This window comes from Epilithonimonas sp. JDS, from assembly GCF_021261315.1.
Classification (GTDB): Bacteria; Bacteroidota; Bacteroidia; order Flavobacteriales; family Weeksellaceae; genus Epilithonimonas.
The window spans coordinates 1-230,686 of sequence record NZ_JAJSAX010000001.1 but is presented as its reverse complement, the minus strand read 5'-3'; the positions used below and the strand labels follow the sequence as shown (position 1 = coordinate 230,686).

At 36.9% G+C, this 230,686-nt stretch carries 224 protein-coding genes and 5 tRNA genes (1 of these 229 cut by a window edge); 109 read left to right on the top strand and 120 right to left on the bottom strand.

Annotation, left to right across the window (positions count from 1 at the left end; all coding sequences use genetic code 11):
* Nucleotides 1–36, bottom strand: partial view of an FGGY family carbohydrate kinase gene (locus LUD75_RS01145; protein ID WP_317207301.1) — the start only. The gene continues 1,458 nt to the left of window position 1, outside the view; only the first 36 of its 1,494 coding nucleotides appear in the window; the start codon lies at nucleotides 34–36; the stop codon falls past the left edge of the window.
* Between the two features lie 504 nt (nucleotides 37–540).
* Here LUD75_RS01145 and LUD75_RS01140 point away from each other — a divergent pair.
* The 13 genes from LUD75_RS01140 (at nucleotide 541) to LUD75_RS01080 (ending at nucleotide 14,994) form a co-directional block, all read left to right on the top strand.
* Nucleotides 541–1,266: an NUDIX domain-containing protein gene (locus tag LUD75_RS01140; protein ID WP_232703894.1), complete on the top strand. Its 726-nt coding sequence runs from the start codon at nucleotides 541–543 to the stop codon at nucleotides 1,264–1,266.
* Between the two features lie 666 nt (nucleotides 1,267–1,932).
* Nucleotides 1,933–2,604: a response regulator transcription factor gene (locus LUD75_RS01135; RefSeq protein WP_232703893.1), complete on the top strand. Its 672-nt coding sequence runs from the start codon at nucleotides 1,933–1,935 to the stop codon at nucleotides 2,602–2,604.
* A 5-nt stretch (nucleotides 2,605–2,609) separates the two neighbouring features.
* Entirely contained in the window at nucleotides 2,610–3,143 is a 534-nt protein-coding gene (gene tssO / locus LUD75_RS01130; protein WP_232703892.1) for a type VI secretion system TssO, read from the top strand.
* A gap of 11 nt (nucleotides 3,144–3,154) precedes the next feature.
* Entirely contained in the window at nucleotides 3,155–3,679 is a 525-nt protein-coding gene (gene tssO, locus LUD75_RS01125; protein WP_232703891.1) for a type VI secretion system TssO, read from the top strand.
* 13 nt (nucleotides 3,680–3,692) lie between these two features.
* A complete protein-coding gene (locus tag LUD75_RS01120) occupies nucleotides 3,693–4,613 on the top strand; it encodes a PKD domain-containing protein (protein WP_232703890.1) in 921 nt (306 codons plus the stop codon).
* A gap of 18 nt (nucleotides 4,614–4,631) precedes the next feature.
* Nucleotides 4,632–7,007, top strand: coding sequence for a type VI secretion system protein TssR domain-containing protein (gene tssR, locus LUD75_RS01115; RefSeq protein WP_232703889.1), 2,376 nt, complete (start codon nucleotides 4,632–4,634; stop codon nucleotides 7,005–7,007).
* A 71-nt stretch (nucleotides 7,008–7,078) separates the two neighbouring features.
* Entirely contained in the window at nucleotides 7,079–7,525 is a 447-nt protein-coding gene (locus LUD75_RS01110; RefSeq protein WP_232703888.1) for a type VI secretion system contractile sheath small subunit, read from the top strand.
* 13 nt (nucleotides 7,526–7,538) lie between these two features.
* The gene (locus LUD75_RS01105; RefSeq protein ID WP_232703887.1) at nucleotides 7,539–8,903 is read left to right on the top strand and encodes a DUF5458 family protein; all 1,365 of its coding nucleotides are present in this window, start codon (nucleotides 7,539–7,541) and stop codon (nucleotides 8,901–8,903) included.
* 75 nt (nucleotides 8,904–8,978) lie between these two features.
* The gene (locus tag LUD75_RS01100) at nucleotides 8,979–9,422 is read left to right on the top strand and encodes a hypothetical protein (RefSeq protein WP_232703886.1); all 444 of its coding nucleotides are present in this window, start codon (nucleotides 8,979–8,981) and stop codon (nucleotides 9,420–9,422) included.
* Nucleotides 9,423–9,558: 136 nt separating this feature from the next.
* Nucleotides 9,559–9,966, top strand: coding sequence for a type VI secretion system tube protein TssD (tssD, locus tag LUD75_RS01095; protein ID WP_055858239.1), 408 nt, complete (start codon nucleotides 9,559–9,561; stop codon nucleotides 9,964–9,966).
* Between the two features lie 318 nt (nucleotides 9,967–10,284).
* Nucleotides 10,285–12,246 (top strand): phage baseplate assembly protein V, encoded by a 1,962-nt coding sequence (locus LUD75_RS01090; RefSeq protein ID WP_232703885.1) that lies wholly within the window; start codon nucleotides 10,285–10,287, stop codon nucleotides 12,244–12,246.
* Between the two features lie 2 nt (nucleotides 12,247–12,248).
* A complete protein-coding gene (locus LUD75_RS01085; protein ID WP_232703884.1) occupies nucleotides 12,249–13,931 on the top strand; it encodes a DUF2235 domain-containing protein in 1,683 nt (560 codons plus the stop codon).
* 61 nt (nucleotides 13,932–13,992) lie between these two features.
* Nucleotides 13,993–14,994, top strand: coding sequence for a DUF2931 family protein (locus LUD75_RS01080; RefSeq protein ID WP_232703883.1), 1,002 nt, complete (start codon nucleotides 13,993–13,995; stop codon nucleotides 14,992–14,994).
* A gap of 218 nt (nucleotides 14,995–15,212) precedes the next feature.
* On the opposite strand, the gene LUD75_RS01075 is transcribed toward LUD75_RS01080, so the two are convergent.
* The 20 genes from LUD75_RS01075 to LUD75_RS00980 all read right to left on the bottom strand — a co-directional run bounded on the left by LUD75_RS01075 (nucleotide 15,213) and on the right by LUD75_RS00980 (nucleotide 42,793).
* Entirely contained in the window at nucleotides 15,213–15,620 is a 408-nt protein-coding gene (locus LUD75_RS01075; RefSeq protein ID WP_232703882.1) for a hypothetical protein, read from the bottom strand.
* Nucleotides 15,621–15,866: 246 nt separating this feature from the next.
* Nucleotides 15,867–16,547 carry a hypothetical protein gene (locus LUD75_RS01070; RefSeq protein WP_232703881.1) on the bottom strand — a complete coding sequence of 227 codons (681 nt, stop codon included), beginning with the start codon at nucleotides 16,545–16,547 and terminating at the stop codon, nucleotides 15,867–15,869.
* A gap of 368 nt (nucleotides 16,548–16,915) precedes the next feature.
* Nucleotides 16,916–17,911 (bottom strand): DUF3828 domain-containing protein, encoded by a 996-nt coding sequence (locus LUD75_RS01065; protein ID WP_232703880.1) that lies wholly within the window; start codon nucleotides 17,909–17,911, stop codon nucleotides 16,916–16,918.
* 18 nt (nucleotides 17,912–17,929) lie between these two features.
* Nucleotides 17,930–20,041, bottom strand: a complete 2,112-nt coding sequence (locus tag LUD75_RS01060) for a hypothetical protein (protein ID WP_232703879.1) — start codon at nucleotides 20,039–20,041, stop codon at nucleotides 17,930–17,932.
* Between the two features lie 16 nt (nucleotides 20,042–20,057).
* Nucleotides 20,058–20,768, bottom strand: coding sequence for a DUF4280 domain-containing protein (locus tag LUD75_RS01055; RefSeq protein ID WP_232703878.1), 711 nt, complete (start codon nucleotides 20,766–20,768; stop codon nucleotides 20,058–20,060).
* Complete coding sequence (locus LUD75_RS01050; RefSeq protein ID WP_232703877.1) at nucleotides 20,752–21,771, bottom strand: hypothetical protein; 1,020 nt, start codon at nucleotides 21,769–21,771, stop codon at nucleotides 20,752–20,754. The genes LUD75_RS01055 and LUD75_RS01050 overlap by 17 nt, the downstream gene beginning before the upstream one ends.
* A 199-nt stretch (nucleotides 21,772–21,970) precedes the next feature.
* Complete coding sequence (locus LUD75_RS01045; protein ID WP_232703876.1) at nucleotides 21,971–23,116, bottom strand: hypothetical protein; 1,146 nt, start codon at nucleotides 23,114–23,116, stop codon at nucleotides 21,971–21,973.
* Nucleotides 23,113–24,030 carry a TssN family type VI secretion system protein gene (locus LUD75_RS01040; RefSeq protein ID WP_232703875.1) on the bottom strand — a complete coding sequence of 306 codons (918 nt, stop codon included), beginning with the start codon at nucleotides 24,028–24,030 and terminating at the stop codon, nucleotides 23,113–23,115. Before LUD75_RS01040 ends, LUD75_RS01045 begins: the two co-directional genes overlap by 4 nt.
* Before the next feature lie 31 nt (nucleotides 24,031–24,061).
* On the bottom strand, nucleotides 24,062–25,006 hold the full coding sequence (locus LUD75_RS01035) for a hypothetical protein (protein ID WP_232703874.1): 945 nt from the start codon (nucleotides 25,004–25,006) through the stop codon (nucleotides 24,062–24,064).
* Nucleotides 25,007–25,017: 11 nt separating this feature from the next.
* Nucleotides 25,018–26,895: a type VI secretion system baseplate subunit TssF gene (locus tag LUD75_RS01030; RefSeq protein WP_232703873.1), complete on the bottom strand. Its 1,878-nt coding sequence runs from the start codon at nucleotides 26,893–26,895 to the stop codon at nucleotides 25,018–25,020.
* Between the two features lie 10 nt (nucleotides 26,896–26,905).
* Nucleotides 26,906–27,346 (bottom strand): GPW/gp25 family protein, encoded by a 441-nt coding sequence (locus LUD75_RS01025; RefSeq protein ID WP_232703872.1) that lies wholly within the window; start codon nucleotides 27,344–27,346, stop codon nucleotides 26,906–26,908.
* A gap of 16 nt (nucleotides 27,347–27,362) precedes the next feature.
* Entirely contained in the window at nucleotides 27,363–28,202 is an 840-nt protein-coding gene (locus LUD75_RS01020; RefSeq protein WP_232703871.1) for a lytic transglycosylase domain-containing protein, read from the bottom strand.
* Between the two features lie 18 nt (nucleotides 28,203–28,220).
* A complete protein-coding gene (locus tag LUD75_RS01015; RefSeq protein WP_232703870.1) occupies nucleotides 28,221–30,704 on the bottom strand; it encodes an ATP-dependent Clp protease ATP-binding subunit in 2,484 nt (827 codons plus the stop codon).
* Nucleotides 30,705–31,166: 462 nt separating this feature from the next.
* A complete protein-coding gene (locus LUD75_RS01010; RefSeq protein ID WP_232703869.1) occupies nucleotides 31,167–34,211 on the bottom strand; it encodes a T9SS type A sorting domain-containing protein in 3,045 nt (1,014 codons plus the stop codon).
* 177 nt (nucleotides 34,212–34,388) lie between these two features.
* Nucleotides 34,389–37,547 carry an Ig-like domain-containing protein gene (locus LUD75_RS01005; RefSeq protein WP_232703868.1) on the bottom strand — a complete coding sequence of 1,053 codons (3,159 nt, stop codon included), beginning with the start codon at nucleotides 37,545–37,547 and terminating at the stop codon, nucleotides 34,389–34,391.
* 168 nt (nucleotides 37,548–37,715) lie between these two features.
* Nucleotides 37,716–39,128 (bottom strand): LuxR C-terminal-related transcriptional regulator, encoded by a 1,413-nt coding sequence (locus tag LUD75_RS01000; protein ID WP_232703867.1) that lies wholly within the window; start codon nucleotides 39,126–39,128, stop codon nucleotides 37,716–37,718.
* Nucleotides 39,129–39,331: 203 nt separating this feature from the next.
* A complete protein-coding gene (locus tag LUD75_RS00995; RefSeq protein WP_232703866.1) occupies nucleotides 39,332–40,459 on the bottom strand; it encodes an NADH-dependent flavin oxidoreductase in 1,128 nt (375 codons plus the stop codon).
* Between the two features lie 110 nt (nucleotides 40,460–40,569).
* Nucleotides 40,570–41,463, bottom strand: a complete 894-nt coding sequence (locus LUD75_RS00990) for a helix-turn-helix transcriptional regulator (RefSeq protein ID WP_232703865.1) — start codon at nucleotides 41,461–41,463, stop codon at nucleotides 40,570–40,572.
* Between the two features lie 363 nt (nucleotides 41,464–41,826).
* A tRNA-Leu gene (locus LUD75_RS00985) sits at nucleotides 41,827–41,908 on the bottom strand.
* Nucleotides 41,909–42,025: 117 nt separating this feature from the next.
* Entirely contained in the window at nucleotides 42,026–42,793 is a 768-nt protein-coding gene (locus LUD75_RS00980; RefSeq protein WP_232703864.1) for an MBL fold metallo-hydrolase, read from the bottom strand.
* A 54-nt stretch (nucleotides 42,794–42,847) separates the two neighbouring features.
* Between LUD75_RS00980 and LUD75_RS00975 the strand changes: the two genes are divergently transcribed.
* Together LUD75_RS00975 and LUD75_RS00970 are read left to right on the top strand one after the other, a co-directional pair.
* Complete coding sequence (locus LUD75_RS00975) at nucleotides 42,848–44,272, top strand: TonB-dependent receptor (RefSeq protein ID WP_232704900.1); 1,425 nt, start codon at nucleotides 42,848–42,850, stop codon at nucleotides 44,270–44,272.
* Between the two features lie 4 nt (nucleotides 44,273–44,276).
* The gene (locus LUD75_RS00970) at nucleotides 44,277–44,723 is read left to right on the top strand and encodes a GAF domain-containing protein (RefSeq protein WP_232703863.1); all 447 of its coding nucleotides are present in this window, start codon (nucleotides 44,277–44,279) and stop codon (nucleotides 44,721–44,723) included.
* 70 nt (nucleotides 44,724–44,793) lie between these two features.
* Here the strand turns inward: LUD75_RS00970 and LUD75_RS00965 are convergent, their stop codons facing one another.
* The 6 genes from LUD75_RS00965 to LUD75_RS00940 all read right to left on the bottom strand — a co-directional run bounded on the left by LUD75_RS00965 (nucleotide 44,794) and on the right by LUD75_RS00940 (nucleotide 48,699).
* Nucleotides 44,794–45,519, bottom strand: coding sequence for a helical backbone metal receptor (locus LUD75_RS00965; RefSeq protein ID WP_232703862.1), 726 nt, complete (start codon nucleotides 45,517–45,519; stop codon nucleotides 44,794–44,796).
* A gap of 218 nt (nucleotides 45,520–45,737) precedes the next feature.
* On the bottom strand, nucleotides 45,738–46,313 hold the full coding sequence (locus LUD75_RS00960) for a DUF5606 domain-containing protein (RefSeq protein WP_232703861.1): 576 nt from the start codon (nucleotides 46,311–46,313) through the stop codon (nucleotides 45,738–45,740).
* A 108-nt stretch (nucleotides 46,314–46,421) separates the two neighbouring features.
* Nucleotides 46,422–46,994, bottom strand: a complete 573-nt coding sequence (gene def / locus LUD75_RS00955) for a peptide deformylase (RefSeq protein ID WP_232703860.1) — start codon at nucleotides 46,992–46,994, stop codon at nucleotides 46,422–46,424.
* Complete coding sequence (ruvX, locus tag LUD75_RS00950) at nucleotides 46,991–47,404, bottom strand: Holliday junction resolvase RuvX (protein WP_232703859.1); 414 nt, start codon at nucleotides 47,402–47,404, stop codon at nucleotides 46,991–46,993. The genes def and ruvX overlap by 4 nt, the downstream gene beginning before the upstream one ends.
* Before the next feature lie 128 nt (nucleotides 47,405–47,532).
* Nucleotides 47,533–48,126, bottom strand: coding sequence for a hypothetical protein (locus tag LUD75_RS00945; RefSeq protein ID WP_232703858.1), 594 nt, complete (start codon nucleotides 48,124–48,126; stop codon nucleotides 47,533–47,535).
* 87 nt (nucleotides 48,127–48,213) lie between these two features.
* Nucleotides 48,214–48,699, bottom strand: a complete 486-nt coding sequence (locus tag LUD75_RS00940) for an RNA polymerase sigma factor (protein WP_232703857.1) — start codon at nucleotides 48,697–48,699, stop codon at nucleotides 48,214–48,216.
* 214 nt (nucleotides 48,700–48,913) lie between these two features.
* Between LUD75_RS00940 and LUD75_RS00935 the strand changes: the two genes are divergently transcribed.
* The 7 genes from LUD75_RS00935 (at nucleotide 48,914) to kbl (ending at nucleotide 57,665) form a co-directional block, all read left to right on the top strand.
* Nucleotides 48,914–49,609: an ATP-binding cassette domain-containing protein gene (locus LUD75_RS00935; RefSeq protein ID WP_034977325.1), complete on the top strand. Its 696-nt coding sequence runs from the start codon at nucleotides 48,914–48,916 to the stop codon at nucleotides 49,607–49,609.
* An 89-nt stretch (nucleotides 49,610–49,698) separates the two neighbouring features.
* The gene (locus LUD75_RS00930) at nucleotides 49,699–49,953 is read left to right on the top strand and encodes a hypothetical protein (RefSeq protein WP_232703856.1); all 255 of its coding nucleotides are present in this window, start codon (nucleotides 49,699–49,701) and stop codon (nucleotides 49,951–49,953) included.
* Complete coding sequence (locus LUD75_RS00925; protein ID WP_232703855.1) at nucleotides 49,950–50,228, top strand: Txe/YoeB family addiction module toxin; 279 nt, start codon at nucleotides 49,950–49,952, stop codon at nucleotides 50,226–50,228. The genes LUD75_RS00930 and LUD75_RS00925 overlap by 4 nt, the downstream gene beginning before the upstream one ends.
* An 88-nt stretch (nucleotides 50,229–50,316) precedes the next feature.
* Nucleotides 50,317–52,764 carry a primosomal protein N' gene (gene priA / locus LUD75_RS00920; RefSeq protein ID WP_232703854.1) on the top strand — a complete coding sequence of 816 codons (2,448 nt, stop codon included), beginning with the start codon at nucleotides 50,317–50,319 and terminating at the stop codon, nucleotides 52,762–52,764.
* Between the two features lie 149 nt (nucleotides 52,765–52,913).
* Nucleotides 52,914–54,365, top strand: coding sequence for a D-alanyl-D-alanine carboxypeptidase/D-alanyl-D-alanine-endopeptidase (gene dacB / locus LUD75_RS00915; protein ID WP_232703853.1), 1,452 nt, complete (start codon nucleotides 52,914–52,916; stop codon nucleotides 54,363–54,365).
* Nucleotides 54,366–54,445: 80 nt separating this feature from the next.
* Entirely contained in the window at nucleotides 54,446–56,377 is a 1,932-nt protein-coding gene (locus tag LUD75_RS00910; protein WP_232703852.1) for a M1 family aminopeptidase, read from the top strand.
* A gap of 91 nt (nucleotides 56,378–56,468) precedes the next feature.
* Complete coding sequence (gene kbl / locus LUD75_RS00905; protein ID WP_232703851.1) at nucleotides 56,469–57,665, top strand: glycine C-acetyltransferase; 1,197 nt, start codon at nucleotides 56,469–56,471, stop codon at nucleotides 57,663–57,665.
* 444 nt (nucleotides 57,666–58,109) lie between these two features.
* On the opposite strand, the gene LUD75_RS00900 is transcribed toward kbl, so the two are convergent.
* The 6 genes from LUD75_RS00900 to LUD75_RS00875 form a co-directional block, all read right to left on the bottom strand.
* On the bottom strand, nucleotides 58,110–59,069 hold the full coding sequence (locus tag LUD75_RS00900) for a HemK/PrmC family methyltransferase (RefSeq protein ID WP_232703850.1): 960 nt from the start codon (nucleotides 59,067–59,069) through the stop codon (nucleotides 58,110–58,112).
* Between the two features lie 102 nt (nucleotides 59,070–59,171).
* The gene (yaaA, locus tag LUD75_RS00895) at nucleotides 59,172–59,933 is read right to left on the bottom strand and encodes a peroxide stress protein YaaA (RefSeq protein WP_232703849.1); all 762 of its coding nucleotides are present in this window, start codon (nucleotides 59,931–59,933) and stop codon (nucleotides 59,172–59,174) included.
* A 91-nt stretch (nucleotides 59,934–60,024) separates the two neighbouring features.
* Nucleotides 60,025–60,636, bottom strand: coding sequence for an L-threonylcarbamoyladenylate synthase (locus tag LUD75_RS00890; RefSeq protein WP_232703848.1), 612 nt, complete (start codon nucleotides 60,634–60,636; stop codon nucleotides 60,025–60,027).
* Nucleotides 60,637–60,752: 116 nt separating this feature from the next.
* Nucleotides 60,753–61,022: a GIY-YIG nuclease family protein gene (locus LUD75_RS00885; protein ID WP_232703847.1), complete on the bottom strand. Its 270-nt coding sequence runs from the start codon at nucleotides 61,020–61,022 to the stop codon at nucleotides 60,753–60,755.
* Nucleotides 61,023–61,038: 16 nt separating this feature from the next.
* A tRNA-Met gene (locus LUD75_RS00880) sits at nucleotides 61,039–61,114 on the bottom strand.
* A gap of 197 nt (nucleotides 61,115–61,311) precedes the next feature.
* Nucleotides 61,312–61,387, bottom strand: a tRNA-Met gene (locus tag LUD75_RS00875).
* Between the two features lie 204 nt (nucleotides 61,388–61,591).
* On the opposite strand from LUD75_RS00875, the gene LUD75_RS00870 reads away from it, so the two are divergent.
* Genes LUD75_RS00870 through LUD75_RS00855 form a run of 4 tightly spaced genes read left to right on the top strand, consistent with a single transcriptional unit; the run spans nucleotide 61,592 to nucleotide 65,812 of the window.
* Nucleotides 61,592–61,951: a BlaI/MecI/CopY family transcriptional regulator gene (locus LUD75_RS00870; protein ID WP_034965001.1), complete on the top strand. Its 360-nt coding sequence runs from the start codon at nucleotides 61,592–61,594 to the stop codon at nucleotides 61,949–61,951.
* On the top strand, nucleotides 61,951–64,029 hold the full coding sequence (locus LUD75_RS00865; RefSeq protein WP_232703846.1) for a M56 family metallopeptidase: 2,079 nt from the start codon (nucleotides 61,951–61,953) through the stop codon (nucleotides 64,027–64,029). Before LUD75_RS00870 ends, LUD75_RS00865 begins: the two co-directional genes overlap by 1 nt.
* Before the next feature lie 55 nt (nucleotides 64,030–64,084).
* Nucleotides 64,085–64,921, top strand: coding sequence for a GLPGLI family protein (locus LUD75_RS00860; protein ID WP_232703845.1), 837 nt, complete (start codon nucleotides 64,085–64,087; stop codon nucleotides 64,919–64,921).
* Between the two features lie 42 nt (nucleotides 64,922–64,963).
* Nucleotides 64,964–65,812 (top strand): GLPGLI family protein, encoded by an 849-nt coding sequence (locus LUD75_RS00855; RefSeq protein WP_232703844.1) that lies wholly within the window; start codon nucleotides 64,964–64,966, stop codon nucleotides 65,810–65,812.
* A 36-nt stretch (nucleotides 65,813–65,848) separates the two neighbouring features.
* On the opposite strand, the gene mscL is transcribed toward LUD75_RS00855, so the two are convergent.
* Nucleotides 65,849–66,229, bottom strand: coding sequence for a large conductance mechanosensitive channel protein MscL (gene mscL / locus LUD75_RS00850; RefSeq protein ID WP_232703843.1), 381 nt, complete (start codon nucleotides 66,227–66,229; stop codon nucleotides 65,849–65,851).
* 131 nt (nucleotides 66,230–66,360) lie between these two features.
* On the opposite strand from mscL, the gene LUD75_RS00845 reads away from it, so the two are divergent.
* Nucleotides 66,361–67,851: an NAD(P)H-hydrate dehydratase gene (locus tag LUD75_RS00845; protein WP_232703842.1), complete on the top strand. Its 1,491-nt coding sequence runs from the start codon at nucleotides 66,361–66,363 to the stop codon at nucleotides 67,849–67,851.
* On the opposite strand, the gene LUD75_RS00840 is transcribed toward LUD75_RS00845, so the two are convergent.
* Nucleotides 67,843–68,892 (bottom strand): DNA topoisomerase IB, encoded by a 1,050-nt coding sequence (locus LUD75_RS00840; RefSeq protein ID WP_232703841.1) that lies wholly within the window; start codon nucleotides 68,890–68,892, stop codon nucleotides 67,843–67,845. The genes LUD75_RS00845 and LUD75_RS00840 overlap by 9 nt on opposite strands.
* 164 nt (nucleotides 68,893–69,056) lie before the next feature.
* On the opposite strand from LUD75_RS00840, the gene LUD75_RS00835 reads away from it, so the two are divergent.
* The 6 genes from LUD75_RS00835 (at nucleotide 69,057) to rluF (ending at nucleotide 73,318) form a co-directional block, all read left to right on the top strand.
* Nucleotides 69,057–69,956: a permease-like cell division protein FtsX gene (locus LUD75_RS00835; RefSeq protein ID WP_232703840.1), complete on the top strand. Its 900-nt coding sequence runs from the start codon at nucleotides 69,057–69,059 to the stop codon at nucleotides 69,954–69,956.
* Between the two features lie 3 nt (nucleotides 69,957–69,959).
* Nucleotides 69,960–70,265, top strand: coding sequence for a DUF3098 domain-containing protein (locus tag LUD75_RS00830; protein ID WP_232703839.1), 306 nt, complete (start codon nucleotides 69,960–69,962; stop codon nucleotides 70,263–70,265).
* An 81-nt stretch (nucleotides 70,266–70,346) separates the two neighbouring features.
* Nucleotides 70,347–71,165, top strand: a complete 819-nt coding sequence (locus tag LUD75_RS00825; RefSeq protein ID WP_232703838.1) for an undecaprenyl-diphosphate phosphatase — start codon at nucleotides 70,347–70,349, stop codon at nucleotides 71,163–71,165.
* Nucleotides 71,166–71,273: 108 nt separating this feature from the next.
* Nucleotides 71,274–71,972: a tRNA pseudouridine(55) synthase TruB gene (gene truB, locus LUD75_RS00820; RefSeq protein ID WP_232703837.1), complete on the top strand. Its 699-nt coding sequence runs from the start codon at nucleotides 71,274–71,276 to the stop codon at nucleotides 71,970–71,972.
* A 7-nt stretch (nucleotides 71,973–71,979) separates the two neighbouring features.
* Entirely contained in the window at nucleotides 71,980–72,570 is a 591-nt protein-coding gene (locus LUD75_RS00815; RefSeq protein ID WP_232703836.1) for a hypothetical protein, read from the top strand.
* Nucleotides 72,571–72,595: 25 nt separating this feature from the next.
* Nucleotides 72,596–73,318, top strand: a complete 723-nt coding sequence (rluF, locus tag LUD75_RS00810) for a 23S rRNA pseudouridine(2604) synthase RluF (protein ID WP_232703835.1) — start codon at nucleotides 72,596–72,598, stop codon at nucleotides 73,316–73,318.
* Nucleotides 73,319–73,325: 7 nt separating this feature from the next.
* On the opposite strand, the gene LUD75_RS00805 is transcribed toward rluF, so the two are convergent.
* Nucleotides 73,326–74,675 (bottom strand): helix-hairpin-helix domain-containing protein, encoded by a 1,350-nt coding sequence (locus tag LUD75_RS00805; RefSeq protein WP_232703834.1) that lies wholly within the window; start codon nucleotides 74,673–74,675, stop codon nucleotides 73,326–73,328.
* Between the two features lie 67 nt (nucleotides 74,676–74,742).
* Nucleotides 74,743–75,075 (bottom strand): MerR family transcriptional regulator, encoded by a 333-nt coding sequence (locus tag LUD75_RS00800; protein ID WP_034965019.1) that lies wholly within the window; start codon nucleotides 75,073–75,075, stop codon nucleotides 74,743–74,745.
* A 164-nt stretch (nucleotides 75,076–75,239) separates the two neighbouring features.
* Between LUD75_RS00800 and LUD75_RS00795 the strand changes: the two genes are divergently transcribed.
* Nucleotides 75,240–76,130: an SMP-30/gluconolactonase/LRE family protein gene (locus LUD75_RS00795; protein WP_232703833.1), complete on the top strand. Its 891-nt coding sequence runs from the start codon at nucleotides 75,240–75,242 to the stop codon at nucleotides 76,128–76,130.
* 13 nt (nucleotides 76,131–76,143) lie between these two features.
* Here LUD75_RS00795 and LUD75_RS00790 read toward each other — a convergent pair whose 3' ends face one another.
* Nucleotides 76,144–77,451, bottom strand: coding sequence for a DEAD/DEAH box helicase (locus LUD75_RS00790; protein ID WP_232703832.1), 1,308 nt, complete (start codon nucleotides 77,449–77,451; stop codon nucleotides 76,144–76,146).
* A 372-nt stretch (nucleotides 77,452–77,823) separates the two neighbouring features.
* Here LUD75_RS00790 and rpsA point away from each other — a divergent pair, with 372 nt between their 5' ends.
* From rpsA to LUD75_RS00770, 4 genes are all read left to right on the top strand, one after another.
* Nucleotides 77,824–79,629 carry a 30S ribosomal protein S1 gene (gene rpsA, locus LUD75_RS00785; RefSeq protein ID WP_034965024.1) on the top strand — a complete coding sequence of 602 codons (1,806 nt, stop codon included), beginning with the start codon at nucleotides 77,824–77,826 and terminating at the stop codon, nucleotides 79,627–79,629.
* Between the two features lie 82 nt (nucleotides 79,630–79,711).
* Nucleotides 79,712–80,467: a T9SS type A sorting domain-containing protein gene (locus LUD75_RS00780; RefSeq protein ID WP_232703831.1), complete on the top strand. Its 756-nt coding sequence runs from the start codon at nucleotides 79,712–79,714 to the stop codon at nucleotides 80,465–80,467.
* Nucleotides 80,468–80,738: 271 nt separating this feature from the next.
* On the top strand, nucleotides 80,739–81,602 hold the full coding sequence (locus tag LUD75_RS00775; RefSeq protein ID WP_232703830.1) for a proprotein convertase P-domain-containing protein: 864 nt from the start codon (nucleotides 80,739–80,741) through the stop codon (nucleotides 81,600–81,602).
* 151 nt (nucleotides 81,603–81,753) lie between these two features.
* Nucleotides 81,754–82,737: a DMT family transporter gene (locus tag LUD75_RS00770; RefSeq protein ID WP_232703829.1), complete on the top strand. Its 984-nt coding sequence runs from the start codon at nucleotides 81,754–81,756 to the stop codon at nucleotides 82,735–82,737.
* 47 nt (nucleotides 82,738–82,784) lie between these two features.
* Here the strand turns inward: LUD75_RS00770 and LUD75_RS00765 are convergent, their stop codons facing one another.
* Nucleotides 82,785–83,054 carry a YtxH domain-containing protein gene (locus LUD75_RS00765; RefSeq protein ID WP_232703828.1) on the bottom strand — a complete coding sequence of 90 codons (270 nt, stop codon included), beginning with the start codon at nucleotides 83,052–83,054 and terminating at the stop codon, nucleotides 82,785–82,787.
* Nucleotides 83,055–83,416: 362 nt separating this feature from the next.
* Nucleotides 83,417–84,796, bottom strand: coding sequence for a glycosyl transferase family 1 (locus LUD75_RS00760; RefSeq protein WP_232703827.1), 1,380 nt, complete (start codon nucleotides 84,794–84,796; stop codon nucleotides 83,417–83,419).
* A 130-nt stretch (nucleotides 84,797–84,926) separates the two neighbouring features.
* Here LUD75_RS00760 and LUD75_RS00755 point away from each other — a divergent pair, with 130 nt between their 5' ends.
* Both LUD75_RS00755 and ggt read left to right on the top strand, forming a co-directional pair.
* Nucleotides 84,927–85,487 (top strand): pentapeptide repeat-containing protein, encoded by a 561-nt coding sequence (locus LUD75_RS00755; protein WP_232703826.1) that lies wholly within the window; start codon nucleotides 84,927–84,929, stop codon nucleotides 85,485–85,487.
* Nucleotides 85,488–85,582: 95 nt separating this feature from the next.
* Nucleotides 85,583–87,271: a gamma-glutamyltransferase gene (ggt, locus tag LUD75_RS00750; RefSeq protein WP_232703825.1), complete on the top strand. Its 1,689-nt coding sequence runs from the start codon at nucleotides 85,583–85,585 to the stop codon at nucleotides 87,269–87,271.
* 85 nt (nucleotides 87,272–87,356) lie between these two features.
* Here ggt and rny read toward each other — a convergent pair whose 3' ends face one another.
* The 12 genes from rny to LUD75_RS00690 form a co-directional block, all read right to left on the bottom strand.
* Nucleotides 87,357–88,928: a ribonuclease Y gene (gene rny / locus LUD75_RS00745; RefSeq protein ID WP_232703824.1), complete on the bottom strand. Its 1,572-nt coding sequence runs from the start codon at nucleotides 88,926–88,928 to the stop codon at nucleotides 87,357–87,359.
* 309 nt (nucleotides 88,929–89,237) lie between these two features.
* Nucleotides 89,238–89,525, bottom strand: a complete 288-nt coding sequence (locus LUD75_RS00740) for a cell division protein ZapA (protein ID WP_232703823.1) — start codon at nucleotides 89,523–89,525, stop codon at nucleotides 89,238–89,240.
* Between the two features lie 2 nt (nucleotides 89,526–89,527).
* Nucleotides 89,528–89,830 carry a hypothetical protein gene (locus tag LUD75_RS00735; protein WP_232703822.1) on the bottom strand — a complete coding sequence of 101 codons (303 nt, stop codon included), beginning with the start codon at nucleotides 89,828–89,830 and terminating at the stop codon, nucleotides 89,528–89,530.
* Between the two features lie 216 nt (nucleotides 89,831–90,046).
* The gene (locus LUD75_RS00730) at nucleotides 90,047–90,856 is read right to left on the bottom strand and encodes a porin family protein (protein WP_232703821.1); all 810 of its coding nucleotides are present in this window, start codon (nucleotides 90,854–90,856) and stop codon (nucleotides 90,047–90,049) included.
* A 1-nt stretch (nucleotide 90,857) separates the two neighbouring features.
* Nucleotides 90,858–91,607 carry a bifunctional demethylmenaquinone methyltransferase/2-methoxy-6-polyprenyl-1,4-benzoquinol methylase UbiE gene (gene ubiE / locus LUD75_RS00725; RefSeq protein ID WP_232703820.1) on the bottom strand — a complete coding sequence of 250 codons (750 nt, stop codon included), beginning with the start codon at nucleotides 91,605–91,607 and terminating at the stop codon, nucleotides 90,858–90,860.
* A 28-nt stretch (nucleotides 91,608–91,635) separates the two neighbouring features.
* Nucleotides 91,636–92,208, bottom strand: a complete 573-nt coding sequence (locus tag LUD75_RS00720; protein ID WP_232703819.1) for a hypothetical protein — start codon at nucleotides 92,206–92,208, stop codon at nucleotides 91,636–91,638.
* A 74-nt stretch (nucleotides 92,209–92,282) separates the two neighbouring features.
* Entirely contained in the window at nucleotides 92,283–93,320 is a 1,038-nt protein-coding gene (ribD, locus tag LUD75_RS00715) for a bifunctional diaminohydroxyphosphoribosylaminopyrimidine deaminase/5-amino-6-(5-phosphoribosylamino)uracil reductase RibD (RefSeq protein ID WP_232703818.1), read from the bottom strand.
* 27 nt (nucleotides 93,321–93,347) lie between these two features.
* Nucleotides 93,348–93,998, bottom strand: a complete 651-nt coding sequence (locus LUD75_RS00710) for a hypothetical protein (RefSeq protein WP_232703817.1) — start codon at nucleotides 93,996–93,998, stop codon at nucleotides 93,348–93,350.
* A gap of 7 nt (nucleotides 93,999–94,005) precedes the next feature.
* Nucleotides 94,006–94,269: a hypothetical protein gene (locus tag LUD75_RS00705; protein WP_232703816.1), complete on the bottom strand. Its 264-nt coding sequence runs from the start codon at nucleotides 94,267–94,269 to the stop codon at nucleotides 94,006–94,008.
* Between the two features lie 25 nt (nucleotides 94,270–94,294).
* The gene (nadE, locus tag LUD75_RS00700) at nucleotides 94,295–95,089 is read right to left on the bottom strand and encodes an NAD(+) synthase (RefSeq protein WP_232703815.1); all 795 of its coding nucleotides are present in this window, start codon (nucleotides 95,087–95,089) and stop codon (nucleotides 94,295–94,297) included.
* 5 nt (nucleotides 95,090–95,094) lie between these two features.
* Nucleotides 95,095–95,526, bottom strand: a complete 432-nt coding sequence (locus tag LUD75_RS00695; RefSeq protein ID WP_232703814.1) for a hypothetical protein — start codon at nucleotides 95,524–95,526, stop codon at nucleotides 95,095–95,097.
* On the bottom strand, nucleotides 95,513–96,049 hold the full coding sequence (locus LUD75_RS00690) for a GNAT family N-acetyltransferase (protein ID WP_232703813.1): 537 nt from the start codon (nucleotides 96,047–96,049) through the stop codon (nucleotides 95,513–95,515). The genes LUD75_RS00695 and LUD75_RS00690 overlap by 14 nt, the downstream gene beginning before the upstream one ends.
* Before the next feature lie 18 nt (nucleotides 96,050–96,067).
* Between LUD75_RS00690 and LUD75_RS00685 the strand changes: the two genes are divergently transcribed.
* From LUD75_RS00685 to pheA, 9 genes are all read left to right on the top strand, one after another.
* Nucleotides 96,068–97,081 (top strand): gliding motility protein GldB, encoded by a 1,014-nt coding sequence (locus LUD75_RS00685; protein WP_232703812.1) that lies wholly within the window; start codon nucleotides 96,068–96,070, stop codon nucleotides 97,079–97,081.
* A gap of 108 nt (nucleotides 97,082–97,189) precedes the next feature.
* Nucleotides 97,190–97,516, top strand: a complete 327-nt coding sequence (gene gldC / locus LUD75_RS00680; protein ID WP_232703811.1) for a gliding motility protein GldC — start codon at nucleotides 97,190–97,192, stop codon at nucleotides 97,514–97,516.
* Between the two features lies 1 nt (nucleotide 97,517).
* Nucleotides 97,518–98,225 carry a hypothetical protein gene (locus LUD75_RS00675; RefSeq protein ID WP_232703810.1) on the top strand — a complete coding sequence of 236 codons (708 nt, stop codon included), beginning with the start codon at nucleotides 97,518–97,520 and terminating at the stop codon, nucleotides 98,223–98,225.
* A 4-nt stretch (nucleotides 98,226–98,229) separates the two neighbouring features.
* Nucleotides 98,230–99,381: a cystathionine gamma-synthase gene (locus LUD75_RS00670; protein ID WP_232703809.1), complete on the top strand. Its 1,152-nt coding sequence runs from the start codon at nucleotides 98,230–98,232 to the stop codon at nucleotides 99,379–99,381.
* 71 nt (nucleotides 99,382–99,452) lie between these two features.
* Nucleotides 99,453–99,950 carry a GNAT family N-acetyltransferase gene (locus tag LUD75_RS00665; protein ID WP_232703808.1) on the top strand — a complete coding sequence of 166 codons (498 nt, stop codon included), beginning with the start codon at nucleotides 99,453–99,455 and terminating at the stop codon, nucleotides 99,948–99,950.
* An 8-nt stretch (nucleotides 99,951–99,958) separates the two neighbouring features.
* Nucleotides 99,959–101,029 carry an endonuclease/exonuclease/phosphatase family protein gene (locus LUD75_RS00660; RefSeq protein WP_232703807.1) on the top strand — a complete coding sequence of 357 codons (1,071 nt, stop codon included), beginning with the start codon at nucleotides 99,959–99,961 and terminating at the stop codon, nucleotides 101,027–101,029.
* Nucleotides 101,030–101,061: 32 nt separating this feature from the next.
* A complete protein-coding gene (locus LUD75_RS00655; protein WP_232703806.1) occupies nucleotides 101,062–101,505 on the top strand; it encodes a hypothetical protein in 444 nt (147 codons plus the stop codon).
* 55 nt (nucleotides 101,506–101,560) lie between these two features.
* Complete coding sequence (locus tag LUD75_RS00650; RefSeq protein ID WP_232703805.1) at nucleotides 101,561–102,352, top strand: DUF2490 domain-containing protein; 792 nt, start codon at nucleotides 101,561–101,563, stop codon at nucleotides 102,350–102,352.
* Nucleotides 102,353–102,533: 181 nt separating this feature from the next.
* Nucleotides 102,534–103,382, top strand: coding sequence for a prephenate dehydratase (gene pheA / locus LUD75_RS00645; RefSeq protein WP_232703804.1), 849 nt, complete (start codon nucleotides 102,534–102,536; stop codon nucleotides 103,380–103,382).
* 25 nt (nucleotides 103,383–103,407) lie between these two features.
* Here pheA and LUD75_RS00640 read toward each other — a convergent pair whose 3' ends face one another.
* Both LUD75_RS00640 and LUD75_RS00635 read right to left on the bottom strand, forming a co-directional pair.
* Nucleotides 103,408–104,382: a WG repeat-containing protein gene (locus LUD75_RS00640; protein ID WP_232703803.1), complete on the bottom strand. Its 975-nt coding sequence runs from the start codon at nucleotides 104,380–104,382 to the stop codon at nucleotides 103,408–103,410.
* Nucleotides 104,372–105,781: an amino acid permease gene (locus LUD75_RS00635; RefSeq protein ID WP_232703802.1), complete on the bottom strand. Its 1,410-nt coding sequence runs from the start codon at nucleotides 105,779–105,781 to the stop codon at nucleotides 104,372–104,374. The genes LUD75_RS00640 and LUD75_RS00635 overlap by 11 nt, the downstream gene beginning before the upstream one ends.
* Nucleotides 105,782–106,164: 383 nt before the next feature.
* Here LUD75_RS00635 and LUD75_RS00630 point away from each other — a divergent pair, with 383 nt between their 5' ends.
* From LUD75_RS00630 to LUD75_RS00610, 5 genes are all read left to right on the top strand, one after another.
* Nucleotides 106,165–106,566, top strand: a complete 402-nt coding sequence (locus LUD75_RS00630; protein WP_232703801.1) for a phosphoheptose isomerase — start codon at nucleotides 106,165–106,167, stop codon at nucleotides 106,564–106,566.
* Between the two features lie 102 nt (nucleotides 106,567–106,668).
* Entirely contained in the window at nucleotides 106,669–107,625 is a 957-nt protein-coding gene (locus LUD75_RS00625) for a D-2-hydroxyacid dehydrogenase (protein ID WP_232703800.1), read from the top strand.
* A 226-nt stretch (nucleotides 107,626–107,851) separates the two neighbouring features.
* On the top strand, nucleotides 107,852–108,868 hold the full coding sequence (locus LUD75_RS00620) for an asparaginase (RefSeq protein WP_232703799.1): 1,017 nt from the start codon (nucleotides 107,852–107,854) through the stop codon (nucleotides 108,866–108,868).
* A 94-nt stretch (nucleotides 108,869–108,962) separates the two neighbouring features.
* Nucleotides 108,963–109,049: transfer RNA gene (locus LUD75_RS00615), tRNA-Ser, on the top strand.
* 46 nt (nucleotides 109,050–109,095) lie between these two features.
* The gene (locus LUD75_RS00610) at nucleotides 109,096–109,287 is read left to right on the top strand and encodes a hypothetical protein (protein WP_232703798.1); all 192 of its coding nucleotides are present in this window, start codon (nucleotides 109,096–109,098) and stop codon (nucleotides 109,285–109,287) included.
* 129 nt (nucleotides 109,288–109,416) lie between these two features.
* Here the strand turns inward: LUD75_RS00610 and rplS are convergent, their stop codons facing one another.
* Together rplS and LUD75_RS00600 are read right to left on the bottom strand one after the other, a co-directional pair.
* Nucleotides 109,417–109,776, bottom strand: a complete 360-nt coding sequence (gene rplS / locus LUD75_RS00605; RefSeq protein ID WP_028123220.1) for a 50S ribosomal protein L19 — start codon at nucleotides 109,774–109,776, stop codon at nucleotides 109,417–109,419.
* A gap of 219 nt (nucleotides 109,777–109,995) precedes the next feature.
* Nucleotides 109,996–110,430 (bottom strand): FKBP-type peptidyl-prolyl cis-trans isomerase, encoded by a 435-nt coding sequence (locus LUD75_RS00600; RefSeq protein ID WP_074719289.1) that lies wholly within the window; start codon nucleotides 110,428–110,430, stop codon nucleotides 109,996–109,998.
* Nucleotides 110,431–110,965: 535 nt separating this feature from the next.
* On the opposite strand from LUD75_RS00600, the gene LUD75_RS00595 reads away from it, so the two are divergent.
* The 5 genes from LUD75_RS00595 to LUD75_RS00575 all read left to right on the top strand — a co-directional run bounded on the left by LUD75_RS00595 (nucleotide 110,966) and on the right by LUD75_RS00575 (nucleotide 118,827).
* Nucleotides 110,966–111,388 (top strand): transcriptional repressor, encoded by a 423-nt coding sequence (locus tag LUD75_RS00595; RefSeq protein ID WP_232703797.1) that lies wholly within the window; start codon nucleotides 110,966–110,968, stop codon nucleotides 111,386–111,388.
* Nucleotides 111,389–111,978: 590 nt separating this feature from the next.
* Entirely contained in the window at nucleotides 111,979–113,910 is a 1,932-nt protein-coding gene (locus tag LUD75_RS00590; protein ID WP_232703796.1) for a heavy metal translocating P-type ATPase, read from the top strand.
* A 235-nt stretch (nucleotides 113,911–114,145) separates the two neighbouring features.
* Nucleotides 114,146–115,879, top strand: coding sequence for a cellulase family glycosylhydrolase (locus LUD75_RS00585; protein ID WP_232703795.1), 1,734 nt, complete (start codon nucleotides 114,146–114,148; stop codon nucleotides 115,877–115,879).
* A 135-nt stretch (nucleotides 115,880–116,014) separates the two neighbouring features.
* Complete coding sequence (locus tag LUD75_RS00580; protein ID WP_232703794.1) at nucleotides 116,015–118,483, top strand: hypothetical protein; 2,469 nt, start codon at nucleotides 116,015–116,017, stop codon at nucleotides 118,481–118,483.
* Nucleotides 118,484–118,527: 44 nt separating this feature from the next.
* Nucleotides 118,528–118,827, top strand: a complete 300-nt coding sequence (locus LUD75_RS00575; RefSeq protein WP_232703793.1) for an MGMT family protein — start codon at nucleotides 118,528–118,530, stop codon at nucleotides 118,825–118,827.
* Between the two features lie 635 nt (nucleotides 118,828–119,462).
* Here the strand turns inward: LUD75_RS00575 and LUD75_RS00570 are convergent.
* The 6 genes from LUD75_RS00570 to LUD75_RS00545 all read right to left on the bottom strand — a co-directional run bounded on the left by LUD75_RS00570 (nucleotide 119,463) and on the right by LUD75_RS00545 (nucleotide 126,680).
* A complete protein-coding gene (locus LUD75_RS00570; protein ID WP_232703792.1) occupies nucleotides 119,463–121,973 on the bottom strand; it encodes a M1 family aminopeptidase in 2,511 nt (836 codons plus the stop codon).
* A 145-nt stretch (nucleotides 121,974–122,118) separates the two neighbouring features.
* Nucleotides 122,119–122,376 (bottom strand): hypothetical protein, encoded by a 258-nt coding sequence (locus LUD75_RS00565; protein WP_232703791.1) that lies wholly within the window; start codon nucleotides 122,374–122,376, stop codon nucleotides 122,119–122,121.
* Nucleotides 122,373–122,615, bottom strand: a complete 243-nt coding sequence (locus tag LUD75_RS00560; RefSeq protein ID WP_232703790.1) for a hypothetical protein — start codon at nucleotides 122,613–122,615, stop codon at nucleotides 122,373–122,375. Before LUD75_RS00560 ends, LUD75_RS00565 begins: the two co-directional genes overlap by 4 nt.
* Before the next feature lie 42 nt (nucleotides 122,616–122,657).
* Nucleotides 122,658–123,452 carry a thymidylate synthase gene (locus LUD75_RS00555; RefSeq protein ID WP_232703789.1) on the bottom strand — a complete coding sequence of 265 codons (795 nt, stop codon included), beginning with the start codon at nucleotides 123,450–123,452 and terminating at the stop codon, nucleotides 122,658–122,660.
* A 90-nt stretch (nucleotides 123,453–123,542) separates the two neighbouring features.
* Nucleotides 123,543–125,687 carry a prolyl oligopeptidase family serine peptidase gene (locus LUD75_RS00550; protein WP_232703788.1) on the bottom strand — a complete coding sequence of 715 codons (2,145 nt, stop codon included), beginning with the start codon at nucleotides 125,685–125,687 and terminating at the stop codon, nucleotides 123,543–123,545.
* 243 nt (nucleotides 125,688–125,930) lie between these two features.
* A complete protein-coding gene (locus LUD75_RS00545) occupies nucleotides 125,931–126,680 on the bottom strand; it encodes a glucose 1-dehydrogenase (RefSeq protein ID WP_232703787.1) in 750 nt (249 codons plus the stop codon).
* Nucleotides 126,681–127,082: 402 nt separating this feature from the next.
* Between LUD75_RS00545 and LUD75_RS00540 the strand changes: the two genes are divergently transcribed.
* The 3 genes from LUD75_RS00540 (at nucleotide 127,083) to LUD75_RS00530 (ending at nucleotide 130,394) form a co-directional block, all read left to right on the top strand.
* Nucleotides 127,083–128,294 (top strand): membrane dipeptidase, encoded by a 1,212-nt coding sequence (locus LUD75_RS00540; RefSeq protein WP_232703786.1) that lies wholly within the window; start codon nucleotides 127,083–127,085, stop codon nucleotides 128,292–128,294.
* A 347-nt stretch (nucleotides 128,295–128,641) separates the two neighbouring features.
* Nucleotides 128,642–129,667, top strand: a complete 1,026-nt coding sequence (locus LUD75_RS00535; RefSeq protein WP_232703785.1) for a histidine kinase — start codon at nucleotides 128,642–128,644, stop codon at nucleotides 129,665–129,667.
* Nucleotide 129,668: 1 nt separating this feature from the next.
* Nucleotides 129,669–130,394 (top strand): LytTR family DNA-binding domain-containing protein, encoded by a 726-nt coding sequence (locus LUD75_RS00530; protein ID WP_232703784.1) that lies wholly within the window; start codon nucleotides 129,669–129,671, stop codon nucleotides 130,392–130,394.
* 53 nt (nucleotides 130,395–130,447) lie between these two features.
* On the opposite strand, the gene LUD75_RS00525 is transcribed toward LUD75_RS00530, so the two are convergent.
* The 6 genes from LUD75_RS00525 to LUD75_RS00500 form a co-directional block, all read right to left on the bottom strand.
* A complete protein-coding gene (locus LUD75_RS00525; protein WP_232703783.1) occupies nucleotides 130,448–130,888 on the bottom strand; it encodes a GreA/GreB family elongation factor in 441 nt (146 codons plus the stop codon).
* Nucleotides 130,888–131,538: a hypothetical protein gene (locus tag LUD75_RS00520; protein ID WP_232703782.1), complete on the bottom strand. Its 651-nt coding sequence runs from the start codon at nucleotides 131,536–131,538 to the stop codon at nucleotides 130,888–130,890. The genes LUD75_RS00525 and LUD75_RS00520 overlap by 1 nt, the downstream gene beginning before the upstream one ends.
* Nucleotides 131,539–131,541: 3 nt before the next feature.
* Nucleotides 131,542–132,966: an HD domain-containing protein gene (locus tag LUD75_RS00515; protein ID WP_232703781.1), complete on the bottom strand. Its 1,425-nt coding sequence runs from the start codon at nucleotides 132,964–132,966 to the stop codon at nucleotides 131,542–131,544.
* A gap of 57 nt (nucleotides 132,967–133,023) precedes the next feature.
* Nucleotides 133,024–133,431 (bottom strand): PIN domain-containing protein, encoded by a 408-nt coding sequence (locus LUD75_RS00510; protein ID WP_232703780.1) that lies wholly within the window; start codon nucleotides 133,429–133,431, stop codon nucleotides 133,024–133,026.
* Nucleotides 133,431–133,670, bottom strand: a complete 240-nt coding sequence (locus LUD75_RS00505; protein ID WP_232703779.1) for a DUF6364 family protein — start codon at nucleotides 133,668–133,670, stop codon at nucleotides 133,431–133,433. The genes LUD75_RS00510 and LUD75_RS00505 overlap by 1 nt, the downstream gene beginning before the upstream one ends.
* A gap of 319 nt (nucleotides 133,671–133,989) precedes the next feature.
* Nucleotides 133,990–134,544 (bottom strand): L-threonylcarbamoyladenylate synthase, encoded by a 555-nt coding sequence (locus LUD75_RS00500; protein WP_232703778.1) that lies wholly within the window; start codon nucleotides 134,542–134,544, stop codon nucleotides 133,990–133,992.
* A 286-nt stretch (nucleotides 134,545–134,830) separates the two neighbouring features.
* Between LUD75_RS00500 and LUD75_RS00495 the strand changes: the two genes are divergently transcribed.
* From LUD75_RS00495 to LUD75_RS00475, 5 genes are all read left to right on the top strand, one after another.
* Nucleotides 134,831–137,284 (top strand): TonB-dependent receptor, encoded by a 2,454-nt coding sequence (locus LUD75_RS00495; RefSeq protein ID WP_232703777.1) that lies wholly within the window; start codon nucleotides 134,831–134,833, stop codon nucleotides 137,282–137,284.
* Between the two features lie 28 nt (nucleotides 137,285–137,312).
* A complete protein-coding gene (locus tag LUD75_RS00490) occupies nucleotides 137,313–138,551 on the top strand; it encodes a hypothetical protein (protein WP_232703776.1) in 1,239 nt (412 codons plus the stop codon).
* A gap of 582 nt (nucleotides 138,552–139,133) precedes the next feature.
* The gene (gene pepE, locus LUD75_RS00485; RefSeq protein WP_232703775.1) at nucleotides 139,134–139,826 is read left to right on the top strand and encodes a dipeptidase PepE; all 693 of its coding nucleotides are present in this window, start codon (nucleotides 139,134–139,136) and stop codon (nucleotides 139,824–139,826) included.
* Between the two features lie 183 nt (nucleotides 139,827–140,009).
* Complete coding sequence (locus tag LUD75_RS00480; RefSeq protein ID WP_232703774.1) at nucleotides 140,010–140,693, top strand: hypothetical protein; 684 nt, start codon at nucleotides 140,010–140,012, stop codon at nucleotides 140,691–140,693.
* A gap of 1 nt (nucleotide 140,694) precedes the next feature.
* Nucleotides 140,695–141,291 (top strand): HD domain-containing protein, encoded by a 597-nt coding sequence (locus tag LUD75_RS00475; RefSeq protein WP_232703773.1) that lies wholly within the window; start codon nucleotides 140,695–140,697, stop codon nucleotides 141,289–141,291.
* A gap of 65 nt (nucleotides 141,292–141,356) precedes the next feature.
* Here the strand turns inward: LUD75_RS00475 and secG are convergent, their stop codons facing one another.
* Both secG and LUD75_RS00465 read right to left on the bottom strand, forming a co-directional pair.
* A complete protein-coding gene (gene secG / locus LUD75_RS00470) occupies nucleotides 141,357–141,698 on the bottom strand; it encodes a preprotein translocase subunit SecG (protein ID WP_232703772.1) in 342 nt (113 codons plus the stop codon).
* A gap of 61 nt (nucleotides 141,699–141,759) precedes the next feature.
* Nucleotides 141,760–142,257, bottom strand: coding sequence for a T9SS type A sorting domain-containing protein (locus LUD75_RS00465; RefSeq protein WP_232703771.1), 498 nt, complete (start codon nucleotides 142,255–142,257; stop codon nucleotides 141,760–141,762).
* Nucleotides 142,258–142,470: 213 nt separating this feature from the next.
* Between LUD75_RS00465 and LUD75_RS00460 the strand changes: the two genes are divergently transcribed.
* Together LUD75_RS00460 and LUD75_RS00455 are read left to right on the top strand one after the other, a co-directional pair.
* Entirely contained in the window at nucleotides 142,471–144,465 is a 1,995-nt protein-coding gene (locus LUD75_RS00460; RefSeq protein ID WP_232703770.1) for a S9 family peptidase, read from the top strand.
* Between the two features lie 131 nt (nucleotides 144,466–144,596).
* A complete protein-coding gene (locus LUD75_RS00455) occupies nucleotides 144,597–145,142 on the top strand; it encodes a hypothetical protein (protein ID WP_232703769.1) in 546 nt (181 codons plus the stop codon).
* Between the two features lie 106 nt (nucleotides 145,143–145,248).
* On the opposite strand, the gene LUD75_RS00450 is transcribed toward LUD75_RS00455, so the two are convergent.
* Together LUD75_RS00450 and LUD75_RS00445 are read right to left on the bottom strand one after the other, a co-directional pair.
* On the bottom strand, nucleotides 145,249–146,115 hold the full coding sequence (locus tag LUD75_RS00450) for an aldose 1-epimerase family protein (protein WP_232703768.1): 867 nt from the start codon (nucleotides 146,113–146,115) through the stop codon (nucleotides 145,249–145,251).
* Nucleotides 146,116–146,132: 17 nt separating this feature from the next.
* Nucleotides 146,133–146,630, bottom strand: coding sequence for a hypothetical protein (locus tag LUD75_RS00445; protein ID WP_232703767.1), 498 nt, complete (start codon nucleotides 146,628–146,630; stop codon nucleotides 146,133–146,135).
* A gap of 135 nt (nucleotides 146,631–146,765) precedes the next feature.
* Between LUD75_RS00445 and LUD75_RS00440 the strand changes: the two genes are divergently transcribed.
* From LUD75_RS00440 to LUD75_RS00430, 3 genes are all read left to right on the top strand, one after another.
* The gene (locus tag LUD75_RS00440) at nucleotides 146,766–147,932 is read left to right on the top strand and encodes a HAMP domain-containing sensor histidine kinase (RefSeq protein WP_232703766.1); all 1,167 of its coding nucleotides are present in this window, start codon (nucleotides 146,766–146,768) and stop codon (nucleotides 147,930–147,932) included.
* A gap of 152 nt (nucleotides 147,933–148,084) precedes the next feature.
* Nucleotides 148,085–149,434: a DEAD/DEAH box helicase gene (locus tag LUD75_RS00435; protein ID WP_232703765.1), complete on the top strand. Its 1,350-nt coding sequence runs from the start codon at nucleotides 148,085–148,087 to the stop codon at nucleotides 149,432–149,434.
* 155 nt (nucleotides 149,435–149,589) lie between these two features.
* Entirely contained in the window at nucleotides 149,590–150,831 is a 1,242-nt protein-coding gene (locus tag LUD75_RS00430; RefSeq protein WP_232703764.1) for a T9SS type A sorting domain-containing protein, read from the top strand.
* Nucleotides 150,832–150,931: 100 nt separating this feature from the next.
* Here the strand turns inward: LUD75_RS00430 and LUD75_RS00425 are convergent, their stop codons facing one another.
* The 4 genes from LUD75_RS00425 to LUD75_RS00410 form a co-directional block, all read right to left on the bottom strand.
* Nucleotides 150,932–151,387 (bottom strand): lipocalin family protein, encoded by a 456-nt coding sequence (locus tag LUD75_RS00425; RefSeq protein WP_232703763.1) that lies wholly within the window; start codon nucleotides 151,385–151,387, stop codon nucleotides 150,932–150,934.
* Nucleotides 151,388–151,478: 91 nt separating this feature from the next.
* Complete coding sequence (locus LUD75_RS00420; RefSeq protein ID WP_232703762.1) at nucleotides 151,479–151,916, bottom strand: lipocalin family protein; 438 nt, start codon at nucleotides 151,914–151,916, stop codon at nucleotides 151,479–151,481.
* Nucleotides 151,917–151,951: 35 nt separating this feature from the next.
* Nucleotides 151,952–153,262, bottom strand: coding sequence for an ABC transporter permease (locus LUD75_RS00415; RefSeq protein WP_232703761.1), 1,311 nt, complete (start codon nucleotides 153,260–153,262; stop codon nucleotides 151,952–151,954).
* 57 nt (nucleotides 153,263–153,319) lie between these two features.
* Nucleotides 153,320–154,225 carry an ATP-binding cassette domain-containing protein gene (locus LUD75_RS00410; protein ID WP_232703760.1) on the bottom strand — a complete coding sequence of 302 codons (906 nt, stop codon included), beginning with the start codon at nucleotides 154,223–154,225 and terminating at the stop codon, nucleotides 153,320–153,322.
* Between the two features lie 994 nt (nucleotides 154,226–155,219).
* Here LUD75_RS00410 and LUD75_RS00405 point away from each other — a divergent pair.
* From LUD75_RS00405 to LUD75_RS00390, 4 genes are all read left to right on the top strand, one after another.
* Entirely contained in the window at nucleotides 155,220–156,317 is a 1,098-nt protein-coding gene (locus LUD75_RS00405) for a diphosphomevalonate decarboxylase (RefSeq protein WP_232703759.1), read from the top strand.
* A gap of 141 nt (nucleotides 156,318–156,458) precedes the next feature.
* A complete protein-coding gene (gene blaESP / locus LUD75_RS00400; protein ID WP_232703758.1) occupies nucleotides 156,459–157,325 on the top strand; it encodes an ESP-1 family subclass B3 metallo-beta-lactamase in 867 nt (288 codons plus the stop codon).
* A gap of 18 nt (nucleotides 157,326–157,343) precedes the next feature.
* Nucleotides 157,344–157,847, top strand: a complete 504-nt coding sequence (locus LUD75_RS00395) for a hypothetical protein (RefSeq protein WP_232703757.1) — start codon at nucleotides 157,344–157,346, stop codon at nucleotides 157,845–157,847.
* Nucleotides 157,844–158,221, top strand: coding sequence for a VOC family protein (locus LUD75_RS00390; RefSeq protein ID WP_232703756.1), 378 nt, complete (start codon nucleotides 157,844–157,846; stop codon nucleotides 158,219–158,221). The genes LUD75_RS00395 and LUD75_RS00390 overlap by 4 nt, the downstream gene beginning before the upstream one ends.
* Before the next feature lie 146 nt (nucleotides 158,222–158,367).
* On the opposite strand, the gene LUD75_RS00385 is transcribed toward LUD75_RS00390, so the two are convergent.
* A complete protein-coding gene (locus LUD75_RS00385; RefSeq protein WP_232703755.1) occupies nucleotides 158,368–158,754 on the bottom strand; it encodes a DUF1634 domain-containing protein in 387 nt (128 codons plus the stop codon).
* Entirely contained in the window at nucleotides 158,754–159,584 is an 831-nt protein-coding gene (locus LUD75_RS00380) for a sulfite exporter TauE/SafE family protein (RefSeq protein WP_232703754.1), read from the bottom strand. Before LUD75_RS00380 ends, LUD75_RS00385 begins: the two co-directional genes overlap by 1 nt.
* 84 nt (nucleotides 159,585–159,668) lie before the next feature.
* Here LUD75_RS00380 and LUD75_RS00375 point away from each other — a divergent pair, with 84 nt between their 5' ends.
* The 3 genes from LUD75_RS00375 to LUD75_RS00365 are packed head-to-tail and all read left to right on the top strand — an operon-like array spanning nucleotide 159,669 to nucleotide 161,789.
* Nucleotides 159,669–160,205: a DUF1543 domain-containing protein gene (locus LUD75_RS00375; protein WP_232703753.1), complete on the top strand. Its 537-nt coding sequence runs from the start codon at nucleotides 159,669–159,671 to the stop codon at nucleotides 160,203–160,205.
* 2 nt (nucleotides 160,206–160,207) lie between these two features.
* Nucleotides 160,208–160,648, top strand: a complete 441-nt coding sequence (locus tag LUD75_RS00370; RefSeq protein ID WP_232703752.1) for a nuclear transport factor 2 family protein — start codon at nucleotides 160,208–160,210, stop codon at nucleotides 160,646–160,648.
* Between the two features lie 31 nt (nucleotides 160,649–160,679).
* Nucleotides 160,680–161,789 (top strand): 5-(carboxyamino)imidazole ribonucleotide synthase, encoded by a 1,110-nt coding sequence (locus LUD75_RS00365; protein ID WP_232703751.1) that lies wholly within the window; start codon nucleotides 160,680–160,682, stop codon nucleotides 161,787–161,789.
* A 53-nt stretch (nucleotides 161,790–161,842) separates the two neighbouring features.
* Here the strand turns inward: LUD75_RS00365 and LUD75_RS00360 are convergent, their stop codons facing one another.
* Both LUD75_RS00360 and LUD75_RS00355 read right to left on the bottom strand, forming a co-directional pair.
* Nucleotides 161,843–162,310, bottom strand: a complete 468-nt coding sequence (locus tag LUD75_RS00360) for a hypothetical protein (protein WP_232703750.1) — start codon at nucleotides 162,308–162,310, stop codon at nucleotides 161,843–161,845.
* A gap of 76 nt (nucleotides 162,311–162,386) precedes the next feature.
* The gene (locus tag LUD75_RS00355) at nucleotides 162,387–163,340 is read right to left on the bottom strand and encodes an EamA family transporter (protein WP_232703749.1); all 954 of its coding nucleotides are present in this window, start codon (nucleotides 163,338–163,340) and stop codon (nucleotides 162,387–162,389) included.
* A gap of 37 nt (nucleotides 163,341–163,377) precedes the next feature.
* Between LUD75_RS00355 and purE the strand changes: the two genes are divergently transcribed.
* Entirely contained in the window at nucleotides 163,378–163,881 is a 504-nt protein-coding gene (purE, locus tag LUD75_RS00350; RefSeq protein ID WP_232703748.1) for a 5-(carboxyamino)imidazole ribonucleotide mutase, read from the top strand.
* A gap of 64 nt (nucleotides 163,882–163,945) precedes the next feature.
* The gene (locus LUD75_RS00345; protein ID WP_232703747.1) at nucleotides 163,946–164,563 is read left to right on the top strand and encodes a hypothetical protein; all 618 of its coding nucleotides are present in this window, start codon (nucleotides 163,946–163,948) and stop codon (nucleotides 164,561–164,563) included.
* Nucleotides 164,564–164,585: 22 nt separating this feature from the next.
* On the opposite strand, the gene LUD75_RS00340 is transcribed toward LUD75_RS00345, so the two are convergent.
* From LUD75_RS00340 to LUD75_RS00280, 13 genes are all read right to left on the bottom strand, one after another.
* Nucleotides 164,586–165,434, bottom strand: coding sequence for a prephenate dehydrogenase (locus LUD75_RS00340; protein ID WP_232703746.1), 849 nt, complete (start codon nucleotides 165,432–165,434; stop codon nucleotides 164,586–164,588).
* A 174-nt stretch (nucleotides 165,435–165,608) separates the two neighbouring features.
* Entirely contained in the window at nucleotides 165,609–165,782 is a 174-nt protein-coding gene (locus LUD75_RS00335) for a hypothetical protein (protein WP_232703745.1), read from the bottom strand.
* A gap of 3 nt (nucleotides 165,783–165,785) precedes the next feature.
* Nucleotides 165,786–166,313, bottom strand: a complete 528-nt coding sequence (locus tag LUD75_RS00330) for a hypothetical protein (protein WP_232703744.1) — start codon at nucleotides 166,311–166,313, stop codon at nucleotides 165,786–165,788.
* 71 nt (nucleotides 166,314–166,384) lie between these two features.
* Complete coding sequence (locus LUD75_RS00325) at nucleotides 166,385–168,664, bottom strand: cation:proton antiporter (RefSeq protein ID WP_232703743.1); 2,280 nt, start codon at nucleotides 168,662–168,664, stop codon at nucleotides 166,385–166,387.
* Between the two features lie 113 nt (nucleotides 168,665–168,777).
* Entirely contained in the window at nucleotides 168,778–169,167 is a 390-nt protein-coding gene (locus LUD75_RS00320; RefSeq protein ID WP_232703742.1) for a hypothetical protein, read from the bottom strand.
* A gap of 96 nt (nucleotides 169,168–169,263) precedes the next feature.
* Nucleotides 169,264–169,965, bottom strand: a complete 702-nt coding sequence (locus LUD75_RS00315; RefSeq protein ID WP_232703741.1) for a LytTR family DNA-binding domain-containing protein — start codon at nucleotides 169,963–169,965, stop codon at nucleotides 169,264–169,266.
* On the bottom strand, nucleotides 169,937–170,713 hold the full coding sequence (locus LUD75_RS00310; RefSeq protein ID WP_232703740.1) for a histidine kinase: 777 nt from the start codon (nucleotides 170,711–170,713) through the stop codon (nucleotides 169,937–169,939). The genes LUD75_RS00315 and LUD75_RS00310 overlap by 29 nt, the downstream gene beginning before the upstream one ends.
* Before the next feature lie 63 nt (nucleotides 170,714–170,776).
* A complete protein-coding gene (locus LUD75_RS00305; RefSeq protein ID WP_232703739.1) occupies nucleotides 170,777–171,148 on the bottom strand; it encodes a hypothetical protein in 372 nt (123 codons plus the stop codon).
* 9 nt (nucleotides 171,149–171,157) lie between these two features.
* Nucleotides 171,158–172,354 carry an alanine dehydrogenase gene (locus tag LUD75_RS00300; RefSeq protein WP_232703738.1) on the bottom strand — a complete coding sequence of 399 codons (1,197 nt, stop codon included), beginning with the start codon at nucleotides 172,352–172,354 and terminating at the stop codon, nucleotides 171,158–171,160.
* A gap of 56 nt (nucleotides 172,355–172,410) precedes the next feature.
* On the bottom strand, nucleotides 172,411–172,818 hold the full coding sequence (tsaE, locus tag LUD75_RS00295) for a tRNA (adenosine(37)-N6)-threonylcarbamoyltransferase complex ATPase subunit type 1 TsaE (protein ID WP_232703737.1): 408 nt from the start codon (nucleotides 172,816–172,818) through the stop codon (nucleotides 172,411–172,413).
* 142 nt (nucleotides 172,819–172,960) lie between these two features.
* A complete protein-coding gene (locus LUD75_RS00290; RefSeq protein ID WP_232703736.1) occupies nucleotides 172,961–173,503 on the bottom strand; it encodes a hypothetical protein in 543 nt (180 codons plus the stop codon).
* 13 nt (nucleotides 173,504–173,516) lie between these two features.
* The gene (locus LUD75_RS00285; RefSeq protein ID WP_232703735.1) at nucleotides 173,517–176,873 is read right to left on the bottom strand and encodes a thrombospondin type 3 repeat-containing protein; all 3,357 of its coding nucleotides are present in this window, start codon (nucleotides 176,871–176,873) and stop codon (nucleotides 173,517–173,519) included.
* 70 nt (nucleotides 176,874–176,943) lie between these two features.
* A complete protein-coding gene (locus LUD75_RS00280; protein ID WP_232703734.1) occupies nucleotides 176,944–177,609 on the bottom strand; it encodes a hypothetical protein in 666 nt (221 codons plus the stop codon).
* 229 nt (nucleotides 177,610–177,838) lie between these two features.
* On the opposite strand from LUD75_RS00280, the gene dnaG reads away from it, so the two are divergent.
* The 10 genes from dnaG (at nucleotide 177,839) to LUD75_RS00230 (ending at nucleotide 188,495) form a co-directional block, all read left to right on the top strand.
* The gene (gene dnaG / locus LUD75_RS00275) at nucleotides 177,839–179,764 is read left to right on the top strand and encodes a DNA primase (RefSeq protein WP_232703733.1); all 1,926 of its coding nucleotides are present in this window, start codon (nucleotides 177,839–177,841) and stop codon (nucleotides 179,762–179,764) included.
* 75 nt (nucleotides 179,765–179,839) lie between these two features.
* Entirely contained in the window at nucleotides 179,840–180,517 is a 678-nt protein-coding gene (gene clpP, locus LUD75_RS00270) for an ATP-dependent Clp endopeptidase proteolytic subunit ClpP (RefSeq protein ID WP_034964710.1), read from the top strand.
* Nucleotides 180,518–180,950: 433 nt separating this feature from the next.
* Nucleotides 180,951–181,211, top strand: a complete 261-nt coding sequence (locus tag LUD75_RS00265) for a hypothetical protein (RefSeq protein ID WP_232703732.1) — start codon at nucleotides 180,951–180,953, stop codon at nucleotides 181,209–181,211.
* Nucleotides 181,212–181,355: 144 nt separating this feature from the next.
* On the top strand, nucleotides 181,356–182,738 hold the full coding sequence (locus LUD75_RS00260) for a dipeptidase (RefSeq protein ID WP_232703731.1): 1,383 nt from the start codon (nucleotides 181,356–181,358) through the stop codon (nucleotides 182,736–182,738).
* Nucleotides 182,739–182,793: 55 nt separating this feature from the next.
* Nucleotides 182,794–183,495 carry an SDR family oxidoreductase gene (locus LUD75_RS00255; protein ID WP_232703730.1) on the top strand — a complete coding sequence of 234 codons (702 nt, stop codon included), beginning with the start codon at nucleotides 182,794–182,796 and terminating at the stop codon, nucleotides 183,493–183,495.
* 222 nt (nucleotides 183,496–183,717) lie between these two features.
* A complete protein-coding gene (locus tag LUD75_RS00250; RefSeq protein WP_232703729.1) occupies nucleotides 183,718–184,464 on the top strand; it encodes an electron transfer flavoprotein subunit beta/FixA family protein in 747 nt (248 codons plus the stop codon).
* 96 nt (nucleotides 184,465–184,560) lie between these two features.
* Complete coding sequence (locus LUD75_RS00245; protein WP_232703728.1) at nucleotides 184,561–185,511, top strand: electron transfer flavoprotein subunit alpha/FixB family protein; 951 nt, start codon at nucleotides 184,561–184,563, stop codon at nucleotides 185,509–185,511.
* A gap of 354 nt (nucleotides 185,512–185,865) precedes the next feature.
* Nucleotides 185,866–186,471 carry a bifunctional nuclease family protein gene (locus LUD75_RS00240; protein WP_232703727.1) on the top strand — a complete coding sequence of 202 codons (606 nt, stop codon included), beginning with the start codon at nucleotides 185,866–185,868 and terminating at the stop codon, nucleotides 186,469–186,471.
* A gap of 25 nt (nucleotides 186,472–186,496) precedes the next feature.
* Nucleotides 186,497–187,876 carry a nucleoside permease gene (locus LUD75_RS00235; RefSeq protein ID WP_232703726.1) on the top strand — a complete coding sequence of 460 codons (1,380 nt, stop codon included), beginning with the start codon at nucleotides 186,497–186,499 and terminating at the stop codon, nucleotides 187,874–187,876.
* Between the two features lie 55 nt (nucleotides 187,877–187,931).
* Nucleotides 187,932–188,495, top strand: coding sequence for a hypothetical protein (locus LUD75_RS00230; protein ID WP_232703725.1), 564 nt, complete (start codon nucleotides 187,932–187,934; stop codon nucleotides 188,493–188,495).
* 31 nt (nucleotides 188,496–188,526) lie between these two features.
* On the opposite strand, the gene LUD75_RS00225 is transcribed toward LUD75_RS00230, so the two are convergent.
* The 8 genes from LUD75_RS00225 to LUD75_RS00190 all read right to left on the bottom strand — a co-directional run bounded on the left by LUD75_RS00225 (nucleotide 188,527) and on the right by LUD75_RS00190 (nucleotide 194,827).
* Nucleotides 188,527–188,850, bottom strand: a complete 324-nt coding sequence (locus LUD75_RS00225; protein ID WP_232703724.1) for a DUF6804 family protein — start codon at nucleotides 188,848–188,850, stop codon at nucleotides 188,527–188,529.
* Nucleotides 188,851–188,978: 128 nt separating this feature from the next.
* Nucleotides 188,979–189,956 (bottom strand): chorismate-binding protein, encoded by a 978-nt coding sequence (locus LUD75_RS00220; RefSeq protein WP_232703723.1) that lies wholly within the window; start codon nucleotides 189,954–189,956, stop codon nucleotides 188,979–188,981.
* Nucleotides 189,957–189,971: 15 nt separating this feature from the next.
* Nucleotides 189,972–190,403, bottom strand: a complete 432-nt coding sequence (locus LUD75_RS00215) for a PaaI family thioesterase (protein WP_232703722.1) — start codon at nucleotides 190,401–190,403, stop codon at nucleotides 189,972–189,974.
* A gap of 89 nt (nucleotides 190,404–190,492) precedes the next feature.
* Nucleotides 190,493–191,065 (bottom strand): 1-acyl-sn-glycerol-3-phosphate acyltransferase, encoded by a 573-nt coding sequence (locus LUD75_RS00210; protein WP_232703721.1) that lies wholly within the window; start codon nucleotides 191,063–191,065, stop codon nucleotides 190,493–190,495.
* Nucleotides 191,066–191,321: 256 nt separating this feature from the next.
* On the bottom strand, nucleotides 191,322–192,152 hold the full coding sequence (locus LUD75_RS00205; RefSeq protein ID WP_232703720.1) for a GLPGLI family protein: 831 nt from the start codon (nucleotides 192,150–192,152) through the stop codon (nucleotides 191,322–191,324).
* A 1-nt stretch (nucleotide 192,153) separates the two neighbouring features.
* On the bottom strand, nucleotides 192,154–192,672 hold the full coding sequence (locus LUD75_RS00200) for a DoxX family protein (protein WP_232703719.1): 519 nt from the start codon (nucleotides 192,670–192,672) through the stop codon (nucleotides 192,154–192,156).
* Nucleotides 192,673–192,761: 89 nt separating this feature from the next.
* On the bottom strand, nucleotides 192,762–194,486 hold the full coding sequence (locus tag LUD75_RS00195; protein WP_232703718.1) for a PspC domain-containing protein: 1,725 nt from the start codon (nucleotides 194,484–194,486) through the stop codon (nucleotides 192,762–192,764).
* A gap of 5 nt (nucleotides 194,487–194,491) precedes the next feature.
* The gene (locus tag LUD75_RS00190) at nucleotides 194,492–194,827 is read right to left on the bottom strand and encodes a PadR family transcriptional regulator (RefSeq protein WP_034964729.1); all 336 of its coding nucleotides are present in this window, start codon (nucleotides 194,825–194,827) and stop codon (nucleotides 194,492–194,494) included.
* Between the two features lie 610 nt (nucleotides 194,828–195,437).
* Here LUD75_RS00190 and thrA point away from each other — a divergent pair.
* The 4 genes from thrA (at nucleotide 195,438) to rpsO (ending at nucleotide 201,032) form a co-directional block, all read left to right on the top strand.
* Nucleotides 195,438–197,882 carry a bifunctional aspartate kinase/homoserine dehydrogenase I gene (gene thrA / locus LUD75_RS00185; protein ID WP_232703717.1) on the top strand — a complete coding sequence of 815 codons (2,445 nt, stop codon included), beginning with the start codon at nucleotides 195,438–195,440 and terminating at the stop codon, nucleotides 197,880–197,882.
* A 26-nt stretch (nucleotides 197,883–197,908) separates the two neighbouring features.
* The gene (locus tag LUD75_RS00180; protein ID WP_232703716.1) at nucleotides 197,909–198,841 is read left to right on the top strand and encodes a homoserine kinase; all 933 of its coding nucleotides are present in this window, start codon (nucleotides 197,909–197,911) and stop codon (nucleotides 198,839–198,841) included.
* 416 nt (nucleotides 198,842–199,257) lie between these two features.
* On the top strand, nucleotides 199,258–200,553 hold the full coding sequence (gene thrC / locus LUD75_RS00175) for a threonine synthase (RefSeq protein ID WP_232703715.1): 1,296 nt from the start codon (nucleotides 199,258–199,260) through the stop codon (nucleotides 200,551–200,553).
* 209 nt (nucleotides 200,554–200,762) lie between these two features.
* Nucleotides 200,763–201,032 (top strand): 30S ribosomal protein S15, encoded by a 270-nt coding sequence (gene rpsO, locus LUD75_RS00170; RefSeq protein WP_034965356.1) that lies wholly within the window; start codon nucleotides 200,763–200,765, stop codon nucleotides 201,030–201,032.
* A gap of 77 nt (nucleotides 201,033–201,109) precedes the next feature.
* Here rpsO and LUD75_RS00165 read toward each other — a convergent pair whose 3' ends face one another.
* The 6 genes from LUD75_RS00165 to rlmB form a co-directional block, all read right to left on the bottom strand.
* Nucleotides 201,110–202,147 (bottom strand): tetratricopeptide repeat protein, encoded by a 1,038-nt coding sequence (locus LUD75_RS00165; RefSeq protein ID WP_232703714.1) that lies wholly within the window; start codon nucleotides 202,145–202,147, stop codon nucleotides 201,110–201,112.
* A gap of 108 nt (nucleotides 202,148–202,255) precedes the next feature.
* Nucleotides 202,256–202,669, bottom strand: a complete 414-nt coding sequence (locus LUD75_RS00160) for an RDD family protein (protein ID WP_232703713.1) — start codon at nucleotides 202,667–202,669, stop codon at nucleotides 202,256–202,258.
* A gap of 21 nt (nucleotides 202,670–202,690) precedes the next feature.
* Nucleotides 202,691–205,228, bottom strand: a complete 2,538-nt coding sequence (locus LUD75_RS00155) for a YfhO family protein (protein ID WP_232703712.1) — start codon at nucleotides 205,226–205,228, stop codon at nucleotides 202,691–202,693.
* Nucleotides 205,229–205,394: 166 nt separating this feature from the next.
* Nucleotides 205,395–205,622: a hypothetical protein gene (locus LUD75_RS00150; protein ID WP_034977546.1), complete on the bottom strand. Its 228-nt coding sequence runs from the start codon at nucleotides 205,620–205,622 to the stop codon at nucleotides 205,395–205,397.
* 28 nt (nucleotides 205,623–205,650) lie between these two features.
* Complete coding sequence (locus LUD75_RS00145) at nucleotides 205,651–206,691, bottom strand: DUF6263 family protein (RefSeq protein WP_232703711.1); 1,041 nt, start codon at nucleotides 206,689–206,691, stop codon at nucleotides 205,651–205,653.
* Between the two features lie 73 nt (nucleotides 206,692–206,764).
* On the bottom strand, nucleotides 206,765–207,520 hold the full coding sequence (gene rlmB / locus LUD75_RS00140) for a 23S rRNA (guanosine(2251)-2'-O)-methyltransferase RlmB (RefSeq protein WP_034965369.1): 756 nt from the start codon (nucleotides 207,518–207,520) through the stop codon (nucleotides 206,765–206,767).
* Nucleotides 207,521–207,621: 101 nt separating this feature from the next.
* Between rlmB and LUD75_RS00135 the strand changes: the two genes are divergently transcribed.
* Nucleotides 207,622–208,983: a T9SS type A sorting domain-containing protein gene (locus LUD75_RS00135; RefSeq protein WP_232703710.1), complete on the top strand. Its 1,362-nt coding sequence runs from the start codon at nucleotides 207,622–207,624 to the stop codon at nucleotides 208,981–208,983.
* A 45-nt stretch (nucleotides 208,984–209,028) separates the two neighbouring features.
* Here LUD75_RS00135 and LUD75_RS00130 read toward each other — a convergent pair whose 3' ends face one another.
* Nucleotides 209,029–209,463: a hypothetical protein gene (locus LUD75_RS00130; protein WP_232703709.1), complete on the bottom strand. Its 435-nt coding sequence runs from the start codon at nucleotides 209,461–209,463 to the stop codon at nucleotides 209,029–209,031.
* A gap of 3 nt (nucleotides 209,464–209,466) precedes the next feature.
* The gene (locus LUD75_RS00125; protein ID WP_034965372.1) at nucleotides 209,467–209,943 is read right to left on the bottom strand and encodes a DinB family protein; all 477 of its coding nucleotides are present in this window, start codon (nucleotides 209,941–209,943) and stop codon (nucleotides 209,467–209,469) included.
* Nucleotides 209,944–210,164: 221 nt separating this feature from the next.
* Here LUD75_RS00125 and LUD75_RS00120 point away from each other — a divergent pair, with 221 nt between their 5' ends.
* From LUD75_RS00120 to LUD75_RS00085, 8 genes are all read left to right on the top strand, one after another.
* Complete coding sequence (locus LUD75_RS00120) at nucleotides 210,165–211,169, top strand: MoxR family ATPase (protein ID WP_034965374.1); 1,005 nt, start codon at nucleotides 210,165–210,167, stop codon at nucleotides 211,167–211,169.
* 8 nt (nucleotides 211,170–211,177) lie between these two features.
* A complete protein-coding gene (locus tag LUD75_RS00115) occupies nucleotides 211,178–211,633 on the top strand; it encodes a GNAT family N-acetyltransferase (protein ID WP_232703708.1) in 456 nt (151 codons plus the stop codon).
* A 129-nt stretch (nucleotides 211,634–211,762) separates the two neighbouring features.
* Nucleotides 211,763–212,623: a DUF58 domain-containing protein gene (locus tag LUD75_RS00110; protein WP_232703707.1), complete on the top strand. Its 861-nt coding sequence runs from the start codon at nucleotides 211,763–211,765 to the stop codon at nucleotides 212,621–212,623.
* A gap of 37 nt (nucleotides 212,624–212,660) precedes the next feature.
* The gene (locus LUD75_RS00105) at nucleotides 212,661–213,572 is read left to right on the top strand and encodes a BatD family protein (protein ID WP_232703706.1); all 912 of its coding nucleotides are present in this window, start codon (nucleotides 212,661–212,663) and stop codon (nucleotides 213,570–213,572) included.
* A gap of 43 nt (nucleotides 213,573–213,615) precedes the next feature.
* Nucleotides 213,616–214,605, top strand: coding sequence for a VWA domain-containing protein (locus tag LUD75_RS00100; RefSeq protein WP_232703705.1), 990 nt, complete (start codon nucleotides 213,616–213,618; stop codon nucleotides 214,603–214,605).
* A gap of 4 nt (nucleotides 214,606–214,609) precedes the next feature.
* Nucleotides 214,610–215,617, top strand: a complete 1,008-nt coding sequence (locus tag LUD75_RS00095; RefSeq protein WP_232703704.1) for a VWA domain-containing protein — start codon at nucleotides 214,610–214,612, stop codon at nucleotides 215,615–215,617.
* 206 nt (nucleotides 215,618–215,823) lie between these two features.
* Nucleotides 215,824–217,167 (top strand): MBOAT family O-acyltransferase, encoded by a 1,344-nt coding sequence (locus tag LUD75_RS00090; RefSeq protein WP_232703703.1) that lies wholly within the window; start codon nucleotides 215,824–215,826, stop codon nucleotides 217,165–217,167.
* A gap of 3 nt (nucleotides 217,168–217,170) precedes the next feature.
* The gene (locus LUD75_RS00085) at nucleotides 217,171–218,130 is read left to right on the top strand and encodes a hypothetical protein (RefSeq protein WP_232703702.1); all 960 of its coding nucleotides are present in this window, start codon (nucleotides 217,171–217,173) and stop codon (nucleotides 218,128–218,130) included.
* A 2-nt stretch (nucleotides 218,131–218,132) separates the two neighbouring features.
* Here the strand turns inward: LUD75_RS00085 and LUD75_RS00080 are convergent, their stop codons facing one another.
* Entirely contained in the window at nucleotides 218,133–218,567 is a 435-nt protein-coding gene (locus LUD75_RS00080; protein WP_232703701.1) for a type I restriction enzyme HsdR N-terminal domain-containing protein, read from the bottom strand.
* A gap of 8 nt (nucleotides 218,568–218,575) precedes the next feature.
* On the opposite strand from LUD75_RS00080, the gene holA reads away from it, so the two are divergent.
* The 4 genes from holA (at nucleotide 218,576) to trxB (ending at nucleotide 222,338) form a co-directional block, all read left to right on the top strand.
* The gene (gene holA / locus LUD75_RS00075; RefSeq protein WP_232703700.1) at nucleotides 218,576–219,613 is read left to right on the top strand and encodes a DNA polymerase III subunit delta; all 1,038 of its coding nucleotides are present in this window, start codon (nucleotides 218,576–218,578) and stop codon (nucleotides 219,611–219,613) included.
* A 26-nt stretch (nucleotides 219,614–219,639) separates the two neighbouring features.
* Nucleotides 219,640–220,335, top strand: coding sequence for a hypothetical protein (locus LUD75_RS00070; RefSeq protein ID WP_232703699.1), 696 nt, complete (start codon nucleotides 219,640–219,642; stop codon nucleotides 220,333–220,335).
* 293 nt (nucleotides 220,336–220,628) lie between these two features.
* On the top strand, nucleotides 220,629–221,126 hold the full coding sequence (locus tag LUD75_RS00065; RefSeq protein WP_232703698.1) for a hypothetical protein: 498 nt from the start codon (nucleotides 220,629–220,631) through the stop codon (nucleotides 221,124–221,126).
* Between the two features lie 243 nt (nucleotides 221,127–221,369).
* The gene (trxB, locus tag LUD75_RS00060) at nucleotides 221,370–222,338 is read left to right on the top strand and encodes a thioredoxin-disulfide reductase (RefSeq protein WP_232703697.1); all 969 of its coding nucleotides are present in this window, start codon (nucleotides 221,370–221,372) and stop codon (nucleotides 222,336–222,338) included.
* A 114-nt stretch (nucleotides 222,339–222,452) separates the two neighbouring features.
* Here trxB and LUD75_RS00055 read toward each other — a convergent pair whose 3' ends face one another.
* From LUD75_RS00055 to LUD75_RS00010, 10 genes are all read right to left on the bottom strand, one after another.
* Nucleotides 222,453–223,304 (bottom strand): YoaK family protein, encoded by an 852-nt coding sequence (locus tag LUD75_RS00055; protein ID WP_232703696.1) that lies wholly within the window; start codon nucleotides 223,302–223,304, stop codon nucleotides 222,453–222,455.
* Between the two features lie 48 nt (nucleotides 223,305–223,352).
* On the bottom strand, nucleotides 223,353–223,844 hold the full coding sequence (locus LUD75_RS00050) for a hypothetical protein (protein ID WP_232703695.1): 492 nt from the start codon (nucleotides 223,842–223,844) through the stop codon (nucleotides 223,353–223,355).
* Between the two features lie 336 nt (nucleotides 223,845–224,180).
* On the bottom strand, nucleotides 224,181–224,726 hold the full coding sequence (locus tag LUD75_RS00045; RefSeq protein WP_232703694.1) for a hypothetical protein: 546 nt from the start codon (nucleotides 224,724–224,726) through the stop codon (nucleotides 224,181–224,183).
* Nucleotides 224,727–224,826: 100 nt separating this feature from the next.
* Nucleotides 224,827–226,227: a HAMP domain-containing sensor histidine kinase gene (locus LUD75_RS00040; protein WP_232703693.1), complete on the bottom strand. Its 1,401-nt coding sequence runs from the start codon at nucleotides 226,225–226,227 to the stop codon at nucleotides 224,827–224,829.
* A gap of 3 nt (nucleotides 226,228–226,230) precedes the next feature.
* Entirely contained in the window at nucleotides 226,231–226,932 is a 702-nt protein-coding gene (locus tag LUD75_RS00035; protein WP_232703692.1) for a response regulator transcription factor, read from the bottom strand.
* Between the two features lie 158 nt (nucleotides 226,933–227,090).
* A tRNA-Ser gene (locus tag LUD75_RS00030) sits at nucleotides 227,091–227,175 on the bottom strand.
* A gap of 111 nt (nucleotides 227,176–227,286) precedes the next feature.
* Nucleotides 227,287–227,652 carry a fluoride efflux transporter CrcB gene (gene crcB, locus LUD75_RS00025; RefSeq protein ID WP_232703691.1) on the bottom strand — a complete coding sequence of 122 codons (366 nt, stop codon included), beginning with the start codon at nucleotides 227,650–227,652 and terminating at the stop codon, nucleotides 227,287–227,289.
* 57 nt (nucleotides 227,653–227,709) lie between these two features.
* Nucleotides 227,710–228,327, bottom strand: coding sequence for a hypothetical protein (locus LUD75_RS00020; RefSeq protein WP_232703690.1), 618 nt, complete (start codon nucleotides 228,325–228,327; stop codon nucleotides 227,710–227,712).
* Nucleotides 228,328–228,342: 15 nt separating this feature from the next.
* Complete coding sequence (locus tag LUD75_RS00015; RefSeq protein ID WP_232703689.1) at nucleotides 228,343–229,002, bottom strand: DUF6766 family protein; 660 nt, start codon at nucleotides 229,000–229,002, stop codon at nucleotides 228,343–228,345.
* 69 nt (nucleotides 229,003–229,071) lie between these two features.
* Nucleotides 229,072–229,725, bottom strand: a complete 654-nt coding sequence (locus tag LUD75_RS00010; RefSeq protein WP_232703688.1) for a ferritin-like domain-containing protein — start codon at nucleotides 229,723–229,725, stop codon at nucleotides 229,072–229,074.
* 148 nt (nucleotides 229,726–229,873) lie between these two features.
* On the opposite strand from LUD75_RS00010, the gene LUD75_RS00005 reads away from it, so the two are divergent.
* On the top strand, nucleotides 229,874–230,686 hold an 813-nt coding region (locus LUD75_RS00005), incomplete at its 3' end, for a catalase (protein WP_232703687.1).

Here is a 230,686-nt window from a genome sequence, read left to right as displayed (position 1 = left end):
TGAGCTCCCGACATCATATCCTATAAACTTCATCATTATAATGCTGTATTAATTTTGATTGAAAATGCTGGTATTAATATAAAATTAATCTTGTTTACCCGCATATTTTTGTGAAAAATGGATTTTATTTGATGTTAAGGTGATGTAGTTTTAATTTAGTAATCCATCATTTTGAAAGAATTTCTTAGTAGCGTCAAAATTTAAATGAAAGTATAAAATGTATGATAAGGTATGGGATTTTCTGTTTCAAATTAAGCTTTGTTCCTGTTTTTATATTAACCAAAACTTAAGCTTAGAGAAGGAAATTTAGAATAAACATAAAAAAAATAATGTGTTTCTTTGAAATTATAAAAATGTTTGATCATCTTTTAGGACGTGATATCATAATTTAGAAGATAAGCATATCGTAATTTTTATGTGAAAGTTGTCATTAATAAAATGATAGTTAATTAATTGATAAACAGTTGCTAGTGGAGATTAAAAAATTATCTCATTTGAATTTATATATTTGTAAAGTTGAATTTATATTAACTTCAAAAAATGAGTTCCAATTTTATCCACACCTATGTTTCGGTTGATTGTGTAGTTTTTGGTTTCGATAATGAGAACCGATTGAACATCTTATTAGTTCTCAAACACCGCGACAAAGCCCAAATAGAAAAACAGAGAAGATTGCCAGGAAGTCTCATTTTCAGTGATGAAGATGTGGACGACGCTGCACAAAGAGTGCTTCACGAAATAACCGGAATCAAAAAAATGGTTTTGAAACAGTTCAAATGTTTTGCAGATCCAAAACGTGCCAGCAACGAGAGCGACATTATCTGGATGGGAGAGGAATACAAGCATCATATCGACCGGATTATTACGGTTGCCTATCTTTCGCTTTGCAGAATTGATCAGAAAATAAACAGTACAAAATACGACACGGTTGACTGGTTTCCTATTGATAAAATTCCTGTATTGCCCTTTGATCATAATCTAATTATCAAAGAATCTCTGGTGGAAATCAGAAAATGGGTTCAGTCGGATTTCTCAATTATTTTTGAATTGCTGCCTAAGAAATTTACAATCCGGCAACTTTATCAATTGTACAATGACTTGAGTGAGAGATATATTGACATCAAGAATTTTCACAAAAAAATTGCCTCATTTAATTACATTATTCCGTTGGATGAGATAGAAACAAACGTTTCGCACAGAGCTGCAAGATATTATAAATTTGACCCTAAAGTTTATAGAAAAGGCAATAATAAACTGATTAAATAAATTGTAAACCACTGAAATATCGGTGGTTTTTTTTTGTCCATGACAAAAGCAAATTTGACTACATGCCACTGACGATTTTATCCTTGCCATTGCAAAATATAGCTCAATTTATTAATACTTTTTGTTTATAATACTATACTAATTTCTTCTTTTTATAATTATAAAATAGCAAATCGCCTGTTTTATAGATTATTTTTAATGCACAACATTGTAAAATTTAAAATAAGCTTAATATTAAGCATTCCAGATAGTTGTGTGTATTAACTGAGCGTTAAAATCGCATTTTCATTATTAACAATCGCTGTTTGCAAACCGGTTGGCAATATATTTGCTTTTAATTTTTCTGTAATGAAATCTGTTTTAAGTTAACAGAACTGGGCCTATTGTAGAACTTTTTTAAAACTTATTCAATGATTCTATCAATTTACTTTTTTTTCTATTTATTAGGAATTATATATGCTTATCTATGCATTTCACGCAAGTTCAAATTTTTGAATTTCAATTCAAGACTTTTCAATCTGTCACTTCGATCAGGACCATATTTGTACTTTCAGAAATTATAAATTTTTAAAAGATTATTTCCTGATTTACAAAAATTTTCCAGTCTGAATCAATACATCCTTTGACATCAGTTTTTATAAGATATAACATTGATAAGTTTCCTATATGTATAACAACACTACTAAAGCAACTAGATTCTCCATAGCGGAAAATGATTTTTACTTCAAGCAGTTTCTTGTGAAAATGCTTTTGGAAAATCCTTTGTTTTCTATTGTCAATGACTGTAATAATGGTAATGAGCTTATTAATAGATTGTACAGAAAGCAGGAAGATGTTTTCATCATCAACTTGTTTATGCCGATTCTCAGCGGAATAGAAGCTATCAAATATATCCGCCAGACCAACAAAGAAGTTCCAATCCTGACTTATTCTGCCACTTTTCAGGAAGATATTGCTGCTACGATCAACGATATTCCAAATACTTATTACTGTCAAAAGAACAGCATCATTATCAAAGATATTCTTCGGAACTGTATTTTGAGTCAAAACTCCAATTATGAGGATTACAAAAGAGAATGGGCCTCGCAGGAAGAAGTGGTCAAAAATTATATGGATCGCCAGAAAAAGGAACAGGAAGATCTTAGTGTGACAGAAATTCATATCATCAAACTTTGCTATGAAGGATTCAGTAACAAGGAAATTGCTGACAGAATTAATCTGAGTTCCAGAACTATAGATACTTATATTACAAGGCTGACTGACAAACTTGGACTGAAAAGCAAACTGGATCTTGCAAGATTTTGTGTTGAAAATGGATATTATAACTCAAGCATTTAATTAAAATGAGTTCACACGGGCAAAAAAAACTGAATAAGGATGATGTAAGAAACGGAATGCTCCGCTTCATTTTATCGTTTGCTGTATTGCTGACTGTCAGTTTTTTAACGGTTTTTTTATTTTTTAGAAGTTCCGAAATCCAAAAGCAGCAGATCCAGAAAGAACTGAACGACTACAAAAGTGTTCTCAGCAGAAATGAACTTTTGAAAATTAAAATGGATACCATTTATTACAAAATGAATCTGCTGAATTCCAATAAAGTTGAAAACGATATTTTCCTCAGAAACTCAATACTCGAAGATCTTCAGGATACTAAAAATATTATGGGCGCAGATACTGCAAAATCCTTCAGACAATATGCAACCCTCACGAAAAATATAGGTAAGATGACGGTTTTCAAAAACGAGCTTATCAATATCACGGCCAAGGAACAAAATGCTCTTAGAAGTTTGAATGAATGTATCGGCAAAGTGGGAAAGATCACCACTCAGATGAAGACCAATGAACCAGGCGGGCGAATTGCGAGAAGATTAAAATAAAAAACATAAGTATGCAAGTCAACATTACCCTTTCCAACAAAGAAAAAAGACATTACTTCCTGTATCTTCTGGGGCTGCTTTTCTTTGCTGTTTTGCTTTTGTCTGTAGTAATTTTATACCGTTCTCAATCCCCATTTGATAATTCTGATATTCTGGCAATACAGACTTTGGAAGAGAAGGCCAAGTTTGATGAGCGGCAAAAATTAGCCCAACCTGTGATTGACAGTACTTTTAATAAAATCGAGAAAGTGTCTGCTGATGATCGTAATCCTTTGCTGGAAAATGAAATCAGATACAGCATTAATGATATTGCCAATATCTTCGAAACTGTCAATATTACTGATCCCAGAAAACAATCTTACATCCAAATCGCTCAGTTTTACAAAATGTATCTGGAAGATAAAGATGTGGCAGGTAAAAAAAATGAGAATATAAAAACCTTTACCAAACAGTTTGAGGATTGCTCCATCGGTTTCAAGGAAAGGAAAAATCAAAAATTGCAAAGAGATAATGCATTACTTATGAAAAATAACTAATAACTGATTAATTATGAACTATATCCAAAAAAACAAAAAGAATATTATTATTGCAGTAATAAGTCTTTTACTTTTAGCGGCAATCATCATTTTGTGGTTACAAAGAAAAGTCATCCATAGCTCCGATGATATTGTGGCAGCCGTGTATCCAACTTCTCTCAATGTAGGTGATACACTCACTTTTGAGGACAAAACGACTTTTGGCAAAACAAGAAAATGGGATTTTGGAGATGGTTTTAATTCAGAAAAAAACAAAGGTGCTCACTTTTTCAAAAAGCCGGGCTATTATCAGGTTTCTGTAATTATTGATAATAAATATACAAAGTCTTTTCCGGTTTTGGTTTCGTCAGGGGTTTCCAAAATTGCCTCTACGGAAGTAATTGCCAGTACAATTGATGCGCCAAGCCAGGCTATGCAGTTAGAAAATGTCTTCTTCAGGGCAAATTCACCGGATGCGAAAAATTTCACGTGGAAATTCGGTGAAACAGGAAATATAGATGCCAAAGAAAAAATGGCAACTTATGCTTTCAAAAATCCCGGAAACTACATCGTGACCTTATACACAGACATCGACCAGGAGCCCATCCAGCATATGATCAAAATTTTGCCTGCTTATGAAGAGTTGGACGATGAGGTCGTTACGGAACCAACGGTAACAGATATTTATGGCAAGATCAATGATGACTTCAAGTATCATCTTCAGCAAATTGCCGATGGTAACAGTTTCAATACGCATTACAACTACCTTCTGAATACTTATCTCTGCAACAAGGATAATATTTCGGTTAATGTGAATGACAAAGACAATTCTTTCTACTATTACTGTACAGGTTTACAGTTTGATAAGAGAAACAGCATCCAGGAAGTGAAAACAACATTGGACGGCAACCAGAACTGCGTGATCAAAGTTGAGGTAAAACAAAGCAAGCAATAAAAACTAAAAAAATAAATTATGAAAAACAACTTTGCTAATGCTGTCTATGTTTTAGGAGCTTCCTATATATTGTCTGGATGTCAGGTTAGAATTCCATCCGAAGAAACCCCCAAATCAGGATTTTATGGTTATGTGGATCAGGTGAAAGTAAGCGACGGATATCCTAGAAAATCAGAACCTTGGGTCGTAATCTCTGATCGGGCAAACAACTCGGTTTTTATGGATAAAGGTGATGAGAAATCTCCAAAAGAAATCAAATTTCTGGAGCCACTTTTGGTGGTCAAAGAAAACAGTTCCAAAAATCTGATCAAGGTAGCACAATATGAACCGGATGCTTTGATGAAAAAAATTCCTTCCAAATCCGTGAAAACTTACGGCTGGATTCCAAAAGATCAATTGCTGCTCTGGACCAATTCTCTGAAAAGAAGTGATAATGGTTTTAATGTAAAAGCGGTTTTATCTCCAAATAATTCCGATGTGTTGAAGGATGGTGCAAGATATCTTAAGAATGATTCGGTTCTAATCTTTTCTTCTCCAGACCTCACGAAACTTGCAAATAAGAAATTGCCTGTCGGTCAGATGGTTTATATCTACAAACAATCAGAGTCCAACAACCGGTTCCTGATCGGCAAATCGCCGTCTTTGAAATTGGACAGTATTTCAAAAGATATATATGGCTGGGTAAGTTCTGATATGATTGCAAACTGGGGCGAGAGAAGTGCTCTAAAGATTGCTTCAGATTTTAATTATACCGCAGAGAACAATGCTGCTATTTCAAAGAAATCGCCTGACGGAAGTATTACAGAAACTAAATTCGCACTGGCGGATGCGTCCAATCGAACACCAGTTGAAAATCTGGTTTCAATCACACCAGCGGCAATCGATCAATCAAACAAAGCGAAATTTTTTACAAATGCACTGGACTACAGTAAGAATTTTGTTTACAACGTTTTGGGTCAGCCTATTTACTATGACAGATTCAAAGAAATTACGAATAAAAGTAAAAATCTGAATATCGTTTTTACAATTGACATCAGCAGAGACAATACTCAGAACTCAGCTCTTGCAAAATCTGTATTTCAAGATTTGCAGCTGAAATTGGATCAACTGAAATATTTCAGAAATATAAAATATGGTGTCGTTCTTTATAAAAATAATACTTGTGGAGAAGATGTTTTAGCTTCATCCCTAAGTAATAATTTTGAAGAAATCAATTCGTTTATAGATCTTCAGACTTCCAATCAGAATTGCAGTGGTCTTGGTGCACAGCCTTTGCAGGAAGCGTTGGAAGCCAGCGGCTCATTGATTAGCAGTGTTCCGGATGAGACCAATATCGTAGTGGTAGTTGGTTCTACTGCCACCAGTTATGGCGGATTGAGCGCTGCAATGCGGAATCTGACCCTTGGAAGAGCGCGAATGTTATTTTTCCAGTCTGCATCGGGTTCATCTGATTATTACAACAATTTTGTACTGTATTCAGAAAATGTATTGACGAGTACTGCAAGAAATATCGCAGAATTAGATAAAGAAAAAATCGTTGACCAGAAGATGATCCTCGATAAGAATAATTATAATCTTGTGAAGGGAGAAGAAGGAGTTTATTCTCTGGATTATCCAAAAGCAAGTATGTCGCAGGGTTTTGTAGTCTATCCAAAAAAAGGAGAGATCAACTCCAGTAATCTGCTTGTAAAATCATTAGACAGTTTGCTGGTTCAGGTTACGGATTATAACAAAGATGTCAATGCATCTTTGACTAATTATTTCAAATCTCCGGTAGGAAGTTCAAAGACGACCTTGAGACCGGATTTTCGAAACCAGTTTGGAGATGTACCTACAATGATTCCAAAAGAATCCGCCTCTCAGCTATTGACTTATAATAATCCTTTCTTGACAAAAGGTGTTTATTCTGATGATATTAAAGAAAGTTATCCTGCAGTTGAAAAGGGAATATTACTATCCGAGACAGAATATGATAAATTACGATCTTTCTATCAGGAGGTTTACAAGAAGACACAAAGTTTCAGTCCGACGTTCAGTCAAAGTTCCGCTATAAATAATTATTTATCAGTTCTCAAAAAGCATTATGCCGGCGACGGAAAATTTGACAAATCCAAGCTGAGAAACCAATCTATGGCTTATTCTGTTGCTGTAAGTACAGGTTTTGACAACGCGTCAGAGGAGACACTTTCCAAATTCAAACTGAGTGGATGGAAGCAGCCAAAAGTAATTTCTAACGAAATCGTAAAAAATTATTTTAAACAATATAAAACATTGGCAGACAGATTGCTGGATAATAAAAATAATCCAAAAATCATCATCGATCAGAATGGCGAAAAGCTTTATTGGCTCAATAGATATTTTATGCCGACCACGCAACAGGTAGAATCTCTGTAATGTTTTCTTTCAATAAGATTCTAAAGTATTTTCGTAAAAAATCAAGTAATCAATCACAAAAAATAGATAATATGGCAATGTTTAATTATGGTGTTGGGGGAAACGAAGTAAAAGTTGACGCCAACGAAGCGATCCAGGAAATCCAGGAAAACAGATCTCTAATTGTAAGTCAGCTTACGGCAGATGAGCCTTTCATCCCAGAAATTGTAAAAGGTCTCAAATCGGTAGATGATGTTTTCAAACATTTCCAACCATCAATTTCTGTGCAGCACGAAACTGAAGATGGAACTTATGTGGATGAAGAATTCAGATTCCAGCAATTGGGAGACTTCACACCGAAAAATCTGACGCAGAATTCAGAATACCTAAAAACTCTGAGCATTGAGCAGGAGCAGTACAACAAGATATTGCGACAGCTGAAAAACAATAAAATCCTTAAAAATATTCTCGAAAATCCACAGACCAAAGAAGCTTTGATCGAAGTGTTGAAGGAAGTTGCAGGAGAATTAGAAAAATAAAAAAACATAAACTATGGATAATAAACCACAAGCACAGCAAAACCAGCAGGGCGGACAACAACAGCAAGACCACCGACAAGGCTCTGGATCAGCAATAAATGACCTGAACAAAGTCGGCGGATTCAATTTCATTGAGACTGTTGTAGATGGCATTGCGAATATGAATCCTACAAGAAAAGCCCGTAAAGAGATTTTCCTAAACGATTCCAACAAACAGACAGAAAGAAAGGATCTTGCCCAAAAACTGAATCTCTGGATTTCATTATTGGAAAATAATGCAACAGCAGATGAAATGGCAGAAACCTGTAAAAATAAAGCATTTTCTGCTGAGAAAAATCTGAAATCTAATTTGAAAAATAGTCTTTCTGAGATTCGTCAACTCGAAACTGCTTACCGTACGATGGCGCAGTTTTTCAAAAATACGGAACTGGATAAAGTTGATAATGTAAGTATTGTGAATGCTTCTTTGGAGCAAATGAAGGATTTGGATAATCCATTGTTCATTGATGCCATTGCGGATGAATTCAAACAGAATTATGACAGACTGGATTTAAGAGATAATTACTCAATCCTAGCAATTCCGGGATATTTGGGATCTAACAAAGTGGTAGAGAAGTGGGCGAAAATCTGTAACGAGAACAAAGTAATGCTCGTAACCGATTTTGCTAATCTTGATAAGCCGGATGATGTTGTAGATCTTTTCCATTCCGCAAATTTGACTGGTGGAGAGCTTCACAGAAGTAACGTGATTATGACCACCAACTGGTTAGTTGGACGTGGCCGAGCTGAGGAAGTAGGTGAGGAGGAAAATGTAGATCTTCCGCCATCCACTTCAATGGCCGGGAAAATCTATAAAACATTGATGTCTCAGGTTGCGGCAGGTAAAAAGCACGGAAATATCAATGAAGTAGACGCCGTTAAGTTTGATCTCAAGAAAAGTGAAATTTCGCAGCTTGAAAAAATGGGACTTGTTCCAATGGTCAATGAATACGGAAAGATTATGGCATTTTCTGCCAAGACACTTTTCACTGGAGACAATATCGGTTTGCAGACTTATTCTGTAGTCCGTGTTTTCGATTATGTGACGAAAGTTTTGCTTGATTTCCTTAACAGAAGAGCCTTTGAAAACTGGAATCCCAGAAACGAAGATGATCTCAGAAGACAGATCGTGACTTTCCTGGATGGCATCAAAGGACCGGACAAATTGATCGAGAAATTCAAAATCGTGAGGTTTGAGCAGGATAAAGTGAACAAAGACCGTGTTTGGCTGGATATCAGAATGACGCCTTATTTCCCTACAAAAAGTTTTGTTATTAAACTTGATGGTCATAAAGGAGACGATGGAAACGAATGGGACGCTGAATACCAACAGGAATAATTTTATTATTAAATATAACAAAGGGGAATTTGCAACGTGATTTGCGGATTCCCTTTTTTATTAATCTTAATTAAAATGAGAATACAAAGTTTTTTAATATCACTAATAATTTTATCATTTATAGTATCCTGTAAAAAGGAATATGAAAGACCTGACCACTTTGCTGTTGATCTTTTCAAAAACGAAAGAAATGAACAGAAGAAAAGAGTATTGTCTGCAGAAGAAGCTGTTGAAAAAAGTCTTCTTGTTATAAAAAGTGATAAAACCCAACTGATCAGCAGTCCAAAAATTAATAATAAGACTATTTTTATTTATAAAATTGATGATGGGAAAATTATAAAAGGTTCTAAGGACAGTATGTTTTTTCCTGTTAGAGTTATTTCAGATCAGGGTTTGAAGATAAATCAGGGTAAAAAAGATTCAGTAATTATATACCTGATTGCTCCACAGTCCTACAAATTACTTATTAAAGATTTCGACGTGAAATATCAGATTCTCCCTTCAGCGCCAATTCTTTAAGTATAAAATTAAATTTTTTATATTTTGTAAAAGTGTAGTAATTCTACTACTGAAAAAATTAGTTGGTGGTTCTATCTTTGGTATATTAAAATAAGAAAACAAATCACTTTATATTAATATTTAAAATTTAGAAATCATGGCAAACAATTCAAGAGCTGTTTTGAAATTCAACGGCGGAGCAGAACAAAAAATCCTTAAACTAAATTATGGTGTTTCCAGAAACACCGATGTATCAGGAAGAGTAGCATCAGATCCTTCTAATGCGTTGATCAAAATTACTGTAGAAGCTACAGAAGATTCTGGAATCCTGGAAAGCTTACTGAACGGAAAATACAAGCCTACAAGCGGCGAAGTTACGTTCAACAAATCTCACGAAGAAGGCACATTGACTACTTTGAAGTGGGACAACGGATACGTGATCCAGCACGAGGTAGATTATGACGCTTTGAACGAAGATAATATGTTCATCAGTTTCGTGGTGAGTGCCGAGAAAATCGATTACGGTAACTCAGCTTACGATGGAATCTGGCCGGGAGCTAAATAATCTTTGATTATCAATTCTACACCAAATCATTGAAAACAATCCTGATGAAGATCCAATTTTGGCATTTTTCATCAGGATTTTTTCTTAATAAGACTATTTTATAAAATAATTGCATCATTCTTGATGTGGTTTTATATTAAAAAAATGAATCTATTCCAGACAAATATTTTTATTGGTCTAATGATCTTTAAAACGAAGATTCGAATCAAACTTTGAAAGAATTTTCTCTTTTTAAATTAGATTTTCTTTTATAGTTAAGTATTAAAACTAAAGATCTGATCAAAGTCTTTTTATAAAAAATTACTAAAATCACCAAATATGGAAACTCCAAATACGCCTGTCCGCCCGACTTTCAAACCAGATAACAGTGCCAACTCAATCTCCGCAAGTCAGATCTTCGGGATCAACAGGCTTGTAAAACTCAATATCGTGATTGAGGGAAAAGTGATTTCGCATTATAAAAATTTTACCTTATCTCAAAATTCCGGCAAACACCACGAGTTCGAACTGGTTTTAGCGCACGACACGCTGGGAGGCAAGGAAGATCACAATCTGGAATCCAGCCACGAGTTTTTAGGGAAGAGAATCACGGTTGTTCAAAAATATAAAGACATTCCGGACAGTCCGGAGCGTACATTTGTGGGTGTAATTACCAAAGTAGGTTTCAGTCAGGAAAAAGGAGGACTTCCCAATATCGTTCTCGGCGGTTACAGTCCTACGATTTTACTGGATTCTGCGCCTACGGTTCAGAGTTTTGGAGGTGAGAGTCCTGTGAGTCTCAGTATTATTGCTTCACAGCTTATCAAAGAAGGATTGGGAAGCAGCAAATATGATGTAAGGATTGATGCTAATGACTACTCCGAAATCCCATTCAGCGTGCAGTACAACGAGACGCATTACAATTATCTTGCTAGAATGGCGGAAGCTTACGGCGAACAGTTTTATTATGACGGCGAAGTGCTTCATTTTGGAAAATTGCCGCCACAGAATCCACCATTAAAATTAATATACGGCAGCAACGTCAGCGACATCCGCGTAGAATTAAAAGCTGTTCACACAAAACCGGAATTCTACGGCTACAACAGCAGCCAGCATTCAAAACTGACATCCGGCGAAACACAAATAAAACATAAAAGCGATCTGGCGAAAACCGCTTACAGCAAAACACAGACAGATATTTTCCAGACCAGATCTCTGCAGGTTGCTCCCATCAAGGCGACAACTGATAAGGATGTGGTGAATTCCCAAGAAAGTACAGCCGGAAGCAAGGCGGTGGAAGTTTTCACGGTGAGTGGCAATATTTCGATTCCGTTTCTGTATCCGGGCTGCGTTGCCGACTTGGAAATGAGAAAGCCGGACAGTAACCAAACCAGTTATTTTACAAGAATAATGGTGACGGAAGCTACGCACGATGTGGATACTTTGGGACACTACCACGGGACTTTCAAAGCGATTGCAAGTGACACGGGATTCCTACCAAAACCACACTTCGAAGTTCCGGCAGCGCAGCCGCAGATTGCAACAGTCATCAGCAATACCGATCCTCAAGGACAAGGCAGAGTGATAGTAAAATTCGACTGGCAATTGCACGATACCACGAATTTCATCAGAATGATGAGTCCGGATGCCGGCGGGACAGATCAAATCACCCAAAACAGAGGTTACGTCGCCATTCCCGAAGTTGGCGATCAGGTGATGGTGGGTTTTGTGCACAATCATCCGGACAGGCCGTTTGTGATGGGCGGGATGTTTCATGGGCAGGTTGGTTTGGGTGGAGGTGTGAATAATCATATGCGATCCATCCAAACCAAAAGTGGCATCAGAGTTTTGATGAATGATGATGAAAAAAGTGTGACGATACTCGATCCGAGTGGGAATACCTATTTTATGGATGGAGCGGGCAATATTACGGTGACCGCACCAAATGACATTAATTTTAATGCAGGTGCAAATATGAACATTTCTGTGGGACAAAATATGACAACCACAGTGGGCGCGAATCAAACCAATACCATCGGAATGAATAAATCAGATACTGTTGCTATGAATTTCTCTGAAAATGTGGGAGCCATGAAAAACGTGGCAGTTGGTGCCAGTTTTATGACCAACGTGATTGGAAAACTCATCCATTATGTGAAAGGCGATATGGAAACCTTTGCAGAAAAAGAACACAAACTGACCAGTTTGAAAGGCATCGAAGTCAGCAGCAAGGGAAATGTAGAGCATCATGCAGAAAAAGAAGTGAAAAATAATAGTGGCGAAAAATCGAAAAACCATTAGCAATGAGCATCGAATATTTTGTAGAAGGAAAAGTAGTTACACAAACCGAGGGAAATCAACTTAATTTTTCTAAGGGAAATATTGAGAATAGTGGTTTGGTCAATGTAAATCAACAAGGAAATACGACGGGAGTTAGTTACAATAAAGCAGATGAAATTAATCCAGATGACAAACCTGTAAATTTTATAGATATAAGTCTTAATTTATTTTTTGACGGAACGCAAAATAATAAAACAAACACCAATCTTGGTGCAAATCATAGTAAAGCGAGCAGTGATGGAGATGACAGTTATAATAACGAATTTACCAATATTGCCAAAGGATATGATGCCATCAATCCCGGTGAGGCCAATCAAGTTTCCTGGTATATTGAAGGAATTGGTACTGAAGATGAAAAAAGTGACAGTGTAGCATTTGGTGTAATACAAGGTTCAGGAGAAACGGGAATTGTGGGAAAAGTTGCAAAAGGTTGTAAAAAAGGTGCGGAAGCCGTTGAAAAGAAAGTAACAGATAAAACTAAAATCATTGATACCCTAACTGTTACAGTTTTCGGTTTTAGCAGAGGAGCAGCTGCAGCCAGACATTTCGTTCACCTTGTTACCCGTCCACCAAGCATGAGTTTTTCCAGAGCAAACACTGTTCTTCAAATCTTTGCTCCTGAATACATTGGTTTGGAAGGTAATTTCATTATTAAAGACAAAGATGGTTCGAAACTTAAATTCATTAATCAATATGGATATTTCGGTGCCTGCCTTATGGAAAAGGAATTGAAAATCAATAAGATTGTTTTCAGATTCGCAGGACTGTATGATACTGTTGCTTCTTTTGGACTGAATCATCGTGGTGGTATGGGAATCGATGGAGACACCAAACAGTTGGGTCTGAATACCATTGGAAATGGGAAAGTGGATTTTGTTCTACAAATAGCTGCAGATGATGAATACCGAGATAATTTCGATTTAACTAATATTAAAAGTACCGGAATTAATGGTTTGGAACTTACACTTCCAGGTGTTCACTCTGATATTGGTGGATCGTACGGAATTGGAGAAGAAATTTCAGTTTTGTACTGTAAAAGATTGGATCCTTATGATCAAACGACTCATAAAGAATGCGAAGAATTTAAAAAGATTGTAGTTGAAGAAGGTTGGTATAATGAAGATCAACTCGAAATTAAGTACTTTTATCAAAAGGATGTAAAATACGATCGGTGGTGGAACAAAGGAAATCAATATTATGGATTGGTAGGAACAAGACAACTATCTAATAATTATGACAAAGTTCCATTAAACCTAATGTTTCATTATTCAAAACAATTTGGAGTTCATTATCTCGACTCGATCATCGATGAAAATCATAAGATTGCAGATCCTTTTCTAACCTCTATTTATGGACAATTGCTAGAGTATACTAATGGCTGCAACCAGATTCGAAACAAATATGTTAACGAATTCAACAAAGGCTCAAAACCCTCTGCAGCACAGTACATTCAAGATATAAAAGCGCTAAGTTATCTTAATAAAATAAGTGACATTAATGATTTAAAAAGATTGAGACATGAATATCTGCACTGGTCCGTAAAAGCTAATCAAATTGGTCTGAGTCCTAAACCCAACAACGACGCGCCTAAAAAAGAAGGTGCTTTAACTGCACAATATCGAAAAAGACATATACAAGATGGATAAATCACTGTTAAAATTAGCGTTCTATTTTCTATTGATCACCCAAAATTTAAGTTGCCAAAAAATGAAATCACAAAAAATGCCCGAATTTCATGTAGAAATCAGCCATCCAAATAATGATTTAAATATTACGCCGATACAAGATCAAATCTTTACCTTAGAAGGAAAAGATGCACATCTGCCTTATGGAAGCAGTTCTGGAGAATGGGGATATTCCGGTAAAGGTTGGACGGAACAACAAGGAACTCCAATAGGCGCCGATATTATATATTTTTCCAGATACGAGGATACTTTTTACCATTTAAAAGCCAATTTCTCCGAAGATCTAATCAAAGATTACATGGAACGAGCTTATGCACAAAGCGGATCTACAACGGATGACAAGGAACCGCTGCAGGAATTTAAGAAGTTAGGAAGATATGAGAAATTCAGCAGTGCCACGAATCCTTATAACAGCTTTTCCGATTTGGTTTTTGGATTTGCGCCGAAGGGAATGGTCGTGGTTTGGCTGAATTTTGGAAAAGTACGTATTGAATTAGGTCGATTTCAAGCAGAAGTAATTAAGGATGATCAAGAACTGGAGAAAAAGTTCTTTTCCAAACTTTCAGTTACCCGTGAAGAAATGAGAAAAAATCGATTTTTAGATCTCTCTCCCCAACTTTGGGAAAACTACCGCATTAAATATTTGTACCAACCCACTATCACTTCAACCAACAAATCTCTGCGACTGTTCGAAATGAATTTCAAATATTACAATGCGGAACAAGAGTCGATGTTTCGACCGTGGATCAACAATATTCCAGCGAAGAGCAGAGCAATTCCGAAAGAACTTAATTTTATTTGGGAAACCGGCAAAGACCAACAATTTGTTGGCAGAGCATACTTCAGCTGGGAAAAAACCAATGAATCATTCAAAAAAGCCGGCAATAATGCGAAATTAGAATTTAGAATTGCTCCTGATGACAGTAATTTTGAAATTTTCCTCAATAATGAACCTTTAAAAGCTGACAGTACCCGGATTTTTAAAACGGAGGTGGAATATAGAGATTCTTATAATGATTATTGATTTAAAACGAAAGCGAAAAATGTTACTTTTAGCGCTACAAATCATCAGTTGCCAGAAAACTGGATAAAAAAGATCTAGCCCAGCAGCAAAACTCCGATAGGTTGCCAATATTACTTATTAATTAGGGTACGAGGATTTGTCTTATCATTTGAATGTAGATTTCACCGAGAAAACAGTAAAAGATTAATTCTGTAATTTCTTTTATGTTTTGAATAAGTTTATATTATTTTTTTGAGTATCAACCATTTTTCACTACGAAATCGTCTAGATTTTACGTAATAAAAATTCTTTATCTTTTTAATATATATAGTATTGATTTCAATTTCATTTGCGCATATTCCTTCTCCACTATATCTCAAAACTAATACTTTATTTTTCTTTTCATTTATAGAATATTCTCCTTCACAATATGCTTCTAAAGAATTATTTGTATCAAGTCTTAAATATGCTTTTCCATCATTAAAATAAAAATCAAATTTCATTTTGATCGTATTTTCAGTACCTATTTCTTCAACTGTTGTTGTAACCGTATAATTACCCTGAGGATAATTTTGAGCACAAATATTCAAAAATAATAGAAATGAAAAAATAATAACAATTTTTTTTAACATAACTTCTGCATTCATTTTGCTGGGTAAATTTACTTTCGTTATTTACTTTAAACTCATAATTTTTCTGATAATTCAGATTAATAGTAATCAAAAATTTTGACTGCCTTATCTTGATTGCAAAAGTCTCTTCGGCTTTACCAAATCACTGACTATTGTTTTTGATTGCAAATTCTTACTTTCATTTTTAAAATGATTATTTGAATTTTGTTCACAACCCAAAAAAATAAGTGCATAAAAAATTATTGTTACTAAGTATTTCATTTATTGATTATTCAAAGAGTTTTCATACCAGTACCTGTTAAGCTTTTTCCCTCCTACAACTCCAAATGTATACGACTCTGGTTCTTCATCTTTTACATAATCACTTGGAGCCGGACAGTCAAAAACAGTAGTGCTCAATTTAATTTTTTTAATTTTTCCTTCATTATCTATTTGATACAAATGATGGATTTCAAAGAATTCATTACCTGCACTCACTGTATATTTCCCTACTGCTAAACCAATTTTTCTGTTCTCCTTGTCTAATTGACAAATAGAATAATCAAAATTCTTTTTAATTTTCAAAGTGTCTTTTAATATTTTATTTCCCGTGATGAACAAGTATATTGTGCTTCTTTTAGATTCTATTTTTGATAAATCAGTTTCATTACTGGCGACTAATTCAGTAACTGTGTAATCACTTTGACCAATTTTTTGCCATCCTTTTTGAATAAAGTATTTACAATTTTCATTGAAAATTTTCTTAAATTTTTTTGACTGCAAAAAAGTAAATGAATCATCATTGGAAATCTTTTCAGAATATTTTTCCAATGAAAAAGGTTTGTTAATAATATCCACTTCTTGTCCTTTACAAAAAATGCAAACCGAAAATATTGCAATAAATCTAAATTTATAAATCACATTGATCAGCTTTTTGAAGATTTCATTTTGTTTTTTTACCATCTTGTTTATATTTGTAATGTTTTGTTTTGTGATTTAAGACTGGTAACAGTAATTTTCGTATAGGTATCAATGCCCGTTTCAATTTTTCTGAGTTTGAGAATGATATTCTCTTTATTATCCCAAATTGATGTATCGCAAATATAGTTTTCTGACCAGAGGGTTATAACATGTTTTAGCTTTTTATCTTCAATATTGCAGGTTCCAAAAGGCATTGCCGAAGGATTAAAGGAAAGATCATCTTCGGTAACGGCTACATAATCAGCTTCTCCTTTATCGCAATAAGCTTTTCCTTTTTGAAGTAAGAAATATTTTCCGTCGCTGGAATCGTTTTTTGCTATCTTAAAGAGCGATTTGTTATAATTTGTAGATTATTTTCTAACAATTGTTTCGGGATTAAATTCTGCAAAAGTTATTTTCCCGAAGTCTTTTTCAGTATATTCGGATATTATCTCGTTTTCATCTCCCGAATCTCTTTCCGTTGTCATTGTGGAATATTTATGAAGAAAAAGTTTGTTTTCTGAATTGTCAAATTTAAAGGTTGTAAAACTTCTTTCAATATAATTACCTATTCCGTTTGCTTGTTCAATCGTAAAATAATTATTCTTGACTTTAATATCTGAAAATCCTGACGCTACATTGTCAGGAAAATAGGGTAGAATTATATTATTGTTGGTAAAAGTTGTAAAAGAGTTTCCGTCGCTTAATTTGATTATAACTTTAAAAAATTTAGAATCTGTGGGTTTTATTTCTTTATTCCAATCGGTTCCGAAAACAGAAATATAATCCTTCTTTCCATCTTTATTAATATCTGATTTCACTTCTTTTATCACTCTGTATCCATCAATATTTGAATCTTCTTTTATACTTTTCGTGGAGCTTTTAAAATTCAAGTAATCATCATTTAATATACTATCGATTAAAAAATTTCCGTCTTTGGTTTCCACCAACAGAAAATCGACATTGATTCGTTTTTCATCTTTTTGTCCAAATTGCAAAAAACTTACGCGATATTCGTTTTTGTTATCTAAAGGGTCAATTCTCAATGTTTTCTTAATAACTTCACCCACGTAATCTTGTCCTTTTATAAAAGGATCATAATCTAAAATAAGGTTTTCATCATCAGAAGTAAGACTATCTATCCTCTGTAAAACTCTTTCGGACAGATATTTTTTATTTAATTTTTCGTTATTTTCATCATTACCATACACTGAAAAATAAAATTCTTTTAATGTTGCTATCGCTTTTTTTGAATTATTTTTTATTTTCAAACTATCTTGTGTTTGTAAAATATTCGTTGTTTTTGTTTCTTGCTTACATCCCATCAGAAACGAGATTACAAGAAAAATGTATATTATTTTATTCATTTAAATTATTTTTACATATTATTTTTCCCATCTGTAAATGGCATATTTCTTTTCAACAGAATATTGATTAGCTACCCAAAAAGATTTTTGTTTGAAATCTGATACCCACTGTATTCCAGTCCACATTGCAATGTGCCCATAAGAATGTCCTTTGACAGAACCGAAAGCAGCAATATCTCCTTTTTTTAATTGAATGGAATCCAAATCTGTTCCTACTTTAGTAAAGCCATATTTTACTAATTTATCCGTATTATAATATTCTTTTGCATGACCAAATATATTTGTTATTCCTCCTGCATTAATAGATAATCTTACATATTTTGCACAATCACCATAGGGTTTTTTGGTTTTAGCATTTGCAATTATATAGTTGACTGCTGCATCAATATCATATTTCCCACTTTGTTTTTTCGGCTTTTCTGTTTGATTAGGGGTTGTCTTTTTGGTAAGTTTGCATTGATCAATTTTGAATACTTTAGAAGTAATTTCATTAAATGCTTTTTGCTTTTCATCATAATTTGATTTGCCTCCCGCTGTCACATCAGCTCCTACTTTGGGGCATATTTTACCTTTTACATCCCTTGTTCCATTAGCTATTTTATTGATTCCTTTCCATTTAAAGAATATCATAGATGCCAAAACTGCAAGCTCAATTTTTTCCCCTATCAAATTTGGATTTGCGATAACATCATTTCCTTCTTTTTTAGTATACTGATTACAATATTTGTAGAATCCCTTTCCTGTAACCTGAATTAATCCTCTTCCTCTATAATCCCAACCATCATTTGGTTCAGTATTTTCCAATTCTATGGCCTTTTTTGCTGGTGGGGAATATGCATAATTTGCAATTTTGATTTGAGTTTCTTTACTTACTCCTGGAAGTCTTGGAACAACCGTTGGTCTTCCCCATAGTTTTGCTTTTTCTTTACCTTCTGCTGTTTGAAAAGCACCAAATATAGACAAACCTTTGTAGTAATAATTAAAGTTCTCTCCTGCTTTCATATTCAAGGTTAACCCAGCTTCAACTCTAGCCTGAGCAAATAAATGGGCTTTATTCCAACACGTGTTCATTTCCAATTCTTCCATATATTTTGTATATGTTTCCGCAACAAGTCTTAAATTTTCAGGTTTCGCATCTGGAAATATTTCTTTTAATTCATCTTCAGTTATAGCATCATTGCAGCCACAAGCTCCTTTTGCATTACTATTTTTCTTATCTATTGGTTTTGCCTTCACCACCGCTGGACTTTTCCCGTCAGGTTTTTGTATTGCCGGCATTTTATCTTTGATCACGGAACCCACACTTTCTGCCCAATCCCAAAGCTCTCCGCCAGTCTTGGAAATAGCGTCCCAAATGCCGTTTTCTTCTTTTTTAGAAGTGCCCTTGTTTTCTGCTGGCGAATCTTTGGCTACCGGTGGTTTTGCAGGCTCTATTTTTTTCGGTGGATTGACTGGCACTGCCAGATAACGATTATTGACATCTACATTATTAGATGCGTGCTTTTTGTCCTTAAAATATTCAACGGTTACATAAAATTCCAGTTTCGAATCCTTTTCTCCCATTGCAGCTTTAAACATAAAAGTTGATAATGAAAAGTCTACAGCAGCTACACCATCTTTGTTAACTTGCGCTTTCAGGGTGGCAACCGGTAGATTTTTTGAGTTGTGGCCTGCGCCTTTGGCATCATCTTCCCAAAGTGTAAAAATCAGTTCTTTCCCCAACATATTCATGCAATAGGCTCTCGCTCTCAGTTTTTCCAAGGGGCTGAACAGCAATCCTTTTGAGTCGTCTATATAAAACAATTCTAACTTATTGATCTTCGGAACTTTTGCAGGTTTTGGAGTAATGATCAAACCACCGCCTTCCGGTTCGTAAAGATACGCCTGCAATTTGTAGGTTTCTCCTGCAGCAGCTTCCCCAAAGGTAAAGTCGCTATGACCTATTTTCTTGATATTGGTTGTGGTAAAAGTTCCATTCTTTCTTTTCTTAAACAATTCCCACGTTACCTTTTCAAGATTGCGTTCCAATTGTGGTGTGTCAGGATACCAACTCACTATATTGTAAATGTACTTCTCACCCACCGTTGGTGCAGTAATTCCTGAGATTGATGAAACTCCTTTTTTTGACATAATTAATAATTTAAAGTTACCACGCTTCTCCTTCCTGTCCAGTTATTTCCTCTTGAAATTCTTCAAAATCCATAATAGGATTGTACACGTGCTGTTCTCTTGCATCAGCTTTTTTTACATTACTTTTCCCAGCCTCACCCTGCTGGCCGTGTTTCATCACCGTAATTTTTCCGCCAATAGTGCACATCAGTTCGGAAAGTTCTGTAACAGCGCTTTTGCCCATTATTTTTACTTTGTCGTAGGTTTTTGTCCATTTTCCGGCAGGGGAGTAGGTGCAGGGATTGCCGTTTTTTATGCTACAGGTTCCAAAAGGCATCGCCGGCGGATTGAAGGTAAGATCATCTTCGGTAACGGCGAGATAATCAGCTTCTCCTTTTTCGTCATTCAAATAATGCTTCTGGTGGCTGCTCACTTTGAAGTTGGGGAACTTTGCGCCCTTGTCGCAGCACGCCATTCCTTTCTGGATGACAAAATATTTGCCGTCGTGCTCACTGGAGCTGCTCTCAGTTTGTTTTTCTTCGTCTTTTTCCTCTTGCTCAGTAGGATTCTCAGCATCTTCCTGCTGCGAATCTTCCTCCATCGTGTCTATTCCTTCATCTACCTCGTCATCAAAACCATTAAAATCACCATCCACAATCTCATTATTATTTTCAGGTAAAGAAAATTCAGACTCAGAAGAATTTGTTGCCTGTCCGGCAACATTATTTCTGTCAGGATATTTTTTCATGTTGTGTCAGTTTTAAAGTTTGTTTTCTGTAAAGCGCATCCTCATTCTTAAAAATAACAGTAGCTTCCGCCTCGAGCATTCTCTTTGTTTTTTTATCTGTGATGTATCGGATCTCAATATCACACTCTGCAAGTTCTTCAGGCGCCTCACCAAATGATATTCCGCGCAGGATCTCCTGTAGACTGTAGGCATCCTGGACAGTTCCTCTCAGTAGAGTTTCTACAATTTCAGTGCCTTTGTGTTCGTATTCGGCACGCATAGAGCATCTTAACGAAAAAGAATTCTGAATCAAATAAAAATTTTCCGTCCATTCTCTGGTCATGTGAAACCATTCCATCTTCGGAAAAAGCAATTGGTAGAGTAGTGCGGAAAAAAATTGTTTCAGGATATAATCTCTGTTGCCAAGACTTTCAAGAAACTTGTCGAAGTAGCTTTTGTAGATCTCACCAGTGAAAAATGCTTCCAGATCTTGTCTTTTTTCCTCGAATCTTTGTTTTAATTTTTCAAATTCAAAAATTCCTGCAATCTTACCCTGACAAGGAATGATGAACGGAATAGGATAGATGCTTTCCATACACGCCAAAGAAACTGCGCTCATCTTGTCATCAGGCAATTGCCCTTTTTTTGTAAAACCAAAACAGCGCACTTCCGCAATTTCTTCGGTAATGTTGGATTCCTCCTTACTTCTAAAATTTATATCGACCTGATATTCAATCTCCAGATCTTCTTTTGCCAAATAAGAATCTGCATAAAAATCCCTTGTGACAGTGGAAGGCGGCATTTCATTTTCTTTCGCTTTTCTAAGGTCTTCTGGGTTCTTATATTCTTTTGGAATGATGATCTGCTTCACACCCACGAGATTATTAAACCACAATTTCTCCATCCTTTCGCAATGAGTATTATGGAAATCCTTCAGCTGATCTCCGCTCATTCCGATTTTTTCACCAATATTATCAAGTGTGTCACCGGGTTTTACTTCGTATAACAGAATATTTTCGTCCATAGATTTTCATTTTGTGGAAAAGAGAATTTTCGTCTATTTAAATTTAAAAAACATATTTAGATTAATTATCAAGATGAAAAGTTATTTTAAAAAGTGTAGTAATTCTACGATATTGTTGTAATTCAAATACAAAAAATCCCGAAGAACATTTAGCTCAGGGATATATGTTTTTTGATCGAAATTAAACTTAAATTAGAAATTAATCAATCACACTCCAGCCTTTTTTAGGATCATTGTTGGAGATCACTTCCTGCTCGTTGACGATGATATTTTCCTTTCTTTGTCCAATGTAATCCAGCTCACTCAGCTTTCCGAAGATCAATTCAAGACTTTTCATCATCTGATTGATATTGAAAAAATATTCTCCCGTATTGTGATGGTCATAATTAATTTCAGCATTATTTGTAAGCTGGTTTAGTAAGGAATGCGGCGTGATCTCGCTCCATTCCAAACTGTAATTCAGCATTTCTTCCAGTTCAGATTGTACCATCATTTGGGTATCATTGTAAAGCTGAAGTGCCAGTTTTGAGAAAATATTAATCAGAAAAATCGGCGGTTGTTCTGTCACCACATTTTTGAACTGGAAATAATTTTCACCAATATGTTTGATGATAGTTTTGCAAAGCATTTTCACGTTATCAGCAAGCGTAATATTCTGATTTTTATGTGCTGTTTTCTGAATGATTTTAAAAGCGTACTGACGGAGATTGCCCAAAGAATTAGAGTAATTGTTGTAATACTCAACCAGTTTTGGATGGCTTTCCACGGAGCTGCAAGGCGGAATGAAATTAGCATCGATCTGTGCCATTCCGGATCGCATTGCAATCTTTCCTAAAACCAGATAATTGCCACCGGAATAACTGCTGTTCAGAATTGAAACATCCACCAGTTCTATTCTGTAATTAGGTTTGGTAAAAGGATGTCGCGGCGGAATTTCATCTGCATCAATATCGCCAAAAGATACGTGGTCAAACGGATTTACCGAAGCCAAAATATAAAATTCACCATCCACATCTTCCTGATCCTGAGACATATTTTTCGCCAGATTCCGGATGTTGACTTTATGATCAAACAACTCAATTCTGTAGCCTGCGAGTGTTATGGCTGTACATTTTTTGATGATAAGCTGTGCGTCATTGGTTGCGGTGCTCTGAAGTTCGTAAATAGTCTTGTCGCCAAATTTTTCCGTGATTGGCAACAATCCAAAATTATACGAATTGATTTGAATCGAGTTGGAATCCCGGATAGAATCTATCATAAAATCTTCCTGCTGCACAAGATGATCTTTGGAGATCTTCATCCCATCTACCCAGTTTACGGCGAAATGTTTTATCGGTTGTATCATAATGTTGTACTTATTTGGTTAGCAATATTACCTTCTTCCTGATGTCGGATCACTCTTTTGCAAATCACGGTTTGGTTTTCGGTAATGTTATTAGTTAAAATATCCTGTTCGAAATCAATGTATTTTCTGATGCTGAAAAATGATCGTTTGATATAAAAAATCCAGTAATAAGGCTCGTTTCCGGAATCCATCAGTTTAATCGTTGCATTCGGATTTTTGTGATTATAATCGTCCACGACTCGGTGAAACCAATCTCCGAATGTGATTCCTGTAGCAAGTGTTTTTGCTTTTACGATGAACCTTTGCTGGTCTTCAGAATTTTTGCTTAACTCTACATTCAGAACCATTAATTTATCAAAGTCAACGCCCTGGAAATTATGCGGTTTCTGGTCCGGATCAAATCTCCATGTTTTGTAAATGTCAAACGGAATACTGATAAACTGAACATAACAGTAATAAAAAATCAGCGGAACAATGAAAATCACAAGACTTGTTGCGGCCATATAAGCATTACCCAAATCATTACTCATCCATTTGAAAATCAACGTGAAGAGAAAACCGCCGAAAAGTATGCAGGTGATGCTCAGGATAGCTTCAAAAAGAATGCTCATCCAAAGTTTATCGATATGCTTTCTGAAATAATGATGCAGAAGATTGACGTGAATAATTCCCAGACCTAGATAAATCAACTGTGAAAAAAGATACCAGTACGGATTGAAAAGATTACCGGAAAAGCCTAAAAAACCTGGCAGACAAAGGCAAAGTCCGGACAGCAGAACATAGAAAATAATATGTTTTATTTTGATTGCAGGCTTGCTTCTGCGAATCATTGCGAGAATGAACACCAAAATTCCCGTAATAATTGGCATCAGAAGATACCTTAAAAAAATTCCTTTGACAGAACCTGCTTCCATATTTGTTGGTTATTTATGTTTGTTAAATATATTAAATATATGTCGAATATCCCAAACGATTGGTGTTTTCCAATGCATTTATTACAAAAGAATTCTCCTTTTTTTCAGTAATAAATTTTTCCTCAATCTTTACTGTAATGGGCATAAGATAATCATAAATAGTCTGCAAAAGTTCACGGAAGTCCGTTCCAGCAACATATTTATGAATCTCATTATAGGGAATCGGTCCAATTGTAATCTGCCAGTTTCTTTCGCCATCCATATGTTTTCCGTTTGGGATAAAAGTAATTCCCAGTTTTGTATTTCCCAACGATGTAATTCCTAATTCATCGTCGTGTTTATCAATTTTATTGGGAACAAAATCAATTCCAACCGGTACATTTAAAAAAGCAGTCAAGAATCTTTCGATCCATCTTTTATTCCCTCGAACTTCGTGGAGAAAAGGTAGAATATAAAAAAATATCTTTGCTGTTTCCAAATCCACTTTTCCCAATAACGGCCACATTTCCTTGAAAATTTTTATCAATGTGTCTGACTGGTCTGCAATATCAAATTCGGTTTCCTTCAGCAAAGCCGAAACCTCCGTATAAAAAAACTCCTGCTCGAATGGCTGGAAGAAATTCCGTGCATTTTCCTCAACTTCCTTTTGTTTCCGAATCTCTTTGACCACACTTTCAACACCTCGTTTGGAAGCTGTTCCTAATGATGGCGGATGGAAAAGCCCTTCCGGAAGATAATCGTAAATGCTTTCCCGATAGGTTTCCATAATGATCGTTTCATTATCGAAACCATAGTAAGTGGAGTAGATATTCTTGATATCTTTGAGATAAGGTCGATCATTAATCCCCACTTTTTTGATGAAAATACTGGAGCTGCTGTTGTAATATTTCAGCAGATTTGCGGCAACAGATTCTATTTTGAAATCGGTGCCCAATCTGTTGTATTTCAGTTCGGAAATATGTTGATGTTCATTCATACTTTTAATTTTTATACTTCCAGATGCATAGCATCTTCCACTATCATTACTCGATATTCTACACCGTCAATCGCTTTTGCTTTGATGTTATTTCTGAGCACATCTGCCAGATTATCCCAATATTTTCTGCCGTAGAACGAATAATTCTGAGGTGTGATTTCTACATCAACAGTTCTGATAAAACCTTCACGAGGCTTGTCGCTGATCATAGTTCCTCGTCGTACAGAAACGTTTTTCATTTCGCTGTTCAGCATCATTTTGCAGTAATTTTTCACATCTTCTGCTGAGATGATTTTATCTCTGCTTGTGAGTGCATATTTGTAAGCAAGAATCGTATCGGATTGCTTTTTTTCTTCTGCGCCGCCAGTTGTTTCTGTAATTAAAGTAATGACCTGAAGTTTTTTCTGAGAATTAAGCTCAGTTCCGGGACGAATGCTGTTTGCCAATGAAGAATGACAAACCCAAAATGAAGCATAAGTATGAACAGAATTTTCCAAAGGTTCGATGATAACATAGTTTACATCTTCCTTCAGTTCCTTGTTCGCCTGATCCACTTTCTTCATCAGGCCTTTCATTTTATCGGAGATTTCGCCCAGAACATCTTTCACTTTATCTCTGTTGATGATGGCGAAAGCAGCAACTTCATCCCTCAATAACTCCATTACGTGAGACATCAGATCTGTTGCATTTCGCTGGGTAAAGCGTTCCATTCCACCCTTTCTTACAGTGAAAAGTCCTTTTTCGATTTCGTCATTTGGTGTAAAAGGTATTTCGGAATATCGTTTTCCTAAGCCGTCCACAACTTCCTCTACATATAGGAAAAATTCTTCTTCATTAGTTTCCATCGGGATATTGTTTCCCATAATGTCGAGATTGTATTCTGTCTTTTTCCAACCGCGGTTATAAACAGGAAATGCATTCAGTACAAAAGAAAAATTCTCCAAAATCTCCGATGTAAATTGAGGTGGAAATTCCAGCTTCAGCCAAAGGATTTTTTTGTTTCGGAATTGATCAAAAACCGAACTTCCGTCATCAATATTCTGAGGAATTCCGTTTTGAATCTTTTTGAAAAGCGAAGGATAAATTCCGCTGATCTCTATGAATTTGTGCTTGTAAAGATTTTTGACATCTTCTTTTATTTTATAACGGATAGATCTTTCTTCGAAAATGCCTTCATAACCTTCCTGATCTATCGTTTCATTATAAGTGATTCCGGACGATATTTGAAGCGGAATATTATTGTGATAAACTTTGATGTGCGGTAGAAGTCTATAAACAAAATCTACCTTTTCGTAAGTTGGATTTGAACAATAAAGGCTGAATTTTTCAGGAAAATTTTCAGAATTATAGTTGCTGAGATCAATCCCAATCATAATATTTCGATAATCTGCAACATCGGACGAGATTCTCTGAATCGGAATCTTATTAAGCTGTTCATCAATCTGATAAACGGTATTTCCTGCAACCATCAACATAGTCTGTGCTTTTACCAGATCAATATTTTCAACCGGTGTGAAAGGAATCTCAACCTGCTTGTCCGACTGTGTTTTTCGGAATGAATTGAGATGTTTTTTAAAGAAAAACTCAGAATGTTCCATCAGTATTTCCGTATCTTCATCCGGCATGCAAAACGCGACGGCGTGCGAAGGTGTGGGATGTGTGTAATTTGTAGGCGTGAGCAGTTTGGCCAATCTCTCCAGAATTCTACCATTGATAGTCTGGATCTCATTGTTAGCTTTGAAAACTTCTGTACTGAATGCATCAATAAGCAGTTTCACAAACGGATCCAGAGATTGGATGCTTTTCAGACCCCAAAGTTTGGTGGCATTTTGAAGCATTCGTGCTTTTATGACTTCCTTGGAGAAAGTCTGTTGCTGATCAAAACTCATTTATTATCTTTTAATCGATTGACATTGGACTTAGAAATAACTCGGTAGAAAAACTGAACCGTTCGCCTGTAGCTTCCAGCTTGGCATTGATTCCGACCTTTACTTTTTTCTTGACTTCGCTGAAACCTCTTGTTTCGTAGCTGTGTTCTACGTAATTGATATGAGCCTGCACGACAGCGTTTACAAGTCTAGGCTCGTGCTCTGCGATCTGTCTCTGCAAGCTGCTTACGAAAAGGTTTTCCCATTTGGCTGGCGTCACGCCGTTATCGAATTCTACACTCCAAACATCGTTGCCGTAATTTTCGTCGTATCTGTTTTCGCCTTTTTTGGTAATAATCAAAAGCATAATATTTTGCGCAATGCTTTCCGCAATATCGCAGGTTTCGATCTGGCCGTTGCTGGTCATCATACTCAAAGGATTGAAGGGAATCTTGTAGTTTTGATTTTCCATGTTTTGCGGTTTGATATTAGTTTTTCAGAGAGCTGGTCAGTATTTTATTTTTGTTCATCAAAAAATTGACCATTAGATCCTTTGGTAGGTAAAAATCACTTTCACCTTTTTCATTTAATTTTGCTTCCAGATTAGGATTCCAGGTTAAGATCTGTTCTTTATTAATTTTCAGCCAACTGGCAATCGTTGCAATGTCGAAAGCTCCATTCAGTTTTGTCTCAGCCAAACTCTCCTGCGAAACAGAATAGTCTGATTTGAAAGGAACAAAAGCCCGTCGCGTCGCAGTGAAACTTCTGTAATCATTCAGCACCTGTTGCAATTCTCCCGTTGCATAACTTGCGTTCAGATATTTCCGGACGTGGTTTTGTGTTTCGGAGGGCAGATATGGAGCGAAATCTGTGTAGACCCGCGAATTTGCTTTGTTCATCGCTTTTTGAATGTTGCCTTCACCACAATTATACGCAGCGACCACCGTTACCCAATTTCCATATTTTTTATATAAATTTTTAAGAGAAATTGCTGCAGTTTTGGTGCTCTTGTACATATCAGATCTGTTTTCATCTGTCAGTCCATATCCATTGGCATGATCACTCATAAATTGCCAAAGACCTTTTGCGCCTGCGTGTGAAGTCTGTGTATGATCCAGTCCGGATTCTATCACTGCAAGGTTTTTTAGATGCCTCGGAATTCCTTTTTTCACAAAAGTATATTCAATGAAATCTACCAATTGCTTATTGCTTTTGATAATGCTCTTATATTTTTTTACACTTTGTTCGGAAGTGTCAGAAGCTGTTAAACCCTGCGCAAAAAAGTTCGAACAGGAAATAAGACAGAAAAAAATGGCCAGAGTTTTCATTTGTGTTAGTTTATAATTTTAAGCGATATCCCAAGTCACTTCCTCATTTTCAGAGTTCCAGCCTACATTGATGGTTTGTCCGGATTTCACTTCTTCGCGAACAATTTTTTTTGATATTGGTCTGGCTAATTGTGCCCGGATAACGCCGGAAATCTGACGTGCGCCATATTTGCTGCTGAATCCATTTAGAGCCAAATTTTTTATGGCTTCATCACTGATGTTAAAATCAATTCCGAGTCTCGTCAAAGCTTTTCTCAATGATTTCAATTGAATGCTGAAGATTTTTTCCGCCATATTTTCATTGATTGGCGCAAACGGAATAATCTCTGTAATTCTCGCCAAAAATTCTGGTCGGAATCTTCCGGATTCAGTCATTATTTTCATTAAATTTTTGGAAGTCGGAATCTCATTTTTTTCAAAATGTTTCACGATTTCCTCACTTCCGATATTTGAAGTGAACAATATTAATGAATTGCTGAAATCGCCTTCTTTTCCTAGTTTATCGTGTACTTTTCCCTCGTCCATAATCTGTAAGAAAACGTCGAAAACGGAAGTGTGTGCTTTCTCTATTTCATCAAAGAGAACAACAGAATAAGGCTGCTGGCGGATTTTATTAACCAACATTCCACCTTCCTCATAACCAACATATCCCGGAGGCGCACCATAAAGCAGTGCGGCTGAATGTTCTTCTTTAAACTCTGACATATCGAAACGGATCATCGCGGATTCATCATTGAAAAGCAGTTCTGCAACAGATTTTGCCAATTCGGTTTTTCCGGTGCCGGTAGGTCCAAGCAGAAAAAATGAGCCAATTGGCTGTCCCGGTTTGTTGAGTCCGCTGCGATTTTCTACAATGGCGTCTGATAGAGTTTTCAAAGCATGATCTTGTCCAACGACTCTTTTTATCAGCATTTCCTCCATATTCAGGAGTTTTTCTTTTTCCTTAGCCTGTATTTTTCCAATTGGAATTCCTGTTTTTGCAGCCATTACAGCAGCCAGCTCCAATTTTCCAACTTTTTCTCTTTTTATGGATGCTAATTGTATTAATTCATCAAAAGTAGAATCGATGATTTTTTTAATTTGACTCATGTCCATCGAAGTTTCCAAAGTATGCTGTTCGGAAAGTGAACCCCAGAGAATTGGACTCAGTTTATTCTGAAGGAGATTGAAATTCCAAATTAACTCATCAGCTAAAAGCGGATCTTTTTCGTCACTTTCAGAGATTATATGATCGTAATTTTCCTTCCACGCTTTTAGTTCAGTTTCAGAAAGTTCGTCAAGCATTTTGATGGAAGCCATCGTCCTGTCCAAAAGATCTATTGCAGAATCAGGCAGTTTTTTTCCTTTAGAGTAGCGTTTCGCAAGACTTACACAATCTGCCAAAGCGTTTTTATCAATTTCTACTTTGTGGTGGTTTTTATAACCATCAAGTAAAACATCGATCATCTTCACGCAAGTTATTTCGTCCGGTTCCTCTACATTCAGAACTTCAAAACGCCTGTCAAAAGCGCGTTCCGGTTCTATGATTTTTCGATATTCCTCTTGAGTCGTTGCGCCAATTACAGTGATTTCACCTCTTGCCAATTCTGGTTTCAGAAGGTTGGCAACATTTCCAGCGCTTCCCTTGCTGTCTAATAGAGAATGAATCTCATCAATAAAAAGAACGGCTTTATTAATTTTTTTACATTCGTTGATTACCTTTTTCAGGCGATCTTCGACTTCTCCTTTATAGGAAGTGCCGGCAAGCAAAGCGCCTGTGTCAAGTTCAAGCAAAGTTGCTTCTTTCAGCAATTCTGGAACATTGCCTTTGTTGATTTCTATCGCAAAACCTTCCAGTAAAGCTGTTTTACCAACACCTGGTTCACCTACGATGATCACGTTTGGTTTTGTTCGTCGGCAGAGAATTTCGATTAACATTCTGAGTTCCTTGTCACGGCCGACAATATTGTCTAGTTTGCCATTGCGGGCTTGTTCCGTTTTATCCACGCAGTAACTGTTGATCGCGGGAAATGAATTTTTATCTGGAGTAGAGTTTCCGGTTAAATGATTTTCCTGAAGATTCACTTTCTTCTCCTCACCTCGAAAGACGTTTAAAATTTCGTGCTCGCGCAATGGAAAGGATTTTAGTTCCTGGACAGAATAGGCAACATTCGGTTTTGAAATTGCGGCTAATAAACAAAGTGGCGATATCTCATCCAGACCAAGCTTTGATCTGATGTCGTCAGCTTCATCTAAAATCACATTGATTTTTTCATCTTTGGAAATATCGTCCGGAAGATGTGTGGATTTTGGGTATTCTTCGATTCTAACTTCCGCCCACTCAAAAATATAGCCAGGATCTTTATCTATATTCGTCAGGAAATCTCGTAAACCAAAATTGTTGTGCAAAAGTGCTTGCAGCAGATGTGAAGCACCATACTGAGCATTATAATTTTCCCTTGCCACAGATTGTGCAATATGGAAAACTTCTTTTATGGTCTCGTTAGTAATTAATACACTCATATAATAGAATTTATTTGTATTTAATTATTATTTCAAACCGAAAAATAAAGATTGATATCTCTATAAGTGAAAGTGGTGTGAAAGCGACAAAATCGTTAATTCATGAGAAAAAATAATGCCATTTTGAGTAAAATGGACGTTTGAAATGAATATTTTATAATGATCAGCATATAATGATCAATATAAGAGTATTTTACCGTTAATATTTTCACATTAATGTAACAATCGTGGTTTGATGTTAAGGATTTATGAATGTTATATTGAGGGATTCATTACAATGGAGTAAAAATTGTGCATTAAAATTTAACTCAGCCAATTTAATTTTGATTCTGAGAAGATTAAATATTTAACTCGATGAAGAATAGTTGTAATATGAAATAATAAAAGGATATTATATTAGAACTAATAAAAAAAAGCCCACTCAACTGGGAATGGACTTTAACATAAATAAAAAAGAATGAATTATTTTTTGATCACTTTGAACGATTTTTCACTTCCGTTTTCCATTTGAAGTTTGATAATGTACAATCCGGAATTTAAGTTCGAGAGGTCGATTGCAGAAGAGGCAGCAATAGATTTAACTTGTCTTCCTGCCGTATCAAAGACTGAAACAGATTTTGCACCTTTGATGTCTGATATGTTCAGGATATCAGTTACAGGATTCGGATATATAAAAACTTTTGATTTGCCAATTTCTGCTGTCGCCAATGTCTCATTAGGCAATACATTTAAGGTGTAATCTTCTGCCTGGCCGAAGTTTCTGGCGATGTCACAAGGATTTGTAAAATTGCTTGATGACAATGGAGCGGAGTATGACCATTCTTTTTTGACACGCATTCTGGTCTGCCCAAGTTTTGCGCCGGAAGGAACAGCGATGTTTCCTAAAGCTGTTTTACCATCTTCACCCGTTGAATTGTCTATAAACAGAGATCCATCTCCAAAATACACTTCCCCGGCATCATTCAGGCTTCCATTCTGATTCCAGTCTACGAAAACAACAAAGTAAGATTTCTTTCCGTCATTGGCATCACTTTTACCTGAAACAGTCAATTCTGACGTAGTTCCTGCTTTGACTTGTCCGATGATATTGGTGAAATTTTCATAGCCGGATGTTCCATTCAAAATGGCGCTGCTGGAATTGTTGATCCCTCCAAAAGTAATATTGGTGATAGGCTCAACAGTCGGAAATGAAGGTGTACAGAATGCAAAATCGTTGGTAGAGAAAGTGATTTCCTGACATCCGCTTGCATCTCCGATGTTGTTCGTGGATACGACTCGTAGATAATAGGTTTTATTTCTGTCCAGATTCACAACATAAGATAAGCCTGTAACAACAGTTCCATTGACAAGTTCAGAACCTCCTGCGGTGCTTCCTAAAAATACTTTGTAACTTGATGCGTTATTGGCTGCTGTCCAGTTGATTGTCACAGGATTCGGAACTACACTTGTTGATGCATTGGAAGGAACTGTAACTGTTGTGCAATCTGGTGCAACTGTCGGTGCAGCGTAAGTAAATTCATAAGCGCCAAGATCCGGTGTTGCAGCATTTCTTGTTGTGCCGGCAAAGTCGGTCGTAAAATTTTCGATATTAATGCCTTTATTATCCAGAAGTTCATTGGCTGTTGCGCTTCCATTGATCTTAAGGAAATCTGCGTCGGTTCCGGAAACTGATAAAAAATGTGGCATCAGACTGATCGAATTTGCTTCACGGGTTGCTACTAAAGTTTTGAAATCTTCCAGATTGTACTTTGTAGTGCCATTGAAGTAAACAAAACCATTGGCGCCAACTGCAAAATCGTTGTTGTCGGATGACAATGCATAATTCTCCAAATTAACTGCGGAAGTTCTTCTGAATGCACTTGTTGTTCCAGTCCCATTTGGAGTAGAGGTGTTTACGATAATGTTGTTTCTAAGGCTAAGTGCACCATTGGTCGCATTGACATTATATGTGTGAAGTAATCCTGTAGAACTGAAATTCGTACCGGTCGATACAGCATTTAAGTTCACAGTATTGTAATAGACGTTTAATTTGGAAGTTGCTCCTGTCGCTGCAAGGTTGATTCCTGCTAAACTTACGCTCGTGCCATTCGCTGTAGGTGTTTTTACATCAGAGATCAGATTATTGAATATGTTGGTTGTTGTATTGGCTGTTGAACCACCAACATAAAGTCCGTAGGCATTTCCTCCAGTTCCATTAGAAACAATATCGCTGATCTTATTATTTGAAATATTGGTGGTAACTGCCGTCCCGCTCAGATAGATAGCACTTGCATTGGAAAATGAACCTGATGTTGAAATATTTCTAACAATATTATTGCTGATGTTGGAAAAAGCACCCGTGGTAGCAGCGTACAAACCTTGAACGGTATCAACACCATAGATAGAAATATCATTACCATTGGCAGTAAGAGTTCCACTGGCATTTTGAACATAAAGTCCATAGGCGGCGCTTCCTCCATTGAAGCTTCCTGTTATAACTTTTATGATGTTACTGTTTGCAGTCAAGTTCATTCCGGATGAATTGGCATATATTCCATAATGCTGGGTGCCAAAATTATTATCCGCATTTCCGAATGCATTAATTACATTGTTGTTTGTTGTAAATGTGGCGTTTGTTCCCGAAACAAATATTCCCACAGTTCCTTTTCCGTTCGGTGAAAAGTTGATGGTGTTGTGGGAGACATTCATGTTATTTTGAGCTGTATGATTGAAGCCGTAATTGTTATTAACATAGGCACCACCTGCAACGCCGCCAATATCCGTCAATGTATTTCCCGTTGCTGCGGAAGATCCACCAATATCATTTCCCTGATCAAACAGTGTGTAGGGTGAGGGTGCAAAAGTATAACCAGTAAACATAACAGCTGAGCCCAAGGATTTCTCTATCGTATTGCTGTATATCCTATTATAACTATGTGTTCCCTCCACAGTTGTAGGGTTCAATGCTGTGCCTGCTGCATTCTGGTGTGCAAAATAGATTCCGATTGCTGTGTTGTTAAAGTTTCTCAGGAATGTTACTTTGCTGTTTTTGATGGTATTGTAATTACAACCATCCGAGCCGGTCAGATTATAAAAAGCAAAACCCCTTTCATTCAAAGTGACTGCTGTTGTATTGGCTGTATTTTCTTTTAAATCAATTCCATCGATGGTCATATAATCTACACCGGAAAATTTAAAGATTGCATCCACGGTGGCTGACGTTCCCGTATTTCCTGTAAACAAAGGATTAGCTCCAGAACCATTTTTTTGAATGATCAAAGGATTTGCTGTTGATAAAGTGGCGTTTAGCACAGTGCTTCCCAATTGAAATCCACCTGCTGGTGCTGTTTCTGAATAACCTGCCGGTATGTTCAAAGTAACCCCTCCGGATCCTACACCTTTGGTATTGAGATCAGCAAAAGCATCGGATAGGGTAGTATAATCGGCGCCGATCGTTTTTGATCCTGTAACCTGGGCTGATGCTAATGCTCCAAGCACTATTAAGCTAGCTAATAAAATTCTTTTCATAGTTGTAAATATTGCGTAATTATAATATTCATTTAAATATCATTAAATGTTTATGATATTTTTATTATTAATGCTAAAATTTTGTGCATTTCGTAAGTGTAAATTTTTTAAAGAAAAAGCTGCCTAATTTTACTTAGACAGCTTTCCTATCTTCATTTTTACTTGAAATTGATATGATTATTTTTTGATCACTCGGAAAGATTTGGTTGTTCCATCTTCCAAAGAAGCTTTGAAAATGTAAACGCCTGTCGGAAGTTTATCAGTAGAAACCTGTCCGTTTGTCATATTAGGTTTCAATTGTTTTACCTTCTGTCCAGCCATACCGTAGATTTCTATACTTTCAACTTTTTTAGTTGAGTCGAAGTTCAATACGTCTTTCACAGGATTTGGATAGAATTTAAAATCCTTATTTGAGACTTCTGATGTTCCAAGTTCAGATGCTGTACACGTACCTTTCAATTCATATACAAAATCACTTCCTGTTGGTGATGGATTCCAAGCGCCTTCTTCAAACAACATCATTGGTTCACCGACAACGCCTGACGTAGATGCTTCCCAGCCAATTGCGTCGGATTCCATAGACATCCAGTATTTACCAGCTTCCAGTACAACTTCCTGATTCAATTTAACTTCATATTTGTGAGCCCAATAAGGTAATGGTGACCATTGTGTGCCGGTAGTATCCTCTACAATTGAACTGCCAACGGCTAAAAGTTCTTCTCCCGGTTGTCCATTGTCGTCCTTATAGAATTTGAAACTGAAAGAAGTGGCAAAATTTACTGTAGTTGGAAGCACAGATTTGATAGTAAATTTAGTTCCTACAGGCACTTCTATATCTACAGCAGCAACTCCAATCCAACCTTCTTCTTTATCGTTGGAAGGTACTTCCTGGCCACATGCATTAGGATCAGTCACATACACCATAGAAGTTGCAAAGCTTCCATCGACAGGATTGGTCACTTTGACCTTAGCGATACCGGATGCAATTCCTGTTACTAAGCCATTAGAGTCAAGCGATATAAAACTATTTCCGTCTACAACTGACCAATTTACATTTGTAGTAATGTTTCCATTTAATTTTGCCTCCAACTGAACTGTTTGACCAATCAAAATCTGAGTGTTCTGCCCTTGGACAGCACCTACTGTCAATGGCATCGGCATACAATTACCAACGATTGCAAAGGCGCCGTTGAATCCGCCATCATTTGCGATAACCCAACCATTTCCGTCTAATCTGTCTTGATAATAATCGGATCCTAATTCTTCATCTACGGTAGCATCCCAAAATACTGAGGAACCGTCTTGTCCTGTAGCTGAAGGACTTAACCAATAAGTACCTTCGTTAAAAGCAATTGGCTGAGAGAAGTATAATTCAACCTCGTAATGTGCGAGACCAGCAATGTACTCTTTAAGGTATTTTTGACTTGTAGGCACAACATTTAAAACAGATGCTATTTCTTTACCTGGCTGACCATTATTTCTTGTATCTAAAAACTTAATGTCAAATGACCCTAATGGCGAAGTCTCTGAGGATATTACATTAAGTCTAATTTTCGTTACTTCAAATTTGGTTCCTGCCGGTACGATGAAGTCGTCCGCACCTTTACGGACATTTTTTGTAATGGTCAATCCACTGCCAAAGAAATTGGTATTAACTGCTTGTCTACATCCGTTCTTGAAAACATCTATCCGGATCTCACCATATAATGCACTTTTTGTGTCAGTAGCGCGAATGATTGCAAAACCTTCGCCTAAACCAGTAACTTTCCCAGTTGCATCTACACTTGCAACATTAGCTCCTTGTGTAACGCTCCAGTTAACGTACTGATCTGCTTCGACAGGTAATGTTTTGGACGTTAGCTGCAATGTTCCTCCGATAGAGTAGATTTCTTTAGGAGCGTCATTTAATGTTGAAACTTTTACAGAAGCTGCCGCCACAGGACTATTCTGATTGGTAATGGTAACATCAATCTCATCAAAAACTGCAAAATTAAGGGCAGATGTTGCCTTGATCTTAACGACAGCGTTGGAAGCAATTGCTGTAACCAAACCAGTCTGGCTAACGGTTGCGAATGTACTTCCTTCCTCAACACTCCAAACCACATCTTGGCTCGCAGTAGACGGATTCACAACAGCGTTTAGTTGTAATGTTCCTTTATCAACACCGATTGCAGCAGGAGCGTTGTTTTGTGTGGTCACTTCCAAAGAGGTTGGTGCAACAACAGCAAGGTTAAGTTTTTTCACACATAATTTCTGCAAAACAGAATCTACATAAGCCAGATAAAGATCACCATTGCTTGTCACAGCCAGAGAATTAAACAAACCTTGTCCCTGAGAAGCATAACCTGTTCCTACCTGATTCCAGGTATTAGTCGTCTCATCATAGCCCATCACATAGTTTCTAAGCGTGTCTGCATTTTCCCAATTGCTTACTGCTACATATATCTTATTGTTTGCACCAATTGCTATACTTGCATATTTTGTTCTTCCCGGAGAAAAGTTAAGCGGACCTACCTGAGACCAAGTAGTGCCATTGAACTTCTTTACATTCAATTTATTGCCACCGGCAGTGCTGGAAGCATAAGCTACATAAACATTGTTGTTGCTGTCAGTTGCAAGTGAGGAATAATACTCATCATTGTTAGGTGAAGAGGCAAGATCTGCAACACCGCCAGCTGGTTGCCAGGCATCTGTCGCCGTGGCATTTTGATCGTTCACATACACATGAAGATAACCTGCAGTGTTGAAACTGACATATATTTTACCATCCGTAGTTGAAACCATATCTACAAACGCAGGAAGTCCTCCTGCAAATCCTGTATTTCCAACCTGAACCCACGCACCATTTACAAACTTTTTAACAGTTCCGTTGGCTTCGTTGTTAACAGCAAACAGTGTATTGTTTGCGGAAATAGTGGAGGAATTATAGTTAATGACTGCATTTGTAACATTTGGTAATGAGGTCCAAGTGTTGTTTTCGAAAACCCTTGCCTGGTGTCCAACTTCCGGAGCAGTAGCTGCCTGATTCAGAAAGTAAGGAACTCCCTGATTGTTTACCGACAGGGAGTTGTATCCGGCAGTGGTAGTGGTCATCCCTTGGTTTCCAACGTACGACCACGAAGTGCCGTTGAATTTCTGTACCGAGCCCTTGAGTGCTGCGGCATCATAATAACCTACATATAAATTGTCCTGAAAGTCATTTACCATCGTGAGACGTCCGGCATTTCCGGCAGAGATGCCGGCTGAACTTCCGACTGACTCCCATACTTGAGCTCTTGCATTATTGAAAAGTAGTAAGCAGAGCAACGAAGAAAAAAATAATAATGATTTTTTCATAAAAAAGGTTGCATTATAAAATTGTGAATAGAATTGGCTTTATTGCCATCACAAATATATATTACCGACTTAGAAATTATGTAATTTGTAAGTCCTCTATTGCTTCCTTTACAAAAAAAACAAAGTACTCATTAGATACCTCATCTTGATAATCAGTAAGTTATGATTTTATTCAAAAGCGCTGAACCAAACATAGATGTCTGTGTTCGGTGGAATATTTAATTTTTTTCTGATGCGGTATTTTTTGTTTTGAACTGTTTTTGTCTCGATAAAAGTTGTTTTGGCAATCTCTTTGGTGGAAAGATTCAGCTTGAGAAGTGCACAAAATTCGATTTCTGATTTCTGAAGATCCGGATTTATCTTGAGCAGCTTATCGGAAAATGAAGGGAAAACCTGCTCGAATGTGAACATAAACGAAGGATCGCCATTGTTTGCCAAATCTACTAATGTGGCATACGATTCCTGCGGTGACTGTCTTATTTTATTTTTTTGTTTTCTGAAAAAATAAAATGCTACTATGATAGCGATAATAATAACTGCGAGCAAAATGTAAAGCCAGTAAGTGGATTTATTCTTCTCATCTTTCTGAGTTTTCTGATCTTCAACGATTACTTTTCTTAGCGAATTGTATTTGCTTTCTAACATTGAAATCTCCAGCTGCTTCAACTTATTTTCAAAAATGATCGCACTGTCCTTTTTGTTGGTTTTTTTGTAAAGATCCACCAGAGATGTGAAAACTAATTTTTTGTTTAGATCCAGACCTGTTGTTTTGCTGACTTCTAGTGCTTTGTGGTAATAATTGATCGCTTTTTTATCTTCCAAATTCTTTTTGTAGCCTTGTCCGAGGAGAAAATAATTCATCATCATTACTCCATCGTCCTTTTTGTTTTTAGGCTTTAAATCGATAGATTTCAAAGCAAAATACACAGCAGAATCTGAATCCAAATCCGTATAAAGACTTGCTATATTTGAATAATTGACGTACTGAAAATGCTTAACTTCTTCATCTTTATAAAGTTCGTTGTAGCTTTTTATAACCTCATGAAGTTTTTGAATTGCTTTTTTAGGCTCGCCTTTATCAGAATAAATGTTGGCGTAACTATTTAATACATTCGCTTTTGCCAAAAATATTTTCTTCTGTCCGCTTTTGTCATTTTTTAGAATGGTGTATGCTTTATCTAACTTGGGAATGGCGCGGTCATAAAATCCGTTGATAGAATAAGCCTCTGCCAAATAGATATTTGCCATTGCCTGAAAATAAACATCGTCCACCGAAACTGCTCTGTTGTTGAGTTCCTCAGCAAGGATGATGAGGTCATCTATTTGATTTTTACTGTAGTAGTATCTGCATTTTCTATCAAGAAGGATTAGTTCGGCAGAATAATTTTTAGTGTCTTTTGCTTTTTTCAGCAAGGCGTCTATCTGAATGAAAGCTTTGTCCAGATTTTCGTTAAAAAGTGTACCGTTTTGTTTTACCTCATCGGATAACGCCGTACTTTGCTGACCAGAGACATGCACTGTATTCCCAATGCAGAAAAGGATGAGTAGTATTTTGAAAAAACATTTTGATGCCGTTATCATTCTTCAAATTTATTAAGAAAATTTAATCTTTGACATCACATTTTTAAAAAAGCAGGTAAACTTCTCATCTCTAATAATTTATATCGTTAATTCTTTGAAGTTCATTCAGTTTTTTTAAACCATCTTTCCCTCGGAATGATAAAAATGAAATATTCAGATTCAAAAGTCTATTAATCTTGTTTATTACATAAAATAAATGTTCATTATTCTGTGATCTGAAAAAATCCCGTTGCTACTTTAATAAAATCCTGCAATTTTTTAGGGACAGCAAGCTCATCTGCTTTAGACATACTAAGGACTTCATTCGCTTTTTCTCCATTAGACACAAGATTTACCCAATTCGGATTGATGATAATTGCGTGTCCTACAGCTACTAAAGATAGTCCCACGTTTATGGCTTCAACAGCATCGGCCGCCTGCTTAATTCCTCCCGCAGATATCACAGGGATTCTTTGGTTTATGTGATTGATTATTAGATTTAAAATAGTGGAATCTCCGTTTTCTTCATCTATTGGCTTCTGGTAAAGCAGGCTGTACAATGACACGTGAAGATAGTCAATACCTGATTCAATCAGTTTGTCGATAAAAGGAAACGTATCTCTTACTCTGTAGCTTTCCGGCTCTTCGGGAGATATTCTAAATCCTACCAGAAATGGTCTGTCTGCATACTTTTTGATAACTTTCTGAATCTCTTTAATGACTGCAAGAGCAAAGTTCATCCTTTTTTCTGCAGATCCGCCCCAGTGGTCTGTGCGTTGGTTATAGTATGGAGAGAAGAAATTCTGTAACAGAAATCCGTGCGCCCCGTGCAATTCTATGCCGTCAAACCCCGCTTCTATGGCTCTTCTTGTCGTTTCTCCGAAAGCTTTTATAATCTCCAGAATTTCATCGTGCGAAAGTTCGTGGGACACAACGCCTCCTTCGTAAAATGCTGACGGTACCAATGCCACCGCACTTGCACTGACAGGAACATTATCCGGAATAAGTTCCAACACAGCCTTGTTTCCTGCGTGATAGATTTGAAGTATTGCCGGAGCACCATTTTTCTTTGTGGCAGCGGCCAATTTTTTGAGACCGGGTAGAAAAGAGTCATCATAAGAGGCGTATTCATTAGGGAATCCAATTCCGTTTGCCGTGACGCGGGTACAGCCTGTAATGACCATTCCCACTTCTGTGCTTCGAGCTTCGTAATGTCTGAGTTCATCATCTGCCACGGTATAATCGTCGTTGCTTGCCCAGGTTGTCATTGGTGCCATAGCAATTCTGTTTTTGGTTTCAATTCCGTTTTTAAAACGAAAGGTATCGAATAACTGTTTTGTTTCTGCATTCATTATAATAAATTTTTAGAGTTTAATATTTATATTTTATGGTGCTGGTTTTAAGGCAAACGCACAGCTAACCCCAGTTGCCTGAAGGTGAAAAATACGTGAAAAAGTGAATTTTAATTTATAGAGTTGTCTCTGAAAACATTTGGCGGAATTCCTACCTGTTTTTTAAATAATCTTGCGAAATAATTTGGATTTTCAAATCCCAGAGAATAAGAAATTTCCGAAATGTTCATTTTACCTTCTGTCAAAAGATTTTTAGCTTCTTTGATTAAATGGATATGTATCAGTTCAAGAGCCGTTTTCCCCGTTTCCTGTTTTAATAAATCACTCAGATATCGTGGGGAAACATTGAATTGTTCTGCCATATAAGAGACTGTTGGAAGTCCGTACTTCTGAACTTTGTTTTCATTGTAATACTCATCCAGCAATTGCTGAAATCTGCTGGCATTAGCACTTAGAGTCTCGATGCGGTTGATAAACTGCCTTTTGTAAAAACGTTGTGCGTATGTAAGCAGAGTTCCAAGATGAGCGAGGAGAATCGGTTTACTGTAATCGTCTGTGTTGTTGTACGATTCCCTATGCATAGTACGAACCAGATTCCAGATTGTTTCTTCTTCACTGGGCGCAAGATACAGAGCTTCGTTGGTCTCATAATCAAAATAACCATAACTTTTAATGTCTCTGAACAATGCTGTCCCTGCTAAAAAATCTTCCTTGATGGTTATCAGAAAGCATCCGTCATCAGATTTTACATTTTTAAAGGTAACGGTCTGATGGGGTTTGAAGAAAATCATTTTCCCCCGTTCGTGGTCGAATTCTTTTTTGCCGTAAGTAATGCTGCCTGATATAAATTTCTGAAAAGAAATGATGTAAAAATCAGCCGTAAAAATCATATCATCAATACTCCCGTCACTTTTGTGCCCGAAAGTGATTCCGAACAAAGGATGTTCAGGGATTTCAACGCCAACGTCTCTGCTGAAACTGCTGATATCATTATAATGTTTCATTGCTGAATATTGATTAATAATTTATTTGACAAATTTCCGGTTTTAAAATGATAATGTGCGGATACAAAAGTAGCAGAGTGTAGCACATTTTTACGTAATTATTTTTTGAAACATTATGTTTTCCTGTAAGTTGGAGTTTTGCCGGCTAAAATTTTAAATATGTACTATAGATGTACAATGTATTTGCCTTAAAGTAAGTTTTTTAATAAAGAGAAAATTTAAAAAAAACAAGGAATTGCTTTACACAATTTAGTAGTCTGCTGAAATTCTTGTAATAAATCGAAATGAAGAGAATTAAAAATCAATTATCTTATTGTATAAAATGAAAAAAGAGACAACTATCAAATAGTTGTCTCTTTCAAGTACCCAGTGCCGGAATCGAACCGGCACATCTTTCGATACTAGAGTTTGAGTCTAGCGCGTCTACCAATTCCGCCAACTGGGCTGATGTTTGTTTTAAATTGGTGTGCAAATATAGGATTATTTTTGAGCCGATAAAAATGATTGACAAATAATTTTCTATTTATTTTTTAACGGACTGTAAATCAAAAATATATTTTTATTAAAATTCAATTTCCAGACCGTCATACGCCAGATGAACATTCTCCGGAAGCTCGTTTTCCACTTCATCATGGAATCCCAGATGGTGGCTCATATGGATGAGGTAGGTTTTTTTAGGTTTAAGTTCATCAACCAGGTCCAAAACCTGTGGCAAAATGAAATGCGAATGATGAGGTTCTGTTTTTCTAAGGCAATTAATAATGAAAATGTCCAGATTTTTCAGTTTCTCTTTTTCCTTATCATCAATTTTACTCGCATCAGTAATATATGCGAGATTTTTAAACTTAAAACCGAGAATATTAATTTCCGAATGAACAATGTCAATTGGCTGAACCTCCACTTCATCAAACAATTTAAAATTCTTTTCGATTTCAAATAGATCAAAACTTGGCGCGCCAGGATATTTATGTTCAATGAAGGCGTAGGGAAAACGATCTTTAATTTCTGCTGCAACTCGGGAGTTACAGTAAATCGGCATCGAAGATTTATTCTTAAAAATCAAAGGCCGAAGATCATCCAAACCGATAATGTGGTCGTTATGTTCGTGCGTAATGAGAACTGCATCAATCTGTTCCTCGCGGTTTGTCAGCATTTGCTGGCGAAAATCGGGGCCGCAGTCAATTAATATTTTTTTTCCGGAATCAGAAGTTACGAGTGCGGATGTGCGTAAACGCTTGTCTTTTGGGTTGGTAGAAAGGCAGACCGGATGATGGCTGCCGATAACAGGAATGCCTTGCGAAGTACCGGTGCCTAAAAATTTTAAAAGCATTTTTATTTTAGCTGTTATTTTGGTAAATTTACAAAATAAATCTAATTCTTCGTGATAAAGCCAAAACTTACCCCTAAGCAGAAAGCATTAGCCATCAATTTAGATTCATCCATCTACGGTACTTTTGCCGAGATAGGAGCGGGTCAAGAAACTGTGAGACACTTCTTCCGGGCTGGTGGTGCCTCTCAAACGATTGCAAAAGCGATGTCTGCTTATGATAAGGATTTCAGTGATGCCATCTACGGTACCGAAAACAAAAACCGATACGTTACGCAAAACCGTCTCCGTAAGATGCTGCGCTACGAAATGGCGCTTATCGAAGAAAGGATTCCGCGAGAGAAAAATCCGGGAAAAAAGTTCTTTTCCTACGCCAATACGGTAACAACCATCAATTTCGATAAAACGTCCAAAGGCCACGGCTGGGTTGGGATCAGATATCAAAATTCTGAAAGCGAGGAATATAACGAGATCGTGATCCACGTCAAATTCAAAGAGACCAATCCGACTTTGCAGCAGGAAACTCTGGGAAGTCTAGGTGTTAATTTGATCTACGGCGCTTATTTCTATATCGATAATCCAAGAGTTCTTGTAGAATCTTTATACGATGATCTTTCACTTGACCGATTGGAAATTGATATGATTGACTTCAGCGGACCGGCTTTCCAATATGTGGACAATCGTCTGATGAGTCTTCAGTTGGTGAAATTGGGAATGACAGACGCGGTGATTTTCAACTCCAAAGGGAGCAATATGCTGCCTGCAGACATTCTTTACAAGAAAAATATTTTTGCCGTGAGAGGAAGTTTCCGTCCTGTGACGCGCGTGAATATTGATATGTTCGAGCACGGCTTGGATCTATTCAATCAGGATAATGCCTGCGACAGTGAGAATACGCAGATCTTATTTGAGATTACAATTTCCAATCTGAGAGCAGCCGGCGATATCGATGAGCGTGATTTCCTTGATAGGGTAGATATTCTTGGAACTTTAGGCTACACCGTGATGATTTCCAACTTCTCAGAGTATTACAGGATGGTGGATTATTTCTCATCGTTTACCAATCAACACATCGGCGTTGCGATGGGTGTTAACAACCTTTTGGACGTTTTTGATGAGGAATATTACAAGAATCTTCCAGGTGGAATTTTGGAAGCCTTCGGTAAGTTCTTCAAAAAGGATATGCGCGTTTACTTGTATCCTTACAAAGACCCTGAGAATGGCGAATTACTGACCTCAGAGAATCTAAAAGTTCACGATAATCTGAAAGAATTATACAAATACTTCAAGCTCAACAAGAGAATTGTTGACATCGAAAAATATAATCCAAAATTTCTGGAGATCTATTCCAGAGAGATCCTGAAAAAGATTATGGCCCACGATTTGGGTTGGGAAGAGGAATTGCCGAAGAGTGTGGCACAAATGATAAAAGACCGAGGAATGTTCGGATATAAAGAATTAACTTTCGAAGGATTAAAATAAAAAAATGGTAGAGCTAAAAAAACGACTTTCAGTAATTTTGGAAAGTCCACAAGATACAAATGTGAAACTTCTGAAAGTTTGTCAGCTTTTGGATAGAGAGATCTCTTATTACAACTGGACAGGATTCTATTTCAAAAACGGCGACAAAGATGAGTTGGCTCTTGGACCATACGTTGGTGCGGTGACGGATCACGTGATCATTCCATTTGGAAAAGGAATTTGCGGCCAGGTAGCGGTTTCTGGAGAGACTTTCGTAGTGCCGGATGTTCACGCTCAAGATAATTATTTGTCTTGTTCCATCGATACCAAAGCAGAGATTGTGGTTCCAATCTTCAAAGACGGCGAAAACATCGGTCAAATTGATATTGACAGTCATTCCATCGATCCTTTTACGAAAGAAGATGAAGAATTGCTGAACTGGCTTTGCGAGGAGGTTGCGAAGATTTTGTAGAATATCAAAATCAGAATTAGAGATATAAAGTCGTAAATTTATTTTGCGACTTTTTTTACAATTTAATTTGTTATTTAATTTCCTCCAACAATTCCCGATAATATTCCCCACACTTCGCCAAATGCGATCCATACCAAGAAAAAGCCTCGCCATCCACAATCATAGTTTTCTGATCAACACAAACATTCTCGATTTCCGCAATATGTTTTTCTTTGAAAGGAAAAGGCTCAGACGAAAGGAAAATCAAATCTGCTTCTTTCAAATCTTCAAATTGAACTTCGGGATAACGTTTCTGATCTTTAAATTGATTTTCAAAGCCCAATTCTTCCAAGATCCTCGAAATAAAAGTGTCACCACCAACCGTCATATAAGGATCTTTCCAAATCAAATAAGCGACTTTCAATTTTTTTTCAGGTTTAGGAATATCGAAAGCTTCGTAAGTTTTCAGATTGAAAAATTGCGCCTTTTCTTCCTTCCCAAATAGATGTCCAAGTTGTTTGATCAAATAATAATTGTCTTCCAAAGTTTCCACATTTGTCACCAAAACTTTGAAGTCTTTCATCAATTCTTCAACCTGTTCTTTCACGTTTTCCTCCTTGTTGGCAATGATGAGGTCGGGTTTTAAAGCTTTGATCTTTTCAATATTAAGGTTCTTCGTTCCGCCAATGATCTCGACATCTTTTACCAATTCTTTCGGATGAATGCAGAATTTTGTCCTTCCAATAATTTCATTAGAAGTCAAACCTAAGTCAAATAGGGTTTCTGTAATTGATGGAACTAGTGAAACTACTCTCATTAATAAAAAAATCTAATTTATAAAACGCTTCGACTCCGCTCAGCGTGACAATCTTATTACTTTTAAAGATGTCAGTCTGAGGCTCTCGAAGACATATAAAAAAAAACTCTCTCAAAAATAAGAATTTCTGAAAGAGTTTTATGAATTGAAATCGATTTTCCCTTTTTCTAAACTTTCTTAAAGTCCCTCGCTTTTGGAGAGGGATTTAGGGAGAGGAATTAATCTTCTTTTTTAGTCGTTTTCTTAGCTGCCGGTTTTTTAGCTGCCGGTTTTTCATCTGCTACTTCTTCCGTTTTTGGAGCCGCTTTCTTAGCTGCTGGTTTTTTAGCTGCAGGTTTTTTCTCTGCTGGTTCTTCTGTTTTTTCTTCAGCCACTACAACTTCAGAAGGTTCTTCAGTTTTTACGAAACTTTCCGGTGTGATGTAACCCGCTTTGTGCAAAAGGTTGTACCACTGAGCCAATTTCTTGATGTCAGATTCGTAAACTCTTTCCACATCATAGTTCGGAAGAGAAGCCGTCATAAAAGCTCTAAGCTCATCTCCAGAGGATTTGTGACTGATGGTCGCTTTGTAAGCGTAGTTTTTTGCAACATTTTCAAAAACTTCGAACAATGGAACTTCTTTGTCAAAAGTAAACATCGCAATATTGTCCAACAAACTTACCTGGCTGGAGTTTGAGATGCTCGTTTTCTTTTTAGTCGAGATATCCTCAACGATAAATCCATTCTTTAGTTGAGAAACCAATTTGAAAAGTCCCGGTTTTCCGGAGATTGAAATAATTTTTTCTAACTGCATTTTAGTATGTTTTCTTTAATCTATTTTAACTTAATTGATAGTTGTCCGTTGATAGTTGATTGATTTGGATTGAGAAAACTTCCATCTTCCCGCATCCAACTTCCATCTCTACTTAGGAAACCTCATTTTGTAATTCACGCTCACGTCGCCGTTTGCTATCTTTTGAAGTTTTCCCTTCACGATTTTTTTCTTCAAAGCACTGAGATGATCTGTAAAAAGAATTCCCTCGATATGATCATATTCGTGCTGAATCACTCTCGCTCTGATGTCCTGAAAAGTATCGGTATGTTTAACGAAATTTTCGTCGTAATATTCTATTTTGATGGTCGATTTGCGCTTCACGTCCTCACGAACTTCCGGAATACTCAAGCATCCTTCATTGAATTTCCATTCCTCGCCAGATTCTTCCAAGATTTTTGCATTGATGAACACTTTTTTGAAGTCTTTCAATTCGTCCGCAATATCTTCATAATCCTCATCATCCGCAAGAGGCGAAACATCGATGATGAAAAGACGAATATCCAAACCAATCTGTGGCGCCGCCAAACCAATTCCGTTGGCACCATTCATCGTATCAAACATATTTTCGATTAGCGTTTTCAGCTCAGGATAATCTTTGTCTATTTCCTGTGCTTTTTTTCTTAAAACCGCGTCGCCAAAGGCTCTAATTGGTAAAATCATCTTTTTTGTTCTAAAAAATTCTGCAATATGATCGTTGCACTCACTTTGTCGATCAATCCTTTTTCCTGTCTTTGCTTCTTGTTCTTTCCGCTTTGGCTGATGAAAAAAGATGCCATTTTGGAAGTGAAACGCTCATCCAGACGATTGATCTTTTTATCCGGAAATTCCTTTTCAAAACCTGAAATAAATTTCTGAATCTCAATTTCGATTTCGGACATATTTCCTTTCAAATCTGTGGGAAGTCCGATGACAATTTCATCTACTTGATTCTCAGAAAAATATTTTTTCAGAAAATCCATCAGCTTCGGTGTTTCCACCGTCGTCAGTCCGCTTGCGATGATCTGCATATCGTCTGTCACTGCTATTCCCGTTCTTGCTTTTCCGTAGTCGATTGACAGGATTTGTCCCATAAGTGTGCAAATTTACAAAAATTTTCAGCTTATGAAAATCAGATGCTTATTAATAAAATAAAAAGCCGCAAACTGACGAATTTGCGACTTTAAGTGTCTTTGCTTTTCTGAAGAATGTAAATAGATAACTATTTTTTCATTTCCTCAACCAAAACTTCAATCTTTTTGATATATTTTCCATAAAAATATTTGAACCAAGCCGTTCCGATAAAATAAACCATTGTGAGTCCAAACGCAACCGAACCCAGAAAAACCATAGCCAGCATTGCATTTGAATAGTTATGAGTCTGCGGAATTGATTCCAAAACGATGATCATTTCACAAACAAAAAACGGCACAAAACTCAAATAAAATGAAACATAGTACTGCTTGTTCAGTTCAAATTGATGGAGAAGGTCTTTCAAGGAATCCAAAGTTCCCAAAGCAGGATTGCTAATTTCTTTATAAAGTTTGAAAAATTTGTTAAAGAAAAAACCTGTGACCAAAGTCATAGAAAGTACCAGAATTTCCAAATATAAGTTGAATCTGAAGGGCAATGGAGAAAACCAAACTATCATTAAAATAATTGGCATCAAAACCACCGTTGACCAAAATTCATAACGCATATTTTTCCTGATTCTTTCCAAAGGATGATGCAGTTGTTTCTGCTTCTCAGGCGAGATTTCCGGCGTTTCGGAAACATCTTCCTTATTCCAAAGTGATTTAAGATTATCGAGTTCCATATTTTTGATAGTTGATAGTTGATAGTTGATAGTTGATAGTTTGTGTAGTCTGGAGAAAGGTTGTCAGGCTGAGGTTCTCGAAGCCTACTATAAGATTAATTCCTTCAGTTTCTCCTTTGCTCTGTTCAGTTTTACCCGCGCATTTCCCTCCGAGATTCCCATTTGTTCCGCCATTTCCTTTCCGGAAAAATCTTCGAGATAATAGAAAATTAAGGCTTTGTCAATGGGATTCAGTTTTTGGATGGCTTCATACATTTGTTTCAGTTTCAGCTCATCTTCCAGGTTGTAATCTTCCTCTTTGATTTTATAAAGCGAAACATCATCGTTCTGAATAAAGCTCCGTCGCTTTTCCGATTTCAGGAAAATAATCGCTGTATTCAATGCAATTCGGTAAAGCCAAGTTGAGAATTCCGACTTTCCTTCGAAGCTCGAAAAAGACTTCCAAACCTGATAAATAATCTCTTGGAAGAGGTCATTTTGGTCATCACGATTGTCCATATACATTTTGGAGATTTTAAAAATAATCCCTTTATGTTTATCGATTTTCTCTAAAAATTCTCTCTCAGAATCCATTCTTGTTTTAACTCTATTCGGTTAGTAGAAATAAAAATTATTTGTTACAAAAAAAGTGGAAGACACAAGAACAAAAACAAAGGAATCAAGTTTTAGGTACGTCAACCTCAATATTTATATCCAGAATGACAAACTGAATGTTTTACACACAGTAATTTTTCATAATTTTGTAAATCAATTATCATTCATCATCTATCATTTATAAAAATCACAGATGTCTTTAAAAATTTCAGGACTCACAAAAAAATTCGGAGAGCAAACTGCGCTCAACGATATCAACATAAGCATTTCAAATAACGAAATCATCGGACTTCTAGGCCCAAACGGCGCCGGAAAATCCACCTTGATGAAATCCATCACGGGCGTCCTGAAAATCGACGAAGGCGAAATTTTGTTTAATGACAAAAACATCAAAGAAAACGAAATCGAATCCAAAAAGAAAATTGGTTTCCTGCCGGAGAACAATCCGCTTTACAACGAGATGTACGTGAAAGAATATCTTCAATTCGTAGCCAATCTGCATAACATCAAAAAAGAAAGAGTAGAAGAAGTGATAGAATTGGTCGGAATCACACCGGAAAAATCCAAGCAAATCTCGCAACTTTCCAAAGGCTACAAACAACGTGTCGGACTCGCTCAGGCCATTCTCCACGAACCGGATTTATTAATCCTCGACGAACCAACCAACGGCCTCGACCCCAATCAAATCGTCGAAATCCGAAACGTCATCAAAGAAATCGGGAAAGAAAAAACCGTGATTCTCTCCACGCACATTATGCAGGAAGTGGAAGCGCTTTGCTCCAGAGTGATTTTGATTCATCAGGGAAACATCATCCAGGATTCGCCAATTTCTGAGTTCAAAGGGAAATTCGGAAGTCTGGAAGAAGCGTTCCAGAGTTATACTGTTTAGTCATCAATGATGAATGATAATTAATCAATGATGTTTTAAACAAAAATTAAAAATTGTAAATTCGTAGAGGTTTAATAAAATAAAATACGATGGAAGCATCAATCATCATACACCCAAGAAACAGAAAAGAAGCGTCATTACTCAAAAAAGTTTTGAAGGCTTTGGATGCGCAATTTGTTTTTAAAGAAGAAAAATCGGAAAGCTTAAGTCCCAGCAACGACCCATATTTTGATATTCCGGAAAACGTAGCGGAATTGGAAAAAAGAATCGAAAACTTAAAGACAGGGAAATCAAAATCTAAAATACTTTCAGTAAAAGCTCAGAAAGAATTACTGGGTTTATGATTTTTCAAATAAAACTTTCAGATGAAGCAGAAAAAGACATCCTATTTTATAGAAAATCGGGTAATAAATCGGCTTTGAAAAAAATTGATATATTTATTGATGAACTTCGTATTAATCCTTATTCTGGAACGGGAAAACCTGAACGCCTAAAGCATAAAAACGGTAATATTTGGTCAAGACGAATCGACAGCAAAAACCGCTTGGTCTACAGTGTCGAAGAAAATATTGTAACCGTGGAAATCATTTCCGCAAAAGGTCATTACGGCGACAAGTAAGAATTCTAATTCTGAAATAAAACAATTTGTCTTAATACCTTACTTTTTAATAATCTTCTGACCTCAGACTTCCGACTTCCTACAAAAAATGAACTTCGCCCAAATCATTCTTCCGCTCAATCTCAAAGGAACTTTTACCTACAAAGTTCCGGAAGATTTTTTGGATAAGATTGAAGTCGGAATGCGTGTTCTGATTCCGTTTGGCGGAAAGAAAATCTACACTGGAATTGTTGCCGAATTATTTGATGAATTCGAGGATAGTTTTGTTCCGAAAGAAATCATTAATTTGCTTGACAATCAACCGATTGTTCCAAAACAACAATTGGAATTCTGGAATTGGATAAGTTCTTATTATCTCTGTAATCTCGGCGAAATCTACCGTTTTGCATTTCCATCATCTTTGAAATTGGAAAGCGAAACTTATGTCCGATTATTATCAGAAAGAACAATTGACTGGCAGAATCTGGATGCGAACGAAACATATCTTTTGCAAGCTTTGGAAGTGCGTCAAATGTTGAATTTACAGGAAATCGAAGCCTTTATTCCAAAAAAAGAAATCATCAAAACCATCAATGCTTTGATTGATGAACGATATATTTCGGTCGATGAAAAAATCACGGAGAAATATAAAGCCAAGGAAATCGCCCATGTGAAAGTGAATGATGAAGCTTTGGTTTCGGAAAATCTGGCGAAGATTCTTTTGAAATTGGATAAGGCCAAAAAGCAGAAAGATTTATTTCTCAATATTTTATCAAAACAAATTGATGAACCCAAAACACCAATTCGAAAATCTTTGGTTTTTGATGAAGGAAATTTTGTGAATCAACAACTCAAATCTTTGATAGAAAAAGGTTGGGTTTCAGAATATTATCTCGAAAAAGACAGAATCGAATCTTACGAAGGTGAGCTGGAAGAAATTGAACAATTGTCTGAAAATCAGAAGTTGGGGGTTTCGGAAATTAATAAAGCCTTCGAAGAAGACAAAAATGTTTTGCTCCACGGAATCACATCTTCCGGAAAAACGCATCTTTATTTAGAAAAAATTGAAGACTGCGTGAATGCAGGAAAAAATGTGCTTTTGCTTTTGCCGGAAATTGCTTTGACAAAACAAATCACCATTCGCCTCGAAAAAAAATATGGCAAAAAACTAGGCTTTTATCACAACAAACTCACGGATTTTGAAAGGGTAGAAGTCTGGAGAAAAATCAAAAAAAATGAACTTCAAATCTTGATTGGAACACGGAATTCTTTGTTTCTTCCGTTTGAAAATTTAGGATTGATAATCGTTGATGAAGAACACGATTCTGCGTATAAATCCAGAGATTCGAATTTCTTTTTCAATGCGAAAGATTCGGCGATGATGTTGGCAGAATTTTACAATTCAAAACTGATTCTGGGTTCTGCAACGCCTTCGTTGGAAAGCTATGATTTGGCAATGAAAGACAAACTTCGCTATGTGATTTTGAATGAGAGATTTGGAAACGTGGATGTTCCAAAGTTCGAAATTATTGACGTTAAGGAAGCGCAGAGTCAGAAGAAAATCATTGGAAACTTCAGCCAAAAAATGCTTGACGAAATCAATCTTCAACTTGAACACAAAAAACAAAGCATAATTTTGCACAATCGCCGTGGATACGCCAATGTCATTGAGTGCGAAACCTGCGGACACGTTTCTTATTGCAGCAATTGTGACGTCGTGATGACCTATCACAAATCTGCAAACGAGCTGAAGTGCCATTACTGCGGACACAGAGCCGGAAAACCGACGGCTTGCCCAAGTTGTCACGGTACCAATCTGAATACAAAAGGTGTTGGCGTGGAGCAAATCGAGGAGGAAACTCAAAAAATATTCTCTGACGCCGAAGTCGACCGAATGGATGTAGATGCGATGCGCAAGAAGTTTGCGTACGAAAAACTGTACGAAAAACTGGAAAATGGCGAAACCGATATTCTCGTCGGAACGCAGATGGTTTCCAAAGGTTTGGATTTTGAAAACATAGAATTGGTCGTGATTCCGAAAGCAGATGCTTTGATTTATGTCCAGGATTTTCGGGCTGAGGAAAGAGCATATCAATTGATTACGCAAGTTGCAGGAAGAGCGGGCAGAGTTTCGGGTGAAGGAAAAATATTAATCCAAACTTACAATCCGTCGCACTCGATTTTTGAATTAATTAAAAATCAGAATGTTAAAGAGATTTATGATTATTTCCTAGATGAACGAAAGAAATTTCTCTATCCGCCATTTGTTAAATTGATAATGATTGAGCTGAAACACAGAAAAGAAGACAAATTGAATAGAGCTTCTCAATTTCTTGGTTCGGTTTTGCGAAAATATATTCCTGAAGAATGCATTCTCGGACCAGAAAAATCCCCAATTGCCCGAATCAACAATCTTTATCAATATCAGATTCTGCTGAAGTTTCCGAAGAATAAAAACTATAAAATCTACAAAGAATTGCTTGCAAAATCTTTGGAAGAATTTGATGAAATTACCGCTTACAAATCTATCAAAAAAGATTTCTTAGTTGATTTTTAACTATAATTAACAAAATTTTGAATCTTTTATTACGGGTTCCCGTAACTATCTTGGCAATATTCTCTAAATTTACTACGTTTTGAAATGAGATTAATTTCTTCAAAATCTTAATTAAAAATAATTCAATAAAAAATGTAATTCTTTTGAGAATGAATAAATTCAAAAATTATTTTTCGATTTTAGGTGTAGGGCTTTCCTCTTTTATTTTTTCACAAGGCACATCTGCAGGAACTTTACCTCAGGTTGCAGACCAACAGCTTCTCGTAAAGGACATCACCGCAGAGAAAGCGTTGTTGTCTCCGAAAGAGCAAATCGAATTCAACATCAACAAAATGTTCACCGACCCAGTTCTTCGAAATGCGAATTGGGGATTTGTGGTTTATGATACGAAAACTGGAAAAATTGTCACTTCTTATAACGAAAATGTACCGTTGGTTCCAGCTTCGACCACAAAACTGTTGACCACGGAAACCGCTTTTGCACTGTTGGGAACCAAATACAGATGGAACACGCAGTTGGAATATTCCGGAAGCATCGATGCAGAAGGCGTTTTGACCGGAAATCTTTACGTCGTGGGAAGTGGCGACCCGTCTTTGGGCGGAAACAGAGGTGGCGCATCGAGTTACGGACAAATCGTGAATCAATATCTGGACGCGATAAGAGATAAAGGAATCAAGAAAATCACGGGCGACATCATCATCCAAACAGCGATTTTCAAAGAAAATAAAACCGACCTTCCACAGAACATCGTTTGGTTGGAACAAGCCAATTATTTCCTGCCAGTCGGGACTACGAAGGACATCAATCCAAGAAATGAAAAACTGATTGTAAGCCAATCCAACAATCCTTTTAATCAGGTTAAAAAATATTTTTACGTTTCGCCCTACTCCAACAAGATGGTTTTTGCAGACCAGTTTGATGGTGCTTGGGTGACAACGAAGGTGGCAGAACCACCAGCTTTTTTGGCTAATAAATTAAGAGAAGGTTTGGTGAAAAGTAAAATTTCAATCGTTGGAAAAGTAACGCCGAAAATCGTTGATAGAGAACCTGAACCACGAGAAATTCTGACAACTTACAAATCACCGACTTTAGCAGAAATTGTGAATTACACGAATCAAAGAAGTGACAACGGATATGCGGAAGCCATTTTGAAATCGAATGGTTTTATGAAATTGGGCGACCAAACCACAGAATCCGGCAGAATCGTCGTGACAGACCATTTGAAAGATATTAATTTTGATACGGTTGGACTCAATTTTATGGACGGAAGCGGACTTTCCAAAGCGCATACGGTGACGCCAATTTCTCAGGTCAAATTTTTAACGGCATTGATGAAAGCGCCTTATTACAAAGAATATATGGAATCTTTGCCAATCGCGGGACAAACCGGAACATTGAAACATATGTTTTTGGTCAACTCCAATGGACAGATTTTCGCGAAAACCGGAACTTTGAATGGCGTGAAATGTTTGGCTGGCTACATCAAAACCAGAAGCAACAGAACGCTGGCTTTTTCTCTTTTAATTAATAGATTCTCAGGCTCGGTAGCGCAGGTGAAAGACAGAATGGAGCAATTGCTGGACCCGACCTTAGATTTGTAACAATCAACATCTTATAAAATTTTAAACTCACAATTTCTTGTGAGTTTTTTTGTAGCTTTGATTTAAATAATTTATTGATTATGAAAAATTTTTACACATTAATCATAGTTTGTTTAGCGGTTAATTCGTTGTTTGGACAATTCCAGAATATCGACAAAAAAGGATTGATAGAAGCTGAGAAGAATAGAGCTTCGCGAGGAAGTTTGGACGTGAATGTGAATCCAAATACACTCAATTATGATTTGACTTATGTAAGATTGGAATTGGACCTCGACCCAAATCAGCAATACGTTTCCGGAACTGTGACCTCGCATTTCAAAATGTTGCAGAATTCTAATGATATTTATTTTGATTTGGCTGATAATCTGACTGTTTCGAATGTAAAATACCACGGACAAGATTTGACTTTTCAACAATTGAATACAGATGAAATTAAAATCAATTTTCCATCTTCAGTTTTAGCTCAAGTCACAGATTCTCTATCCATCACGTACAGTGGAATTCCGGATGGGAGCGCAAATGCTTTTGTCGCAAGCCAGACACAAGCTGGAAACCCTGTGTTGGTGACTTTGTCAGAACCTTTTGGCGCGAAAGAATGGTGGCCGACCAAGCAAAGCCTTAATGATAAAATTGAGAAATTAGATATTAAAATCACAACGCCAGCGCAGTATACAGTCGGCTCCAACGGAAAACTAATGTCTGAGACCATTCTCGGAAATGGAAAAAAATTAACGTATTGGCAAACCAATTACGCGATTCCAGCTTATCTTTTTGCCTTAGGAATTTCAAATTATATTAAATTAAATTCGACAATCACCACTTCGGGAAGTTCTTTTCCATTTCTCAATTATGTTTATCCATCGTCGGCCAACGCAAGCGTACAGGCCAATCTGGATTGGACGGAGACCAATATGCAAACATTCGAAGACCACTTCGGTTTGTATCCTTACAGAAACGAAAAATATGGTCATATGCAATCCAATTGGGGTGGCGGAATGGAACACGCAACAATGTCCACAATGGGCTATTTTGCGCAGGATTTGATTGCCCACGAGTTGGCGCACCAATGGTTTGGCGACAAGCTGACTTGTGGTGCCTGGAATGACATTTGGCTCAACGAAGGCTTTGCGACAATGGGCGAATATGTGGCTTATGAAAAATTGTTGATGAATCCGTCGCAGTTTCAAAATTATCTGCAAACCGAGATGGACCAAATCACAAGTTTGCCAGGTGGAAGCGTTTATATTCCCGACAGTCAGCTGAGTTTCAATCGGATTTTCGATGGGAGATTGTCTTACACCAAAGGCGGTTATGTACTTCGAATGATGAAGTGGATTCTTGGTGACGATGCGTTTTATACAATGTTGAAGGCTTATCAGGACAATTCTGCTTTTGCTTATAATTATGTGAAGACATCAGATTTTCAGAACTTTTTGAGCAGTTTTACAGGAAGAGATTTCACGGAATTTTTCAACGATTGGATTTATGGTGAAGGTTATCCAACCTATCAAATCCGCTGGACTCAAAATGCAAGCAATAATAAACTAACTTTCCGTGTTGGTCAAACTAGAAGCAGTTCTACAGTCAGCTTCTTCGAAATGCCGCTTCCAATCAGAGTTTCAGGATCTGGCGGACAAACTGCCTATTTTGTTTTAGATCACACTTCTAATAACCAATATTTCACACAAGATGTTGGATTTACAGTAACTGGAGTGACATTCAATTATGAAAATCAGATCATTACAAAAGGATCAACAGTTATTAAAGACAATACATTAGCAGTAAATGATGATAGTAAAGAAAAAATAAATGTGTATCCAAATCCGGCCAAATCATACATCAAAGTTGCAGGTTTGGAAAAATCCACAGATTACGAAATATTCTCAGCTGATGGTAAATTAATCAAAAAAGGAACAGCAAATCCTAACTCTGAAATTAATATTTCAACATTGGTGAAAGGAACTTATATTTTGAAATTTAACGATCAATCTGTAAAAATCATAAAGGAATAAATATTAATATAATTCAAAACATAAAAAAGTTAAAAAAAGCACGCAATTGAAGTGCTTTTTTTATTTTTGTTAAAATCGAAAATCAATAAAAATGATATCACAAAAATTCCTCGAGAACATTACCAATGAGCTAACGAATATAGAAAATGACGGTCTTTACAAAAAGGAAAGAATCATCACTTCCCAGCAAAGTGCAGAAATAGAAGTTGGTGGCAAGCGATTGCTGAACTTTTGCGCGAACAATTATCTGGGATTATCCAACAATCCAGAAGTGATGAAAGCTTCAAAAGATGCTATAGATTCTCACGGTTATGGGATGTCATCGGTTCGTTTCATTTGCGGAACTCAGGATATTCACAAAGATTTGGAAGCCAAAATTTCTAATTTCTTAGGAATGGAAGATACTATTTTGTACGCGGCGTGTTTCGACGCAAATGGCGGTGTTTTCGAACCATTATTTTCAGATGAAGATGCCATCATCTCAGATGAACTCAACCACGCCTCAATCATTGATGGTGTAAGATTGTGTAAATCTGCAAGATACCGTTACAAAAACAACAATATGGAAGATTTGGAAGCTCAATTGATTTGCGCTTCCGAAAAAAACCACCGTTTCAAAATCATCGTCACAGACGGCGTTTTCTCAATGGACGGAATTGTGGCCGACCTAAAAGGCGTTTGTGATTTGGCTGACAAATATGATGCGTTGGTAATGGTAGATGATTCTCACGCCACCGGATTCATTGGAAAAACAGGCCGTGGAACGCACGAAGCAAATGATGTGATTGGAAGAGTCGATATCATTACTTCAACGTTAGGAAAAGCTTTAGGTGGCGCATTAGGCGGATTTACTTCTGGAAAAAAAGAAATCATAGATATGTTGAGACAACGCTCTCGTCCATATTTATTCTCAAATTCATTAGCACCCGGAATTGTAGGCGCCGCTTCCAAAGTTTTGGATATGATTTCCGAAGATACTTCATTGAGAGACAAAGTAATGGAAAATGCAGTATACTTCCGAAAAGAAATGAAAGCCAAAGGTTTCGATATTCCAGACGGCGACGCAGCAATCGTTCCTGTGATGTTGTATGATGCAAAATTAGCTCAGGAAATGGCAGAAAAACTTTTATCAGAAGGAATTTATGTGATTGGATTCTTCTATCCGGTTGTTCCAAAAGGAAAAGCTAGAATCAGGGTTCAGCTTTCAGCAGCACATTCCAGAGAAAACCTTGACAAAGCAATTGCAGGCTTCGAAAAAGTAGGGAAGGAGCTAGGTATAATTTCTTAATTCAAAATAAGTTCTAAAAATTTCATCAAAATTATTTCCCCAACACTAAAGGGAGTAATTTTGATGAAATTTTAAATGAATGTTCCCACTCTAGGAATTAATTCTGCTTGACGATTTAACAGTCATAAGTCATTGGTGAAATTCATAGTATGGCTTATTTCTACTGATGATGTTGAAAGTTTATTGAACTTTTTTTCAATAAATTTTTATATGTCTTAAAACTTTAAAATAAATCGTCGTTGACTTAGCAAAGTCTGAATATAACAAATCAATTTTTCCTGCAACGCCAACTATTTTGTCCACATTGGGATTTCCTAAAGTTTACTTTTCTCTTTGCTCAAAATGAAAGGTATTAGATATAGCTCCAAAGTAGCGAAAGGTTTGTAGATATTTTATCAAGCTGATATTAAGCTCAGTATGCGCGATAAATAAATATATGTAATCCTATTTCCTCCCAAAAATCATCCTGTCATTCCACGAAATATCTTTCAGAAGCTCAACTTGAGAAAAATCATCTTGATACAATTCCAAAGTTTCTTTTCCTAATTTCTGATTGATCTCAAGAAACAAAAGCCCACCTTCTTTCAAATGATTTTTGCAGTCTTCGGCAATTTTTCTGTAAAAAATCAAAGCGTCCGAAGTAGGAGAGAAGAGTGCCAAATTCGGTTCAAAACTCTTAACGGATTCTTCAATTTCCAGATTTTCCTCAATCCCGATATAAGGCGGATTGCTTATAATGACGTCATACATTTCATTGTCAGTCTGAGCGGAGTCGAAGACTTCAGTCAGATAATCTTTATGGATGAAATTAATTTCAACTCGATGAAACTCCGCATTCCTTTTCGCAACTTCCAAAGCTTCATTCGAAATATCAATCGCAAAAACTTCCGCTTCCGGAAAATGCTTCTTCAAAACAATCGGAATAATGCCGCTCCCCGTTCCGATATCGAGGATTTTAGTTTGAGAGTTTGAGAGTTTGAGAACTGGGAAGTTTTTAGTCTGATCCTCATCATCGTTGTCAGGCTGAGGTTCTCGAAGCCTATCATTAAAAACTTGATTCTTTTGCGTTTTTTCTTTTATCTTGTTTATCGCTAATTCCAGCAATTCTTCCGTTTCCGGTCTTGGAAGCAAAACGTGTTCATTCACAAAAAATTTCAAGCCATAAAACTCAGTTTCCCCAAGAATCTGTTGGAAAGGTTTTCCTGTTTTCAATTCCGAAATCGCTTCCACAAATTTATTAGAATCGTCTTCTAATAATTCATTTTCCAAACTATGTCGCAATTCAATTTTATTCAGATTCAAAAAATGTTCGCAGAGAATAGAGAACAATTCCTCTATTTCAGATTTAGAATACAAATCCGAAAGTTCACTTTTAATTTTTTTTTTAACGTCTGAGATTCTCATTAAATATTTTTGTAGGGACGAAGTTCCGTTATATTGGTAGAAAATGAAATTGTAAATAAATATAAGGTGCGAAGCACCGAAATGCTGGTAGATAATTATGTGTTACCTCGTAAAAACCAAATTAGTTTCAGTAGACAATTTCTCATCAAACAAATAATTTTCGTAGTTGAAAGCTTTAATTTCATCCAAAGCTTTGACTTGCTTTTCGGCACAAAAACGCAAAACCAATCCACGAGCGTGTTTCGTATAAACCACAATCGTTTTCAATTTTCCATCCGGCTGTATTTGCTTAAATTCAAAATCGATCACTTTCGCTTGTAAAGCTTTCTTGTCAATCACTTTAAAATATTCTGTACTTGCAAGATTGATGAGCAATTCTCCTTTTTTAAGTTCAGAATTCAGTTGTTCCGTCACTTTTTCTGTCCAGAATTCATAAATGTTTTTGTTCGAATCAAATTTGAAGGGCCGTCCCATTTCCAGTCGGTAAAGCATCACTTTGTCAGACGGTTTCAGAAGTCCATAAAGTCCGGAAAGAATTCTGTAATTTTTCTGAAGGTAATCAATTGCTTTTTTATCCAAAGTTTTGGCGTCCAATCCTCTGTAAACTTCGCCTGTGAAAGCAAACATCGCCGGAGCAGAATTTTTTGACGTCGGGTTTGCGCTCCATTTCTGATTTCGTTCCCAATTTTCGTCAGCCAGTTTTGTAGAAATCTCCATTAATTCCGAAAGATATTTCGGCGATTTTTCTTTCAAATAAGAATGTATGAATTCAGAATCCTTGATGAATTTCGGTGTTGTGGATCTTAAAAATTCCGTCGAATTTTCAATGTTCATCAATTTGGCTGGAGAAGTAACAAATTTCATTTGCTTGTTAGTTGATAGTTGTTTGTTGTCAGTCTGAGGCTCTCGAAAACTTTAAATTAACCTTGATTATTTTTGCTTTAATCTTGTTTCTTTATAGAATTCCTTTTCCTTGTCGTAGAATTTCCGGTTCGCCCGAAGTTAGATCCACGATTGTGGAAGCTGTATTGTCGCCATAACCGGAATCGATTACGAGATCAACCAATTTGTCGTATTTCTCTGCAATCAATTCAGGATCTGTAGAATATTCCAGAATCTCATCATCTGCATGAATGGTTGTCGAAACGATTGGATGACCCAATTTTTCAACAATCAGCTGCGGAACAACATGATCCGGAACCCGGATTCCGACAGTTTTGTGGCCTTTATAAGATGTAGGCAAGTTTCGGTTGGCTTCCAGAATAAAGGTGAAGGCGCCAGGCAAATGTGCTTTCAAAAATCTAAAAGTTGCAGTTTCTATCGGCTTCGTAAATTCGGAAAGATGGCTCAGGTCATTACATATGATAGAGAACTTGTGCTTATCCAGTTTAATTCCTTTAATTTGCGCAAGTCTTTCCATTGCTTTGTGATTGTAGATATCACAACCAATTGTGTAAATCGTATCAGAAGGGTAGATGATGACACCACCATTTTCCAAAACTTTAACAGCTTCGTTAATAAAGTTTTCCTGCGGATTTTCGGGATATATTTTTAGGATTTTTGCCATAATCAAATTTACGAAATTTAAATAAAAAAAGAGAATCAAAAAATTGATTCTCTTACTTTGGTTGCGAGGACATGACTCGAACGTGCGTCCGCCTTTGGCGGATAAGAGCCATCCAACTATCGAGGTAACAATTTTAGGAACAATCTACCTTGTCCGCTGTTTAAAAATTTCTCTCTTGTCATTGCGTCGTTTTTGTTTGTAAAAAACTCTACGTGAATAACTTTCCAAGGTCTGAATTTTATTGTATATCCAGATTTACTTAAATAATTATGAGATTTAATTCTATCCAACAGATTTGAAGTAAAGACCCGTGTAAGTTTTATCAAATTTTTCTGAATATAAAATATAAACAACAAATTCTTCCATAAATAAAAAGAGAACCACATTGTGATTCTCTTACTTTGGTTGCGAGGACACGACTCGAACGTGCGACCTCCGGGTTATGAGCCCGACGAGCTACCTACTGCTCTACCTCGCGGTGCAAAGATACAGCTTTTTCGTTACGAGGCAAGCGAATTGGGGATTTTATTTTTTTCTGTAAAAAGTAAATCGAAAAATGATGAGACGAATCTTTTGCAGAACAATAATTTCGTCTATCAAACTGTCAAACAATGGACAAATATGTCATCAAAGTATAACATAAAAAAAGAGAACCACATTTGTGATTCTCTTGATTGGTTGCGAGGACACGACTCGAACGTGCGACCTCCGGGTTATGAGCCCGACGAGCTACCTACTGCTCTACCTCGCGGTGCAAAGATACAGCTTTTTTGATATTAGACAAGCTAAAAATTAAGTATTTAGAATTATAAATTTTTATTTATTGATTATCAAGCTTTTACTGTTTTTAAAGTCTTTTAACTATAAAAATAGTTGTAGAATTGAATTTTAATCCTACATTTGTATTACTAAGTTTTTAGTGATATAAGATTGATTGTTTTTAAAAGTAAAGATTATGAATAAGTTGACGAAAGCAGAAGAGCAGGTAATGCAATATCTTTGGCAGATCGAGAAAGGATTTTTGAAAGACGTTTTAGAATTGTTTCCCGAGCCAAAACCGCACACCAATACCATTTCTACTATTCTTAAGATTCTGATGGAAAAAGGCTTTGTAAGTCACAAGACCTTTGGCAGACAACACGAATATTTCCCGCTTATAAGCAAAGAAAACTATAGCGGAAGATCAATCAAAAGTCTGGTGAAAAACTATTTCGAAGGTTCTTATACGAATGCTGTTTCGTTTTTGGTAGAAAAAAATGAGATCAGCGTAGAAGATCTGGAGCTTTTGTTGGATGAACTTAAAAATAAGGACTAATGGAAGCTTTTATGTTTTATTTGGGCAAGATGATCCTGTGTTCAGGGGTGATGTTTGCTTACTATTTACTATTCTTAAAGGATAAAACATTTCACCATTACAATCGTTTTTACCTTTTACTGACGGTTATTATCAGCTTGGTTCTGCCGCTGATAAAGGTTTCATATTTCACAATAGAGACCAATCAGAATTTTTACTTGTTGCTAAGTCAACTCAATCAAAATCAATTACAAAACTCAACCAATGATCTCACTATTTATTCAGTTTTTTATGCAATTATTGGAGTGGTTTCAATCATTCTTTTAATTAGATTAGTATTAGGAATTACAAGAATCCAGTCTATCAAAAATCAGTTTCCGAACGAGACGATAGAAGGGATTAAATTTTATCAGACTAACTTAAACAATGCACCTTTTTCATTCTTCAGAAACCTGTTCTGGAAACAGTCGATTCAATTGGATTCGCCTGTCGGGCAGCAGATTCTAAAGCACGAGATGGTGCACATCCAACAAAAACACAGCTGGGACAAACTTCTGATGCAGACTGTAAAATCTGTTTTCTGGTTCAATCCTGTGTTTTATTTTATCAACAAAGAAATCAATCTTATTCACGAATACTTGGCGGACAACAAGGCAGTGAAAAAATCCGATACGAGAGCATTTGCGCAGATGCTTCTGGAAAGTCATTTCTCCGGATCGGTTATTCCTGTTACGAGTCCTTTTTTATCATCTAATCTCAAAAAAAGACTTAAAATGCTTACAAAAAACCAAACCAAGTACAGCTACGCACGCAAACTTTTTGCGCTACCTATTTTATTCTTTATGGTGTTTGCCTATATGGTAAATGCGAAAAATAAAGAGATTACAGAAACGAACAAAGCTATAGAAATAGCGGTAAAAGAAATGAAGCAGGATACAATCAAACCAAAAAACTCTGAGTTTGACAGTTTGGCTGCGGATCATCAAAGACAGACAAGAGTTTACTCCGACGCTTTGCAGGAGGATCATTTGAAAATGTCAGCTATCAGTAAAAAAATGGCTGACAAAAGCAAAGCATTATCTGCGCTGAAAAAAGCTAAAAAAGAAGAAACGCCGGAATACAAAGCACTGGAAAATGATATGGATGAACTTTCCAGCGAAATGGAAAAAATTGTGAGTTCCGAGAATTATCAGAAAAATCTAAAAGGTTTGGAAGAAAATTCAGACGCTATTGCAAAACTCTACGATTCTCCGGAATTCAAAAAGAAAATTGCGGATGCAGAGAAGAAAGCTGCTGAGGCTGAAAAAATGGTCAATTCTCCAGCTTTTAAAAAGAAGATTGCTGATGCTGAGAAACGTGCTGCGGCAGCTGATAAATTAGTTAACTCGCCGGCATTCAAAAAAAGAATTGCTGATGCGGAAAAAAGAGCTGCGGAAGCTGACAAAATGGTCAATTCTCCCGAATTCAAAAAGAGAATTGCGGATGCCGAGAAAAAAGCTGCAGAAGCTGTTGCAAAACTAGATACACCCGAATTTAAAAAGAGATTGGAGTTTGCTCAGAAATTAGCCAAAGAAACTTCTGATAATTTTGGAATGATCTACAGTGAAGCAGATTTTCAGAAAATGATCAAAGACAGTTTTGGGAAAGATGCTTTTACGGACGGCACGTTAGCTTTTGGAATCGACGGCGATAGTTTCCCGAAGTTTGATGATCTACAGCAAAATTTCAACTTTAGTTTTAATGATGATGCTAAATCCAATTTGTCTCCAAAAGAATTAAAAAAATGGAAAAAAAAGGTAAAAGAGCTTGAAGAAAAACAAAAAGAATTGCGTGAAAAACAAAAAGAACTTCAGAAAAAACAACAGGAATTACATCAGGGAAAACCTTTGAAGATCAGTTTTAACACAATTTCTAATAATCCAAAATTGATTATTCTTGATAAAGATATGATTGCTTCGAATTCTGATAAAACAACGGTTTATATCAATGGGAAAAAAGTTGACAGATCTGAACTTCAATCTCTTGATCCAACTAATATTTCTTCAATGAATGTTATCAGAAATAACGACGTAAGTTCTATCAGGGTCATCACAAAATAATCACTACATTTCATAACACTTTAGCCGGTTCGCCGGCTTTTTTATTACTTAAGATATGAGAAAAATATTTTTACTGTTTGTTCTTTTAGGAACTTTGGCAATTGCTCAAAACAAAAGATTCATCTACGAATACAAATTCATTCCCGATTCCACAAACGTTGCCGATGTCAAGACAGAAATGATGTTTCTGGACACTTCAAAAGACGGTTCCAAGTATTACAGCTACACGGTTTTCAACTCAGATTCTGCAATGAAGGTTGATCTGGAAAAGCAATTGGCAGCAACAGGTTCCATCAATGTGAGATCCGATATGAGAAAAGGCGATGTGCGATATTCCGTTACCAAAACCTATCCGGATTATAAAACCAATATCCACAGAAGGCTTTCGATGGATGCATACAGTGTTTCGGAAGACCGGAAAATCAACTGGAAAATCTCATCAGAAAAAGAAAAAATAGGCGAGTGGAATGCCCAAAAAGCGGAAGCAGATTTTGCCGGACGACATTGGACAGCTTGGTTTTCTACTGAAATTCCAATTCAGGATGGACCTTATAAATTCCACGGTTTGCCCGGATTGATTGTCAAAATTGAGGACAAAACCGGTTCACACAAAATGGAACTGAAAGGAATTAAAAACATTAAGGGAAATCTTGATATCAATGTTTTCGAAGCAAAAGAAATTGCCATCAATTCCAAACAATTTCAGAAAGTGATGAAGGAATATGAGAATGATCCTACGAAAGGTATCAAGCAAATGCAAATGGGCGGCGCAACAATCATTATGACGGGAAAAGATGCAAACAGTACAAAATTCGCAAAGGAACAGGAAGAACGTTTGAAAGCCCAAATCAAAAAAGATAATAACAGAATTGAATTGGATATTGTAAAGTAAATCTGGATTTATTTTTCTAACTTTAAATAAATTTAAACACAAATGAAACAACTTTTACAATTTCTCTTCTTATTATCATTTACTTTATTTCTTTCGCAAAACCAACGTTTTTACTACGATTATCAATTTCAGACAGACTCTACGGATTCTCAAACTAAGAAATCCGAACTGATGGTTTTGGATATTGATAAAAAAGGATCAAAGTATTACAGCGAGTATGTTTTTCAAAATGACTCTTTGATGAATGCACATTTTGCCAAGAATACGGCAACTCACAGTGACGATCCTTTTCCGATGTCTGGAAAAGAAGGGGTTATAACTTATAAAATTTTAAAATCCTATCCGGACTTTAGAATTAATCATATTATGACTTTGGATATGACACTTTACAATGCCAGTCAGCAGGTAAAAATGAATTGGAAAATTCTACCGGAAAAAGATAAAATTGGAGATTGGAGTATCCAAAAGGCAGAGACAGATTTTGCCGGAAGACATTGGATTGCGTGGTTCTCTAGCGAAATTCCTGTTCAGGACGGACCGTACAAATTCCACGGTTTGCCGGGACTTATTGTTAAATTAGAAGACAAGTCAGGCTACTACAAATTTGAACTGAAAGGAATTAAAAATAATATTCTCGAAAGAAACATTCTGGTTTCTGAATGGGAAAAACCAATTCTAATTGACTACAAGAAATATCAAACAATCTATAAAAATTACAGAAAAGATCCTACTGCAAATTTCAGAAGAAAATCCCAAGAAGGAGAAGTTTATATGACAGATGACGCTGGAAATAAAATTAATATGTCAGAAATGATAAAATCTCAGGAAAGACAGGCTTTGGAACAAATCAAAAAGAATAATAATGTTCTTGAACTTGATTTGTTGAAATAAAAAAACGCCACTGAAAAGTGGCGTTCTGCATTGTATCTAGATAGAAGATTTTTTCTTCAATTCATCACGGATTTCAGCGAGCAAAACATCTGTGGAAGATGGTCCGGCTGGAGCTGCAGCTTCTTTTTTATTAACTCTGTTAGCGATTTTGATCAGCCAAAATAGAACAAAAGCAATCACTAAGAAACTGATCACTGATGATAGAAAATTCCCATAAGTTACACCGTTCCAGGCCAGTTCTTTAATGTTTTCTGCACCTGCAGCCTTCAATGCTGGTGTCAATAAAAGAGGCGTGATGACATCATCCACCAATGATTTTACGATTGCACCAAATGCGCCGCCAATGATAACACCGACTGCCAAGTCTACCACATTCCCTTTAAAGGCAAACTCTTTAAATTCTTTTACAAATCCCATAGTTGTAATTTTTAATAGTTAGTTGTATAACAAAAATATAATTTTTTATTTAAATCAATTTATTGATTTATTCATAAAAGAATATTATTGATTAAATTTGAATTCGGTCTCTTTTAAAGATCTCATTCATTATGAAAATTCTTACAGCTGATCAAATCAAAGCCTGCGATGCCGCAACTATAGAAAAAGGAATTTCTTCTGTCAACCTGATGGAGAAAGCTGCAAAATGCTGCGTCGATTGGATTAAAAATAATTTTAATTCGGCTGAGAAATTTCTGGTTTTTTGCGGCAACGGAAACAACGGCGGCGACGGATTTGCGATTGCCCGAATGCTTTATGAAAAAGGTTTCGATGTCGAAGTTTTTATTGACAAAGCCAAGAAAGAATTCTCCAGCGACGCCAATATTAATCTCAAAAAAATTAAGCAAATCAGCGGAATCAATATCAAATATTTTTCTGATTTTTCATTGATTAAGAATGATAAAACAATCATCATTGACGCAATTTTTGGTAATGGATTAAACAGAGAATTATCTGAAGAAATTAACAGTGTTATCGAAAAATTGAATCAATTTGATGTTCCAAAAATATCGATTGATATCCCGACAGGATTGTTTGCTGATAAGATTATTGATGAGAACACAACGGTTTTTAAAGCAGATTTCACCTTGACTTTTCAATTCTATAAAAGAAGTTTTCTGCATCCGGAAACCGGAAAATTCTGTGGAAAAATTGAAGTTTTATATATTGATCTTAATGAAGATTTTATTGAAAAAGCCGAAACCGATTATTTTGTGATTGACCAAAAACTAATTAATAAAATTTACAAACCTCGCGAAGAATTCAGCAACAAAGGTACTTACGGAAAAAGTATCCTGGTTGGCGGAAGTTATGGAAAGATAGGAGCAATAATGATGTCAACTTTGTCAGCTTTGAAAACGGGAAGTGGATTAACCTTCACCATTGCGCCAGAATGCGGAAATCTCATTCTTCAATCCCAAGTTCCCGAAGCAATGTTTATAACTTCCGGCGAGAAATATATTGATAAAATTGAGATCGTTGAGAAAGCTGTCTACGGAATCGGACCAGGTTTGGGGAAGGAAAAACAAACGGAAAAAGCATTACTCGATTTCTTCAAAAAAATTAAAAATCCCGTTGTTCTGGATGCAGATGCTCTGAATATTTTAAGTGAAACTGACAATTTAAATTTAATTCCAAAACATTCTGTCATTACTCCTCATCCTTTGGAATTCGAAAGGCTGTTTGGCAAAACTGAAAATTCTTTTGAAAGATTAGAATTAGCAAGAATGAAAGCTGAGGAATTGCAGATTTTTATTGTTTTAAAAGACCATCACACTGCTGTAATTACGCCTGACAGAAAGGTTTTCTACAACATCACAGGCAATTCTGGAATGGCAAAAGGCGGAAGCGGTGACGTTTTGACAGGTATTTTAACATCATTAATTTCTCAAAGATATGATATCGAAAAAGCCTGCATTTTCGGTGTTTGGCTGCACGGAAAAGCAGGCGATTTTGCGGCTGAAGATCTCTCCAAAGAATCGATGCTGCCAACTGATCTCATCAACAAAATAGGAGAGGTTTTCAAGTATTTATCAAGCTGAAATTCTAGTTTTTCGTTTGTTTGAAGTTCCTGAGACTTTCGATGATGTTGTTTTGGTAGGCTTCAGTTTGGATTTCAACATATAAAGAACGCCAACTTCGGTTTCAGAAAGATTTTCGTTTTTCTTCAGAAGTTTTTTAATTTCTTTTTGGAAATAATGAACGGTGTGACCATTTTTATAATGCTCAAAAATTCTTGGATCGATGTAGGAATCTCTGGCAACAGAAGGCGTATTTCCTAATTTTTCGGATACGCCGACAATGGCATTTCGGATTCTTTTTTTGAGTTCTTTCTGTTGTTTTTCTTCACAAATTCCCAGTTCGTCCAGTATTCCCGCTGCAATCATTGTTCCGGCCCAGGTTCTGAAATCTTTTGCTGAAAATTCTGCGCCCATAATTTCTCTGATGTAATCGTTCAGATCCTGACTTTCTACGGTGACTAGATTGTTTTCCTTATCATAATATTTGAAAAGTCGATAACCCGGCAATTCTCCGATTTCGGAAATCACTTTTGTTAATTTCGAATTGATAATGTGTTTTTCCTGAAACTTTCCGGATTTTCCTTTGTAAGAAAATATCATCTCATCACCGTCTATATTCAAATGTTTTTTTCGGATTGTCGTCAGTCCGTAACTTTGATTTTGCTGCGTATATTTTGGACTTCCCGGCCGGAAATAAGCCGAATCCAGAAGTCGTACCATCGCTGCCAGAACTTTTTCGCGCGTCATTTTTTTCTTTCTTAGATGCTGTCCTGTTACACGTCGCATATGTTCCAGATTTTCAGCGAAATGCAGGATTCTGTCAAACTTGTCAGAGTCTTTTTGCGCCCGGAATTTCGGGTTGTAGATGTATTGTTTTCTGCCTTTTTGATCTCTGCCAACAGCGAGAATCTTTGCACTTTTATTGGTTGTGATTTCCACATCGGTCCACGCTGGTGGAATGACTAATGAATTGATATAATTAATTTTATCCTTGTCTTTTACTTTTTCTTTGTTATTAAAATAAGAAAAATTCTTTCCGGAAATCTGTCGTGTTAGTTTCATGATTTTGATTTGATGACTATCTCTAAACAATTAAAATGCCGATCATAATCGATTATCATCAAGATATTCAGAAAAGGGCATTAATATGTTGTTTTATGATTTTATTAACAGAGCTTAGAATCGCTTTCTAAAGGAAAATTTCTATTTTAGCAAAAATTTTATTGATGCCAAAGACAGTTGACGATTTTAATAAAAGCAGACTCAGATCCAGTAATATTACCGTGGTCATCAGTATTTCGCTGGTTTTATTCCTTGTAGGATTATTTGGATTAATATTGATCAATGCTCAGAAATATTCTGACTACATCAAGGAACAATTGGTTGTGGAAGCGTATTTTGACGAATATCTTGATCCGCGTGATTCTGCAAAAACTTTGAAATTCCAGGAGGAGACTTTTGCTAAAATTAAGGAGCAGAATTACGTAAAACAAGCAAGATATATCTCAAAACAACAGGCTACTGTACTGGCAAAAAAACAGTTAGGAATTGATGCTGACGCACTTTTTGAAGAAGATATTTTCCCTGCATCCGTTGAGGTGACTTTGAAACCGGAATTTGTAGATCCTGCAAAGATTGACGGCGTGGTGACACAATTAAAAGCGATAAACGGTGTAAAAGATGTCGCTAATGACAACCAGCTGACGATCGATGTTTACAATAATCTGAACCGGATTCTGACTTGGATTTTAGCATTTTCGATCTTGTTTTTAATTGTGGCAATTGTCTTGATTAATAATTCAATCCGATTAAAAATATTTTCCAAACGTTTCATAATCAAAACAATGCAGCTTGTAGGCGCGAAAAGAAGATTTATTTTGATGCCGTTCATCAAAGAAGCGCTTGTTCTTGGGCTGATAGGTTCTTTCATAGGGATTTTAGCGCTTGGCGGACTTTGGTATTATTTCACAAGTCAGATTGGAACACCGTTCGTGCAGGATACAAACCAATATGTTGTTCTCGTGATCATCATTTTGCTCGTAGGTGTTTTCATTACCGTTGCAAGTACTATCTTTGCAACCTGGAGATTTTTACGAAGCAACGTGGACGATCTTTATTATTCTTAAACAATGGCAAAAAAAACAAATAAATATTCCGCAGATCAGTACGGTAAAGCCGCTGAAACTGTCGAAAAAAAGACTTTCTATTTCGGAAACAAAAATTTTAAATTAATGTTGATCGGATTGGGACTGATTGTCTTAGGATTTATTCTGATGATGGGCGCAGACGCAAACACAACACCGGAGGGGAAATTCGATCCCAATTATTGGAACGAAGATATTTTTTCCTTCAGAAGAATCCGACTGGCACCTTTATTAGTTATTGCAGGATTTGTGATCCAGATCGTCGCAATATTGAAAAGAAATAAAGATTAAAATTTAATTACAAATACAATTACAAACTTTGTCTTGGTTAGGAACTGAGACAAAGTTTTTTTTAATAAAACTAACGAAACAATGGATTTAATCAAAGCAATCATCATTGCGATCATCGAAGGCTTAACCGAATATTTACCAATTTCTTCCACCGCTCATATGGGTTTTGCAGCCAGTTTGATGGGATTGGAGGAGACAGAATTTCTTAAAATGTTTCAGGTTTCTATCCAGTTTGGAGCAATACTTTCCGTGGTTGTGGCTTATGGTAAAAAGTTCTTTGACTTCAGCAATCTCCAGTTTTATTACAAATTGGCTTTTGCAGTATTGCCTGCTTTGATCATTGGTTTTTTCTTGGATGATGCTATTGAATCCGTATTAGGAAACCAGATTGCGATTTCCACGGTTTTGGTTTTGGGCGGCGTAGTTTTGCTGTTTGCAGACAGTTGGTTCAAGAATCCTGTTATCCACGATGAAAAAGAAATTACGATCAAAAAAGCAGTCACGATTGGTTTCTGGCAATGTTTGGCGATGATGCCCGGAACGAGTAGGAGTGCGGCTTCTATCATTGGCGGAATGGCTCAGGGTTTATCCAGAAAAGCAGCGGCAGAATTTTCATTTTTCCTCGCAGTTCCTACAATGTTGGCGGTAACGCTTTATTCTGTATTTGTAAAAACATGGGGTAAGGAAACCTTACATCCTCAAAAAGGTTACGAGATGATTTTAGAATCTCAGGATCACATTTTAATTTTCATCGTTGGAAACATCGTCGCTTTTGTAGTGGCTTGGATTGCAATCAAATCGTTTATCAGTCTTTTGAATAAATACGGTTTCAAACCATGGGGCTGGTATCGAATTGTGGTTGGGATTGGCTTGTTGATTTATTTTTATTTCTTTAAATAACTAAGAACGATATTTTCAACCTTGTCAAGGTTTCAAACCTTAATAAGGCTTTTTTCTCTGTTAGAGAAATTTTTCAAAACTGTCCAACGCTCAAACTCTCGCACCCAAATGACATCAGAAGAACTACAATCCGGACACATATTTCTATTGGACAAACCTTTGGATTGGACCTCGTTTCAGGCTGTCAATAAGTTGAAGTACAAACTCAAAAGAGAATTCCCGGAATTGCCAAAGAAATTCAAAATCGGTCACGCCGGAACTTTGGATCCGCGGGCAACAGGATTATTGATTGTCTGCACAGGAAAATTTACCAAGAGAATTCCGGAAATTCAGGATGCTCCGAAAGAGTACTGGACAGAGATAAAAATCGGAGTTCAGACAGAATCTTACGATACTGAGAAACCCGAAATCCTTCACGTTGATTATTCTCATATTACAGAAGAATTGATTCACGAAACTTTAGCAAAATTCATCGGAGAAATAGATCAGAAACCACCAGTTTTTTCAGCGCTAAAAATCGATGGAAAAAGAGCTTACGACCTTGCAAGAGCCGGAACAGAAGTAGAAATGAAATCCAGAAAAACGACGATTCATTATCTTAATAATATTGAGATTAATTTACCAATCGTCTCGTTTACAGTTGGCTGCAGCAAAGGAACCTACATTAGAAGTCTTGCGCACGACATTGGTCAGGAACTTAAAGTCGGAGCTTATCTTACACAACTTAGAAGGACAAAAATCGGCGATTATTCTGTGGAAAATGCAAGCTCGGATTTCATTAACGATGATTTTAAAATTTCAGAATAGTACATTGATGAAAAAAAATCTACTTCTTTTAAGCTTGATGTTTTCAGTTTCTGTATTTGGACAATCAGAAGGAAGCAAAAGCAAAACAATGGGATTTTACATCAGTCCAAATGTACAGATTGGATATAATCTTGGAAATTCGATTAAGGAAAATCAGAATAGGGATTCACCATATTATCAGGAAAATGTTGCGCCGTATCTTCCCAACGATTTTACTTATGGGATTGGAGTTGTTGGCGGTTATCATCTTTTGCCATTTTTTGCTCTTGGAACGGGACTTAAGTATAATTATGTGAGCGACAATCTGCATCTTCTAAATTGGACGATTCAGCCAAAATTTATCATTGGAAAAGATGAAGGAAAGTTTGTTGTGGAATTTGAGTACGGAAAACAGTTTAACAATTCCAATATCAGCAATACACACTATTTTGGAGGTAAATTAGGCTATCAGGAATCTTTCTCAAAAAGGTTGATTCAGGAAGGTGGATTGTTTATTTATCGTTACAATTCCAATGTTTCCAATTCATACTTCATAGGACTATCTGTAAGTGCAATAATTTTCAGTAACAAGAAATATACGGTTTACGGAGAAGATTAATTTTATTCTTCAATAATTATTTAAAATGGAAAAAATCAGAATCAACAAATATTTATCAGAAGTCGGTTTCTGCTCCAGAAGAGCAGCAGATAAGCTTTTGGAAGAAGGCAGAATCACAATCAACGGTGTCATTCCCGAATTGGGAACGAAAGTTTCGGACGATGACGAAATTTTGGTAGACGGGAAAACCATCAAAAAAGCTGAAGAGGAATTTGTTTACATTGCCTTCAACAAACCTATCGGGATTGTTTGTACAACCGATACAAAGCGGGAAAATGATAACATCATCGAATATATAAACCATCCAAAACGTATTTTTCCGATCGGAAGACTGGATAAACCGAGTGAAGGTTTAATTCTTCTGACATCAGACGGTGATATCGTCAATAAAATTCTTCGGGCCAGAAACAACCACGAGAAAGAATATATCGTGAGAGTGAACAAACCGATTACCGAGCAATTTCTGAAAAAAATGAGAAGCGGTGTTCCAATCCTTGATACTGTGACCAAAAAATGCGAGGTCGAAAAAATTGATACGATGAATTTTCGAATCGTTCTCACACAAGGTCTCAACCGTCAAATCCGTAGAATGTGCGAGCATTTGGATTATGAAGTAAAAAAGCTGAAAAGGATTCGGATTATGAACATCAAACTGGATTTACCAGTCGGGAAATGGCGTGATCTTACGGCCACTGAAATGAAAGAACTTAATAATCTATTGGAAGATTCTGCAAAAACCATCGACTGATCACTTATCACTTATCATTTATAATGTAAAGTCTCATTTTTTCCTCATATTCAGGTTTTAATTTAAGGAATTTCCATATTTTTTTGTCGTCCGGATTCGTGATTCGGTAATAAATGATTCTGTCGGCGGAATACCGGAAATAGGGATGTTTTTTCAGCCAGTCTTCCGGTGCATTTGCCAGTGTGTATTTTGCAACATTCGAATTGTCAAGTTTCGCTGAGTAAATCAGTCTTTCGCCCATTGCTCTGTCGATTTCATAAGTTTCTAACAGCTGATTTTTATTAATAAAACCGCCAAGTTTTTTTCGGAAAGCTAGAATTCCGGCAGCGTCTTTTTCCGTAAATCCAAATTCCTGTAATTGCTTGAAAGTGATTTGGTTAAGATTAATTTTAGAGAAATCAGTTTGTTCTGAGACGATTGTTTTCTCTTCAGTTGGTTTAGCCTTTTCCGGAACAGAAAGTCTAATCCAGGGTTTCATTTCTTCAAATTTCTCAGCAGAAATAACAAAACATTTTTGAATGTCTTCTAGAGATTTAAAACTTCCTCGCAGATTTCTATCACGATAATTGACAATCACATTCGCCTGCTTTTCAGAAAAACCTAAAGTTTGCCATTGTTCAGTATTTAAAGTATTCGGATCAAAATATTGATTGATTTTTACCGATTCTTTTTCTCTCTTTTTCTCAAATTTGTTTGCTAAAGTTTCCGGTGTTTTAGTCTGTAATATTAAGTATGGCGACATTTGGGAAAACTGTTCATCATTGATAATGAAGCATTCCTTCAACTTTTCTTTGCTGATGAAACTTCCGCCGAGATAATTTTTATACTTCAAAATTGCAGACGCTTGTTTCTCCGAAAAACCTAAATTCTCCCAATCCTTTTGTGAATATAAATCTGGATTGAATTTCCCTCTGATATTGAGTTTTTTCTTTTCAAATGTTTTGTAATTGAAGTTCTGATTTTTCGCTTCAGCTTTCGTTTCCGGGAGTAAAATGTAGTTTTTTAATTCCTCATATTTATCTGGAGAGACGGCATAGCATTTTTTGAACTGCGCTTTGGAGCTGAAATTTCCGCCAACAACTTCTTTATATTTCAGAATAGTTTTGACCTGTTTTTCTGAAAATCCAAGATTTTTCCATTGATTTTCGTCCAGCTGATTTGGATCAAACTCTGTAAGAATAATTTCAGATTTTGATTTTGAATCTGATTCAGAAACAAAAGTAATGATGAGTTTTTCGTAATGTTGATTTTTCTTGTAATAAGTAAATACAACTTGTGAAAAAATAATAAGAATTCCGAATATAGCAAGGCTGAGAAGCTGCCTTTTCCGGATTTGGAAAGGTAATTTCTGATTCATCTTTGTGTTTTAACCAAAGTTAAATAAAATGAATCAAAATTTAATTATTAATTAAAATTATTTTTTATTAGTCGTTCAAAGAATTTTTAAGCTTCAAAAGTTCCGCTTTAATGAATTCCAATCTGTCAATGATAGTGATGGTTTCCGAGATTTTTGTGTTGGTAGTCAGAGCTACTCTTGCGCCATCCAAAGTATAACCTTTTTCTTTGACGAGATGATAAATGATCTTTAGATTCTCAATGTCGGAAGGTGTGAAGTAGCGGTTTCCCTTTTTATTTTTCTTCGGTTTGATGATCGGGAATTCCTGCTCCCAATATCGGATCAGTGAAGTGTTGACGTCGAAAGCCTTTGCGACTTCGCCAATAGAATAATAAAGTTTGTCAGGAAGATTAAGTTTCATTGTTTTGATCGAGTTTTCAAAGATAATTATTTTTAATTCTTTTACACAAATTGTATCTTGCAACTTTAGAATTTACATCATGAAATCGCCATTATTAGAATATACAAAGGACGATAAAGATACAGCGATTGCATATGGTAAAATAAAACATTAAATATCTACATATGAAAAGTTTTTGGAAGCTTTGTTATGCGGCTTTTATATTGATTTTGATGAGTTGCAAAGTTCAGGATACTAATATAAAATTATTTAGACTTCCACCGACATTACTTTCGAGTCAATTTACTTTTACAGAAGGTCCGGCTGCTGACAAAGAAGGAAATGTCTATTTCACCGATCAGCCGAATGACAAGATCTATTTCTGGAACTGGAAAACCAACAAAGTAGAGCTGTTTCTTGCCAAAACAGGCAGGGCCAATGGAACTTATTTCGATAAAAATGACAATCTAATTACTTGTTCCGATGACAACGGCGAGATTTGGAAAATCAATAAAAATAAAGAAATCGAAATTATATCCAAAGGTTTTGAAGGCAAAAGACTAAATGGTCCTAATGACCTTTGGATCGACAAATTTGGTGGTATATATTTCACGGATCCCTTGTATGAAAGGGATTATTGGAAATACTTCAAAGTAGAAATTCCAGAGAAGAATCTTTATTACCGAAATGAAAATGGAACGATCACAAAACTGGAAACGTTTGTACAACCCAACGGGATCATCGGTTCTCAAAAACTGAAAAAACTGTATGTTTCTGATATCGATGCCGGAAAAACCTATGTTTACGACATTCTTGGCAAAGGCAAACTTTCCGAAAAAAGATTGTTCTGCGAAATGGGTTCGGACGGAATGACGCTCGATAGCCAAGGAAATCTCTATTTAACAGGAAAAGGTGTAACGATCTTCAATAATAAAGGTGAAAAATTAACCAATATTCCAATTGATGAAGAGTGGACCTCTAATGTGACTTTTGGTGGAAAAGACCACTCAACTTTGTTTATCACTGCTTCAAATTCTGTTTACGTTCTGCCGATGAATGTTACTGGAATCCAATAAAAAAGATCGCTTATTAATAAGCGATCTCTATTTTTACCTTCTTGCCTTTCAACTTTTCATTGGCTAGTTTTTTCAGCAGTTCGATGGTTTTTTTACGGTTGACTGCAACATAAGAAGTGGTGTCTTTCACTTCTATCAGACCGATGTCGTCTTTTTCAAGTTCTCCTTTTTTGATGAGATAACCCACGATATCAACTTTATTAACTTTATCTTTTTTTCCGGCACTGATGTAGATCGTTTGATTTGGAGTTCTCTCAGGAACTCTGTTGCTTTCCGAAACATTTTCTTCCGGCGTATTGGTTTTGATGAAGGGAAAATTCTCGTCCTCGGTCATAATTAAATAAGCAAAACCTTTGGCATTCATTCTCGCCGTACGTCCGTTTCTGTGGATGAACGCGTCCTCTTTCGGTGGTAATTGATAATGCACGATAGATTCCACCTCTGGAACATCCAAACCTCTGGAAGCCAGATCTGTTGTGATCAATATTCTCGCCGAATCATTTCTGAATTTCAGCAAAGCGCGCTCACGTTCGTCCTGTTCCATTCCGCCGTGGAAGGTTTCTCTCTGGATTCCTTTTTCTCGTAATAATTCGGAGATCCTATCAACAGCATCTCGGTGATTGCAGAAGATCAAAGTTCTTTTGTTCCCGATTTTACAGATCAATTGGAATAAAGTGTTTAACTTATCTTCCGAAGTCGTCATCACTTTTCGAAGTTGGATGTTTGGTTTTGATTCGTTTTCTTTGAGGAAGTTGATTTTCTTTTCGTTGTCCAATTCAACAAATCTTGGGATGTTATCCATCACGGTTGCAGAAGTCAGGATTCTTTGCTCAAGACCTGTCAAAGAACCGATGATGTATTCCATATCTTCCTGAAAGCCTAATTCCAAAGCTTTATCGAACTCGTCCAAAACCAAAGTCTTGATGGTTTCCGGATCGAAGTTTTCGTTCTTCAAATGGTAAGCGATCCTTCCTGGCGTCCCAACCAATACTGCTGGCGCCTGGATCAGATTGTTGACCTCGATTTTTTTATCGTGACCACCATAAGCGATAGAAACTTTGAAATCCGTTCCCATCGATTTGAAAACCTGCTCGATTTGCAAAGCCAATTCTCTTGCGGGAACCAATATCAAAGCCTGAATTCCTCTAACATCTGATTTCAAATTTCTAAGAACCGGAAATAAAAATGCCAAGGTTTTTCCAGAGCCTGTTGGTGACAGTAGTACAATGTCAGTTTCGTTTTCAGAAGCAGTGTATGTAGATTTCTGCATTTGATTCATATCCTGGATCTGCAGTTTTTCAAAAATCGGTTGTAATTCCATTTTGCAAAGATAAGAGATTTGGGAGATGGTTGAAAGTTCTAAATTGTGTTGTCTATTAATAAGAAATACCAAACCCATAGCCCCGATAGTAACGGTTACCCCACAGCAAGCCTTGGGAAAGCGTCGGCGCGAGGAGTAATAGTGGATAGCGGGATTAAGCTACTAATTATTTGTTGAATTATGAAATGATTATGATTGATTTGAACTTCTTACGAAATATTGTTCATTTCAAATATTTTTCTTAATTTTGCACCACTTTTGTGAACGCACTTTCGGCGAAGTAAAACATTAACAATTAACATCTTCCATATTTTTCAGGAGTCACAGCAAAGCCAAAGTCTGAGTAAATTAGGAATACAAATTTTTTAGAAAATGTCAAAAGAGACAAATTCAGCAGAGGTTCTATTGAACCAAAACGTAACACCAGAACAATTTGATTGGGATTCTTTCGAATCAGGTCTTAACGCAGAAGACAGAAGCGAGAAGAAAGAATTGGAAGAAATCTACAATGGTTCTCTAAACAATCTTGCAGACAACGATGTGATCATCGGTAAAGTTGTAAGATTGACTGATAAAGAGGCGATCGTAGATATCAACTTCAAATCTGAAGGTGTGATCTCTCTAAACGAATTCCGTTACAACCAAGGTCTTAAAGTAGGCGATGAAGTTGAAGTAATGGTTGACAGAAGAGAGGACAAAACAGGACAGTTACAGTTGTCTCACAGAAAAGCCAGAACGCTTAAAGCTTGGGATAGAGTAAACGAACTTCACGAAACTGGAGAGATCGTAAACGGTTTTGTAAAATCTAGAACTAAAGGAGGTATGATCGTTGATGTTCACGGAATCGAGGCATTCTTGCCAGGTTCTCAGATCGACGTGAAACCAATCAAAGATTACGATCAGTTCGTAGGTAAAACTATGGAGTTCAAAGTTGTGAAAATCAACCCTGAGTTCAAAAACGTAGTGGTATCTCACAAAGCGCTTATCGAAGCGGATCTTGAAGGACAGAAGAGAGAGATCATCGGTCAATTAGAAAAAGGACAGGTTCTTGAAGGAACTGTTAAAAATATTACTTCTTACGGTGTATTCGTAGATCTAGGAGGTGTTGACGGATTGATCCACATTACAGACCTTTCTTGGTCTAGAGTGAACCACCCATCTGAGATCTTGGAAGACGGACAGACTGTAAAAGTTGTTATCCTTGATTTTGATGATGAGAAAACTAGAATCCAATTGGGTATGAAGCAATTAGAAGCTCATCCTTGGGATGCTCTTTCTGCTGACCTGAAAGTTGGTGACAAAGTAAAAGGAAAAGTAGTCGTTCTTGCTGACTATGGTGCATTCGTAGAGATCGCTCCAGGTGTAGAAGGATTGATCCACGTTTCTGAAATGTCTTGGTCTACTCACTTGAGAAGCGCAGGAGATTTCGTGAAAGTTGGTGATGAGGTAGAAGCAGAAGTATTGACTTTGGATAGAGAAGACAGAAAGATCTCTCTAGGTATCAAGCAATTGAACAAAGATCCTTGGGAAAATATCGAAGCTAAATATCCAGTAGGTTCTCAACACGTTGGAACTGTAAGAAACTTCACAAACTTCGGAGTATTCGTAGAATTGGAAGAAGGAATCGATGGATTGATCTATATCTCAGACCTTTCTTGGACCAAGAAGATTAAGCACCCATCTGAGTTCTGTGCAGTTGGAGATAAATTAGATGTTATCGTATTAGAATTGGATACGCAAGCAAGAAGATTGTCTCTAGGTCACAAACAATTGACTGAAAACCCTTGGGATAAATTCGAAACTAAATACGCTGAAGGAACTGTACACGCTGGAAAAGCGACTGAAGTACACGACAAAGGTGCATCTATCCAGTTCGAAGACGTAGAAGTTGAAGCTTTCTGCCCATCAAGATTATTAGAGAAGGAAGACGGATCTAAAATCAAAAAAGGTGACGAAGCTCAATTCAAAGTGATCGAATTCAACAAAGAATTCAAAAGAGTAGTGGTTTCTCATACAGGAATCTTCAGAGACGAAGAGAAAAAGAATGTAAGAGATAACTCTAACAGATCTAACAACAACAGCAACACATCATCTTCTTCTAACAACGAAGAAAAATCAACACTTGGTGATATCGATGTATTGGCAGAATTGAAAAGAAAAATGGAAGAAGGAAACTAATATTCCCTAATTCTTAATTTTTTTAATAAATTAGCCACCCGAATTATTTCGGGTGGCTTTTTAATTTAACATATTTAAATAAATGAAAAAAAAATTACTATTTGCAGGTTTGATTACCTCACTGTTTTCCTCAGCTCAGATCAATGTGAATCAAGGTTTTGAAAACACAACTTATCCCGGTTTTACCAATGTCTCATTTTTCAGAAGCAGCGTGGTTTCCCCTTGTGTAGGATCTTACGGATTGACGAGAAATTTCTGGAGCGGCGGAATGGTTGGATCTACAACTTATGCGTCAACTGCTTCAACAGGAGGAAAACTTGATGTTTCTTTCCGTTATAAAACCTTTGTTTATAATAATGCGACAGTCAACGGAACTTTGAAAGTGGAGTATTCTATTGATGGCGGTACAAGCTATCAGACCCTTCAAACCATCAATTTGACTTCTGTGGTTTCTTGCCAGACAGTGGCTTTTTCTCTTCCTCAAGGTACGGTTCCGGCTGGATCAGATTTCAGATTCAGAGTTTCCGGGCAATGGATGTCAGGAGATTACAATGTGATTCTGGATGAGTTTGTGATGACTCAGGCTACTTTAGGAACTTCAGATTTAGCTAAGAAGGAAACTAAGTTTTATCCAAATCCTTTCAAAGAGGTTGTTCATATAGATAATGCTGAGGCGGTAAAATCGATTACGGTTTCTGATGTTTCTGGAAGAAAACTTAAAGCTTTTACTGAAGTTTCAAAAGAAATAAAATTATCTGAGCTTCAAAAAGGAATTTATTTTCTCACTGTCGAAAATAAAGATGGCAGCAAAACTCAGAATAGATTGATCAAAGAATAATTAGAACCGCCAAATGGCGGTTTTTTTTTGTCATAAATATTATTGTTATTACTGAGGATCCTGTAATGATATTTACAAATAATATCGTTTCAATAGAATAATATTTGAATATTTATAATTATTAATATTTTAAATATTTAACATAAAAAATAAATATAAATTAAATTAATGCGTTTTTTAATATTAATTATATGTTAATAATGGTTAAATAGATTAGTTTATTAAAAATTGTTATATAAATTTGATTATTAACTTTTTAAAACAAACAATTATGAACAAAAAATTACTCTTTGCAATCTTGCTATCAGGTACGCTTGGTGCACAAACTTTTAGCAACAACACACTTACCGCCATCCCGGATAACAGTACAACAGGCGTTACTTCTACGATTCCGGTCAGTTTGGTAAAAACCATTTCAGATCCTTCCAAAGTTACGGTCAAACTAGATTTGACTCACACCTGGGCTGGTGATCTTACCATTGCGCTGGTTCCACCTTCAGGACCTGAGACGGGTGCTATCGCTTTGCTGAAAAGATTAAACAATGCCGCTGCGTCAGGAACTGTAGGTTCCAGTGCAAACTTTTTGGCTGGCAACGTCATCGCATTTAATTCTGCTGCCAGTTCCAAACTTGTTGCACTTGCTACTTGGACCAGCAGTACAAACATCCCTGCAGGAACTTACCTTCCGACAACCGGAGTCAATACAACACCTACAGATTACACCGAAGCTAATTTAGCAACGATGTTTACAGGGCTTGCCGTTAGCGGAGACTGGAAACTTAAGCTTTTTGATTCCGTGACTGGAGATACAGGTTCTGTCAACAACTGGCAGATCGTTTTTGATCCGGGTACATTTTTGGGTGTCAACACCTCAATTGTGAGCACACCAGGACTTTCTGTATTGGGAAATCCATTTAAAGAAACTCTGAATCTGAAAGTCAATACGTCTGCAAAAGATGTAAAATTTGATATCTATTCTATGGATGGAAAAAAAGTCTACTCTTATCAGCCGTCAGCCAAGAATACTTCCGGAGATCTTAAAATCCCGACAGAAAACTGGACATCTGGCATTTATATCCTTGCGCCAACAGTTAATGGAGAAAAAATGATGACCATCAAATTGATCAAGAAATAGAATCTTGTAATTTCTAAATACAAAATAGAACCGTTTCATAATTTTGAGACGGTTTTTTTTCGATTTAATGATAAGATTTTCAATTATCTTAATGATTCCAAAATTCCTCAGCTATTTTTTTAATCGTATTTTTGCCGGCTCAAAAATAGTTATGGAGAAAAGAAATATATTAAAAGGTGTATTGTTTGTAGGGATCGGAGCAAGTATTTACGGAATGCTGGCGACGTTTGTGAAGATGTCTTACAAGGATGGATTCACCACTTCTGAGGTCACAACAGCGCAGTTTGTCCTAGGATTTTTAGGATTATTAATTTTAAATTTAATCCAGACAAAAACCTCCAAAAAACCTTTGTCAAAACCAAATTCCAAAGAGATCAGAATGTTGATGCTTGCCGGAACTTCTATGGGTTTTACCAGTTTGTTTTATTACATCGCGGTTCAATATATCAATGTTTCCATCGCCATTGTTTTGTTGATGCAATCTGTTTGGTTCAGCGTTGTGGTGGAAAGTTTCATCGCCAAAAAATTCCCGAATGCAAGAAAAATTGTTGCGGTAATCATCGTTTTGACAGGTACAGTCCTGGCAACCAACCTGATCAATATGGAAGTAGAAATCGACTGGCACGGCATCTTTTGGGGTGTTCTGGCAGCGGCATCTTTTACAATGACAATGTTTACATCAAATACGATCGCAACGCATTTACCAGTTCTGAGGAAAAGTATGACGATGCTGACAGGCGGTTTGGCAGTTGTAATGTTATTTTTATTCTTCGCCCAGATTGGACCTTTGCATTTTGAAGGACTGAGATCTGTTTACCTCAATTTTACGGATAATACACAACACATCCGCCCTTTTGATTATTCCATTTTCTGGACTTACGGAGTTGTTCTGGCATTATTCGGAACCATCATTCCACCGATTTTATTCAACATCGGATTCCCGAAAGCAGGTTTGGGATTGGGAAGCATCATCTCATCTTTGGAACTTCCGGTTTCCGTCACGATGGCTTTTATGTTATTGAACGAAAAAGTGATTCTCGTCCAGTGGCTCGGGATCGCATTGATCTTATTCGCAATAGTTTTGATGAATCTGCCATCCAAAAATGAAGTAGAGCCAGCCAAGGCTTACCATTAAAAAATTGCATAAAAAAACCGTCTCATTTTACTGAGACGGTTTTTGTTTTATTGTGCAGCGTTCTGAACGTCTGTCTTCACTTCTTCAGCTTTATTTTTGAACTGATCGGCTGTTTCTCCAGCTCTTTCTTTCAATTGTTCTGCTGTTTGAGTTGCTTTATCTTTCAAATCGTTTCCAAATTTCGTCAGATTCTCTTTAGCGTTATTGAAGGTGTCTTTTACCTTTTGCTGATCTTCCGGAGAAGACTTTTTATATTTCCACCAAGCCAAAGCTCCAACACCTAACAATGCCAAAAGGCCATTTGTTTTATTTCCCATTTTGTAATTTTTTTATGTTAATATTAATTACTCAAGGTACTAGAAAATTTTGTGCCAACAATTAAGTTTTAAAATAATTTTGGCGTGTCCCTCGCCAGCACGTGTCGTCCGAAGATCACGATGGGTCTCCGCTCGGGCCGGGCTGTCCGTTCATATCTTTTTATTTTTTCAGAAGATTACCTTTCCGGATTTGGTTTCAGCACAAAAAAAATAAAAAGGATAACCACTGCCATCCCTCACGCGCTGCGCAAAGTTGAGGGTTTTGCAACAGATTGAAGTTCCCTAAACCCAAAAGCTTTCCAATCTGAAAACCCTCGAACTCTCAAACTCCCAAACTCCCCAACTCTCAAACTCTCCAACCCTCAAACCCTCAAACCCTCCAGCTTCACCGCCAGTTTCTTTGTCAGCTCTCTTCGGCTAAACTCATTGATATCAGCAGAATTCTGAATCGATTTTCCATTTTTCCAATCCTCATACAGTGAAAATATAAAACTCTGGATTTCCAAACTTTCAGAATAATCAAAATGTTTTCCCGCGTTGGTTTTGTTGAGAATCGTTTCTACATCAGCATCTTTCGGTCCAAACGAAATGATTTTCTTTCCGGTCGCCAGATATTCAAACAACTTTCCCGGAATGATGCCTTTCGAACTTTCACTAGGAAAATTGGTGATCAGAAGCAGGTCAGAATTTTCCATCTCCTTCACAGATTCGTCGTGCGCCAAATAGCCAAGATTCCAGATATTATTTTTCAAAACAGAATTCTCTATTTCATTCAGAATTTTATTGTCCACTCGTCCAACAAATTTCAGTTCAAAGTCCTCAGCAAAATCCTGATGTTTTACACAAAGCGTAATCAAAGCCTTCCAAAGATTATCCGGATTCCTCAATTGTTCAAGTACACCAACGTAACTCAAAGTGAATTTGGGTTTGAGGGTTTGAGAGTTCGAGGGTTTTAGAGTTCCAATACTCTCGCTACGTGAATTCTCAGAAGCTTGGACGCTCCAACACTCCAACACTCCAACACTCCGACTCTCCAACTTATCAAATCCATTCGTCACACAAAAAGCATTCGCTCCATTTTTTCTGAAATTCTCAGCATCCGTATAGCTCGTTGCAAGTGTCAAATCAGCATTTTCAAAAACCGATTTCTCAAGTTCTCTATGTTTTCTGTCAGAACCGGAAGTTAGTTTCAAATGTTTGTAGTAGGAAATCTCTGTCCAAGGATCGCGAAAGTCAGCGATCCACTTCAAATCTGGCAATTCCTTTTTCAGTCCAAGTCCGATCAAGTGCAAACTGTGCGGCGGACCAGTCGTGACAATCGTATCAATATGATTTTCTTGCAGATAATTCTTCAAAAATTTAATCGAAGGTTTTACCCAAAATTTCCTCGCATCTGGAATAAAAAAATTTCCTCTAATGAAAATCGAAAGCTTCGAAACAAAAGACTGATTCTTCCCAACATCAAACTGTCCACCCTTGAATTTCTTATTGCTCTTACTGAATTTCTCCGCAATCTGGTAAGGCTCCCAAATATTTGTTTTCACGATTTTCAGATCTTGCGGGACTTCTTTGGTCAAAGTCTCATCCACCAAAGGATAACTCGGATTTTCTGGTGTGTAGATGATCGGTTCCCAGCCAAATTCGGGAAGATATTTTGCAAACTTCAGCCAACGCTGAACGCCGGGTCCACCAGCAGGCGGCCAATAATAGGTGACAATTAAAACTTTTTTAGAATTTTCCATTTAAGAATTTCGGCTTCATCAAACTATTCAGTAAATTTATATGTTTTTTCGAAAGGTCTAAAATAGGACTTTTTACAGTTCGTTTCAAAACCAAAAATCAAGAAAAACATTAATTTCTATTTCAAGACCAATGAACTATTTCTCTGACCAACAATTCACGAAAATCAGCACAGAAAAGTTTGAAAAAGCGGATTACGAAAACTGTATTTTTACCGAAATCAATTTTTCCGATCATAATCTTTCTGATTTCAAATTCTCAGATTGTGACTTCAAAGACTGTGATCTCAGTAATGCAAAGATTCATCAGACTGCTTTCCGCGAAGTGGTTTTCAAAAACTGCAAGATGATCGGCCTTAATTTTGAGGATGCACATTCTTTCAATATATCTTTCAAATTTGAAGATTGTATTTTGGACCATTCATCGTTTTATCAATTGGATATAAGGAAAACAACGTTTAAAAATTCCAGTTTAAAAGAAGTGGATTTTACAGAAACCAACTTGTCGAATTCATTTTTCGATCATTCAAATCTAACTGATGCAGTTTTTGACAGAACGATATTAGACAATGCCAATCTCAAAAATGCCATCAATTTTTCCATCGATCCGACAAAAAATCAACTCAAAAAAACCAAATTTGCAAAAGACAATCTCGCAGGATTATTAGACAGATTACAGATCATCATAGAATAAAATTCCACCAACCAAAATTTCACTCCAATGGATGGGCAAATTTTCAAAATTATTTTGAAATTATGGGTGGTTAATAATAAAAATAAAATATCAATATGAAAAAAATATTATACGCAAGTTTTCTTTTATCAATCACGGTTTCTGCGCAATACACAGATATCAACATCATCAAAGAAGTCAAAGTTAAAAACAAAGGCGTCGTAGTTTCTGCACACCCGTTAGCAAGTGAAGCAGGCGCAAAAATCCTCAAACAAGGTGGAAATGCCTTCGATGCAGTGATTGCAACTCAGCTGGCTTTAGCGGTCGTTTATCCTCAGGCCGGAAATATCGGTGGTGGCGGATTTCTTGTTGCTACAACGGCGGAAGGGAAAAAAATCGCTTTGGATTATCGTGAAACTGCCCCTTCAAAAGCATCTTTCGATATGTATTGGGACAAGCAGGGCAATGCAAACACAGATCTTTCCCAATATGGCCGATTGGCAGTGGGTGTTCCCGGAAGTATTTCAGGAATGTTCGAAACCTTGAAATATGCAAAACTTCCATTTGCTAAATTAATTGAACCAGCCATTGACCTGGCAGAGAAAGGCTTTGCAATCACCGAACAGGAAGCAGGACTATTAAATTCACATAAAGCTGAATTTCTTAAAAATAACAGAAACAAAACGGTCTTCGTAAGAGATCAGGACTGGAAAATCGGAGACTTGCTGATCCAAAAAGAATTGGCTGAGACTTTAAAACGAATTCAGAAAGGTGGTGAGAAAGAATTTTACCAAGGCAAAACAGCCGATTTAATCCTCGCCGAAATGAAATTAGGAAACGGAATCATCCAATCACAAGATCTTAAAAATTATAAAACAAAAGAAAGAAAACCTTTGGTCTTCGATTACAAAGGTCATCAGATAGTTGCGATGCCATTGCCATCCAGTGGCGGAACTTTGCTGGCTCAGATGTTAAAGATGTCAGCGTTCGAAGATCTGTCCAAATACCAGCAGAATTCAGCGGAAGCGGTTCAGATAATGGTAGAAGCCGAAAGAAGAGCCTTTGCAGACAGGGCAGAATATATGGGAGATCCGGACTTTATCCAGGACAAAACCGAAATGCTGATCTCAGACGAATATCTCAAAAACCGTTGGAAATCTTTCAACTCAAAACAGGCAACACCAAGCAAAGATGTTGGGAATATCATTAATCCAAACCAAAAAGAAAGTACTGAAACGACTCAGGTTTCCATCCTGGACAAATTCGGAAATGCGGTTTCCGTAACCACGACGCTGAACGGACTCTACGGAAGCAAAACCGTAGTTTCCGGCGCAGGATTCTTCCTGAACAACGAAATGGACGATTTTTCCATAAAACCAGGCGTTCCTAATATGTTTGGCGCAGTCGGCGGAGAAGCTAATAAAATTGAACCCGGAAAAAGAATGCTTTCATCCATGACGCCGACATTGGTTTTGAAGGACAATAAAATTAAAATTGTGGTGGGAACACCCGGCGGAACAACCATTCCGACCTCAGTTTTTCAGGCAATTGTAGGTGTGATTGATTTTAAACAAAACGCAAACTTCTCTGTTAATGCTCCGAAATTCCACCACCAGTGGCTGCCAGAAAATATAAAAGTTGAAACTAATTTTCCTGAAACCACTATCAAAGCTTTGGAACAAAAGAATTACAAATTCGAAAAAATCAAGCAGATTGGAAGAACGGAAATGATTCTTGTAGATGACAAAAAAACCGTTCACGCTGTTGCGGATGGGCGAGGAGATGATTCTGTTGGGGTTGAATAGTAAATTATCTATAAAAGATACAAACCTTTAAAAACAAAAGGCTTCCAAAATCTGGAAGCCTTTCTAATTTATATTCAAATCCGAATTACCTTGCGATATTTACAGATCTCGTTTCTCTGATAACAGTTACTCTTACTTGTCCTGGGTAAGTCAACTCGTTCTGGATTTTTTCAGAGATGTCGTAAGATAGTTGGTGAGCATTTTCGTCGTTCACTTTTCCGCTTTCTACCATAACTCTAAGCTCTCTTCCCGCTTGGATTGCGTAAGCGCTGGAAACGCCGTCGAAACTTAACGCAGCCGCTTCAAGATCTTTCAGCCTTTGGATGTAAGATTCCAAGACTTGTCTTCTTGCGCCTGGTCTTGCTCCGGAGATTGCATCGGCAACCTGGATGATTGGCGATAGGAGAGAAGTCATTTCGATCTCATCGTGGTGAGCACCAATAGCGTTGATCACTTCAGCGTTCTCGCCATATTTCTCCGCCCACTGCATTCCAAGAAGTGCGTGTGGCAATTCAGATTCCTGCTCAGGAACTTTCCCAATATCGTGTAGTAAACCAGCTCTTTTCGCAAGTTTTACATTTAATCCTAATTCTGCGGCCATAGTCGCTGCGATGTTCGCCACTTCTCTGGAGTGTTGTAGTAAATTCTGCCCATAAGAAGAACGGAATTTCATTCTACCCACAACTTTTACCAATTCCGGGTGAAGACCGTGGATTCCAAGGTCGATGATGGTTCTTTTACCAACTTCGATGATTTCTTCCTCGATTTGTTTTCTTGTTTTTTCAACCACTTCCTCGATTCTCGCAGGGTGGATTCTGCCATCCGTTACCAATCTGTGAAGTGACAATCTCGCAATCTCTCTTCTCACAGGGTCGAAACAAGAAAGAAGGATTGCTTCCGGCGTATCATCAACGATGATTTCAACACCTGTTGCAGCTTCCAGCGCACGGATATTTCTACCTTCACGCCCAATGATTCTACCTTTGATTTCGTCTGACTCAATATTAAAAACAGAAACTGAGTTTTCTACCGCTTGTTCTGTTCCAATTCTCTGAATGGTTTGGATGATTATTTTTCTCGCTTCATTTTTCGCATTCAACTGCGCTTCTTCCATAATGCTTTGAACGTGTGCTGATGCTTTAGTTTTAGCTTCGGCTTTCAAAGATTCTACCAATTCTGACTTAGCTTCTTCTGCAGAGTAGTTGGATATTTTTTCCAGCATTTCTACTTTTTGAGCTGTTGCAGCTTCCAGATCCTGTTGTTTTTTCTGAACAACTTCCAGCTTTTTGTTGTAATCGCCAACTTGTCTTTCTAGATCTTTTTCCAGTTTTCCGGCTTTGCTAAGCTCGTCGTTCAGTTTGTTTTCCTTGTCTTTCGTACGTTTTTCAGCTTCCTGCATTTTTCGTTCTCTTGACTGGATGTCTGCATCGTGTTGGGATTTCAGTTCAAGGAATTTTTCTTTTGCCTGGAGGTGTTTCTCCTTTCTTACAGCTTCTGCTTGTACATTGGCTTTTTCTATAATGTTTTCGGCTGTCTTTTTCGCATCTTCTACTACGTACTGCGCTTTTGTGTTAAGGGAACTTTTTCCGAAGAAAAGTCCTGCAACCGCTCCTACGATAAGTGCAACGACACCGATAATAATGGTAATTGTGTCCATAAATTTATATATATTGAGTTTTAATTGTCTCTCTTAATTGTTGGAAGTCTGAAGCGGGAAGATGGATGTTACCATCTAAACTAAACTTCCTGCCTCCATTCTTCCATCCTCCATCTTAAATAAAAAAAAACCTACAACAGTTCAGATATAGAGTAAACTCCATAAAAACACGATTTGAACTGATTTTCATTCTCTGTAATCTGCGCAAGGCAGCACGCCATCGAATGAACTTTCGTCCGGTAATTTTTAATTGTTGAGTTTACTTCTTTGTGTTAGAACTATTGTAGGCAGCTTGTAATTTGAAAAATTTTACTTTTCCAATTGCTCAAGGAGTGCATTGATTTTACTCACGCGCTCGTTTGTATTTTTTATATTTTTCTCATTATTTAAAGAATAAACTTCTGCGTTGGTTCCGAGTTTCAAAACGCACATAGCGAGTGCGTCCTGCTTGTCCCTCACATCGAAACTGGCTTCGAAGTCCTTAATCATCGTTTCTATCTGCTTACCGACTTTCCGAAGGGTTTCTTCCTCGGCTGCTGGCACATTCAGCGGATAGTTTCGTCCGGCAATATTTATAGTTATTCTTCTGAAATCCATAGTTATAAGCCGGTGTTTTGTAATTCAGAAACGCACATATCTATTTCTTTTACCAATCTGTTGATGTGATTTTTCATCAGTCGGTTGTGTTCTGCGTTTCCGGATATTGCTGAATAAAGTTTTAATTCTTTGTTTTCTTCTGCTAAGATCTGGTTTCTGCGTTTCTCCTCCATGTAATCTTCCCTCAATTTCTGTAGCTCCTCAGACGTTTCTGCGTGTTTCTCCGAAAGATTCTTAAACTTTTTATAAAGATTGAGAATCTTTTTTTCTAAAACAGAAAAGTTGTTTTCTAATTCGCCTAACATAACCAGAATTAAATTCTAACTTTTACAAAAATAGGAAAAATTAATGATGATTTAACACGATATTTCTCTTTTGTGAGATTGATCTTGCTTCTGTTTGATTTATAATGAATTAACTTCTATTAGATCGTCAAAATTATTATGAATGAAAGTATTTACGAATAGCTTATCTTCAAATTAATCATAAAAAAAAGAGCCTTTAAAAAGCTCAATTTATATTTATTCAAATTTCAAAACCAGCATAAAAGCTCTGGTCTGCATCGTGGAAATCGCTGGCGTCCAGTAAGGTGGTGTTGTTTCCTTATCAGCTACCAGTTCATTATTCGTAAAAAATGTTCCGCGGATCGCCGGCGTAAATTTAAATCGGCTAAAGTAAAACTGAATCCCGATCTCTGCACTCCATCCAAAGTTGTGAGTCGTGGTGCGGAATATATTCTGCTGATTATCATCAGTTGATGTTTGATTTGATTGTAAATTAACCAGATAATTCACACCAGCAGCAGCGTAAGGCCGCGAATTATACCATCTGTCACCGTGAACTTCCAACATAATTGGAATATCAACATAGGTAGATTTTACTATTTTTTTTATTTGCTCTTCACTAGGTTCCAGAATGACTTCGGCAGAAGTTCCGTCGGCAAGTGGAAAACCGCCTGGATATAACTGATTGACGTGGTCAAATGTATTAAAAGTCAAATCTCTTTGCACAAAATGCAAGCCTGGTTCGATTCTCAAATCCAAAAATTCATTCAGCCTCATTTTCCCAATCAGTCCTGCTCCAAAACTGTACGTTGACTTCGATTCTACAAGACTTCTGTTGCCTTCCATCCCAATCTTAGGATCCAAATTCATTTTGTAATCAAAATTATTGGCAGCAAGATAAAATCCGAAACTGAATTTTTTCAGATCAAAGTCTTCCATTTTGTCCTGTCTGTCTTTGGTTCTGAAAAGATTGTTGAAAGTCTGGGCGTGTAAATTACCGCTCAGAAGTACTGCAAAGGATAAAATCTTGATAAGTCGCTGCTTCATTCTATTTGGTAGCTTTATAAATGGTGGCTATTCCTAAACTCAATTTGGTGTATTCTACTTTTTTGAAACCTGTGTTCAGAAGAATTGTTTTCATCTTTTCTCCAAAAGGAAACGCATTCACAGAATCCGGAAGATACGTGTAAGCTCGGTTGTCCTTGGAAACCAAACGCCCGATCGCAGGCAATATATTTTTAAAATAAAACATATAAAATGGTCCCAAAAATCCTTCTACTTTTGAGAATTCTAAGATATAAATACTTTTGTTCTCTTTCACAACTCTTCGTAATTCTGATAAACCTTTTTCCAGATTTTCAAAATTTCTTACTCCAAATGCAACGGTAACGCCATCGAATTTATTGTCCTCAAACGGAAGTTGTTCCGCATCGCCTTTCTGCATAGAGATCTTGCCGTCCAGATTTTGCTTTCTGATTTTTTCGATTCCAACGTTTAGCATTTGCTGAGAAAGATCCAAGCCAACAACGTCAGCATTAGTTCCTTTTTGAACCGTAATTGCCAGATCTCCGGTTCCTGTGGCAACATCCAAAACCAGTTTTGGCTGGTCTTTAGCCAGCATTTTGACCAATTTGTTTCTCCAAAGCACATCAATTTTCATGGATAAAACGTGGTTCAGAAGATCATATTTTGGTGCAATATTGTCAAACATATCTTCTACCTGACTTTTTTTGCTGTATTCGGAGTTGTATGGTGTTACGTTGTTGTGTTCCAATTCGTTGTTGTTTAATTTATTCATTAATCAATTATCATTTATCGATGATCAATTATTGTTTGTAGTAATTGTTGTAATAATTAATAAAATCCTGCTTTCTGAAGATCTTGGAGCGGCTTTCGACTTTCGCAACATTTTTGATGACGCGGTCATAGTCTTCGTCCAGATTGTAGTAAAAATCTTCGGTGTAAAGTTTACTGATCTTCGTCACATCGCCCAGATAATGCTTCTTATCGATCTCAATTCCCGGTTTTGCGGTGATCAGAGAATCTCTGTTCAGGCCGTAACCATAATATTGATTATTGACGTAATAGTCTTTATTTGTGATGTTTATCAATCCTCTTACTTTATTGACTGTAAAAGCGGAATCGTAAATCAATCTTTTGTTCTGATCAAAAACCTGAATGTTATTTTTTCCTTTATTAAGATCAACTTTCAGATATTGACCGGCGGAAAGGATATTTTCTGAGCCATTGTTAATTTTAAAATAAAACGTTTCCGGCGTGGGATTGTCCACAAGATAGTAGTTCTTTTTCGCCAAAAACAAAAAGTAAATAGCGAATGCAAGTCCCATTGCCAGCAAAGAAAAAATCAAACCTTTCGTAGAGGCGCTAAGATTTTTCATAATATTTAAAAATCAATATTAAAGGTGCGAATTTACGGAAATTTTTCTGAGCGCTGATTTTTATAATTCTGATATTAATCAAGACTGTGATTACTGAAAAATAAAACCTGAGTGTCTCTCAAATTTTCAGTTTTGTCCGGAGCGAAATTGAAATCCGGGGCTTTGGTTCCGTTTTCAAGATTCAAATTTGGATTTTTGAAGATGAGAGTTTCATCCCAAAGATTTTGATCGATAAATTGCTGCAACGTAAATCTTCCGCCTTCAATGATCACGGATTGGATTTGCAGTTCGTACAGCTTTTCCAAGATTTGATCTAATGAATTTTCTTTTTCTATTTTAATGAATTTCAGATATTTATCTTTTGAATCTTTAATTGAATTAAAAATAATCGTTTCCGCTTCATCATTATAAATATTACAACTTTCCGGAATGTCAAGATTAAAATCAATCAAAATTCTAATGGGATTTCGTCCTTCGATTTCTCTCACAGTCAAACTTGGATTGTCATGAAGAGCGGTATTTTTCCCAACCAAAATAGCGTGTTCCTCACTTCGTATTTGATGAACAAATTGCTTAGAAAGTGAATTGCTGATTTGAGTCGGCTTGAAATCTTTGTCCATAAAACCATCCGCAGATTGTGCCCACTTCAGAATAATGAAAGGCCGTTTCTTTTCATGATAAGTAAAAAACCGTTTGTTGAGTTCTCTGCATTCATCTTCCAAAATTCCAGAAATAACTTCTATTCCTGCATCGGTAATGATTTTTTTTCCTTTACCATTCACCTTGTCGTGGCTGTCCATCGCGCCAATCACCACTTTTTTGAAACCAAGTTCCACGATTTTCAAAGCACAGGGCGGCGTTTTTCCAAAATGAGCGCAAGGTTCCAAAGAAACGTAAATTGTAGATTCGGGAATTAAATGTTTGTCTTCTTCTTTTATAGAATTAATGGCATTGATTTCTGCGTGCGGTTCGCCTGCTTTTTTGTGAAAACCTTCGCCAATGATGCTGTTGTTATGAACAATGACCGATCCAACCAAAGGATTTGGGTAGGTTTTTCCAAGCGCTTTTTGAGCTAGTTCTATACATCTGTTGATGTAAAATTCGTCATTCATTAATGATGATTTCTGACTTTTTAAAAATTATTTTTTCTTCTTTTCAACTTCTGTTGGTTTGTATGTCACTGGCGGAATTGCAGTTGTGATTGCAGCTTCCATCAGTTTGTTTCTTTCTTTTGATAGAGATTTGGCTGCATATTTCAAATCTCCTGCAAGCCTTTTGGAATATGAAAAAATGATGAATGACTTCTTTCCGTTAATATCAAAGTTTTTGAATCTGTCAAGATTGTATTCAGCGTACGGTTCACCTTCAGCTGGAGTTTCTGTTGTTAAATAATCTACGATAATCTCTTTTCCATCTGGACTTTCTGTTACATTTACGAAAGAATATTTGTCTTTGGATCTTCTTTTTTCAACAAATTCCACTTTTTGTTTGATGGCAGTTTCCATATCAATTTCCTTATCGAAATAAGAAATGTTGATCAGTTCCTTATAATTACTCAGGACATCATCTCTCATAATGTATTGCTGCTGTGCCCAGGTTGCAGAGTTTTGTTTGCTTAATGCCAGCAGAAATTCATTTTCATTGAATGTTAAAGGTCCGGGAATATTCAGTCGGTCAATGACTTCAACGGGTACAGCGGTAGTTGCTTCTTCAGTTTTTGTTTCCTGAGAATATAAGCTTGATGTAAAAACCAAACCGATGGATATTGCAAGTAGATTTCTGATTTTCATATTATGTTTATTTGTTTTGATTTTTTTCATTATTAAGTTCTTCAATTCGCCATATAAAAAGAAAGATGGCGAACACAGTTAGAATTGATCCTACAACATATTGTATAATCAAATCAGTACCTTGAGTTTTTGGACCAATTAAAAATGCGCCTCCAGCAATTATGAGAAATATTCCAAAACCAATTTTAGACTCAAAGGTAGTTCCTAAAGTCTCCAGAATTCCAAATAAAAATTCTCCTCCAAGTTTCTTAAAAATGTTTTTGTTTTTCAACTATAAGTTTTTATGATAAAAAAATTTATCCTTTCAACTCTGCCGGAATCTCACAAACCGGAATCGGGTTCATCTTATGCTGCGTCGCTCTGTTGAATCTCAAGTAGATGGTCATCACTTCTTTTTCACGACCGTCAAAATCAGCTTCAGTTTTTCCTGCTTTTTGCTGCTCCATTGCCCATTCTAATTCCGGATAAGTCGCACCAATCTGGTCTTCATCCGTTCTTTCCACTTCCCAAAGTCCGTCCGTTGGTTTTGCAACTTGGATGCTTTCCAGAATTCCTAACTCTTTTGCAATGTCATAAACCTGAGTTTTGTAAAGATCAGCAATAGGAGAGATGTCTACGCCCCCGTCGCCGTATTTTGTGAAAAATCCTACGCCAAAATCCTCCACTTTATTTCCTGTTCCAGTCACCAGAAGTCCGTTGATCTGTCCGTAATAATAAAGCGTCACCATTCTCAGTCTCGATCTTGTGTTCGCTTCTGCCAGATTTTTGCTCGGCGAATCGTCCTTATAACCTTCCGTTGTTTTTTCGAAACTTTCAAAAGTCGGAGTAAGATCTACTCGGAAACCTTCTACATTTGGAAAATTGGCTTTAAGAAAATCGATGTGATCCTGAGCTCTGTCCACCTGATCGGCTTTTTGACGGATCGGCATTTCCAAAACCAAAGTCTGCAATCCTGTTTTCGCTGCGAGAGTAGAAACCACTGCGGAATCTATTCCTCCCGAAACGCCCACTACGAAACCTTTTGAGTTTGCTTTGGCTGCATAATCTTTTAACCAGTTGACGATATGATCTATTACTTTTTGTGTCTGCATTGTTTTTATTTTGTTTTAATTTCTTCAAAGACATACTCCGTTCCGCTTTGGTCCTGGTCGATTGTCTTTCCGGTCAAACTGTTGTTTGCGTACAAAAGTTGGTCTATTTTCAATGGCTCGCCATATCGGGTCAACTTTTCTACTTTCACAGTATTTCCTATTACTTTATAATTTGTTTTATATTTATTTTGAGAGACAATCCCGCACTGATTTTCGTTCTTTTCATTAACCAGAACATAATCATTTTTAAAACTTAATTCCAGGAAAACAGTATAGCCAGCACAAGGTTTCGGCTTATTGGTTTCGGCACACATACTACCAACTGATGTTCTAAAAGTTTTATTAAGAACTATTTTGTTGTTTTTATTTTGAGTTTGTGAACAAGCTGGAACAAACATCAACGATAAGATCAAAAAAAGTAAATTAGTAGCTTTCATAATTGATTTTTTGTAATTCATACCAGTTACATTTGTCGCCTTTATCAAGAAAAGTGCCTTTGTTTTCGAAGCCTAATTTTGTGAGAATATAATTGGAAGTTTGATTTTCCACATCGGCGTAAGCATAGATTTTATCAGCATGAAATTGATTAAATCCTAAACCCAGTGAAGCTTTTGCTGATTCTGTTGCATAGCCTTTTCCCCAAAATTCAGGGAGAAATCTGTAGCCCAATTCGTAAACATTTTTGAAACCATTGACTTTCTCTGTAAAAAGTTTGATGCCGCTCCAGCCGGTAAATTTTTTGGTTTCCTTTTCGATGACAGACAGTCTTCCTGTTCCGTTTTTTTCGTATTGGTTCAGAAGGCATTCGATTAAATGTAAAGTTTCTTCTTTTTTCGTGAAAGGTTTGATGCCTACATACTTTACAACTTCCGGATTGCTGTCCAGTAAAAATAAATCATCCAGATCTGCGGATGTTATTTTTCTTAAAATCAATCTTTCGGTAATAATTGGAAGCTTCATCCTTTAAAATTCTTATTTTTGCTATTCGAAAATCTTAATGTAAAAATAATGAAGTTTTTCCGATATATCTCTTTTTCGGCCATAATTGTTTTCAGTTTGTCGGCCTGCAAAAAGGAAAACGAAAACAAATGGGATGTTGAGATCAAAAGTCCTGTCAAAAAAGTAAACGTGACAGATCTCTCTGGCGAATTCTACAATTCATCGGTCAGTTTGGAAGATTTCAAAAAGAAATATCCTTGGTTCCAGGGCTCTGTTCCGGATGCAGATTACGGTGATCGCAGAAAAGATACAATGGAAGTCCGCATCTATAAAGAAGCGATTTCCAAGATCAATAAAGCGAAGCTTGACAAAGAACTGATTGATCTGTTTTCACATATCAAAAATTATTTTCCAAAATTTCAGCCGCCACATATTTATCTTTACTCATCAGTCGTCGATCCCAGAAATGTGACCGATCCGATCTTTTTGAGAGAAGATGAAAATATGCTTTTCGTTGACATTACTGGATTTATGGGCGATGGAAATAAGAATTACAGAGGACTTGATCTTTATTTTCAAAAATCGATGAATCCGGATAATCTCGTTCCGAAAATTTCTGCTTTTTTCGCTGCAAGACTGGTTCCAGCACAATTAGAACAACAGAAATTTCTTGATCAGATTGTCTATCAGGGGAAAATTCAAATTCTACAGGATGCATTTTTACCGAATGTTCCGAATCATCTGAAAATCAATTATTCCAAAGAACAATACGATTGGGCGGTTGCCAATGAACCGAATATCTGGAATTATTTCGTGGAAAACGATTTGCTTTTCAGTGCAGATGCAGATCTGTCCGAACGTTTCATCACGCCCGGGCCTTTTTCGAAATTCTATACAGAAGTTGACCGAGAAAGTTCTCCGCAGATTGCCATTTGGATAGGCTGGCAGATTTGCAAACAGTATTTGAAAGCACATTCAGATGAAAAATTACCCGTGTTTTTGAAGAAAAATGCAACAGAGATTTTCAACGGATCCGAATATAGGCCGAAGTAAAATTGGAGAATTGGAGGGTTTGAAAGAAGTAGAGACTGACATCTTTCGAATTTCAAATCTCTAATTTTTTGATCATTTAATTTTTTAATCAATAATTTTAATATAACAATGCGTAAAACAAAAATTACAGTAGATATAGAGTTGGACGAGAATCACGTTCCAGAAAAAATGACTTGGAATGCACAAGACGGCGGCGTAGAAAACCAAGAGACCAAAGCCGTGATGATCTCCGTTTGGGACGAGAAGACTTCCGAAGCTTTGAGAATCGATCTTTGGACAAAAGAAATGCCTGTGGATCATATGAAACGTTTCTATCACCAGATCATCGTTTCCCTTGGACAAACCTACCTGCGTGCAACTGGCGAAGAAGATGTTGCTGGTTGGTTGGAAGAAGTGGCTGAGGAATTTGCGGTGAAATCGGCGATAAAAATGTAAAATGTTTTCTTTAAAAAGCTTTTATTCTTTTACCAAAAAGGAAAGTAGGATAGGTTTATTAACGTTTTTTCTATCTTTTTTTATTAACATTTTAATGATGTTGATTTTTAAATTTGAAAATAATAAGGTGTTAATTTTTCTTTCATTCTCCATTGTTTTTTTAGTTTTGAATTATCTTTTCACTCATAAAACTTATGGTAGATTCTTAAGAAAACATTCTGATATTATCAGTTATATTTTTATAAGAGAATATTCTGGTAATAAAAGATATGATGTTGATAAACATTTTACTTCTTCAGAAATAGAAAGATTTATTCAAAGTTTAGATTGTGAAGAGTATATTGAGTTTAATAATATTCCAAATGATTTCTATTACAAAAGAAACCATACCTACCAGATATTAGGTTTTGAAAAAGAAAATTTGCGACATTATACCAGAAGTATTCCTTGGAAAAATATTTTTTGGAAATATTCCCACACAAATAATGATGGCATTTATGAGTATTTAAGTATTCAATACAAAAATGATAGTGGAACAGACATCGATGAAGAGATTATAACAGATAGAATATTCCAGAAAAATTTTCATATTTTTCTTCTGTTTATTTTACATGACCTTAAATATGGAAATCAATTATCACTTTCAAAAAATAATTACAAAAGAAAAATACCATTCAAAGTATTAGGACTTTCTTTTACAAATAATTAAAAATATGAAATTCAATACAAAAGTTATTCACGGCGGACAACAGCACGAGCCAGCGACTGGCGCAGTCAACGTTCCCGTTTTTTTAACATCAACATTCGCACAGAAAAGTCCGGGACAATTGATCTCTGGCTACGAATATTCAAGAGGTGCAAACCCAACAAGACAAGCTTTGGAAGATTCCTTGGCAAGCATCGAAAATGGTGCACGAGGTTTGGCTTTCGGTTCAGGTTTGGCCGCGATCGATTGTGTTTTGAAGTTGCTAAATCCAGGTGATGAAGTCATTGCAGTAGATGATCTTTACGGCGGTTCCTACAGAATGTTCACCAGATTATTCGAAAAATACCAATTGAAATTTACGTTCATTGGATTCGATAATGTTGAGCAACTTGAAAATGTCATAACAGATAAAACAAAATTGATCTGGCTAGAAACACCAACCAATCCATTGATGAAATTGGTGGATATCAAAATGGTCGCTGATACTGTGAAAGGAAAAGATATTTTGGTAGCTGTAGATAACACATTTGCAACGCCTTATATTCAAAAACCTTTGGATCTGGGTGCTGACATTGTGATGCATTCTGCAACGAAATATTTAGGCGGACATTCTGATGTCATCGCTGGAGCTTTGATTGCGAAAGATGCAGAATTGGGCGAAAAACTACATTTCATCCAGTTTGCAAGCGGTGGAATTTTGGGACCTCACGATTCTTATTTGGTCTTGAGAGGGATCAAAACTTTGGCGCTTAGAATGCAAAGACATTCGGACAACGGTTTCGAAATTGCAAAATATCTGGAAACGCATTCTTTAGTTGATAAAATCTATTACCCAGGATTGTCTTCTCATCCACAATACGATTTGGCGACCAGACAAATGACTGAATTTGGAGGAATGGTTTCTTTCACTTTCAAATCCGGAAAGAAAGAAGATGCGGTGAAATTCTTGGAAAACATCAAAGTTTTCACTTTGGCAGAATCTTTGGGTGGCGTAGAATCGTTGGCAAACCTTCCGGCATTGATGACACACGCATCGATCCCAGAAGAGAAGAGAGCAGTTCTTGGAATCACGGATGACTTGGTAAGATTGAGCGTCGGAATTGAAGATGCAGAAGATTTGATTGCTGATTTGGAACAAGCGTTTAACACATTGAATTAAGAAATTAAAAATTGAGTGATGTAGAAATTACTGAATCTCTGAATCTCTCAATTTCAAAATTAATTAAAAATATGACTTTTCGAGACGCCACTTTAGAAGACCTTCCAAAAATCGTAGAGATTTACAATTCTACGGTGGCGTCGCGATTGGTTACTGCCGATCTGGAGACTGTTTCCGTCGAAAGCAAAGTTGATTGGTTTAATGAACACAATTCTGAAACGCGTCCGCTTTGGATGGTGGAAGATGCTCAGAAAAATACCATCGGCTGGGTCAGTTTTCAGGATTTTTATGGCCGTCCGGCTTATCAGAAAACAGCTGAGATCAGTATTTACATTGATGAAAATTTCCGAAGCAAAGGTTTCGGTCAACAGATTTTAAAGTTGTCATTAGAAAAATGTCCAAGTCTGGGCATCGAAAATCTACTCGCCTTTATCTTCGCTCACAATTTGCCGAGTTTGACCTTATTTGAAAAATTCGGTTTCGAACTTTGGGCCAATCTCAAAAATATCGCTGAACTTGATGGCGAAAAACAAAGTCTTATTATTTTAGGCAAAACCATCAAAGACTAATTTTACATATGGAAAACTACACGTATTGTTTGTACTGGATCATTTCCATATTGGCGATCTTCTCTATTCTGATTCCTTCTGTCAAAAACACATTTTGGACCTTTAGGATTTTCGATTATCCTCGTTTTCAGAAGTTTGTGATTCTAATCGTTCTGATTGCTTTATGGAAATTTGCCATTCCTGAACCCACGGATTACGACAAAGTTCTCTTGGCGTTAGAAGTTGTATTTGCACTTTATCTTTTGTACATTATTCTTCCTTACACAAGATTTGGAAAGACGATGATTGATAAAGTTAAACCAAATGCGGACGAGACCACGCTCGATATTTTGGTTTGTAATGTCTATCAACATAACCGAAATTATCAGAAACTAATTGACCTGATCAAAGAAAATGATCCCACCGTTTTGTTCTTCCTGGAAACGGATGAAGAGTGGAGAAAAGCTTTGGCAGTGGTCACAAAAGATTACGAATACAAGATTGAGGTTCCATTGGCAAATACTTATGGCCTGTTGTTTTACAGTCATTTTCCGGTTAAAAATTATGAGATCAATTATTTGATAGATGATGATATTCCGTCCATCGTTGCCGACTTGGAGTATAACAATAACATTGTCAGATTATACGGGATTCATCCCACGCCGCCAGTTCCTCAGGAAAATCCAGAAAGTACCGAACGTGATGCTGAGATTCTTTTGGTCGGAAAAAAAGCGGAAGAATACGGGAAACCAGCCATCGTTTTTGGAGACCTGAATGACGTCGCTTGGTCGCAAACCACCAAATTATTTCTAAAATCCAGCGGAATGTTGGATCCCCGACGTGGAAGAGGCATGTTCAATACCTTTCACGCCAAATATTGGTTTTTGCGTTGGCCATTAGATCATTTTTTCGTGAGTCCACATTTCCGATTGGTGGATATGAATGTCACAAAGTCCGTGGATTCTGACCATTTTCCAATTTGGATCTCGCTCGTCATCAGAAATGAAGATACAGAAGATCAACTGGAAATTTCCGACGATGAAGAGCAGGAAGTGGATGGAAAAATAGGGGAAGGCATCGAAAAAGGTGATGCCAATTAATTTTTGTATCTTGGAAATTAAATTTATTAATAATGAAAAAGATCATCTTTAGCTTCATACTTTCCTTCGCATTTATTTTAAATTCTGCACAGACAACGGAACCAAAACCAATTGTCATTGTCCAAAATGTGGTGATGGGAAATCTAACTTTGAATAGTTTGGACCCAAATAAGATCGAGCAGGTTCAGGTTTACAAAACACCTTCTACAGAAACTGCGAAATTTGATGATTTGATAAAAAATGGATTGATCAACATCACGCTCAAAGAAAAAATGACCATCGAAAGTCTGACCATTTCCGAAGCGAAGAAAAGATTCAAATTACCTGCTAATGCTTTGGTTTTCCTTAATGATATCGCTGTTCACGACGAAAATATCCTGATTGCTGAAGATCTTTTGAAAACTTCCAGCGTCATCGATCCTGACAAAAAAACGAACAATTACAGCGCACCCGTCTTAAAGATAAAAACCGATTAAGGTTGTCTATCCATTTCCGAATTTCTATTTTTGCTGAAATCGATATTTTAAAAATATGTTTTTCAACAAGGCAAAATTATTTTTCAGCGCTCTTTTTCTAATTTCAATTTCAACATCTATTTCCGCACAAAACCGGATCAGCGATCACAACAATATTGGTTGGTACGCGTACAACGGAACTTTCAAGCTGGATTCGAAATTCTCCATTCACACAGAATATCAGTGGCGAAGAAATGATTACATCACGACTTGGCAACAGAGTCTTTTGCGTTTGGGACTTAATTATCAGGCAAATCCAAATCTGCAATTGCGCGTTGGTTACGCTTGGGCAGAGACTTTTCCTTATGGTGACATTCCGATCAACGGAATGGGAAAAGATTTCACAGAACACAGGATCTACGAAATGGCAACCATTACTGATAAAATCGGAAAAATCGATCTGTCTCACCGTTTTATGCTAGAACAGCGTTGGGTTGGGCGATATTCTAATGCCAACCTGACTTCCGAAGATCAATATCCATTTCTGAACCGAGCGCGATATATGATTCGTTTGCAAATGCCTTTAAAAGGAAATTCGATTGGTGACAAAACGCCTTACGTTGCGGTTTATGACGAATTGATGATTGGATTTGGGAAAAATGTCGGCGAGAATGTTTTTGACCAAAATCGAATAGGCGTTTTATTGGGTTACAAATTCAACAATTTGGTCAGGGTAGAAGGTGGATATCTGAATCAAATCGTGCAGTTGGGAAGGGAAGTGGAAGGCAAAAATGTGTTCCAGTACAACAATGGATTTATTGTAAGTGCAAATTTCAATTTTGATTTTTCTAAGAAAACTGTGTATTAATATAACCACGTAGACACATAGTTTTTGATTAAAAACATTCTCGACTACGCTCAACCTGACATCGTTAATATTTGGTAAGTAGAATTTGAGTTGTCATCCTGAGCGGAGTCGAAGGATTTCTGTTGAAGAATAAATTTTCTTTTGTGACTTTTGTGGTTCAAAAATTCTTTATTTTCGCAAAATGAAAATAGCATTCCTCGGACCCGAAGCTTCTTTTACGCAGTTGACCGCAACGCAGTTATTCCCTAATGATGAGTTGATCCCAAAATCGAACATCTTGGATTGCTTCTTGGCAGTTCAGAACAATGAAGTGGACAAAGCAGTGGTTCCCTTGGAAAACTCGATTGAAGGGACGGTTTCTATGACTTTGGATTACCTTTATCAGACTCCCGAAATCAAGATCGAAGCGGAAGCGGTAATGCCGATTGCACACCATTTGATGATCCATCCAGATCAGGAAAATCAAGATTCTATCGAGAAGATCTATTCTCATCCGCAGGCGCTTGCGCAAAGTTTTCATTTTCTGAATAAAAATTATCCCGACGTTCCGAAACAGGATTTCGCTTCCACAGCGGCGGCGGCAAAACGTGTTTCTGAAAATCCAGATAGAAAAATTGCGGCCGTTGCGAATAAATTTGCGGCCGAATTATACGGTTTGAAAATCCTTAATGAAAACATCCACGACGTCGAGGAGAATCACACCAGATTTATCATTATTTCCAAAACTGAGAATTCTTACGAAAATCATCTGGAAAATATAGGGAAGAAAACCGCGATGCTCATCACTTTACCACAGGATCACGCTGGAGGATTGCATCAGGTTTTGTCGGTTTTTGCTTGGCGAAATATGAACCTTAGCAAAATCGAATCCCGAACTTTAAAGACCAGATTGGGAAATTATTTCTTCTTCGTGACCGTTGTTGGCGGTTGGGACGATGTGCTTTACATCAATTCTGTGGACGAGCTGAAAGCGATTGGTGCTGATGTGAAGTTTTTGGGGAATTATAAAGAGTTTTTGTTGGATGGGTAATTTTACTTGTTTAAATAGTCAAATTTTATTTATTATAATAATTGTAAAAATTTCCTTTTGAATCAAAGATAACTACTGAATTTCCATCGATCCCAAAAGTTGCTTCAGAATTTATATAATCAAATTCTTTGGATAATATTTTTCCGTTAGTTTTTAAAAGATTATACTTATTACCATTTCTAAAAACACCAATTAGATTATTTTGATAGGCAGCGGTTTGACATTCAATCTCTGTTCTTAAAACAAGATTAAGTTGATTGTTTTCATAGATGTAATAATTCCATTTTTTGTTTTCGAGAACCAATATGTAGTTATCTCCTAAAAATTTCATGTTATCAAATTTCATTTTTAGAATTTCTTTGCTGTCTGAAAGATATAACCCATATTTGTTCTTATTTTTAAGGATAATCGGGCTGTTAAAAGTTGTAAAAGGACGATTATGTTGCAAAATTATAGAATCCACTTCCTCAGGAAATAACGAAGTTTGGTCTTCCGATTTAAGTAGTTTATACTTCCCAGACTCAGTTTTTGTTATCCAAAAATCAGGACCAGCGGGTTCAGCACAATATATAAATCCCGATTGTTTTTCTCCATTTCCTAAGTTGTAGATTTCTTGTGTTCCATTATTAAAAATGGCATATTTCTCATAAGAAGATAATCCGACAGTGTTTTTAATTTCCGAATAGTATAAGAATTTCCCAGAACGATTTATCAATCCCCAATTTTTATTATACTTTACAATTGCTGTTTCCCCAACAAATGGATAAGCCATTTCGTATTCATTAGCGAATATTTTGTCATTGGTTTTAGAATCATAAAAATAAAATAACTTTTTCTTCGAGTCTGAATTACTTACAGAAACCGCATCATCAGACATCTTTACCAATTCGTTGAGAAGATTAAAATCTATTTTATCTTGGAATTTCACAATTAAATTTTGTGAATAACAAATGATTGTGAAAAAGATAAATGCTAGGAGAAGAAATTTTTTATTCATCATTTTTGAGATTGTCAACGTCAATAACTTTCTTATTAATAAAAAAATAAACCGGCAACCCAAGCAAAATCAATCCCAATCCTGGCAACGTGTAACCTGGTTTATAGATCAAAAGCAAAATACAAAACGCCGTCCCGATCAAAAGGTAAAGCACAGGTGTAAACGGATAAAGAAAGGTTTTGTAACCTCTTTCCATTTCAGGTTTTTTGATTCTCAGATATATTACGCCAAAAACGGTCAGCATATAAAACAGAACGATCACGAAGGAAACCATATCCAAAAGGTTCCCATATTGTCCGCTCAGGCAAAGTAAACTCGCCCAGATTCCTTGCATCCAAAGGGATTTTTCTGGAACGCCGTTTTTGTTGTTTTCAACGGCTGATTTTAGGAATAATCCATCTTTTGCCATCGTTTGGAAAACCCTTGCGCCCGCGAGAACAATTCCGTTTACGCAACCAAATGTCGAGATCATCACAAGAATAGCGATAATGATTGTTCCTGCATTTCCGAACATTTTCTCCGCTGCAGAAACCGCCACTCTGTCATTCGCTGCAAATGCAATCGAGTCTCTGTCTAGCGCATTGAGGTACACGAAATTCACCAAAAGATAAAGGATCATCACAGCCGAAGTTCCCAAGATCATGGCTTTTACAACGTTCTTTTTAGGATTCTCGATCTCGCCGGAAATGAAAGTGACATTCTCCCAAGCCACCGAACTGAAAACCGAACCAACCATCGCAGCGGCAATTCCACCAAGGATCGTGGCACCGGATATTCTTGTCCATTCTGTATTTTTTAAGTTTTGAAAAGCGTCCCAACCAAAACTCATATTCGAACTCCAATTGGATTTATCGATCAAAATAAAACCTAAAATAATCAATCCAAGAAGCGCGATGATTTTTGAAGAGGTAAAAACATTCTGTAATATTTTCCCAAACTGTACACCTTTCGTATTCACAAAAGTCAGGAAAATAATCACGACAATTGCCAAGATCTGAATCCAGGTAATCTGAAATTCGCCACTTTGAAAGATCGGAGCAGCGTCATTCAGGGAAGGAACGAGATATGCCGTGAACTTCCCAAAAGCCACAGCCACCGCTGCAATTGTCCCAGTTTGGATCACCGTAAACATTCCCCAACCGTAGAGGAATCCCATTGGTTTCCCGAAGATTTTTGTGATATAAGTATATTGTCCGCCCGCTTTTGGGAACATCGCCGAGAGTTCGCCGTAGCTGATTGCCGCTGCAACGGTCATTACAGTTGTGATCAGCCAAACGACGATCAGCCAATAGCCGGAACCGAGATTCCGCATAATATCGGCGCTCACGATAAAAATCCCGCTTCCGATCATCGATCCCATTACGATCATCACTGCGTCCCAAAGTTTGAGTTTCTTTTCCATAGTTTTTTATTCTTCATCAAATATAAAAACATCTTTGGTATTTTGATGACCGTGAGTAAATTAAAAAGTGATTGAGATTATTTGGACAGCTTTTTACCGCCTTCCAAAACTTATAGATTCTTTCAAGTCGGGTTGAGGTGTTGCCAAAAATTGAAGTTTTGCATTTTATTATCACATTTTCCAATCATTTATTTTTGACCCTGCTGAGCAAAGCCTAAATCACGATTGCGAAAAATATTATCTCAGTCTCTGCTTTGGATAAAACTAAAAGGAAATTTTTCTTTAAAATATTCTATAAAATTAAGATTCTATTAAGCATTTGATAATAGTTTGTTAGTTTACAGAGAAAAGCCTAATTTTGCAACTTCAATTTTACACACGATATGGAACTAGAATACATAGAACATCTGAGCCCAATGCTGAAAGGCGATATCAAGAATTATCTGATCGATATCGATGGAACAATTACAGAAGATGTTCCGAATGAAGAGCCGGAAAGAATGGTGACTTGCGAGCCTTTCCCAGATGCTTTGGAAACGATTAACAAATGGTATGACGAAGGTCACCAGATTTGCTTTTTTACTTCCAGAACTGAGGATTTGCGAGAAGTGACAGAAACGTGGTTAAACAAACACGGTTTCAAATACCACAGTGTATTGCTGGGAAAACCAAGAGGCGGAAATTACCACTGGATTGATAACCACCTTGTAAAAGCAACAAGATACAAAGGAAAATTCACGGATATGGTTGAGAAACAAGTGACCATAGAAGTTTTCCGCGACTAATCATAATAGATGATATTGATGAGTGATAAATGATTGTAAATTCAGATTATTTATCACTCTTCTTTTTATCATTCATAATTTATCAACTATCAATTATACAGAATGAAAGTACTTGCAAATGACGGATTGACGCAGTCTGGGATCAATGCGCTATTAGAAAACGGATTCGAGGTGATCACTGCAAAAGTGGCTCAGGAAGATCTAATTACTTATATCAACGAAAATCAGGTGGCTGTTCTGCTTGTAAGAAGCGCGACGAAAGTGACCAAGGAAATGGTGGACAATTGCCCAAGCCTGGAGATCATCGGTAGAGGTGGTGTTGGGATGGACAATATCGAAGTGGCTTACGCAAGAGAGAAAGGAAAACACGTGATCAATACGCCGGCAGCTTCGTCGGAATCTGTGGCGGAATTGGTTTTTGCACACCTTTTCTCAGGTTGCAGATTCTTGCAGGATGCGAACAGACAAATGCCTGTGAAAGGAAACACTGAGTTTGCAAAACTTAAGAAAAAATACGAAGCTGGAATCGAACTCAGAGGTAAAACCATCGGGATCGTCGGCATCGGAAGAATTGGACAAGAAGTAGCTAGAATCGCGCTTGGACTGGGAATGAAAGTGATCGCTTCCGATACAAGAATCGGGAAGGCGAGCGTAAGAGTGGATTTCTACAACAGCCAATACATCAATGTTGAAATTGAAACAGAACCGTTGGAGCAATTGATCCAGCATTCAGATTTCATCACGCTTCACGTCCCTGCTCAGGATGGCCCGATCATCGGCGCGGCCGAGTTGGAAAAAATGAAACCTGGTGCAGCCATCGTGAACTGTGCAAGAGGTGGTGTGATCGACGAAAATGCTTTGATTGCAGCGTTGGATTCCGGGAAGATAGCGTTTGCAGGTCTTGATGTTTTCGAGAACGAGCCTACGCCTTCTGATAAGATTTTGAACCACCCGAAGATCTCTTTGACGCCTCACACAGGAGCTGCGACAGAGGAAGCTCAGGATAGAATTGGAACTGAATTGGCGAATCAGATCGCGAGTATCCTTTTGGTTAAATAATTTAACTTAAACATAAATAAAATGCTCGTTTTTTAACGGGCATTTTTTATTTTCACCATTCAGATTAAAATTTTACTTTTGTTGGGATTTTATGGCAGCTTTTCCGTCTTCCGTTCCCAATCTTTTTTGCAAGACGATTTCAATATAAAAAGAAATCAGTTTAAAGCAAAAAAGGATTTCCACTCAAGTCGGGCTGCAGTTTTTACCTTCGATTCAACTTTAGTCTATGAAAAGAAAAGTTCTATTAATTTATACAGGCGGTACCATCGGAATGGAAAAAGATTACGAAACTGGAAGCCTGGTTCCGTTTGATTTCTCCACCATTTTCAAAAGGATTCCGGAGATGAATCTTCTGGAATGTGAGGTTTCCGTCCATCCGTTCGAGAATCCTGTAGATTCTTCCGATATGGGTCCACAGGAATGGCGGATGATCGCAGATTGGATCTACAAGAACTACGACAATTTTGATGGTTTTCTGATTCTCCACGGAACGGATACGATGTCTTACACCGCTTCAGCCCTTAGTTTTATGTTGAAGAATCTTGGGAAACCAGTGATTCTTACAGGTTCACAACTACCAATTGGAGATTTAAGAACAGATGCGAAAGAAAATCTTCTGACAAGTCTCTATTATGCCAGTCTTTACGAAAATGATGAAGCAGTCATCAAAGAAGTCGCGGTTTATTTTGAATACAAACTTTTACGAGGAAACCGAAGTCTGAAATATTCAGCGGAATTTTTCGACGCATATCAAAGTCCAAATTACCCAATCCTTGGTCAATCTGGCGTTCATTTGAATGTGGATAAGAATGTACTGTGGAATCCAAAAGGTAAATTCGAACTCGATAATTATCTGAATGAAAATGTTCTATTCTGCAGGCTTTTCCCTGGAATGAACTTCGAATCTTTGTTGGAAATTAAAACTGCTGAAGCAATCATTTTGCAGGTTTTTGGTTCTGGAACGATCTTTAACAATGAGAAAACTCAGACTGTTTTGCGGGAACTAAGGAATAGAGGCATTGAGATTGTCGTGATTAGCCAATGCATTTCTGGCGGAATCAGCTTTGGAAAATATATCAATAGCAATATTTTTACTAAGATACGTGCCATCAGTGGCAAAGATATGACTGCTGAATCTGCCATTACTAAATGTATGCATCTCCTGAAGAATCCGAAATTTGACAAGAATTTCTCAGAATTATTCAGTGAAAATATTTGTGGAGAAATGACAGATGACTTTTAATGGCTAAAATCTAGAAATAATTCAAAAAAATATCTGTTCTGGCTGTTTTATTTTTTGAGAATTCAGATATTTCATTATCTTTGCAACCTCAAATAGAGAGGTGTCCGAGTGGTTGAAGGAGCTAGCCTGGAAAGCTAGTGTGCGGGTAACTGTACCGAGGGTTCGAATCCCTTCCTCTCTGCATTTATTAAAAGCTTTGCTGTGTTATTCAGTAGAGCTTTTTTTCTATGATTTCCGGAGAAACTTTGTTAAGAGACAGAGTAATGGAGAACGAAGGATATTTCTGGAAAGAAATTAATGCCAAAGGTTTCGGAAAAGCCAGAATCAGAGTTCAGTTATCTGCAGCACACTCCAGAGAAAATCTTGATAAAGTGATTGCAGGCTTCGAGAAAGTAGGGAAGGAGCTAGGTGTAATTTAAAAAAGCCAGCTATAAAGTGGCGAAATCAATAGCATAGGGCAAAGCCCTATGTTTTTTAATTATTTTAAACAAACAAAAAGACCAGCAAAAAATGCTGGTCTCTTATATTTCAAGAAGAAAATCTCGGGATTATTTTTTACCTCCGTAAGACTTGTCTTTGATTCTTGCTTTTTTACCTCTAAGGTCTCTGAAGTAGTAGATTCTAGCTCTTCTAACTCTACCTTGTCTATTAACTTCAATTTTTTGAAGTGCAGGCATATTGATAGGGAAAACTCTTTCTACACCCACATCACCAGACATTTTTCTGATAGTGAAAGTCTTAGTAAGACCAGTTCCTCTCAATTGGATTACAGTACCTTTGAAGAACTGAGTTCTTGTTTTAGCACCCTCTTTAATCTCGTAATACACAGTGATGGTGTCACCGGCTTTGAATTCTGGGAATTCTTTTTTCGTAATGTACTTATCTTGTACGTATTTTACTAAATCCATTTTTTGTAATAAAAAATTTGTTTTGTCAAGCCAAGCAACATTCACGTCCTTCGTCAGAGGTTGATTAACAGGTTGCAAAAATAAAAATAATTTTTAAAACCACAAAGATTAATTTGAATTAAATCATAACTTTTTCCAAGCCGAAAATCTTTCACTCAGAAATGCTATCACATTGACGTTAAAGCAAATAGCCAAAAGCCAGAAGCAAACCGCCAATTGCTACTTGATTTCCAACAGTTCCACATCAAAAACCAAAGTACTGTTTGGTCCGATTTCTTTGCTCACTTCCTGCTCACCATAAGCCAAATGTGGCGGAATCGTAAATCTGAATTTACTACCAACCGACATCAATTGCAAACCTTCTGTCCAACCTTTGATGACTCTGTTCAATGGAAAAGAAGCTGGTTTGCCGCGCTTTACAGAGCTGTCAAAAACTTTGCTCGTAATCGTAGTTCCGTGATAATGGCATTTCACCGTACTTTTCGCGGTCGGTTTTGGGCCTTCCGTTTCCACCAGGATTTCATATTGCAAACCACTTGGCAAAATCGTCACGCTTTCTCTTTTCCCGTTTTCAACCATATAATCCTGGCCACTTCTCAGGTTTTTTTCAGCCAGTTCTTTTTTTCTTTTGAATAACAAATCCGCTACGCCCATATCAAAATTTTTTTCAAAGGTATTTAATATCCGCTAATTCATCAAAAATTACGACTTATTTCCCTTAACTTTGATAGATTAAATTAAGATAAGACAATTGATTAGGAGCTTAATCCCGCTGTCCACTATATCTTTTTTATTTTTTCACACGTTTTGTTTTCCAAATCAAGCGAAGCACAAAAAAAATAAAAAAGGATGCCGTTCCCATCGGGGCTAGGGATTTCGTCAAAGATTCACGTTTTGTCATCAAAATTAAGATTTGTCAAAAAATTGAAAGTTTATAAGTTTAGAATATAAATTAACATCCAGTTTGTCATTCCGTAGGAATCTCAACACTCCAAGTATAAATAGCTTCAGATTCATCCAGAATGACAAAATTGTATTTTAAAAATCTGCAGAATCCGCCCAATCTGCGAGAAGTAAATTGCATTATTTCTTAGCTGAGCGTAAGCGCCTTTGTGAACCTTAAAAATATTTTCAATAATATCAAAAAAATCTTTGCGGACTTTGCGTTAAAATTATTAGATAATAAATTATGAACAAAGAAATCGAAAACAAACTCATCCACAAAAACACCAAACCAACAAGTATGAGAATCTTGGTCTACGATTTTCTAAGCTCACAACAAGTCGCAACCTCACTATCCGAAATCGAAAGCCACTTCGACAACGCCGACCGAACCACAATCTACCGAACCTTAAAAACCTTCGAAGAAAAAGGAATTGTCCACAGCATTCAGGAAAATACAACCACCAAATATAAATTGTGTCACGACGATTGCGATGAAAAAACGCACAAAGACTGGCATCTCCATTTCTACTGCAAAATCTGCAAACAAACCACTTGCAAAGAAGACATCTCGTTCCCCGAAAGTATGAAAACCACTTTCCGAATCGATGAAATCAAACTTTTCGCCAAAGGAATCTGCGAAAATTGCCTCGAAGCTAATTTTAATTAAGTCAGTTCACAGAAGAAACTATCAATAGAGGCGGGCTTCAGCCCGTCATTAATAACAGAAAATTTGTAATTGGCTTTAGCCGAAAGTAATAGTAAATTTTGGCTAAAGCCAATTTAGACCTTTTATAATCATTGGGCTAAAGCCCAACGCAATTGATATTAATTGTGTGATTCAACATCGATTTTTGTCAGTGTAAGGTTCTCGAAGATTCACAATATTTATTTTGAACCTGAGTTCGATTATAATTTACTCGGTAACATTTGACCATAATAGCGTTATGCAATTATCAATAGCGTCGAGCTTTAGCTCGATGTAGATTTTGCAGAATTAAAGGCTTTAGCCGAAACTTAACATCAGATTTTGGCTAAAGCCAGTTTCGACTCCATTAAATCATTAGGCTAAAGCCTAACGCAAGAGTTGTTTGATTGAACATCGGTTTTTGTCAGTCTGAGGCTCTCGGAGATTCAGAGTATTTATTTTTAAGCCAATTGCCAAAAGCCAATCGCTAACAGCCATTTGCCATCAGCCAACATCACTTTGCAATAGCATTGCATTCCCAATACCGCTACATTTGTTAAAAATTATTCGAAATGGAAGAATGTTGCGGTACAAAACCAAAAAAAGAACACAACCACGAAGCTCACGACCACAGTGACCACGACCATTCGCACAGCAATTCCAAATTGGGATTGATTGTTAGTTTGGTCATATTTTTCGCAGGATTGATATTAGATTTTTGGATTAAGGCAGATTGGTTTACAGAAAATGTTTGGCTAAGATTCAGCTGGTATTTCGTTTCTTACGTATTGGTAGCGTTCTCAGTTTTCAAAGATGCATTTAAGCTCGCCAAAAGTTTTGATTTTTTCAATGAGTTTTCTTTGATGGGAATTGCCACAATCGGCGCTTTTGCAATCGGCGAATTTCCGGAAGGTGTTGCCGTGATGTTGTTTTATACGATTGGCGAAATGTTCCAAGAATCTGCTGTGAACAAAGCCAAAAATAATATTAAAGCCTTGTTGGATGTTCGTCCAAAAGAAGCGACAGTTTTCCGAAACAATAAATGGGAAACGATTGCGCCAAATGAAGTTAAAGTCGGCGAAAAGATTCAAATTAAAGTTGGAGAAAAAGTGCCTTTGGATGGAATTTTAATCTCAGAAAAAGGAAGCCTCGACACATCAGCTTTGACTGGCGAAAGCAAACCTGCATCCATCAAAAAATCAGAAACTGTTCTTGCCGGAATGTTGAATCTTGACCAAGTCATAGAAGTCGAAACCACCAAATTATTTGAGAATAGTTCTATCGTCAGAATCTTGGAAATGGTTCAGGAAGCAAGTTCCAGAAAAGCAAAAACCGAATTGTTCATCAGGAAATTTGCAAAAGTTTACACACCGATTGTTTTCGTTTTGGCTTTGTTGATTACTTTCATTCCTTACTTTTTTGTCGATGATTATATTTTCAGAGATTGGCTTTACCGAGGTTTGGTTTTCCTTGTGATTTCCTGTCCTTGCGCTTTGGTAATTTCAATTCCATTAGGATATTTTGGAGGAATCGGAGCGGCTTCCCGAAATGGAATTTTGTTCAAAGGTTCCAATTTCCTTGATTTGATTGCAAACGTGACAACCGTTGTGATGGACAAAACCGGAACCTTGACGAAAGGTGTTTTCAAAGTTCAAAAAGTCGTAACCAATGATATTTCTGAATCCGAATTTCTATCAATTTTATCTTCGGTCGAAAGTCATTCTACACATCCAATTGCAAAAGCGATTTCGCAATTTCATCCATCAAACCAAAATCCTGAATCTGTAGAGGAGATTTCTGGAAAAGGCATCAAAGCTGTCATTAATCAAGAACAAATTTTTGCCGGAAACACGCAATTACTGAAAAGCTTCAATATTATTTATCCTTCAGAATTAGACCAAATAGTAGAAACAACCGTCGTTATGGCAATCGATAATCAATATAAAGGTTACGTTGTGATTTCGGATGAAGTGAAAGAAGATTCAGAATTGGAAATCAAAAATCTGAAAAATGCTGGCGTAAAAACGATGATGCTTAGTGGCGACAAAGATGCATTGACTCAAAATATCGCCGAAAAATTGGGAATCGATTCTGCGTTTGGAGGTTTACTTCCGGAAGGAAAAGTGGAGAAATTACAAAACCTCAAAAATAATCCGAGGGAAATCGTTGCATTTGTTGGCGATGGAATCAATGATGCGCCAGTTTTAGCCTTGAGTGATGTCGGAATTGCAATGGGCGGATTGGGTTCCGATGTCGCGATTGAAACCGCCGACGTCATCATCCAAACCGACCAACCTTCGAAGATTTCTACTGCAATTAAAATCGGAAAAGCGACAAAGAAAATTGTCTATCAAAATATTGCATTGGCTTTCGGTGTCAAAATTATTGTGTTGATTCTAGGCGCTGGCGGATTTGCGAATATGTGGGAAGCGGTTTTCGCCGATGTTGGCGTTGCGTTGCTTGCAATCCTAAATGCAGTCCGAATTCAGAATATGAAATTTTAAGATTAAACCACAAAAGTCACAAAAGAGAAAATGATAAAAATTTCTTTTTAAGAAGAGCAAAAAGAAATTTGAAGAGATTATTATGTTGTTTTCAAATATAAGGCACTTAACTTTTGTGCCTTTTGTGGTGAAAAGATAGCAGTCCTTTTTTAATAAAAATCTGTTGTGGATTTTAAAGTTATCCAAATTCCTTTTCCGATAGAAAAATAATATTATCTTTATCAAAATCAAAATTATGAAGAGACTCGTATTTTTTTCTGCACTTTTATTGTCTCAATTCGGGACAGCTCAGGGGTTTTTAAAGACTCAAGGTCAGAAAATTGTGGATTCAAAAGGTGAGAATGTTTATCTGAAAGGCCTCGGATTGGGCGGCTGGATGCTTCAGGAAGGTTATATGCTGAAGACCGATGACTTCGCCGGACCTCAATTCAAAATCAAAGAAAAGATTGCAGAAGTCGCAGGTGAAGATGGCAAAAATGAATTTTATAAAGCCTATCTCAAAAATGGAATTACCAAAAAAGACATCGATTCCTTGGCAAAATGGGGATTCAATTCCATCCGACTTCCAATGCATTACGACCTTTATACGTTGCCAATCGAGAAAGAAAAAGTAAAAGGCGAAAATACTTGGCTGGAAGAAGGTTTTGTGATGACAGATAACTTGCTGAAATGGTGTGAGGATAACAAAATCTATTTGATACTAGACCTGCACGCTGCACCTGGCGGACAAGGTAATGACGCGAATATCTCTGATAACGACAAATCAAAACCGAATCTTTGGGAAAGTGAGGAGAATCAGAAAAAGACCATCGCACTCTGGAAAAAACTGGCAGAGCGCTACAAAGACAAAGAATGGATTGCGGGTTACGACCTTATCAACGAACCAAATTACCCATTCACTGGAAAGAATCCAAACGGAACCGACGAGATGTCCAACGCACCGCTTTGGAAACTTCAAAAAGATATTTCGGACGCCATCAGACAAGTGGACAAAAACCACATTATCATCCTCGAAGGAAATGGCTGGGGAAATAATTACAATGGTTTGCCGAAACTTTGGGACGACAACTTGGTCTTGAGTTTTCACAAATATTGGACGACCAACGCACCAGAATCTATTCAGAACATTGTTGATATGCGTCAGAAGCTGGATGTTCCGGCTTGGTTGGGAGAAACTGGAGAAAATTCCAACGTTTGGTTTACGGAACTCAATCAGTTATTATTGAAAAATAATATCGGTTATGCTTATTGGCCGATGAAGAAGATTGATAATATTGCTGGCGTGACGAATGTAAAAATCACTCCAGATTATCAAAAATTATTGAACTATTGGAAAAATGGCGGACAAAAACCAACTAAGGAATTTGCTAGAAAAACCTTAATGAAAATCGCTGACAACTACAAAATGGAAAATGTGGAAGTCAAAAAAGATGTCATCGATGCAATGTTCCGACAAGTGAATGATGAAAGTACAAAACCTTACAAAAAACACGTTGCGCCGGGAAGAATCTTTGCAACAGACTATGATTTGGGAAGATTTGGAAGTGCTTATTCAGACAATGATTTCCAAAATGTTTGGGTGTCAACCGGCAATCGTACGGAATGGAACTCAGGAAACAAAATGAGGAACGACGGCGTTGATATTTACCTTTGCAAAGATAAAATCACCAACAAATATTTCGTCGGGAAAACCGAAAAAGGCGAGTGGCTGCAATATACTGTGAAAAGTTCTGCGGCAAGAAAATACAAAGCTAGCATTCGATACAATAATGAATCCAGTCAAGCTTCTGAATTGGTCATCAAAACTGAAGATGGTGACGACCTTGCAACTATTAAACTACCGCAAACAGGCAAAGGAATCTGGAAAACGGTTTCTGTAAATAACGTGGCTCTAGTAAAAGGCGAAAACAAGTTAAGACTGTACTTCGAAGCAGTAAATGCCAACCTCAATTACTTTGAACTGAATTAAGAAAATTGTCAATAAACTATTCGAAACATCTCATATTATCTGTGAGATGTTTTTTATTTTCCTAAATTTAAATGTTTGGCTGATAAATTGCCTACAGCTTAAGGTTAATACCTAATTTAAAAAATAACTGATACTATGATGAGATCGCTTTACTTGCTTTTTTTCTCAATTTCCTTCTCGATGCTGTATTCGCAAAGCACACTTACCGTCACCAGATCCGATAATCAAAAGCCCATCAGAGGTGCGGCCGTTTCGTGCAACGGCAGGGTTTTGGGCAGGACCAATGACAATGGAATCGTCACTTTTACGACCAAATGTCCAAAGGTGGATGTGGAGATAGACAACTTTATCGGCGATGAAGTCGTGGTGGATAAGGTGATGGAACTGGCGCTGGACCGCGATAACATCAAATCAAATCAAATACAAGGCGTCACGCTTTCCAACGAAAGTGACCCTCGCGCCTTGGCAATTATCGAACAAACTTTTAAAAGATTCAAGGACAATTCTCCGAATGCCTTGGATTCTTATTCCTATAAATCTTATGAAAAAATGTCATTCGATTTGGATGAAGACAGCATCAAGGATTATTCAAGATTTGTGGAGGCAAGGAAAGATTCGCTTTCCAGAGCGACCAACAGATTGCTTCCAAAGAAAGAAAAAGACAAAAAAGATTCTATCGAAGGCGAGCAGATGATGTCCGTTGCCAAAGACAGCAAATTGTTTTTATGGGAACGTGCGATGGAATTTCTTTATTCCAAAAAATACGGTGAGAAAGTCAATATTCTTGATAACAGAATCTCCGGATTGAAAAATCCGGTTTACGAAATGCTTGCTTTAAGGTCCAACAGAGATAAAATCCCAAGAGAGATTCTACCAGAAAATAAAAGCCTTTACAGATATTTCCTGACAGATTCCATTGAAATCGAAGGGAGAATGAACTACGTCATCAGATTCCGACAGGTGGATTATAAAGTTCCCATTAACAGAAGAAAATACAACGGTTACCTCTACATCGACAAAGATTCATACGCCATAAAAAAGATTGATAGCAACAGCAAAGTGAAGTCCGATGGAAATATCACTTCGGTTTGGGTTCCTATTAATGACAAATGGTTTCTGAAGACTGAAAATCTTAAAATAAAAATGGGCGTTTCAGAATTCAATACCGTTCAGAAAAAGGAAAATGAAACGGCTGAAGAGAAAAAGGCGAGACTCGAAAGTGTCAAAAAATTTGGGAACTATGCCTATATGAAGGCGGATTATTTCGACTTCAAAACGCCGGTGGAACTGAAGCCTTCGCAATTCAACGGTTACACGATGAGTGTTGAAAATACAGATGGAACGCTACTAAATCAATACAGAACAGATAGTCTTTCTGCAAGAGAAAAATTGACTTATGTGAAGATTGACAGTCTTGGCAAAAAATATACTTTGGACAGAAAAGTAAAGGTTCTAACTGGATTATTGCGAGCTAAATTTACGGTCGGAATGGTGGACATCAATCCATTACAAACAAGATATAACAGATATGAAGGCTTCCGATTGGGTGCTGGTTTCAAATTGAATGAAAAATTCAACAAATACATTTCGCCTGATGTTTACTTGGCTTATGGTTTCAAAGACCGTGGTTTCAAATATGGTGCAGGTGTGGATTTTAAAACAACTTTGAACAGAAATTCATTCTTCCGAGTAGAATATTTCAATGATGTCGCCGCTTCCGGACGATTCAGTCAGAATCTTTGGAACGCAAAAATGACGATCAACAACAGTGGGATGACGATCCGAAATGATAAGTATTACAAATATGACGGTTTCAGATTTGGCTATCAGGTCGACCTTTCCAATTCTCTGACTCTGGATGTTTCAGGGAAAAAGCAGAACGAGGAAGCAGGCTATCCTCACGAGTTTATGGGAATGTCTCGAAAATTTGAAAATTTCAGTTCTACAGCGACCATCAAGTTTTCTCCAAACAGTAGAAACATTATGACGCCTTATGGCAAATATACCTATGAACAGAACTTCCCAGAGGCTTTTCTGAATTATGAGCAAGGCTACAAAAGCTTAGGCGGTGAGTTCAACTACAGCAGATTTGATGCTTTGATAACGCACCAATTCCGCAGCTCTTGGGGCACAACATTGGCCCGAGTTTATGGCGGCTATTATGTTGGGAAAGCACCAATGTGGCACCTGTTCGAGATGGGCGGTTTGGATGCCAACAGCGGAACGGGAATCCTATCAAACTTCTCTTTGACCAGTTATTTAGGATTTGCGACGATGACGTCAGGGAAATATTTCAATGATAAATTTGCAGGCTACTATGTTTCGCACCGTATTCCTTGGTATTTCAAAAGTTTTGGAAAGAACACGAGTAGTTTCGACATCATTGCCAGAGGTATTGTTGGTGATTTGAAGAATCCTGAGTATCATACGGTAGAGAACTTCTCCCCGCTGAATCATCTATATCAGGAAATCGGTTTTGAATATAATAACTTCCTCAGTTCAAGGTTCAATCTGGCATTTTTCTACAGGGTGGGACATTACAATACCACCAAATTCAATGATAACTTTGGTGTTCAGTTGAAGTTCAAGTTGCTTGAGTTTTAATAATTAATTTTTATTAATTTTAAAGTTCAAAAGAATACTGAATAATGAACGACCTTTTCAAACAACAGGTTTATGAGATTACGAAACTCATCCCGAAAGGACGGGTTTCCACCTATGGTGCGGTTGCGAAAGCAGTGGGTTATCCCAATCATTCCCGCCACGTTGGTAACGCAATGGGCGGATGTCCGAAAGATGTTCCTGCTCACAGAGTCATCAGCAGCACAGGGAAATTGTCGGTTCCATCATTCAGGGAGCGGTTGGAAAAAGAAAATGTAATCGTTCAGGAAAATTGGAAAATCAAGGATTTCAAAACGCTTTTTTGGGATCCTCTCAAAGAATTATAACATCAATATATTCCCTTAATTAAACAATTAGGGGATTTTTAATGACCATTCATAATCTAAATCAGGTAAAGATCGTTCCAAAAAGTATCTATTCTGCAGCTTTGATGGCTTGGAGTTTCTCAGAGATAAATACAAAAATCTGTTTGCTTTTCATAAAAATATATATGTTTTTGATTTTAAAACTTTAATGCTTTGTTTAAAGTTAAAATATTTCTATAAAAATATTTTGTGGTATAATTATTTTTTATATTTTTATCCCGTTCAATAAGATTAATTATTAACATAAAAACACAAAGACGATGTCAAATAAATTTACAAAGCGGTTTTCCGTCCTGGAAAATTATTAAAACGCTCTCAGGTTGGCGGCTTTAAAAAAATAAATCTAAGTTTTATCATCTTTAATAAAATTTCCTGCAGACCAATCATTTTGATTAGTTAGCTTTCTCTCATCATAATACGTGTTTTTTTGAAAGGTTTGTAGGATTTTCATCATCATATTCTCGCAGATTGAGCAGTTTTATATTGGTTTTCTGCCTCATTTGTGTTTGAACTGTAAGGTCTGTGAGAATTTTTTTAATGGATTAATTTCATTAGCAAAGAAGCCATCTCATTTGAGGTGGCTTCTTTAATTTTCTTTATTTATAGGCTTCCAGCGTTTTGTTAATTGCATCTACCTGTTGATTAATGGTCGGGCTGTTTGGATTGGCTTTCAGTACTTCCATTTTTTTGGCGAGTCCGTCTTTCAGCATTTGCACGATCATCATTTTCACTTGCGGATTGTCCGGTATCTGAGATTTGGCCTGAACCAAAACTTTCGTCACTTTCTCTGTGGCTTTTAAGTTGTCGGAACTCATAATCCAATTATAGCCTTCCTCCGCAGATTTTCCCAATTCCGGGTTTTGGAATTTGATAAAAGGATAAAAAGCAACAGTTGTTCCTATGGCCGGCATCTGTTTCTCAATCTTATTCTTTACAATGACCGGAAGAAGTTTTGAAATAAGATCTTCTGAAGCATTATCCAAATCAATTTTATCCGCCAGAGCAGCTACTTTCGAAGGATCGGTTTCTGCTATTCCTGCCAATGATGCACCTTTCACAGCATTGGAAACCGCATTGATGCCTTTATCATAAAGTGAGGCGTACTTTGCATTTTTAGTCTTCCCTAAAGCTGAGATCGCAGCTGCCTGCACCAAAGTTTTCGGATCATTGGAAGCCAGTTTTTCTACATCAGCAGTCAGTGCTTTTGCCTGGTCTGCATTGGAAAGATCGATCTGCTCCAAAGCCTGTTCTCTGATTCTGAAGAAAGGATCTTTAAGTGCTGCCGCCAGTAATTTGATGACTGCAGGATTCTTAGCATCCGCTTCTTTCACTGCATCTAATGCTCTATATCTGCTTAAAAATTCTTTTGAATTGGTAAATTGTAATAGACTTTGCTCTGGTGTTTTGGTCTCTGTGATGTCAGAAAGCAAAATGCCGTCTGCATTGATATTAATCAAATCTGGAGTTTTGGAAGAGTCAAAAGTGAACGTGTTTTTAGCTTTTGCATCTACCCAAACATTTGTTCGTTTTGGCTTTCCATTATCATAAACATCGATTGCCAGAGGGAATTCGAAAGGTTTATCCTGAGATTGATTGATAACAACCGTTACTTGTTTTTTCACAGGCTCGTACGTGGAAGTGTAGCTTAACTTCGGATTGCCGCTTCCAAAATACCATTGGTTGAAGAACCAGTTCAGATCTTTACCGGATACTTTCTCGAATGATAATCTTAACTGATGCGCTTCTCCGTTTTGATATTCGTAGGTTTTAAGATAATCTGTCAGGCCGGCAAAGAATGCATCATCTCCCAGATAATTTCTCAACATATGAAGAATTCCGCCGCCTTTGTTATAAGTAATGGCATCGAAAACATCTTCGCGCGAAGCATAATCAAACCTCACCAAATCCTTATTAAACAAAGCAGGATTGTGAATGTAAGCCGAAAGATCTTCTCTCAAATGATAATCCGCATCGTCTTTTCCGTACTTATGCTCCAGCCATAGATATTCTGAATAGTTCGCAAAAGATTCGTTAACGGTCAGATTGCTCCAACTTTCTGCTGTAACCAAATCGCCAAACCAGTGGTGGAAAAGTTCGTGAGCGATGGTATTTTCCCATTTGTTTTCATCAATCAGATCGCCAGGTTTTTGCTGCGCAGATTCCTGATGAAGTGTTGCAGTCGTATTTTCCATTGCTCCGGAAACGAAATCTCTACCCGTAATCTGCGCATACTTTGCCCAAGGATATTCGTATCCTAGTCTTTTGGAATAGAACTCTATCATCTCAGGCGTGTTTCCGAAAATCTGCTTTGCGTAAGGCTCGTATTCTTTTTCTACATAATAATCGACGTCGATATTTTTCCATTTATCTTTTACAACCGCATAATCTCCAACACCCATAAAGAAAAGGTAAGTTGAATGTCTCTTATCCATTACCCAATGGTCTGTTCTAAGGTTTCCGGATTCTTTTTTGGAATCTTTCAGAAGTCCGTTGGAAAGCGTGACATATTTATCAGGAACCGTCATATAAATTTCCTGAGTCGTTTTCTGATTGGATTTGTCGATGGTTGGAAACCACGCAGAAGAGGATTCGGTTTCACCTTGTGTCCAGATTTGGGTTGGTTTGTCTTTGTCTTTGCCTTGCGCATTGATGAAATAAAGACCTTTGGCATCGTTGATTGCGGCGCTTCCGGCTTGCTTTACTTCATTTGGACGCGCCGTGTATTTGATATAAACCGTGTAATCCTGATTTTTCTGATAAGTTTTATCCAGTGTGATTTTCAGGACATCATTTTTATAATCGAATTTCAAAGGTGACTTCGAACCGTTTTTGTCCAAAGCTACTTCGTGGATCAACATTCCTTTTGCGTCCAAAACCAATTCGTTTGTTGCATAGAAGAATGGGCTTGCGGTCAGCCATTCTTCACCATTCATCTGTTCTTTTTGATAATCGAAATTGACTTTCAGTTTGGTGTGTTTTAGTTCTGTAACTTTGGTGTGGGTTGCTCTGTAAACTGGATTTCTACCAGAAGTTTCCGTTTGAGCAAAAATGGTATTTGAATTAAAAATTGCACCCAGAAAAAGTGCAGCAATGAATATCTTCTTCATTTTATGAAATTATATCGTTGATTTATTTTAAATAGATAAGTGTTGATTTTTAAAGGAATGTTACAAAAAAAAGTGAAGCTGAACTTCACCTGTTTGTTTTTTATTTTAAAATGTCTACTAGCTTTTTTGGATCTTGTTTGCAATGTCAAAAAAGTTTGATCAGAACGGAATCTTCTTTTATTTCGTAAAATATTTTGACTTGCTTTTTTGCAATAATGGCGAATCGAATGTGAGGAAATTTTCCCAAAGCTTGATGAACAATAATTCCTTCATTTATGGTCTGTCTAAATTTTTTAATATCACTTTTTAACAGATCAATTTCTCTTTGAGTCCACCGTATTTTTAGAAATGAAATTATTTCATTCAAAGAAATTCTGGCTGTTGGGGTAACAGTAATTTTCATTTTTTATCGAAAATTTCATTCAATAAATCGTCTGTCAATTCTTGGGCATTTCCATTTTTATATTCATTCTCACTTTGCTCCATTACTTTTGCGAAAACTTCCGAATTTTCTATTTCTTCCCAAGAATAAGTTTTGTCATTATCAGAAATCTCCACAGTTTTAATGCCTTTAATTTGTTTAAGAATTTTCTTCAATAAAGAAACATCGGCATTATCTTCTAATTGTATGGTAAGTTCCATAGTGTTTGGATTTTAATCAAAGTTAATGAATTTGCATTAAAACTATATCGCCACCGGCGCCTTGATTCCCGGATGCGGGTCATAATTTTCCAACGTGAAATCCTCAAAATCAAAATCGAAAATATCTTTGATTTCAGGATTCAGTTTCATTGTTGGTAACGGTCTGGTTTCTCTGGAAAGTTGTCTGTTCACCTGCTCGAAATGATTATTGTAAATATGAACGTCACCAAATGTGTGCACGTAATCGCCAACTTCAAGTCCTGTAACCTGCGCAACCATCATCAATAAAAGCGCATAACTCGCAATGTTGAACGGAACGCCCAGGAAAACATCCGCACTTCTTTGGTATAGTTGAAGCGACAATTTCCCATCTGCAACATAAAACTGAAACAAAGCGTGACAAGGTGCCAAAGCCATATTCGGGATTTCCGCCGCATTCCAGGCTGAAACAATCAACCTTCTGGAATCCGGATTTTTTTTGATTTGCTCAATCACTTCCGAGAACTGGTCGACCACTTTTCCGTCAGCACCGCTCCAACTTCTCCATTGTGCACCATAAACAGGACCTAAATCTCCATTTTCATCTGCCCATTCGTTCCAGATGGAAACGCCGTTGTCCGTAAGATATTTCGTATTTGTATCACCTTTGATGAACCAAAGCAATTCATAAATTATGGATTTCAAATGAACCTTTTTCGTCGTCACCAAAGGAAAACCTTTTGACAAATCATAACGCAATTGGTAGCCGAAAACGCTGCGGGTTCCAGTTCCTGTTCTGTCGGTTTTATCTGTTCCGTTATCTATAATATGCTGAAGTAAATCTAGGTAATTTTGCATTTTTGAATAATAAAATAATTTTCCAAATTTATAAAAAACCGTGCAATAATCTTACACGGTTTTGTTCTAAATAAAGGTTATTTAAATAATCTATTTCAACTGAAAATCTTTATCTCCACATTGCCACAGCAAGAAGGAATATTCTTTCGATGCCTGTAAAAATTGTTCTTCAACCGTGCTTCCTCCAAAATGTCCTGCTTTGTAGTCTACATATAGAAAAACGGGATTTGTTGACGCGTTGTCTGCCTGCATTTTCGCAGCAAACTTTGCAGGAATGTAACTTTCCACACGGGAATCATTAAAGCCGGTTGTAATTAACTGTGCCGGATATTTTGTTCCTTTTTTAATATGCTGATAAGCGTCCATTTCCAATAATGCTTCGAAGTCGGACTCATCTTTTACAGTCCCAAATTCAGGAATATTTACTGGACCATTTGGTGAGAATTCCATTCTCAAGGCATTGAGACAACCCACTTTTGGGATTGCAACTTTGTACAGATCCGGACGTTCTGTAATTGCCCTGCCAATCAAAATTCCGCCGGCACTTGCTCCCGAGATTCCGAATTTATCTGAAGAAGTATATTTATTTTTAATCAAATATTCCGCGCAGGAATTGAAGTCTTTCCAAGTGTTTGGTTTGGTAGTTTTCTTTCCTGCAAGATACCAGTCCTGACCTTTTTCTCCACCACCGCGGATGTGCGCAAAAGCCAGAACGACACCACGATTGAGCAACGGTAAATACCTTGCCGAGAAATATGGAGAAGATGACATTCCGTACGCGCCATAACCTTGCATAAAAGTAATGTTGCTGCCGTCCTTTCTCAGTTTTGATTTATCGTAAAGAATACTCAATGGAACCATCGTTCCGTCGTGTGAAGGAGCTTCAATCTCCTCATAGACGATATTTTCAAGGTTGGGAAAATTGATGGCCATATTGAACGGACCTTTGGAAAATTCTTTTTTATCAATATCGTAAGTGTAGAAATTAATTGGCTTGTTCCAAGCTAGATTTGTAAGTAGCAATTCGTTTGAGTTTTTGGAAAGTGCGGCAGCTTCTAAATTCCCTTTCAAAGGCGTTGATATTTTTGTCGTTTCGCCGGTTTTTAAGTTATAATAAAAAGGTTCGGCAATAAGTTCATTTTTGGTTTTGAAGAAAACAAGATAATCCTTTGACTGAGTAACTGAAGATATTTTCCAGTCTTTATCTCCGGAAACGATTTCTTTTGCATTGGCAAAATCTGGTTTTGAAAGCGAGGTTTTTATCAATCGGAACTTTGAATTTCCCTTTGTTGTCAACAGATAAACATCATTACCCTGAACAAAGAAGTTCCATATCTCGTCTGTTTTTTTGCAGAAAGGTTTCCATTGGATATGGTCTTTTTTAAGATCAGAAGCCGGTGCATAATAGAGTTCTTTATAATTCTCAACCGTTGATTTTCCTAAAAAAATATAAGGTGAATTTTTGAAAATGTAAAAATCGGGAAATTCTGAAGGCAGAATCTTCAGTTCCGGATATTTTTTTGAACTTGCCAAGAGAATGTCTTTAGAATTATCATTACCGATGACATGTAATTTTGTTTCCGAATTCTGCCAAACTTCAGGATCGTGGGTGTCATAACTTTTGGCCTCACCGTAGATTATTTCCGTATTACTTCCATCTGCAAAATTACCGACGCTGTGTTTTATAACATCCGAAAGAAATTTTCCGGTTGCAACATCCATAATTTTCACATCACCAAGTTCAGAACCTACTTCACTCAGGTTAAACGCAATCTTACTCCCATCATCACTGATGCTAACAGAAAAATCCATTACTTTTCCGGCAATGTAATTTTTCGGATCAAATAACAGTATTTCTTTTCCATCTTTTCCTTGTCGGTAATAAAGCTTATAAACAGATTCTTCCGGCAGTCTTTTTCTGTAGAAGTATTTTCCACCTTCAGCAGTTACAGGCGAATATTTGACGGTAATTATTTTGTCCAGATCTGTAAGTTCCTGAAATATTTTTTTCTGTCCGGGAATTTTAGAAAGCTCAGAATTGGTAAAGTTTTCCTGAGCTTTAAACCAGTCTAGCACTTTTGGATTTTTAATATCCTCAAGCCAGCGGTAAGGATCCTCAACTTTGACTCCAAAATATGTATCGGTAACTAGCTCCGTTTTGGTTGCCGGATATTTGTATTGACCAAAGGAAAATGTGGCTGCAAGCATTAAGCTTAGAAAGAATAAATTTTTCATAGCATTGATTTTAGTTTTTAGTAGTGAAGTGACGACTTTATTCAATTTATTGTTAGTCTAATACAAATATAATAATTTGATAATCAGTATGGTAAAATATTTTATACAGTAGTGTATTTATTTTATGTAAAAGCTAATTTTCCTTTTAATACTGTGTTTCTGTTATTTTTTGTGACATTAAAAAACAAAAAAAACACTCACAAAAGTGAATGTTTTATCTACATAGTTAATATTGTGTTGATTTTATACAGCCGTGTAACCGCCATCCACAAGATAATAGCCGCCAGTCATAAAAGAGGATTTTTCTGAACTTAAGAATAGAACCAATTCCGCAACTTCTTCCGATTTTCCTAACCTTCCCATCGGATGTTTTGCAATCAGTGCTTCTTTCATATCGCCGCTTGCACTTTCCAGCAAAGGCGTTTCGATATAAGCTGGGCCTACCGAATTGCAACGGATATTTTTCTTCCCGTATTCTGCACCAATATTTTTTGTCAATCCAACAACGGCGTGTTTTGCAGCAGTGTAAGCGGACGAAAGTGGAGCCGCAACCGTTCCGTGGATGGATGCGATGTTGACGATAACGCCGCCACCATTTTTCTCCATTTGAGTCAGTTCATATTTGCAACCGTAGAAAACGCCATCTAAATTTACATTCAGAACTTTTTTCCAACTGTCGATGCTGTAATCTCCTGTGGTTGCCTGTTCACCACCAATTCCAGCGTTGTTGCAGGCGATGTCCAATCTGCCGTAAGCGTCAACGGTTGCTTTTATCAAGGCTTCGACTTGTTCCGGATTTGATGTGTCGGCCTTTACGAAAGTCGCTTCTCCGCCAGCTGATTTTATGTCTTCAACGGCTGATTTTCCGTGTTCTTCATTGATGTCAGAAACGACTACTTTTGCACCTTCTTTTGCATATAATTTTGCGATGGCAAGCCCGATTCCGGAACCTGCACCTGTAACCAAAGCTACTTTATTTTCAAGAATTTTCATAATAACTGAATTGTTTAATTATGAATAACAAGCAACAATAAATATGCAAATCACAATCACCAAAAGTTAATAATTTCATAAATGATTCACTATGAAACAATGACTAGGTTTTCAATCGATACAATCTTTATATTCATCGACAAAATCGCTTTGTTTGTCTATTAGATTTGATTTTGAATTCTCTCTGATGCAATTTTGATTCATAAAACAGAAAAGGAAATCATTAATAATTTTTCAATATCAAAAGAATAATTGACGACATAAGAAAGCATTTATAGATTAGGGCAGCCTATCCGCCTTCCACTCCCTCCCGATACATCGGGATCCGTTCAAGTCGGGCTGCGAAAGATTCATTGATGTCTTTTAGCTTAAATTTATACCATTCAAAAACTTTTATAAAAAATGGAATTCACTCAAAATAACTGGTCAAGACGAAAATTTATATTTACAATGGGTGGCGCAGGCGCATTTGTTCTCATCAATCCTTTTTCTTCCTGGACTTTCGAAAACAATTCAGAGGACGAAGTTGCCAAAATAGTGGCCAGAACATTCGGAATTGACACCCACAATCATATTGATGTTCCGTTGAATCAGGAAGAACTTCCCGGTCCAAAACTCGACCTGATGGGAGAAATCAAAAAATCTGGATTGTCCGGTATTGTAATGACTTTTGCGGTAGATTATCAGAAGCTGACCAGAGAAGGCGAGGCTTACGAAAGATTTTTAAACGGCCTTACAGCAATGGACAATGTCTTGGAAAGCAACGCAATCAAAAGAGCTTTGAACCTAGCCGACCTGAAAGCGGCTAAAAAATCAAAGAAACCAATTGTCATTCAATCCGTGGAAGGCGGTCATTTTTTAGAAGGCAAAATTGAACGTTTGGAAGTGGCTTACGAGCGTGGTTTGAGACATTTGGGTTTGCTTCACGACAATGATGCTTCTGTTCCATTGGGTGATGTTTTTACCAATCCTCCAAAATGGGGCGGACTGACGACTTTTGGTGCAGACGTGGTGAAAGAATGTGAACGGCTTGGCATTCTGGTAGACCTTTCCCATTGCGATGACAATACCATCAACGGCGCACTCAAGATAGCTACAAAGCCAGTTCTTGTTTCTCACACCGGACTCAACACGCGTTTGGGGAATAATGAATTGATGTCCAAAATGATGCGGCCAAGATTAATCAGTGAAGCACAAGCGAAAATCGTTGCAGAAAAAGGTGGCGTGATTGGCGTCTGGACACACCTCGCAGAATCGCCGACAGAGTTTGCCACTAACATAAAAGCAATGGTAGACATCGTTGGGATAGACCACGTGGCCATTGGTACAGATACGAAGATGACGCCGGCTTACCATTCACCAAACGACAATTGGGGACAGAATCAGGGAAAACCAAAGTCTGACGGAAATGTCAATAATGATAGTAAACCCAAACAAGAAAACAAAAAACACAGAGAAAAAACCACCAATAACAATTGGGAAAACCAGAAGCTTGGATTCTACTATAGTGTTGTTGAAGCCTTATTGAAAGCCGGTTTCAATGAAAAAGAAATTGGAAAAATAGGAGGCGGAAACTATTGCAGAATTTTTGATGAGGCAACCAAAGGGCGATAATAAAATTGTTCAAGAATATTTAAAAAATCCCAATGATGATGAATTAATGAAGTGAACTTTTTGCAAAACCAAATGCAGCTGCGATGAAGAGCGAAAATGAAAAGACAATGAAGAAGCGGTTTTGTAAAAAGTTTTTATTAAAAATAGCTTGTTAATAATTTCAGATAAATCGTCTGAATCTTTAGAGAAGTTAAATTAAAATGAATGAACGATGCTGGAAAAAATCTTAAATTCACTGCTTGAAAATTTTCACAAATCCACTATTTTCAGGAATTTAAACAAATTCAAATTTTAGAAAAGATGTGGAATTACCCATCATTTTCAAGTCTTCAATCCATATTATATAAATGATAAAAATCAAAAATAAAAACCTCGAAATCAGCCTTCATCTTTTGATTTGGCTGGTTTTATTTTTTCTTCCTGCGGCATTTACCTTTGGTTCGGCGACCGATTGGAGTGGGATTTTCAGACATTTTTGGTTGCAATTGGTTTTCCTTGCCATCATATTTTATGTCAATAATTTCGTCCTCGTAAAATGGCTTTTTGAGGATAAGAAAATTTGGTTTTACGTCTCAAACGCCGCGCTTCTGATTTTTTTGATTTTCATTAAAAGTCAAATTTTCGAATGGCTGGAACCACAAAAACCTAGAATGTTCGGCAGACGGCCACCAGACGGAATAAGGTATTTTTTTGACTTCCTGATTTATCTGATTCCTGTAGCCTTTTCAATCGCCATCAATGCCAGCAAAAGAATGAAGAAAGCCGAAGAAATGAAAATTGAAGCCGATAATATCAAACTGCAATCCGAACTCAAACATCTGAAATACCAGTTGCAGCCGCACTTCTTCTTCAATTCTCTCAATAATATTTATTCCTTGATTGATTTTGATTCCGAGAAGGCGAAACAAAGCGTTCATAGCTTAAGCAAATTGATGCGCCATCTTTTGTACAAAACGGATGTCGATAAAATCAGCCTTTCCGAAGAAATTGAATTCCTGAATAAATATATCGATTTGATGTCCGTGCGATTGAATGATAAAACGAAGGTCTACACCAATTTTCCAACGCGCATTCCCAATCTCGAGATTGCACCTTTACTTTTCATTTCGATTGTTGAAAACGCTTTTAAACACGGCGTTTCGGCTACTCAACATTCCGATATCAGTTTTAAAATGGAAATTGTTGAAGACGAAATTCACTTCACAGCGTCAAACTCCAATTTTCCTAAAACGGATACGGACAAAAGCGGTTCCGGAATCGGTGTAGAAAATCTGCAAAAAAGACTTAACTTGCTTTATCCCGAAAAACACGAGTTTCATTCCTGTTTGAATGACGGAATGTACATCGCGGAAGTGAAATTGAAAACGAAGTAGAATGAAAAAAATAACCTGCCTCATCGCCGACGACGAACCAATGGCTCTCAGCCTAATCGAAAGTTATGTCCTGAAAACGCCGTTTCTGGAACTGAAAGCCAAATGTAACAACGCCATCGAGGCAATGCAGGTTTTGGAAGAAGATAAAGACATCGATTTGTTTTTTCTCGATATTCAAATGCCGGATTTATCTGGTCTGGAATTTTCAAAACTTGTTCTACAAAACAGCAGAGTCATTTTCACAACTGCCTTCGACCAATATGCGATTGATGGTTATAAAGTCAACGCTTTGGATTATCTGTTGAAACCTTTTGATTACAATGAATTTCTGAGTGCAGCCACAAAAGCTAGAAATTATTTTGAATCTCAACAACCAATTTCCATTGCAAGGCCAGAAAAAAACCAGGAATTTTTCTTCGTAAAATCAGAGTACAAGCAAATCAAAATCAACTTTTCCGAAATTCTCTACATCGAAGGTTTGAAAGATTATGTCAAAATTTATCTGAAAGAGAATCCTAAACCAATTCTAACTTTGATGAGTTTGAAAAAGCTGGAAGAAGAATTGCCTTCTGATAATTTTATGAGAATCCATCGGTCTTTCATCATCGGTCTGGACAAAATCGAAGCCATCGAAAGAAATCACATCGTCATAGGAAAAGAGCAAATCGCGATTGCGCCAAACTACAAAGATGCGTTGATGGAATATATTGGTGGAAAGAGTTTGTAAATTCCCATCCTTTGGAGGGGTGGCGATTTGCCTAAGCGAATTGACGGGGTAGTTTATAAGATATCCACAATCTTCTGACTCATATTATTCAGAGAAAAAACTTCACCTTTCTGTTTGCCATTCATCGCTTTTGCCAAAGGAGATTCTGGCGAAATACAGATGATTTTCTCATTTTCAATTTTAATCTCACCTAAGGAAACCGAAATGAAAAACAAACCTTTTTCCGTTTTTACAATGGCGCCTTTTTCAGCTTTATCATTTGGTTTTGGCAAAACAGTTTTTAGGAATTCCTTTTGTTTCAAAATCTCATTCAGCTGAACTTGCAGGTTGTTGATTTCCTGCTGAAGCATTTCTCTTCCAGTTTCATACTTGTCGCCCATAGAACTTTTGGTATCGTTGCTGGATGCTCGAGTTTCCGAAATCAGTTTTTCAAAATTCTCGATTTTTTCGGAGAGTTTTTCCTTTATCAAACTAAGGAGAGATGCTTTGTCCATTATTTTAAAGTGATTTTAACGTTCGGATTTTTGCCATTGATAGATTTCAATTTTCCACTTGTAGATTTATCAAAAGTGTCATCCCAATATTCAAAGGTCGTATTTCCGATTTGTTTGATTTGCTCGTATTTATTGGCATCAAAAACAAAATTATCTCTGTAAGAGACAACGATTTTTCCTATTTTTCTGATTTTCCCGTAATTATGTTTATCAGAAAATTCATCATCAAAATAGTCGATTTTAATTGTACCAATATTTTTCAGTTTTTTGAATTTAATTCTGTCAAAAGTTTCGTCCCGCCAATAATCAAGGTCAATATCTGCGATAGACTTGGGCTTGCCATATTTTACACCATCAAAATTATAATCATCCCAATAGATTATTTTTTTCGCGCCTTGCGTTTTAAGTTTTCCGAATGTTCCATCATTATTGAAGTCATCATAATAGGTGAAATTCCCCTCGCTATTTTCGAGATAAAATCCCATATAATCTCCAGCCTCACTGATTTGGAAATGAACGTCATTGATTTGAATTTCGTAATACAAAAGTCGCGAATTTGATTTCCCTATCACAGCTGTCAAAGTTTTGTTTTGAGAAAACAATGTTTGAAAACTACACAGTAATATAAGGAGTAAAAATATTTTCTTCATAAATTATTTTACTAAAGTCAATCCCAATTTCTCAGCTTCATTGATCACAAATTCTCTGGCTTCAACCTTGTCATTTTGAATTTCACCTTCCAGAATTGCTTCCTTCACTTTTTCTTTCAAAATTCCGATTTCTCTGCCAGGATTTAAACCAAAAAGTTCCATAATTTCTTCACCAGAAATCGGTGGTTGAAAGTTCCGAACCTGGTCTTTCTCCTCAACTTCTTTGATTTTCTGCGCAACGTATTCAAAATTCTTTTTGAATTTGGCTTGCTTAGAATAGTTTTTCGTCGTGATGTCGGATTTACAAAGTGTGAACAAGTCTTCCAAATCTTCTCCTGAATCAAAAAGCAAACGTCGCAATGCGGAATCCGAAGCGTCATCCGTAATCAGCGCAATTGGTCTGGCGTGCATTCTCACGAGTTTTTCAACATATTTTTGCTCTTGCCCAAGTGGAAGTTTCAACCGTTTGAAAATCGATTTTGTCATCTTCGAGCCTAGAAATTCGTGACCGTGAAAAGTCCAGCCTATTCCTTCTACAAACTTTTTCGTCGGTGCTTTCCCGATGTCGTGGAGTAGCGCTGACCAACGAAGCCAAAGTTTATCGGTGCTTTCCGAAATATTATCTACAACTGCCAATGTGTGATAGAAATTATCTTTATGCGTCTGTCCGTCGATGTCCTCGATGCCTTTTAATGCGGTGAGTTCTGGGAGAATATATTTTAAAAGTGAAGTTTCTTCAAGAAGTTTCAAACCTTTTGAAGGCTTGTCAGAAAGCATTATTTTGTTGAATTCCACCATTATTCTTTCCATCGAAACAATTTTCATTCGTTCCGTTTCGTCTTTGATGGCTTTCAAAGAATTTTCTTCGATTTTGAAATCCAAAGTTGTCGCAAAACGAATCGCTCTCATCATTCTGAGTGGATCATCCGAATAAGTTTGATGCGGTTCTAGTGGCGTTCTCAGGATTTTCTTGTTCAAATCCTGAAGTCCGTCAAAAGGGTCGATGAGTTCGCCGAAATTTTCTTTGTTCAATGAAATCGCCATTGCGTTGATGGTAAAATCTCTGCGTTTCTGGTCATCTTCAATCGTTCCGATTTCTACCGATGGTTTTCTGGAATCTTCACTGTAGCTTTCTTTTCGGGCGCCAACAAATTCCAATTCCAAATCCTTGTATCTGAACATTGCGGTTCCGTAAGTTTTGAAAACCGCGACCTTGGTTTTTGGGTCGATCTCTTTGGCGATGCTTTCTGCTAATTCGATTCCGCTGGATTCTGTGACGAAATCAATATCGGTTGGCACTTTTCTTTTCATAATGAGATCACGAACGAATCCGCCAACGGCGTAAACGGTTTGTCCGTTTCTGGAAGCGACTTCAGAAATGATCTTGAAAAGTTTGAGGTTTTTATTTTGGTTGAGGTTGATTAGCATTAAGTACTTAAAAAATTAATGTAATTGGTTTTGTTTAAAATTTTAATAGAAGTCGTGTTATTTTTTCAAATATTCTCCTGCTGTCAAAACCGGAATTTTTGAGTTTTTGAAATCCTTTTTATTCCTTGTAATGATGATGTCTGAGTCGTTGTCCATTGCCGTGAAATATTGCAATCCATCTTCAAAATCATTGAAATCCGAAGCCAGTGCCAATTCTATAGATTTGTCTTCCAAAGGCAAAACAGTTACCAGAACTTTAAATTTCGCCAAATATTTTTTAGCATCTACTTCCTTATGATGCTTTGCAATCGAATAGTAAGCATTAGCAAAGGACAAAGCTGAAATACATAAATGAATCTCTTTTTTATCACTCAATGTGAAAAGATCTTGAGCGTCTTTATAAAAATGTTCGCGCTTAGCTAAGAGATCGATGATGATATTGGTGTCGACAAAAACTTTTTCCACTATTGATATTTTTTATCGATGTAATTTCTATAATCCTTTTTCTCATCATAATCATTGGGGATGATTCCCGTAAGACTATCAACTAAAGAGCTGACCGATGACTGTTTTTTTGTCTCCCTCGTCAATGAATTCAGATAATTTTCTATGAGTTTGGAAAGACTGACCTGATGATTTTTAGCATAAGATTTCGCTTCGTCTATGATTGCTTTATCAAGATTTAGTGTGAGTTTCGTATTCATAACAATCTTATTTACGTGTAAAAATAATAAATTATCACGTAAGTTGTTTCTCCAATGATAATGTTTTTGTGATTTACAGGAATTTTGGGTGAAAGTAACCCCTTCAGAGTTTTAAACTCTGAAGGGTTGAAGAAATTTATTAATTAAATTCTCAGCCATTTTGACTTTTAATTTCAATCCAAAAACTGGAATCGAGAAATTCTGTCCGCAAAAATCTTTCGGTATTTCTTTTGCGATAAGAGTAAATACAAAAAGTAGTTTTTTTTCATAGTTTATTTTTCCGGCGGATGATCTTGCGAGAGGTCATCCGCCGGTTTTTTTATTCGCGAAGGATTTTGATCTGGCTGTTGTTCCAGATCTTGATAACGGACGAACCCGGATATTCCGAAACCTTGTCGTGGAATTCTTCTACAATATAATCTACTGAGTTTTTTATTTCATCAGAAATGTCTGAAAACTTCAAAGGTGACTTTTGTCCGCTCAGGTTTGCGGAGGTGGAGACCAAAGGTTTGTTGAGTTTTGTGATGAGCTTTTTGCAGAAATCATTTTTCACGAGACGAATTCCGATGCTTCCATCTTCTGCCAACAATTCTTTAGGTAGATTCTTTGGATTTTCATAGACGATGGTCACGGGTTTTTCGCTGACGTCCATTATTTGCCACGCCATTTCGGGAACATCTACGAGATCTTGAAGTCGTTTCTCGGACTCTACTAATATAATGAGTGATTTGTTGGCTTCTCTTTTTTTGATGTCGAAGATTTTTTTGATGGCATCTATATTAGTAGCGTCGCACCCGATTCCCCAGATGGTGTCTGTTGGGTAAAGGATGGTGCCGCCGGAGCGTAAAGTTTCTAAGGCTTGGGTAAAATCCATTTTGAGTGTGATTTTTGGGAAATTTCTGATGTTAACACATTTTTAAAAATATAAAAGATTGATTTTTAATGATTTAAATATTTTTATGAATTTCCGCAGTTAAAATTATCTGTTGCAAATTTAACAAATAATGAACAGACTTTTAAATTGACTTAACCTGTTAACCTGTATTTAACATAATCTTGATTTTCGTAACAGCATATTAAAGAATAGTTGTTAATTCTTATACATTCGGATTGCTTTCCAAAGCATTTCTTTGGCAACGAAGAAAAAAGGAAATCAAAAAATGAAAGCAAAAACAATAAGCATCAGTGCTTTGTTTCTTTGTATGTCAACCACAATGTTGTTGGCACAAACTACAACCGATACGCTGAAAGGCGAAAAGAAAATCGATGAAGTGAAGATCATCGGTAATTCTAAAAAAGGTACAGAATCTAACATTATTCAAGCTCAGAAAAAATCTGTTGAAGTGATAGAGAGAGTGGGAGCAGTCCAGTTATCCAAACAAGGTGTTGGCGATGTTGCCACTGCTGTTACTAAAGCTACGGGTACTCTAAAACAAGAAGGAAGTGGGCAGATCTTTGTAAGAGGCCTTGGCGATCGTTACAATGGAACTACTTTGAACGGCTTGGAAATTCCTTCAGAAAATCCGGAATATAAAAACGTTGATCTGGAAATTTTCAAAACCTCAATGATTGAATATGTCTCTCTTGATAAGGTTTACAACCCAAGATTCTCGGGAGATTTTGGCGGAGCCAATATCAATATCGTTTCCAAAGAGCATACCGGAAAACCATATTTCAAAGTGGGAATCGGAAGTAGTATCAACCTACAGACTTTTGATAAAGGTAGTTTTAAACTTCAAGATGGTGGTCCGGGTTTTTTCGGATTTAAAGAATCTACTTTCATCAAAGGAAATCCCAACGCAGCAGGAGCACCTTATCCATTCACTACAAAATGGAATTTTAAAAATGCACAGAATCCGTTCAATTCAAGTATAAATATCGAAGGTGGCAAATCGTTTGGAAAGCTTTCATTATTCGCATATGCTGGTTTTGATAACAATTATGAATACAGCGAAGGACAGGAAGGTTTTTATTTTACAGACGGCATTGTAAGTAGTAGATATGAAAACGTAAAACGCTCTTATTACCAAACCAATACAACAGCTTTGGTCAATTTGGATTATAAATTGAACAGCAATAATAAATTTAAATTAACCTCCAATTACATTCATTCTTCTCAGCAAGATGTAAAAATCTATACAGGATTCAACAATGATGTCTCTCAAAATGTAATCATCAACAGAGGCGATAATAAATTGACGGATACCTGGATCAATCAACTTTCCGGGAATCATAAACTAGGCAGTTGGACAGGAGACTGGGCGGTGGGTTATAATAAGCTGAATAGTAAGAGACCGGATCGTCTTCAAAATACTATCAATGCTGGCAGTAATACGCTGATTGCAAGTTCTGGTATCAGCAACCACAGGTATTTTGATGATTTAAATGATGGAACAGTGTTAGGCCATATTTATTTGACCAAAACATTTGCGGAAAAATACAAATTAGTTTTCGGTTATGACGGCTCTTACAAAGACAGAGACTTCGAACAGACAACAATTGGTCTTAATTCCACTGCTTCAACTACGGTAAACCCGGAAGATATAGATGCATACATTAATGCAGGCAACAGAGATTCTTTCAACTATAATGTGACGAGAAGTACTTATACAATGAAAAGAAATATTCAGTCAGGTTTTGCAAATGTTGATATTAATTTTTCTGATAGATTTGTAGTGCAGGTGGGTGGACGATACGATTTCATCAACTTTGATAATGCTTGGCAGGATATTCTGAATACCGGCAATAAAAATACAACATATAATAAAATTTTACCTGCCCTTAATGCCAAATATACGCTTAATGACAGACAAAATTTAAGATTAGCAGCTTCTAAAACTTACACCTTGCCACAGGCAAAAGAGCTTATTCCTATTGCGTATTATGACGTAACTACAAACGTTCTGGGAAATCCCAATCTTTATGCTTCTGATAATTATAATGCAGACTTGAAGTGGGAATTCTTCCCAAAATCAGGAGAAGTAATCTCTTTGACAGGTTTTGGAAAATACATTCAGAATCCAATTGCCAGAACTACATTCTCATCCGCTTCTCCGGATATGACGTATTTCAACGTTGCAAACTGGGCCTATATCTTCGGAGCCGAGTTCGAAATCAGAAAAGATATCTACAAATGGAATAATTCCAAAATATATGCTTTCGTAAATGCAACCTATATGCACTCTCAGCAAGAACTAAAAACCGAAACAGAAATAGCTAAAGAAAACCAAGGGACTAGAGCACAATTCAGCGGTCAGGACAAAGAAGACGTTCAGGGTGTTGCAGATTTTTTAGCTAACGTAAATTTAGGCTACAACTTCAAATGGAATACGAATAACGCATTGGATTTTGTAGTGTCATATAGCAGAACAGGAAAAAATCTTTACGCAATCGGTACAAACAATATTGGTAATTTCTACGAACTGGCAAGAAATGTTTTGGATGCCAATGTAAACTTTACGCTCAGCAATTATACCATCGGAATCAGTGCTAAAAACTTATTGAATCCACATTACAAAATAGAGCAGTCTTATCTGGACGGTTCTGCAACTTTTATCCACAAAGATTACACGAGAGGTCGTCAGGTTGGACTTAACATAGCTTATAAATTTTAAAATATAATACTAATATAAATTTAATAAAATGAAAAAAACATTCTTAAAAGCAATTCTAGGTCTATCCTTAGTAGCTTCTACAACAGCAGTAGTTGTATCTTGTGACAGTAACGACGATAATACCGAAGAAACAATTATTGATAATTCAGGAATTGATGCTAATAATTTCAAAGGAGACATTACTGGTAATGTAACTTTGGATGCTTCTAAAACTTATACGATTACAGGTAAATTAGCTGTAAAAAGTGGTGGTTCTCTTACAATTCCTGCAGGTACAAAATTCAAAGCAACAGCTGGGGAGCTTGATCCTAATACTGGAGCTGCAAAAAATGTATCATATCTTATCGTAGAAAGAGGTGCCAAGATCTTTATCAACGGAACTGCTTCTAATCCTGTAGTATTCGAAGGTACAGAACACAAACAAGGTCATTGGGGAGGTCTTGTACTTCTTGGAAATGCACCTTCAAACAGAAGTGCTGCAGGTACTTCTACATCAGAATTAGGAGATTCAATCTATGGAGGAACTGATAAAGTTGACAATGCAGGAGCTAGTGTTATTCAATATGTAGTCATCAAAGATTCAGGTTTCAAATACAGCCCTACAAAAGAATTCAACGGTCTTTCTTTGTTTGGAGTTGGTAGCGCAACCAAAGTTTCTTACGTTTATGTAGCAGATGGTGCAGATGACGGTGTAGAGATGTTCGGTGGAAATGTAAATGTAGACCACATCGTAGTGACTGGTGTTGGAGATGATTCTTTTGACTGGACAGAAAGCTGGAGCGGAACAGTAGAATATCTTTACGCTGCCAGAAAAAAACAATATGAAAACGCACTAGAGCCAGGAAACAGAGGTATCGAAGCTGATACTCAGGATACAGATGCAAATACGACGAATGGTGCAAATGGAGGTATCTCCAATCCAACAGTAAAGAATGCAACTTTTATCGGAAACAAAAAAGATCCGGAATCTCAAGGTTTAAAAGTTAGAGCAGGTTCGCAAGGTAAATTTGACAATATTGTAATCGCAAACTTCAAAACAGGTCTTGATTTTGAAACACCTAGAACTTTAACTTGGTTCACCAGTGCTTCTTATATTACCAATGTAAGACTAATAAGTGTTGATACAGCTTTCAAAGGTATCGGTGCAAACAATTATACTGTAAAAGCTGACGCTACAGGAGCAGGAGCAGGTACAGCATTGCCGGATTGGGCAAAAGGCTGGACTGGTCTTACCAGCTTCGACATTGCTGATGCAGGTACTCTTTAAGTATCAGGTTTCTTGAAAATAGGATAAATTTCTTTTTTCTTCATATCAAATCAAATTTATTTGAGCCCGCAATTCACTGCGGGCTTTTTTTGTTTTCTATTTCATAATGTGTAATGCTAATAAAAAGCCGCACAGCGGCACACTGTTAATAGAAAAATCATCAATCATTAAGAACCAAAGCTCCATAGGAGCGCCCTGTTAATATCAGAAAGTATCTTCTTATTAATATTAGACCACCTGCAACTTATATTCTTGAATCTGCAATTTATATTGGAACACCTGTAACTTATATTTGAGCATACGGAAGTTATATTCTTGCATCCATAAACAATATTCTTGCATCCGGAAGTTATATTTGAGCATCCGGAAACAATATTCCTGCATCCGTAAGTTATATTGGAGCATCTGGAAACAATATTCCAGCATCCGGAAAATAAATTACAGAAACTTCAAACTATTTTCTACTGCCATAAAAAAACATTTCCCGAAATTTGAACTATCAACTATCAACTATCAACTATCAACTATCAACTATCAACTATCAACTATCAACTATCAACTATCAACTATCAACCAGCAACTATGAACATCATCCTAGCCTCCACATCCACACTCTTCGGCGGACAATATTTAGAATATCTGAAACCCGAACTCATAAAACTTTTCGAAGGAATCACTGAGATCATCTTCATCCCATTCGCCAGACCAGGCGGTATTTCCCACGACGACTACACACAGAAAGCAAAAGACTTTTTCGCAACAATCAATATCAATGTTAAGGGTCTTCACGATTTCGAAGATAAAATCGAAGCCGTCAATTCCGCACAGGGATTCTTCACAGGCGGCGGCAACACGTTTCTCCTAGTCAAAACACTTCATGAATTAGGATTAATGAAAGTCCTGAAAGAAAATATAGAATCAGAAAAACCATACCTAGGCTGCAGCGCTGGAAGCAATATTGGCGGAGTCAATATGAAAACCACCAACGATATGCCCATCGTTTATCCGCCAAGTTTCGACTGTATGGAACTGGTTCATTTTAATATCAATCCACATTACCTTGACTCAAATCCCGAAATCAAACACAACGGAGAGACAAGAGAAACCAGAATCAAAGAATTCCTGACCCAAAACGACGTCAAAGTTGTTGGTCTGAGGGAAGGCAACTGGATCAGAAGAATAGGAAACAGAGTCACAACCGAAGGCTCAGAACTCACAAAGATCTTCGAAAAAGGAAAAGAACCATACGAAATAGAATCTGGAACCGAATTATAAATTCTGAAACGACGAAGTCGTGGCATCTTGGTAGGAATAGAATACATTTTAAATCAAAGGTGCGAAGCTCCGAGATATTAGTAATATTAAATTCAACCTTCAAATTTTGACATTCGAAGCTCCGAAATATCGGTAGAATATTTGTATTCAACGATTGATTATTAATGATAAAAATTAAAGCTTATGAAAACTAAATTCGGATTTTTATTAATGGCCATAAGCCAATTTTATTGGACTCAAAACAATTACATCATCAAAGACGGCTCAAAACGTTTCGATGCTCGTATCACCGTTCAGTCTTGCAAAGGCGATGATTGTGGCGGAAAAGGAATTGTAAAATTGATTGACAAAAAAACAAACCAACTTTTCCAAACTTTTGAGTCAGACGATCTCAGTCTGTTTCTGGACAACGATCAAAAACCAACGGTCAACGTCATTCAGCTGTACAACGAACAGAGTCCTTTAATTTTTGATGATTTTAATTTTGATGGCTCGGAGGATCTCGCAATTCGGAATGGCAATCAAAGTGGTTACGGCGGACCGTCGTACGATGTTTACGTTTTTAATTCGACCAAAAAACAATTTGTTCCAAGCGGAGAACTCACAAATCTGGCCTACGAAAATCTCGGCATGTTCCAGACAGATCACAAACGGAAACGAATCATTACATCAGCAAAATCCGGTTGCTGCTGGCACATCACGACAGAATATGCTGTAATTCCGAAGCAAGGTTTGCAAAAAGTCTATGAACTGGAAGAGGATGCGCAAGGTGGAGAATTTGTCACCGTCACGACAAGGAATTTCATTAATAACAAATGGATCAGCAAAGCCAAAAAATACAAAATCAACGACTATTATAAAGATTAAAATGAAGATTCAAAAAGAAATAGATTTCATCCTGGCAATTGATGCCCTCAAAAATGTCAACCGAAGAAATTACAATGCAGACGATTCCCGAAGAGAAAATACCGCAGAACACAGCTGGCAGATCATCATTCTGGCACAGATCCTTTTTCCTTATGCCAAAAATAATACGGATATCGATTTATTAAGAGTCATAAGAATGCTCTCAATCCATGACTTGGTGGAGATAGATGCCGGCGACACATTTCTCTTTGATGAAGAAGGAATGAAAGGGAAATTCGAGCGCGAGAAAATCGCTGCCAAAAGAATTTTCGGAATTCTGGATGAACCGCTTTCCACACAATTTTACAACCTCTGGATTGAGTTTGAAGAAGAAAAAACACCCGACGCTATTTTTGCCTGCGCAATTGACAGAATTATGCCATTTATTCTCAATGCCCACACTTCCGCGAAAAGCTGGACAGAAGCGGCTGTTACAGAAAAGCAGGTACGGACAATGCTGGAAACTGCTATTTGCAGATCATCGGATGATTTGGAAGAGTGTTTCAGAATCCTGATGGGCAGATGTCTGGATGACAAAAAACTGGTAAAACATTTATAACTAATGACAAAGAAAATCGCCCCGAAATTTTTCGAGGCGATTTTTATATTAAGAATAATCTTCTGTTATTTTGTTGCCGGAGCCTGAGTTGCTGGAGCTGTATTAGCAGGCGCTTGTTTCACCGGAGTCTCACTTTTTGCAGGTACTGGCATTGATGGAGCTACTTGCGAAGGTTTTCCTGTAAGAATGATGCTTAGGAAAATCAAAACAACAATAGTTCCGCCAAGCGTCCAGGTTGCTTTTTCCATAAAATCATTGGTTCTCTGTACGCCAAAGTTTGCAGCAGATGCACCTCCGAAAGTACCGGAAAGTCCGCCTCCTTTTGGATTTTGAGCCATGATGATGATAACTAATAAGATGCTAGCAATGATAATCAGGATCATAAACAGCGTAAATATTGTGCTCATAGTATAGTCTTAGTAATAAATTTTGAAGCGCAAATATATGGATTTTAATCAATAATAAAACTTATTTCTTGATAAATTTTACAATATTGGTTTCGTTGCTCAAAGATTTTAATTTAATAAAATAAACACCGGTTTTCAAATTGCTGATATCGATTTTGCTTCCTTTGAAATCTTTACTAAGAATCAGTTTTCCGGATTCATCCATAATCTCATACGCTATGAAATTTTTGTTAGATTCTATATTCACATAATCCTGAACCGGATTTGGAAAGATCTTCACAACTGCAATTTTTTTCGAATGATCATTCACAGCCAAAAGACAAGCTGGCGGATTTGAAATTGGTCCAGATGAATAATCGTAGAAGATATTAGTTTCTGTTTCCAAAGCGTAATATAAATAGTTGGTATTTGGGGATCCTCCAATATAATTACAGTTATTAAATTCAACATAAGCTTTATTGAAGGCGTAAGTTGCCTTGTACCATCCTTCACAGCCAGCAGTCATCTGGTTTCCTGGAGGAAAAAAATCAATAGTTGTAACCGGATCTATGTAGTTCATATAAGAACAAACATTTGTCCAGTTAGCCGGGGGTTTGAAATAAACTGTCTTCTGGGGGAGATTTTCAAATTGACCAAAAAATAACTGAAATGCAATCAGTAAAAAAAAGAGTAGAAGTTTTTTCATAAAAATTAGTTTTAATTGGTTAAACCCAAATTTACATAATAATTTAATAACTTCGTCCGAGTTTTTTCAAAATATAATTATAAACAGATGAAAATCAAACATTTCATAGCTGCAGCAGCAACAATACCTTTTATGATGAATGCACAACAGGTCATGACACCGGAAATCATGTGGACGCTCAATCGGCTGGGCGTTCAGTCCGTTTCTCCAGATCATCAATCATTGATTTACAAAATCAGCAAAACAGACCTTAAAACCGAAAAGTCAAATTCCGAAACTTTCTGGTTGGATCTTTCCGGAAAAGCAAACAAGCTTGATTTAGGCAAGAAAAGCCTTATACAGTGGGACAAAAACGGAATTTATGCTTTAGAAAACAAACAGATATTTTTGTCAAAAGATTCCGGTAAAACCTGGACGGAATTCTATTCTATTGGTTATGTTGACAATATTGTCATTTCTCCAGACGGGAAAAAAGTGGCTTTCAGCAAAGCGGTTCATATCGAGGATCTTCTGGGAAAGGATAAGTATAAAGATCTGCCAAAAACGACGGCTCAAATCTATACAGACCTCAATCACAGACATTGGGATGCTTTCAACGAAGGTTCGTACAACCACGTTTTCACAGTCAATATTTCAGAGTCTGTGGACAAGGCCAAAGACCTCTTGGAGGGAAAAGCTTACGATTCGCCACAGAAACCATTTGGTGGCGCAGAGGATTTTGTTTGGAGTCCGGATTCGTCGCAGTTGCTTTACGTTTCCAAGAAGAAAAGCGGCGCAGAATATGCGCAAAGCACCAACACCGATATTTACTGCTATGATCTGGCAAGTGGCGTTACCAAGAATATTACAGAAGGAATGATGGGTTACGATGTGAATCCGAAGTTCAGTCCGGATGGTAAATTTCTCCTTTGGAACTCAATGGAAAGAGACGGTTTTGAAGCCGACAAAAATGATATTATGATCATGGATTGGAAGGCGATGAAGTCTGAAAATCTTACAAAAGCCTGGGACGAAAGTGTCACTGGCGATGTTTCCTGGAGTGCAGATGCAAAATCGATCTATTTCACTTCAGCTTTCCGCGGCACGAAACAATTATTCTCGGTTGATGTTAAAAATAAAACTGTAAAACAAATTACGAAAGGCGATTTTGATATCAACGAGATCGTACTCGAAAACAAAGGCAAACTTTGGGTCACCAAAACAGATATCAACCACAATGCAGACCTTTTCGAAGTGGATTCCAAAGGTGTATTGAAACAGATCACGGACATTAATAAAGATAATTATTCCAAGTTGGTTCAAGGAAGATCTGAACTGAAAATGGTGAAAACGACCGATGGAAAAGAGATGGGCGTTTGGTTCCATTATCCACCCAACTTTGACCCAAATAAGAAATATCCGACTCTGGTTTATTGTCAAGGTGGACCACAATCTGGATTGACGCAGTTCTTCTCCACGAGATGGAACTTCGCTTTGATGGCTGCAAACGGCTACATCGTCGTGGCACCAAACAGAAGAGGAATGCCAGGCTGGGGCGTAAAATGGAACGAAGCGATCAGTGGCGACTGGGGCGGACAACCGATTAAAGATTATTTGTCAGCAACCGACTTTGCTAAAACATTACCATATGTAGATGGAAATAGAGTAGCGGCTGTTGGCGCAAGTTACGGCGGATATTCTGTATTTATGCTGGCTGGAGTTCACGAGAATAGATTCAAAACATTCATTGCACACGACGGATTATTTGATATGAAATCCTGGTACGGAACAACTGAGGAACTCTGGTTCGCCAATTGGGATCTAGGTGGAAATTATTGGCAGAAACCAACACCAAAAGCGTATTCAGACTTCAATCCAAGTAATTTTGTGGACAAGTGGAACAGACCAATTATGGTGATCCAAGGTGGAATCGATTTCCGTGTTCCTTACGAGCAAGGTCAGGAAGCTTTCCAAGCTGCAAAACTGAAAGGTCTGAAAACCAAATTCCTTTATTTCCCGAACGAAAACCATTGGGTGCTTCATCCGCAAAACGGTTTGGTTTGGCAAAGAGAATTCTTCGAATGGTTGAAGGAAACACTTTAAAATTCCCCCTCCAATGGAGGGTGTCAAAAATTTTTTAATTTTTGACGGGGTGGTTTTTAAATAAAAATTAAAATGCAGTTGAATTATCATCTGCATTTTTTTTATATTTATCTAAATAAAAAAACACGAATATGAAAATTTTATTACCAATGCTATTCATCGGAACGATGCTGACTGCGCAAGTTTCCAACATTGTAAGGCACCAGGATTCTTACAAAAATTTCCCTTTCGAAGGCGTTAGAATTGTTCAGGTGGACGAGGTAAATTCGCCGGACAATGAGGACAATGTCTTCATCTTTTCAAAAATCGAAAAAGGAGCGAAGCCTGATAAAATGACTTTCCAAAGATTTACAAAAATCGATGGAGAATGGAAAGTGAAAGCCAAAAAACAAATCGAGCACGCGGGAATCATTAGTTCTTGGGGACAAAGAAAGTCCTTTGCCAATTACGATAAAGACAAAAGCATCGACGCACTTTTCATTTATTCATTGAACGACTACGATTTCAAACAACAATCTGTTCATTTGATTTTCTCAAAAAATGCTGAGTTCTACGAAATCTCAACTTCTTTGGAAAGTGGTTATTCGAAAGATGTTTATTCTGATAATTTTAAAGATCTACCAGAGAATATCAAAAATGAGATTCTGGAATATTGGAATAAGTTGGATAAGCAGTAATTTTTTTAATAGAAAACCCCTTCAGAGTTCTAAACTCTGAAGGGGTTGTTTTTCGCGACTTTAAAGCGTTGTAATTTTTAAATTTTAGCGACTTTGCGATGAAAAATCACTCAATTTCAACCGCCCAATCACCTTTCCATTCTTCATTCCTTTCCAACTTCAAAATCCCAAATTTCTGAGTTAATTCCTGGTTGTGGTCTTCGATGTCCGCGATTCCCTGCCAAGGTTCAAGGCAAACGAAATCAGCATTTTTTGCCGCCCAAATTCCGAAATATGGGAAGTTTGAAAAAGTGAAAATCACTTTGTGGTTGTTTTGATTATTTCTCAGGATCAATTCTTTGCTTTTCATATTGGTCATCACCAAAGCGTCTTTTGAGAACAATTCGTATGAAAGTGGAAGCGTTTTATTTTCCAGGTTGATGGTTTCGGTTTTTTTGCTGATGAGATTATCGATCAAAGGATGGATTTCCAAGTTTTCATCATCAGAAAAGGAAATCTCGTAATCATCATACTTCAATCCATTTTTGGTGTCAATCGCAAATCCAGGATGTGCACCCAAAGAAAAATACAGTTCTTTTTCCGAAGTATTTTTCACGTTGTAAGAAACGGTCAACTTGTTTTCAGTCAAAGTATATTTGATCTCCAAACTGAAATCGAAAGGATAGAATTTCAAAGTTTCCTCATCAGAATTTAATTCAAAAATAACCTGATTTTCTGATGAACTTTTCACGTCGAAAAACTTTCTTCTGGCGAATCCGTGTCTTGGCATCTCATAAGTTTCACCTTCGAAAATATATTTGTCATCTTTCAACGCGCCAACGGTCGGGAAAAGGACTGGACTTTGGCCGCCCCAAAAATCAGGATTGCCTTCCCAGATGATTTCTTTTCCTGTGTCGAGATTAATTAGCGAAATGAGTTCTGCACCGAGTTCATTGAAGCAGGCCTTTATTTTTGTATTTTGAAGTTGAATCATAATTGATATTGTAAATTTTATTTGAATTTTTTGAAAATTTCCGTCGAAACCTTGTCATAGATTTCTTTGTCATTAGTTGGATATTGCAAGGTGGCAAATGCAAAAGCATCGTTTTTCAAGATGGTTTTTTGATAAAAGACCTTCCCATTTCGATAACCCGAAATTACAAAAAATGTTTTGCCTAATTTTTTATAAGTGATGACATTTTTCTTCTTTAGATGATTTTGAACATCCATTTTATATTGTCTTTCCAGAGAAATCGTCTCGCCTTCCGGATCCAGATTTAACCGACCAAAAACCCTCAAAACTTCCTCACCTTTTTTATTAATGAAGATTTTGCCGTCGCCGTTTGGGCTTTCTGGCTGAGCTTTCAGAAAATCGGGATAATCCACACAATAGCCGAAACGGGCATTGCAATATTGGTCGTAATCTTGTGTTTGACTAATTTTTTCTGAGGTTAAATTAAAATTACCAATCGTAAGAAATATGAGAAGTGAAGCTATTTTTGTGATCATACAAAATCGATTTGCATTAATATATCAATTACAAATATCCAAATTAATCTTGATTTCTGGTCTAAAATCTAATGTCTAAATTCTAAGCTCTAATTTTATATAATAAATTCCTAAATTGCCGTTTTATAAGCAATAATGAAAGGTTTCAATTTTCTTAAAAGGATCAACAGTTGGGTCGTGTACTTTATACTCACGGCGATTGTACTTGGTATTGCCGTTTCTTCTTTTTTAATTATTGACAATCTCAGGAAGCAGGAGATTCAGAAGATCAATCTGATTGGTACGGCTTTGAAAGCCTATACTGATGATGAGATTTCAGCAGATCCAAAAATTCAGGAGTTGTATCTTGCTGTAATGCAGGATAATACCAATCTTCCTATTGTGGTGACAGACAAAAATAAAACACCCATTTTCCAAGCCAATATTCCCGAACAAATCGAACAAGATTCCCTTAAGCTGAAAAATCTGATCAGAAAAATGGAAAATTCCTACGATCCTTTTGTCGTAGAATTGCCATCTGGACAGAATCAGTTCATCTATTACGACAACTCCGATCTGCTCAATTATTTCAGGTTTTATCCTTACCTAATCGCTTTGTTCATCGGCGCTTATCTGATATTTTCCTTTTGGTTCCTGAGAACTCTCAAGAAGACTGACGAAGGTTTTGTCTGGGCTGGTTTGGCTAAGGAAACAGCGCATCAGATCGGAACGCCATTATCATCAATGATTGGTTGGGTGGAAATTATGAAGCTGGAAGATGAAAATGGATTAGGCGTAAAAGAACTCGAGAAAGACGTTGAAAGACTGAAAACTATTTCCGAGAGATTTTCAAAAATCGGATCAATTCCGTCGCTGAATGATCTTGATATTAATGAAACCGTACAGCAGAATTTTGATTATTTGAAATCCAGAATTTCGACAAGAGTCGATTTTACTTTAAGAAAAACCTACGAACCAATTCTGATTCCACACAGTAAAATCCTAATGAGTTGGGTGATCGAAAACCTGATCAAAAATGCCGTCGATGCGATGAAAGGCGAAGGAAAACTGGAATTGTCTCTTTACAAAAAGAATAGAAATGTCTACATTGATGTGACCGATTCCGGAAGCGGAATGACAAAACAACAGGTCAGAAATGCCTTCAAACCGGGATTCTCTACCAAAAAACGTGGTTGGGGATTAGGTCTTTCTTTAACGAAAAGAGTCGTGACAGAATATCACAAAGGCGAGGTGAAAATTGCCAATTCTGAAGTTGGGAAAGGAACGACTTTCAGGATTGTTTTGAGGGAAGAGCAGAAATAAGTTTTATAATTATCTCAAAAAATCAATAGTTTTCCTCTTGATTTCAAAATCCCTATCTTTGCCGATTGAAACCAAAGAAAATATTGTATCAATTCGTTATAATTTCAATTTTCCAGGTTATTCTTTACCACTTTAAAAATAAATTTTCCCAGATGAAAACCACTTTTGCAGACTTCGATTTACCGGAAAAGATTCTGGATGTTCTAGCCGATCTCAACCTTTTTGAACCAACGCCTATTCAGGAAAAAAGCATCGGACCGATACTTTCCGGACGCGATGTGATGGGAATTGCCCAAACGGGAACAGGGAAAACTTTGGCTTACACGCTTCCAGTCCTTAAAACCTGGAAATACAACAAAACAGGGAATCCAACGGTTTTGGTTTTGGTTCCAACCAGAGAATTGGTAGTGCAGGTCGCAGAAGTGATCACAAAAATGACGGAAAATATGACCGCAAGAGTGATCGGAATTTACGGTGGAAAGAATATCAATACACAAAAATTATTGTTCAATGACGGTTGTGACATCTTGGTAGGAACACCTGGTAGAGTAATGGATTTGGCGATTGATAATGCAATTTCGTTAAAGGAAGTTGGTAAATTAATCATCGATGAATTTGATGAAATGCTGAATCTTGGTTTCCGTCCACAGCTCACACACATCTTCGAAATGATGAAGGAGAAAAGACAAAACATCCTTTTTTCTGCAACTATGACAGATGCTGTAGACGCATTGTTGAACGAATATTTCGCCGGCCCAATTGAAATTTCACTGGCAAGATCTGGAACACCGTTGGAAAAAATTGCACAATCTGCAGTTCCGGTGGAGAACTTCAACACCAAACTGAATTTATTAATTCATCTTCTTAAAACAGAAACGGACTTAGAAAAAATTCTAATTTTTGCTAATAATAAAAAACACGCGGATCTCATCTTCGAAAAACTGAATGTCGAATTTCCAGACCAGTTTGGTGTCATCCATTCCAACAAATCTCAGAATTTCAGATTAAGAGTGATGCAGGAATTCACCAATGAAGAATTGCGAGGCGTGATCACGACGGATATTATGGCGAGAGGTCTGGATATTCCGGATATTTCGCACGTTTTCAACTTCGAGGTTCCTGAGGTTCCAGAGCAATACATTCACAGGATCGGTAGAACTGGTCGTGCGGACAAAGAAGGGATTTCCATCACGTTCTTCACCAAAAAAGAAGAAGCGCAACTTTTGGACATCGAACTTCTAATGGACAGAGAAATCAAGAAAACGGAATTCCCGGAAGCTGTGACAATTTCTAAAGTGAAGATCGCATCGGAACAGGAAGAAGTGAAGATGAAATTCCTAACGACAGCCAAACTGAACGAAGGCGATTCTGCTTTCCACGAGAAAAAAGCGAAGAACAAGAAAACCAATCTAGGAGGACCAAGCAAGCGAAAAGAACCGAAGAAATTCGGAGCGAACAGAGCTCAGCAGAAGCAAAAGTCTATAGCGAAGAGAAAGAAATAATCAAAAATCCTCAGAGTCTTCTGAGGATTTTAGTTTTAATAAATAATGTGCATTAAACTATTGATTTCTTTGGTAACAATTGTTAATAAGTCTGATATTTTTTAATACTCAATAATATTTTTTCATTATTTTTACAATAATAAAACTAAAAACTAATGAAAACATTTTTGTCATTTATTTTCTTATGGACTTTCCAATTCAGTTGTACCGCACAATGGGTTGCATTAAATGTAGGAAATGTAAACGCTTCCAATTTTTCAGACGTTTACGCCATTACACCAGACATCGTGATAGTGACCGGCAATAATGGAACCATAATCAAAACAACAAATGGTGGTGCAAGCTGGCAGCAGAAATCATCAGGAACAACTCAAATTCTTGGAAAAATTCAATTTCCCACACAAGATATTGGCTTCATAGTTTCAGCTGGTGCACAATTACTGAAAACAACGGACGGTGGCGATACATGGCTTCCAATCGCTGTGGATAATGTCAGCTCAATATATTCTATGTCCTGTGTGAACGAAAATTTAATTTTCCTGTCTTGTATCGATTCGAATAATAATTCTATTTTACTTAAGAGTATTAATGGAGGAAGTTCCTGGGAAAAGATTATTGGGAATGATGCACAAATGAAATTTTATGACATCCAATTCTTAAGTGGAGAAACTGGTTATGCTTCAAATAATAATGTTTATCATTCGAGTGAAAATAACATTTTAAAAACTTTGGATGGTGGTAAGAATTGGACAAAAATTGATAATTCCCGGGGACCATTTAATTTTATAAATGAAAATAAAGGGTTTAGTTATCAGTTTGGATTTCTAAAAACCACAGATGGAGGAAACAATTTTGAACGATTAGGCCAAAGTTCTTTATACCTTTTATCCAAAATATTTTCCATTAATGAAAATACAGTTTGGGGTATTTTTGAAGATTTAACTTTGTGTGGATGCGGCACACGCGGTTTGGTAAGGATGACTTACGGTTCAGAAGATGGATATAAGGAATATGTACAAATAAAGAATGCTTTTATTTCTTCGATCTATTTCAGCAACGTCAAATTGGGATATGCTGTTGGTGTGGAAAATGGAAAAGCGAGCGTGTGGAAAAATATGGCAGCAGACCTTACATTAAATACTGGAGAAGTAATCAAAAATTCAATAAACATCTATCCTAACCCAACTTCTGACAAAATAAACATTTCCATCAATCATCAATATTCAAAAGAGTTTACGATCTCTATTTCGGATATGGCAGGAAAAAGCGTTTACAACCAGAGTTTCAAAAATAGAAATGAATTAAGCATTGATGCTAAGGGTTTTACAAAAGGAATTTATATTTTAAATCTCAAAAATCAAAAACAGAATTATACTCAAAAAATTATAATCCAATAAAGGAATTTCAAAAAATAGAATTGAGTAGTTAAATACCTGTAATAATGGTGTAACTAAAGCCAAAAAACATTAAACTCCTCAGAAAGTTCTGAAGAGTTTTTTATTTGCTGAATACCAATATACGTTTGTCGATGATGCCGTCATTATTTGCATCATAACCAAAAAAAGAATCAATCAACTGTAATTCGTTATGTGTAATAGAATTGACATTCATGATGTAAGGATTTTGAGTGAGTGTAGATTTAAATGTTATTTTTTTCTGATCTACATTATAATTGAATTCACCATTTTCTGTCTCATCAGGAACGCAGGAACCTATGAAATTATCTTTGAAAATGGTTAGTGTATAGCTATGATCAGAGAAGAGGTAAGTCCGTTTATCTGGGCAATCCGAAATCACTTCTGAATTTAAAACTGAACTGTCTTTTCCGGACACAATCTGTATTTTGTTAAGATTCCAAGTCCCGACAATCATCGCTTCATCTTTCTCATCATCATCTTTCCTACAGGAAATAAAGGATAACGAAGCAAGCGCAATTAGAATTAGTTTTTTCAAAGTATTAATTTTTTTACAAATAAAATGAAAATTATAATAAGAAGGAATCTAAAAACAATAAATCCTCAGAAACTATTCTGAGGATTTATTGTTATTTTTTATAATAAATATACTGCTTATCGGTCTTTCCATCATCGTCAAAATCACTTTCACCGAACAGGATGATCAGCTGTGAATTGGTGAGTTTTTCGATTTTGGAATTATCACTTGCACCATTAGCAGACACCGTCAATGTGCTGGTGTTATTGTCGTAGGAATACGTGCCGATATTGGATTCCAGATCGCAGTTGCTGCCACTGTCATAGTAATCATTACTTGTATACTTTCCGTCACTGCCAAATATCAGATTTGATTTTCCTGTACAAGTGGTTGGTGCGTCGGATTCAGTGGTTCCGTTTCCGTATTCAACCACGTATTTTTCGATGGTCCACGTTCCGACAAGCAAATCCTGGGGATTGTCATCGTCGTCTTTTCTACAAGAAGTTGCTAAAAATAGTCCTGCCGAGGCAAGTAAGATTAATTTTTTCATTTGAGTTTGTTTTTTTAATTAATAAAAAAAACATATCAATTTTTAATCCATTTCCAAATCTCCTTCAAAGTCGCCTTGTTCCCATACATCAAAATCCCAACTCTGTAGATTTTCGAAGCAATAAAAACCATCAGCAGCGTAGAAGCAATCAACAAAAATATCGACAACAAAATCTGCCAAAGTGGAACCCCAAACGGAATCCTTGCAATCATCGCAACTGGCGACGTAAAAGGAATAATCGATAGCCAAAAAGCCATCGGACCATCCGGATTATTCATAATCGTAAAACTTCCGTAAAGTCCCAACATAAGCGGAACAACAGCAAACAAAGTGAATTGCTGAGTCTCAGTTTCATTGTCAACCGCACTTCCAATCGCTGCATACATCGAACTGTAAAAGATATATCCGAACAAAAAGAAGAACACAAAAACGCCGATGATTCCAACATAATTCATATCCAAAAGAATGTGCGAGACCTCCGTCGCAATCTGCTGGATGTCCAGATTTTTAAGGACGCCTTCTTCTCCAGCTGGAATATTTTTCTGCATTGCCGAAAATCCTGTATTCAGGAAAATCGCAGCGGTCACGGTCATTGCAATCCAAACGATGAATTGCGTCAATGCCACCAAAGTTACACCCAGAATTTTCCCCATCATCAACTCAAAAGGTTTGACAGACGAAATGATGATTTCGACCACACGGTTATTTTTCTCTTCCAAAACGCTTCGCATCACACGAACGCCGTAGATGATGATGAACATAAACACCACATACATCAATCCCATACTCAGCGCGGTTTTGATGCCGAAAGCAAGGTCACTTTCAGGCTTATCACTTTCCGTCACGTTTTGCGAAATCAGTTTGAAATTCTTGTCAAGATTCACAATCCTGTCTTCCTTGATTCCAAGTTGTTTGATTTTTTCTTTTTTCAGAATATTACTCAAATCAGCCGAAACCAAACTTTTCGTATCCATCCCGACTTTCTTGTTGGTCAACAGTTTTGTCCCACTTTCCAACGCATCAAAATTGGTGTCTTTAAGTTCTGGAATAATGAGCAAACCGTCTGTTCCATTCAAATCTTTCAGATTTTTGACGAGCGCATTTTCCGTATTTTCAGGCACAAAAGTATAAGTGATTTCTTTCGTCGATTTCAATTGTCCGGCGAAAAGTCCGCTTTTGTCCACCACATCAAAATGATATTCCGCTTCGTTCGCCTTGAACATAAAACCAATTAAAACCCCAAAACCAACCATCAAAAGTGGCGCAAGAATAGTCAGAATAATAAAAGATTTCTTCTTGACCTGCGTCAGAAATTCCCTCTTGGTAATTAAATATATATTTTTCATTTATTGTAAAAAGTAAAATGTAGTAAGTAGAATCATTTATCAATTATCATTCATCAATTATGATTGCACCGCATTAATGAAAACCTCATTCATACTAGGAATCTTCTCATTAAAAGTCCGTATCGTTCCCGTTTTAACCAAATCCTGAAGCAAAATATTTTGATTCTCAGAATTCTTCAGTTCAAAATGAAACAAACCATTGTTCGTCGTCATATTTTCAATCTGATATTTTCTCGTCAGTTCCTCCAGACTTTCAGCATTCGTGTCTGCCAAAACCACAGAGAAAACATTCTGCTTAAACTGTTCGCGAACATCAAAAACTTTCCCATCCAAAACCTTCTTAGAATTGTTGATGAGCGCCACAAAATCACACATTTCCTCCACACTTTCCATTCGGTGTGTCGATAGGATGATGGTCGTTCCCTCATTTTTCAGACGGATGATTTGGTCTTTGATGAGGTTCGCATTCACAGGGTCAAAACCCGAAAAAGGCTCATCCAGAATCAACAATTTCGGGCGGTGCAAAACCGTCACCACAAACTGGATTTTCTGCGCCATCCCTTTCGACAGTTCGCTCAGTTTTTTCTTCCACCATTGGTCGATGTTCAGTTGCTCGAACCAGAATTTTGCCTGCGAAAGTGCTTCTGCACGCGACATTCCTTTCAACTCGCCAAAATACAAAAGCTGGTCGCCCACCGTCATATTCTTGTAAAGTCCGCGCTCCTCCGGCATATAACCGATGTTTCGGATGTGCTCCGGATTCAGTTCCTGGCCGTCAATCCAAACCTTTCCTTCATCCGCCTGCGTGATTTGGTTGATGATACGGATAAACGACGTTTTCCCCGCGCCATTCGGACCCAAAAGCCCATAAATACTCGCCGTAGGCACATCGATAGAAAAATCCTGAAGCGCAATTTTCTTCCCCGCGTTGTAAGTTTTTTTGATATTTTCAGCTTTCAGCATTGATAATCTGTAATTAAAAATGTATAATTAATATTTGGAGCAACAAGTATTCTCTCTCGATTCACGTTTCCAACCCGCTGTCCGCTATATCTTTTTTTGCTCAGAACGATTTGTCATCAAAAGAAGATTTGTCCAAAGCAAAAAAAGGATGCCGCTACCATCGGGGCTATGTTGAGGTTTCGTCTTTCCATCAACGATTTTTAAAACCACACAAAATTAGTTCATTAATCTCAAAAATGTTACAGAAAAACTTTGCAATTGAACTGTAGTTTGTCATTCAATTAGAATTTCCACCCATTGAATACTAAAACAGTTTAGATTCCGAGCAGTATGTGTTTTGAAGAAGTGAAGTGCCGTGCCTACGCCACTCTTTTTTTTGATTGTATATTTTCTACAAACATTTTGCTCCTATGGAGCATCAGGAAAACGGTTTAAATTTTAAAACCATTTTTATAAAGAATTCTTCATCATAAATTTAAATAGTCTTTTTTATCAAAGTTTTATAGGAACGGATTGTTAATAGCATCGAGTTCACCAAGTAACAGAATTTTTTCAAAGCTCCATCGGAGCGAAATGTTTGTAGTAGTATATTATCCGAAGGCAGTCAAGAGCTCTGTAGGAGCGGTATGTCTGTATAATGAGGATATGAAGAAGAGAAATACCGTACCTACAGCACCCTATTTTTTTGAATATGCTTTATCTACAAACATTTTGCTCCTAGCGGAGCATCATAAATGTTGCTGATTTTTCAAAAAAAGCTCCGTTAGGAGCGAAATGTTTGTAGAAATTGATTCTTCCGCAAAAAGAAAGCTCCGTAGGTGCGACACATTTGGGAATCTCATTCATCATTCAAATTTTAGCAACCAACTTCATTTGAAATACGTATAACTCATCAAAAATCAACTTTCACAAAGCTTTATTAATTCTTAAATTAGCCAACCAAAACCAATCCGCCAAAGCTAACTGCCAAAAGCCGATTGCCAAAAGCAACACTATGACTCAAGAATTTTTGGGAAATTCCCAATTCAACATATCAAACCAAGCGGTTTCCGCAAGCTGTCCGTCCAATATTGCATTGATAAAATATTGGGGAAAATACGAAAACCAAATCCCGGCAAATCCCAGCATCAGCTACACATTGAACCATTGTAGAACCAACACCACAATGGAATTTATCGCTGGAGAAGAATTCTCGGTTCAAACTTTTCTTGCAGGAAATGAAGAACAGAAATTCGCTGAAAAAATCGAAAAATATTTCAAAAACATAGAGCAATATCTCCCTTGGATTCTGAAAGGAAAATACATCATCAAAACAGAAAATACCTTTCCGCACAGTTCCGGAATTGCAAGTTCCGCTTCTGGTTTCGGAGCGATTGCAAAATGTCTGATGGAATTAGACAAAATATTTTCAAGTATAAAGGAAGAAGGCTTCGAGAGCCTCAGCCTGACAACCGACAACCATCAACCATCAACCATCAACAAAAAAGCTAGTTTCCTCGCAAGATTGGGAAGTGGAAGTGCGTCCAGAAGTCTTTATGAAGGTTTGGTAGTCTGGGGAAAAACCGACGAAGTGGAAGGAAGTTCAGATTTGTTCGCTGTTCCTTATAACAACAACGAAATCCATCCAATCTTCAAAAACTTTCACGATTGGGTATTGCTGATTCACGAAGGTCAGAAATCCGTTTCATCCACCGTTGGGCACGGCTTGATGAACACCAATCCTTACGCTGAAAGACGTTTCCAGGAAGCGCACGAAAACTTCGCAAAACTGAAAACCATCCTTGTAACAGGCGATATGGAAGGTTTCATCAAATTAGTTGAACACGAAGCTTTAACGCTTCACGCAATGATGATGATGAGTGAGCCGGCTTTTATCCTGATGCAAACCGGAACGTTGCAGGTCATCAACAAAATTTGGGAATTCAGGAAAATCACTGGATTGGCTTTGTTCTTCACGTTGGATGCCGGCGCAAACGTTCACTTGCTCTTCCCGAATGATATTGATAACAAAAGAATCACAGATTTCATCACCACAGAACTGATTCCGTTGACTCAGAAAGGTGGGGTTGTGAAGGATGTGATGAGGTTTTAGAAAAGGTTGGAAGATGGAAGCTGGAGGTCGGAAGTGAAATTATAACGCAAAAATTAACCCGCATTTTTGTCATTCCGTAGGAATCTAAACTTAACTGTCGAAATTCCTACGGAATAACAAAAGCCTGATAAAAAAATAATTATGAAAAAACTTACCCTAATACTTCTACTGATCATCTTCTTTACCGGAAATGCACAAACCGTAACAGAACCAACCAATTATTCCGCAGAATGGTCGCAACCTTACGAACCGTTCAGAATTGTAGGGAATCTATACTATGTTGGAACTTATGATTTGGCTTCGTATCTCATTGTCACGAACAAAGGAAATATCCTTATCAACACTGGTTTGGCAGATTCTTATCCTCAAATCAAAGCCAATATCGAGAAGCTCGGATTCAGATATAAGGACACGAAAATCTTGACTTTGACCCAGGCACATTTCGATCATATGGGTGCGATGGCCGATATCAAAAAAGAAACGGGCGCCAAACTTTATGTGGACGAAGCAGATGTTGCCGAATTGAAATCTGGCGGAAAATCGGATTACGAATTGGGAAAATATGGCGTGACCTTCAAACCGTTATCGCCTGATTTTCTTTTGAAAAATAATGGCAAAATCAAACTAGGAAACACGACTTTGACTTTGCTTCATCATCCAGGTCACACAAAGGGTTCGTGCAGTTTTATCTTCGAAACGAAAGATGAAAATGGTAAATACAAAGTCCTGATTGCCAATATGCCATCAATCATTATCGACCACAAGTTCTCTGATGTGAAAGCTTATCCAACCATCCAAAAAGATTATGCCTACACGCTAGACGCAATGAAAAAACTGGATTTCGATGTTTGGGTTGCTTCTCACGCAAGCCAATTCGAGCTTCACAAAAAACGAAAAGAAGGCGATGCTTACAATCCGAAACTGTTTATGGATAAGGAAAATTATTTCAAAAGTTTAAAAGATTTGGAAGACGATTATTTGGAAAAAGTGAAAGAGGAATCGAAATAATAAGATGAATCAGATAAAATGAACTTCAGAAAAAATATTTTAAGATTAAGGAAAAAAGAAAGATATTCTAAGTTTGGGATATATAAAGATATTCCAAAACAAAAAGTATTTAGACAAAGTAGAAGTTTATTTTGGTTAATTTTAATTTGTTCCTTAGCTTTATTTTTTTACATCTATAGAACAAATAATTCTGATAAAGCTTACGAACCCGCAATGGCAGTTGTAGTTTATTCAATTTTTGCTTTTGGTTATCTTATTAAATTTATTCTTAATTTATTTTTTCCGGAATTAATTTTAAATGAAAAAGGATTAAAATTTTTGGGAAGAAAATTGATAGACTGGAAAGAAATTAGAAAAGTCAAAATTGATTATGGTGGGAATTCAAAAATAATGTTTGTCGTCACCAAAAATAATTCAAAAAAAATTATTGAAAATCTCAATCTTACAAATATTGATGAATTAAAAATTTCTATGCGATCTTATCTTAAAAAATTTTGTTCAAAAAAAGTTTTATTAAAATGAAAATCCACCACATCGCCATTATCTGCTCAAACTACGAAGTTTCCAAAAAATTCTATACCGAAGTTTTAGGATTGAATATCATTCGGGAAGTTTACCGTGAAGCAAGACAATCTTACAAGTTAGATTTGGCAATCGGAGAACATTATGTCATCGAACTGTTCTCGTTTCCAAATCCGCCAGAACGAGCTTCCATACCAGAAAGTTGCGGCCTTCGTCATTTAGCTTTTTCCGTTGATAATGTCGAAGAAAAGAGAAATGAATTAATAGAAAAAGGTTTGGATTGTGAAGACATCAGAATCGATGAGTTTACGGAGAAGAAATTCTTTTTTACGACCGACCCGGACAATTTGCCATTGGAGTTTTATGAGAATTAGACTGGGAGAGAATAGACGGATAGATAATAGACTAAATTGATAAAGCTAAAAATCATTTATCACTTATAAATTATCAATTATCATTCATCAATTATCATTCATCAATTATCATTCATCAATTATCATTCATCAATTATCATTTATAATTAATGGGCGTAACCTGTTAAAAAACTCACCGTCATAATTGCCAATACAATCAGTGAAATTACAACATAAACGTAATCTTTCTCCTTAAGATAACCTATCAATGCAAAGATAATTCTTACCAATGGCGTCAAAATCAGGAACAAAATTCCGAGTTGGATGATTGCCATTCCTTCGCCTTTCATCAGCGAATTCCAAAACTGTCCCCACACTTTTTCCGAGGTCGTTCCCATATCCAAAAGCTTATATTTTTTTGGCATTACAAAACCTTCCATAAAAAGTTTGATAAAGCCAACCAAAGAAGTCACAACGGAAAGCAGAACGCCTAATCTAAGCAGATTTCCAACGGAACGATTCAGATCTAGGTCTGTAAATGGTTTTGTTCTCATTAATGGAATTTTTTGGTTACGCCATTGTACATCATATAAATTGACAGGATTGTAATCACGATTGCAAAGAATACTTTCAGTTTCTTGGTCTTAGAAACCATCAAGGTTTTCGAACCGATAAAACTGCCTACAACTACGCCAATCAAAACCGGAGCAGCGATCACGGGAATAATCTGTCCTCTTTGAAAATAGATCAATGCACCAGCCACAGCCGTTACGCCAATCATAAAATTACTCGTCGTAGTCGAAACTTTGAATGGTAGTTTCATCATATTGTCCATTGCCAAAACCTTCAAAGCACCAGATCCAATTCCTAAAAGTCCCGACATTGCGCCTGCAAAAATCATCATTAGAAAACCAGGAATGGTGTTTCGTGAAGCATAATGCTTTATTCCATCTTTATCCGGAAAAGTACCGTAGAGTTTCAGTTTGTCGGCAAGACTTCTTTTTATTAATGTTTCCTGATGGTCAGGTTTTCCTTTTAAATTTAATAGAACGGTCAAAATCAAGATACTTGCGAAGATAATCCCGATTGTATTGGGATTCAGAAATCCGGAAACCAAAGCGCCGGAAACTGCTCCAGCTGTCGTCGCAATCTCCAGAAACATCCCTATTCTCATATTGGTAAAACCTTCTTTCACAAATGCTACAGCTGCGCCGGAAGAAGTTCCGATCACAGAAATAAGTGATGCGCCAATGGCGTAATGCATTGGAACGCCAAAACCAAGTGTAAGTAAGGGAATAATGATGACGCCGCCGCCCAATCCAGTAAGAGATCCCATCAATCCGGCTGCGATAGCTCCAATAAATAGAATAATGATTTCTGACATCCAGCAAATATAAAAGTATTGATTTGGGTACACAAACTTTGAAAAAGATTATTTTGATGTATTTTTGTAGGACAAATTTTCAAAATGAAATTATTCTACATCATCGTGGGAGCAGAGCCGGCAGAACGAAATATTGAACAGCACGATGTTTTCTTTGGCATCGCGGAAAGAGTAGAGGATCTGCACCCGGAAATCAAACAATTTTGGAAAGGTGTGAAGCTTCACATAGACTGTTATCAGGAAGTGAAATTCGTGGATGGCTACGAAATTAAGATCGTTGAAAAATCGCCCGAAGCTGGTGAAGACCAATTGTATTTTATTAATCTTGGCGGCTACAAAGTGGGACATTTTGAAGAGTTTCACGAGCAGCATCTTATGGTTGGAAAATCAATGGCAGAAGTCATAAAACGGGTAAAGAGAACCAAATTTTACAAGACAATGGGTTTTAAAAATGCACCCAGCCATATCGATGATAAGCTGGGTGTTGATATCGATGATCTTTATACCGTCAGCGATTTGCTTTCGCAGATTACTAAGGAAAAATATTCTATTATTCTTGAAAAATCTACAATTGAAAATCAGGAAAATCCTATGGAAATCGGTTACTTCAAAATCAAATAATTATGAAACTATTCGCATTGTTTTTTATTCTTATTTCCTCATTTGTTTTCTCTCAAACTTCTGAAGAAGAATTAATTAAATCGACTGTTAACAGTTTGTTTAATGGAATGAAAACTTCTGATTCATCCAAAATTACAAAAGCTTTTTCTAAAACCGCAATTCTGCAGACCATCACGAAAAATGGAGAAGTGAAAAATGAGAATATCAAAGATTTTGCGGTCAGTATTTCTAAAGCTGAGAAAGGAAGTCTGGACGAAAGAATCACGTTTTCAAATATTTTAATTGACGGAAATCTGGCTTCTGTCTGGACGCCTTATGAGTTTTATTATCAGGGAAAATTCTCGCATTGCGGCGTCAATTCTTTTCAATTGGTAAAGGTCAATGACGAATGGAAGATCCAATACATCATCGATACACGGCGAATAGATAATTGTAAGAAGTAAAATAAATCAAAATAAAAGAAAGTAAAAAAAAATGAAAATCGGAATTTTAGGAGGCGGACAACTCGGAAGAATGTTCATTCAGGAAGCATTGAAATATGATGACGAATTCTATGTTCTCGACCCAAATCCGGAATGTTCGTGCGCCAATATTTCTCATTATACGCGAGGAGATTTTAATAATTATGATGATGTTCTGGAATTTGGAAGAGACAAAGATGTCGTTACGATTGAAATCGAACACGTGAATGTTGAAGCATTGGAAGAACTTGAAAACCAAGGTGTGAAAGTAGTTCCGAATTCTAATATTATTAAAATCATTCAGCAGAAAATTCTTCAGAAAAAATTCTATGAAGAAAACAGAATTCCATCTCCGGAATTTGAAATTATGGATGGAAGTGAAGAAGAAATAAAAATCCAACTTCCGTTCGTTCAAAAACTGAATACCGGCGGTTATGATGGCAAAGGCGTTCAACTCATCAGAACAACTCAGGACTGGAGAAACCTTTGGACGCAGGAATCTGTTTTAGAAGATTTGGTGGACATTGATAAAGAATTATCCTTGATTGTTGCCAAAAATGAAAACGGCGAAACCAAAACTTTTCCAGTGACAGAAATGGTTGCCGATCCGAAACTAAATCTTTTGGATTTCAATATCTGTCCGGCTGATATTTCAAACGATGTGCAAGATCAAATCGACAAAATCGGGAAACAATTTATTTCAAGTGCAGATTCTCCGGGACTTTTTGCCATCGAATTATTCCTTGACAAAAATGGAAAGGTCTGGGTCAATGAAACGGCGCCGAGACTTCACAATTCCGGACATCAATCGCAGGAAGGAAATGCCAATTCCCAATTCGAACAATTTTACAGAGTCGTAACCAACTCACCTTTGGCTGATACAGATTCGTTCGGATTTTCTGGAATGTTGAATTTGGTCGGCGAAGAAAACTATTCGGGAAAAGTAAAATATCAAGGTTTAGAAGAAGTGTTGAAACTTCCCAAAACCTACGTTCATCTCTACGGAAAAACCGAGACAAAACCCGGAAGGAAAATGGGTCATATCAATGTTCTCGCAGATTCCAGAGAAGAACTGATGGAGAAACTGATTCACATCAAATCGCTTGTAAAAGTGATTGCATAAAACAAAAAAGCAAGGCCAAAAACCTTGCTTTACTTTTATAATGAACTTAAAAACTATTTAGCTTTTAAGTTTTCCAGTGTTTTATTGTAAGTTTCCTTCGTATCGTCAGCTGCCTTATTGATGGATTCTTTGGTGTCTTTTGCAGCTTCTTTCATATCTTGCTTGGCATTTTCTGTAGCTACTTTTGCTTTGTCCACTGTGTTGTCTACACCTTCTTTCACATCTTGTGCGGCATTGTTGACGGCAGTTTTAGTTTTTTCCCACGCCACATTTGCATCAGCGAGCGCCTGTCTTGCAGCAGCTTCAGCTTTTTTGTCACCCTTTTTGATGGCCGCATCCAGGTCAGCCTGTGCTTTGTCTACTTTTGCTTTGGCTTCGTCATTTGCCAGAGTAGTTGTCTCTGTGGTTTTTACAACGCTCAGCGTATCATTTCCGTCAGTCGTCACAACAGTTTCATTTTTCTTGCAAGAGGTTGCGAATAGCAGAGTAGCTGTGGAAGCTAATATCAGAATTTTTTTCATTGTTTAGGTATTAATTAATGTTTATGTTTTTTATTTAGTTTAAAATTAAAAAATTAAATCACACCTCAATCAATTATTATTCCTTTATGCGAAATTTTAACATTCCCGGTTTGTAATTAATGATAAAAACACCACCAATGATGAAGGCTGTTGCGAGAATGAATTTTGCAGAAATAGCCTCATCCAAAATCAGCCAGCTCAGAAAAATACTGATGATCGTATTCACATAAGACAGGATTGAAACCTGCGTTGGAAGCAAGGTTTTCAATAAATAATGATAAGCGAAAAATGCAGTCACAGAACCAAAAATAGCAAGATAAACAATTGCCGAGATACTCTGCGCAGACCAGCTTGCCACATCGATTTTATCAGAAAATAAGAATGCAAAAATCAACTGTACAATTCCCGCAAAAGCAAATTGATAGAATAAATTCAGAAACAGATTGTTACTTTCAGAATGCAATTTTTTAGTATAAATCGTACCGCCGCCCCAGCATAGAATGGCCAAAAGTAAAATTAATAATCCATTTCTGTAATCGGGATTTGCAAGATCATTAATCCCATCCCAGAATATGAAAACAACTCCAAAAAGTCCCATCATAAGCCCAATCAATGTACGGAACGTAAATTTTTCCATTCCAATAATCATACTTCCAATAAAGATAAAAACCGGCGAAAGTGCGCTGATTAAAGATGTCAAACTGCTTGTCAAATCTTTCTCAGCAACCGTTGTAAGTCCGTTTGCACCAATCAGCATCAGCATAGAAAGTGTAAGCTGAATCGAGAGGTTTTTCCATCCAATCCATTTCATTTCTCTTTTGAAAAGTAAAATAGGTAACAGAATCAAGGCTGCTAAAAACTGGCGTAAACCGGCAACAAACCAAGGCGGAACAGTCTCTACACCGATCTTGATGCCCAGGAAAGTCGTTCCCCAAACGATGGCAACGATGAAAATACAGATAATGGTTTTGGAAGTCAAGTCTGAAAGAATTAAAAACAAAGATATTCCAAAAACCCGAGTTTTACTCATAAATCTTTATCTTTGAACATCTAATAAAATTTGAAAAATGATCGGAATAATAATGGGCAGCCAAAGCGATCTCCCAATTATGCAGCAAGCAGCAGATTTTTTGAAATCTCTAGAAATCCCTTATGAATTGACGGTGGTTTCCGCACACAGAACGCCGGAAAGAATGTTCGATTACGCCAAAACGGCCAAGGAAAGAGGCTTGAAAGTCATTATTGCAGGTGCAGGCGGCGCGGCTCATCTTCCGGGAATGGTGGCTAGTTGTACCACTTTACCCGTGATTGGCGTTCCAATTTTATCTTCAAATTCGATTGATGGTTGGGATTCGGTTCTGTCCATTTTACAGATGCCTTCCGGAATTCCCGTTGCGACAGTGGCTTTGAATGGCGCGACCAATGCCGGAATTCTCGCTGCAAAAATCATTGGAACTTCAGAATCAGAAGTTTCTCAGAAATTGGAAACTTACCAAAACTCATTGAAAGATAAAGTTCTTGGAACTGTGGACGAGATTAAGAAATTGCATCCGAATGAGTTTGATAAATAGGATTATTTGGGCTCCTGTTTCCGGGATGCGGATTCAACCATTTCAGATGTTTTGTTAGAAATTTATGGTCAGCAAAAAAATCATCGAAAAATTGAGTGACAAGGAACTCAATAATTATCTTAAACCTGAAAGCAAATTTGTCGCAAAAAGTATCCGCTACGCCTTTGATATTTTAAAGGAAAGAGGACAAGTATTTTCAGAAACTGAAGCCGAACGCATCGAACAATTGATCCAGTCAAAAGAAAATATCGAGAAGGAAGATGTTTTCATTGATGAAAAATGGGACAAAAATCTAACCGAAGATGAAACCGCTGTCGAATTGTACTCCAATAAAGTGATTTGGGTTTTCAGTGTTGTTTTTGGCGTGATCTTCGGAACGGTCTTGCAGGTTTTTAATTTCTTCAAGGTCAATGACAAAAAAGGTGCGATCGCATCTCTTGTATTCGGAATTTTGTACACACTTGCTACAACTTATCTTTTGAATCTATTTGGAGACATCAGATATGGGAAGATTTCCCTCAGGTTTTTATTTTCCGGGATTGGCGCATTAGGTCTATACTTCATTAGAGAAAAAATGTTTAAAAGTGAGACGGAATATCGGGCAAAATCATTCGCAATACCGTTGGTGCTTTCAATTTCTATACATCTGATCATCATCTATTTCGTCTTTTTCGAATCGTAATTAATGTAATTTTATCAAAATTTTACTTATCCAAAATCCCACGAATCTTATTCGCATTTGTAATCAATTCCTCCAAATATTCAAAATTCTCCTTTTCCAACGCAGATTTGAATTTTCTGAGCTGCGTGATGTGCTCATTCAAAACATCCAAAACATTTTCTTTGTTTTGGCGAAAAATCGGAACCCACATTTCTGGATGTGATTTTGCCAAACGAACCGTACTGGAAAAACCGGAACTCGCCAACTGGAAAATCGTGTCTTCCTCGCGTTCTTTTTCCAACACCGTATTCGCCAAAGCATATGACGTGATATGTGAAATGTGTGAGATGTAAGCGGTGTGAACATCGTGCGCATTGGCATTCATATAGATCGGGTGCATTTCCAGATTCTCGATCACTTTTTCAACAATTGCCAAAGCATCAGTATCGGAATCTTCCCGGTTGCAGATCACGGCCGCTTTACCTGCGAAACTTTCTTTGGTCGCAGATTTCGGTCCGGAGTTTTCCGTTCCCCACATCGGATGGAAAGCCACGAAACGCTTTCTGTTCGGATGATCTTTGATTGAATCTACAATGCCGGATTTTGTAGAACCGACATCCATCACCGTTTGTTTTTCATTAATTAAATCTAAAACGGAAGGCAATATTTTTCTCGCGGAATCGACGGGAATTGCAATGATGATCAAGTCGGAATTCTTTACACCAGTTTCCAGATCGGCTGTTTCGTCAATGATATTTAATTCTAGAGCCTTATTAAGATGCGCTTCGTCCTGATCAATTCCATAAACAAAATCTGTGAATTTTTTATCTCTTAATTTCAATGCGATGGATCCGCCGATCAATCCGGTTCCAATGATGCTAATCTTCTTCATAATATTTAAATTTTTAAAACAAAAAACCCCGCCATTAGGACGAGGTTTGATATTGATACATACGAATCCTAATCCTTTTTGAGGGTCAAAATTGCGTAATAATATGTCGTGTTAATTGTTTTCACCAGACGAAGATAAACATTAATTCTGAAAATTTCAAAAACAATTGCTTTTCTATTTTAATTTCAGCTTCTGTTTAGAAATTACTTTATTCCGTGGCGCAATTTTATTTTTATTTTGCAATTTCCGCATCTTGATAAATTCACTGATTTCCTTCTGTTCATCAACAGTTAGTGGTCGACTTTGTATGACGAAATCTACACCTTTTGGTTCTTTAATGATTCCCATAATTTAATCTTTAAAATATTTTTCTACCAATCGTTTTGCTGGATCTGTTTCTATAAACATTTTTTGATCTTTAAAATGATAAGCTCCTAACGTCTGTTCGTAATGTTTTATTAATTTTGTTTTTGCAATAAAGGCTACGTAGCCATCAAAGCCTTTCTGGAAGGATGTTTTGCAAGCATAAGCTACCAGATTTCCTGCAACTCCCTCATAAATTTTATTTACTCCTATATTGAACGGTGCACTTTCTAATAAGTTCATATAGACATGATCATCCATTATACTTACACTTAGAAGTCCTTGGATAATATTTGGATTATTGAAGATTGTCAGCTTATAGATTTCTTTTGAAATGTCTTGAAATTCAGCTCTCCAATTAAAATTCCAACCATTCTTTTTAGTGATATTTTTCAAATCATTTTTTGTCACCAATGCAATTTCGGTTTGAAAACTGTCGCCAGAAATTACATTGATAATAGAGTTTGTAAGTTGATCGATTACAAAGTCTAATTCATATTTGATTTGTTTTTTCACTTAACTAAAATACGAAATTTTATTCAATCATATATTGGTAAGATTATTATATAATTGAAATTTAAAAAAAATTATGGATTTGAAATAATCAAAGTCGATGGAATATCAGACAGCCAGAGACTTTTGGAATCTATCAGGTTTCTCCAGCTTTTGCTGCTGATGAGCATCAGATCTTGTGACTGCAGGAAATCTTTCTCAATCGTTTTTTCGTTGTAAAGCGTGATATGGTTGGGTGCAATGTGCTCGATATTTCTGATCAGTTCGCGGATCTCGGTATTCTTGCGGATTTGTCCTGCTGCATCCAGAATGATGACCTGAGAATCATTATTATTGATCAATCGTTTTGCATATTCTACCAAAAAGAAATCATTCAGCTCAAAAATCGGGATGAAAATTTTGTCAGCACTTTCAAATTTTTTATCGACCATAATCCCGACAGGAATATTGGTTTTATCGAGAATGCTTAAGGTAAAATCATCAAAAGGTGAAGAGTTGAAAATATAGGATTTACCTTTTACCGTGTTCAATAATTTTTCAGGATTGATGATCTTAGTCGTGAATCCAAGCAGTTTCCCAAGCAAACTTCCTTCGTAGATTGATTTCCCAAGCATTATCAGAAGCAGATCATAGTTGCCTTTGTTTGTAATATTAATCAAATCATTTTCAATATCTGTAGAAGCTTTGAAAAGAGTAGTAACTTCCAGTTTCAATTCATTAGAAGTTTCGATTACATTTTCAAACAGTTCTTTTTCATAATTCTCGATATCAAAAGCGTGGAGCTCGTCCACCGGCGCAATATTCATGGCGGTGATGCTTTTGTTCCCATTCATTTTGTTGGTAAGATTATCAGCAAATTTCAATAAAGTCTGTCCGGAATCCGCTGTCTCAAAGGATAGTAGCACCTTATATTTTTCATCGTTAGCATCCACATCTTCTTCCAGCATCGTCTTTTTACCTTTGAAAAGATAATTAATCAAATCCAGACAAGGACCAGTCATGAATGTTGTGAATAATGCCATTATTACAAGCATTGCAAACAACTGCGGACCCAAAACACCCAGATCATAACCGATGTTCAAAACGATTAATTCCGTAAGGCCGCGCGTGTTCATCAAAGCACCAATTGTAAGACTGTCTTTCCAGCTAATGTTCAGAAATTTGGCAGTCAAAGCACTTCCTATGAATTTTCCTGTCACAGCGGTAAGGATAATCAATCCGGTTATCAGCCAAAGATAGCCTTCATTTAACAATCCGATTTGAGTTCTCAATCCGGTGAAAACGAAAAATAAAGGAAGCAATAAAACCAATGCGACATCTTCGATTTTCTCGATGAAAAGATTTCTGAATTTTACATTTTCCGGCATGATCGCTCCAGCCATAAAAGCGCCGAATAATGCGTGGATTCCAATCACTTCCGTTGCATAAGAAGAAATGATTAGTATCAAAAAGAAAACAGCAACCAAAGCTTTGTTGATGAAACCTTTTCCTTTCTGTGATTCAGCAATTCTGGTCAGGAATGGTTTTACCAATTTGATCATCAGAAAAACGTAAAATATCGCCATCAAAATGACAAAGATCGATCCTGAAAATGAACCCGCTTTCACAACAGCAATTACGGCTGCCAAAATACACCAGGCCGTGATGTCATCTGCTGCTGCACAAGTAATGACGATGGTTCCGATTTTGGTCTTATGTAAATTTCGCTCCTGAACAATTCTTGCCAATACCGGAAAAGCTGTAATACTCATCGCAATTGCAATAAATAATGCAAACGAACTGAACTGAATGCCAGCCGGCGCAAATTCCTTATAAATAAAATAAGAAAGGCCGACTCCAAGCGCAAAAGGAAAAATGATACTTGCGTGGCTGATGACCACTGCGTCGTGTGCTTTTTTTCTCAAAACACTTAGGTCAAGTTCCATACCGACGATGTACATAAACAGAATCAAGCCAATCTGACTGAGGAATTGGAGGTTTGGTAGGGATTCTTTTGGGAACATAAACGCGGAAAACTCCGGAAAATAAAGTCCAACCAAAGATGGACCGAGCACAATACCGGCAATCATTTCTCCGATGACGGAAGGTTGTTTTAGTTTTACGCAAATCCAGCCGAACAGTTTTGCAACCAGGATAATGGTTACAATCTGTGCTAATAAAAGAGCCAGCGGATGATGGAGATTCGCAAGAAAAGAATCAGTGAAGTTTTCCCACATTGTTGCGCCTGTCGCTTTGCTTGGTGCAATGTTTTCTCCGATTTCCAGTGTTTTACCTTCGATGAAAAACCAATACATCAAACAGGAGAAGAAAGCAATCGTAAGAACGTAAAAAATAATATTCCTGTACTTTTTCATAATCATTAATCTAAATTTTACCTGATTTCGAGATGCTAAGTTGAGAAGTTTTGACCAATATTAATTCAATCTGTTTTTTAAATGTAATGAAATTTGTAAATAATGTAATCAAATTACCTGAAGCGGTAACCAACGCCGATTCCCATTTTCCATTTCCCGTCTGCGGTTGCGGTTTTTGCATTGTAATAAAGTGGAATCTGGATTGCCAGTTTTTTGTAAGCAACCGTAATCCCCATTCCGAGATTGGGCGTTACAATGCTGTTTTTTGTAGTTGAAGAATTATCTTCCTTGATTCTGACAGAAGGCAGCATTCCGAGCATAAATTTGGTTTGGTGATGAACGAAATTGACATTGGGGCCGGTAAAATTTAGAAACGCACCTTTGTCAACATAACCTGCAACGGCGATTCCGTCAAAAAATGAAACATTTACTTTTGAATCTTTTTCCTGCGCAAAATTTAATATTGAAATAAATAATAAGGCAAAACCAATCAGCTTTTTCATTCGAAATCTTTTTAAAATTCCGGCAAATGTAAGTGTAGAAAAGATCCGAAATCAGCTCCTGTAATGAAAAGGCTTTAAAATGTAATCAAATGAATTTTAGAATTTTTCCGTCAGCGCACTTCGGTAAACTTCGCTTACCATTAATTTCAGCGGATTTCCGTCTGATGAAATGCTGTCCAGAATGATTTCTGATGAAGAAAAAACTTTTATGTGGTGGATGTTTACCATTTCCTTTTTGTTGATCTGAACAAAATATTTCTGAGGAAGTAATTCTGACAAATGTTTGAAGCTTAGGTTTTTAAGGATTAATTCGGAACCGTTTTTCAGGAAAATATCTTTGTCGCGGCTGTCGATCTCAGAAGTTTTGATGTAAACAATTTCGTTGGTAAAAATCATTGTTTTCCCAAGATTGGTGTTCCATTCGAAAAAATGGTTTTTCTGCTGGTCGCTGATGAATTTTTCAACCTTTTCAAAAGCCTGTTCCAGACGTTCTTTTTTGATAGGTTTTCTCACGTAATCTACGACGTCCAGGTCAAAAGCTTCTGCAGCGTATTCCTTGTAAGCAGTCGTGAAAATGATTTTTTTTCCTTTTATGAGTTCTGCAACCTGAAGTCCGTTCAGTCCGGGCATCTCGATGTCCAGAATGCAGAGGTCACAATCGATATTGTCGATTTCCTGAAGAAAAACTTTCGGATTGTTAAACGCTTTCACGACTTCAACACCTTCAATCTCTTCACAAAGCAATTTCAAATAGCTGATTGCCAGTAGTTCATCGTCCAGTATAACGCATTTTATCATAAAATTCTCCCAGATCTATTTTTAAATGAGCGGTATAAATATCGTTGTTGATACTTTTCGTGAGCTTGTAGTGGCTTTTGTAAATCATTTTCAGTCTCTGGTCAAAAGAGCCGCTTCCGAAACCGCTGTTCTCTTTTTGCATCGGTGTTTTTTCGGAAATCTTGTTGCTGACTTTCATTTCGAACTGACGATTTTCAAGACTTAAATTAATTGAAATAAAAGAATCCTGAGCCAGAAAATCTGTATGTTTAAAAGCATTCTCAATCAGATCAACCGAAATCAAAGGGGCGAAGATTTTCTCAGTAAAAATGGAATCTTCCTTATCAATCTTCGTTTTAATTCTGAGGTCAAAAAGTGGATTGATTTTGATTTTATTAATATCAATCAGACTCATCGCGAATTCAAGTTCTGCTTTTGCACTGACATATTTATTGCTGCTTTCATAGAGAATGTAATCCAGAATATTAGCCAATTTATCGAGTGAAATGTAGGTCTGATAAGCGTGCGACTGTACCGAATTCAGTATGTTTTTGAAGAGATGAGGATTGAGCTTCGTTTCGATATGTTCCAACCGGACATTCTCCAGTTTGCTTTCAATCGCTTTGTAATTGTCCTCGAGAATCTGATTTTTGGTCTTCGTCGATTTGTATTTTCCGTAAAGAAAAAAACAGAGGACAATCAGAAGAAAAATGGCGAAAATCCCTCCAAATAGAAAATAATCCGGGAGTAGTAAATTTCTGCCATTCATTGGATAGATGTTAGAAGTTAGGTTTTAGAAATTAGATTTAAAATTGATATTAAATCAATAAATCTATTTTATTTTTTTGAATCCTGTAAATTCTGCGTTTTCTTTACACTTGGAATAATTGACTTCGAATCTTGGATTATTTTTCGGATAGAGCAGAAGATATTGTGGACAAGGCTGTGCCTGAGCTTTACTTCTATCAAAATCAATTTTTCCTGCTGCGATGATGCTGTCTTTCAGAAATTTCTCAGAGATTTTGTTTGTTTCCATTTCAGTTTTGAAAGTTGGAGAATAAGTGAAATCTTTGGTCAAAGTCTCGGCGATTACCCTGTCATTAGGAAAATACGAGCAGGTTGTTCCTTTTTGATTTAGAATAAAAAATACAATCAATAATCCTGGAATAAGACCGATGGAATAGAATTTAAGCTTTTTGAACATCGTCGAATCTTAGAAAATCAATAGATTAATATCGTGATAAGGAAGATCGAATCTGTTGCAGATCAACTGTTTGGTGTGTCTTCCTTTGTACATGTAAAGTGATTGTTTGATCTCAGCTTTATGAATCAGCATATTTTCGAATCCGCCTTCTTCGTCGTAACCTAAAAGATAACTTAAGAAGAAATTGCTGACCGCTTTAGTTGTCGTTCTTGGCATTTTTGAAGTCAGATTTGGTAATCCGCAGTGGATGACGCCGTGCTTTACGACAAAAGGATTTTCAGTCGTCGTTAATTCCGAAGTTTCGATTACTTTTCCGTTATCGATGGTGATATCGATGATGACGCTACCTTTTTTCATTTTCATCACCATATCTTCCGTCACGATTGGTGAAAGATTAAGTCTTGGCAACGCACCGATCACAACGTCGGCTCTTCGTAATGATTTGGTTAATTCTTTTGGATCTATAATGGATGTCGGCACGCGGCTGTCCACCATCGTGTGAAGTCTTCGAAGTTTTGAAAGCGAATTATCAAAAACTTTGACACTTGCGCCAAGTCCGATTGCTGCTTTTGTAGCAAACTCGCCAACGATTCCTGCGCCTAGAATGACAACTTCTGTTGGACGAACGCCGGTAATTCCGCCGAGCATCAATCCGTTTGACATTGCCAAAAGTTCGGATGCATATAATATGGAAACACTTCCTGCGATTTCGCCGATTAATCTTACCAATGACAACTGCTTGTACTCATCCATTATGAATTCGAAAGCGATGGCATTGACTTTTTTACAAGCCAGCTTCAGGAAATAATCCTTGTCTCTAAGGTTGATTTGTAAAGCAGAAATAAGATAAGTCATCGGTCTCAAGTACTCGATTTCTTCTTCTGTGGGTGGATTTATTTTTAAAACCAGATCTTGTGCAAATGCCACTTTTGGATCGTCAGTAATCTCAGCGCCAGCTTCGGAATATAATAAATCTGTGTAGTGCGATCCCAAGCCAGTTCCGGCTTCGATGATGACTTTGTGACCATTATTTACCAAAATCTGAACCGCATCCGGAATGATGCACGTTCTTTTTTCGTTCAGGCAGGTTTCTTTCGGAATCCCGATGCTGAATGTTTTTCCCTTTTTTACAACTTCAAGTTTTTCTTCCTTCGGCATAAGATCTTCTTCTGTAAAAGGCGTAAATATGGTGGATGTACTGCTCATAAAAATGAATCGTTAATCAAAAATAAAGAACAAAGATAAAACAATTTAGTGTAAGGTTAATTAAATTCGATTTCTCTTTCGAATTCTGTATTGATAATGGACATTTCGTGGAAATCGTAGCTTTCCAATTCGTCCATATAAATCTCGGGCCATTCGATAATTGATAAGTAACCATTGTCCAGATATTCCTCAATACCAAAATCATAGGCTTCTTCTACGGATTTCAAGCGGTATAAATCAAAATGGAAAACTTTTCCTTTTGGCGTGTCATATTCGTTTACGATGGAGTAGGTTGGCGAAGATATTTCGTCCTGGCTTCCTAATTCTCGTAACAGAAACTGAGAAAAAGTTGTTTTCCCTGCGCCAAGATTTCCTTTTAATAATAAAATCGGATGTTTGATTTCCGGAATGATCTGCTTTACAACGTCATTCCATTCTTCAAGAGTATTGATTGAGAATTTCATTTTTCTTTTTTGCAAAATTAATAGATTCGAGAAATATCGAATTATAATATTCAATATTTCTTCTGTTATAAAACAAAAATAGGAGAAAGATTTCGCCTTCTCCTATCATAAATAGTTATTGTAATGAATTTAAAAATTCATTTTAGTTAACCTGAGCTCTCCAGAAAGTCCAAGATGTACCGTTGAAAACCGCAAGTAACTTTGCCGTGGTGTCATAAACCATCATTCCCGGTGCAGGATTGATAATGTTCAGATGCGGGCTCGCTACTTTTGGTAGTACCATTGCCTTGTTTGTATCTTCCAGCACCAAGATTCCCGGTGTTGCAGTTACAGTTCCAATTGCAAATTTGGCATTTGTAGATTCTGTAGCGGAATTCTGAATAGCCACGCCATCCACACTACTTACAGGATCTACGGTGGTTCCGGTAGTATTGATAGTAAGATCTCTCCATGCAGCGGCATATTTTACCTTCACTTTTTTATCTGAAAGATCATAAACCATAGTTCCGTTTACAACGCCTGTTACACCAGCCGTATTTGTTACCCAGGGTAACAGCATACCTCTGTTAGCTGTCCCGAACTCCAAAGAAACATTTGCATTAGAAACAGCAGTTTTCCCAACAGCTACCTGCGCAGAGATCATCATTGAAAATAAGACTGAGTAGATGAATATTATATTTTTCATTGTTTTCAAATTTTTAGTTAACATCAGTACAAGTTTGGGTGGTGAAACATTTCCATCCGGCTGCTGTACCGTCAGTATTGATCTGAAGACAGTCTAATGTCGTGTTGTAAACCATCATTCCTTCTATCAAACTCGCTGCTGGAATAGCAGTAATCTGAGCCGTCGTCAATCTGTTTGGAACGAAACCTTTTGTTTTAGCTTCAAGAGCCGTCCAGGCACCTTTTCTTACCATTGGCCAGTTGCTTCCAACTGCTCCGGCTCTTTGCAGAGAGGTGATACCTTGGTTTGTGTCAAGTACAGTTCCCGCAGTAATACTTGGTTTATAGCACAGACAAGAGTTGACCGCTGCAGCCTGAGAATCGCCAATGGCCTGGCCTACATCAGAAGTACCATCGGTATTATCAACAACGCCAGCAATTCCAGAAGTATTCATAATAGAGTAATTCAGTAATTCCGGAACACCGTTTGCACCAGGAATTCTACTCACAACCTGAGAAGGTGTACCAGCTGTAATACCGTTTGCTAAAACTTTGATCTGACCTCTGTAAGCATAATTAGCATCAGTATTAGGAAGGCTGAGAGAATGAATCTGATCAATTTTTACAGCTTCGGAACCTTCCAAAGCATCTGCACAACCATCACCATCACTGTCTACATCATATTGATTGGATATTCCATCGCCGTCAGGATCACAATTACCATTCTTGATTCCTTGCCCTCTTCCTGTTATATAGGTTGGTCCGACAACAAGCTGAGTCAGTACAATTGAGTTAGGTCCACTTTGATTCCAAGTAATATTATTAAAAACATTTCCATTATAAAGCTGAAGTGGGAACAATGGTCCACCTCCGGTTTTACTACCATAAATGTTTACAGATCCATTTTTATGAATGATGATTCTTACCAATGGATTAGCGGCAGTTCCTGTCATAGAGTAAATTTGAGGAACAACTCCGCCTCCGTATGTTGCGCCGTCCAAGAATCTGATATTATCACCCTGGTCCGGTTGGAATTCCAATCTGCTGGTAGCAAGGTTTACACCATTGATATTTAAATTGAATGAATTATCCAATGTATAAACATCGAAGATAAATCCTAAATCAGCTGCAGGAGCAGAAAAATTAGTAACTGTTCCATCGGTAGAACTGTAGTTTACACTTACAAAAGCATCAGGACATTCGAAAATATCCAGAATACCATCATTGTCAGAATCCAAATCTTGCCAGTTAGGAATACCATCGCTGTCAGCATCAAGACAATCATTCTTTATAGCATCTTGTGAAACTCCAATACCTTGTCCAACATTGTTTCCAGTATCAGCAGCTCCGCCGGCATTTACCAAATTTGGAACTCCGAAATTAACACCCGCAGTTGATCCTAAACCACCTGTTGTCGCTGTATTGATACTGCCATTAGCATTCAATTGGCTGGATAGTACGTTTTCACTACCTTCAATTGCATCAAAACAGCCGTCATTATCAGAATCAAAATCCTGAGAGTTTGGAATTCCATCTCCATCAGCATCACATATATTAAGTGGTGCCAGTACAATGTTATCAATTCCAATATCATTACCTGCAGTCCCACTAGCTTGATAATTCACAATTTCTAGTACGACACCTGGTGTTGTGGCAACAAAATTTAGAGATAATCTTCTCCAAACATCATCATTTGCCATTCCCAAACCTGGTGAGCCTGAATAGGCAAGTACATTTCCATTCGTGTCTTTAATCGTAATTTGTAAGTTAGGAATGTCCGCGGTACCATTTGCCAATCCAGCCATATCGATCCTGAAACGATATCTCGTGCCCGGTGTTACGGTCAAACCAGAAACTCTGTAAATGGGCTGGTACAATAGATTTGCACCCACATTGATCATAAGATAACGTCCGGTTGTAGAGCCTGCAGTTATTACAGGATTACCCGCATCTAAACCTCCTGTAAGATCGGTCTGACTGTACGTGTCTGTTGCCGCAGATGATGTTATCACTGCATAGCTGCCATCTGCAATACTTCCGGTTGCTGCATAAGTATGATTAAGTACATTGGCATCTGTCGTTCTTGCTCCAGTTGTGAAGGTATTGCTGTACACAGGAGTTCCCTCTGTTTCGCAGGCATCTTCTACTGTGTCGAGAATACCATCATTGTCATCATCCATATCCTGGGAATTTCCGATTCCATCACTATCCGTATCACCATCGACTAGTACATTCACAGAACAAGCTGTAGAACTTCCATTAAGGTTGACTGTAAGCGTTCTTAGTCCGGCAGCACCAGTTCCATTATAAATTAAAGGGACTTGTATAGAAGTGGTCGTTCTCGTAACCGCAGCAGAATATGATGGATTCGTAAAATCTGTCCCTGTAACATTAATGATATAATTTCCGTCCTCATAGACATTACTAATAGGAATGGTAATGAATTTCTGATTAGTCCCGGTTCCTGTAGCATTTCCACTGGCTACGCCCGCAACAAATGGTACATTAGAAGTTTGTGAAATTGCACCACAAGTAAACTGAAACGGAACGTAATATGGTACGGTCCCTAAGTCCAGATTGGAATAAGATCCACTTGTGTATGTGGCAACTCTGGTAGAAGTTCCGTCAAACATGTTGATTCTACGGATCTGGATATTGTTATTTGCCTGGAGTACACTCGCTATGTAAACATACCCTTGTAAGTAAGCCATCCCCTGGATTCCCTGAGTTGTCGGTAAATTGGTTTGATTCGCATCTCCGCTGATTGCAACAGGAAAAGCTTTCACTGCAACCCCGGTTGCGATGGATATTTTGAAAAGATATCTGTTTGTTCCATTATTTACAAACATGTAAATATTATTCTGGTAATCAAAGAAAGTATCCGTTCCAAAAGTAGTTCCGTTGTTCCAATCGGTATCCGTACTGGTAATATTAATTGCGGCTCCTCCTGTAGGTAATATTGGGTATAGCGTCTTGGTGTCAGATTGGAAACCGTACACATTACCAAAATATGGTCCTGGAACGTTGTTAGTTGCAATACCTCCAATTTGAAAATTCGGCATTGTAGTCGATATTGCAGTACCATTTTTATAGATAGTGGCGTTTGTGGTATTATTAGATTGAAGAAATACAATTGTATTAGGATTTCCACCTACCACATCATAACCAACCGAGAGATTACTCGCATTGGTTGGTGCTCCACTAAAATTGGGAGTCGTAAGCGGTGTAGGTAGAGCGATGGCAGTTGTTGGCGTTGCAGATAAAGCCGTAATGTCATAGATTCTACCTGTACTAGCTGTTGAAAGATACAATCGATCAGCGGCCTGAGAAAATAACATTCCATTACCCAAAAGCAGGAATGTTATTACATAAAGTAAATTTATTTTTTTCATAAAAAATAATTATTATTAATAAGTGATTCTTATGATATCAACTATCATAAAAATATTTTGAAAAACAGATTTATAAAATCATAGCTGGCGGAGGCCTTACGGATAATTTATAAATCGAAATCTGCTGTTTCAGATTTCTGTTTTTATAATAATAATTAATTTTAGTTGGGAATTTTACAGAAGCTCTTTCCTGAAATAAATGCTGTCCAACAACGAATTTTGATAAAGAAGAATCGTTATTTGGTGGTACAAAAGAAACTTGGCAGGTTGAAAAGCCAGATGAGAAAGCGGCAGAGACATCTTTACTGTCTATTTTTATCTTTACTTCTTTTTTGGGGAGATTCGATTTGTATTTTTTTTCCTTCTCTTCTTTTGCAGCAACTACTATGTTTTCTTTCTTCTTCTTAGAAGGATTGTTTAGTTTGGCTTTTTTTGCAGTACTCTTCGCACTGATTTTCAAATCACTGTTGGCTGCAACTTCTATTTTTGAGTTTAATTGCAGATTTTTATTATTACGCATCTGCGCATTAAAAGCCGGATCTTTAGAATAAATGACAGCGTCGCCTACAACCGAAATTAATGGTTCTGGAGCCGTGTTTTTTGAAGTGTCCGCTTGTTGTGCAGAAAATAGACTGGTAATGAAAAGACACAGGGAAAAAAAAAGCGCCCGTGTTTTAATTAATAAAACGGGTTCAATCTCTACCTGTGCGTTGAAAGACTGTATGTCTTTTACCATTTTGCAAAAATAATATAAATAATCGTTTATAAAATCATAAAATGTAAATTTAATAGATCATCAATATCGAGTTTATCAATGAGGTAATTTTGAGTTTATATTGCCTTAATATTAAAGCAAATGAAAACCTTATTTCGAATTTGATTTCATGGTTTTGAGAATTTCTTTTATTAAAATTATTTAAGCCTGTCAGTTGGATCATTTTAATTTAATATTCTAAATTTACCTCGTGATTACAAAAGAAACCATAGATCAGATTTTTTCGACCATTCGGGTAGAAGAAATTATTGGCGAATATGTTCAACTGAAAAGAGCTGGCTCCAACTTCAAGGGTCTGAGTCCTTTTCATGAGGAAAAGTCGCCGAGTTTTGTTGTTTCTCCAAGCAAGCAGATTTGGAAGGATTTCTCCACTGGAAAGGGCGGAACTGCGATTTCTTTCTTGATGGAAATCGAGAATTTCACTTATCCGGAAGCACTTCGCCACGCAGCGAAAAAGTACGGGATCGAGATCAAGGAAGATGTAAAAGAATATTCCGAAGAACAAATCCAGGCGCAGACCGAGCGTGATATTCTGTACAAGATTCACGAGATCGCCAACGATTTTTTCCAAACGCAGCTTTGGGAATCCGAAGAAGGTCAGATGATCGCCTATTCTTACTTTAAAGAAAGGGAACTTCGGGATGATATCATCAAGAAATTCCAACTCGGCTATTCTCCTGAAAAGAAAAATGCCTTCACCGAATTTGCTTTAGACAAAGCTTATTCCAAAGAAATCTTAGAAAAATCAGGACTTTCCATATTTCCCGAAAACACACCTTCTGGAATTGATAGGTTCCGTGATCGCGTGGTTTTTCCAATCCACAGTTTCTCAGGAAGAGTTCTGGGGTTTGGCGCGAGGATTCTCAAGAATAATGTCAAAACGGCAAAATATCTCAATTCTCCAGAAACCGAGATTTACCATAAATCAAACGTGCTTTATGGCTTAAATCAAGGAAAACAAGCCATTTCCAGAAAGAATCTCTGTCTTTTGGTAGAAGGTTATATGGACGTTGTTTCGCTTCATCAATCTGGAATTGAAAACGTGGTGGCGAGTTCCGGAACGTCTTTGACAACGGAGCAAATTAAACTAATAAAACGCCTCACCGAAAACGTAACCATTCTCTTCGACGGTGATAATGCGGGAATCAAAGCGAGTTTCCGAAGCATCGATATGTTGCTTTCAGAAGGAATGAATATCCGTGTTTTGCTTTTCCCAGACGGCGATGATCCAGATTCTTTTGCGAGAAAACATCCGCAGGATTACGTTGAGAATTTCATCGACAAAGAGGCGAAAGATTTCATCGATTTTAAGGCTGAGATTCTTCTCAAGGAAGCCAATGATGATCCTATCAAAAAAGCAGAAGCCATTCGTGATATTGTAAAGTCGGTGGCTTTTGTAAAAAACGATTTGAAGCGTGAGGTCTATCTGAAGGAAGTTTCAAATAAATTTGGTCTCAGCGAGCAAAGTTTGTTCAATGAACTTCAAATCCATAAAAATTCTGTCGAGCAGGAGAGAAAGCCTTCATCGTTTCAGGAAAAACAGGCGCCTCAGAAATTAGAAGTCGTTCAGGAAGTTTCAGAAACCATTAATCCACTTTTGATGCTGGAGGAAAAGTTGGTGGATCTGATGTTGAAATATGGCGACCTTGTTCTCAACAGAAAAGACCACGAAGGCAACGAATATCAAATCACGGTTATTGAAGAAATTCTCAATCATCTAGAAGAAGATGAATGTGAAATTCAACTCAACATCAATCAAAAAATCATTTCCGAGATCAAAGAAGGAATCGAAAAAAAGGAGTTGCGTTCTGGTAAATTCTTCTTCAATTTTATGGACGAGGAAGTTTCCGGCAAATTGGCCAATGCACTTATCGATAATTATCAGACCAGCAATTGGAATCAATATAATATCTATTTCAGTTCCGAGGAAGAAGTTGTTCCGAAAATGGTTTCAGATATCGTTTTGAGACATAAAAGAGAATATGTGGTGAAGATCATCAATGACCTCAAACATTCGCTTAATACAGAGGAAGATGGAACGCCGATCTATCAGCAAATAATCCTTCTGACGCAATTAAAGAACAACTTAGACAAAGAATTATTTCGTATTTTGTGACAGAAAGTCCTACTTTAGCAAAGGAATAGAAATTGCAAACTCAATAAAAGATTATTAAAAACAACCACAGATAATATGGACATTAAAAAAGAATTCAGAGATTTCTCAGTAAAACATTTGGGAAACAACGGTCTGGTAACAGATCAATATATGGGAATGTTTAATCCGACCAACCTTACGCCTTACATTATGGAGGAGCGTAGAATGAACGTTGCACAGATGGACGTTTTCTCCCGATTGATGATGGACAGGATCATTTTCCTTGGAACAGGCATCGACGATCAGGTTGCGAACATCGTGACAGCGCAGTTACTTTTCCTGGAAAGTTCTGACTCGGCAAAAGATATTCAGATCTACATCAATTCCCCTGGAGGAAGTGTTTACGCAGGATTGGGAATCTATGACACAATGCAGATCATCAAGCCAAACGTAGCAACTATTTGTACCGGAATCGCAGCATCAATGGGCGCAGTACTTTTGGTAGCAGGAGAAAAAGGAAAACGTTCTGCACTGAAACACTCAAGAGTGATGATCCACCAGCCAAGTGGCGGCGCACAAGGTGTAGCTTCCGATATGGAGATCAACCTGAGAGAGATGTTGAAGTTGAAAAAAGAACTTTATGACATCATTTCCGACCACTCCGGACAAACTTACGAATGGGTAGAAAAAGCCTCAGACAGAGATTACTGGATGACCTCTACCGAAGCCAAAGAATACGGAATGGTAGACGAAGTTCTAGAGAGAAAACCTTAATATATCAATTATTAAAACCACAAAACCTGATTCTAATGAGTCAGGTTTTTTTAAACCTTTTACTTTATACATCATACTTATTACAATTTTTGGGCAGCTATTTCCGTCTTCCGCTCCCAATCTTTTTGCCCTCGCTTTTCCAGCCACAAAAAAGGATTTCCGCTCAAGCCGGGCTGCGCTTCGCAAAGTAGAAACATTTGTCCTTCGATTTCAGATTTATAACAAAATTTGAGGCTAATTAATTAGACTTATTATATAATACATTATACGGCGCACATTTTACAAAAAAACATTTTGCAGAAAATCTCAATTTCACTACTTTTGACACATCAAAATTATAAGAATGACATCGCCACACGTCAAAACTTAATAAAAAGTAGAATTATTTAAGGTGGCGATTGCATATGACCTATTATAAAATAAAGATATACATATGAAAAAATCAGTGATATTGTTGGCTTCCGCTATTCTAGTTGTTTCTTGTGATCTTCCTGCTGGAGGTAACAAAGGTCGTATCGTGAAAACAGATGAGGTTGTAAGATATGATGACCCAAATGCACCACACGGAACTTACAAGCCAGCTGCAGATACAGCAGAAGCTGTACATAAAATTGCAGACACAGCAAAAGCGGCCTCAATGGAATCCAAAGCAACAGCTCCGGCAACTACAGAAGCACCAAAAGCTGAACACTAATCGGAATTTTATAAAAATATTATAATAAAAAATGTCTTGCGTTTGCAGGACATTTTTTATTTTTACGAACCTACTTTGTCAAAGTTTCAAAATACCTGACAAAGTTTTTTAATCATTTATCAACCATCATTTATCATTTATCAAATGAGCACAACCCAAACATACATCAACGAAAACAAGCAACGTTTTCTAGACGAACTTTTCGACATTCTCAGAATCGCTTCCATCAGCGCAGATCCAGCCTATAAATCAGAAGTCCTGAAATGTGCAGACGAAGTGGCAAGACATCTGAAAGTGGCCGGAGCAGACAACGTAGAAATCCTTGAAACCAAAGGTTACCCAATCGTTTTCGGAGAGAAGATTATCGACGCAAACTTGCCAACAGTTTTGGTTTACGGACATTATGATGTTCAGCCAGCCGATCCATTGGAGTTATGGACAAGCGATCCATTCGAACCAGTTGTGAAAACAACCGAACTTCATCCGGAAGGAGCGATTTTCGCAAGAGGTTCTGCCGATGACAAAGGTCAATTCTTTATGCACGTCAAAGCGTTTGAAGCGATGATGAAGACGGATTCTCTACCTTGCAATGTCAAATTTTTGATAGAAGGCGAAGAAGAAGTCGGTTCTGCTAGTCTGGCAGACTTCCTTGAAGATAACAAAGAAAAATTGAGTTGTGATGTCATCTTGATTTCCGACACGCATATTTATTCTAATGAACAACCGACGGTTACAACAGGTTTAAGAGGTTTGAGCTATGTGGAAGTTGAGGTAGAAGGTCCAAACCGCGATCTGCATTCCGGGCTTTATGGCGGTGCAGTTCCGAATCCTATCAATGTTTTATCGAAACTGATCGGCGATTTGATTGATGACAAAGGACACGTCACAATCGACGGTTTTTATGACAATGTTTTGATTGTTTCCGATGAAGACAGAGCAGAAATGAACAAACTGAAAGACGATCAGGAAGGTTACAAAAAATCGATTGGTCTTAACGATATTCAAGGAGAGGAAGGTTACACGACTTTGGAAAGAGCTTCAATCAGACCAACTTTGGATGTCAACGGAATTTGGGGCGGTTACACTGGAGAAGGCGCCAAAACTGTGATTGCTTCCAAAGCTTTTGCTAAAATTTCAATGAGATTGGTTCCTAATCAAACACCTGAAGAAATTACAGAAAAGTTTACAAAATACTTCGAAAAGATTGCACCAAAAAGTGTGAAAGTAAAAGTAACGCCTCACCACGGCGGAATGCCTTACGTCTTAGAAAGCAATACCAAAGAATTCCAAGCCGCAAAGAAAGCGATGGAAAAAGCCTTTGGGAAAGAGGTTTTACCATATAGAAGTGGTGGAAGTATTCCAATTACATCTTTGTTCGAAAAGGTTCTTGGCGCGAAATCTGTACTAATGGGATTCGGTTTGGACTCGGATGCAATCCATTCACCAAATGAGCACTATGGCCTTTACAACTATTACAAAGGAATAGAAAGTATCCCATATTTCTTTGAATTTTACGCAAAAGGATAAAAAATTTAAGACAGTTTTCGGCTGTCTTTTTTATTAATGTTAAAAATAAAAAATTATGTCAAAAGTTATATACATTACAGGTGGAACCAAAGGAATCGGTTTCGGGATCGCAGAGGTTTTATTGAAAAACGGTCACAAAGTAGCAATTAGTGGAAGAAAACAGGAAGATGTTGATAAAGCTGTTTCAGAACTTAAAGTTATTTCAGAAAGTATCTTCGGCGTAAGATCAGACGTTCGGAATTTTGCCGATGAAGAAAATGCGGTTTCCAAGATCACAGATAGATTCGGAAGTTTGGATGTTGTGATTGCCAATGCAGGTTTAGGAGTATTTAAACCGGTAGATGAATTGAGTATCGAAGACTGGAACGCGATGCAGGAAACCAATCTGACAGGCTGTTTTTATTCATTAAAAGCTTCGGTTGAAGAACTGAAAAAATCAGAAGGTTATTACATCACAATCGCAAGTCTTGCCGGAACCAATTTCTTCGAAAATGGCGCTGGCTACAACGCTTCGAAGTTTGGAGTTGTGGGTTTCACGCAAGCAGCGATGATCGATCTTAGAAAATATAACATCAAAGTTTCTACGATAATGCCGGGTTCTGTTGCTACTTATTTCAACGGAAATGTCCCTTCAGAAAAAGACGAATGGAAAATCCAGCCGGAAGATATGGGAAATCTAGTCCTAGATATGCTGAATATGAATCCGAGGGTTTTGCCAAGTAAAATAGAATTCCGAGCAAGTCAGGTTAAGAAATAATTTATTTAAAATGGAAATTTGTTTTGTTTAAGTTATTAAAAATGTAGACGATTTTTAGCAAAATTGCCAGTGTTCATCGGCTTTATTATTTGTAAACATTCTAAATACCCGATTAATAAAGGCTTAACGAATCCTATTTATTAAATAACAATAAATTATGCATGCATAGCATTTTTTATATAAATTAGCCAAATTCATATAACAAAATATATCAATAATACGATGAAAATATTAGTTTGTATCAGTAGTGTCCCGGACACTACAAGTAAAATTAACTTTACAGCAGACAAATCTGCATTCGACAAAAATGGAATCCAGTGGGTCATCAATCCTTTGGACGAATTTGCTTTAACAAAAGCTATAAAATTACAGGAATCTCAAGGCGCAACCGTAACAGTTGTGAACGTTGGAGATGCAGGAACAGAAGCGGTAATCAGAAAAGCTTTGGCAATCGGAGCAAATGATGCTATCAGAGTCAATACTGAAGCAAAAGACAGTTTTTCAGTAGCTAAAGAAATCGCAAAAGTTGCTCAGGACGGCGGTTACGAATTAATCTTGATGGGAAAAGAATCCATCGATTACAATGGTGGTGCGGTTCCGGGAATGGTAGCGCAATTGCTTAATTTTCCTTTTGTAAACGCATCAGTTGGATTGGAAGTTAATGGTTCTGAAGCTACAGCTGTCAGAGAAATCGAAGGTGGAAAAGAAACTATTTCTGTAAAATTACCGGCTGTTGTCGCAGGACAAAAAGGTTTGGTTGACGAAAAAGATCTGATCATCCCGAATATGAGAGGGATTATGTCTGCAAGAACAAAAGCATTGGTTGTTGTAGAACCTTCAAATTCCGAAGTGAAAGTTGAAGCAGTTTCTTTCGACAGCGTTGCACCAAGAGCAGCCGTGAAACTGGTTTCTGCAGATAACCTGGACGAATTGGTAAGATTACTTCACGAAGAAGCAAAAGTGATCTAAATTAAGATGATAGGTCTTAGGTAAAAGGTAATAGCTAAGTTTTACTTTTTAATCTAATTCCTCACAACTAAATCCTACAACCTAAAAATTAAAATTATGGCAGTATTCGTATACGCAGAAAATATAAACGGAATTTATAAAAAAGCAGCATTTGAAGCCGTTTCTTATGCAAAAGCAATTGCATCAAAAACTGGAGATTCAGTGACTGCGATTTCTATCAATCCTACAGATTCTTCAGATTTACTTTACAAATATGGCGCAGACAAAGTCATTAATGTAAAAGATGTAGGTCTGAAAAATTTCAGTTCAAAAGCTTTTGCACAGGCAGTGAATGAAGTTTTCGACGGCAACGTGATTGTTTTCCCTCACACAACAGATGCATCTTCAGTGGCGCCAATGTTGGCAATTCAGAAAAACTATTCTTTAATTACCAATGCGATCGACGTTCCGGAAAGCACTTCACCTTTTCAGGTTAAAAGAAGAGCGTTCTCAGGAAAAGGTTTTATGCACGCAAAAGCTGATGCAGCTGGTGTTATCGTAACGGTTTCTCAAAATGCTTACGGCGTTAAAGAAAATGCAGCTTCCGGTTCAGAAGAAGTGAAGGAATTAAGCATCGCAAATGAAGATACTAAGGTTATTAACCACGAACAATCTTCCGGAAAATTGGATCTTAAAGAAGCAGAAGTTGTAGTTTCCGCTGGTAGAGGTATGAAAGGTCCTGAAAACTGGGGAATGATCGAAGATTTGGCAAACGTTTTAGGAGCAGCAACTGCTTGTTCCAAACCGGTTTCCGATATCGGTTGGAGACCTCACACAGAGCACGTTGGACAAACTGGAAAAGCAATTTCTCCAAATCTATATGTGGCGGTTGGAATTTCCGGCGCGATTCAGCATTTGGCGGGTGTCAACAGTTCCAAAACCATTGTTGTCATCAATAATGATGCGGAAGCACCGTTCTTCAAATCTGCGGATTACGGCGTTGTAGGCGATGCTTTCCAGATTATTCCTGCATTGACAGAGAAAATAAAGGCTTTAAAAGGAGCTTAAAATTCCTCAAAATAAAATCAAAACCTGGGTCATTGGCTCAGGTTTTTTTATACATTTTACTTTTACAAAATACATTTTAAAAATTATATGGGCAGCTTTTTCCGTCCTCCGTTCCCGCTATTTTTTGCCAGACATTTTTTTAACGGTAGAAAAGAAGTCATATACAAAAAATGAGCTACACTCAGGCCGGGCTGCAAAGATTCGTATTCAAAATCAACACGTTATATTCCATTAGAGTTTTGTATTTTGAAATAAATACTTTTTACATCTTACTTTCTACATAAATACGATTCAAACCACGTAAAAATCAACAATTTCTCAATGAAAATTACCAAAAAATTTTATATTTGCTAAATGGATTATAAAAAATTAATCATAAGAGGAATCTCATACAGCCAAACCCAATCGGGAGCCTACGCGCTGTTGTTGGAACATGAAGAAACATCAGTCAAACTGCCTGTTGTTATAGGGAATTTTGAAGCACAATCCATTTCTTTAGGATTAGAAAAAGACATCAATCCACCTCGTCCTTTGACGCACGATCTGTTCACGCAATTCGTGAAAAACACCAACTTTAAGATCGAATCTGTCATCATCTACCAAATAAAAGATGGCGTTTTCTTTTCAAACATCAATTTCAAAAACCCATTGTCGGACGAAGAACTGATTCTGGATGCCAGAACTTCCGATGCTGTTGCAATGGCTGTTCGTTTTGATGCTCCAATTTTTACCACTTCCGATGTTCTGAATGAAGCCGGAATTCTATTGGAACTTGACGAAACACCAAAAGTAGGTGACGAGGAAACCGAATCCGAAGACGTTTCAGATTTCAATGATCTATCTGGTCTCACGATAGAAGAACTCAATCAATTATTAGCAGACGCTGTGAAAGAAGAAGATTACGACACAGCGCTCAGATTGCAGGAAGAGATTAAAAGAAGAAACAAAAAAATCGATTAACCAATACTAATATCATTTTATAATAATGAGTCTAAAATTACGATTGACCATACTTAGCTTTCTGCAATTCTTTGTTTGGGGAGCTTGGCTGATAACGATGGCAAACTTCTGGTTTGGAACCAAACATTGGGATGGGACGCAGTTCGGCGCTGTTTTCGGAACGATGGGCATTGCCTCGATCTTTATGCCAACTATTACAGGAATCATTGCAGACCGTTGGGTCAATGCGGAAAGGATCTATTCTGTATTGCAGATTTTTTACGGTATCGTGCTGTTCATTCTGCCACATTCAGAAACGCCGGATTCATTCTTTTACATAATGCTTTTGGCGATGTGTTTCTATATGCCGACAATTGCTTTGACTAACTCAATTTCTTACACGATTCTGAAAAACAGTCACTTGGATGTTGTTAAAGATTTTCCGCCAATCAGAGTTTGGGGAACTGTAGGTTTCATCGTGGCAATGTGGATTACAAATTTGACAGGAAACAAAGCTACCGAAGGACAATTCTACATTGGTGGAGCTGCAGCCATTCTTTTAGGTTTATATGCATTGACATTACCTAAATGCCCGCCTCAAAAGTTAATTGACAAAAATGCGCCGCTTTCTGAGCAATTGGGATTGAATGCATTCAAATTATTCGGGAATTTCAAAATGGCATTGTTCTTTTTGTTTTCAATGCTTTTGGGCGCAGCTTTACAATTGACAAATGCTTACGGAGACGTTTTCCTAAGCGAATTTGCTAATTTTCCAAAATATGCGAACTCAATTGTTGTAGAAAAATCAACAATAATTATGTCAATTTCTCAAATTTCTGAGACGCTATTTATTTTGGCAATTCCATTTTTCCTGAGAAAATTCGGAATCAAAAAAGTAATGCTGATCAGTATGTTTGCGTGGGTTTTGCGTTTCGGATTGTTTGCTTTTGGAGATCCTGTGAATGGACTTTGGATGATTATTCTGTCTTGTGTGGTTTACGGAATGGCCTTCGATTTTTTCAACATTTCAGGTTCACTTTTCGTGGAAACTACAACTGATAAAAAAATAAGATCATCTGCTCAAGGTTTATTTATGATGATGACCAACGGTTTTGGAGCTGTGTTGGGAAGTTATATCGCGGGTTGGGCAATTGATAAATTCTTCACAATGAAATTTACAACAGTTTCCGAATTATCAAATTATCTGGAAACAACGCCTGATAACAGCACTTTTTTAAGCATTCTGAAAAATTCATTTAATTCTGCAGTTAATCCGGACGGAACTTTATCCAATATAGTTTTTGTAAAAGACTGGAATCATATCTGGCTTTATTTCGCAGCATATTCATTAGTGATTGCAATTCTTTTCGGTTTGTTTTTCCGCCACAAACACTCAATTGCGGACGTTGAAAACATAAGACATTAAATTTTGAATTAAACTTGGCATCTTTTTATATACACCTAAAGAAAAATATATTTTTATGAGAAAAATAATCACAAGTGTCGTTTTGATTTCTTCTTTCCTGATGATCGGAAATATTGCAACAAGTTGTAGTAAAGTAGAAGATATTATTGATGACATTACGGTGCCGGTTCCTTTTACAATTCCGTTGGATTTTAATGCTGAATTTCCATTTGCGATCGATACAGGTGTTTCTTTGACCTCGCCAGAGCTTCCTGTAAGCCTTGACGTGAACCAAAAAATTAAGGATTATAATTCTTCTTTGTCAATTGATAATTTGAAATCAGCAAGATTAGACAAATTCGTTGTAGAAGCAGCGGAAGGGAATACAGTGCCATTAGATGCTATTAAAGACGCTGAAGTTTATTTCAAAACGCCAAATGTAGGTGAAGTTTTGGTTGCTAAAGTTGCTGGTAACACCAATCCTACAAGTATCACTTTTACGCCAACTAGTGAAGATTTGATAAATCATTTGAAGACCAATCAGCATACTTTCTATTTGAAAATTACAGGTGGTAAACTTGCGGCTGGTAATATGAAAATTAAAGTAAATACTGGATTTAGAATATCAGTAGGACTATAAATTAGACTTATAACAAAAAACAGAAGATGACTTAGCGGTCATCTTTTTTTGTGAAATCTTCATAAGGATTGTCTTCCGCAAAAAGTATATTTAGAATCATTCCTATAATGACCAAAATATTGACAATCAGCCATAAAAAATGGGGAAGCGGTATGATGAAAAACGGATTGTAGAGAATTGTGAGAACTGCAAAAATTTTCACATCTATCTGATCCCGCCGTTGGAATGCATCGTAAGCCAGCCATAGGAAACCAACAAACAAAATATATCCAGAAACTCTATAGAATAATGCCGGCATACTTAGAAAGCAAAGTATCAGCGTGCCGGTAAGAAGAATTTTTACAAGTTGGTTCATTTTGCTATTTTGATGTAAAAATAACAAAATTTTGAGTATATACTAATTTATAAGCTTATAAATTAATTTATTTGTAATAATATTTAAATATTTAATGGGATAATTTAATTAAATGTTTAATTATTTTGTTATTCGAAAACCAAGTTGTTTTGTATTGCAAGAGATTTGAGTTCTGTTTCTTCCCATTCTTTTTGGGCATCACTCTTCAAAGTAATTCCGCCACCGACAAAGAGAAAAGCGTAATTTTTGAAGAAGCTTGCACATCGTAGATTCACAAAATAATACACATAATCCTCTGTCTCAACTTTGATGTAACCGGCGTAAAATTCACGGTTAAAATGCTCGATACTTTTGATTCCTTGCGCACAAAGTTCTTTTGGAAAACCGCAAACTGCAGGCGTTGGATGTAATTCGGAAATAATTTTGTCTAAACTTTCAGGACTTATTTCCGCAGAAAAATCGGTTTTGAGATGTTTGATATTGCCAGAGATCAAATCTTTGGTAGACGAGACTTTCATGTTAGAAGAGAACTTCCTTATAATGGATTGAATATATTCTGTAACCGCCTTCTGTTCCTCAATTTCTTTGTCTGTCCAGGCTTCATCAAGCGGTAAAGTTCCTGCAACGCTCATCGTCTCGAAAGAATTTGTTTTCTTGTCAAATTTTCCCAAAATCTCGGAGAATCCGCCCATCCAAATTTCATTATTTTTTTCGAAAAGATAGCAGAAAGCGGAAGGGTAGCTGTCGCAAAACTTGAGGAAGCTCTTCGTTAAAGATAATTTTTTTTCAGAATCAATATCGAGATACATCAAGAGTTTTCTTCGCGAGAGAACCAATTTTTTCAAATCATTTTTCTCGATAAAATCTTTGGCGTGCGAAATTTTCACAGCGTAAGATTCCTGCGTTTCTTTCCCGATTTCTATCAGAGAACTTTTATTTTTCGGAGCAACGGTTAAATTTTCAATGTCTTCTTTTGAAATTTCCTTAATCGAACCTTTGAAATCCAAAACCGTTCTAGAATCAAAACTGACAAATGAAACCTGTTTTTCTGAGGAGTTTTCCAGGGTGTGAAAAACCTCGGAATCGGGCAATCTGAAAATTAGCATATTGAGTAGATCAGATTAAACTTTACCAACCGGAACGATGTTGTTCGTCATTGTTGTATGATTGATGAGGTTGCCTTTCTCATCCCGAATTTCGATTTGAGAAACATGCATTGTGTTTCCTTTTCGTATGAAAGTTGCTGTTCCGGTCACGAGTCCTTCCCGGATGGCACGCAGATGATTACTGTTGATATTAGTTCCTACAGGTACGGATTTGGAAAGATCAAGATTAATCAATGAGAGGCAAGATCCCAAAGTCTCCGCCAAAACACAACTTGCGCCGCCGTGCATAATTCCGTACGGCTGATGAACTTTTGGTGTGACAGGCATTGTGGCTGTCAGATGATCATCGGAAACATCGGTGTAAACAATATCTAGAGTTTCGCCAAGTGTATTTTTACTGGCTTTGTTTAGGCGGTCAAGTATTTCTGTTTTTTTTGCGTCGTCCATTCAGTAAAATTAAAAGATTAAAAAATTCAAAGATTAGCAAAGAATTAATTTTTAATATCAACTATCAACTATCAACTATCAACAATCAACTAGTAAATCTGCGGATTCCAGTTCTCAGGATGTTTCGGCGTAATATCATACTTGACGTAGAAATCCTGAATTTCCTGCATAATCTCTTCAAAAGTATGCGTTTCCAATTTTTCGTACGGAATGATGTAACCGAGATTGATGGTTTTTCGTTTGTAATCGCCGCCAGCCAAAACGATTGGAACTTTTGCGGCCAAAGCCATATTGTAGAAGCCTTTTCTCCATTTCGGCACCCAGCTTCTGGTTCCTTCCGGCGTAATCACAAGGCTGAAATCATCCTTCTTAAACTCATCTGCTACAAATTTCACAAGGTCATTTTTCTGCGAACGGTCGATTCCGATGCCGCCAAGACCTTTTACGATGCTGCCGTAGAAAGCTTTTGTATGCGCGTCTTTGATGATGACTTTCAGTTTTTTACCCAAAGTCCAGTAGGCAAGATTACCAAGAATGTATTCGCTGTTGTCCGTGTGTGGTGCAACAACCAGAATGCATCTGTCCAGATTGTTGACATCGCCTTGCAGAACGACTTTCCAGCCGATAAGTTTCAGAATGGCTTTTCCTAAAAATTTCCTCATAAACAAAAAAATAAAGTACAGCGACAAAGCTATACTTTACAAATTTACAAAATATGTTTATTTTCTAAGAAATATCTGAATATTCTTTACGTGTCAAAAAAGGTTTGTGAAAAAATCGACCAGTTTGATGGCGATGGCAATTACTAGTTGTATCATTTTGTTGTAGTTTTTTAAGTTAGAAATTAATTTTCTGAAACAAATTTATCAATTAAAATAATATTATTAATAAAATTTTGGTTAATATTTTATTAAATTTTTAATTCACAACCGGATAAATTACGGCGTTTGTAAGATCCAGTGGATTGTAGCTTTTTATAATATGAGTCTGCATCACTTTTGCCATCTCTTTGAATTGGTCTTTGCTGGTGATTTTTTTTCCGCCAACCTGGAAAGTTCCCGGTGGAACATCGTCAAATTTTTCTCTCAGTTCCTTCATAGGATCGTTGTAGAACTTCAGCATTTGCTTGTGCATGTCTTCGATCTTGACATTCAGTGGTTTTTTGCCTGCAAAAGATTCCAGGAAATCTGAGGTGTCGTAAGTTTTTTCCAGCTTTTGGCTTTTAACCAATTTGAAGATGAAATTGTCCTTACTGTCATTCAGTTCAAAGATCAAACCTGGCAATCCACGGAATTTGTAAGGTCCTTCTGAGATATTGACATCTTTCGCAAACCAAGCCGTCCATTCTCTTCCGCCGAAATTTGTGGTTGCTTTTTGCAAAGTGTATTGGCCTGAAGTTTTAGTCTCACTTTCCAGTTTCCAATCCATTTTGTCGGTGGTTTGGTAGGAGAAGTAGTCCATCATCATCTCGTAATTGGTGTTCTGGTAAGAATTTTTCTTCCTGGTGATGACAGGTGCGCCGGTCCAGTTATAGTTTCTGCCTCCTTTTTTATTAATGGAATCGTTCAGTACGCTTTCGTAATCGTAGAATTTAACATCAGTTGGATTGATGTCCAGAGCCATATTGGTTTTTCTGTATTCTGTAGATTCCGAATTTGGTTTGAATTGATATTCGTAAATAAAACGGTGCGTTTGGGCTTTTGATAATGTGGTGAAAAGTACCAAAAGTAAAAGTGTATAGATTTTCATATTAATTTGATTTTAATAAAATTGAACTTGAGAGTAAAATGATAAATAAAATAAATCCTGCAATTTGCCACTTGTAATTTGGCTCTTTGTAATCGTGCGTTTCTGAAATTTTGAGACCTAAAATCGGTTTCAGTTTATTCCAGTCCCAGACTAATAAAACAGTTCCTGCAAAAAGCATTAATGAAGTAATGATCCAGGTTCCTGTAAAATGCATACTGATTGTAAGAACACAAATATTAAGAATAATCCCAAAGAACATCAAAGCGCCTAAAGTTGCAAACTTCTGAGTAAATAAAAGGAAAGCTGCGAGCAATTGACAAAATCCTAAAAACTCATAGTAAAATCCTGTCCTGTACATCGCTTCGAAGAAATAACCGATCGGATGATCTGTTCCGATGCTGGTAAATCTTTCTCCCAATACTTTTTTAAGGCCTGAAGGAATGAATGCAAACCCAACTAAAAAACGAATGCCAATAATTAATAAATTTAGCGTTCTGTTGTTTCTTAGTTTTGAGTACATAGTTTTTAGTTTTTTTGGGAAGAACTAGAGGAAAAGCGGAAACTCTTTACAGTTTTTGACCCGCTTTTCGACTAATCCACTCTTAATTTTTATTTAGTTTTGATGTTGATCTCTTTCTTACCGTCTTTGATATTGATGTTAAGATCTTCAATCGATTTCTTAACTTTCTCATCAATTTTCAATCTTTCCAAAACCACGTCTGCAGAATCTTTGGAGTAATATTTTCCATTGATTTTCACGCTATCGCTTTCGTCAGAATTGTACTCGATGGTCGTTCCGTTGATGTTGATTTTGTTTTTCTCAACTGTGATTCCATTATTGTTGTTATTAGAATCATTGTCGTCGTCATCATCATTATCATCGCTCACATTCACTTCGTATTCTTTTTCGTTAATGACTTTCGTATTTCTCGGAACTACAAGTTCATAATCCAGTCTGTAATTTCTGAAACGGTACTCGTAAGGATATTCGAAGTAGTTTGGCAGGATGATTTTGTTCCCAACGATTTCCACAGGTACTTTCATTTTAAGTGGCTGGTTGTAACCGTCTGCTTCTCTTTTTACAATCAGATAAGGTGTTTTGATGTCATCTCTTCTCGTAATTTCTACGTGTGGATAATCTTTCTTGTAGATCTTCGACTTATCAGAATAGATATTATTAAAATAAGTTTTGAAGTTCTCTGGGATCATCACTTTTTTGCTGTCGATATAAATCGTATCCGTTGCATTCGGCGCAGTGATTGAGATGTTTTCATAATCCTCATTATCACCACTATATGTGAAGTTGAATTTTGAAGCATTCGCCGCTAGCACACCAACCAAAACCAGCCAGATAATTCCCAATGTTCCCAAAACAGGACCTACATAATTGAATTTCGTCTTTGGAGAGAATAATTTAATCGATAATAATAAGAACGCAACTCCGAAGATAATTGTTGGCAAAGCCGCGATCGCTAAGATCAGATAGCCCATATTGTTCTCCTCAAGGTAGAATCCAAGGTTGTTGTCGATTCCAAATTTCCCTGATCCGTAAGCAAAAGTCATTGCGAAAAGTCCAATGAAGCAGCCTGCAGCCATCAGTGCCAGCCAAACGGCAAGACAATATTTAAGGATTTTCAGGATTGTGTCACCAGCTGAACCGATTTTAGGTTTGTTCTCTGTGTATATTTCGCCTGCTCTGGTCGTCGTTTCATTAGCAAACTGAACGATTTTCCCGGATTCTTCCTTTAGATTGTCGAAGTTCAAAGGTTTCCCTTTCATTTTCAAAAAATCCGAAGCTGATTCTGCTTTTGGCAAAACGGCCCAAAGGATAAAGTACAAGATCACAACTAGGAAAGATGATCCTGGTGCTACCCAAAGGAAAAGAAAGGCACCGATCCAGATTAATCTCATCCAGCTGATTTCCATCCCGAAATAAGCTGCCAATCCTGCGCAGACACCTGCAATTTTTTGTTTTTCCGGATCACGAAACAGTTGTTTCTGAGAATTGCTGCTATAAGAGAAAGTACCGGAAGTTTTGGATTGTTTCTGTTTCCCTTCTGAGAAATAAGCTTCTTCCTGCTCATCAATTTGTTCAGGAGTTCCGATTTGAGCAATTACTTTTTCAACATCATAATCGTTGATTACTTCTCTTTTTCCTAGTGTTTCTTTGAAGATCTCTACCATTCTGATCTCGATGTCGTGCATCACTTCATCGGCCTCAGCGGCGTCTAGAGAATTTCTAAGAGCATTCAGATAATCGCTTAATTTTATATAAGCCAGCTCGTCTATCGTAAAGGAAAAACCAGCGAGTGCTATAGATAATGTCTTGTTCATAATAATTAGTTTTGAGAGTTTGAGATAATTTGGTTGACAGAATCTGTCAGTTCTTGCCAAGTGGTTTGCAGTTCAGCGAGGAAGAGGCTTCCTTTTTCCGTGATCTGGTAGTACTTTCTTGGCGGTCCGCTTGTGGATTCTTCCCATCTATAAGCGAGGAATTCGCCATTTTTCAATCTTGTAAGAAGGGGATAAAGCGTTCCTTCCACTACATCCAGTCTTCCTTTTTTGAGAGATTCTATCAGGTCGGAAACATACATTTCGCGTTGTTGAATAAGACTCAAAATACAGAATTCCAGAATTCCTTTGCGCATCTGCGCCTTTGTGTTCTCGGTATTCATATTAATTGTTTGGTTTATAATTCAAAATTTAAAGTTCAATATTCAATGTCTTAATTTTAAAATCTTCCGACTTCCATCTTCTGTCTTCCGACTTCAAAACATCTTTCTTTAACTTTACATTGCAAAGATATGTAAACTAAAAGGTATTGTGCAATACAAAGTACCAAATAAATTTTTAATTGATGGTTAAAGTATTGATAATCAGCGATAAAATTTTTATAACAAATTTATAAGAAATTTGAAATTATTAGAAATTTCATTTATTTGACCTATTTTAAGACTCAGAATATCCAGATTTTTGATTTTTTCAATTGATTCAAATCTGAGTTTTTGAATGAATCTACATTGACAAAAATTAAAAGATTGGTGTGGTTTTTAAAATAAAACAATAATTTACCATCGAATAATTTGCATATTAAAAACACTTTTCTATTTTTGTAACAGATTTAAGAATAACAATGAATTTCACAACCACAACATCTACTTCTACAACAACTACAATTAATAGTTGCAGAAAGGTGTGTATGTGAAATTGAAAAATAATAACAATACAAAAAGCCTTTCTGAATTTCCAGAAAGGCTTTTTTTATTTAAAATAACTACAATACAAATGAAAGTATTAAAATTTGGAGGAACTTCAGTCGGAAGTTTGGATGCATTGAAGAATGTAAAATTAATCGTTGAAAAAGAATTCAATGAAAATGAACCTTTAATTGTGGTTTGTTCCGCTTTTTCGGGAATTACAAACTCGCTTTTATTGTCCGCGGAAGAAGCGTTGCTACAAAATGATTTCTCAGAGATATTGAAAGTCGCAGAAGAAAAACATTATCAAATCATCTCAGGATTATTGCCAAGAACTTCTCAGAATCCTTTATTAATGATGGTTAAAGTTAGTTTTAATGAGATTGAGGATATTCTTTTTAGCGTCAAAAATTTAGGTGAATTATCTGGAAGAATCAAAGATAGATTGTTGGCTTACGGCGAACAAATGTCCAGTAAAATCATCGCAACTTATCTTCAATCAGAAAATTTTCCTGCGAATTACAAAGACGCGAGAGAATTGATTGTCACGGATTCAAACTTCGGAAATGCGTCAGTAGATTTTATCAAGACCAATGAAAATCTAAAAAATTGGAATCTTGAAAATCAAATTTATGTAGTGACAGGTTTCATTTCGAAAGATGAAAATCAAGATACGACAACACTCGGAAGAGGCGGTTCGGACTACACTTCCGCGATTTTAGGCTCAGGTTTGAAAGCCAACGAAATCCAGATTTGGACTGATGTCGACGGCTTTATGACAGCTGACCCAAGATTAGTAAAGAATGCATTTTCTCAACCAGAACTCAGTTATCAGGAAGCGATGGAAATGTCCTATTTCGGCGCAAAAGTCATCTATCCACCGACAATGATTCCGGCTATCGAAAGTCAAATTCCGATTTATATCAAGAATACTTTCAACCCGGAAAATCCAGGAACTTTGATTCAACAGAAATCCGAAATTTCAAAAGGTCTAATCAAAGGAATTGTCTCCATCGAGAAAACCTGTCTCGTCAATATCACCGGAAACGGAATGATTGGGATGAAAGGTTTCAGTGGAAGATTGTTCAATGCTTTGGCGAAATATGATGTCAATGTTATCTTGATTACGCAAGCAAGTTCGGAACACAGCATTTCTTTTGTGGTCAATTTTAATGATGAGAAAAAAGCTGAAAAAGCCATCCGGGAAGAATTTGAATTTGAAATCAATACCAACAAAATCGATGAACCGCAGTTCGATAATGAGCTAAGTATTCTTTCCGTTGTCGGCGAGAATATGAAGAAAACTCGAGGAATCAGCGGGAAGTTTTTTAGTGCTTTAGGCAAAAATGGAATCAATATTATTGCTATTGCACAAGGTTCATCCGAGCTAAATATTTCTGCTGTAATTGAAAGAAACGAACTCTCAAAAGCTTTGAATGTTGTCCACGAATCCCTGTTACTTTCGCCAGTAAAAACCTTCAATGTGATGTTCGCTGGAACTGGAAATATCGGAAAAGAACTCTTCAAACAACTGAAAAGAGAAGACGAAAATCTGGAGAAAAATCACCAAATCAAAATCAATGTTATAGGCGTAACCAACAGCCGGCAAATGATTATTTCAGAAAGTAAAAGTTTGAATTTTGACTTAAATGAAATTTTAGATAAAAATTTAGAAATTGCTAATTTAGAATATTTTATAAATTCTATTTCAAGTAAAAATTTACCTAATTTAGTTTTTATAGATAACACGTCCAGCGAAGATGTGGTGAGCCATTATCCACAGTTTTTTGAGAATAATATTTCAATTGTGACTTGCAACAAAAAAGGTAATTCTTCAGCTTACGAGCAGTACAGCAAATTCAAAAGATTGGCGAAAAAGAACAACGTCAGTTTCCTATATGAAACAAATGTCGGAGCCGGACTTCCAATCATCAAAACGCTGAACGACCTCTGGATTTCCGGAGACGAAATTCTGAAAATAGAAGCCATTTTATCAGGAACTATTTCTTATATTTTTAATAATTATGTTGGCGATAAGACCTTTGCAGAAGTCGTAAGAACGGCACAAGAATTAGGTTACACAGAACCCGACCCAAGAGATGATTTGAACGGAATGGATTTCTCCAGAAAGATGTTGATTCTTGGAAGAGAAATTGGTTTGCCTTTGGAAATGTCTGATGTCAATATCAAAGATTTCCTGCCGGAAGCTTGTCTCAAAGCAGATTCAATTCCAAGTTTTTATGAAGAACTGGAAAAGAACGAACCATACTTTTCGTCTCTTAAAAACGAAGCAGAACAATCCGGAAAAAAACTGAGATTAATCGGAATTTTAGAAGACGGAAAAATCAACATCGAAGTGAAAATTGTAGATTCCAATCATCCGTTTTCCAGCTTATCAGGAAGCGATAATATCATCTCATTTACAACTTCAAGGTACAAAAACACGCCTTTGGTAGTAAAAGGTCCAGGTGCTGGCGCAGAAGTTACGGCTGCAGGTGTTTTCGCAGATTTGGTAAGAGTTACAGCGCAATAAATTATTCATTAATTATTAAAGAAATTATGTCTTTAAATACAATAAAAGTTTTCGCTCCCGCAACAGTCGCCAACGTGGTTTGCGGTTACGATATTCTCGGTTTCGCCATCGACGAACCAGGCGACGAAATCATCCTGACAAAAAATGATTCCAACAAAATCACCATCACAAAAATCGAAGGCGATGGCGGAAAACTCCCCAAAGACCCAGAAAAAAATGTAGTTTCCCACGTCATTCGATTGTTCCTCGAAAAAATAAATTCCAATCAAGGAATCGATATCGAGCTGTACAAAAAAATGCCACTCAACAGCGGAATGGGTTCCAGTGCAGCGAGTAGCGTTGCAGCTTTGGTCGCCATTAATGAATTGATGGGAAAGCCTCTTTCTCGTCAAGAATTGTTACCGCTCGCAATGGAAGGTGAACGAATCGCCTGCGGAAATGCCCACGCAGACAACGTTGCGCCGGCACTTTTGGGCGGAATGGTTTTGGTCAGAAGTTACGAACCGTTGGATGCGCTCAAGTTGACTTATCCAAAGGATTTGTCCGTGGTTTCCGTTCATCCGCACGTTGATGTTCCCACAGGCGAAGCGAGAAAAATCATCAAGGAAAGAATCAGCCTGAAATCTGCCGTTCAGCAATGGGGAAATATCGCAGGATTGGTCGCCGGATTTTGCACCAACGACCTTGGTTTGGTCAGCCGAAGTCTCGAGGACGTCATCATAGAGCCAGTTCGCGCGATGTTGATTCCGTATTTTTACGAGATGAAACAACTCGCTCTGGACAATGGCGCGATTGGTTTTGGGATTTCCGGTTCCGGTCCGTCGGTTTTTGCTTTATGTGAAAAGAAAGACATTGCAGAAGTTATTTCACACAAAATCAAAGAATTACTCAATCAAAAAAATATAGAAAGCGAATCATTCGTCACAAAAATCAACGACGAAGGCGCGCGAGTCATTTAAAAGTCAGAAGCTGGAAGTTGGATGTCGGAAGTTTTCATTGCTAACTTTTGAATGTTAGTAATTAAGGGTGATTTAAATTTGGGCAGCTTAATCCGCCTTCCGTTCCCAATCTTTTTGCCAAAGCTTTACCAGCCACAAAAAAGGATTTCCACTCAAGTCGGGCTGCAGATTCGTCGTTAAATCAAGATTTGTCCTAAAAACCTAATGTTGTCATTCCGTAGGAATCTAAACTGTTGAGATTGACTTTGCTGAACCAATTACTACGGAATGACAAAGCTTTAAAGTTTTATTCTTTGATGAGCGTAAGCGCCTTTGCGAACCTTAAAGTATTTTCAAAGTGAGTCAAAAAAATCTTAGCGGACTTTGCGTTAAAATTTTAAATCTATCAACCAACAACCATCAACTATCAACCAAAAATGAAATACATATCAACAAGAAAACAAGAAGAAACCAACATCAAAACAGCCATCCTAAAAGGTTTGGCAGATGATGGCGGACTTTTTATGCCAGAATATATTCCGCAACTTGATGCTGGGTTTTTTGAAAATCTACCGAATCTTAGCTTGCAGGAAATCGGTTTTCGAGTAGCAAAAGAATTTCTCGGCGAATCCATTTTCGATGACAATTTGAAAGAAATCATTGATGAAGTTTTGAACTTTGAAATTCCGGCTGTGAAAATCACGGAGAATATTTATTCCCTGGAATTGTTCCACGGTCCGACGATGGCTTTCAAAGATGTTGGGGCAAGATTTATGGCGAGAATGATGGCTTATTTCTCAGAAGGAAAACCGATGAAAGTTGTTGTGGCGACTTCTGGTGACACGGGAAGTGCTGTTGCGTCAGGGTTTTTCAACGTTGCGGGAATTGAGGTTTACATTCTTTATCCAAAAGGAAAAGTGAGTCCGTTGCAGGAAAAACAGCTGACAACCTGGGGCAGAAATATCAAAGCTCTGGAAATCGATGGGACTTTTGACGATTGTCAGGCTTTGGCCAAACAAATTCTGTCAGACGAAGAACTGAATCAGAAATTCACTTTGACATCGGCAAACAGCATCAATATTGCGAGATTGATTCCGCAATCATTCTATTATTTCTGGGCATTTGCTCAATTAGAAAAATTAGGAAAACCAATCGTGTTCTCAGTTCCAAGCGGAAATTTTGGAAACTTAACCGCTGGACTTTTTGCCAAGAAAATGGGATTGCCTATTCATCACTTTATCGCTTCAACCAATGCAAATGATGTTGTTCCAAAGTTTTTGGAAACCGGAAATTATGAATCAAAACCATCCAAACAAACCATCAGCAATGCAATGGATGTCGGAAATCCGAGCAATTTTGAAAGAATGAAAAGTCTTTTCAATGATGATGTTTCGGAATTCAAAAAAGAAATCGAGTCGTATTCTTTTTCGGATGAAGCGACAAAAGAGACGATGATAAAGGTGAAAAACGATTTTGGTTATACTTTGGACCCGCACGGCGCGGTGGCTTATTTGGGATTGGAAAAATATTCTGAAAAATCAAATGCAGATTCTGTTGGTGTTCTATTGGAAACGGCTCATCCTGCAAAGTTTGTGGAAGTCGTGGAAGATGTTTTAAAAACGAAAATCGAAATCCCTGAAAAACTGGAAGCGTTCAACAAAAAGGAAAAACAATCGGTTGAGTTTTCAGCGGAATTTGAATTGGTGAAACAATTTTTGATGGCTGAGAATTAATAACCACATAGGCACATAGAGGTGAAGGTTTTTGAAGTCAAAATAGAGTAGTGTCTATTTTAACTTTAGCACTTAAAAAAAATCTATGTGTCTATGTGGTTAAAAATATTAGTCGTTTTTAGACATATTTTTAAATTTTCAGTTTCTAATCCCAAATAAAATCATATCTTTGCACCCGAATTACATAATAATCATTAAATAATATTGGAATGTATTTAACAACAGAAAAAAAGTCAGAAATTTTCGCAAAGCACGGAAAATCTGCAAATGACACAGGAAGCGCTGAAGGACAGATTGCTCTATTCACTTTTAGAATCAACCACCTTTCTCAGCACTTGAAAGCTAACCGTCACGATTTTGCTACTGAGAGGTCTCTAGTGAAATTGGTAGGTAAGAGAAAATCTCTTCTTGATTACTTGAAGAAGAAAGAAATCTCTAGATACAGAGCTATCATCGCTGAATTGGGAATCAGAAAATAATTTCCGCTTTCAAGCAAAAAATTAAAGCAACTCAATTTGGGTTGCTTTTTTTGTTTTATAAGGTTTGTGTAATATTTCTACTTCCAATAATTTTTTGACCAGTTTTGGAATTCCTCAATTTTATCAGAATGTTCTTTGTTGTACTCAATAACATCTGGATTTTGAGACGGAAATATGTAGTATGCAAAGGGTTCAACGAAGTTTTTCTTTTCCATTTCAATAAAATAGGGCGCCAAAAATTCTCTGTAATAGCCTTTCTGATTTTTCTGTGTCTCTGCGATTGATTGACAAAGGGTTTGGAATTTCACAATGAACTTCTGGACTTCTTTTTTGTCTTTGTTTTTATCATCATAATCCAGAGCGGAAGACATTGATAAAACCATATCTGTTGAAGAAAAGTCATTTTCGCCCTTCTTTTTCTTGTTGACCTTATCGAGTGTTGCTGAATCTATCGAAACTGAAATGGATTTATCTTCAGTTTGCGAAACACCTTTATTCATAAGTTTCATAAGAGCATCAAAATTGCCCTTTGCTCTTCCTGATTTGTTGTCTATCACAAGATATCTACTGAATGCTAAAATAGAGGCTATCCTGTTTGATTGTCCAAGAATTGCCAATGCATTGAACGAGCTCGAATGATTTGGATTTAGTTTTGTTGATTGTTGAAAGCAAATGATGGCTTTTTCATTTTCTTTTGCATTAACCAAAGTAATTCCTTTGTTGAAATAGAGCTGATAATATTCTGGATACTTTTTTATACCTTCATCGTAAATTTTCAGCGCCTGTTCTGCTTTGTTCAAATGGTCCAAAGAATTGGCATAAGTAACATAAAGTGTTCTGTTGTCTTCATTCGGATATAATTTTAAAACCTGCTTACTGACTTCTATAGCCTCATCGTACCTCTTTACAGATTCCAGCGTCATTGCTTTTTCTGTAAGAGCTAGGGGATTATCCTTGTCCAGTTTTAAAGCTTCATCGTACTTTGCCAAAGCTTCGTCATACTTTCCGGAATCGTGTAGTGCAACGCCTTCATTCACTTTAACTTCGGCTTCTGTTTTGTTTTGAGAAAAGCTTAAAAAAGAAAAGAGAATTGGTAATAAGTAAATTTTTTTCATTCGGTATATAGTTATTAAGTTTTTTTTGTAGATTCAAATCTAAGCAAAAAATAAAAGCAACTCAATTTGGGTTGCTTTTGTTTTTTAATATTTATTGAATTGATAGATTTAGTCAGCTTCTATAACTTTAGTTTTAGCCAGCAAATCTCCCAATCTTTGACTATCGTTTGAATTTTTGATTATAATTATTGCTACCAAACCAAAAAAGAACATATCTAATAAATCAACAATGTGTCTTAAAAAAGATTGCTTCAATGTGATTTTGTTTTCAGTTTGTAAATCAACTGGAGTTAGTCTAACAATAAAATTTCCTAAAGTTGAATTTACTGTTACTTCGATGACACACAAATAAATAAACCAGAAGATAATTATAGGAATAGTTTTGAATCCATTTACAGAATATTCTCCTTCATCATTTAAACTTCCGAATTTATAAATATAAAGATAGGTCAATCCTAATATTATCGAATAGTCAATAAAACCTGCTATAATCCTTCTGGAAACAAATTTTTTATTTTTCAAGTCAATAGAATCTTGAAATAATTATGCTTTCACAACCTCAGATTTCCGAGAATCTCTTACCAGAAAATAGACCCCAACCAAACTCAACAAAACAAATAATCCAAAACTTATCAAAGAAAATAATTTTCCTGTTTCGATAACGGCTGGTTCAAATTTCATTTCAATCTTATGCTTTCCAGCTGGAACGTAAAGCGCTCTCAAAAGGTAATTTGCTTTGATATAATCCACTTTGTTTCCGTCTAAGTAAACATTCCAGCCGTGAGGATAATAAACCTCGGAAAAGACAGCCAATTGAGGCGTTTTGGAAGATGAATCAAATGACAATTCGTTGGGTTGATAAGATTTCAAAGCTAAAAACGCCGTTGAATCTTTTACCAGATTTTTCCCGTTGAAATAAGCTTTGTCATCTTTAGAAATCACCGCGATTTTTTTGGTGTCAAGATTTCCTGTTTCATTCAGTTCCTCGTTTGGATTGTTTACGAATTTGATGTCAGAAACAAACCACGCATTGCCGTTGGCTTCAGGGTTTGGAGAGATTTCTGGTTTTTGCTGGTCGCCAACTAGGAAGTATTTGGTGTTCAGCATATTCAGGATTCGGATGGTTTTTACCTGGTCTGTGGTTGAGAAATATTTGTTGATTAAATCATCGTAACGTCTCAGTTTAACCGCGTGATAACCGCCGATTGAAGATTTGAAATAAGAAGTATTCGTCTCGCTGAAAGTTCCCAAAACATTGTTGAAAATCCTGTAATGGTCTTTGTCTTTTTCAGCGATGATTTGCAAAGCTTTATTAACTTCCGTCTGTTGTAAAAGGCTTTGAACAAAAGAATTATCGCCTGCTTTGCTCATCAGATATTCCGAATTTTCGGTTTGGAAAGGATAATCGGCGAAGGTTTTATCAACATAATTATCATCGTTCAGATAACGTCTGTTAACCGTCCAAAGGTCAAACAAACTAACGAATCCGATGATTAATAAAACGATGTTGACGTTCAATTTTTTCTTTAATCCAAAAAATAAAACACCAGCCGTAATCAAAACATAAATAATCGCCTTTAAAGCATCGGTTTGGAACATCGACGCTCTTTCATCAACCAAATAATCCAACACATACGGCGGAAGATAAGTTTTCTCGTTCGCTGTATAGAATCCTAAAATTCCTTTTCCGAAAACCATCAAAATCAATGTGATTCCGAGAACGCTTCCTGAAACGTAAAGCAGGATTTTCTTTTTGTATTCTTCGGTCAGATTTTCATCCGTAAAGAATTTATATAGACCAAGAATCGCAATCAGAGGGAACAAAAATTCCACAACCACCAAAATAGAAGACGGCGCACGGAACTTGTTGTACAACGGGACATAATCGATGAAGAAATCCGTCAGCGCAGAGAAATTGCTTCCCCAAGCTAAGAAAATCGTCAAAATCGAAGCACCCCAAATCCAATATCTATACTTTTTTCCAGCAAAGAAGAATCCTAAAACTGCCAAGAAACAAACCACTGCACCTTGATAAGCTGGACCTGAAGTACTCGGCTGGTCGCCCCAATAAGTCGGGCTTCCGAAACCTCTGAGGAACATATCGTATTCTTGTTGGGATTTGATGTTGTCCTGAGCCAAAACCTGGATTTGTTCCATTATTTTGTCAGAACCTTCTTCCTGACTAGCGCCTCCCATTAATCTAGGAATGAATAAGTTAAGCGTTTCCAGTTTTCCGTAGCTCCACATCGTGATGCTTTCTTTGTCCATTCCGGATTTTCCAGCCGTGTGATTTTTATCGTTTAAGATTTGCTTTCCACGAACGGTTTCTTTCACGTATTCGGCGTTTGCCATTAGTCTTTGTGAGTTCATTCCAACGCCGATGATTCCAGCCACTGCAACGATTCCAGTAGAAATCAGAAAATGTTTCCATTCGATTTTTCCTTTGATTGCTCTAATCAATTCCGAAAGGAACAAAAATCCTAGTCCAAGGAACAGATAATAAGTCATCTGCGGGTGATTCGCACAAATCTGAAGTCCCATAAATAGGGTCGTGGTGATGAATCCAAGAACATATTTTTTCCTGAAATAAACCAATAAAATCCCTGCTACCAATGGCGCAAAGTAGGCAATCGTATGAACTTTTCCATTGTGTCCAGCCGAAATAATGATGTAAAAATAAGTTGACAATCCAAAGAATGTCGCGCCGAGCAAAGCATATTTCCAATTTCTAACAGCCACCATTCCCAAAAAGAAAAATCCGGCAAACAGCAAGAACAGATAATTCGCAGGTTTTGGAAGGAACAAAAACAAATCGTCAATTTTCTTGATGACATCGCCACGGAATTGCGCGCCAGTCTGGTAAGTCGGCATTCCGCCAAACATTGCGTCGCTCCAATAGGTTTCATTTTCGTTGTTTGCACGGTATTGCAAAAGTTCTTCCGCGCCACCTTTGTAGAAAACGATATCGTGTTGCATCAGACGTTTTCCAGAGATGACAGGATTGGCGTAAACCACCGCCAGCAAAATGAAAACGACCAAGCTTGCAAGGATGAAAATGAGATTTTTCTTGTTTTTGAACATAGATGTTAGATATTAAGCTTTATATATTAGATTTGAAATCAGCGTTTTAACAATTAATATCAATTGTTAACTGGCTTTAAAATTTCAAATTCCAAATTTAATATTAAAAAACCTTTCAGACTTAATAATCTGAAAGGTTTTATGTTTATTTTATGTCAGAATCTGACTATTGCTTTTTCTCCTCTTTTATTTCCTCAAAATCCACCGTTTCCGCATCCCATTTTACTTTTTGTTCAGGCATTTTTTTCGAACTGGTTTGCTGGTTTTGCTGTTGATTTTTTGGATTTAAGGTCGGAAAGTTTTTATAAAACGCATTGAAAAAGATTCTCTTCAAGATATTCCAAACGAAGAATATGATGATGGTTGCGATGATAAATTCGAAAATGTACTTCATTTCCTTATTTTTTAATTAATTCTAAAATCTATTTGTAAGAAGGATTGATTATGATAGACGTCGTCGAGTTTTTGCTCATACTCTGCGTCTGTTTTCCATCAGAAACACTTTCCTTCTGATTGGTTTTGATGCTTAGGTTTTGGTTTAGAAGCCAGCCTGTGTTTTCATCGATGATGATTTTTCCGCTCTCTGTTCCGCCAACGCTCATCGTGTGCGTCATTCCGTTTTGAGATTGTTTATCAGATTTTGAAGGAATCACGCCGGTCACGCTGATTTCCGCTTTTCCATCTTCAACTTTTGTTAAGGTAAAAGTCAAAGTTTGTTTTACTTTGCCTGGAACGATGTCTTCAGAATCGGTCCATTTGTCACCGATTTTTGCGCCTTTTGCAGGAAGAAGTTTTAGGTTTTTACCCAATTGTTCTTTCATCATTGCCTCGTTGAAGCCAGTTTTGAAACTTTCGATAAATGCAGTTTGCTGTTTTGTGTCCTTCACAGTTCCAGCGATTGCTTTTTTAAGATTGTTGTAAACGGCATCAAATCCAGTTACAGATTTGATATTTCCATAAGCATCCATCTTCACATTCAGTTTATTTCCTGCCAGGCCTTTGCTTACAAGATAATCCATCTTAAGCGCTTCTTCTTTTGGAGCGGCTTGTTTCGTATCGATGGAAACCGTTTTTCCATTTGAAGTATTGGACATTCTTTTGCCGACCATATTCAAGGTCAAATCGTAGATGTTATCTTTGAAATCGTTGACTGTTACAGACATTTCGTCAGTCGTTTCAGTAGTAGCAGACATTGTTTTTCCATCTGGTGTGTTCAGCGATTGGATTTCTCTCTGATAAGAAACCAATGGATAAGTCACGCCTTTTTCAAGAATGAATTTTTGTTTGAAAATACCACTGCTGTCAGCAATCGCTTTCGGTTTTGAAGCTTCTTCGTCGGAAACTTCCACGGTTACAGTTTCGGTTTTTCCTGTTTTTGGGTCAACTCTTGTAACGGTTTTTGTTTCCTTTTTACAAGCGACCAATGTTATGGCGATTAGCGCAAGCGCTGTTATTTTTTTCATAATTGATGTTTAATAATAAATTATAATTGATGTTTTGATAATTAACAAGTTGATTTCTATCAACCAAAAACTATCAACCGGCAACAACTATTTTTTGTCTCACGGCTTCATAAAGAATCGCGCCACACGCTACAGAGACGTTCAGAGATTGGGTTTTACCTTCGATTGGCAATTTTATTTTTTCATCCGAATGGTGTAGCACTTCTTTGGATATTCCCGTTTCCTCATTTCCCATCACGATTGCGCACGGTTCTGTGAAGTCCACGTCATATATCAATTTCTGCGCCTTTTCCGTTGCAGAGAATACTTTGATGCCACTTTGCTGAAGGAAATCTACCGAGTGGGCAAGGTTTTTTTCTTTACAGATTTTGATATTATAAATCGCTCCAGCCGAAGTTTTAATCGCGTCAGAATTAATTGGTGCACCACCTTTTTCCGGAATCAGAATTGCGTCAACGCCCACACATTCAGCAGTTCTACAGATGGCTCCGAAGTTTCTAACGTCGGTCAATCTATCTAAAATCAAGATAAATGGCGTTTTCCCTTCTTCAAAAAGCTGAGGCAGCACATCCTCGATTTTGTGGAACGGAACGTCAGAAATAAAGGCCACCACACCTTGGTGGTTTTTTCGGGTAAAACGGTTGAGTTTTTCTACGGGAACGTAGTTTGGACGGAGATTATGCTTGGCCAAAAGTTGCTTCAGTTCGAAGTAAATTTCGCCCGTCAAAGCGTTTTGTAAAAATATTTTATCTACGGTTTTTCCGGCTTCTAAGGCTTCCATCACTGGTCTTAAACCGAATATGAAATCGTCTTTTTTCTCTGGATTCATTAATGAGATTTTGTTTTGCAAAAGTAAGGTTTTTGATTTTAGTTACTTAATTTATTAGGATATTTACGATTATTTTATAATTTCGCCGAAACAAATAACCAATGAGAAAACTATTTCTACTTTTTTACATCGTATTCAGCATTATTTTATCGGCACAGGATGGGAGTGTAGATCTTAACTTTAATACTGGTCTTGGACCTAACGGTTATAATATTATGGCAATGGGTTTGCAGACAGATGGTAAGATTATCGTAGCAGGCGATTTCACATCTTATGATGGTATTGCAAGAAAAGGTATTGCAAGATTAAATTCGGACGGAAGTATTGATCAAACTTTTAATCCAGGTTCAGGTATTGTAGGAAGGGTTCTAAATATAATTATTCAGCAAGACGGAAAAATCATTATTAGCGGAGATTTCACACAATTCAATAATATTCAAAAAAATTATATTGCGAGACTGAATGTAGATGGAAGTTTAGATACTACTTTTAATATTGCCGGTTCTGGGGCTTCTAATGTTATTTATTCTATTGCTCAGCAGACTGATGGAAAGATTCTCATCGCTGGAGATTTTGGATTATATAATGGAATAGCTAGAGGAAGAGTGGCTCGTTTAAATAAAGATGGATCGCTAGATCAGACCTTTGACTCAGGAATTGGATCAAATAATTATCTTAATTCCGTAGTTTTACAATCTGATGGTAAAGTTCTGATTGGCGGTTACACAAGTACTTACAACAATATTGCCAGAAGAACTATTGCAAGATTGAACATTGATGGCAGTCTGGATACAAGCTTTAACCCTATTGGTTCGGGTGGCAATCTTCCAATTTATTCTATGACAGTACAGCTAAATGGAAAAATAATAATTTGCGGAGGATTTACGTCGTTTAATAATGTTGAAACCGGAGGTATTGCACGTCTTAATACCGATGGAACTTTGGATACTGCATTTATAAAAAATAATTCTGCAAGCGCCAATTCTGCTGTTGTTTTGCCAAACGGAAAAATTTTAACTAATGGAAATTTTTATTCGACCAGCAAATTTCATCGTCTTAAGACAGATGGAAGTGCGGATAAACTATTTGATACCGTAGGAGAGGTTAGAAGAATGATTTTGCAACCCGATGGCAAAATATTAGTCTGTGGATATTTTACTTCATTTGATGGTGTCAATAAAAAACAAATTGTAAGAATAAATGGAGAAAATATACTTTCAGTTTCTGATAATGAAAAAGAAAATCTTCAAATTTATCCGAATCCGGTAAAAGATATTCTGAACATCAAAAGCATTGAGCCAATTTCTGGATACGAAATCTATTCTTTGGACGGAAGAAAATTAACAACAGGAAATAAAGTGAATGACTCCAAAATTGATGTCTCTAATCTCACAAAAGGAAATTATCTGATAAAATTCCAGACAAAAGGAAAAGAACAGACAACTAAATTCATTAAAGAATAAAACAACAGACGATTCTCAAATCTGGGAAGCGTTTTTTTATTTTGATCAATTCAACACAAAAACCAAAAACTCACCATTCTCAGTTTTGAATTTCAAATCACCGGTTTTTCTGTAATCTTCAAAAAGTGGTGTTGGGAAAGTATCATCAAACTGTTTCGTCTTGAAGAATTTTCCTTTGATTTTTAAAGGGATTTTCTTGATGAGTTTATCCGTCGTCACCGGAATTTTGAATTTCCTTTTCTCCGGATCTTTGGAATCAACGTAAAAACAATGTGCAATCAATTCAGCCTTGTCAACATATTTTTCGTAGTCAGCAGTTTTTATAAAATTGGGAAGGTTAGTGTCTTCCCAAGTCAGATAAAGAACTTCGATTTCTTGAGTTTTACTAATGGGTTGATAGTATTTGAATCGCTCATTATCGGAAATCGAAAATGATAAAATTCCCAAGAGGAAAACTGGAAAAAGGAATCTTAATTTCATTAATTATAAACTTAAACCTTCCGCAATCAAAGCTCTTTTCTGCGCAAGAATGTAGCCGTAATGAATGCTTTCGTGCATATTATTGAAGATGATAGCGTCTTGCACATTTTTCAAATCAATCCCAAAACTCGTGGAATACGGCGTGTAATCCGAGAAGAAGTCATCATCATAATCCTTCATCAAAATTTTTGAAGTTTCAATTAATAGATAAGCCAAATCCTCCATTTCAGATTGTTTCACATCCACGTTGGCGAAAGTTCCCTTCTTGTAGGTTTCCACCCAATATTTGTCGATGCGGAACTGATTTCCGCTGAGGTAATAGCAAAGCAACTGTTGCTGAGCCACGCAATGCGCGATGTTCCAATAGATGTTGTTGTTGAATCCGTCTGGAATTGTCAGAAGGTCTTTTTCTGAGGTCGTTTGTAGAATATTTAAAAGGTTTTTTCGAACCTGTCTATGATTGGCAAAATGATAATTCATTTTTGAAGAGAAATTTATTTAGTTCAAAGTTATATTAATTATAAATAAACGAAAAATTATTGAGATTTATTAGCAAAAAGTAAATGAGTTAATTAATAACTTCCGACTTCTTACCTGCAGCTTCCCGCCTTTTAACAAATATTTAACGGAAGTTTGGCAATTGTTATGTTTGCTGTTGCTGGATTTTATGTGAAATTTACCAATTATTTTTATTAATTGATATGTCAGAATTGAATCAAGCAGAAGATATCAGACAACTTACCGAAAAAGTTAAAGAACAAAATTACTTTTTCTCCATCTTAAAACAGGAAATCAACCGCGCCATCATTGGGCAGGAATATATGATAGACCGTTTGCTCATCGGACTTCTTGGCAACGGACACGTTCTCTTGGAAGGTGTTCCGGGATTGGCAAAAACCTTGGCCATCAAAACCTTGTCAGAAGCTGTTGATGGACAATTTTCCAGAATCCAGTTCACGCCGGATTTGTTGCCTGCAGATGTTGTCGGGACAATGATTTACAGCGTGAAAGACAACGATTTCAGCATCAAAAAAGGTCCTGTTTTTGCGAATTTTGTTTTGGCAGATGAAATTAACCGTGCGCCGGCGAAAGTTCAGTCCGCACTTCTCGAGGTGATGCAGGAAAAACAAGTGACGATTGGCGATGAAACAATGCCTTTACCAAAACCTTTCCTCGTATTAGCCACTCAAAATCCAATTGACCAGGAGGGAACTTATCTTTTGCCAGAAGCGCAAACCGACCGTTTTATGTTAAAATGTAAAATCGATTATCCCGAATTCGAGGATGAGAGAAAGGTGATGCGAATGATTTCGACGCAGGATATTCCGCAAATCAGAAAAGTGGTGGATTTGAACCAAATTGTTGAAGCCAAGAAACTCATCAATCAAATTTACCTAGACGAAAAGATAGAAAAATATATTCTGGATATGGTTTTTGCAACCCGTTTTCCAGAGCGATACGGCTTGTCCGAAATCAAAAATTACATCAGTTTTGGTGCTTCACCGAGAGCAAGTATCAACTTGGCCATTGCTTCCAGAGCTTACGCCTTCATCAAAGGAAGAGCATTCGTCATCCCGGAAGATGTGAAAGAAATTGCGAAAGATGTTTTGAGACACAGAATTGGATTAAGCTTCGAAGCTGAGGCCGAGGAAGTGACTCAAGATGATATTGTGAATAAAATTCTGGCGAAAATACAAGCGCCGTAATATTTCTGATGAATAATTTAATTATCAGAGAAGCAATTCTTGGAGATTGTCCTGCAATGCTGGAACTTATAAAGGAATTGGCGGAATATGAAAATGCACCTGATGAAGTCACGGTTTCATTGGAAGAATTCGCAGAAGCTGGTTTTGGAAATCATCCTGTTTGGGGCGCTTTCGTTGCAGAAGTTGATCAAAAAATTGTAGGTTTATCTTTGTATTATTTGAGATATTCTACTTGGAAAGGGCAACGATTATATCTGGAAGACCTCATTGTTACTGAAAAAATGAGAGGAAACAATATTGGAAAATTGTTATTTGATAAAACTTTGGATTATGGGAAATCCAAAAATTATTCAGGAATGGTTTTTCAGGTTTTGAATTGGAATGAGCCTGCGATTAATTTTTATAAGAAATATCAGACTAAATTTGATGATGAATGGATCAATGTTTCCATCGAATTAAATTAGATATATAAAAGAGGTTTTGAATTCCTCAAAAATTGGTCAATCTGTTGGTAGTGGTTAGTCGTCGAATTCATTAATAGATGAGATGTCTGAAAACTATCAACCGATGACCACCAAAAATCACAAGTTAAAGTGCAAATAAAAGACATTGTCAAAAAAGTAAAGCAGATAGAAATCCGGACTCGCAAGAAGACTGAAGCATCGCTTATGGGGCAATATCACAGCGCATTCAAAGGTCAGGGAATGACTTTTTCAGAAGTTCGTCAATACCAATTTGGTGATGACACCCGAAGAATGGACTGGAACAAAACCGCACGTTTCCGCGAACCATTTGTAAAAGTGATGGAAGAGGAACGCGAGCTCACAATGATGCTCGTCGTGGACGTTTCCGCCTCGATGGATTATGGAACGAGAACTCAGTTGAAACGAGAATATGTTGCAGAAATTTGTGCATCGCTGGGATTTTCGGCCGCTGGAAACAATGACAAGATCGGATTGATTCTCTACGCAGACAAAGTTTTGAAAGTAGTTCCGCCACAAAAAGGTAGAAAACACGTTTTGTCTATCATCAGCAACATTTTGTCTGCCGATTATGTTCCTACAAAATCCAATCTGGATGTGGCTTTCAACTATATGATGAGCGTTTTCAAAAGGAAATCTTTGGTGTTTCTGTTTTCAGATTTCGAAGATGAATTTGACCAAAAAATCCTGAATGTGACTGCCAGAAAACATCAGGTTTTGGGACTTCGTGTTTTTGACGAAAAAGATATGGAGATTCCGGACATTGGATATGCGCTTTTTCGTGATGCGGAAACTGGTCAGCAAGTTTGGGCAAACACTTCCAGTGCTAGATGGCGCTACGATTTTGCCGAACAACAGAAACGAAAAATGCGCCAGACAAAAGAAGAATTCGAGAATTCATCGGCTCATTTTTTAGATATTAAAACATCGGATGATTATAGCAAGTTTTTGTATCAATATTTTAAGAAATAGATTTTAGAAGTTAGTTATTAGAAGTTAGAAATTGCAAATGCAAAGATTCAAAACATACAGATTATATTTTTTCTTTTTTATCCTCACATCATTTTTAGGATTTTCGCAAACCTTGTCATCCAACCTTGATAAGACGACTTTGGCATTGGGAGAAGTCGCGATCTTCAAGATCCAGATCTTGGATCTGAATGGCAAAGAAGTGCAGATCGCCGCGAGAAATGAGTTGTTGCCTTTTCATTTTGAAATGGTGAATGACAGTATTGCCGTTCAAAAAGAAATTTATCTAAGGTCGGTGAAATTTGCGGTTTTCCAGGAAGGCAAATTCACAATTCCGGAAATCGAGGTCAAAGTTGGAGACAAAATCCTGAAGACCATTCCTTACGAAGTTGAGGTCATCAACACAGCCAAAAAAGGCGATCAGATCAATGACATTATGAAGAACAAGGAAGTTCGTTTGGATGCCAAGGATTATTGGGAGCTTTATAAATTCTATATTCTTCTGGCGTTGTTGATCATTGCCATCATCGTTTTGATCATTGGAATTGTAAAATATGGTAGAAAGCGCAAAAGCAGCCCAGCCGTTACAACCAATCAAACTTTGAAGGATCTGGAGAAGTTGAAAAAGAAAAATTACATCGAGAATGAAAATTTCCGTGCTTTCTATGTCGAATTGATCGAGATTTCCAGAGCTTTTATTACAAAACAATATCAAATTCCGGCGGATGTTTTGCTGACGGATGATTTGATTACTTATATGAAATCGACCAACTCTATTTCGCAGGAAAATGAAAAAATAGTAGAAGATATTTTCCTTCGCGGTGATCTCGTGAAGTTTGCAAAAACAATCCCAAATCAGGAAATTATGTCCAATGACTTCAATGAAATCCGAAATTTTGTAAAACGCTCAACGAAGGATGTGGAAGCGGAAAATCTGAGAACAATGCAGTAGGAAAATCGTTTATCAATCATCATTTATCAATTAATAGTTACCCGTGAATTTCGAATTTTACAGTCCCTGGTTTTTATTGCTTTTTATTTTGTTCATTCCATTGATCATTCTGGATGCGGGCAAAAAGAAAAGCCGTGGAATTGCGGTGCCTTCGGTGAAAAATATGCGGCCAAGCGGAAATATTTCTTTGGTAATGACATTTTTGAAGGTTTCGAAATATTTTATTCTCACAGCTTTGATCATCGCACTGGCAAGACCGAGGACTTACACGGTTTCTCAGGATCGTGATGATTCAAAAGGAATCGACATTATGCTTTCCGTAGATGTCTCGCTAAGTATGTTGGCAAAAGATCTGGATCCAGATAGATTGGAAGCTTTGAAAAAAATTGCTGTCGATTTCGTTACCAAAAGAGAAAATGACAGAATCGGTCTGGTGGCATATTCCGGAGAGGCCTACACGAAAGTTCCTTTGACAACAGATCATCAGGTGGTTGTAGATGAACTCAATCAATTAAATCCTTTGGAATTACAACCCGGAACCGCCATTGGAGAAGGTTTGTCGGTTGCTGTCAATCACCTGAAAAGCAGCAAAGCAAAAAGCAAAATCATTATTCTGATGACTGACGGTGTGAATACAATCATCAATGCAATGCCGCCACAGATCGCTGCTGAATTAGCAAAGAACAACGGCATCAAAGTTTACACGATTGGAATTGGAAGCAACGGATATGCGCCAATGCCTACAGCCACCAATATTTTTGGAGAATTGGTTTATACAGATACAAAAACTCAAATCGATGAAAATACGCTGATGGATATTTCACAATTGACCGGCGGAAAATACTTCCGTGCAACCGACAATGCCAGTCTGCAGAATATTTACGATGAGATCAATCAGCTGGAAAAATCGGATGTGAAAACTTCCAAACTTTACAATTATGAGGAGTATTTCAGGATTTTCCTTTGGGTTGCGTTAGGTTTTCTGTTGCTGGATGCATTGTGTCGATGGGTATTTTTTAAAATTTTAAATTAATCTGATGAATTGGTATTTAGGAAATTACTGGTATCTTTTATTGTTGCTGTTGCTGCCTGTCATCGGTTACTTCATTATTCATTACATCCGGTGGAAGAGTAAGAGGAGAAATATATTTGCAGAAGACAGATTTCAGGATGTTTTGTTTGAGAAAACTTCTGGATTTGCTAAAGTTTTTCCGATCCTTTACATTTTTGGATTTTTGTTTTTAATATTTGCCATCATCGATCTTTTAGGCGGAAAGGAAGAAATCAGCGTCACTCAAAATGTCAGCAGTACCATTTTCGTTCTGGACGTTTCCAACTCGATGAATGTACAAGACATCCAGCCAAGCCGGTTGGATGAAGCCAAGAATATTATCATCAATTCGCTTCAGAAAATGACCAATGACAGAGTAGGAATCGTTGTTTTTGCAGGCGATGCTTATTCTGTAATGCCTTTGTCCAGCGATTATTCGGCGGCGGAAACGTACCTTTCCGGCATCGAAACCAGCGTTGTTCAAAATCAGGGAACCGACTTTCTTAAAGCAATGGAAGTCGCCTCTCAGAAATTCAAAAATATCAACAAAGGTTCAAAAAATGTTGTTCTCATCAGTGATGGCGAAGACAATGAAGGCCACGAGGAGGAAGCTATCAGTCTGGCAAAGAAACAAGGCATCAGAATTACAACAATCGGTGTAGGAACAGAAGAAGGCGCGCCAATTCCCGAATATTATTACGGTCAGTTAATGGGTTATAAATCTGATATTTATGGCGAAACCGTCGTTTCCAAACTACAGACCAAAGCACTTAACAACATCGCATCATCCACCGGCGGAAGCTATTTCAACGGGAACAATCTGGACGAAGCCATCAGTCATCTCACAACCGAATTGCAGAAAAACACAGGCTCCAGTTCTACAACCATCAGTTCGCAGTCGGCGGTTCATTATTACCAATACTTTTTGGCAGTTTCAGTACTTTTCTTTTTCCTGATCTATCTTTTTAATCCGAAGAAGGATTTTAATTTATAGGATATAAAAGAAGTGATGATAATTTGAATAAATTATCAATAATTTCTTACTTTTATGAAAAGTATAAAAATATAAAATTATATTTGCTTTTTGAAAATTTTTAGAGGCAAATGCTGTTTAATTCATTAAATTTCTTAGTTTTTTATATTGTCGTGTTTTTTGGTTACTGGTTAATTCCCATAAGAAAGTGGGAGTATAGAAATCTTTTGCTTTTAGCTGCCAGTTATTTTTTCTACGCACAATGGGATTGGCGTTTTTGCTTCCTATTAGGATTTTCTACACTTTTGGATTATTTTTCCGGCATTATAATTTCGCAATCTGATAACCAAGTTAAAAGAAAGTTTTGGCTGTTTATAAGTATTATTATCAATGTCGGAATTCTCGGTTATTTCAAATATGTGAATTTTTTCATTGATAGTTTTAATGATCTTCTTATTTCAGCAGGTTTCCAGCCAAATATTTCTACCTTAAAAATTATTTTACCTGTAGGGATTTCGTTTTATACATTTCATGGTCTAAGTTATGTTCTGGATATTTATTTCAGAAAATTCAAAGTCGAAAAAAATATAATAAACTATTCGCTTTTCGTTTGTTTTTTTCCAATGCTACTGGCCGGTCCCATAGAAAGAGCACCGCATTTACTTCCGCAACTTAAAGTTGGTCATCATTTTAATTATCAAAGAATTGTAGATGGAATGCGTCAGTTTTTATGGGGATTTTTTAAAAAAGTAGTGATTGCAGATAATTGCGCGATGGTAGTCAATCAGGTTTTTGCAGATCCCGGTAATCAGTCTGGTACGACACTGATTTACGCGGCATTTCTTTTTATATTCCAAGTTTATGCTGACTTTTCAGGCTATTCAGATATGGCATTAGGAACGGCAAGGATGTTTGGAATTCAATTGATGAAAAATTTTGACACACCATTTTTCTCCAGAGATATGGCAGAATTTGTTGGACGATGGCATATTTCTCTTTCCACTTGGTTCAAATATTATATTTACAAACCGGCAGTGAAAGCAAATGCTTCCGATGCAAGAAAATATTTCTTCGTATTTTTGATATTCCTGATCAGTGGCTTTTGGCACGGTGCACGATGGACCTACATTATTGTTGGTATTTTTGCTGCAATCTTTGTAATTATTTCAGTTTTACTACGACCTATAACAAACCGATTTACCCGTAATTATAAAACAGCAATGATTCCTTCTATCGGGCATATAATAATGATCTTGCTGAATTTGTCTGCTGCAACTTTTCTGGCTGTAATTTTCAGGAATGAAAGTCTCCCTTCAGTTAACGCATTTGCCTATGGAATCGTTACCAGATTTTCTTTTAACTATCCAAAGTATATGTCTTGGTTTTTACTTCTTCTGATTTTATTGATGATGGTTGTAGAATGGTTTGGTAGAAGAGATCATCATATTCTAGAAAATATAGGAAAAAATTCGCCTATTTATTTCAGATGGGGTTTTTACATTTTGCTGCTTTTATTAGCAGCACTTGCAATGCCCAAAAATCAAGAGGATTTTATTTACTTTCAGTTTTAGAATATGAAAAAATTACTAATTGTTTTTTCTAAGTTTTTTTTAATATCAGCAATAATTTATTGTTTGGTTGTCATATTACTTTACATCACAGATTGTCCAGTACTAAATACAAATATTCCTAAAAAAAAAGACAGGCGTGGAAGCTTTACAGCCAGAAAGTTAGAAGAAGTAAAAAATGAAAAACAAGTTGATATAATGATATTGGGTTCAAGTCTAGCCTACAGAAATTATAATATCAGAGTTTTCCAAAGTAAGTATTATAATTCCTTCAACCTGGGAACAAGTGCCCAGAAGCCGAATATGACTTACATAATTGCCAAAAAATATCTTTTAGACACAAGTCCAAAATTGGTGGTAATTGATGTTAATCCTTATTTGTTACTAATGCATGATAATTTTGAAACCACTGACGTTATTATCAATTCGAGTAAGAGTATTTATGATTTTAATTTGTTAACAACCGCACCCAGTCTCATAGCGTTGAACGCTTTAATTATAAAATATACTGGATTGGCGGAAAAATACAGGCTAGAAAAAGTAAAGGATTCTACTTCTGAAAGTGGTGATCAATACCTTGGAAATGGTTTTGTAGGCTCGAAAGTAATATATGATGCTGCTAAAAAGACTTCTGAAATTAATATTTCTAATTATAAACCTTCGAATATTCAGATGGAATCATTTGAAAAACTTTTGGAATTTATAAAATCAAATAAAATCAATTATATTTTGGTTCTTTCGCCAATTAATGAACATTATTTTCGCAATACGTCAAAAATATCTGTAAATCAATTTAGGAATCTAAGCAAGATCTATTTTGCGAAATATGGTAATTATATCGATTCTAATGATCTGGAAAAATATGACAAAACAGAGTTCATGGATTTTTCTCATCTTAACGAAACTGGTTCTAAGAAATTTACCAATTCTATTGTCCCAATTATAGAACGTAAAATTAAAAAATAGAATTAGACATTCTTATTCAAAAAATGGTACTTCCCATCTTTGTAATCCGCAAAAATATGATGCAGTCCATTGCTGATGATGATCTGTTCCGCACCGATCAAACTGTTGTATCTCGCAATTTGTTCAAAATGGATTTCTTTCAAAGTGATACTTGGCGCTTTACATTCAATTAAGATTTTAGGCTTTGTTTTTTCGGTGACAAGCAGGTCGATTCTTTTCGTAGTTCCGTTCAGTTCCAGCTTTTTTTCAAGGATTAATGATGACGGATTTTTCTTTTTTACAAATCTGTAATAATGCAGCCAATGCTGTCGTACCCACTCCTCAGGCGTCAGTACAAGCCAGATTTTCCTTACCAGATCATAGATAAAAAATGTATCTTTGTCTTGTTTGATTTGCAAATCAAAGTCATTTTCAAAATTAAGTTTCGGAACCTGCATACGATAAGATGAAAGAAATAGATATTATCCTCAAAAATATTAAAAATAAAGAACTATTACCGGTTTATTTTCTTCACGGCGAAGAGTCTTTCTATATAGATCTCGCTGTTAAGCATTTTGAGCAGGATGTTTTGGAAGAGGATGAGAAAGCTTTCAATCAAACTGTGGCTTACGGTCGCGACACCAATTATCTTGAAATTTTATCTTTAGCCAGGCAGTATCCGATGATGGGCGACAAACAGCTCATTATCGTGAAAGAAGCGCAGGATATGAAACTGAATGACGACGAATCCAAAGCGCTTGAAACCTATCTGGAAAATCCCGTTCCTTCAACGATTCTGGTATTTGCCCACAAGCTCAAAAAACTGGATGCCAGAAAAAAAGTTACAAAAATATTGGACAAATCCGGAATGCTTTTCACAAGTGACAAGATGAAGGATTATCAGCTTCCAACCTGGATTCAGGGGGAAATGACGGTGATGGGAATCAAATCTGCACCCAACATCAGTCACCTTTTAGCGGAATATCTTGGAAATGACCTTTCTAGAATTGCCAACGAACTCAACAAACTGAAAATCGTCCTCAAAGACGGCGCTGTTCTGGACGGAAAAATCATCGAGGAACATATTGGAATCAGCAAGGATTTCAACATCTTCGAACTTCAGAATGCTCTGGCTACAAAAGATCAGGCAAAAGCTTTCAGTATTGCTTATTACATGGGCAAAAACAAGAAGGCAAATCCTGTAGTGATGTCTTTTGGTTTTCTGTACAAATTTTTCTCGGACCTTATCATTTATCATACACTCACTGGCCAATCACCACAAACGATTGCTTCGCAGATGGGTGTTGCGCCTTTTGCCATTAAGAATTACGCAGAAGCCGCAAGATTTTATCCCTTGAAGCACGCAACCCGCGTCATTTCAATTCTTCGTGAGATGGATCTCAAATCCAAAGGTCTTGGCGTAAGACAAATGGAAGATGAAGAGATCTACAAGGAAATGGTTTACAAAATCATAAAAGTGGACGAACTGAAAGTGAAAGTTTAAAAATTATTAAAACCCAAAATACAAAGATGAAAGAAGAATTATTAAGTAACATCAAAATTTTCGCAAAGATCAGCGGAAAAGCATCATTAGCCTGGATCAAAGTGGCGTTGATCGGCGCAGTTATAATGATTGTAGATCTTGTAATTGCTATTATATTATTGGGTGATAATACTGGCGGTGGTTTTCCTGCCTCCGGACACGCCGGAATTCTTGGGGCGGTTGCCGGCTTTTTTTTACTGTTTGTAGTTGAATTTTGGACGGCTTTGCTATTGACGGTTGGGATTTTAGCGCCTGTTCTTTTCATTGTTTTGGCCAATAAAAACGCAATTGCTTCCGCAGTTTACAATGTGTGGAAATACAAAATCGCTGATTTTATTGAACCGAAAATTGATGTTTATATCGACAAAATACTCCAGAAACAACCGGACTTTCTGAGAAATATTACAGATTGGAGCGTCGTAAAAGTGAAGTTACTCGACACGATCAACAATGATTATCAAACGCCGAAATTACAAAAGCGGATCATCAAATTTGTTCTTAAAAAAATAAGAATGGATGATGTCAACTTTAAAGATCCGAATACGAATCTCAACAGTATATTATCCCTTAAAATAAAACAGTTTATCGCAGGTTTTACAGAGCCGGATCTTAAACTGGTTTGGATAATTGTCGGGATTGATATTGTCCTGATTATTTTGGCTTTCGTTTTTAATCATAAATAATTCAAAGCTTTTTATCAGCATAAATATAATTTTTCACAAAGCAAATTATAATTGGCTTTGTTTTTTATAATATAGTTTTATGATTTTAGAAATTGATGAACGAAAAAACTCTAGGAAGATATTTCATGAAAAAAATACCTTTTATAATTCTAATCTGTTTTTTTTCGTGCAATAAAAAAGCAGAGAAATCCAGTGGCTATATTCATATTACTAAAAGGAAGGCCGAATTGCATAATTCTAAAACATTATCTTCTTTTGATGAGTTGATGAAAACCTATAAACCTTTAAAGGCAATGATCAATTCAGACAAAAGTCCCGACTATATTTTTTATGGAATAATGGGGCAGATATTTTTTTTTGATGGAAAAACCAAAAAGAAGATAAGTGCCGAAATCCCTATTTCCAAAGCTGGTCCCGACTCAGAATTAAAAATCATTGATATTAATTGTAATGACAATCAACAGGAATTTATTTTGCAATCAGCTGGAGGCGGAACATTGGGGAATTATCATTCTATGGATGTTTTGAGATATAATTCTAAAACAAAAAAAATTGCTTCAATTTTCAGTTATGAAATATCATCATTTCATTGGGAAGAAGATAAAGAAATTTTGGACGAAGTACATTACATTGATCTTCTCTATAAAAAAAATGCATGTACTGACACAATCAAAGTTTATCAAGGAAAATTTGTTGATAAAACCGAGAGTTATAATTTGAATATCAAACCAAAAAAACTTATTGAGGAGTATTATTTCAACAAAGAAATTGAAAAATTTGAAAAAAAATAATCATTTAAGAAGATTTGTGCTTAGAGACCTTAAGTGTTAAAAGATAAATGCAAATATTGTTTACTAAGAATGTACTCTTTTAATCAATCTTTGAAATCGATGCTTTAGATAGGTTTTGAATAATTAATTCCCGAAATTTGTACTCGATTTTTCAGACAAAGATTTATATTTGAAAACGTATAAGTTGGAACAGAAATCGCTTAGCATTTAGCCTTAAAAGAATAAAATAATTTAATTATAAAAATGGAAAACAATATTTTAGATTGTGTCATCGTAGGTTCTGGGCCAGCTGGTTTTACAGCAGCCATCTACGCAGCCAGAGCAAGTCTGAAACCCGAATTATTTACAGGATTGGAACCAGGCGGACAACTCACTACCACTACAGAAGTTGAGAATTTCCCTGGTTATCCGGACGGAATCACTGGCCCGGAAATGATGCTGCACCTGCAAAAACAGGCAGAGCGTTTCGAAACCAAAGTTCATTACGAGATGATCTCAAAAGTGGAGTTTTCCAAAGTACGCGGCGGAATCCATAAATTGAGTACTGGTTCGCGTGAGATTCTTGCTAAAAGTGTCATCATTTCTACCGGAGCTGCTGCCAAATATCTTGGATTGGCAGATGAGAAAAAATATGCTGGCGGCGGCGTTTCTGCTTGTGCAACCTGCGACGGATTTTTCTACAGAGGAAAAGATGTTGTGGTAGTTGGCGCCGGCGATACAGCGGCTGAGGAAGCAACTTATCTGGCGAATATCTGTAATAAAGTAACATTGTTGGTAAGAAAAGACCACTTCCGAGCTTCCAAAGTAATGGTTGACAGAGTTTTGAACACACCAAATATCGAAGTTAAATATAACCACGAACTCATCGGAATCGAAGGTGAAAACTTCCTTGTAGAGCGAGCGAAAGTCGTGAATAATTTAACAGACGAAGTTTCAACAATCGATGTTCACGGTATTTTCATAGCCATTGGTCACAAACCAAATACAGGCATCTTCAAAGGACAAATCGACCTTGACGAAAATGAATATATCATCACCGAAGGCAAATCTGCAAGAACCAATCTTCCTGGCGTTTTTGCAGCAGGCGATGTTCAGGATCACCATTACAGACAGGCGATCACAGCTGCTGGCAGCGGCTGTATGGCTGCAATGGATGCTGAGAAATATATTGGAGAATTAGCCGGCGAGAACCATACTTGGGTAGAGCAGTAGAGATTAATCCACCTATCATAAAATCAAAATACACCGGGAAAACTCTCGGTGTATTTCTTTAGAAAAGAACTATTACAAAAACTAAATAATATATGAAGTGTGTTTTTATGATTCTTAATCCTCGCTGAAAGCAAGTTTCGTGTTGGTCGTTCTCGAATGGCTTGTCGTTCTTTTATCTTCCTTGTTGTGGATTTTATAATATAAATATGCAATCAAGGTTGGCTTGTGAAAGATTCTGTAATATCTGTATTCCGTCTGGAAATGTCGCAGGTTGATCTTGTAAAAGTCATAGCCAATCACGACCAAAAGACAAACACTGATTACATAGAATACTCGGAATTCCAAGCTGTAATATGTTAATCCTGAGAAAATTGCGCCAAGAACATACGCGGCCATTATGCTCATCAATAACTTCGCTCTGGCAATCAATTCCGGATTCTTTCTGAATTTTTTCTGAGTAAACATCGAGGCTAAAATTCCCAAATCGGTAGTCGTTCCCGTAAGGTGTGTTGTCTTTACTGAGAAGTTGGAAATACTTGCTGTCAATCCGTTTTGCAATCCTGTTGCAAATAGCATCAAAGCAACCAAAGCTTCTGTTTCCTGCAAAGTCTTTTCATAAAAAAACTGGCCATAGATTCCGACTGCCAAAAGACAAAGGATTTCTAGGAAAATCGGTAAGGAGTGTGCGAAATATTTACTTTTTCTGTTCAGATTGATGACGCTCATATTCGCTACGAAACCTCCGAAGAAGAATAGGAAAATCCACCCACCCACGACTGCCACCTGAGACCAGTTTCCCTGGCTGATTTCTGCCGCAAAAATGGCATAATGTCCTGTGACGTTGGACGTAAATGAGAGAAATATCAATAGAGATGCTATGTTTATAGTCCCCGCCGTAAAGGCAGTCAGCGTCCCCAGTCTGATGTTGTCTCCCAACGTTCTGCTGTTACTATAATTTCTTAACATTTTACTTTACTTTTTAATAATTAATTCTAATTTTTTCATCATTTGGTTTTACAGGAAAACCTCTGCCAGTCTTCCTTTTTCAGGCATAAACTCCGTCGTTGCTGTTACCACTTCCTGAGGTTCCACGTGTTTGTTTTTCTTCAGGTAAGATGTGATTTCGAACTGGCCTTTACTTAGATTTCTGCTTTTCGAAGTCGAGTAGTACGCTTCATCCACATTTGCTGCATCGATGTAGTTGTTGAAAGCCCTTTGGAAACTTCCAGTGAAGATGTCGCAAGTGATTTTGTTGATCAGATTCGGATATTTATTATTGATAATGCTGTAGGCATCGCAAAATTCCTTAGATCTTATTTTACCGAAAACGGTGCTTTTTGTTGTGAAGAGCAGATCTCTTATCGAGTCGCCCATATCGTAACCGGCAACGAAAAGAATGTTATATTTGTTCTCATCGTTTTGGTCGTGTTTCTTTTTCAAAACTTTTTTCAAGATGTCCAAAGATTCCAGTGAAAAGTCTGTGGCTATTAAAATGGTTTTGGTCATAACTTTATATTTTGTGAGTTGTTGTTTTTTGATACTACAAAACTATACCCACCAAATTAGAAAGTGTTTGGAATCAAATTAAAATGTAATTAGAGAGATTAAAATGAGATTAGAATTTCATTTTTTAGAAGATAATTTCAATCTGTCATCACGAAACTTTGGAAAGATTATTATAGTTTGGGCAGTTTGCTCCCTCCCGATTTTGGATCGGGATCCGATGAAGTCGGGCTGCGGTGTCTACACAAAACAAATTTTACCAGTTAAATTGAAGCTTTTTTAGATAAATCAAGATTCATCAACACAAAAAAAGCAACCTTCTCAGATTGCTTTTTGTATTTATTTTACCTTTTCCAAAAGATAAAGTTTGCCGCCGGAAAATGCCTGCTTTGGCATTAGGCTTCCTTCCAGAATCATCGTTTTATTATTGATATCAATCACCGAAATATAATTGTTGGAATTGAATTCGATGTAATTTTCTTTTTCCTTAGTCAAAGGATTTTTCCCAAACTCGAAATCGTATTTTTGCCAGCTTTCCTTCTCGGTACTGCAATGCACCGGCTTGAATTTTGACCTTTTGGAATTGAAAATAATCTGGTCAAAACCATCCACACATTCACTGTTGAAGGAGCTTTCCGGATTCTGATCCACACTGAAGGCTTCGAAAGATCCGTGATAAATTCCCACCACTTTCCACGTGCCGTCAATTCTGTCTTTATCGATTTTTCCATTGGCTTTGCTTACGGCCCAGCTCACACCTTTCACCGTTCCTTTCACCGCTTTGTATCCAATTTTTGCAACCTCTTTTACCGCTTTCGCAGCTGTGGAAACGATGCAGGACTGCACAACTATTAAAGCAAATATTGGCAGGATTATTTTTTTCATAACATCAGATTTTGTACGAATATAATACATAAAAAGTACTTTTCTGCATCATCTGCAAAAATGATTTCCGAACTGATTTAGAAGTGTGAATGATAAAGCGCTAAAAAGTTTCTGTAGGGACAAAGCTAGGAAAGCTGATTTGAACCGTCGTTCCTACATTTTCTTTAGAATTAATAATCAATTCGCCGTTGTGGATTCTGATTATATTCCTTGCAAGCGGCAATCCAATGCCGTAACCTTCGTAATTCTTGGTGTTGGAAGCGCGGAAAAAAGGATCGTAAATCTTATTAAACTCAGAATCTGGAATCCCGATCCCATTATCTTTCACGATGATGTAAACGTGCGTGTCTGTTGCGCCCAGAGAAACCTTCACCTGCTGGAAATTAGAATATTTGCACGCATTATTGATGATGTTTGCCATTGCAAGATGGAGAAGCTGTTCATTTCCCTGAACTTTCAGTTTTTTCGGATTATCGGGTAACATACTGATGTCCATAAAAACGTTGTTTTTGGAATTGATTCTTGTTGCCGTTTCTATCACGTCCCAAAGCAGCTGATCCATTCGCACTTTGTCCATCTTCTGGATTTTTCCGTCAAATCCGGTTTGGGCAATCATCAGTAGAGCTTTGATTTTTTTATCCAGTTTCTCGGCCTCTTCCAGAATGATCTGCAGTGTTTCCTGATAATGTTCCTCTGTCCGTTTCATCGAAAGTGCAACATCCGCTTCACCCATAATTGAGGTTAGTGGCGTTCTTAGCTCGTGCGAAACGTTTCCGATCAGGTGATTTTGGGTTTCAAAAGAAGTCTCGATTCTGTTCAGCATTCCATTGAAAGTATCAACCAACTCATTCAATTCTGTATTTCCCGGCTGAGGTTCGAGTCTCAAATGCAGATTTTCGGAACTGATTTCTTTTACTTTATTGGTGATTTTTAATATTGGTTTAAATAAGGTTTTAGACAAATAAAATGAGAAGATCATCGAGAAGAAAAGCGCCAGAATCATACAGGTTATCAAAGTTCTTTTCAGATAACCCAAATAATAAACGACGTAATGGTTTTTTGCAGAGGCAATCGCAATGTAATCCTTGTTGTGAGAGCGGAAACTTTGGCCAATATAATAAAGTTCTTTGTCATTATAATTAGCTTCACCTTTTCGAATGATACTTTTGAAAAATGTATCAGGAATATGAATTTGATGAGAGATTTTGTTGTAATTTGAATCCTTCGGCACCTCAAAAACATAATCTTTTTCCATCGGCAGTTCCTCTTCTCTTGTGAGATTTGAAATAATCTGATTGGTCGTTGTATCAATATGAGGTCTGCTCTTCTCGATCTGAACAATTGTTGTTGCCCGGATTTTCAGCAATTCGTAAAACCTCTGGTGCGAAAAATTAACGATCGAAAAATAAACCAACCCGCTGAAAAGCAGTATGACAACTGTGAAAACAAGCATCAGGAGAAGCATTGTTTTGGTTTGGTTGGTTGAGATTCTCTTCAGCATAGATTAAGGTTTTTTCAGAACGTAACCCATTCCGATGACGGTATGAATGATTTTGTTGTCATCCTGGCTGTCCAATTTTTTTCTGAGATAATTCACATACACATCCACCACATTGGTTCCCAATTCATAATTGACGCCCCAAACTGCTTCCAGTATTTCTGGTCTTGAAATCACTTTTTCCGGATTGTTCAGAAAGTAGAGTAGAAGCTTGTATTCTGTTGAGGTTAATGAAATCTCAGTTCCGTTTCGGCTCACTTTTTTAGTGTAATCGTTCACCGTAAGATCTTCGAATTGATAAATGTTTTCGTCATCTTCCACTTCGTTGTCGGATTCGCTGATGTGTCCGCTTCTTCTTAACAATGATTTGATTCTTGCTACCAGTTCAATGAATTTGAAAGGTTTCACAAGGTAATCATCGCCGCCGCTTTCGAGTCCCATCACTATGTTTTCGGAAGAATCTAAAGCTGTTAAAAATAAAATAGGAACTGTTTTATTTTTCTTTCGGATTTCTTTGCAGACTTCCAGACCGTTGATGTCGGGCAGCATAATGTCCAGAATGATCATATCGAAATCATTGCTGTCAACCATTCTGATTCCTGTATTTCCGTCCAGTGCTACCGAAATTTCGTATTCCAATTCCTGAAGTCCTTTTTTGATAAAGGAAACAACGCTGGATTCGTCTTCGATCAGAATAATTTTTTTCATAGGAACTAAAATCAAATGGATAGTTGATTCCCAAAAATAACAATTTAAAATTAAAAAAGAATGGGAGAGAATGTAGAATTTCTTTTGAATCTATAAAATAAAAAAACCTTCAAATACTAAGATTTAAAGGTTTTAAATTTTCGGTTGTTACTCCTTTGCGGAGAGAGAGGGATTCGAACCCCCGGACCTGTTACAGTCAATAGTTTTCAAGACTATCGCAATCGACCACTCTGCCATCTCTCCTTACTTGCTACGATCTCTCGTTTTCAGTGGTGCAAATATAAAACGGTTTTGCTTTATGACCAAATTATTTTTGAGAAAAAAGTTTAATTCTTTCGTTATCAAAGGGAAAAATTAATTCTTGACCATTTGAAACCCCAGAAAAACCATTAATATTCCGACAATCAAGCTTAATAATGCATATAATATTAAAATAGGGTAATTGTCATTTTGCCAAAGCGCGAAATTTTCGGCTGAAAAAGTGGAAAAAGTAGTGTAACCTCCACAAACGCCTGTAATTAAAAGATATTTTAACGAATTATCGACCTTCAAAAAATAGGCTGACAAAAGTCCGATCAAAAAACATCCCGAAATATTCACAACAAATGTTCCCAAAGGGAAAGAATTAATATTCCACAACTTCTGCGTGTAATTCGAAATCAGAAAACGCAAAACACTGCCAAAACCGCCGCCTAAGAAAATGTAAATTAAATTTCTCATTAGGCTAAATTATGAAACAGAATTTAAAAACCGAACATTTCATATGACTAACTGAATTTAGAACTTCAAAATTTCATCAGCGAAAACTTTCCATTGGGTCTTTGACATACCGAACATTCCACCAAACCCGATCATCAGATTCCTGATTTTGCCGGCTAGATTTGTATTCATATTTGGCGTTTCATTTCTGCCGTAGATGGCCATTTTAATGTATTTAGAACCTCTCGAAATCTTGAAAGTGGAAGAGGAGTCTTTTGAATAGAAATGAGCAATGTGATCATTTTTCTGATTTGGATCGGTTGTAGGAATACAGTTTATGATCAGATTTTCTATTTCGCCCTCATTTAAAAATTGATCACTTATCTGTACGATTTTTACCCATTCATAGCCTTTGGATTCGGGATTTCCTGGTCCAGGAATGTTAATTCTGATCAAATCATTTTCTTGTGGATGTCGTGTGATGTGATTTCCTTTGGAATCAAACAGTTTAAATTCTGCTGACTTTTTTTTACAGTATTCCTGCCAGTGATTGATGGACAAAAATCTTTTTTTTAGAATCTGATACTCTTGCAAAGCCGATTCCTCATCGTCGAATATTTTTCTGCTTTCCGTATCGTGAAAACTTCCTTTTTTCTGTTCGGGAATGCCTGGAATTAATTTAGGTTTTGAGCTCATTAGTTTTTAATTTGTTTAATTTTCATCATAAGTTGCGTCCACAGGTTTTGACTGAGGTGATCCTTTTTCTCTGAACCAGATTGATAATAAAACAATTGCTGCAACCGCAAGAAACTCACTTTGCCAGTTCTGAAAAGATTCAAACCAAAATTTTGAATTAAGAAAATAATCATTCCAACTCATAGTCGGCAAATGTTTTTCTGTCTGCTCTTCATTATAATTATTCAAACTTCCGATAAAGTGAAAAATAAAACTGAGTAGAAATAAAATTCCAAAAGCTATCGAAAGAGAATGCTTGTAAATTGCAAGAATAACTCCGCCTTTTTTCAGGGGCCAAGGTGCATTTTTATGAGCAACAGGTTCCCGGTCAACTTCTTCTTTTTTAGTTAAGGATTTTGATTCTGCAGAACCTTTTTGCCTCAATGAAACTGTTAAGAGTACGTACATTCCCATTTGAAGAAATTCGCTTTCCCAGTTTTCAAACGTTGCCTGCATAAAGTGTGGACTTGAAAAATATTGAAGTAAACTTAGTTTTGGCAAATGCGCTTCATTCAATTCGTCATTTTTCACATGCCAGCCGGTCACATACTGAAAACCTAGAAACAATAAAAATAAACTGACAACTGAGATGCTGAGACCGTTTCTGTAGAAGAATGAATTTTTATTAGTTTTCATGATGAGTTTGCAAAAATATTATCCTAAAAAGAAAAATTCCGGATCAACCGGAATTTCAAAATAATAATCTTAAAGTGCTTTGGAATTAAGATTTGTGTCTGCAATGCTTGATAGTAATTCGTCACATTGTTTTTCTTCTTCCAAAGTTTCTAGCAGATATTTGAGGCATTTTTTCTCTTTCAAAACTTTTGCAAAAGCTGCCAAAGTTCCGTAAGTTGCAATCTCATAATGTTCCACTTTTTGCGAAGCTGCGATGATTCCCGCGTCTCTTACTGCTCCTGGTTTTGTTTCTTCAATGATGCTTTCGCCCTCATCCAGCAAGCCTTGCATTGCGTCACATTTTTTTGCCTCGGCTTTTTTGCCTAATGCCGCGAAACAGTCTTCCAGACGCTTCACCTGATTTTTAGTTTGTGCAAGATGATCGCTGATCGCTTGTTTCAATTTGACATCTGTCGCATTCTTATGCATCTTTGGTAATGCTTTCGTCAATGCTTTTTCTGCCCAGTAAATATCTTTTAAGCTGTCTTCAAAAAGGTCTTTCAATTCTTTTGCAGCATCTTTCTTAGCAGGTATTTTTTTTGCATCCGCCGCTTTCGCCGGCGATGATTTCGGTGCTGCAGATTTTGCTGGAGTGCTTTTGCTAGCTGCAGACTTTGAGGTTGATTTTGCAGGCGTGCTTTTCGCAGCCGTTGATTTTTTGGTTGTTGTCGCTTTAGTTGCCATAATTATATATTTTTTGATTTTGTGAAATGTAACTTTCAACTTGTATGCCAAGATCTTGATTTATTAAATAATTGAATTATAAATATTTATGAGGCTTCATGGCTTGCTTTTTGACTTGTGTAAAATCTCTAACTAATTAATAAATATTATGAAAAAGAACAAGTTTTCTGATGAAAAAATAACTCAGCTTCAGGATCATACGACAGATAATTCTGATCAGGCTTTGACAACCAACCAAGGTTTAAAAATTAACAACAACCAGGATTCTCTGAAATCTGGCGAGAGAGGTCCAAGTTTGCTGGAGGATTTTATTCTAAGGGAAAAAATCACACACTTTGACCACGAGAGAATTCCTGAAAGAATTGTCCACGCAAGAGGATCCGGTGCACACGGTACTTTTAAACTTAATAAAAGTCTTGCTAAATATACCAAAGCCAATTTCTTAGCGGAAGAAGGAAAAGAAACGCCGGTTTTCGTGCGTTTTTCCACTGTTGCCGGAAGTGCTGGAAGTACGGATTTGGCCAGAGATGTCAGAGGGTTTGCTATTAAATTTTACACAGAACAAGGAAACTATGATCTGGTAGGAAATAATATTCCTGTATTTTTTATTCAGGATGCGATGAAGTTTCCTGATTTGGTTCACGCTGTAAAACCTGAGCCGGACAATGCCATTCCACAAGCTGCATCTGCGCACGATACATTCTGGGATTTTATTTCCCTGATGCCGGAAAGTATGCACATGATTATGTGGGCGATGAGTGACAGAGCGATTCCCAGAAGTTATAGAATGATGGAAGGATTCGGCGTTCACACGTTTAAATTCATTAATGATGAAGGGAAAATGCACTTTGTCAAATTTCATTTCAAACCAAAATTAGGTGTTCATTCCGTAGCTTGGGACGAAGCGACCAAAATTTCCGGCAAAGATCCCGATTTTCACAGGAGAGATCTTTGGGAAGCA

Excerpts from the sequence above, each read along its gene's own strand:
- LUD75_RS00555 (WP_232703789.1), bottom strand. The coding sequence starts at position 123,452 with ATGCAAAATTACCTAGATTTACTTCAGCATATTATAGATAACGGAACA.
- LUD75_RS00150 (WP_034977546.1), bottom strand. The coding sequence starts at position 205,622 with ATGAAGTACATTTTCGAATTTATCATCGCAACCATCATCATATTCTTC.
- LUD75_RS00305 (WP_232703739.1), bottom strand. The coding sequence starts at position 171,148 with ATGTTCAAAAAGCTTAAATTCTATTCCATCGGTCTTATTCCAGGATTA.
- LUD75_RS00600 (WP_074719289.1), bottom strand. The coding sequence starts at position 110,430 with ATGGGCGTAGCGGATTTGTTATTCAAAAGAAAAAAAGAACTGGCTGAA.
- LUD75_RS01060 (WP_232703879.1), bottom strand. The coding sequence starts at position 20,041 with ATGTCAAAAAAAGGAGTTTCATCAATCTCAGGAATTACTGCACCAACG.
- LUD75_RS00595 (WP_232703797.1), top strand. The coding sequence starts at position 110,966 with ATGAACAAAGAAATCGAAAACAAACTCATCCACAAAAACACCAAACCA.
- LUD75_RS00340 (WP_232703746.1), bottom strand. The coding sequence starts at position 165,434 with ATGAAGAAGATTAGCATCATTGGAACCGGATTGATCGGCGGATCCATC.
- LUD75_RS00815 (WP_232703836.1), top strand. The coding sequence starts at position 71,980 with ATGAAAAAAAATCTACTTCTTTTAAGCTTGATGTTTTCAGTTTCTGTA.
- ribD (WP_232703818.1), bottom strand. The coding sequence starts at position 93,320 with ATGAATGACGAATTTTACATCAACAGATGTATAGAACTAGCTCAAAAA.
- LUD75_RS00435 (WP_232703765.1), top strand. The coding sequence starts at position 148,085 with ATGAAAACCACTTTTGCAGACTTCGATTTACCGGAAAAGATTCTGGAT.
- LUD75_RS00545 (WP_232703787.1), bottom strand. The coding sequence starts at position 126,680 with ATGAAAATTCTTGAAAATAAAGTAGCTTTGGTTACAGGTGCAGGTTCC.
- LUD75_RS00775 (WP_232703830.1), top strand. The coding sequence starts at position 80,739 with ATGAACAAAAAATTACTCTTTGCAATCTTGCTATCAGGTACGCTTGGT.
- dacB (WP_232703853.1), top strand. The coding sequence starts at position 52,914 with ATGAATAAATTCAAAAATTATTTTTCGATTTTAGGTGTAGGGCTTTCC.
- LUD75_RS00265 (WP_232703732.1), top strand. The coding sequence starts at position 180,951 with ATGAAAAAATCAGTGATATTGTTGGCTTCCGCTATTCTAGTTGTTTCT.
- LUD75_RS00710 (WP_232703817.1), bottom strand. The coding sequence starts at position 93,998 with ATGAAAATCAGAAATCTACTTGCAATATCCATCGGTTTGGTTTTTACA.
- LUD75_RS00525 (WP_232703783.1), bottom strand. The coding sequence starts at position 130,888 with ATGGACAAAGCATCTCTCCTTAGTTTGATAAAGGAAAAACTCTCCGAA.
- LUD75_RS00580 (WP_232703794.1), top strand. The coding sequence starts at position 116,015 with ATGATGAGATCGCTTTACTTGCTTTTTTTCTCAATTTCCTTCTCGATG.
- LUD75_RS00735 (WP_232703822.1), bottom strand. The coding sequence starts at position 89,830 with ATGTTAGGCGAATTAGAAAACAACTTTTCTGTTTTAGAAAAAAAGATT.
- rpsO (WP_034965356.1), top strand. The coding sequence starts at position 200,763 with ATGTATTTAACAACAGAAAAAAAGTCAGAAATTTTCGCAAAGCACGGA.
- LUD75_RS00130 (WP_232703709.1), bottom strand. The coding sequence starts at position 209,463 with ATGAAATTAAGATTCCTTTTTCCAGTTTTCCTCTTGGGAATTTTATCA.
- LUD75_RS00370 (WP_232703752.1), top strand. The coding sequence starts at position 160,208 with ATGAAACTATTCGCATTGTTTTTTATTCTTATTTCCTCATTTGTTTTC.
- LUD75_RS00780 (WP_232703831.1), top strand. The coding sequence starts at position 79,712 with ATGAAAAAAAAATTACTATTTGCAGGTTTGATTACCTCACTGTTTTCC.
- LUD75_RS00535 (WP_232703785.1), top strand. The coding sequence starts at position 128,642 with ATGATAAAAATCAAAAATAAAAACCTCGAAATCAGCCTTCATCTTTTG.
- tssR (WP_232703889.1), top strand. The coding sequence starts at position 4,632 with ATGAAAAACAACTTTGCTAATGCTGTCTATGTTTTAGGAGCTTCCTAT.
- LUD75_RS01085 (WP_232703884.1), top strand. The coding sequence starts at position 12,249 with ATGAGCATCGAATATTTTGTAGAAGGAAAAGTAGTTACACAAACCGAG.
- LUD75_RS00335 (WP_232703745.1), bottom strand. The coding sequence starts at position 165,782 with ATGGGAATCATTAAAGAACCAAAAGGTGTAGATTTCGTCATACAAAGT.
- LUD75_RS00245 (WP_232703728.1), top strand. The coding sequence starts at position 184,561 with ATGGCAGTATTCGTATACGCAGAAAATATAAACGGAATTTATAAAAAA.
- LUD75_RS00825 (WP_232703838.1), top strand. The coding sequence starts at position 70,347 with ATGGATTTAATCAAAGCAATCATCATTGCGATCATCGAAGGCTTAACC.
- LUD75_RS00635 (WP_232703802.1), bottom strand. The coding sequence starts at position 105,781 with ATGGAAAAGAAACTCAAACTTTGGGACGCAGTGATGATCGTAATGGGA.
- LUD75_RS01025 (WP_232703872.1), bottom strand. The coding sequence starts at position 27,346 with ATGGAAAATCAAAACTACAAGATTCCCTTCAATCCTTTGAGTATGATG.
- LUD75_RS00550 (WP_232703788.1), bottom strand. The coding sequence starts at position 125,687 with ATGAAAAATTTATTCTTTCTAAGCTTAATGCTTGCAGCCACATTTTCC.
- LUD75_RS00570 (WP_232703792.1), bottom strand. The coding sequence starts at position 121,973 with ATGAAGAAGATATTCATTGCTGCACTTTTTCTGGGTGCAATTTTTAAT.
- LUD75_RS00465 (WP_232703771.1), bottom strand. The coding sequence starts at position 142,257 with ATGAACTACATAGATCCGGTTACAACTATTGATTTTTTTCCTCCAGGA.
- LUD75_RS00800 (WP_034965019.1), bottom strand. The coding sequence starts at position 75,075 with ATGAAACTTAATCTTCCTGACAAACTTTATTATTCTATTGGCGAAGTC.
- priA (WP_232703854.1), top strand. The coding sequence starts at position 50,317 with ATGAACTTCGCCCAAATCATTCTTCCGCTCAATCTCAAAGGAACTTTT.
- LUD75_RS00440 (WP_232703766.1), top strand. The coding sequence starts at position 146,766 with ATGAAAGGTTTCAATTTTCTTAAAAGGATCAACAGTTGGGTCGTGTAC.
- LUD75_RS00390 (WP_232703756.1), top strand. The coding sequence starts at position 157,844 with ATGAAAATCCACCACATCGCCATTATCTGCTCAAACTACGAAGTTTCC.
- LUD75_RS00500 (WP_232703778.1), bottom strand. The coding sequence starts at position 134,544 with ATGGATTTTACCCAAGCCTTAGAAACTTTACGCTCCGGCGGCACCATC.
- clpP (WP_034964710.1), top strand. The coding sequence starts at position 179,840 with ATGGACATTAAAAAAGAATTCAGAGATTTCTCAGTAAAACATTTGGGA.
- LUD75_RS00765 (WP_232703828.1), bottom strand. The coding sequence starts at position 83,054 with ATGGGAAATAAAACAAATGGCCTTTTGGCATTGTTAGGTGTTGGAGCT.
- LUD75_RS01070 (WP_232703881.1), bottom strand. The coding sequence starts at position 16,547 with ATGGTAAAAAAACAAAATGAAATCTTCAAAAAGCTGATCAATGTGATT.
- LUD75_RS00195 (WP_232703718.1), bottom strand. The coding sequence starts at position 194,486 with ATGAACAAGACATTATCTATAGCACTCGCTGGTTTTTCCTTTACGATA.
- LUD75_RS00300 (WP_232703738.1), bottom strand. The coding sequence starts at position 172,354 with ATGAGCAGTACATCCACCATATTTACGCCTTTTACAGAAGAAGATCTT.
- LUD75_RS00260 (WP_232703731.1), top strand. The coding sequence starts at position 181,356 with ATGAGCACAACCCAAACATACATCAACGAAAACAAGCAACGTTTTCTA.
- LUD75_RS01040 (WP_232703875.1), bottom strand. The coding sequence starts at position 24,030 with ATGGAAGCAGGTTCTGTCAAAGGAATTTTTTTAAGGTATCTTCTGATG.
- ggt (WP_232703825.1), top strand. The coding sequence starts at position 85,583 with ATGAAAAAAATATTATACGCAAGTTTTCTTTTATCAATCACGGTTTCT.
- mscL (WP_232703843.1), bottom strand. The coding sequence starts at position 66,229 with ATGGGATTTGTAAAAGAATTTAAAGAGTTTGCCTTTAAAGGGAATGTG.
- LUD75_RS00115 (WP_232703708.1), top strand. The coding sequence starts at position 211,178 with ATGAATAATTTAATTATCAGAGAAGCAATTCTTGGAGATTGTCCTGCA.
- LUD75_RS00420 (WP_232703762.1), bottom strand. The coding sequence starts at position 151,916 with ATGAAAAAATTAATCTTACTTGCCTCGGCAGGACTATTTTTAGCAACT.
- LUD75_RS00445 (WP_232703767.1), bottom strand. The coding sequence starts at position 146,630 with ATGATCACAAAAATAGCTTCACTTCTCATATTTCTTACGATTGGTAAT.
- LUD75_RS00575 (WP_232703793.1), top strand. The coding sequence starts at position 118,528 with ATGAACGACCTTTTCAAACAACAGGTTTATGAGATTACGAAACTCATC.
- LUD75_RS00310 (WP_232703740.1), bottom strand. The coding sequence starts at position 170,713 with ATGAATGGCAGAAATTTACTACTCCCGGATTATTTTCTATTTGGAGGG.
- LUD75_RS00215 (WP_232703722.1), bottom strand. The coding sequence starts at position 190,403 with ATGGACGACGCAAAAAAAACAGAAATACTTGACCGCCTAAACAAAGCC.
- LUD75_RS00790 (WP_232703832.1), bottom strand. The coding sequence starts at position 77,451 with ATGGAATTACAACCGATTTTTGAAAAACTGCAGATCCAGGATATGAAT.
- LUD75_RS01055 (WP_232703878.1), bottom strand. The coding sequence starts at position 20,768 with ATGAAAAAATATCCTGACAGAAATAATGTTGCCGGACAGGCAACAAAT.
- LUD75_RS00610 (WP_232703798.1), top strand. The coding sequence starts at position 109,096 with ATGATTTCCGGAGAAACTTTGTTAAGAGACAGAGTAATGGAGAACGAA.
- LUD75_RS00165 (WP_232703714.1), bottom strand. The coding sequence starts at position 202,147 with ATGAAAAAAATTTACTTATTACCAATTCTCTTTTCTTTTTTAAGCTTT.
- LUD75_RS00805 (WP_232703834.1), bottom strand. The coding sequence starts at position 74,675 with ATGAATCAGAAATTACCTTTCCAAATCCGGAAAAGGCAGCTTCTCAGC.
- LUD75_RS00675 (WP_232703810.1), top strand. The coding sequence starts at position 97,518 with ATGTTTTCTTTAAAAAGCTTTTATTCTTTTACCAAAAAGGAAAGTAGG.
- LUD75_RS00070 (WP_232703699.1), top strand. The coding sequence starts at position 219,640 with ATGAAAGAAGAATTATTAAGTAACATCAAAATTTTCGCAAAGATCAGC.
- trxB (WP_232703697.1), top strand. The coding sequence starts at position 221,370 with ATGGAAAACAATATTTTAGATTGTGTCATCGTAGGTTCTGGGCCAGCT.
- LUD75_RS01105 (WP_232703887.1), top strand. The coding sequence starts at position 7,539 with ATGGATAATAAACCACAAGCACAGCAAAACCAGCAGGGCGGACAACAA.
- LUD75_RS00990 (WP_232703865.1), bottom strand. The coding sequence starts at position 41,463 with ATGAAACATTATAATGATATCAGCAGTTTCAGCAGAGACGTTGGCGTT.
- LUD75_RS00660 (WP_232703807.1), top strand. The coding sequence starts at position 99,959 with ATGGAAAACTACACGTATTGTTTGTACTGGATCATTTCCATATTGGCG.
- tssO (WP_232703892.1), top strand. The coding sequence starts at position 2,610 with ATGAGTTCACACGGGCAAAAAAAACTGAATAAGGATGATGTAAGAAAC.
- LUD75_RS00870 (WP_034965001.1), top strand. The coding sequence starts at position 61,592 with ATGAATAAGTTGACGAAAGCAGAAGAGCAGGTAATGCAATATCTTTGG.
- LUD75_RS00885 (WP_232703847.1), bottom strand. The coding sequence starts at position 61,022 with ATGTGGTTCTCTTTTTATTTATGGAAGAATTTGTTGTTTATATTTTAT.
- purE (WP_232703748.1), top strand. The coding sequence starts at position 163,378 with ATGATCGGAATAATAATGGGCAGCCAAAGCGATCTCCCAATTATGCAG.
- LUD75_RS00015 (WP_232703689.1), bottom strand. The coding sequence starts at position 229,002 with ATGAAAACTAATAAAAATTCATTCTTCTACAGAAACGGTCTCAGCATC.
- LUD75_RS00450 (WP_232703768.1), bottom strand. The coding sequence starts at position 146,115 with ATGATTCAACTTCAAAATACAAAAATAAAGGCCTGCTTCAATGAACTC.
- LUD75_RS00255 (WP_232703730.1), top strand. The coding sequence starts at position 182,794 with ATGTCAAAAGTTATATACATTACAGGTGGAACCAAAGGAATCGGTTTC.
- ruvX (WP_232703859.1), bottom strand. The coding sequence starts at position 47,404 with ATGGGACAAATCCTGTCAATCGACTACGGAAAAGCAAGAACGGGAATA.
- ubiE (WP_232703820.1), bottom strand. The coding sequence starts at position 91,607 with ATGAATAAATTAAACAACAACGAATTGGAACACAACAACGTAACACCA.
- LUD75_RS00180 (WP_232703716.1), top strand. The coding sequence starts at position 197,909 with ATGTCTTTAAATACAATAAAAGTTTTCGCTCCCGCAACAGTCGCCAAC.
- LUD75_RS00355 (WP_232703749.1), bottom strand. The coding sequence starts at position 163,340 with ATGAGTAAAACTCGGGTTTTTGGAATATCTTTGTTTTTAATTCTTTCA.
- rluF (WP_232703835.1), top strand. The coding sequence starts at position 72,596 with ATGGAAAAAATCAGAATCAACAAATATTTATCAGAAGTCGGTTTCTGC.
- LUD75_RS00565 (WP_232703791.1), bottom strand. The coding sequence starts at position 122,376 with ATGAAAATTACTGTTACCCCAACAGCCAGAATTTCTTTGAATGAAATA.
- LUD75_RS00250 (WP_232703729.1), top strand. The coding sequence starts at position 183,718 with ATGAAAATATTAGTTTGTATCAGTAGTGTCCCGGACACTACAAGTAAA.
- pheA (WP_232703804.1), top strand. The coding sequence starts at position 102,534 with ATGAAAATAGCATTCCTCGGACCCGAAGCTTCTTTTACGCAGTTGACC.
- LUD75_RS01020 (WP_232703871.1), bottom strand. The coding sequence starts at position 28,202 with ATGAAAACTCTGGCCATTTTTTTCTGTCTTATTTCCTGTTCGAACTTT.
- LUD75_RS00665 (WP_232703808.1), top strand. The coding sequence starts at position 99,453 with ATGACTTTTCGAGACGCCACTTTAGAAGACCTTCCAAAAATCGTAGAG.
- LUD75_RS01120 (WP_232703890.1), top strand. The coding sequence starts at position 3,693 with ATGAACTATATCCAAAAAAACAAAAAGAATATTATTATTGCAGTAATA.
- LUD75_RS00855 (WP_232703844.1), top strand. The coding sequence starts at position 64,964 with ATGAAACAACTTTTACAATTTCTCTTCTTATTATCATTTACTTTATTT.
- LUD75_RS00695 (WP_232703814.1), bottom strand. The coding sequence starts at position 95,526 with ATGAAAGCTACTAATTTACTTTTTTTGATCTTATCGTTGATGTTTGTT.
- LUD75_RS00280 (WP_232703734.1), bottom strand. The coding sequence starts at position 177,609 with ATGGTAAAAGACATACAGTCTTTCAACGCACAGGTAGAGATTGAACCC.
- LUD75_RS00505 (WP_232703779.1), bottom strand. The coding sequence starts at position 133,670 with ATGAATACGAAACTCACACTAAATCTTGATAAAGCAATCATAGACGAA.
- LUD75_RS01000 (WP_232703867.1), bottom strand. The coding sequence starts at position 39,128 with ATGATAACGGCATCAAAATGTTTTTTCAAAATACTACTCATCCTTTTC.
- LUD75_RS00900 (WP_232703850.1), bottom strand. The coding sequence starts at position 59,069 with ATGAGAATCTCAGACGTTAAAAAAAAAATTAAAAGTGAACTTTCGGAT.
- LUD75_RS00740 (WP_232703823.1), bottom strand. The coding sequence starts at position 89,525 with ATGGATTTCAGAAGAATAACTATAAATATTGCCGGACGAAACTATCCG.
- LUD75_RS00430 (WP_232703764.1), top strand. The coding sequence starts at position 149,590 with ATGAAAACATTTTTGTCATTTATTTTCTTATGGACTTTCCAATTCAGT.
- rny (WP_232703824.1), bottom strand. The coding sequence starts at position 88,928 with ATGGACACAATTACCATTATTATCGGTGTCGTTGCACTTATCGTAGGA.
- rpsA (WP_034965024.1), top strand. The coding sequence starts at position 77,824 with ATGTCAAAAGAGACAAATTCAGCAGAGGTTCTATTGAACCAAAACGTA.
- LUD75_RS00830 (WP_232703839.1), top strand. The coding sequence starts at position 69,960 with ATGGCAAAAAAAACAAATAAATATTCCGCAGATCAGTACGGTAAAGCC.
- LUD75_RS00155 (WP_232703712.1), bottom strand. The coding sequence starts at position 205,228 with ATGTTCAAAAACAAGAAAAATCTCATTTTCATCCTTGCAAGCTTGGTC.
- LUD75_RS00085 (WP_232703702.1), top strand. The coding sequence starts at position 217,171 with ATGAAAAAATTACTAATTGTTTTTTCTAAGTTTTTTTTAATATCAGCA.
- LUD75_RS01140 (WP_232703894.1), top strand. The coding sequence starts at position 541 with ATGAGTTCCAATTTTATCCACACCTATGTTTCGGTTGATTGTGTAGTT.
- LUD75_RS00760 (WP_232703827.1), bottom strand. The coding sequence starts at position 84,796 with ATGGAAAATTCTAAAAAAGTTTTAATTGTCACCTATTATTGGCCGCCT.
- LUD75_RS00230 (WP_232703725.1), top strand. The coding sequence starts at position 187,932 with ATGAGAAAAATAATCACAAGTGTCGTTTTGATTTCTTCTTTCCTGATG.
- LUD75_RS00220 (WP_232703723.1), bottom strand. The coding sequence starts at position 189,956 with ATGCTAATTTTCAGATTGCCCGATTCCGAGGTTTTTCACACCCTGGAA.
- LUD75_RS00620 (WP_232703799.1), top strand. The coding sequence starts at position 107,852 with ATGAAAAGAAAAGTTCTATTAATTTATACAGGCGGTACCATCGGAATG.
- LUD75_RS00320 (WP_232703742.1), bottom strand. The coding sequence starts at position 169,167 with ATGAAAAAGCTGATTGGTTTTGCCTTATTATTTATTTCAATATTAAAT.
- tssO (WP_232703891.1), top strand. The coding sequence starts at position 3,155 with ATGCAAGTCAACATTACCCTTTCCAACAAAGAAAAAAGACATTACTTC.
- yaaA (WP_232703849.1), bottom strand. The coding sequence starts at position 59,933 with ATGAAATTTGTTACTTCTCCAGCCAAATTGATGAACATTGAAAATTCG.
- LUD75_RS00375 (WP_232703753.1), top strand. The coding sequence starts at position 159,669 with ATGAAATTATTCTACATCATCGTGGGAGCAGAGCCGGCAGAACGAAAT.
- LUD75_RS00795 (WP_232703833.1), top strand. The coding sequence starts at position 75,240 with ATGAAAAGTTTTTGGAAGCTTTGTTATGCGGCTTTTATATTGATTTTG.
- LUD75_RS00720 (WP_232703819.1), bottom strand. The coding sequence starts at position 92,208 with ATGAAAAATCTTAGCGCCTCTACGAAAGGTTTGATTTTTTCTTTGCTG.
- LUD75_RS00860 (WP_232703845.1), top strand. The coding sequence starts at position 64,085 with ATGAGAAAAATATTTTTACTGTTTGTTCTTTTAGGAACTTTGGCAATT.
- LUD75_RS01090 (WP_232703885.1), top strand. The coding sequence starts at position 10,285 with ATGGAAACTCCAAATACGCCTGTCCGCCCGACTTTCAAACCAGATAAC.
- LUD75_RS00540 (WP_232703786.1), top strand. The coding sequence starts at position 127,083 with ATGGAATTCACTCAAAATAACTGGTCAAGACGAAAATTTATATTTACA.
- LUD75_RS01035 (WP_232703874.1), bottom strand. The coding sequence starts at position 25,006 with ATGAATGAACATCAACATATTTCCGAACTGAAATACAACAGATTGGGC.
- LUD75_RS00285 (WP_232703735.1), bottom strand. The coding sequence starts at position 176,873 with ATGAAAAAAATAAATTTACTTTATGTAATAACATTCCTGCTTTTGGGT.
- LUD75_RS00055 (WP_232703696.1), bottom strand. The coding sequence starts at position 223,304 with ATGTTAAGAAATTATAGTAACAGCAGAACGTTGGGAGACAACATCAGA.
- LUD75_RS00965 (WP_232703862.1), bottom strand. The coding sequence starts at position 45,519 with ATGAGAGTAGTTTCACTAGTTCCATCAATTACAGAAACCCTATTTGAC.
- nadE (WP_232703815.1), bottom strand. The coding sequence starts at position 95,089 with ATGCAGACACAAAAAGTAATAGATCATATCGTCAACTGGTTAAAAGAT.
- LUD75_RS00380 (WP_232703754.1), bottom strand. The coding sequence starts at position 159,584 with ATGTCAGAAATCATTATTCTATTTATTGGAGCTATCGCAGCCGGATTG.
- LUD75_RS00995 (WP_232703866.1), bottom strand. The coding sequence starts at position 40,459 with ATGAATGCAGAAACAAAACAGTTATTCGATACCTTTCGTTTTAAAAAC.
- LUD75_RS00095 (WP_232703704.1), top strand. The coding sequence starts at position 214,610 with ATGAATTGGTATTTAGGAAATTACTGGTATCTTTTATTGTTGCTGTTG.
- secG (WP_232703772.1), bottom strand. The coding sequence starts at position 141,698 with ATGAGCACAATATTTACGCTGTTTATGATCCTGATTATCATTGCTAGC.
- LUD75_RS00120 (WP_034965374.1), top strand. The coding sequence starts at position 210,165 with ATGTCAGAATTGAATCAAGCAGAAGATATCAGACAACTTACCGAAAAA.
- rlmB (WP_034965369.1), bottom strand. The coding sequence starts at position 207,520 with ATGAATCCAGAGAAAAAAGACGATTTCATATTCGGTTTAAGACCAGTG.
- LUD75_RS00475 (WP_232703773.1), top strand. The coding sequence starts at position 140,695 with ATGAAGATTCAAAAAGAAATAGATTTCATCCTGGCAATTGATGCCCTC.
- LUD75_RS01015 (WP_232703870.1), bottom strand. The coding sequence starts at position 30,704 with ATGAGTGTATTAATTACTAACGAGACCATAAAAGAAGTTTTCCATATT.
- LUD75_RS00940 (WP_232703857.1), bottom strand. The coding sequence starts at position 48,699 with ATGGATTCTGAGAGAGAATTTTTAGAGAAAATCGATAAACATAAAGGG.
- LUD75_RS00405 (WP_232703759.1), top strand. The coding sequence starts at position 155,220 with ATGACTCAAGAATTTTTGGGAAATTCCCAATTCAACATATCAAACCAA.
- LUD75_RS00020 (WP_232703690.1), bottom strand. The coding sequence starts at position 228,327 with ATGAGCTCAAAACCTAAATTAATTCCAGGCATTCCCGAACAGAAAAAA.
- LUD75_RS00690 (WP_232703813.1), bottom strand. The coding sequence starts at position 96,049 with ATGAAGCTTCCAATTATTACCGAAAGATTGATTTTAAGAAAAATAACA.
- LUD75_RS00240 (WP_232703727.1), top strand. The coding sequence starts at position 185,866 with ATGGATTATAAAAAATTAATCATAAGAGGAATCTCATACAGCCAAACC.
- LUD75_RS00530 (WP_232703784.1), top strand. The coding sequence starts at position 129,669 with ATGAAAAAAATAACCTGCCTCATCGCCGACGACGAACCAATGGCTCTC.
- LUD75_RS00930 (WP_232703856.1), top strand. The coding sequence starts at position 49,699 with ATGGAAGCATCAATCATCATACACCCAAGAAACAGAAAAGAAGCGTCA.
- LUD75_RS00890 (WP_232703848.1), bottom strand. The coding sequence starts at position 60,636 with ATGGCAAAAATCCTAAAAATATATCCCGAAAATCCGCAGGAAAACTTT.
- thrA (WP_232703717.1), top strand. The coding sequence starts at position 195,438 with ATGAAAGTATTAAAATTTGGAGGAACTTCAGTCGGAAGTTTGGATGCA.
- LUD75_RS00770 (WP_232703829.1), top strand. The coding sequence starts at position 81,754 with ATGGAGAAAAGAAATATATTAAAAGGTGTATTGTTTGTAGGGATCGGA.
- LUD75_RS01045 (WP_232703876.1), bottom strand. The coding sequence starts at position 23,116 with ATGATACAACCGATAAAACATTTCGCCGTAAACTGGGTAGATGGGATG.
- LUD75_RS00125 (WP_034965372.1), bottom strand. The coding sequence starts at position 209,943 with ATGAATTATCATTTTGCCAATCATAGACAGGTTCGAAAAAACCTTTTA.
- LUD75_RS01110 (WP_232703888.1), top strand. The coding sequence starts at position 7,079 with ATGGCAATGTTTAATTATGGTGTTGGGGGAAACGAAGTAAAAGTTGAC.
- LUD75_RS00050 (WP_232703695.1), bottom strand. The coding sequence starts at position 223,844 with ATGACCAAAACCATTTTAATAGCCACAGACTTTTCACTGGAATCTTTG.
- LUD75_RS00865 (WP_232703846.1), top strand. The coding sequence starts at position 61,951 with ATGGAAGCTTTTATGTTTTATTTGGGCAAGATGATCCTGTGTTCAGGG.
- LUD75_RS00415 (WP_232703761.1), bottom strand. The coding sequence starts at position 153,262 with ATGAAAAATATATATTTAATTACCAAGAGGGAATTTCTGACGCAGGTC.
- LUD75_RS00225 (WP_232703724.1), bottom strand. The coding sequence starts at position 188,850 with ATGAACCAACTTGTAAAAATTCTTCTTACCGGCACGCTGATACTTTGC.
- LUD75_RS00970 (WP_232703863.1), top strand. The coding sequence starts at position 44,277 with ATGGTAGAGCTAAAAAAACGACTTTCAGTAATTTTGGAAAGTCCACAA.
- LUD75_RS00495 (WP_232703777.1), top strand. The coding sequence starts at position 134,831 with ATGAAAGCAAAAACAATAAGCATCAGTGCTTTGTTTCTTTGTATGTCA.
- LUD75_RS01075 (WP_232703882.1), bottom strand. The coding sequence starts at position 15,620 with ATGAATGCAGAAGTTATGTTAAAAAAAATTGTTATTATTTTTTCATTT.
- holA (WP_232703700.1), top strand. The coding sequence starts at position 218,576 with ATGAAAGAAATAGATATTATCCTCAAAAATATTAAAAATAAAGAACTA.
- LUD75_RS00045 (WP_232703694.1), bottom strand. The coding sequence starts at position 224,726 with ATGAAAAAAATAATCCTGCCAATATTTGCTTTAATAGTTGTGCAGTCC.
- LUD75_RS00325 (WP_232703743.1), bottom strand. The coding sequence starts at position 168,664 with ATGAAAAAGTACAGGAATATTATTTTTTACGTTCTTACGATTGCTTTC.
- LUD75_RS01050 (WP_232703877.1), bottom strand. The coding sequence starts at position 21,771 with ATGGACGAAAATATTCTGTTATACGAAGTAAAACCCGGTGACACACTT.
- kbl (WP_232703851.1), top strand. The coding sequence starts at position 56,469 with ATGATATCACAAAAATTCCTCGAGAACATTACCAATGAGCTAACGAAT.
- crcB (WP_232703691.1), bottom strand. The coding sequence starts at position 227,652 with ATGAGAAATTTAATTTACATTTTCTTAGGCGGCGGTTTTGGCAGTGTT.
- LUD75_RS00590 (WP_232703796.1), top strand. The coding sequence starts at position 111,979 with ATGGAAGAATGTTGCGGTACAAAACCAAAAAAAGAACACAACCACGAA.
- truB (WP_232703837.1), top strand. The coding sequence starts at position 71,274 with ATGACATCAGAAGAACTACAATCCGGACACATATTTCTATTGGACAAA.
- LUD75_RS00935 (WP_034977325.1), top strand. The coding sequence starts at position 48,914 with ATGTCTTTAAAAATTTCAGGACTCACAAAAAAATTCGGAGAGCAAACT.
- LUD75_RS00480 (WP_232703774.1), top strand. The coding sequence starts at position 140,010 with ATGAAAACTAAATTCGGATTTTTATTAATGGCCATAAGCCAATTTTAT.
- LUD75_RS00190 (WP_034964729.1), bottom strand. The coding sequence starts at position 194,827 with ATGAATACCGAGAACACAAAGGCGCAGATGCGCAAAGGAATTCTGGAA.
- LUD75_RS00845 (WP_232703842.1), top strand. The coding sequence starts at position 66,361 with ATGAAAATTCTTACAGCTGATCAAATCAAAGCCTGCGATGCCGCAACT.
- LUD75_RS00490 (WP_232703776.1), top strand. The coding sequence starts at position 137,313 with ATGAAAAAAACATTCTTAAAAGCAATTCTAGGTCTATCCTTAGTAGCT.
- def (WP_232703860.1), bottom strand. The coding sequence starts at position 46,994 with ATGATTTTACCAATTAGAGCCTTTGGCGACGCGGTTTTAAGAAAAAAA.
- LUD75_RS01065 (WP_232703880.1), bottom strand. The coding sequence starts at position 17,911 with ATGAATAAAATAATATACATTTTTCTTGTAATCTCGTTTCTGATGGGA.
- pepE (WP_232703775.1), top strand. The coding sequence starts at position 139,134 with ATGAACATCATCCTAGCCTCCACATCCACACTCTTCGGCGGACAATAT.
- tssD (WP_055858239.1), top strand. The coding sequence starts at position 9,559 with ATGGCAAACAATTCAAGAGCTGTTTTGAAATTCAACGGCGGAGCAGAA.
- LUD75_RS00520 (WP_232703782.1), bottom strand. The coding sequence starts at position 131,538 with ATGAAGAAAATATTTTTACTCCTTATATTACTGTGTAGTTTTCAAACA.
- LUD75_RS00650 (WP_232703805.1), top strand. The coding sequence starts at position 101,561 with ATGTTTTTCAACAAGGCAAAATTATTTTTCAGCGCTCTTTTTCTAATT.
- LUD75_RS00840 (WP_232703841.1), bottom strand. The coding sequence starts at position 68,892 with ATGAAACTAACACGACAGATTTCCGGAAAGAATTTTTCTTATTTTAAT.
- LUD75_RS00145 (WP_232703711.1), bottom strand. The coding sequence starts at position 206,691 with ATGAAAAAAATAACAGCGCTTGCGCTAATCGCCATAACATTGGTCGCT.
- LUD75_RS00135 (WP_232703710.1), top strand. The coding sequence starts at position 207,622 with ATGAGAAAACTATTTCTACTTTTTTACATCGTATTCAGCATTATTTTA.
- LUD75_RS00200 (WP_232703719.1), bottom strand. The coding sequence starts at position 192,672 with ATGTACTCAAAACTAAGAAACAACAGAACGCTAAATTTATTAATTATT.
- LUD75_RS00395 (WP_232703757.1), top strand. The coding sequence starts at position 157,344 with ATGAACTTCAGAAAAAATATTTTAAGATTAAGGAAAAAAGAAAGATAT.
- LUD75_RS00040 (WP_232703693.1), bottom strand. The coding sequence starts at position 226,227 with ATGCTGAAGAGAATCTCAACCAACCAAACCAAAACAATGCTTCTCCTG.
- gldC (WP_232703811.1), top strand. The coding sequence starts at position 97,190 with ATGCGTAAAACAAAAATTACAGTAGATATAGAGTTGGACGAGAATCAC.
- LUD75_RS00365 (WP_232703751.1), top strand. The coding sequence starts at position 160,680 with ATGAAAATCGGAATTTTAGGAGGCGGACAACTCGGAAGAATGTTCATT.
- LUD75_RS00460 (WP_232703770.1), top strand. The coding sequence starts at position 142,471 with ATGAAAATCAAACATTTCATAGCTGCAGCAGCAACAATACCTTTTATG.
- LUD75_RS00455 (WP_232703769.1), top strand. The coding sequence starts at position 144,597 with ATGAAAATTTTATTACCAATGCTATTCATCGGAACGATGCTGACTGCG.
- LUD75_RS01080 (WP_232703883.1), top strand. The coding sequence starts at position 13,993 with ATGAAATCACAAAAAATGCCCGAATTTCATGTAGAAATCAGCCATCCA.
- LUD75_RS01100 (WP_232703886.1), top strand. The coding sequence starts at position 8,979 with ATGAGAATACAAAGTTTTTTAATATCACTAATAATTTTATCATTTATA.
- LUD75_RS01135 (WP_232703893.1), top strand. The coding sequence starts at position 1,933 with ATGTATAACAACACTACTAAAGCAACTAGATTCTCCATAGCGGAAAAT.
- LUD75_RS00035 (WP_232703692.1), bottom strand. The coding sequence starts at position 226,932 with ATGAAAAAAATTATTCTGATCGAAGACGAATCCAGCGTTGTTTCCTTT.
- LUD75_RS00560 (WP_232703790.1), bottom strand. The coding sequence starts at position 122,615 with ATGGAACTTACCATACAATTAGAAGATAATGCCGATGTTTCTTTATTG.
- blaESP (WP_232703758.1), top strand. The coding sequence starts at position 156,459 with ATGAAAAAACTTACCCTAATACTTCTACTGATCATCTTCTTTACCGGA.
- LUD75_RS00235 (WP_232703726.1), top strand. The coding sequence starts at position 186,497 with ATGAGTCTAAAATTACGATTGACCATACTTAGCTTTCTGCAATTCTTT.
- LUD75_RS00210 (WP_232703721.1), bottom strand. The coding sequence starts at position 191,065 with ATGAGGAAATTTTTAGGAAAAGCCATTCTGAAACTTATCGGCTGGAAA.
- LUD75_RS00910 (WP_232703852.1), top strand. The coding sequence starts at position 54,446 with ATGAAAAATTTTTACACATTAATCATAGTTTGTTTAGCGGTTAATTCG.
- LUD75_RS00945 (WP_232703858.1), bottom strand. The coding sequence starts at position 48,126 with ATGGAACTCGATAATCTTAAATCACTTTGGAATAAGGAAGATGTTTCC.
- LUD75_RS00290 (WP_232703736.1), bottom strand. The coding sequence starts at position 173,503 with ATGAAAAATATAATATTCATCTACTCAGTCTTATTTTCAATGATGATC.
- LUD75_RS00065 (WP_232703698.1), top strand. The coding sequence starts at position 220,629 with ATGATCAATTCAGACAAAAGTCCCGACTATATTTTTTATGGAATAATG.
- LUD75_RS00980 (WP_232703864.1), bottom strand. The coding sequence starts at position 42,793 with ATGCTTTTAAAATTTTTAGGCACCGGTACTTCGCAAGGCATTCCTGTT.
- LUD75_RS00625 (WP_232703800.1), top strand. The coding sequence starts at position 106,669 with ATGAAAGTACTTGCAAATGACGGATTGACGCAGTCTGGGATCAATGCG.
- LUD75_RS01030 (WP_232703873.1), bottom strand. The coding sequence starts at position 26,895 with ATGAGTTTTGATCAGCAACAGACTTTCTCCAAGGAAGTCATAAAAGCA.
- LUD75_RS00925 (WP_232703855.1), top strand. The coding sequence starts at position 49,950 with ATGATTTTTCAAATAAAACTTTCAGATGAAGCAGAAAAAGACATCCTA.
- LUD75_RS00360 (WP_232703750.1), bottom strand. The coding sequence starts at position 162,310 with ATGAAAAAAATTCTGATATTAGCTTCCACAGCTACTCTGCTATTCGCA.
- LUD75_RS00205 (WP_232703720.1), bottom strand. The coding sequence starts at position 192,152 with ATGAAAATCTATACACTTTTACTTTTGGTACTTTTCACCACATTATCA.
- LUD75_RS00105 (WP_232703706.1), top strand. The coding sequence starts at position 212,661 with ATGCAAAGATTCAAAACATACAGATTATATTTTTTCTTTTTTATCCTC.
- rplS (WP_028123220.1), bottom strand. The coding sequence starts at position 109,776 with ATGGATTTAGTAAAATACGTACAAGATAAGTACATTACGAAAAAAGAA.
- LUD75_RS00585 (WP_232703795.1), top strand. The coding sequence starts at position 114,146 with ATGAAGAGACTCGTATTTTTTTCTGCACTTTTATTGTCTCAATTCGGG.
- LUD75_RS00315 (WP_232703741.1), bottom strand. The coding sequence starts at position 169,965 with ATGATAAAATGCGTTATACTGGACGATGAACTACTGGCAATCAGCTAT.
- LUD75_RS00385 (WP_232703755.1), bottom strand. The coding sequence starts at position 158,754 with ATGAGAACAAAACCATTTACAGACCTAGATCTGAATCGTTCCGTTGGA.
- LUD75_RS00080 (WP_232703701.1), bottom strand. The coding sequence starts at position 218,567 with ATGCAGGTTCCGAAACTTAATTTTGAAAATGACTTTGATTTGCAAATC.
- LUD75_RS00755 (WP_232703826.1), top strand. The coding sequence starts at position 84,927 with ATGAACTATTTCTCTGACCAACAATTCACGAAAATCAGCACAGAAAAG.
- LUD75_RS00010 (WP_232703688.1), bottom strand. The coding sequence starts at position 229,725 with ATGGCAACTAAAGCGACAACAACCAAAAAATCAACGGCTGCGAAAAGC.
- LUD75_RS01005 (WP_232703868.1), bottom strand. The coding sequence starts at position 37,547 with ATGAAAAAATCATTATTATTTTTTTCTTCGTTGCTCTGCTTACTACTT.
- LUD75_RS00345 (WP_232703747.1), top strand. The coding sequence starts at position 163,946 with ATGGTCAGCAAAAAAATCATCGAAAAATTGAGTGACAAGGAACTCAAT.
- LUD75_RS00655 (WP_232703806.1), top strand. The coding sequence starts at position 101,062 with ATGAAAAAGATCATCTTTAGCTTCATACTTTCCTTCGCATTTATTTTA.
- LUD75_RS00960 (WP_232703861.1), bottom strand. The coding sequence starts at position 46,313 with ATGCAGTTAGAAAAAATTATTTCAATCTCCGGAAAACCGGGACTTTTC.
- LUD75_RS00835 (WP_232703840.1), top strand. The coding sequence starts at position 69,057 with ATGCCAAAGACAGTTGACGATTTTAATAAAAGCAGACTCAGATCCAGT.
- thrC (WP_232703715.1), top strand. The coding sequence starts at position 199,258 with ATGAAATACATATCAACAAGAAAACAAGAAGAAACCAACATCAAAACA.
- LUD75_RS00640 (WP_232703803.1), bottom strand. The coding sequence starts at position 104,382 with ATGATGAATAAAAAATTTCTTCTCCTAGCATTTATCTTTTTCACAATC.
- LUD75_RS00670 (WP_232703809.1), top strand. The coding sequence starts at position 98,230 with ATGAAATTCAATACAAAAGTTATTCACGGCGGACAACAGCACGAGCCA.
- LUD75_RS01010 (WP_232703869.1), bottom strand. The coding sequence starts at position 34,211 with ATGAAAAGAATTTTATTAGCTAGCTTAATAGTGCTTGGAGCATTAGCA.
- LUD75_RS00410 (WP_232703760.1), bottom strand. The coding sequence starts at position 154,225 with ATGCTGAAAGCTGAAAATATCAAAAAAACTTACAACGCGGGGAAGAAA.
- LUD75_RS00630 (WP_232703801.1), top strand. The coding sequence starts at position 106,165 with ATGGAACTAGAATACATAGAACATCTGAGCCCAATGCTGAAAGGCGAT.
- LUD75_RS00730 (WP_232703821.1), bottom strand. The coding sequence starts at position 90,856 with ATGAAGCAGCGACTTATCAAGATTTTATCCTTTGCAGTACTTCTGAGC.
- LUD75_RS00515 (WP_232703781.1), bottom strand. The coding sequence starts at position 132,966 with ATGCTAATCAACCTCAACCAAAATAAAAACCTCAAACTTTTCAAGATC.
- tsaE (WP_232703737.1), bottom strand. The coding sequence starts at position 172,818 with ATGAAATTCTCAATCAATACTCTTGAAGAATGGAATGACGTTGTAAAG.